Here is a 230,686-nt window from a genome sequence, read left to right as displayed (position 1 = left end):
AGGTTCGCTTCACTTCCTCGAGCGTCCGGAACGTCCCGGACTCCAAGGCGTACGTGCGGCCGGGTTCTCCTGCCCTCAAGAGCAGCCCGTAGGCGTCCGCCGCGTCCCGGACATCCAGGAAATCCCGTTGCTCCCCCAGAGAGGACAACGTAAAAGGACGAACTTCGGCCCCCGTTTCCGCTTCCGCCGCCCACCTGGCGATTTTCCCGCAGATGCCGGCGCTGCCCCCGGGCCCGATCAGGTTGGAAGGCTCCGCGACGACGACGCGAAGCCCGTACCACCGGTGCCAGGCTTGCGAAGCCATGAATTGCAGCGTTTTGCTGAACGCGTACGGATTCGTTGTTTCACCAAGCCGATCGTCCGCGGGACGAACCATCGAACCCGCGATGACCACCCTGCTGTCCGGGCGTTCCGAGCGGACAGCCTCCAGCAGGTGAACGGTAGAAATCAAATTGGCGGCCAAGGTGCCGCAGGGTGCCTTCCAAGAGACGTCCACCGCGTTCTGACCCGCCAAATGCAGAACGGCTTCGGGCCGAAGCCTCCCGATCAGGCTCCGAACGGCCATTCCGTCCGTAAGGTCGCACGGCTCCCCGCCGGCCGCGCGGATCCCTCTCCAAAATTCCGGCGCCGACCTGGGGGAGCCGATGGCGATGACTTCCCAGCCCGACCGCGAGAGATGCCGGCACGCATGTCCACCCGTAAAGCCCCCCGCCCCGGTGACGACGACCCTCCCCGCGCTCATCGCAGACACATCCATTCACGCAGTTCCTCCAGCATGCGGGCGTGATCCGGAGCCGAGTATGCGACGTCCTTGCGAGTCGCATTCAGCGTGCGATCGATCCGCGGCTCATCCTGAGGCACGACGGTCACGCCTGTCTTGCCGAATTTCTTCTGCATGAGCAGCAGAAGATCGTGTTTCGAAACCGGTTCGGGAGACGTCAAGTGAACCAATCCGCCGATCTCCGGCCTCTCCGCGAACCATAACACGGCTTTGGCGAGCTCGAGCGTCGTCACTCCGTTCCAGGGAACCTTCGTATACCCGGCCACTTCGCCATGCTGCGAGAGGAACCACTGCATCAAACCGATGCCGTGCGTTTTGACGTCGGGGCCGATGATCGAAGTGCGGACGGTCAGATGCCGGGAATCGCGGATCTCCCCGAGCGCCTTGGTGCGCGCGTAGACGGAACGGCCGTCCGTCGGATCGTCTTCCCGGTAATTCCCTCTGTCTCCGGAAAATACGCAATCCGTGCTGATATGAATCAACCGGGCGCCGTGGCGGTCTGCCAGGTAAGCAAGCCAGTGCGGCAGCAGACCGTTTACGAGATACGCTTCGGACGGACGCTTCTCCGCCTCCTCGTTCAGCACGCCCACCGCATTGAGGATGACATCCGGTTTCGCTTCCCGTACCGTCCGTTCCACCTCATGAAAGTCCCGAACATCCAGCTCACGGACGGTAATTTCGCGACTCTCCGGCAGCGCGTTGCGCCGGGTACGGGCGGCTGAGGCTTCTTGCCGGACAACGGGCCTTATCGTCACGGTCAAGTTGTGATCCGTCACGCGAAGCCAATGGGAGGCGATCAGATGGCCTGCCATGCCTTGTCCGCCCAGAAGCAGCACGTTCATGAGAGGAAGCCTCCCCGATCCAGCATCTCGCGGATTTGTTCTTTATCCATGAGGGATTGGCTAGATGAGAAGCTGTCGAAGTTGACCGGCGGATAAGAGTCATATTGACGGCGAAGGCCCGGTATGTCGAGCGAGGGCAGAATCACCAAATACTCATCGCCATAGAGGACCGTATTCGAGGCTTCGTACTCCGTGAGCAAGATCTCATGGATTTTCTCGCCCGGCCTCACGCCGGTCTCCACGATTTCCACCCGCCGGCCCATCGATTCCATTAACACCTCGGCCAAGTCGACGATCCTGCAGGTCGGCATCGTCATGACGAAAATTTCCCCGCCGACGCTTTGGGCCGTCGCCTGGAAGAGCAGGCGGACGGCATCCTGCTGCGTCATGAAAAACCGCGTCATATTCCGATCCGTTATGCGAACCGGCTTTCCATCCCGGATTTGATTGAGGAATAAATGGATCACGCTGCCATTCGTGCCGAGCACGTTGCCGCCGCGCACGCATACGAATTTCGTTTCGGAGCGGAGCAAATTGGCGTAAACGACCAACTTCTCGCCGATCGCCTTGGTCATGCCGTAAAAGTTGGAGGGGTTCGCCGCTTTATCCGTGGAAATATTGATGACCCGCTTTACCTTGTTCTCGATGGCCGCTTCGATCACGTTCTGCGTTCCGATGACGTTGGTCTTGAGCGCCTCGTAGGGCTGTTCCTCGCACACCGGCACATGCTTGAGCGCCGCGAGATGAAAAACGATATCGATCCCTTCGCAGGCCTTCATCATCGCCTCCCGGTCGCGGACGTCCCCGATGCAATAAGTCAGCCGCGGATCTTCGAACACGCGGCTCATCGCCACCTGTGCGGATTCGTTTCGCGAGTATACGACCACTTCCGCGGGCATCTGCGGCAGCAGCTGACGTACCAGCTCGTATCCCCACGATCCGGTTCCTCCGGTGACCAGAATACGCCGACCCTCAAACATCCGCTGTCCCTCCAAACATAAATTTTGCCACCTTGCCTGCGACTCCGTCGTCCAGATATCCTTCGGGACATGCCCAGCGGGCAGGCTGCGAGGTCATGACGCGCACGGCGCCGCGAATCCGTTCCGGCGATAGCCCCGAAACGATGTTGCTGCCGCACTCGACCGTTTCCGGACGTTCCGTCGTCCGGCGGACGGTCACGGCGGGTACGCCGAAAATACAGCACTCCTCCTGAACCGTCCCGCTGTCCGTCAAGACGCACAGGGCATTGCGTTCCAGCGAAGCGAAGTCGAAAAAGCCGAACGGTTCATGAAACTCGACCAAGGGATGAAGCTCCCGGAGGACCGCCGCCGGCAGCCGGGATCGGGTACGGGGATGCAGGCTGCATATCATCCGAAGCCCCTGCTCCTCGGCGACGAGACGGAACCCCTTCAAAATGGAAGCCAACGCTTCCGGCCGGTCCACGTTTTCCGCCCGGTGAACGGTAGCCAGCATGTATTTCCGCGGGACCAGGTTCAGCCTTGCGAGCACGGGACTGTCCTGGATCCGGTCATCGTAATGCCGAAGCACTTCGTAGATCGGGTTGCCGCACCGGAAAATCCGATGGGGGGGAAACCCTTCCCGCAGCAGATTTTGTTTGCTGTTCTCGGTGTAAGGAAGGTTAAACGTGGATACCGTGTCGATCACTCTGCGGTTCTTCTCCTCCGGAACCTCCAAATCGAAACATCGGTTGCCCGCCTCCATGTGAACGACGGGTATGCCCATCCGCTCCGCGATGAAAGCGCACAAGGCGCTGTTGGTATCCCCGAGCACGAGAACCTTGTCCGGCTTCTCCCGGGACAGCCAATGCTCCGCAGCCGCGAACATGACCGACAGTTGGCCGCCGACCGACGTCTTCCTTGCTTGCAGATGAAGATCCGGCGCGCGAAGCCCGAGCTCGGCGAAGAAGTTGCCGCTCAGGCCCGGGACGTAGTTCTGGCCCGTGTGCATCAAGACGTGCCGGTCAGCCAGCCGGTCCAGCTTGGGAATCAGCAGGCTGAGGCGGATGATTTCCGGCCGGGTGCCGAGGATGGTCGCGATTCGCAACGCTTCACCTTCTTCTGCCGTATCGTTTTCGGGGAATCCTGCGGGCCGAAGGTTTGGAACGTCTCTTCCGAACGGAACGTTCCGCGGGCCTCCTGCGGACCGGGGCTTGGGAACGTTTCCTGCGGGCCGAGGGCCGCGAACGTTTCCTGCGGCGCTTTTTCCGGGATGACGGGCTCTCGCCGGAACCGCGATCCGGCCACTCCCGGATCGAGCTTCCCCGGTGCCATCTCCGCAGTTCCTTGTCGTCCACCCGCGTGACGTCCTCGAAACGGAAGCCCCGCTGCAGGAATGCCGTTTCGGAAACGAACGGGCGCCGTCGCCGGTTTTCGATCAAGTACACTGTATTGCCGTTCCCTTTCACCAGAGGGGACGGAAACCCGGATGCCGGAAGCCGGGCCCGCAATTGGTCCAGCTGAGCCCGCAGCGTTTCGACTCCAAACGCGGCCTGGGCCGCCGCTGCGTTCCGATTGCCGACGTCAAGGCGAAGGGAGGCGTCATTCAACAGCCATTCCAGCTTGGAAGCCAGTCCCGGCACATCGCCCGTACGAACCAGGTACCCGCCGTTTCCGGTGGCCTCCAGGATTTCCGCCAAGCCGCCCGAGGAGAACGCGACCACCGGTTTGCCGAAAGACATTCCCTCCAGAGCCGTCATTCCGAATCCTTCCGATTGAAGACTGGAGACGACCACGATGTCCATGGCGGAATACACGCGCTGGATGTTCTCCTCGAACCGGATCCAGCCGAACCGGGCGCTCAGCCCCGATTCTTGGACCATGTTCAGGCACATTCGGAAATAATCTTCGTCGATCGGATTGCCCACCACCAGGAAACGGGCCCCGGGCGCGGAGTCCTTCAGAAGCAGCGCGGCTCGAATAAACGGCTCCAATCCCTTCTGGGGATAAATGCTTCCGCTCACGTACCCGATCACGCAGTGAGAGTCCTGCCAGCCGAACTGTTGCCGGATTTGGAATCGATGATAAGGCCATGAGGAAGGATCCATTTCATGCAGTGCCACGTAAGGGGAAAGCAAGAGCGTCTTCCCCGCTCCGGGATGTCCCTGGAAAGGCTGCAGCGTCGCCCGGGAGATGCCGGCGATGACGTCGCTGGCCTCGTTGATGGCGTCCACGGCCAAATAACGGTGAGGAGTGGGATGGATCGTTTCCATCATCGTCCATACGATCGGGATGCCCAGCGATTTCGCCGCTATCGCCGGAAGAGGATGCACGCTGGTGTTAACGAAGACGTAAGACGGTTTTTCTCTGACGAGCAAAGCCAACAGTCGTTGGTAGACGAATTGGCCTTTGAGTTCCTCCAGATGGGCGGCTGCCGAATGGCTTCCCGAATAGAGGGCCGTGCAGAGCGGAATTTCGAACACGACGACTTCCATGCCGAGAGCGCGGGCCTGCGCCGAAATGACGCCTTCCCCCGGGACGACAAGGACGCACTGGTATCGGAGTTTCAGCTCCCTGGCGAACAGGAGCAGCAGCTTCTCCGCCCCGGAAACGAAGCCCGCGCTGCAAAGATGGGAGAACAGGAGCAGCCGGGGTTTGTCGCCGTTCATGACGGCAATGCTTCGCTTGCATGCATAAGCATGTACGTCGCCTCCTTCCTTACTATATGGGCCGAGCCTCCCTCAGGGCGCGGCGTTGGCCGGACGACATTGGCACAAATCCTTCAGCGGATTCCCATCTCGTCGAGCAGGCGCGAAATCCGGCCGGCGAACGAATGCTCGCGGACCGTTCGGCGATAGCCGCGGACGGCAGTCTGCAGCCTTTCCTCGTCATGGGTCAGATAATGTTCGATTTGCCGCACCAGCTCTTCGGCGTTCCGGTACACCGCGATTTCCGATCCGATCGCATAGTGAGAGGGCAGCTCGTCTCGGTAATCCGTCAACTGGAACGCGCCGCACGCGGCGATTTCGAAGGTCCGCGGATTCACCGACACCCCGGGCCAGTTGCGGCTGTTGCGATTGTCCGGACCCGCTCCGTCCGCCCGGTGAAGGTTGATGACGATTTTGGCTCCGTTATAGAAGTGGACGGTCTCCGGAACGTCGATCCATTGATTCCGGATAAAGGGGGAGAGCTTCGAATAATGCTTCAGGCGGTGCCAGTTATAACCGGCGATGAAGACCTTTTTGTCCATCAAATACGGAGCAATCTCGTCGATCAGGCGGATCCGGTTCCGGAACCCCATCCCGATGAAGCAAATGTCGTAACGGTATTGCGGCTTCACGCGGAGCGGCCGATAAAGGTCAAAATGCGCCGCAAGCGGCAAGTAGTGGACATTGCGGCATCCGAGTGAACGGTAATGGGGAAGGCAGGCTTTCTCCAGGGTGAACACGTGATCGTAATGCGGGGCTTGCCGGGAGGTATAATCCGACAAGTACGGATCGTCGGCGTACCATACGGCGGTCGGAATGCCCATTCGGCGAACCGTATCCACGTGATCCGGGTGGTCCGGAGGGAAGATATGAAGCCCGTTCAGGACGAGGACCAAATCGGGCTTAAAGCTTCGGGCGGTCTCCACCATCTCTTCCGGCGCCGTTACGGAGACATGGCTCACGAGTTGCCGCAGAGCCTCCTCCACCCCGCAATCGATCGCTTCGAATTTCTGCGGCACGTACAGCACCCGAGCGTTCCGCTTCTGTATCGGCTCGGTTCCGATCTCCTGCCGAATCCGTTCGCATGCGCCGAGGCGCCAGCCTTCCAGCCATCCGGCGCGGAAGCCGTCCTCCCGCCCATTGCGGAACATGCGGGTATTCCTGCGCATCGTCATCACCCGCAAACAATATATGCGTTCCGAAGGCGGGGGACTTGGACACCGACCCGTCCAAGCCGTGAAATGGACGGCAAAAAACCTTCCCCGAACAATCTCATGCCGGGGAAGGCTTCATGGGTCTGCTGCGCATTATTGGATCCGGTGGACCCGGACGTATTGATCGACGGTGCCTTTCAATCGGATCGTCACGTTGTCGGTTTTGACCGCTCCGTTGGTGAACTTCACGGTGAAGACAAACGTGTAGTACCCTTCCGGCAGTTGATCGAGCGGCGTTCCCGCGTCTTTCGACCGCAGCAGCCCCTGCCATCGCACGAGGGCGGAATCGGCCGCGGCAAGCGCCATACGCAGCTCAGGAGAAGCCGCCGCTTCGACGGATATGGGCTTGGTGGCCGATCCGCCCGTATCCGTTACGCTCGCTTCCAGCCGGAACGCTTCCCCGGCCCAGAACCAATCCGGAGGCCTCGAAGCGTCGGGATGCTTGTCGTTATAGCGAAGCCGGTTCTCCTCCCATGCGTCCGTATGCAGAACCGCCCCCTGGATCCCGAGCTCGCGGACGATGACGTTTTTCGTGACCGTATCCGATGCCCCGAAGACGTCCTTCACGGTTAAGGCAACCCGGAACGTGCCGGGGCGGTTCAAGGTCTGGGAACCGGGAACGGCAAAGTCCTTCGCGCTGCCGGACGAAGCGTACCCGTCCGGTCCGGTTATCGTCCAAGCGTACGTCAGCGCATCTCCGTCCGGGTCGGCGGATTTGTTCGTGAGGGTAACGGGATCCCCTTCGTAAACCGGTTTCGGCGACCAGTCGAAATCGGCGGACGGTGCGCGGTTCAACACGGTGACGCTTTGACTCGTTTCCGCACACTGGCCTGTCGAGTCGCAAACCGCTTGCCTGATCGTCATCGTGCCAAGCGTACGAAACGTATGGGTCCACGTAGATCGGCTTGTGCTTGCAAGCGTTCCATTCACGTAATACTCATGCGCTATATTTGCTGCCGGACCGTCCTCCCTATCGTAAGCCGTGGAAGTAATCGTCAGCTGTTCCCCGCGGTACAAGGTCGTTCTGCTCAGCGTAAAACCGGGAGTCGGCGGCTCGTCAACAACGGGATTCACAATCTCGATCGTTTGCTGGTTCCAATAACTCCATGCCCCGTACTCGTCTTTGACCTGCTCACCGACCTTATAAGTTCCGGCTTCGCGAGGCGCCGTCAGCTTCTGATTGACCGTAACGCCGCTCGGGGTGGTGTAGAAGTATTTCCGCTCCATAATCCCCCTTGTGGTCTTGTAATCGATGCCCGTCGCTTCGGTACTGTAATTGGAGGAGCTGATCCAGCGGTCCGGATCATAGCTCCGCTCGTTCCAAACGACATTGTTGTTTGTCGGGTTAATCGATAACGAGTAATCCGCAACAGGGCGCCGGTGAACCGTGATGATACGCCAATATTCATTTGACCATTTGCGGTATTCGGCAAATACGCTGCTCGGATACGGATAGCTTGCGTTCGGATCGTCCTGCGCTTTCAAGGTGATCCGATAATTGCCGACAGCATCGAAGGTCAGCATCGGACTTGTGAACGTTTTGCCGTTTCGCGCAGAGAGTCCCTGGTTGTTCAAAAATTTCGGCGTATGCTGGATCGTCCATTGATTGTCGCCGGCACGAGGGTCGTTTTCCGGATCTTCGAACAGGATGTCCTTGTACCTGACCTCGGCTTGGGCAGATCCGCCTTCCCAAATCGCATATGACGTCAGCCAATCCAGATTGTCCTTTATTTCCTTACTTTCGACGCCGGAAAAAGCGACAAAAGACTTGTCCGAGAATGGGCCGTATTTGCCTGACGTGAACGTGCTGTCCGTCACATCGAAATAGGGCACTTGGTTCACGAACACCTGGATCCTGGCGTCTTTTACTTCGATACGGAAGGGATAATCCTGACGTGGCTGGAACGGGAACGCTTTGCTGGCCAGGGTCGTCCTGCCCCCGTTCATGTACTTAGACACATACAGCGTATCTCCGTCCGTCTCCACCGCGTACCGGTTTTTCGGATCGGCCATCAGGAAGGAAAATCCCGCTAGACTCGTATCCTCATTCGGCGCGTCCATGCTCATCGTAAACTGATAAGATGAATTTCCCAGCATATCGGGGGATACATATTGACCGAGCCGGAATCCATTGAGAACCGATGGCCCGACCGTACCGACATCCAAGAACGCATATCCGCTTGCCAGTTCATACGCTTGCGAGAATTGTCCCGAGACAAAATCAAAATTATGGATGTCATAGATGGATAAATACACGCCGTCCCCAAAATACTCGCCGAATCGGAAGTAATTGGCCTTTCTATCATAGCCTCCGGAATAATAGTTCACCCATCTGTATTGTTGGACCATTTCATTTTGATGCCAGTTAAATTTATCTAGGCTATTGCTCGCCGTGTTGGACGCCCAACCATCTCCATAGGTTCCGTCATGCTTAATATAAAACCCTGGATTAAAAGAGTCGTTACTCGCTTTCGGAGTCGTTTTTGACCATGGAACCGAATTCCCCGTTTTCAGGTCTATGACATCTCCGTACTCATAACTGCCCCATCCGGAACCCGTTGGAGTGGTCGAACGAGCGATAGCCTGATTCGTTATCGGGTTGATGGCGAGAACCGGATTGATCTCCATGTTGAGATCATACATCCCGGTGGAACGAGTCCCTGTCTCCGTCCCCGTTAGACGCCCCTCAATCCCCTTCGAAAAATCCGGTTTAAACTGAAATAACTTCAGACCGTCCGGCGAATCGGGATTAATCGTATTATCGATAATTACATCCCCGCCGCCATTCGAGTTATAGCAAACAATGTTGACGTATTTGTAGTAGTTGCTTTCCTCATCCTTCCAGAATGCATAGGTTGGATTCGGAGTACAAGTCAAAGCGATCGGATCGCCCTGTACGATCGCACCGTTCCACATCCTGCTTTTTGGAGCGTAAGTCACTGACCTCGAAGGGTAAGGGATTTCTTTTTTCATCACCAATTTACCTTGCCGATCGAACTTATACGCTGTACCGGTCAATTTGGGAAATGCAACCAGGTGATCTCCCTCGACCGTAAAATCCCAGCCGCCGTAGCCCGGCATTTCAATACGCTCCCCTAATTTATAGGAGCTGCTTAAATATCGGCCGGCGTAAGCATCGAACACTTGGATATCCACATACTGCTTATACCCGGGGCCGCCATTGGCGTATCCGATTTCCCAATGATCGCTCCCTCCGGAAGAAGTTTTGTACTCGTACATGTAATCCCTTTTGATGTAAAGCAAATAGATCCGACTACCCGACACTTCCACCGCAAAAGGTTTTTCATCATACACCCTTGTGTATCTAGCGCCGGAATAGTCTCCCTTTTGGATCTTATCGTAGTTATCTTTAAGGTCGCTTTCATAATAGAACGGAAGCATAATATCGGGTGCCGGAGTATCTTTCAAATTGATCACGAAATCATAAGGATTACCGTCCAACCAATCATGCGTCAAGTATGAATCCATCTTCGGATAATAGCCGCTATGATCGACCTTCATAACGGTATCGCTCTTGTAACGACCGATTTTGCTTTTATTCAAAGCAAAAAGATAATCGCCGTTTTTGAAGTAAATGTAAGTTTTGTTAGATCGAAGAAGTACGCTGTTATAGCCGTCAAACACGACTGGAGTCAGCGTATCGTAGTCATTGCTGTTAGGCTCCGTTACGATTTTTCCATTTTTGTACGGGATCAGGAGCGGCTGCGACTTGCCTGGATCTCGGGAAGTCAAAGAACGGTAGGCGGTTAGCCCGTTAGGCCCATAACCATTGTCGCTGAGCGGAGGCATGGCCAACTGAGCGTCATTCGCCCCTGGCCCTAAGTAGATGCTTCCCGGATAGGAATACTGTCTTTCCATTCCCTTACCTAACCCTGCCACGAGCTTATCGCCGTCGACCGACCACATATAAGGTTTATTGGTGATGGCTGTCGTCGAGTTTACGTTGTATAACGGCCAACTTTTTACGATTTCGCTGGCTTTTACTTGATTCTCCAGCACCGGTTGCTCGTTTTTGCCCTCGACGACGAAGGATACGGTTGGAGCCAAATTGACGACATCGACGACAGTTGTTGTCGTACCGGTTTTGCCGTAATCCTCGGTTACGGTTAGTTCAATCTGATATTTGCCGACCTTGGTAGGAGTCATGGTTCCCTTGGCCAAGTCCCCTAACAGCGATCCCCAAGTGTCGTCGGCGAATCCGTTATTGTCTTTGTCGTACCGGAATCGATAACGAGCAGATACGATTTTATCGCCGTCAGGACTATTCGACTTATTCACGATATGGAGCGACTGACTGCGTATACCAAGTTGCTCCATCTCGATGACCGCAATCGGCGGATCGTCCGGTATGACGGTCAAGTTGGCAACTGCGGGGGACAGGGACTTTAAACCTGCGCTGTCGACGACGTCGAGCTTGATCGTTTCGGTTCCCGGTACGGTGTATTTGTCCTTCTTGTTATTCCAAATATACTGGGTGATCTGCCGGCCCATGGGGCTGTAGCTGCGGCTTCCGTCGAAAGGAGCAGGCAGCGGCCGATTTTCTTTCACCTCTGCAGGGCCGTCGATGATCGGTATTGGATTTTCCGGGATGATACGAAGAGAAACGGTTCTGCTAGATTCGGCGCCAAAAGCGTCTCTAGCGATGACTTTTACGTTATGTACCCCCAATTCGTTTGCTGCTAGATTGTAAAAGGCTTCGTCGTGCTCCCACGCCCCGTATTCGGTAGGCAGGTTGCGGATCCATACGCTGTTGCTGGAAGAGAACAGCCAAGTATAGCTGATGGCGTCCCCATCCGGATCTTCCGCGTTAAACACCCGAAGGTTGACCCGAGTGCCGACGGCAACCTCATCGTCCGGCATCGTTCCGGTCCGGTTGTACTCCTTAAAGAAGCCGGCTGAAAAATTCGGGGGCTGATTGTCTCCCGGACTATTGATGGTTAATACTTTTTCGGCCACCCATCCCGATTCGGCGCAATCTGCAACGACTTTAATGGAAATATGATTGTCGCCTACACCCAAAATCGCAGGGTATGAAGAATAACTATACGTCGTGCTTGATGTTTGACTGGTTATCTTCTCGCTTGTCCAAAGGTATCCGTCTTTTTGAAACAAATACTGATGGGATTGATATCTGCAGGCAGACGGGATTACAAAGTCCCTCGGTTTCAAAGTAAAGCTGTCCCGCCAGTTGATCGTGCTGGAGGGCAGGATATCGAAGTCACCCGTTACGTTTAGAACCGGTGATGAACTAGGGGATGGAGATCCGGTTGGGGTCGGATCTGGATCGCCCCATTCGACGTAAAGCTGCTTGTCGTTATAAAGATATGTGTAACCTTCAAACGCGAATGTGAACGCGACGTAATACCAAATTTGTCGAGCTCCGGGGTTGGTGAAATCATGAAAATACAACCGAGTTTTATACCGTGTACAAATATTACTATTGGCACAGTAACCGAGAGATTCAACGCCAAACGTTTGTTGGTAGTATATTCTTATACTGCTTTTACTGATTGTTTTGAACTCACCTGTGTATTTTGTCGAAGAATCACTTGTTCCGGAACCCCCATAAATCGCATTATCGACTGGAGTTTTTAAATCTGGCTGAACGTCAACAGGTTTGATTGAGGATTGAACAACTGATTTATCTTCTATTGAAATGTTTATAAATCTTGGATCATTTTGAATAACATAATTTGTTTTCTTGACCAACGTTAAGGGCAAATGATGATCTGTACAATTTGGGTATGCCTTTAACCCCCATTCGTCGTCAGGAGCAGAGGGGCAACCTTCACTGCTTGTCCACTCTATCTCTACATCCGGACTACTAGATTTCCATACATTGCTTCCACCAGAACGACTCCAGTAATAAATACCCCCATATGGGGTTCCTCCATCCGCTTTTACCTTTATCTGTGTCCCACGTATCGTATCCGTTCCTGAATAGGACGTTTTATTTAACCAATCTCCTGAAGCGACGCGAATTGGCTGTCCATTTTCGTCATACCACATCAGGTTTTTAATTACTTTCCCCGAAACAGTCCCGGTATTGAATGTTACTGTTTTAGTGCTTTGATCAGAGACGGTATAATCTCCTACCATATCGTCATTTGTGTTATTTTCATACGTCGGTACAACTTTAACCCCTGCGGGGGTTGTTCCTTCGGCTGAAGCGCTCCCGAATAAGAAAGAACCCCCGAACGTTAAGACGATCAGGGAGATAATATTTAGGATGGTAAGAATTTTTTTCACATGTCTGCCCTCCGCTCTTACTCTCTTTCTCGTTAATTTGAGACTTGTGCGCTTACGATTTCTGAACTCAAATAATCACTCAATGAGGATCCTGGATAGGCGGACGCATACAAATCAATGTAAGTGAAAAGAGATTTAAAAGAATAACCCGAACCAGGCATGACTGCTGTCGCAACACCATGTCCTTTGTCGTCCACCCCTCTTTTGTTTATCCAATCATATTTTTCGTCAAGAGAACTTAAATTCATCGGAACCTCTAGTTTTCCTTGGCTCGTTAATTCAGTCTGCTTAAAACCCCTAAATTGCAAATCGAGAACTCCGGAGTATGTTTTTGGAGCGTTATTGTAGTCAATATGATATTTTGCAATTAAGACATAAGCATCCGACGGCACTTGAAATCTTCCGTATCTCATCTTATCCAAAGCCGGAAGCAATTTGCGATTCGGGTCTTTCGGATCGCCCAAATTGATTGCAATCAGTTCGTCTAGTTCTCCACGAAATTTATTCCCGTTTTGAAGAACCAACTTATCCAAGCTCCAAGAGTTAATCCCAACATTGGTGCTGCCATCATTGTATGAAGCATTGTAATACTGCGGCATCACGGTGAAAATATTCGTCCGATGCCATGCAAGCTCGGCGTTACCCACCGCATATTTATCTACTGGTATTTTTTTACCAGAATTTATGGAAAGAATGCGCTCAATGATCGCAATCGCCTGGGCACGGGTCGTTGTTCCGTTCAAATCGAGCTTCCCTGCTCCCGTTCCGTGCAAAATTCCTTTCGACGTTGCTTTGAAAACCATCAATTTATCGTTCGTGACCGAATCTTTTTGCTGATAATGATAGTCGGTAGAGCGAATGGCCAAACGAACCATTTCGAGCCTCGACAAGTCGGAATCATATTTCGAATCAAAATCACTTGCCCGATGGATGCCGGCATCGATCAAAGACGAAACATATGGTTGATACCAAAGGGTTCCCGTTTCGCCGTGCGGCAGCTTGAGCGCATCAGCGAGCATTCGGAAAAACTCCGCCCGGCTCACTTTTTGATCCGGCTTAAACGTGCCATCCGGAAATCCGCTGACATAACCTTTCTTAACGGCCTCATCAATCTGCACCTTCGCCCAATAGGAGTCCTTCACGTCTTTGAATCCGGCACCGGACGAGGCGCCGTTCACGCCGCCGTTCGCATAGACCGGCACAGCCAAAATCAACACCAATACCGTCAACACAACAAGCAGACCTTTTTTCATGCGTACACTCTCCCCAGTCATTGTCATCGGAACACCCTTCCGCCCGCTCCTACCGCATATCCGTGACCGTACCGACATCCTCAAGCAGCGGAGGGGCCAGCTTCCCCGTTTCCCCGGCCGCGGCACCGGCTTGTCCCGCCATTAAGGCAAGAAAAGCCAACACGATCAGCACGATTCCGTCCCAGCTTCTCATCATTCACGCCACCTTTCGCGATTGAATCTTTCCGAAAAAAACAAAAAGAAAGCACATCCGTCGTCATGATCGCTCGCGGGTGCTTCCTCGCTTTTCACGTATATGGTTGATGTTTCCATTATAAGAAAGGATGACAATTTTCGTCAACGGTTGATTTGCTTTTCACACTTGCTGCTCGTAAGCAAGCTGATGCCCATCCTCGAAACCCTTCGCGAAGCCGGCATCGAAGCCCGCGGTGTAATGGCTGTCGAACGCGTCCACGTAATCTCGCGCGGTCCCTTGCCGCCTGCGGCTGCTGCGGTGGCGGTGCCGATCTCTTCTACGCCGGCTGCTGTGCCTGCTCCCGTGCTTGCTTCGGTCCTTCGCCGACTTGCCGCGGACTCGTTTTCCCGGCGCTTTCGTTCCCTTGCGAAGCTTGCGTCCGGCACCGGACTTTCTCCCTTTGCGCGCGCGCGCAACGGTTCGCGGATTACGAATCGATTTACTGACCTTCACGCCACACCTCCCGTTCCTCGCTGCCCGGCCGGACAGACTCCCGCCTTCAGCCACGGGGAGACCGGCGTTCCCCGCTTCGGCGGACGCCATCCCGTTCCCGTGACGGTACGGAGAAGCGCCGCCTGCATGCCCTCCAGCACCCGCACGTGCTCCCTAAGCGCCGCGGGAGAGACTCCGGCTGCGGCCGTCACGTCCGCAGCGCTTTCCAGCATGGCCGCGAGCGCCTCCTGGCTGCGAGCGATCGATTCCAGCAGGTGAAGCCGGATCTCCCACTCCCGCTCCAGCCGGTTCATCTGCCCTGCTCCTCCATGTCGAATCCGGCGCCCATCCCATGGCCATCATCCTGGTCCTGTTCGGGATGCAGAATGATCCTCATGTTGCGGCTGAGCGCGTTGCACAGTTTGGTTAAACCGTCGATCACTTCGATTTGCTGCTCGTGGATCTGCAGGCAGACCCCGAGCCGTTCCGAATGCGACTGGAAGACCCCTTCATTCAGATGCTGCACCAACCAGTTGCGCACTTTCTCGGCCTCTGCCGCTTTGGCGCCGAGCATCAGGGAGACGTTCCTCTGGATGCCGGCGATGGCGCCCAGCGTGGTCTTTAAAGCATCTTCCGTCCTCGCAGTCGAGCCCTCTATTCTTCTTCTCATGTTATTCTTCGTCGCCCCCGTCCTGCGTCGCTTTGACGACGTTCGTCAGGCTTTCGGCCACCGCTTCCTCCAATTCGGCCAAGCTGTTCAAATAAGCGACGACGCTTTTGGTCAATTGGGAAGAGCCTTCCAGCAATCCCTCTATTCCCCCCAACTCCGGATGAACGTCGGGAATCGAATGGGCGAGCTCAGCCGATCGGACGGTCACCTGCCGTTTGGCCTCCAGAATCCTAGCCATTTGCTGATGCGATTGGGACAGCTGGACGACGATATCCGTCATGATTTTCTGCAACGCAAACCGCCTCCGATCACCGGGATGCTACCATCATATTCCCGCGCGCGGCGCATGTCACACCGGAGCGGCAGACCGGACCGGCGCCGGCCTGGGTTCATAGACGCTGTTTCAGCTTAGGAAGGGGAATAATGGGAGGGCCGCTCTCGCGGCCCGAAAGCTCATTCTCCGCGACCAATCTCGCCGGCTTGACATGCAATTGCCAAGAATGCATCGCCGTTATGCTGATGACACGGCGCACCGTGTTCCCTTCCACGTGATAAACTTGCCCGTCGGGCAAAATCGCCACGCCGGCCCCCCACCCTGCGGGATCGTCCAATCCTCGCCAACTGCGTTCGGCTTGCGTGGATTTGATGGGCTCGCCGACGGGCCAGCGCCGCAAGTCGACCTGGGAAACCTGCACGACGGGAAAAGAAAGCGAGCCCTCGACGGGATGTCTCTGCCCCTGCTCGATCCAATACACCGCGTCGCCAATCCCTTTCACCGCAACCCTCTGCGGATAGTACAAAGCGCCCGCAGGCAGCTCTCCCCGGTACCCTGGGGCATGTTGAACCGCCCGCTGCACCCACCCGATCGGATCGTTCCATTTGACCGCGTAATAACTCTCGTTCCGGTGATTCAATTCGAAAAGCGAGCTTCCGAGCGCCCTCATGCTCACGCTGCCGAAATGATGGATGAACGTGTCTCCGGCGATCACCAGCCGTTTGCCCGCCAAGCGGACCCGGATATTGTAGTCGTTATCCTCGAAGTTCCCGATTTCGAAACCTTCGTCGAAATAACCGATCTCTTCGAAAAGCTCCCGCCGGAACACGAGGCAAAATCCTCTCAGCCAGTCGGAGTCGCGCCACATGGCGGGCCTGCGGTGATTATGCTTGCGCGCGAACGCATGCATCTCCTCCAGCTTGCGATAATGTACGTGGATTTTCTGTTCACCCGAGATGTAGTTGGTTACCGGTCCTACCATCCCGGTGCCGGGGTCGCTGTTCAGGCAGTAAAGCAAGTTCCGAAGCCATTTCTCCGTGACCACCGTATCGTTGTTCAAGAGCGCGATCGTCCGCCCTTTCGACATCATCAGCCCTACGTTCACGGCGCCCGAGAATCCCTGATTCGTCTCCAGGATGCGGAACCGAACCTGTCCGCGCAATGATTGCAAGTATTCCGCCGTCCCATCGGACGAAGCGTTGTCCACCACCACGATCTCATAGGGGGATTCGGTATGTTCCTCGATGCTGCGCAGGCATTTTTTCAGAAAATGCAGCTGATTGTACGTCGGGATAATGATGCTGGTGCCGTCGAAGAGAGTGCCGTATTGCCGACCGCCGGATAGAAGCCCCTGACGGTATCCTTCCTCGAAGCCGCGCCGGAAGGAATCGTGGCTGTCGTCTTTGCGGTCCATATCTGGTACGGCCGTCATATTCGTCACCTCGCTGTAGGAATTGAAGTGCCGTGCGGAAACCCGGTGTCCGACGAGACTCCGGCCATCCGGTTCGCAAGCGACCCGAAGTCGATCGCTGCTTTGCCCGTCAGGGCCGCCAGACGGGTACAGATCGACACGGCAGCGACGCCTGCCGCCACCAGCGCCAGGTCGAATTCGACCGCCGCCGCCTCCCTCGTCACCCGAGCTGCGTCCTTGAATCCGCGCACCGGCGTAATGACCCCGGCAATGTGGACCCCGCGTGCTCTAAGCACCTCGGATAGCGGAAGGGCGGCGTTGCCGACGAGAAGGATTTTGCGACCTTCCAACAGCTTCATCATGTAACCTTGATCGTCCAAGGAATAATTCATCGTGGAAGTCGTAAGGCGGAGGGAGCCGAGGTCGATGTCGTAAGTCCTTAGAATCTGCAACAAAAGCGGTTGAAAATAGGGCAATCTGGACATCGGAACCCCGATCAGGGACGCGGCGCGGAGCGAGTGCAGCAGCTCGTCGCGGGCTTCCAGGTCCGGGACGGTCACGCCCGCCTTGGACAGGAAAGTCCCGGCCCGCTCGACTTCATGGATCGACAGCACCTTCTCTTGCGCGAGCGTCAGCAGCTCTCCATCCCCGAAACGGACGAACGAATAGGGAAGCCGATGCCGAATCGCTTGATCGATTTGCTCGTAAACCTCCGGCGGAAACAGAATGGGATAGCCCCTCCCGCGGAGCGCCGCCACCCCGGCTGCCATCGCTTCCTCGGGCGTTACGCCGGGAATGAGAACGTCAAGCGGCAAAAATTGCTGAAGCAGGGCCTCGTTTGCGTTCCGAAGCCCCTCATCGTATCCCCTCTGAAAAGCCGATTGTTCCAATTTACGCTCTCTTCTTCTGCGGTGGCGACTGCTTCTTTTCCTTCGTTTCGCCCGTTTTATGCGTAAAGCACTTTCCCGGCCGGACTTCCCGCGGAGTCGGGTATCGGATGTCACGGCAGGAAGCCCTTCAATTTTTTGCCCGCCGTTTCAAGAGACTCGAAGGTCCCCGCATCCGTCCACCAACCCTGGACTTCGGCATAAGCCAAAGTCCCCCTCCGCGCATATTCGTTGTTCACGTCGGTGATTTCCATTTCCCCCCGCTGAGAGGGAATGATTTTATCAATCACGTCGAAAACGCCGCCGTCATAGAAATACAGGCCTGTCACGCAAAAATCCGAAGGCGGCTGTTCCGGTTTCTCCTCGATCCGCGCGATTCTGCCGTCCTCCGGCAGAAGCACGGGAACGCCGTATCGGCGCGGATCCTCCACCTTCTTGAGCAGAACCATCGCCCCTTCCGGCTGGCGCTCGAACCGTTCGCGAAACGGCAGCAGGCTCTCCTCGAACAGATTGTCCCCGAGCAGCACGGCGAACTTCTCCCTGGGCTCGATCACCGGCCTGGCCAGCCCGAGCGCCTGGGCAATGCCCCCTGCTTCCTCTTGAACCCGGTACAGCAGGGAGACCCCCCAGTCGCGCCCGCTGCCGAGCACGTCCGCGAATCCACCGAGCGCCGAACGTCCCGTTACGATGACGATGTCGCGGATCCCCGCCTCCCGGAGTTTGGCCACCCCGTAACAGATCATCGGATAGGCGCCGACAGGGAGCAAATGCTTATTCGTCCAAAACGTGAGGGGTTTGAGTCTCGTTCCCGTACCGCCTGCCAAAATGACAGCCTTCAACGCGTTACCTCCTTGTTCGCTAGCCAGCGGGTCCTCTTCCTTCAAACGAATGCCCGCGGATCTTGCTTCCATTTCTCCATAAACCGACGATAATTCCGTTCCACGAGCTGTTTCTGCGCGTCCGGATCTCTGCGGAAGCTGACGCTTCCTTCGTGATAGATGAGCGCGTCATGGCAGATCAGCAGCCGAAAACCTTGCTCCCTCGCCCGGAAGCAGTAGTCGTCGTCCTCGTAATGGCCGGGATTGAACCGTTCGTCCAGCAGGCCGATCCGCTCCATCAGCTGCCGCCGGAACACCAGACAGAAACCGACGATCCGGTTCGATGCCGCCCATTTCGAAGGGTCGGATCGGTTCACTTGGCCGGCGATCGTCTGAAACTCGGCCAAGTTATCGAACGGGTAATCCACCTTCTGGGCTCCGCTCGCGTAGTTCGTGACCGGACCGACCATGCCGATATCCGGGGCGCTGTACAAAGCCTCGGACAGATTGGCCAGCCAGCGAGGGGTCACCACCGTATCGTTGTTGAGCAGCACGAGGGTTTCCCCTTGCGACAATCGCAGCCCAAGGTTGCAAGCGGTCGGAAACCCTTCGTTCCGCGGCAGCGACACGAACGGGATTTTCTGCTGGAGGCACCATTCCGCCGTTCCGTCAGTGGACGCATTATCGGCCACGATCAATTCATAGGGAACATCCGCCGTATGAAACCGGACGGATTCCACGCATCGCTGGAGCAAGTCCAGACCGTTAAACGTGGGGATGATGATGGAGGCCCGCGCGCTCATGTCCATCCCTCCAGCAACTTCCGGTTGCGAACGGTATCGGGAAACAGCAGCCGGCTGCCCTTGTGCCGGAGCGCCGTCCTCCATGCCTCCGCGTGTTCGCGGACGGCTTTGCCGGTCCGATCCGCTGTGTCGGATGGAATGGCGGGCCGGACGGCTCCTGCGATGCCTACCCGAAGTCCGCTGTACATAGCGATGACCTGGGCCTGGGCCGGATGGGCCAACGGGCCCGGGACGAGCCGATCGAGCGCCCGTCTTGACAGCGCAAAGGGAAGCGAAGACAGGGAATTCGCCCGCAAATCGCGGCGGTTCATCGTCCGGTTCAGGAATTCCGCCAGCCGGAAGACGTTTTGCCTCGTATGGAACAATCCGAGCTTGCCCGTTACATCGTTTAAGGCGATGTCCAGTCCGTTGTCGCAAGCCCACAGAAACCGGGCCAATCGCTCCGCCTTCAGCGGCCTTCCCCCGTCGAGGAACAAGACGGAATCCGCCTGCGTGATTCTTGCGCCCAAAGCCCGTCCGACATCGGAATCCGCCAAGTCGGGCCGATAGGCGATCATCACGTTCGGCTGCGTGCGGGCCGCGGCGATGAGGGCCAGGGACGAATCTCCGGGAAGCAACACGACGATTTCCCGAAGAGGGAGCCTTCTGAGCCGCCGCAAGGCGCCGCGCAGCAAGCTCGCGTTCCGCGGCGCGTATAGCACGGCGGCCGCCGACCCTTGAAGCGGCACCGGAATCAGCTGTCCTCTTACGCCGGATCCGCGCCAGAAACCGGAAACATACCGCTTCCCGTCTCGAAGCGCAGCCGGCCAAGGCCGCCTCCTGCCGCCCGGCTTCCGCGCGATGAGGCTCCAGGAACGATGAGCCGCCTCTGCAGCCGTACGGGCATCCGGGCGACCTCGAAATCGGGTTCGCCAGTTCGCGCCGTCGCGGATGCCTCTGCTGAACCAGCCGAGACCCGTCCCGCCGCGACGGTTACCTTTCCGTTTCCTGCGCTTCATCCCGGCCTCCCACCGTCCCGTCCGGCCCGGCTCCGTCAGAAGGAAGCGGCGGACCCTCCGCCATGCCGAGCCACCAATGGATGGCTTCCAGGTGGTCCCCTATGATCAAAGCCTCGAGGGAGACCTTCCTCTCCCGCTTCGTTCTCATCCGGTTCAGCTTTCCGACGTTAACCGGACGGCTCAGCCGGACGTTCAGACCTCTGCGGACCGAAATAGCGTGCGCCACTGGAGGAACCGCCAGCGGATCGGTTCCGATAACCTCCAGCGCCCGCCTGCTCATCGCATGGGGGATGGCCGTGAGGGATGCCCCCTTCAAATCCGGCCTTCCCATGAGATCGTTTAGCGCATATTTGGCCAACACCACGCCGTGCACGACCGCCCGTTTGACCGGACCGGAGTAGTCGTTCAGCGCGACGTCCGTCCCCCGTTCGACGTCCTCGACGAATGTCTTCAGCACGTCCGCCGGGATGACCATATCGGCGTCGATAAACAGCAGAACGTCGCCTACCGCCTCCTTCGCTCCGATCGCCCGGCCGACGTCATGACCGAGGGGGCGGTCGAACGCGATCACCTTGGCGCCGCTTCTCCGGGCAATCCCGAGCGAGCCGTCCGTGGATCCGTTCGCCACCACGATGACTTCCGTCCGGGGATGGACGCGGAAGGCTTCCTTGATGACGCGGTCCAGCGTCCGCCGCTCGTTCATCACCGGGATGATCACGGATACATGGGGGTTGATCGTTGAATCGCGGCTCTCCCGGGACGGTTCGGAAGCACGCGAGCCGTCCCGGCGCCGGCCCGGTTTCGTCGGCAATCCATCCAGCCTCCTCTCGCGGCTCGGGCAACGGTTTACATGACATTGTATGTCTGACGTGTCCATGTGCAACGGCATATGTACGGCCCCGGCAGGTTCGAGAAGTGTGTTCGGATCGCTGCGCCGCCGAATTACCGCCGAGAAAAACGCCTGACGGCGTCCTGACCGGTATCCGGAAAGGGTGCCGAAATACGTTCCGCCAAGTCATGAATTCCTGGAAAGGTATTCACGATAGGATACCTTTGCTGGGATACCTTTGTTGGGATACCTTTGTTGGGATACCTTTGTTGGGATACCTTTGTTGGGATACCTTTGTTGGGATACCGATGCTGGGGTACCTTTGCTGAATACCTTTGCTGGGATACCGATGCTGGGGTACCTTTGCTGGGGTACCTTCCGGATAGGGCAGTTTCTCGAAACCGTGTGCCAATTCGCCCGCCGGACAACTTTAGAGGGAAAACCTCCCTCTAATTCCAATCATTTTAATTATTTGGGATATTTAGATGGAAAACCTCCCTCTAATATCGGTGAAAAACTTCAATTCAGGGTATATAGCCGGAATTAAAGGGAGGTTTTCCTTCTAATCACACGCTTGAGGCCAATACGCAAAAATAGAGGGCGATTTTCCCTTTAATCGTCTTGACTGTGGGACAGCCGACCCATGAGGCACCCCGATCGGAGACCTGCCGAAATCAGATACACGTACGACGCTCATGCGTGCGACTTCGGACATGCTCCGAACTCCTGGCTCTACTTTCTGAATCACCAATGAAAGGAAAACCGGTCCATGCGCGCGGCATGAACCGGTTTTCGCTTTATTGTCCGATGGCGACCCATTGGATGGTGCCTTGAGGATCAGGCCCGAGCCGCGTCCGCACGATCTGAACGACGGCTTCGTGTTTATGTTTCGTGCGCAGGAAGCAGCTGCACGAAGGATGGTCCGACATGGCGAACAGGACATAGGATTCGTCGGAAAACGGATGGTCGAATACGACGTTGACCTCGATGGATTCGATCGGTCCCTGGAAGACATAAGGGATGCTGCCGTAAGTGAGGGAGACGCCCGACTGCCGCGCGGCAACCGGCAGAATCGCAAGATGCTCCGCTCTCACGCTGCTTTCCGCGAGATGCTCGGAGGTCACACTCCCAGGCGCGAGATGCTCGGCTTTCACGCTTGCATCAGCGATGTGCTCTGCCGTCACGCTGCCGAGCGCGAGGTGCTCCGATGTTACGCTCTCATGGGCGAGGTGCTCCGCCGTGACGCTCCCATGCGCCAGCTTTCCGCTATGAATGGAACCGTTCGCCAGATACTTGCCGGTGATGCTTTCCTCTTTCAGTTCCAACGAGATCGGAGCGCTGGCATAAGAGATCGCCTCGACGGCAGCCTTCTCCGCCCGGGCCAACATTTGCCTGACTCCGTCGGACAGCTTCTCCACGCTTACGCTGCCGTCCGCCAGCTTCGCTTCCGACACCGCGCCGTCGGCGATCTTCTCTGCGCTCACGCTGCCGTCCGCCAGCTTCGCTTCCGTCACCGCGCCGTCGGCGATCTTCTCTGCGCTTACGCTAGCGTCCGCCAGCTTCGCTTCCGACACCGCGCCGTCGGCGATCTTCACTGTGCTTACGCTAGCGTCCGCCAGCTTCGCTTCCGCCACCGCGCCGTCCACGATTTTCGGCCGACTGACGCTGCCATCCGCCAGTTTCGTCTCCGTAACCGCGCCGTCGATTATTTTCGGACCGCTTACGCTGCCATAAGCCAGCTTTCCTTCCGTAATCGAACGATACGCCAATTTGGCTTCGCTGATGCTGCCGTCCGCCAGCTTCGCTTCCGTCACCGCGCCGTCAACCAATCGGTCCTCCGTAACAGGGGATATTGCCTGCTCGAGCATGCTGACCAGCGAAACGTCCAGCTTGCCGGCCGTCACGCTGGCGTCCGCCAGCTTCGCTTCCGTCACCGCGCCATCGACCAGTCGGTCCTCCGCGATCGGAGTCAAGGCCTGCTGCAGTGCGCCTTGCAACGATACATCCAGCTTGCCCGCCGTCACGCTGCCGTCCGCCAGCTTCGCTTCCGTCACCGCGCCATCGACCAGTCGGTCCCCCCCGATCGGAGTCAAAGCCTGCTCCAGTGCGCCAAGCAGCGATACGTCCAGCTTGCCCGCCGTCACGCTGCCGTCCGCCAGCTTCGCTTCCGTCACCGCGCCGTCGACCAGCCGGTCCTCCGCGATCGGAGACAAAGCCTGCTCCAGCGCGCCTTGCAACGATACGTCCAGCTTGCCCGCCGTCACGCTGCCGTCCGCCAGCTTCGCTGCCGTCACCGCGCCGTCGACCAATCGGTCCTCCGTGATCGGGGACAGTGCCTGCTCCAGTTCGCTGAGTAACGAAACGTCCAGCTTGCCGGCTGTCACGCTCCCGTCCGCCAGCTTCGCTTCCGTCACGCTTCCGTCCGCAAGGTGCGGGTTCGCGATGGAACCGTCCGCGACGTGTTCGGCGCCGACCGCGCCGGCCGCCAGTTTGCCTGCCGTGACACTGCCGCCGGCCAAATGTTCTTCCGTCACCGCGCCTGGACTCAACTGTTTCGAGCCGACGGCGCCGCCTGCAATCTTGTCTCCCGTTACGGATTGATCCGCCAGCTGATCCGAACCGACCGCGCCGGCCTGAAGCCGTTCTGCGCCGACCGGCGCCGCCCCTGCGGCAATGGCCTGCAAGAGGTCGGCTCCCAGCTTGGGAGCGGTCACGCTGCCGTCGGCCAGGTGAGCTTCCGCCACCGCGCCGAAGCCAAGCTGCTCCGGACCGATCGCTCCCTGCGCGATTTTGCCGCCGTCGATCGCTTGATCCCTCAGGTGCTCCCCGCCGACAGAATCATAAGCCAGCTTTTCCGCCGAAACCGCCCTGTCGGCCAATCGCTCCGTTCCGACCGGCGATGCCGCGGCTTCAAGAATCTCCCGCAATTCCGCCTCCAGCTTGCCGGCCGTCACGCTTCCATCGGCCAGATGCTCTTCCGCAATCGCGCCTTTGCCGATCTGCTCCGAGCCGACCGCGCCGAAAGCGATTTTCTCGCCCGTGACGGATTGATCCGCGAGGTGGCCGGTTCCGACCGCGCCTGTTCCCAATTTCTCCGCCGTCACGGCGCCGTCACCCAACCGGGCTTCCGGAGGCACGGCCGCGAACGCGATGGTCTCGATCAGCGAGGGATTCAACTTGGCTGCCGTAACGCTTCCGTCCGCCAGGTGATGTTCCGTCACCGCGCCCATCCCGAGCTGCTCCGAGCCGACCGCGCCGAAAGCGATTTTGCCCCCGTCGACCGCATGATCCTGCAAGTGCTGCCGGCCGACCGAATCATAAGCCAGCTTTTCCGCCGAAACCGCCCCGTCGGTCAACCTCTCCGATGAGATCGGCGCTGCCGCGATTTCGATGATCTCCCTTAGCCCAGCTTCCAGCTTGGCAACCGTCACGCTTCCGTAGGCAAGGTGAGCTTCGTTCACAACGCCCGCCCCAAGCTGCTCCGAACCGATCGCTCCCCTCGCGATTTTGCCGCCGTCGACCGCGTGATCCCTCAGGTGCTCCCGGCCGACCGAATCATAAGCCAGCTTTTCCGCCGAGACCGCCCCATCGGTCAATCTCTCCGCTCCGATCGGCGCCGCCGCGATTTCAAGAAGCTCCCTCAATTCCGCCTCCAGCTTGCCGGCCGTCACGCTGCCGTCCCCCAAATGGCCTTCCTGAACCGCGCCCGCCCCAAGCTGCTCCGAACCGACCGCTCCCCTCGCGATTTTGCCGCCGTCGACCGCTTCATCCTGCAAATTCGCGCGGCCGACCGAATCGAACGCCAGCTTATCCCCGGTTACGGATCGTTCGACAAGCCTTCCTTCTCCAATCGGTGCGATGCCGAACGTGATCATGTCCCGCAATTCCGTTTGCAGCTTGCCGAACGTCACGCTGCCGTCCGACAAATGGGCTTCGTTCACTGCGCCAGCCGCCAGTTTGTCGCTGTTGACGGATTGGTTTTGGAGCTGCACGCTGCCCACCGAAGAGATGGCCAGCTTGGCGCCGGTAACCGATCCGTCGGCGAGCCTCTCTTCGCCGATCGGCGCCAAAGCCGTTTGAATCGTGTCCCTAAGGGCGTCATCGAGCTTCCCGAACGTCACGCTGCCGTCCTGCAAATGCTCCTCCCGTACGGCCCCGGAACCGAGCTGTTCCGGCCCGACCGCACCCCGCGCGAGTTTGGAGCCGTCGACCACTTCGTCCTTCAGATGCGCCCTGCCTACCGTAAAGTAAGCCAGCTTACCGGAGGTGACGGCTCCGTCGGCCAACCGCTCCGTTCCGACCGGTGCCGCCGCGGATTCGATGAATCCCCGCAGGCTCGCCTCCAGCTTGGCAGCCGTCACGCTGCCCTCCGCCAAGTGATCTTCCGCCACCGCGCCCGGTTGAAGCTGCTCCGCCCCTACCGCCCCGCGTGCGAGTTTGGCGCTGTCCACCGCTTCCGCTTGCAAGTGCGCGCTGCCGACGGAACCGGATGCCAGCTTCTCCTCCGTCACCGAGCCGTCGGCCAACCGCTCCGTTCCGACCGGCGACGCCGCCGTTTCGATGGTCTCCCGCAGCTTCGCTTCCAGCTTGCCGGCCGTCACGCTGCCTTCGGCGAGGTGGCCTTCCTGCACCGCGCCATTCCCGAGCTGCTCCGGCCCGACCGCTTCCCTCGCGATTTTACTGCCGTCGACGGCTCCATCCTTCAATTGCGCCCTGTCAACCGAAGCGAATGATAGCTTCTCGCCGGTCACGGACCGGTCCGCCAGCCGCTCTTCCCCCACCGGAGCCATGGAGAACTCGATCATCTCGAGCAATCCCGCCTCCAGCTTGCCGATCGTCACGCTTCCTTCCGCCAAATGGGCGTCCTTCACGGAGCCGTATGCGAGCTGGTCGGAACTGATCGCGCCGACCGCGATTTTATCGCCGTCGACGGACTGGTCCAGAAGATGCGCGGTGCCGACCGAGGAAACCGCCAGCTTGGCCCCGGTAACCGAACCGTCGGCAAGCCTCCTCTCGTCCACGGGCGAGACCGCGATTTCGACCGCATCCTGAAGTGCGGCGTCGAGCTTTCCGAGCGTAATGCTGCCGTCCGCCAAATGGGCCTCCATCACCGCGCCGTAGGCGAGCTGCTCCGAGCCGACCGCGCCGCCGGCGATTTTGTCCCGGTCGACCGCCTGGTCCTTCAAGTGCGCGGTGCCGACGGAACCGAACGCGAGCTTCGTTTCGGTTACCGAACCGTCGACAAGCCGCTCGCCCGTTACCGGAGACGCCGCGAGTTCGATCGCCTCACGAAGCGGAGATTCGAGCTTCGCCGCCGAGACCGAGCCGTCGGCCAAATGCGTCTCCTGCACCGATCCGGGAACCAGATGCTCCGCGCCGACCGCTTCTCTCGCGATTTTCCCGCCGTCTACCGCCTGATCCTGCAGATGCTCGCGGCCGACGGAATACTCGGCCAGCTTGGATTCGGTCACGGCCCCGTCCGCCAGCTTGCTCCCCTCCACGGAACCGTCGCGCAGATGCACGGAACCGACGGCTCCGGCTTCCAACCGGTCGGAGCCGATCGGACGGTCGGTCTTCTTGGTCCATTCGTACAAATCCGCCGACAAATGGGACATCGTGACGGTGCCCTTGCGCAGGTGGTATCCGTGCACCGACTCCGGCTTCAAATGTTTGCCGCTTATGCTTTCCAGCGCGTAGTGCGCGCTCCGCACGCCGCCGGGTTCGAGCTTCTCGTGCGTGACCGATCCGTCGGCCAGTTTGGCCGCCGTCACCGAACCGTCCGCCAGCTTGCTCTCGTCAATGATGCCGTCGGCCAGGTGGTCGCTGCCCACGACCCCGTCGCCCAAATGCTCCGAACCGATCGAATGCGGCTTCAAATGATCCGCGCCGACCGCGTTTTCCGCCAAATGTCCGCTCCCGACCGCCCCGGCGGCCAAGTGACGGCTTTCCACGCTGCCCGCGCTCAAATGGGCCGACCGGATCGATCCGTCGCCGATATGGACGCCGAGCACGCTTTTCTCCGCCAGATGGATGTCGTTGACCGACTGCGGGGACAGGTGCCGGCTTTCGACCGCTTCCGCGGCCAGCTGTTCCGCCTTGACGGCCCCTGCCGCCAGCGCGTTCGTCGTGACGGCTTCTTCCGCCAGCGCCTTCTTGCCGACGCTGCCGTCCGCCAAGTGGATTTCCCCGACCGACTGCGGACGCAGATGCTCCGGTCCCACCGCGCCTTCGGCGATAATCCGCGACGTGACGGCACCTCCCGCCAAAGCAGACGTGCGTACCGAACCATCCTCCAGCTTGGCGGCCGTCACGCTGCCGTCCGCCAATTTGGCCGCGGTCACCGCCGAATCGGCCAGCTTGTCGGTCGAAACGCATTCCGGCGACAGCTTGAGCGAAGTGATCACATGGTCCGTCAAATGGTGCGACAGCACCGAGCGAACGCCGAGATGCCGTTCTCCGACGGCTCCGGGCGCAATGGCCTTATCGGTGACCGATTCCGCCTGCAGGGTCGAGGCGTTGACCGCTCCGGGCGCCAGATGCTCCTGGTCGATCGATCCCGGCTTCACGTGCCGTCCGTCCACGGATTTCTGGGCCAGCGCGCCGCCCGTAACGGTTTCGATTCCGAAATGGAGGGGCCTGAGCGCTCCTACGGCAAGCTTCTCCGCCGTCACGCTCTCCGCGGCCAGATGCTCGGTCTTGATCGAATCCGGCGCCATATGCCGGCTTTCGACCGCCTTGTCGGCGATCTTCTCGCCGGTCACGGCATGCTTCGCCACTTGCGGGGTTCCAACCGCCGCCTCGGACAGATGTACGGTTCTGACGGCTCCTTTGGTGAGCTTGGAGGAACCGATCGCGCCCTCCTGCACGTGTACGGCACCGACCGTACCGTCGGCCAAGTGCCGGCCCTCAATGGACCTCGGAGCCAAATGCCGGGCTTCCACGGCGCCGTCGACCAGCTTCTCGGACGAAACGCTCCCCCGCGCCAAGTGCCGGCTCAGTACCGCTTCGTCGGAGATCTTCCCGGATACGACGCTTTGATCGGCGATTTTGGTCGACGTGACGGCGTGATCGACCAGCTTCATCGTCGTGACGGATTGGTCCGCGAGCTTCGAAGCCGTTACCGAATCGTCAGCCAAATGCCGCGGTTCAACGGCTTTTTCGGCGAGATGGCGGCCTTGGACCGATTCGGGGCGCAGATGTTCGGCTGTGATGGATCCGTTTGCGAGCTTGCTTCCCGTAACGGAACGGTCGGCCAGTTGCTGGCTTCCGACGGCTCCCTCGGCCAGCTGCTCCGCCCCGATCGCGCGCGGGGCGATATGCTTTCCCTGCAGAATGCCGATCGAAACGTGGTCCGCCAGAATGACGCCGTCGGCCAAATGCTTCGATTCCACGGCCCCGCGGGCGATGATATCCCCCGTCACCGACGACTCCCTCAGCTTGGACGGCGTAACGGCTCCGTCCGCCAGCTTCGACGTGTCGATGCTTTCATTGGCCAAGTGCTCGCTGCGGATCGAGGCGCTGCGGATTTTGTCCGAGGTTACCGCCTGGTCCTGCAGCAGCTCCGAAGTAATGAGAGAAAGGCTCAGATGCTTTGCGGAAATCGAGCCTTCCGCGATTTTATCCGAGCTGATCGTCCGGTCCGCCAATTTTTCCGAAGTAACGCTGCCGTCCTTGAGCTTCTCGGACGTTATGGAACGGTCCCTGATTTTCTGTCCGGAAATGGCGTTTTTGGTCAGATGCTCGCCCGTGACGGATTCCGGAGCCAGCTTGGTGGAAGTCACGGAGCCGTCCGCCAGCTTGATCGCGGTCACCGCGAAGTCGGACAACGCGTCTGTCCCCACCGAGCCTGCCGCTAGCTGCCTCGAACCGACGGTGAACGGCGCGATTTTGTCTCCCGTGACCGCTCCGTCGGCCAAATCGTCCGTGTAGACGATCGGCGCCGGCTTGGCCGGGAGACGTTTCTCTTCGAGCCTGGCGTGCCGGACTTCCGCGGCCATCGGGATGATGCCCTCCGCATGGCCGGACGCCCCCTTGTCGGCGTCCGGTTGCTCCGGATCCGCCTCGAGATCCGGCTCGGCATCCTCTTCCGCCTCGATCCAGCCCAAATCCTGCGCGGCCGCTTCGTCCGGTGATGATTCGTCCTCTAGGGAGGAATCCGCGGATTTGACGACTTTCGCGATCCGATCGGGTTCCTCCGGCGCGGAGACGTGCTCGCCGGTCTTGCGTGCGGACCTCGGCTCGGCAGCTTCTCTCTGCGCGGAAGCCGCAGGCGGAGACGCTGTTCTCCATACCCCCGATCCCGTTTTGGCGCCGGGTTTCCCTTGCGCCCTCTTCTTCGAATCCGCTCGCCGCCCCGCCTGGCGTTCGGACGATTCCGTCCCTTTCGCCGCATGGGCCGATTCCGCCGAAGCCGCCGACCCGAGCACCGTGACCGGCTTCGTCTCGTTTTTGTGTATATCGTCCAGCCATTGGAGTTCGAGTTTGTTCGGATTATCGACATAATAGAGCGGCTTTCGGCTTTTGGGCGGTCTTTTCGGTTTGTCCTTTCTCATGTCCCTCTCCTTCCCCGTAATCGAGTCTGGAGTATCATATGCATTCACCTATGGGCACGTCACGAGGTTGGGCGTTTCGGTTGCACTTTGTCCGGTCTTATGGCACACTTAGCAAATGTAAATGACGACGGGAACAAAGGAGTGGCCGGCCTCATGAAACGCCGACTGCTGCGCGCGATGACGGAGCTTTCCTCGCGCAAATTCGTTTCGAAAATCACCGGCGCGTTGGCCAAATCGGCCTACAGCCGCCGCTTCATCCGGCGCTTCGCGGAAACGTACGGGATTGCCACCTGGGAAGCGGAGAAGAAGCTGGAGGAATACCGCTCCCTGAACGAGTTCTTCACCCGGCGTCTGAAGCCGGGCAGCCGGACGGTCGATCCCGCCTCCGGCTCGCTGGTCAGTCCGGTGGATGCCAGAATCACCGCCTGCGGCCCGGTCCGGGACGGCCTTCTGCTCCAAATCAAGGGGCAGGACTACACGCTGGACGAGCTTCTGAACGGTTCGCCCCGGATCGCGCACTACCGGAACGGCCATTACTGGGTCTTGTATTTGAGCCCGACCGATTACCATCGCATCCACGCCCCCTGCGACGGGGACATCGTGGAGACGGAACACGTGCCCGGCCGCGTGTACCCGGTAAACGAATTCGGCCTGACCTTCATGCGCCGCGTACTCTCCCGCAACGAACGGCTCGTAACCTATATCCGGCACGGGGACGGCGAGTTGGCCGTCGTGAAGGTCGGCGCCCTCAACGTCAGCAGCATCCGATACGTCGAACCGATGCCGAAGGTGCTGGCCCGCGGCGACGAGCTTGCCTATTTCGAATTCGGCTCCACGGTTGTGCTGCTTACCGAAGACGGGACGCTGGAACCGCGCGCGGACTTGAAAACGGGGGACACCGTAAGGATGGGGGAACGGCTCGGCACGCTGATTTCGAAGTGAGGAACGCCAATGTGGAAGATTAGTGTGTGGGCAGGATGCAAGACGCTGCCATCAAGTTAGATTCCCTTGAGGCGGTACCGTCAAGAAGTCTGTGAAGGCAATTTATCCACCGGGATGATGGAAAATTAATACGTTTTCGTTCAGTTTAAGTGCGCAGCCCAAGCGAAGGCGCGGGAGTCGAACTTGGACTTTACTTTGGTAAACAGACCCTTTTGCATCATCCCCCGCACCTCCGTGCCCGCACGTTAAGCTCGCCTCGCAAGCTTATCTCATCCCCCGCACCTCCGTGCCCGCACGTTAAGCTTGCCTCGCAAGCTTATCTCATCCCCCGCACCACCATGCCCGCACGGTAAGCTCGCCTCGCAAGCTTACCTCATCCCCCGCACCTCCATGCCCGCACGTTAAGCTCGCCTCGTTGAGTCGAGTATTTGAGCCTAATACGACGTGGCGGCGTAACGCTGCCGCACCGCTCCAACCGACCAAACCCGAATATAAACGCAAACGCCCGCTTCCTTCCGGTCCGAAGGATGGCGGGCGTTTCTATTTACCTTACGCGGTCAGCGGATTTCCGACGGACTCTTGCCCGTGTACTGCTTGAACTGGCGGCTGAAAAAGAAGATGTCCCGGTACCCGAGCGCGTCCGCGACCTCCGTCACGTTCATCCCGGCGTGCAGGAGCAGATGCTGGGCGCGCTCGATTCGGGTCCGGATCATGTAGGTCTGCACGGACATGCCGATCAGTTCCTTGAACTTGATCGAGAAATACCGGGGCGACAGCCCGGCTCTCGCCGCCAGGTCGTCCACCCGGTGCGCGGTGCCGGGATGCTGGCGGATGTAGTTGGCCACCTCGTGGATGCTCTCCGTCAGTTGGTTGCTGGCCTTGCGCTCCACCGGCTCCTCCCGGTCGTGCCGGAGCAGGTGGATCATCAGCTGCTTCAGGATGAGCCGGGCTTCCTCCTCCGCGGCATAGGTACGGACGAGGAACAACCGTACGTACCTGGCGAGCAGGAACTCGAAATCGATCCGGTCCCCCAGCCCCAGCACGCGGTACGAATCCGGCACGTCCCTTACAGGCTCCGAGACGTCGAAATGGATATACGTCAGGACGAGGGGCTTCTGGGGATGATGCGTGGCGGTCGGATGGTCCCCCGGACGGAAGAGGAAGCAGCTCCCCGCCCCCACGGGATAAGCGGCGCCGTTCAGGACGACCTCCCCTTCTCCGCTCCACACGTAAAATAAATCGTAGTTCTGCATCGGCTTCTCGCGTTTCTGCCACTTCCAGCCCGGCTCGCACACGATTTTGGCGAACGAAGGCAGCAGCACGAACGACGACGGCGCCGCGTTCAGCATCATCCTTTACTCCTCTCCGCGGAATCCGAGCTCGGCGGCCGCCTGCCCGATCCTTCCGATTCCTTCCCGAATCCGTTCCTCATCCATGTGGGCGAACCCGAAGAGCGCTGACGGCGGACGTACGGAGGTGGCGCCCCGGGTACCGGCCGTCCCGGCTTCGTAATCCGCCCCGTCCTTCCATTCGACGCCTCGGGCCCGGCAAACCCGCTTCAACTGCTCATATTGTAACGGATCCCGCCGCCACAACGCATATAGATGCAGGCCCGCGTCCGAAGGAAGCACCCGGAAACAATGGCCCAGGTGCGTTTCCAGCTCCGAGCGCAGCGTTCCCTCAAGTTTGCCGTAAATCCTCCTCATCCGCCGCATATGCCGGTCATACCCGCCTTGCGCCATCCATTCGGCCAGCGCCCGCTGTTCGGTAACGCCCGTCGGATAGGGTTCGTACAGCGTCTTGGCGGCGATGAACGCTTCCCGCAGCGCGGCCGGTACGACCGCGTAACCGATCCGGACCTCGGTTCTCATCGAACGGGAGAACGTGCCGATATAGACGACCCGCCGCTCTCGGTCCAACGCCTTCAGCGGCTCGATCGGCCTGCCTCCCCAGCGGAAATCGCTGTCGTAGTCGTCCTCCACGATCCAGGCTCCCCGCCGGGAAGCCCAGCCGAGCAGCGCCAACCTTCGCTCGTAGGCGAGCACCGCCCCGGTCGGAAATTGGCGGGCAGGCGTCACGAACAGCACGTCGGCGTCCCAGTCCCGAGGCACGATGCCTCCCTCGTCCGCCTCTTCCGTCACGAGCCGCGCTCCCGTCGCGAGAACCGCCCGGCGGATGCCCGCGTATCCCGGATTTTCAGCCACCGCCGTTCGGCCTTCCTCAAGCAGCAGCTGAGCGAGGAGCGCGATCGCCTGCATCGAGCCTCCGGTGATCACGATATCGTCCGCCTCGCAGCGGATTCCCCGTTCCCGGCGCAGCCTTCCCGCAATGGCTCTCCGAAGCTCCGGACTGCCTGCAGCCGCAGGCGTCTTCTCTTCCGGTCCGCGTACGCCGCTTTTCCAACAGGAAGAAACGACGGAGCGCCATTCCGCCCAGGGGAACCACCTCGCTCCGATGTTTTGCGGAATGAAGCTCACGGCTGCGGGGCCGGAGGACCCGGCTTGTCCATCGTCCGGCGCTTCGGCGGCTGATCGAGGCTGGCCGGACGACCTTGCACCGGCGATCCGTTTGCCCCATTGCGTTAACCGGAGCTCGGCGGCTTCGGCTTGCCCGGCCTCCTTGCCAGGCCGCATCGCCTTGCCGTCTTCCGCCGGTCCCGCGACGAAAGTGCCTTGACCGACGCCGGCACGCACGTACCCCTCCGCGGCGAGCATTTCATACGCGAGGCTGACGCTTCCCCTCGACAAGCCGTAAACGGAAGCCAGCTTCCGCGTCGAAGGCAGGCGCTCGCCCTGCGGCAGCAGCCCGTCGGCGATCGCGTCCCGAAGCGCCTGATACAACGCCATATGCTTGCTCCCGCACTCGGCCAGCTTGGCGGCGTAAGCGATCGGCAAGGTCATGCCGACTCCCCCCTTTCATTGGACCATTATTTTTACTCTAAATTGGATCTTTTCGGCTGTCAACGAAAGACGTACACTGTTCCTCAATATCGATCGTCAATCCTACGAGGAGGAACGAAGCATGCGCAGAAAAGAATTCGAAATGGAGGATCGGGAGGAAATCGAAGCGTTCCTGAAGGAGAAGCACGACGGAGTCCTCACGTTCGCGGGGACGGACGGCTGGCCGAAGGCGGTTCCGCTGAACTTCGTGTTCCATGCGGATGCGATCTATTTCCACGGCAGCAAAATGGGCGAGAAGATGAGCGGACTGGCTGCAGACCCGCGTGCGGAGTTCGTGGTATATGAAGCCCATGCGTTTATCCCTTCTTATTTTTCGGATCCGGTCATGGCTTGTCCGGCCACCGTGTTTTTCCGTTCCGTCCGCATCCGGGGCATCGTCTCCCAAGTGGAGGACCCCGAAGAGAAAGCGGACGCGCTGGGCGCGCTGATGTCGGCCATGCAGCCGGAAGGAGGCCACGCGCCGATCGATCCGCGGGACCCCCGGTACGTTCCGCAGCTCAAGGGCGTGGCTGTGCTTCGGCTCGATCCGGAGTCGGTCACGGGCAAATTCAAGTTCGGCCAGAACATGAACGAAAAAAGACGGGTAGGCGTGCTGGAAGGACTGGCGCAGCGCGGGCTGCCCGGAGATGCGGAAACGGCGGATCGGGTGCGGGAAATGGCAGGGAAACCTCGCGGCCATTGCTGATTGCTAGCTTTGAAAGGTGGACGCGTATCGGGTGGGCCGCAAAAAACGAACGGCTCGGCCGCCTCAATCAGGTCTTGTTCGGATATTTCCGCGTTTTGCCGTCGTTGGCGGTGACGGTGATGTTGCGTTCGTGTATAATATCACCTAACAAGCAAAAACGCCTTCGGCGTCCTTGAACGTCGGAGAAGCTTTGCGGAGATCAGCTGGAAATGGATAAGGGTGCATCTTATTCATTCTAGATGATGATGTCCAAACGGCTGCGCCGTTCTATTCGGACGGTAGACGTTTAATGGAAGTGATTCAGAAAAGCATCGCGGATTGTGTACTTTCTGAATCGCCGACAATTGACCCTGCCGCAAGCGGCAATGAATACGTGGAAGGTGAGAGTTTGACTCCGTCAAACTCCCTATGAAAGGATGAAAACATGAATCCCCTCGCACAGCAGCTCAACGAGACGATTGCCAAGGAGCAGCCTCGCGTCTTCGAAATGTTGTCGAAGCTCGGCCAAGCCGTTTATTTTCCGAAAGTCGGGATCCTGAGCCAGTCCGCGGAAGCGAAACAGAAGGCGAAAGTCTACAACGCCACGATCGGCATCGCGACCGAGAACGGCAAGCCGATGCATCTGCAGGTCATCCAGGAGACGCTGTCCGCTTACGATCCGAAGGACATCTACGAATACGCGCCGCCGGCGGGCAAACCCGAGCTCCGAACCGTATGGCGCGACAAAATGCTGGAGGAAAACCCGTCTCTCGACGGCAAGAGCTTCAGCCTTCCGGTGGCGACGAACGCGCTGACCCACGGCCTCAGCATCGTGGCGGACCTGTTCGCCGATGAGGGCGACGCCGTCATCCTTCCCGATAAGAACTGGGAAAACTACGAGCTGACGTTCGGCATCCGCCGCGGCGCCGTCATGGTCGAATACCCGCTGTACGACGCGGACGGCAAATTCAACGCGGCCGGTTTGCGCGATGCTCTCTTGTCGCAGAAAGAGCGCGGCAAAGCGATCGTGCTGCTCAACTTCCCGAACAATCCGACCGGCTACACGCCCGGCGCGGAAGAAGGCCGGTCGATCATCGCGGCGATCAAGGAAGCGGCCGAAGCCGGCATCAACGTCGTGACGGTCACGGACGACGCCTACTTCGCGCTCTTCTTCGAGGATTCCTTGCATGAGTCCCTGTTCGGCCGGCTGTGCGGCCTTCATGAGCGGGTGCTGCCGATCAAAGTCGACGGCGCGACGAAAGAGGAATACGTCTGGGGCTTCCGCGTCGGATTCATCACGTACGGCGGGCAGTCCGAAGCCTGCTTGTCGGCGCTCGAGCAGAAGACGCTCGGCATCATCCGCGCCACGATCTCGAGCGGCCCGCACCCTTCGCAGACGTTCGTGCTGAAGGCGCTGAAATCGCCGGATTTCGCGGCGCAGAAAGCGCAGAAGTACGCGATCATGAAAGGCCGCGCCAACAAGGTCAAGCAGCTGCTCGACAGCGGGAAGTACGGCGGCGTATGGAGTTACTACCCCTTCAACTCCGGCTACTTCATGTGCCTGAAGCTGGACGTGGACGCCGAAGCGGTGCGCCAGCGGCTGCTGGACGCGTACGGCGTCGGCACGATCGCGCTTGGCGGAACCGACCTGCGGGTCGCCTTCTCCTGCATCGAAGAGCCTCAGCTCGAAGACTTGTTCGACCGGATCCATCAAGCGGTGCTTGACGTGAAAGCCGGGAAATAACGAATATAAGACTCTCCGTTCAGCCTGGTGTTCCCAATCAGGATGGGCGGAGAGTCTTTATTGTCGAACCATTTTCTTTGCTTAGAGAACACGATCAGAAAGAATGCCTTGGCATTTATCAACTAAGCGCCAGAATGCATTTATTGTTAGAAACTGACCCTCAAATTTGATGAATAACGACCAAAATACACTTACCCATTTCTATTTCCTCTGGACTCCGATGTTATTAACCGGAATAAATGTATTTCGGTCCTTATCTCCGCCAAAATAGATCAGTTTAGAAAAAATAGTTGTATTTTGGCTCTTAGCTGCTGCGGCGAACACATCCAGATTCGATCAAGCGGTTCTCGACCGGGAAACCGGAAATAAATCCATTTTTCAGCGAAACGCGGTCATTCATCGAACGCTTAACGGAGCGTTGTCCGCGTTACTCCTCTTCCTCCGACTCATCGATCAAGGCAAGCTGCTCCGCATCTTCGACCCGGTAGCTGATCAGGACATACTGGTATGTGCCTTCCTCGTCTTCGCGGCCATCGATCGGAGGTTCCGGCCACGGTTCCAGAGACTCGCCTTCTTTATCGATTGATTCTATAATCATTTTCATTGATTTCTGCCATGCGCGCGAGGTCATCCGCTCCGACACTCCGCTGACGGACACATGATAGGGAAGACGTTCGAACACTTTTCCGTCTTTTTTTCCTTCCCGGACCTTTTCCAACGATTTTCGCAAAAGCCGGAGCCCTGGGTCCAGCATGCGGTGAACGTGGGCAAGCGCCATTTCGATGTCCTCTGCCTGTTCTTCCACGTTCCCTTTGTAAATCACGTCCCGAAAGTTGACCGCCCGGTAGTAATGCTCCGTCAAATTACCCTGTTGCTTCGTATCCGCGATTTCCAGCAGCTCGGCTTTGAGCATCTTCTTCACGTGGTAATAGAGCCTGAGCGGGTCTTCTCCCAATTTCTCGGCCAAATACTTGACGGTCACGGGTTCATCCTCAGCCAAATGAAGGATCCGGATCCGCCGCGGATCCGAGAGAATCTTCATGATCTCCGGCGTATGCGTCTTCCATTGCATGATGGAGCCTCCCTAGAATCTCCGGTCTAATCTGTGTTCCATATAATCCTAACCGTACTCAAGATCAACCCGATGAACAGCACCAGTAGAATGCTCGCCGACAAGATCAAAGAAGCAACCGGCACGCCGGCGGACAACAGAACGGAAACCAAAGCATAGGAAACGGGCACGAATCCCATGGATGCGACGGAAAGCAGGCTTTGTACGCGTCCCATCAGTTCCGGCTTCACCGATTCTTGCGTGAACGCGGCGATGAGAATGTTATTGCAAGCGACGAAAATCCCGATGATCAACATCAATAGGGCTCCTTGCCAGACTGCTTGGATCAGGCTTAATAAAGCCGAGCCTATGCCGGCAAGACTGATCAACCCGAGCGCCAGAGCGGCTCTTTTTCTTTTGAGATTCAGGATCCCCGTCAACGCCCCGCCGGCCATCATGCCGATCGCGAATGCGCTCTCCAAGTAGCTGAGGGCCATCACGTCGCCGGAGAGGGACGTTTTGACGAGCACCGGCATCCCGGCGGTGACGGGTCCTGCGAAGAAGAGGTTGATGATGATGTACGTCCCCATGAGCGCGAGCATGATCGGAGAGCTTCTAACGTACTCTATTCCTTCCTTCAGCTCTTGGCTAAATTTCGGCTTCCGTTCGGCGGGCCGGACCTTGTCTTCCTTGATCGAACGAAGGATGAAACCCGCGGCGAGCAGGAAAACGCCGGCGATTCCGAACGCCGCTTCGAACGAACCGAACCGGAGGAGGACTCCCGCCAAAGCCGGCCCGATAAAAAAAGAAAGCTGGTTTGTCGTTTCCATGACGGAATTCGCTCGGACGAGCTGCTCTTTCGGCACGATACTCGGCATCAAAGACCGGTTTGCAGGCCAGAAGAAAGCGTCCATCACGCCAAAAACAAGGGCAAAAACGAGAAGGAATCCGAGATTCAGGGAATGGGCGGCCAACAATCCGACCATCCCGCCGATCATGACCGCACGGCTTACGTTCAGGATAAACAAAAGACTCGAACGTTTCAATCGGTCCGCCAATACGCCGCCCGCCGCCATCAGCAGAACCCGGGGGATGGTCGTCGTCATCATGACGATACCAAGCCAGTTTTCTCTATCCAACTCTTGAACCACATACCAGGATTCGGTGAGCAAGTATACGGAAAAAGCCAAGTGGGTCAGGCAGGAGCCCGCCCATAGAGCGAGAAACCGGGCGTTCGTCCAAATCCGCGCTTGCCGTACCGCCGACATTTGCCGTCGTTCCGCTTGCAGTTACTTAAACGGCTCCATTTCAATCCCTCCGAGAATAATCGTTTAATGAATTTTCATCGTTGAAATAAATTACAATGGATGTTTCCATTTTATACCACCCCCTAGCAAAAAGAAAGACCCGTCATCCCGACAGGTCTCCATTCCGTTATTCCATCCCACCAGCCAAACCCCGTTCCCCTGCACCAGCTTGCCGTCCGATTACAGTTATGCGCCGGATGTTCTTCGTTGGTCCCGATTACTCTTCCTCATCCTCGTCCCCCGGTTTCGCGACCCGTCTCGGAATGATCCAGGCGTTCCAAACGAGGCCCGCCGCCAGCAAGGCGGGACCGATCCAGCCCATCGATCCGACGTACGGAACCGCCGCGAAGAGCCACAATAGAACGGCTCCGGCCATTCCCGCCGCCCGGGCGATTCCCGCGGCGGCCCGATTCCGCTTGCCGCGGTCGAGCGGGAGCGTTTCGACCGAACCCGCGAGCTTCAAACGCCCCAGTTCGGTAAGCTGGATGCCTCCGATGAAGATCCCGGCCCCGTATGCGATCCAATCCGCCGCCGGATGATCCGCTGCCGCGATAACAAGCGCCATTACGGTATACCAGCGGACGAAAGCACCGAATGTTTCTCCGCGGATAAAGGTTTTGCCGTATACATAAAGCCATGCCCGCCCGCGATCCAACGGCAGGCGATCGGGCAGCCAGGCCGCCCAGCGCCGTCGGGTCGGCTTCGATTCCTGCGACGGCACATCCACGAACCAGCCGAGAAACCGATACCAGCGCCGGCGCGTCGTTTCTTCTTCCTTGATCAGCCTCTCCCATGGCACCTGCTGCCGCCTCGGCCAGCGCCAAGCCAGTCCGACCAGCGTCAGGAGGCCGATCGCAAGTCCCCAGGCCGGAAGCGGCGAACCGTTCAGCAGCCCCCATACGGACAGCAGCGTAGCGGCGTATCTCGCCGATCGAAGCCATCCCCGCGGAACCGCCCATGCCGCTTGTCTCTCCCGCCAGCCGCCGTAAGCGTTCCACGCCCCCATCGCGGCGAACGTGATTCCGAGCAGCCAGAGCGGCCTCCCGGATGCCGCCTCTTCGGTCATCGGCGCTCTTATGTACAAGGGAACGAAAACCGCGAACACGGCGAGCGTGCGGATCGCGCCGGCGCGCATGGAGGCGGCGAGAGCCGGTCGGACGTAATCGCGGTAAACCGAGTTTTCCATCGGCAGCAGAAACACGGGATCGGCCGGCTGGATATAGGTCCGCATGGGCGACCCTATCGCCGCCAATGCGATCGCAGCCGCGCCCGCGAGCCCCGCGGGCAAGTCCGGCGGAACGTCCCGCAGCAGGTTGGCGTAGCCGATGATTAACGTGAATAGAGCGGCGGAAACAAGCAGGCCGAAACCGCTTTGCGCCACATAGCGGAAATACGGAAAAACCTCGGAACGGAACGCGGCGGCCCGGGTCCTCTTGAGCGAGAGCAGAAACCGCCTCTCTTGCCCGATTCCGTCAGGCACCGGGAGCTCCCCCTTCCACGTCCGCCTTCCGCACGAGCGCCTCGAAGGCGTCGTCGAGCGAATCGCCCTCTCCCGCTCTGCCGGCCTGCCGTTTGACTTCCATCGGAGTCCCTTGAGCGATCAGCCGCCCCCGGTGCAGCACCACCAGCCTGTCCGCGCGGCGTTCGAGCGCGGCCAGAATATGGGAGCTGAGCAGAATCGCGCTGCCGCCCGAACGGGCTTCAACGAGCGCGGCAAGAAGGCCGCGGATCGCCAGCGGATCCAGGCCGAGCAGCGGCTCGTCGATGATCAACAGCGGCGGGGAGACGAGCAACGCGTTCATCAACATCGTTTTCTGCTTCATCCCTTTGGACAGCGTATCCGGCAACGCATCCAGCGCATCCGTCATGCGGAAGGCTTTCGCGAGCTCCGCCGACCTCGCCTCCGCCTCCTTCTCGCCGATCCCGTAAGCCATCGCCGTAAAACGCAAATGCTCGCGTACCGTAAGATGGGGAAACAGAACCGGCTGTTCCGGCACGTAAGCGCAAGACCGCCGGTACCGTTCCCGGTCATCCTCCAGGCGGACGCCGGCGACCCTCACCTCTCCCGCGTGGGACGTCATCAGGCCCAGGATGTGGCGGATGGCCGTGCTTTTGCCCGCTCCGTTCAGCCCGATCAGGCCGACGATCTCGCCCGCCCTGACCTCGAACGAGATGCCGTGCAGCACCGGCCGCTTCAAGCTGTAGCCGCCGGTCAATCCGGTTACCCGCAGAGCAACGTCCGCATGTTCGTTTCGGACCAAGACGTCCCCTCCTTCGCAGCAATCCCTCCCATTATACCTTGGGCGGCGAACACCGCACAAAAAAAGGCACTCCCGCGAGGGGAGTGCCCGGTCCGGCTCATGCGAAGCGGCCGCAGGCGGCTGCTGTTAGCCCGTGATCTGAATTTCCTTGACGACGTTGTTCTCTCCTTTGACGGTGACGGAGAGATTCGCGGCCAAGACGCCGCTGCCTCCCGTAACCTTCACGTTCGAGTCGACGTTGTATACGACGGTGGACGTGGTTCCGTTCACGTCTTTGATGATCGAAATGGTTGCGATTTTGCCCTGCGCGTCAAACGTGAACGCGCCTACTTTGCCCGCGTCCGTGAACGGAACGACAGCTCGCGCCATTTGGGTCACTTCGATGAAGACCGCTTTGCCTTCATAGGTGCGAACCAGGACTTGGTCTCCTGCCAGAATGGAGGAGGCCGTCGTTTTGACTCCGTTGCGGAATACGAATACGTTCGGGTCGAGCGGGATGCTCACCGACGTGTTGTCGGCTTGCTGCACCGTAATCGAGCTCGAGCCGTACACGGCAGCGGTAACCGTTCCGGTTACGGCTTGGTTCTGTTGGTTGTTGCTTTGATCCGGCAGCTGCACGCCGAGACGGTCCAGGATGGACGCCAGCTCCGCGCGGGTGACCGGCTTATTCGGCTTGAACGTTTGGTCGGTGTAGCCGGAGACGAGGCCTTTCTCGATCGCTACGGCGACGTAGCCGACGGATCCCGCGGGAATCTCTTTTGCGTCTTTGAACGGCAGCTCGGCGTTCATTTTCGCATTCGCTTCGGCTTCCAGCTTCATGCTCTTCACGAGCAGAACCGACGCCCACAGGCGGGATGCCGGCTTCTCCGCTTGGATGACCGAATCGTTCTCGTTAAACAGGTCGTTTTTGAGCGCGACCGCGACGTAACCGACCGCCTGCGGATATTTCTTCTTCAGCTGCGCGAAGTCCTTGAATCCGAGCGTCGCGTTCATGTTCTCCGGCTTCTGGGCTTCCGCTTCGAGGCCGAGCAGGCGAACGGCCGCTACGATCGTCTCGATCCGCGTAATGTTGTTGCGGGGCTTGAAGCTTCCGTCGTCATAGCCTTTGAACACGCCTTGGGAAACGAGACGGATGATGTGCGCGTACGCCCATTTCCATTGATTTTCGTCCAAGTCCTTGAAGTTGAAGTTAATCGTTACTTTCCCTTTGGCGGAACCGGAATAACCCTTATGATCGTCGTCATGTTTCGATTTCGCGGAAGCGACCAATCCCGTCGCGCTTCCGGCCAGCATGCTGAGCGCAAGCGTTGCGGCTGCCATTTTCTTCCAAGTAGATACCTTCTTCATCATGTGAACAACCACTCCCTTGTCCGATTTCACGGTAACTGTACCGTACGCTTAAAGGATTCGGGGGCGGTTGCCGATTTGGGTGGGTCATTGTCGATTTTGAGCCCTATGGCCTAAAAAAAGGAGCTTAGGTCCGGCCATTCGCGGGACCGGAATCCCGTTTCTCCTTCAGCCAGCGGGGGGCGCCTTTGTTTTTGCGGTCCCGTTCGCGGTTGTCCTTGACCTTCGGCTTGGCCGCGGCAGGCGGCGGACCGGCCTTCGGCTTGCGGATTTTCGGCGGCTTGGAGGCAGGCTCGGCGGGAAACGGAAGGTTCGCCTCTCCTCCTTCCACGGATCGGGATCCGGACGGTCTGCGTTTGTCCGCCCCGGCTTCTTCCGGTGAAACGACTCGGCCTTCGTACAGCATCTTAGGCTCCATCTCGATGCCGAGCTGCTTGGACAGCTTGTCGATGATAAAACGTTCCTGGGACGATACGAGCGTAACCGATACGCCTTCCTTGCCCATGCGGCCGGTGCGTCCCGCCCGGTGCACGTAGTGGTCGGCGTCGAGCGCGGGTTCGAACTGGATGACGAGCGGCAGTCCCGGCACGTCAAGCCCCCGGGCAGCCACGTCCGTCGCGATCAGCAGCGCGGTGCGGCCGCCGCGGAATCGCCGCAGCGCTTCGCCGCGTTCCTTGCCGGACGTATCCCCGTACAAGGTGTCGACGAGAATGCCCTCGTATTTGAGTTTGGCCGACAGCTCCCCGATTTTCTCGATGTCGTTCAGGAACAGCAGGGCCGGCTTCATCCGAATGTGGCGCACCAATCGGCGGACCAGATCGATCTTGTCCCGGCGGTCGCAGACGAAAAACCAATGGCGGATCGTATCCGGCAAGCCGCTCCCGGCGCTTGTCCCCTGCTCGGCCGCTACAGACTCCCAAGGATCGTTCAGCCACGTCCGTTCGGCTTCCTTCATCGCATCCGAACGCGTTGCCGATACGAAAACCGTTTGCCGGTCCTTCGACGTTTGCTTGATCAACCGTTCCACGTCGTCCCGTCCGCCCAGCGAGAAGACACGGTCCGTTTCGTCCACGACGACGTGCTTCACGGCCGGCAGGTTCAGCTTTTTCAGCGAGGCGACCTCCCGCACGCGGCCCGGCGTACCGACGACGAGCGCGGGCTTCGTTTTCATGCGATCCAGCTGCCGGGACAATGCGGCCCCTCCGATCAACGCCACCGTCTTGTGGCCGAGAGGAGTTCCGTATTTCTCGGCTTCGCGTACGATCTGCATAGCCAGCTCCTGCGTCGGAGCGAGAATGATCGCCTGGGTTTCGCGGCGCGTGCCGTCGAGCTTCTGCAGGATCGGAAGCAGGTAGGCAAGCGTTTTGCCGGTTCCGGTCGGGGAAACGAGCACGCCGTCCTTGCCCTGCAGCAGGGCGGGGATCGCTTCGGTTTGGACCGGCGTCGGCGCGGCGATTCCCGCTGCGGCGAGCGATTCCGCCAGTTGCGGGCTTAAGCCCAGACTTTCGAACGTATCTTGGTTTTGGGGAGTCAACGCGGGTTCACTCTTTTCGTGATCATTTTTTATTCAGCAGCCGGGCTGCAATGGCGTCCGTCCACCGGGGAAACGCCCTGCGGATCCGGACGCCGGCCGCCGCCAGCCATGGCAAATCTTTTTCGGGCAATCGGCGTTCCATCACTTGAACGATGGCCTTCGCCACCTTGTCGGGAGGCATGATGAACCAGCCGATGTTGCGCTGATACGTCCCGTCCGGGTCTGCGCGCTGGAAGAAAGGCGTATCGATCGGACCGGGGTTGACCGACGAGACGAGGATGCCCGTCCCCCGGAGCTCCTGGCGCAGCGATTCCGTGAGGCCGATGACCGCGTGTTTCGTCGCCGTGTAGGCGCTCGATTTGGCGGTCCCGATTTTGCCCGCGAGCGACGCGACATTGACAATGTGTCCTTCGCCGGCCCGAAGCATGTATGGAAGCACCGCTTTCGCGCAGCGTACGGTACCCAAATAATTGACGTCCATCATGTCGCGGAAATGTTCGAGCGTTGCTTCCCCGAACGGGATGAATTCCCCGTAGCCGGCGTTGTTGAGCAGAATGTCCAGCCTGCCGAACCGCTCGTGCACGCGCGCCGCGGTTTCGTCCACCTGCGCGGAATCCGTAACGTCCATCGGATAGACGGCATGGGCGCCGCTTATCGTTTCGGACAACTCCCGAAGCTTGTCCTCCGACCTCGCGGTCAGTACGGGAACGGCTCCCTTGTCCGCCAGCAGCTTGGCCGTCAAAGCCCCGATTCCGCTGGATGCCCCGGTGATGAGCACGACTCTGTCCTTGAGCGAAATGGCCATCCCTGATCCTCCCTGAACAAGTAAAACGGCTACGCCGTCCATTCCGGACGGATAGTCGTTTTATCGAAGTGATTCAGAAAAGTGTGGCGGATTCAATACCTTCTGAATCACCAAGTAAAAACGACTTCGTCGTCCTAAGCGTAAGCTGCCAGACAAAGAATGTCGTTTCTATCGTGATCAATCAGAAATGAAAATGAAATAGGAATAATTTCCGATTGATTGAAAAAAGCCCCCGCGGGGGCGAAAATTCACACTTTAATATTACGCGATCAGCACTTGAATTTCCAATTCCCCGATCCCGTCCATGATCAACGGAACCGTCAGCGCGCGCCGAGGTTGGAAATGGCTCAGATCGACGACGCGGGGCGGCGTGATGTCCACGTGGACGCCTTGGTTGTACAGCATCGTGCTTGCGTTGCCGCTGATCATGTTGCCCAGCTCTGAAATGGCGCTTCTGCCGATATCGTCGATCTCCGTGATGACGAACCCGCCCATCATCGCCGAGATGATGCGGAGGGCGACCGTTTCGCTCAGCCCCAAGACGATGTCGCCGGTCATCTGACCGGTCAATCCGATCTGGATCCAAACCTGATGATCCGTGAACTTGATGTCCTTCAAGGCCAATTGGCCCGTGCTCGGACGAACCTGGACCATTTGTTCGATGACCATGCGGGCGGACTCCAAAAAAGGATTGATGTACTCCGCTTTCACTGTGTTTGCGAGCCCCTTTCATCGACAAAGATCGCCAAGCTGGTCGTATTCGCTTTCCATCATTATACTGAAAAGAAGAGGACAAGTATAGATTCTTTTTCCCAGAATACGGGTCTTGAGTTTCATGCGCCTGCTCTGATAGTCCCGATTTGGGCGGTGACGACGATTCCCGAAAGGTGGACCATCATGCCGAACATTTGGGCGCACATTCAATTCGGACGCGAGTTCCTGGCGGAGAGGACCGATCCGCTCCCGGACGATCCGGCTTGGCGCCGCGCTTTCCAACTGGGCTGCCAAGGCCCCGACTTCCTGTTCTATCACCGGTTTCTCCCCTGGCAACAAGCAACGGCGCTGAACCGGCTCGGCAGTCTCATGCACGGGACGCGGTGCGGGCCGTTCCTGCTCTCCTTATTCGAGCGAATGCTCGGAAGAGGCGAAGCCGATCCCGTGGTCGGCTTTGCGCTCGGTTTTCTGATGCACCATATTCTGGACCGCCACCTGCATCCTTTCGTGTTCAGCCGGTCCGGGTTCCGCAAATGGCACCACCAGCGGTTCGAGACGGCGATGGATGCCGTCGTGATGCATCGCCGGGCCGGCATCCGGACCGGTTACGTTCCTGTCGCCCCGGAAATCGATACCGGCGGGGGGCTGCCGGGCGGATTCGCCGCGGAGTTGCTCGGCATCGTCCGGGAGCATTATCCCGTTCTGGCGGAGCGGATCGCACCAGAACAGTTGGACGAGGCCGTACGCGACATGATCCGGGCCCAGCGGCTGTTCTTCGATCCGAAGGGCTGGAAGGGATGGCTGCTGTTCGGTCAAATCGCTCCGTTCTCGCCTCCCCGGGAGCTGCCCGATTGGGAGGTGCTGAACGACGCGCGCCGCCCATGGGTCGATCCGACCGACCGGACCGTCTTCCATACGGACAGCGCCGAAGATTTGTGGGACGCCGCGCTTGCGGACGCGCGCGTTACCGGCGGCGCCGGGCTCGCCTGGCTCCGTGCCGGAGATGGCCCCGGAGCGGCCGCGCTGCGCGAGGAATTCGCCGCGCGGCTAGGCGATTTCTCTTACGAGACGGGCCGGCCTTGCGGCACCGCCGTCATCACGTACGCGGAATCGGTCGTGCCGGTGTGAGAGGTCGGTCGGAAATGGATTTGTCCGGGGACGCGGCGATTAGTGGCAGTGCGCCATTATTTTCACGGATTTGTCCGGGGACGCGGCGATTAGCGTCCGTGCGACATTATTTTCGCGGATTTGGACGGGGACGCGGCGATTAGTGGCAGTGCGCCATTATTTTCGCGGTTTTGTCCGGGGACACGCCGATTAGTGGCAGTGCGACATTATTTTCGCGGATTTGTCCGGGGACGCGCCGATTAGTGGCAGTGCGACATTATTTTCGCGGATTTGTCCGGGGACGCTCCGATTAGTGGCTGTGCGACATTATTTTCGCGGTTTTGTCCGGGGACGCTCCGATTAGTGGCTGTGCGACATTATTTTCGCGGATTTGTCCGGGGACACGCCGATTAGTGGCTGTGCGCCTTTATTTTCGCGGATTCGCACGGGAACGCTCCGATTAGTTGCTGTGCGACATTATTTTCGCGGTTTTGTCCGGGGACACGCCGATTATTGGCTGTGCGCCGCTAATATAGCGGTTTGGAGGAGGAACGAATTCTTATCTGTCTGAGGATTTACACGAAAAATTCGATATTCCCTCTTGATCGTAGCGGTGAGATCGAGGAGAGTGCGAACAACCATCCCCGATCTCATCCTACGCTTCCGCACTCCTCACAATCCATCTTCACATCTTTACATTGCCCTGCCCTGCGCCGCTCAGCCTTCGAACGCGCGCGAGGCCTCCCGTTCCCCTTTGGCCAGGTTCACGAACGTGAGCACCGCCATCGCGGCGACGAAGAAGAACGCGACTGCCAGGATGGCATACCGGCTGGAGTCGGTAAACACTTTGACCAGCGCGAACACCAGCGGGCCGCCGAACGAGAAAAACCGGCTGGTGAACGTGAGGAATCCATTGAACTCCGCCGTGCGGGCAGGCGGGATCAACCGGCTGTAAATCGCGCGCGCCGTCGCCTGCGATCCCCCCTGAACCAGTCCCACTAACCCCGCCAGCACGTAAAAATGCAACGCGTTTTTCATGAAAAATCCGAGCACGACGATCACCACGTACATGACCATCGAAGCGTACAACATCGTTTTGCTGCCCAGCTTGCCCGTCAGTGCGCCAAACGCCACGGTAGCCGGGAAACCGACGAATTGTGTAATCAGCAGAGCGGTGATCAAATCCTTGTCCTTGATGCCGATCGTCGTCCCATAGCTCGTCGCCATGACGATGACCGTGTTCACCCCGTCGAAGAAAAACCAGTACGCGATCATGAATTTCCACAGCTCCGGGTAATGCCGGATTTGGCGGAACGTTTCCCCGAGCCGTTTGAACCCTTCGCGGACTTGGCTCCCCAGACTCCCATTTGGTGCAACAGCGCCTTCCCGGACGTTGCGGAACAACGGAATGGAGAACAGCAGCCACCAGACCCCGACCATCGCGAACGAGATTTGCGAAGGGGCCGTACCTTCTCCTAGCCCGAACAGGCCGGGCTTCAGAATGAGCAGCAGATTGACGGCCAGCAGCACGCCCCCGCCCAAGTAACCCATCGCAAACCCGCGCGCGCTGACCTTCTCCCGGTTCGCCGGCGACGCCACGTCGTTCAACAGCGCATCGTAAAAGGTGCCACCGCCGCCGAATCCGATCATGCCCAAGATAACAAGCAGCGAAGCGAATAGAACGTCGCCCTTGCCCGGAATCGCCAGACATAAGCTGGCCGCCGCTCCGATAAACGTAAATAGACGCAAGTAAGCCTTCTTGTTGCCCGAATAATCCGCCATCGCGCCGAGCAGCGGAGCCAGCACCGCGATGATGATCGCGGATGCGGTCTGGGTGAACGCCCACCCCGCATCCGTGCCTCCGATGGCCTTCTGGTAATAAATCGGCATCACCGCCGCCATTATCGTCGTCGCGAACGCCGAATTGGCCCAATCGTACATCACCCAAGACCGAACTGCCTTGCGATCGTCCCACATGCGCGATTCGTCCCCTCCGTCATTTACAGGTTAGTAGATCGATTTGTAGATTCCCTAACAATTGATGCTTCTGCGATGCTTCATGTAGGCATGTCGAGCCCGAACTATCGGAACTTACAGCCGTTATTCGGTCCTTTTCGGTTACATTAACGAATCTAACGGAACCAGATGCGCTTATGAGACGGATTTCGAGGGAAAAATGCCTGTTTGAAGACAAATAAGGGCTTCCAGTTCCGTTAGGTATAACGATCCGCTGTTTTCGATTAAAATAACGGCGCTGAGTTCCATAAGGCTGCCCAAGCGAGAGTCATCGAGTAGAATATCATGAGTTGCGATGTTTCAATACATAGCGGTAATTCTAGATCGATTTACTAATCTTAACCGTTTCTCAGATCAACGATTCGCCACAGCCGATCGTATATCCTTGCGGGTCTACGATCGCGAACTCCCTCATCCGAAACTCGTTCGTTCTGAGTTCATATTCATAAACCGCGCAATCGCGACTCTCCCTCCCGAATTGCTTAGTCATCCTCATAAGGCATTCAACCCCGTGATCCGTTTTTCCTTTGGTTTTTTCGTGAAGTCATCATTAAAATTCGCCAAAGAATAAGGCACGCGTGATGGCTGACAAGCAAACGCGATGGAGTTAAGGTATTTTGTGCCTCTACTCCCCCGTTCTCCCGCCCATTTCGGCGGAGTTAAGGCATTTTGTGCCTCTACTCCCCCGTTCTCCCGCTCTTTCGGCGGAGTTAAGGTATTTTGTGCCTCTACTCCTCCGTTCTCCCGCCATTTCGGCGGAGTTAAGGTATTTTGTGCCTCTACTCCCCCGTTCTCCCGCCATTTCGGCGGAGTTAAGTATTTTGTGCCTCTACTCCCCCGTTCTCCCGCCCTTTCGGCGGAGTTAAGGCATATTGTGCCTCTACTCCCCCGTTCTCCCGCCATTACGGCGGAGTTAAGGTATTTTGTGCCTCTACTCCTCCGTTCTCCCGCCCTTTCGGCGGAGTTAAGGTATTTTGTGCCTCTACTCCCCCGTTCTCCCGCCATTACGGCGGAGTTAAGGTATTTTGTGCCTCTACTCCTCCGATCTCCCGCCATTACGGCGGAGTTAAGGCATTTTGTGCCTCTACTCCCCCGTTCTCCCGCCATTTCGGCGGAGTTAAGGCATTTTGTGCCTCTACTCCCCCGTTCTCCCGCTCTTTCGGCGGAGTTAAGGTATTTTGTGCCTCTACTCCCCCGTTCTCCCGCCCTTTCGGCGGAGTTACGGTATTTTGTGCCTCTACTCCTCCGTTCTCCCGCCCTTTCGGCGGAGTTAAGGCATTTTGTTCCTCTACTCCTCCGTTCTCCCGCCATTTGGGCGGGGTTAAGGCATTTTGTGCCTCTACTCCTCCGTTCTCCCGCCCTTTCGGCGGAGTTAAGGTATTTTTGTGTCTCAACTCCCCCGTTCTCCCGCCATTTCGGCGGAGTTAAGGTATTTTGTGCCTCTACTCCTCCGTTCTCCCGCCCTTTCGGGAGAGTTAAGGTATTTTGTGCCTCTACTCCTCCGATCTCCCGCCCTTTCGGCGGAGTTAAGGTGTTTTGTGCCTCTACTCCTCCGTTCTCCCGCCCTTTCGGCGGAGTTAAGGTATTTTTGTGCCTCTACTCCCCCGTTCTCCCGCCATTACGGCGGAGACGCAAAAAACCTCGCCTCCCGGAATGGAGTCCGGAGAGGCAAGGCATAATCAGTTCTTGTTCCGCTTCTCGAGCTCCAGCAGACCTTCCGGCGACCAGCACGGATCCCCGAGCGCGCCCGATTCCGCGTCGGCCAGCACGTCCTTCAGCCAATCGCGCTCCGTCTCGCTGAACCGGAGAATCCCGCGAAGCAGATGGAGCGCCCCTTTAGGCAGATAATCCTGCTTCAGCTCGATGACGGCTTTCATGCGTTCGATCCGGGCTTCGCACGCCTCCAGTTGGCGCAATGCGAACTCCGCCGTCAAGGCCGTATCTCCATGCCGGATGAACGGCAGCGCGGGGAAGAACGGATGAAACGGGTAATGGGATTCCCCGAGCTGTCCGTACAGCAAATCGAGAAAAGCTTCTTTCCCCTTCTCCGTGATGCGGTAAACCGTCTTGTCGGGGCGGTTGTCCCCCGGAACCGGAATGACTTCCGCCGCTTCGATCAAGCCGTCCTCCCGCATCTGATCGACCGCGTAATACAGCGAACCGTCCCGGACCCTGAACGTAACGTGCCAATTCCGATCCTTGATGGTCTGCCGGATTTCGTAAGGATGTCTGTCCCGTTCCATCAGCAGCCCCAATGCAAGCAACTTCACGGACAAGCCGGCTCACCCCCCGTGGAAGGAAGGCTCCGGCTTGCCGGCGGCGTCGTCCCTCGGTCCCGTATTGCCTGGAGTGCCCGGCCGGGCCTGGACGGCGAGGCGGGCCCGCCCCATGAGCAGAGCGAACAGCAGCGCCGCAACCGGCAATATGACCGCCCATTGGAAAATGAACACGATCGAATCGGCGAGCTTCGCCAGCATCAGGTGGACCGCATCGGGGGAGAGCCCGATTCTCGCCTGGACATCCGGATCGAGCAGCGCTTGGCCTCCCTTGATTTGCTCCGCCATTTGCGGATTCAAGTTCGGCAACTGCTGAATGCCCGCTTGGAAATCATGCTTCTGCAGCGTTCCGAACACGGTCACGCCCAGGGCCGAGCCGATTGTCCGGAAAAAGGTGATCAGCGACGAGGCCGAGCCTTTGTTCTGAGGAGGAACGGCATTGAGCGTGGAAATGTTCAGGAGCGAGAAGGAAACGCCGATACCGAGACCGACGACGATCATGTACAGCGTGACCACGAAGCGGCTGGTCGACGTATCGAGTTCGAAGCCGAGCATGGACATTCCTGCCAGCAGCGTGAGACCGGACACGATCATGACGTCCCGGAACCGGAACTTGGCCGCGATCCGGCCGCCGATCTGGCTGCTGAGCACGACCCCGAGCATCATCGGAATGAGCACGGTGCTCGTCTGGGTTGCGCTCAAGCGGAAAACGCCCTGCATGAAAATCGGGATGTACGTCGCGCCCGCCATCATCGTTCCGCCGTACAGCATGCTGATCATCATGCTGCTCGTGAACACGCGGTTCCGGAACAGATCCAGCTTCACGATCGGATCCTTGGCCTTGGTCTCCGCTAGCAGGAAGAGCAGCAACAGGACGCCCGAACCGACGAACAGGGAGATCGTGTTCCAAGAGCTCCAGGCCCAGCCTTCCGTCCCTCCGAGCTCGAGACCGAACATGAGGCAGAGAATCGCCCCCGTCAGCAGAATCGCTCCCGTCCAGTCGATGATTTGTTTCCGCGCGTTCTTGGTTTCATGATAAGCCTGCAAAATGAACAGGAACGCCAGTATGCCGATCGGAACGTTAATGTAGAAGATCCAGCGCCAGCTGATGTTGTCGGTGATCGCCCCGCCCATGATCGGGCCGAACACGCTCGAGATGCCGAACACCGCGCCGAAGAGGCCCATCATTTTCCCGCGTTTCTCCGCCGGGAACAGGTCGAAAATAATGGTGAACACAATCGGCATGAGCGCCCCTCCGCCGATCCCTTGAATCGCGCGATAAACGATAAGCTGGTTCATATTGATCGCCGTTCCGCACAGGATGGAGCCGAGGACGAACAGGACCAGGCCCATGAGGAAAAACCTCTTTCTCCCGTACATATCGGAGAGCTTGCCCAGGATGGGAGTCGAAACGACCATCGCGATCATATAAGCGGAATAGACCCAGATGAAGCTTTCCATCCCTCCAAGCTTCTTGATGATGGTCGCCATCGCCGTCGAGACGATCGTCTGGTCGAGCGCGGCCATGAACAGTCCGAGCAGCAACCCGGCGACCACAAGCTTGACGTTGCTTTTATTGGAATCCAATTCGCACTTCCTCCTCTGACGCATACTCAAATTTGAATACCCGTTTGCTATTTTACTCAAATTTGAGTAAAAAACAACCGACTTTTGCTACCGCATCGTAAAAAGCCTATAATAAACTGAGAAAACCTTTTAATCCGTTTTAATTAACATGATAAATTTATTCAATGCGGGAGGCGGTCATTTGAACATCAGTCAGCTGGAAACGCTGCTTACGATATCCCGGACGCTCAGTTTCCGCAAGGCCGGCGAACTGCTCAACCTGACGCAGCCCGCGGTGTCCGCCCAGATCAAAAGCCTCGAAGACGAATTCAAGGCGGTGCTCGTCGACCGGAACCACCCCGTGACGCTGACCGACCGCGGCAAAGTTTTCCTGGAACACGCCGAACGGATTCTGGGGATCGTCGAGGAACTGAAACAGAAACTGTCGGACTTGAACCAAGTCCCGCAGGGCCACATCGTGCTCGGAACGACGACGTCGATCGCCATCCAGATTTTGCCGAGGGTTCTCTCTTATTTTCAAAATCAGTTCCCGCTCATCAAAACGTCCATCCAGTCGATGCCGTCCTCCCAAGTGCTCGCCAGCGTGGAGAACGGCACCGTCGATATCGGGATCGGCTACTTGTCCGACAAGAGCCCGCAGGTGGAAACGTCGATCCTGTATTACGACACGTTCGAGTTGGTCGTATCCCCGAACCATGCGCTTGCGGCCGCGAAGAACGTGACGATCGGGATGCTGAAAGACATCCCGCTGATCCTATTGTCCCCTGACACGCTTGGACGACGCTTCGTGGACCGGATTTTCCGTGATCATCAAATCCAGCCGAACATCGTCATGGAGCTGAACAGCAGCGAAGAGGTCAAACGGATGGCGGAAATGGGGCTGGGCGCGGCAGTCGTCTCGAAGCTGTCGATTGCAGGCGAGGTGAAACGGGGAACGTTAAAGATGATCCCCGTCCACGAGCTGGAGGTCAGTCACCCGGTAGGGGTCATCACCAAATCCGGACGGTACGTGAACAGTGCCATGCGTCAGTTTTTAAGCGATTTGAAGGGCATGCCGGAGGACCAGTTCATCGGAAGCGAGTGAACGCGCGAGCGGGGAGAGTTTGAGCGGTCCGTCAAACTCCCTATTAGAGGAGGAACCGATTCATGAAATTCGATTTGCACACCCATCATGAGCGTTGCGGACATGCGGAGGGGAACATCGAGGCCTACATTCGTGCGGCGATGGATGCGGGCCTGACGGCGATCGGCATTTCCGACCATTCCCCTTACTTCGCCAAGGCAGAGGACCATCCCCATCCCGGGATCGCGATGGCCAAAAGCGAGTTCTCCCGCTATGTGGAAGAAGTGCTGCGGCTCAAGGAGAAATACGGCGGCCGGATCGAGGTGCTGCTCGGCGTCGAATCGGACTTCTTCCGGGACGAAATCGACGAATACCGGGCAGCTTACGAGCCGTACCCCTTCGACTACATCATCGGCTCCGTCCATCAAACGCGCGGAATCAGCATTTTCAACCGAAACCGGTGGAAGAAGCTAAGCGAGAGCGAGAAGGTCGAGGACAAGAAGGAATATTACCGCTTGATCCGGGAGTCCGCGAACGCCGGGCTTTTTCAAATCCTGGGCCATATCGACGCCATGAAGGGCTACTATCCCGCTTTCTCCGACATTCTAGGTGCGGAAGCCGAGATCGACGCCGTGTTCCAAGCGGTCGTGGACAACGACATCGCGCTGGAAATCAACACGAGCGGCAAAACCAAAGACGTAGGCGGCTGGTATCCGTCCGATGAAATGCTCGAGCGGGCACTCCATTACGGCGCGGACGTGACGTTCGGATCGGACGCCCACGTCCCGCACCGCGTCGGCGACGAGTGGGAGCTCGTCCGCAAACGCCTCAAGGAAATCGGATTCACCCGTTGGGTGTATTACCGGCAGAAGCGCAAAGTGATCGTCCCTTTGTAAACAGTAAGACCCATCTGTCTGGGCAGGACAGATGAGTCTTTTTTTTCTATAAACTTTGAACTGGCGTCAACCGCGCCCAGACCGGTCCCTTTTTAAGGCATAGGGAGAGGATGAAATGTTGAATACCTCCATCCAGCAGAAATACAAACCTCACTTCCAGAAAACGAACTTCGCAAGCCTGTCAATCTCAGTTTGCACTTCCGCAAGCTTGTCGCGCCATGCGCTGCTCTCGATCCCCCCGGCTAATATGGCTTCCAACTCTGACGTTGCCGCCAATAAAGGCTCTGCATACAAATTTGCGGCTACCCCCTTCAGCGAATGAACCATGCGGAAAACCGAGTCCCGATCGATTGGCAACTTTTTCTCTACATCCGACTGAAAGGTCCGATAATGCTGTTTAAACTGCCCCAATGCGTATTGCAAAATATAAGCTTTGCCGTCCATCTGTCTGATCGCCTTTTCCGCATCAAGACCTTCTATGGAGAGGAGACAATGGAGGCGTACCCATTTGCCAAGCACTTCGGACAGCCTTCCGATTTCCACCGGCTTGGTCAGGATATCATTCATTCCGTCCTCCAGACACTTTTCATGATCCTTCTTCATCACATTAGCGGTCAACGCGATAACAGGAATGCGGTTGTATTCTTTCTTCGAGCGGATCTTCCGTACAGTCGCAAAGCCGTCCATCTCCGGCATATGCAGGTCCATCAGGACGGCCTCCCATGGCTGTTGGTTCAGAAGCTCCATTGTCTCTGCACCGCTTCCTGCAATGGTGACGGAATATCCCAGCTGTTGCAACAGCTCGCGAATGACGATTTGATTAATCTCGTTATCCTCTGCAACGAGCAGATGCCCTTTTGTTGCTGCATTGGTAACAGGAACCGGCTCGTTCGTTGGAGGAACATGGAGATGTTTTCTTCCGAAAATGATTTCTAGCGTATCCAATAATCTTGAGGAGGTAGCCGGTTTTGTCAGCATGGCATCCGCTTGATGCCTCTCGCAACGCTTGTAATTCTCCTCTGTTGCCGTCATCAGCTCGAGTACCTTTATCTTTTTCTCCTTAGCAAGTTCCATGAGCTTGGTCCACTCCGCATCGCCCAATCCTTCCAGTTCACTGTCCGCGATAAGCAGTTGAATGTCCCCGCTCATTGCGCTTTGCAATTCGCCAAACATGGCTTCGCAGGATGCGAGCGTATGGGGAGTAAATCCGAGGGAACTTAGCTTGCGTTCCATGACCTCTCTCTGGATGGGATGGTTCCCTGCAAAAATAACCCGATATCCCTCGTAAACAGTGCGCTGAATGAATTCGGTTTGCCGATTGAGCACCTTCAAAGGAAGTTTGAAGGTAAATTTGCTCCCATGGGCGATACGGCTCTCCACCTCGATATCACCGCCCATCGATTGGGCCAACAGCTTGCAAATAGCGAGTCCCAACCCCGATCCTCCATATCTTCTGCTCATGGAAATATCCGCTTGAGTAAAGGGGGTGAAAAGCACTTGCAACTGTTCTTCCGAAATGCCGATCCCGGTATCTGTTATAGAGAATGAAATCCATGCAGCTTGCTTGTCCTCCTGACGGGCAATAAGACCGATGCTCAGCAGGACATAACCATCATTTGTAAACTTCAGGGCATTATTGCATAGATTAAGAATTACCTGTTCAATGCGGAACGGGTCGCCGATAAACGCCGGAGGCACACCCGGATCTTTCTCGATAATAATCTCTACAGATTTCTGTCCTGCCGATAAGCTTAAGATATCGGCAATCCTGTTCATAATATCCGTCAGTTGAAACGGTATTTGCTCCAGCTTCAGCTGTCCGGATTCTATTTTTGAAAAATCGAGAACGTCATTGACCATTCCAAGAAGCGTTTGGGAAGAAGAATGTATTTTCGCCAAATAATCCTTTTGGACATGCGTTAGTTCCGTCTTCTGCAGCAGATAGGCCAAACCGATGATTGCGTTCAAGGGAGTACGGATTTCATGGCTCATTCTGGCCAAAAATTGTCCTTTGGCACGATTCGCTTCATCCGCTTCTAATCGTTTCTTCATATAATACTCGCTGGCGCGTTTGGCCTCCTCCGTTTCAAAGACGGCTTGCAGGATTTTGGCCCGGGCTTCGCGTTCTTTGGAGCGCAGCTTTTCCGATTCGCTATGGAATTTGCGGAGCTCCTTATAGGCTTCTTGGTAACGTCCGGATGCGGCATAGAGCTCGGCTTGCTCCTCCATGATACTTACCCGATAGCCTGTGAAGCCATGCTCCTCGCAAAGCCGAAGCGCTTCGTCAAGTGTTGCTTGCGAACGGCTGTACGCTCCTTGAAGCCGTTGCGCCGCCGCAAAGGTTATGAAGCATTCGGGCAACATATCCAATTCGTCTACTTGATCATCCAACCGGCGATCGATGACAATCTGCAGCGTTCGCTCCGATTCCTCATATCGTCCTTGGAGAATTTGAACCCTCGCAATCGTATCCAGGATGCGGGGATTGAGCGGTAGACCGTACTTTTGCCCAAACTGCCGGATCCGTTCGATGATCTCTGCCGCTTCTTCCGCATTACCCAGCTCATACTCCGCGTATGCCATGTTGTTTAGCGTAATCAAGGCATATTTCAACTGATTCGTTTCGGTTGCGAGGTCCAGTGTCTCTTGAAAACGGCGTTTGGCCTCATCGTATTCCCCGTTTAGAGCAAGAATAGCTCCAAGCAGCAAAAGGTGATTTCCCCTTGTCTGGGGCAGCGCATTGACCGGCAAAAGTTGGCAGGATTGCAGCATATGCTCCAGCGCCCTTGGCATATCTCCGATGCTCCGGAAGAAGCTGCATAGATGCCGGTGGCAACGAGCTTGAATGTAAGCACAGCCATGAGATTCCGCCCAGGCCTTGATTTGCTGGAGAATGCGTCCTCCTTCCGATAACAGTCCTTTCCGGATCATCACTTCGGCATGAATTAACTGGGCGCGCATCTCCAATTCTTCGACACCCAGCATCGAAGCAATCTCTGCTGCTTTCAGGGCAGAAATAATGGCTGCATCAATATTGGGACGATGCAACCCTTCAAGTACATCCAGGGCCATGGCAAACGTCTCAGGGGTGTAGAACTCGACCCGATTATCCTCCCGGGACAGATTCGGTTTCTCGTCCCATAGCTGAAAGCAGTACACACATGTCTCTATATATCCGAAATCAGGATGCCATATCAGCTTGACTTGGCATCTCTTACATTGCATTTGTATAAGCTTCATAGGGAAACCTCCAATACCGGTCGAATCGACATATCGCGGGCGGTTGATTCAACGTTCGAGCCTTCAATCGAAGAATGGACTTCGTTACAAACGTGTATAAGCGTCAAAGTGCCCGTTATATCTAACGGGCACCCCTTCGTCTATGCAGCATTCGCGCTTACCTCACTTCGGAAAACCATTGAATAGCTTCATCAAAACTACCAAGTTCTTCGATAACAAAGGAATCTTCAATAGCAAATCTCGCCCATTTTAAGGAGATTCGTAATCACCGTTTATGCAACGCTCTGATTCACGGTATCACTTGAAGCTGTGCTAAACCGGAAGCCGAGTCAAACATCCACAAGTCGACAAAGGAAGAGTGTCCGATCGTACAACATTTATGCAGCGGCAGCCGTAGTACCCTAATAGATAACTCTCGCCTCCGGATTCTTTAGCTAAGCCTAGCACCCAAGCCAACTTAATCGAGAATTTCGCTAATCTGAATGTTTCGTTCCTTGGTGAGGTCAAGATAAGTTTGATCTACCTTCACCAATGGACTCGTGTCTTCATGAGGATTAATATATATGACCTCCCCATACCGGCCATCGGTTAGCCTCACTGTTCTACCGACCAGGGTACGAAACATGTTCTTAAGGAAAACAGCAACGATATGCGGATCTAATTTCCCAAAGAAACCTTCCCGCATTCGCTTGACCAATTCATAAAAAGGCATTGCCTCATGATAAGGGCGCTTTGATGACATTGCATGAAATACATCCGCAACCGCTACAATTCGACTCAACGGGTCCAATTGATGACCTTTCAAACGCAGCGGGTAACCGCTGCCATCCTCCCGTTCATGATGCTGCAAAGCGACCAAAGCAACGCGAGGGTTAAGGCCTACTGTTTCTTTCAATATTTCATAACCATAAATCGTATGTTGTTTGATCTCTTCGAATTCTTCCTTTGTTAATTTATCGGGCTTCAGGAGAATTTCCTCCGAAATACGAACTTTCCCGACGTCATGCAGGAAAGCCGAAATCGATAACAGGGCAACATCTTTCTCATTCAGATTCATCCATTGGCCTATCAATGTCGATAATACACCGACGCCGATATTATGCTGATGGGTATATTCATCCTTGGCCTTGACGGATTCAAATAAATAAAATAAATCGGTGTGTTCCGCTACCTTTTGAATGACAGGTATCAGTTCACTCTTAATCTCAAGCAGCGGAACCTGCTTTTTTACCTTGATTCGCTCAAATAAATCCTTGGCATATCGTGTAGCTTCCTGCACCAGTGCTGTAGCGGAACTATTCGATTCCGCTTGTTCCGGAAGGTTCGTTATTTCTTCGCCGGAAAGCACTGCGATTTGCGAGAGATCGATTTGATGTTTCAGTATAAGCTCATAATGAGTCTGGTCGAGAACGGTTCCCCCGGAAATTAGCAAAAGTCCTGTTTCATTTCTAATATCGTCCTTGATCTTCTTGCCCAATAACAGTTTTCGCATCAACTCGCCGGCATCCTTTCATGCATCATTCTTAAGAATATAAGATCATTCCTTTAGACCATATTAACTATTTTCTATTTTCAATAACCATACCTGACAATCGTTAGCTTTGTTTTCGAATAGAAACAAAATATTTGTTAGCATCCCTAACCTGAACCTACGGAGAACGCTGTAAATTATCGATTGTTCTGAATTGCGCGTAAATTGTCAGACGCCTGGACCCCGTCAAATGTTACGCGGTTCCGCCCCATACTCTTGGATTGATACAGCAATTTGTCTGCTTCATTGAGCAAAATATCTCCGTATAAGCTGTCGGAATAAACGAGTCCGACGGAAACGGTTACTTTCATATTCTCGTAAGTCCATTGGAGGTTCTCTATTCTGGATCTGATTCTTTCGGCAATCTCTACTGCCGCATCAATCGAATGGGTATCAAAAATGATCATAAATTCTTCTCCGCCATAACGACCGCAGGCATCATTTTTACGTATGGATTCTCGAATGGTGCTTGCAACCTTTTTCAGAACTTCATCACCAACTAAATGGCCATAAGTGTCATTGATATCTTTAAAATGATCCACGTCAACCAACGCAATACATTTCGTTCCATTGGAGATTTTATCAAACATTTCCATGATGCTTCGCCGATTGGGCACATTGGTTAATTGATCGGTTACAGACAAACGATAGAATTTCTTTTTCTTAATATGAAACATAATTGCTGCAATAAAAATGACCAATATCAGGATGATTGCAAGGGTTAAACCCACTTGATATAACTGTATAGACTTGGTTTGAGCACTTTCTAATTGCTCAAACAGGCTCAATTGCTTATTGATTTCACTCATCTCAAAGTTCCTGGATGCTTCCACCTGTTTTGACTTTTCTTCTATCTCTTGTTGAGACAAATAAGTGTTAGCCATCCGATCATATAATGTAGCTGAATGCTTATAATCACCGTCATTGAAGGCAATAGATGCCTCTAATTGATCTAATGTGTATGCGGTTGTAGCTACTTTAAATAATTCAGATGAGTTGATATAATCACTTTTTGCTCTTAGAAATACTTTTTTGGCTTGATCGACTTGCCTGCTATAAATATAACACCTTGCCAAATCAAGATCATTGAGAATTCGAAGCTCATGATCCGAAGCATGGATGCGCATCTCATTGGATAATAAAGCTGATTGGGCAGAAGCATAGTCTCCTTTGGCATTATACATTAGCGCGATCATATGATAGATTGCTATATTTTTATCGATACCAATAAAGTTTTTTTCATGTTTGTCATCAACAATTTTTGCAGCCTTGAGCAGGTATTCTATACTTTTATCAAAGTCATAAACATTTATTGCTTGCAGTGCGATTCCATAATAATATTCTGAGGGTGCACCTTTCACTCCATAATTGGCTTGCAGTTCTAACATTTCCTCCAGCTTTTGGTTGGCTTCTTTATCGTTAAAATTCAAATAATCATAATATTCAAGTACGGCTAGAGCCAAAATACGGTATTGATAATATCTGCTTTCATCAGATAACTTATATAATTCTATGGCCGTGTTTGTGGATTTATCGGCGATTTGATAAAACGTCTCAAGCTCTAATATCTTCGCAAGAACTTCCAGATAATAGTCTTTATGCTTTTCGAAGCTAATTTTCCCTTTTAGCTCAAGCAGAGCCTTATAAGCAGGCTCTCTCTTGTACTCCTGTAATCGTTTTCCAACCTCGTTCAATTGGGTGTCAATCTCCGAATCTGAGATTCCATTTTGTTCAGCGGCACAAACTAAGGGATGCAAAATAGTTACAAATGCCATTAGCAAGACGAGAACTACCCATTTTCTCGTCACTTTTAATCTCATCTGCCAACATCCCTTCTTTGTATCATGCATCAGTCGTTTTCTACCAGAAAATGCGCCTCGTGATCCGATCAATCTCCGATTGCACTTTTGCGAGCTTGCCGCGCCATTCGTCACTTTTGTTCCTTTGGGCGAAGTCCTCTTTCAAGGCAATCACTTCCGTTAATAAGGGCTTTGCATATAAATTTGCGGCCACCCCTTCCAAAGAATGGATCATACGGAAGGCGGAGCCCGGATCGTCTCCGAATTCTTCTTCCATCATGGATTGAAATGATTGATAATTCTGTTTGAACTTGCTCAAAGCGCTTTGTAAAATATAAATTTTTCCGCCCATTTGTCTTATAGCTTTTTCAACATCAATACCCTGCAGGCTTGTTATGCATTTGAACCGGATCCACTTGTCAAGCGTCTCTGACAATTGTTCGATATCCACCGGTTTTGTCAATATATCGTTCATTCCTACAGCCAGACATCTTTCGTGATCCTGTCTCATCACATTGGCCGTCAAAGCAATAATGGGTGTGCGATCATACGCTTTGTTCTGACGAATTTTCCGGGCGGTATCGAAGCCGTCCAGCTCAGGCATATGCAAATCCAACAGAATGGCACCCCATGCTTGATTGTCCAACATCCTTAACGTTTCCGCTCCGTCGCCCGCGACTGTAACGGAGTACCCCTTCTGCTGCAGCAGCTCGCAAATGACGAACTGGTTAATCTCATTGTCTTCGGCAACCAATATAGGGTCTGCGGTTGTTGTTTGAATCGGGGGAAGTGAAGTTCTCATATTACTGGGCACTTCATATTCCGCTCCCGAGGCATCGGAACGTCGCAGTCCGGCAGCCGTTTCGAATGCGCGAAGCAATTGGGAGCGGGTAAACGGTTTCACAAGAACAACATCCGCCCAATGCGCCTCGTGCGGCCTGAATATCTCTTCTCTTCTTAATAAGGTCGTGAGCGCGATTACTTTGGTGTTTCGCCTTTTGATCAGTTCCTCGAACCAGCCCCTCACCCCGAAGCTCAAGCCATCCGTTTCAGCATCGACGATCAGAATATCGGTATCTCCCGCGCTTGCAGCACCATGCCGTTCCATGCTCTTCAGCATTTCTTCATAGGTGGAGAATGTATACGCCTCCAGGCCAATCGATTCGAGCATTCGTTCAAGATGAACTCTCATCAGGTCATTGTTCACGACCACGAGCACCCGGAACGCTTCATAACGCGGCTCTATTTGCGCGGGCGCTCCCAGTTCGGACACCTCCAGAGGAATGCTGAAGAAGAATCGGCTTCCCCGGCCAAGCTGGCTTTCCACGCATAGCGTTCCCCCCATCGATTCAACCAAGTGCTTGCATATGACAAGGCCCAGCCCTGTTCCGCCATATCTTCTGCTTGTGGATATATCCGCTTGGGTAAAGGGGGTGAACAGTCTCATGAGCTGTTCCTCCGAAAGACCGATGCCGGTATCCGACACGGAAAAAGATATCCGGGCCTGCTGCCCTTCCTCTAATCCCATGAGCTCAATCTTAAGCCATACATAACCTTCATCCGTAAATTTGAAGGCGTTGGAGCACAAATTGATCAACACCTGCTCGAGCCGGAACGGATCGCCGATAACCGGCTCCGGCAGATCGGGGGCGATATCGAAAATCATCTCGACAGCCTTGCTGCCGAGCGATACGCTAAAGGCATCCGCCATTCGGGTGCCGATATCCTCCAGCCGGTACGCTATTTTTTCCAGTTCCAGCTTTCCGGCTTCAAATTTCGAGAAGTCCAGCACGGCATTGATCATGCCCAGCAGCGTTTGGGAAGAGGAGTTGATCTTATCCAGATAATCCTTCTGAACCGGCGACAACTCGGTCTTATGCAGCAGCAGGGACAAGCCGATGATGCCGTTAAGCGGGGTCCGGATTTCATGGCTCATTCGGGCAAGAAACTCGCTTTTGGCGCGGCTGTTTTCATCCGCCTCGATCCTTTTTACCAGATCCGTTATGTCCTTGGTTATCGCAAATGCCAGGATCTGACCTTCCGATTCGAAGTAGGTGATCGACTTTTCGACGATATACGTTTCGTTCAGATGGTTGAGGAGTCGCGCCTGGAATTGTAACGGAGTTCTGTCCATGACGGACTGAACAATCCGAGAGCGAACCTCCTCATCTTCGTATTTTGCAAAATGACTTATTTTTTGATTTCTCCACGACTTGTCGGACTGGCCCATTATGCCGATCATACGCAGGTAAGCCGGATTGGCATCGAACAATCTGCCTTCTTCGTCAAAAATCGATATGCCGACAGGGGAATCATTGAACAATATCTCGTAACGCCTGCTCGCGCTGGCCAAAAAATCGTAGTTGACCATCGCGTAACGGACCAGCAACGGAAACAATAAAGTGCCGAACGGAGTTATGAAATCGGCATCGATGAGAGAGCCGGGCGGAATCACGCGTGCGACCACTGTCTGGGACAGCACCACCCAGATCATCTCCAGCACGATTCCCGTGGCGAGGAGCCTGATCCATTTGCGTTCCTGAACGTTCCATTTTTTCGATCTTAGTCTTCGGTGGGCAAGCGTTAACTGCAGCAAAAAGTGGATTGTACTATAAAGCGTTACGATTGCCATCAACAGCTCCAGCTTTGGATCTGCCGCATGCGTCCTCCATACCGCGCCGGGCCGCAGCACAATATGCGTCCACGACGCGCCCGACAGGAAGCAAACAAGCCCCGCAACCGGAGGCAGCGCAAGGGCGTGATACAGGATACGGGAGTAGGATCGCCGGCAAAACACCTGAACGAAATAGACGCCAACGATCATGTTCAAGAAATACGAGGGGTATTCGATATATTGAATCGCATACGCAGCCGAATTTTCCGGCAGTACATAGGTCAAATACTTGCCAAGAAACTGGAAGCTGTGAGTCAAAACATAAAGCGCCGTTAACCGATGAAGCAGCTTTTGCCTGTTCCGCAAATAGATTTCAGCAGCCAAATAGGCCAGGATAAGAAACGGTGCAAACAGTATAAGCAAAGACACGATAAGCTCTTTCATTTCCCCCCCGCCTTTCCTTGCATTTGGCCAATGAACGTCTAATACTTACAAAGCGTATCACTTCTTGTCGAATGATGAAATGGACGATATTGAAATGTTCATATGGATATTGGGTCACATTAGAACGTCCCGCCAATTTCCCTGGATACGGCCGCTTGCATCCAGCTTAGAAATTCCGGCTCAGGCATCGGGCGCCCAATCCAGTAGCCTTGCGCAAAGCTGCACTCGAAACGGTTCAGAAGCTCGAATTGCCGCTTCGTCTCCACCCCTTCAGCCAAGACTTCGATACCCGACAAGCCGGATAATTTCACGATCATTTGAACGACTTCGGCATCATGCGGGCTGGTTTCGATTTCCCGAATCAATGACTTATCCAGCTTGACCGTCCGAAAGGGGAACTGGCTCAGCATGCTCAGCGACGAATAACCGGTACCAAAGTCGTCAAGCGCCAAATTCACGCCGGATTCGACAATCTCGCGGCATATCAGAAGCGACAGTTCCAGGTCTTCAATAGCCGAGCTTTCCGTAATTTCCAGGCAAAGATTGCCGGCCGGAAAGTTCTGCTCCCGCAGGATATCGGCCACTTTGGACGCAAACTGCCGTTCCTTCAACTGCCTCGGGGAAACGTTGACGGATACGACCAGCTCGGGGAAACCCGCGTCCATCATTCTTTTCCCTTCTTCAATACCCTTCCGGAGAACCCAGTCGCCGATCGCGACGATCAACCCGTTCTCTTCGGCTATGGGAATAAACACATCCGGCGAGACCGGGCCTAGCTCGGAGGAGTTCCACCTCAGCAGCGCTTCCACCCCGATGATCCTGCCGGTCCCCAAATCGATTTGCGGCTGGTAGTGAAGCGAAAATTCGTCCCCTTCCAAGGCGGTCCAGAGTCCGTTCACAAGTGCAAGCGCCCGTTCGGAGTCTTCTCTCTGCGCCGGCATAAACATCTGATAACGGTCTCTTCCCGCTTTCTTCGCGGTATACATCGCGATATCCGCGTTCCGGAGCAGTTCTTCCGCGTCGCATCCGTCCCGCGGGGCGATGCTGATGCCGACACTGGCTCCGATCAGATACTGGCGATTCAAGATAAGGTAAGGCTTTCGGATCTGATGAATCAATTCGCTTGCGAGCGCTTCCGCTTCTTGCTCCCAACGTACGCCGGGCAGCAGAACGGCGAATTCGTCTCCGCCCAATCGGGCCACGCAGCCATTCTCCGGCACCGCCATCCGCAGCCGTTCCGCCACCTTCCGCAGCAGCTCGTCTCCGGCGAAATGGCCGAGCGTATCATTCAACCATTTGAATTGGTCCAGATCGATCATTAACACGGTCAAACTGCTATCGGAATTTTCCAGAACTTGCAGTTCCGCTAACAATTGTTCGAAAAATTTTCTTCGGTTGCCAAGGCCCGTTAACTGGTCGTGCAGCGCCTGATCGATGAGCTTCTCTTCGGTTGACTTCTGCACGGTAATATCTTTCAAAATCTCAAAGGACCACACCTCGCCGTCCATTTCGAAAAAGGCGATGCAGACGTCGAGATCTAGCGTCCGGTTTGTCCTGCGCATTGTAATTCGGCGTTGAAGCCGCAGCGGCTTTCGGCTCGTTTTGGCCTCGATGAACAAATCCTTATTCAGCGGTTGTTCCAATGAATAATAAAGATCGGTTATGTACGTTCTCAGCCAACTTTTATCGGCTCTATCTTCAGCGATGCCGCTCATCCGCAAGAAAGCGGGATTGGCATCCATGATTCTTGAATCTTCATCGCATATCACGATCCCGTCCGATGCGTTCTGGAACAGAATCTCGTACCGTCTGCCCCCGGAAGATAGAAAATCGTAGTTGACCATTGCATAACGCAAGGCGCCGACATAAACGAATACCATATAGAAGGCGATCAGATCGTCGGAGAAGTACATGGTTAAACCAAGACGGTCGGACAAGGTTTGAAGGATTGCGATGCCGGCCATCATCGCCGCGATGCCGATGATAAACAGCCTGATCCGCTTTCTTTCCAGAACGGCCCAAGGTTTTGCTTTCAGCTTGCGGTACGCAACTCCAAACCACCACAAATTGAGCAGCGTCGAATAGGAGGACAGGGCGAACACCCATAGATTCAAGAGTTCGCCGCGCTCGTATGTCTTCCAGACAGGTTCCGATCGGACAGCAATCTCGAACCCCGGATATCCGGCCAGAACTGCCGCCAGTCCGGACATCGCCCCGATTGCCCCGATCCAGACCAGGAAAGACGGAATGCGATACCGGATAAATTTCCGCAGAAAGAAAAAGCCCGTCATTAAATTCAGAAACCAGGTGCTGCCGCCGAGATAATGTGCCGCTAAAAGGGCGCTTGCCTGAGGCAGCACGTTGATGAGAAACATACCGAAAAACATAATGGCGTAGGTAGCTACATGAATCGCGGTCCACCTGTGAAGCGCGCTCTTCCGGTCCCGAGAATGGATTTCCGCAGCCATGTAGAAGAGCAGAAGTACAGGCACGAATATGAAAAAGAGCGGCAAAAAAAAGTGGGCCATTCAGCTTGCCTCCAATCTGCTTACAATTTAAACCGGGAAATCAGTTCTTGCAGCTCCTGCATCAGAATGCCTAGGTTGGCCGAAGACTGGCTGATTTCATTCATCGCGGCAAGCTGCTCCCTGGACGCTTCAGCGACTCTATGCGAGTTTTCGAAAGATTCCCGTGCAATATTAGCCAATTCGCCAACCGATGCCATTGCCTGTTCCGTGCTTGCGGTCATCTCCTGGGAGGCCGCCGATACATCCCGGGCACGCTGCTGGATTTCGTTCATCTCGGCTGTGATCGTACCGAAGATCTCACCGCAAGCTTTGACGGACTCGACGCCTTCCGCCACTCCGTTCACGCTTACCGTCATCCGCTCGGCAGCGAGTGTCATATCGCCGCGGATTTCTTGAATCAGCTCCCGAATTTGATCGGAGGATGTTTTGGACAACGCCGCCAACTTGCGGATTTCATCCGCCACAACGGCGAAGCCGCGACCGTGCGCACCTGCCCGTGAAGCTTCGATCGAAGCGTTTAGCGCGAGCAAATTGGTCTGTTTACTAATATTTTGGATCACTTCGATCATGCTTCCGATCTCTTCCGAGCGCCCTCCCAGACGATGAATGACACTTGCTTCTTCATCGGCATTGGCGCTCAGGAGCGCCATGTGACGGATCGCATCCTGAATATTCCGGTTGCCCTCCTCCGTCCTCTCCTTCACTTCATATACCGAATCGGATACATTCCGGGCCCAGTCGGCGATCCGCTCGACGCCTACCGCTATTGTCGTTACGGATTGGGACACTTCTTCAGCTCCTCGTAACTGAGACTCCGAGCCTGACGCCGTCTCTTGTACGGAAAGCGCAATCCTCTCCGCCGAAGCGTTCGTTTCCTCGGCACTGGCGGTAAGTTGCTGCGAGGTTGCCGATACCGACGCGGCGTGTTCCGAGACAGTCTGAACCATTTCACGAAGTCTATCGACAGTCAGGTTGAACTGCTCCGCCATGCTGCCGAACTCGTCTTTGCCGCGAACTGCGAGCTTCTCGGTGAGAACGCCCTGCGCCAGCTTGTCGGACAGACGGTTAACCGCTTGAATCGGGCGGATAACAAATCGGCGCAGGATCGTCATAATGACCGCTACCAGGAGGACAAGCGCCAGCACGGCAACGGCGAGAGACAGACTGGCATTGTGGTTAAAGGTTTCCAGCACCGTGCTTTTCGGAATGACTGACTCGATATACCAGGCGGAATCGGAGCCATCCACCCTGATCGGTACAAATAATCGAAGCACCTGCCCCTTGTCCCCTGTTGTGTAGGATGACCGCAGCCCATGTTTCACGTTATTCCACAAAGCATGAAGTTCCGGCGTCTCATCGTAACCTTTAAACACCTTATCCGGTTTATCGCCATTGGCTATATAGGTCCCTGCCGCAGATATGATGGTTGCGTATCCGCCGAGCGGTTTCAACCGCTCGATCTGCGTCTGCAGATCGCCGAGCGCCATATCTGCGCCTACAATCCCCAGAAACTCCCCGTTTTTGTCAAGGATCGGCATCGTATAGGAGGTCATTAAAGTATCTTTCCCGTTAATGGGGTAGAGGTACGGCTCGATCCAGGATGTTTTTTTCGCCCTTTTCGGGATAAGATAATAATCGCCGATACCTTCCTTGTCATAATCCGCCAATGGCTCGTAATGAATATTGTTATCCATCCTTACGACATAGGGAAGGAACCGTCCAGTCTCATTGTCATAGTCATGCTTCTTGACATTCTCGGCGTCCTTGCCGTCGAATTTATTCGGTTCCCATAAGGTATAAACCGCCAGCAAGTCTTTGCGATCCTTCAACTCTTCGGTCAGAAGCCGAACGATTTCTTCACGAGTCAGTGATTGGTTCATGCTTGCTTGCAACACAACTTCCCGAAGCGTTGAAAGCATGGAAATCGTATCGCTCACTTTTTTCTGAAACGTGTCCGCTACCACGACTGAAGCTTCCCGCGCGTCGGACTCTCCCTGCCTAAGACTCATCTTATAGATTTGCCCCAGGTTTAAACCGATCAAGCTCCCAAAGGAAAGCATAAGCACAGTGCCTACCGTCAGTCCCAGCTTGGCGTACAGCCTTGCGTTTTTCCACCACTTCATCTTCTCGTCCCCCATCTGCCAAGCGCACCGCTTGACGGTCTAATCATCTTCTGCTACCAAGCGGTCGATATCTCCATTTGCACCGCAGATAGGTTAGTATGAGTCATCGATCAAACGATTTTTCTTACTTTGTCATCTGCTTTCAGGCTTGCCAACTCGTCCGTTTCGTTAAATATTGTGCGCAGCAATATAGCATTTAACTGCCGGGAAGAGCGAATGTCTAATTTCCTCATCATGTTATCGATATGGTTTTTGACTGTCTTCTCCGCAATAAAGCAGCATTGGGCAATCTCCCTGTTAGAAAACCCAAAGAACGACAGATAAACGAGGATTTCGCTCTCTCTGTGCGTCAAACAGTGGATATGGGCGAAATTGGTTGCCGCTTCGACGATTTTCCGCAGATACTCCTCCGAAACCAATTTACCTACCGCGCCATTAATTGTAATATGCATTGTTCTACCACCTAATTGATATTTATTTGAAGTTAATGCTTGTCGAGCAACACTTGCGAACGGGGAAGCCTCACGCTGTACAAGGAAACGGTTCAGGCTTCTCGCTTCCTCCCAAACCCATCCACCGCTGACGATGCACCCGTTCCGTCAAAGTGGAAGAACAGAAGCATTGACAAGCAAGACGCATAGCAAAGAGCCGCATGTTTCCGTCGCGGCAAGCTGTTGAAGGTATTTCGCCAGTAGATTTCAAAAGAGGTATTGAACAAGAATAGGACCATTATGATAGATCAAGGGACTTAGAACATTATAGGACAGGATTATGAGAGGATTGTTTTATTCGCTCTTAGTTTTTTATTAGTCTTTTAAACAAACGATTGATATTTTAGACCCATTGCTGGAGTTGACGATTCCTGAAACCGGCCTGATCATTTTTAGCACACGCAGCTCATAGAAAAGACGCCTCTTCGGTGTGGTAGTGATTGCTCGACACTCTCACTGTACCGAACAAAAAACTCATATGAAACAAAGAACATTTTTAAAACGCACATTGTATCTTATTAGATTAAGCGGGAATATGACTGACCGAGGAGATACTCCAAATGAATTACGCAGCAAACATTTGAAAGAGATGCCTTGGGGCTTTGATGAAGCCGCATGCAAGCGGGGATTCCATTTCGCTGTAAACCTTAAGGTATCGCGTCTGGCTTCGGGTCGCGTTTTCCATTAAATCGTGAAAGAGTGAGACTTACGCATGAGCATAATTTGGGAAGCATGGAACGTGAAAAGAAGTCGTTTGAACCGTTTATTTGTGAAAATTTCGGCCATTTCCATTCTTTGTATGATTATACCGTTATTGGTATCTTTAGTTTACGCCGTTTCTTCATCAACTCATTCGCTTGAATCCGAGGCAAGTTTTTCGTTGGTAAGCGCGTCTACTGAAAAGAAAACGCAGATCGACTTGGCCCTAAATGATTTCTTGAGGGTTGCGACGTTGATCGCTCAACAGCCGGCCATTGTCCAATTTTTTCAGGAAGTGAAAATGAAAGGGGAAATCGATGCTGAAAAAAAACAAATGATATCAAGTTATTTGGAAACGGTAATGAAGGGCGCTTCGGGGATGTATGAAAATGTCTTTCTGTCTTATGACGTCAAATTGTTGAATAGTACCGGAATTGGTGACGAGTGGTCACAATTGGCTGATGGTATTGGCGGAAAAAGCGAGGGCATTACTTTCAAGGTCGAAAAGGGCGATCCCTATTGGAATATCATGGTGAAGAAAAAATATATTGGCCAACCCGTTATTTCTCCCGTATCCGGAAGACCAGTTCTCCTCGTGGGGAGCACAGTCGATGATCCTCTTTCCGGCAAGCCGCTCTCAACCTTCTGGACGCCTATTGATTTACTGAATATGACTGACAAACTGATGAATAATACCTCCCAAGTAAATTTGAAGAACATGCTGATTGATTCAACAGGGCTTGTTCTTGCTTCCACAGATCAATCGCAAATTCTTAAGCTAGACTTGAGCAAACAATCGGGAGACCTGCAAGATTATTATGAAGCGTTAAAAAGCAAACGATCCGGGGTTGGCTATTTTACTCTGGGTGGCGTTCGATATATCGCAGCGTTCTCAAAATCCGACAATTCGGATTTGTACAACATAACTTACCTGCCGGTAAGTCAGTATGTATCCAAAGTGAAGAAGCTTCGAAACGGAATCTTCGCGGTCATTGCCGTCAGTGTGGTTCTGTTTGCGGTGATTCTTCTGTTCCTGTCTTATCGAATTGTCCAACCCATTCGTTTTGCCAGCTCCTATCTGCAAAAGGTTGCCACAGGAGACTTCACGAACCGGATACCGGATGGCTACTTGAAATCGTCGGACGAGACGGGCATATTAATGAACTCTGTGGCTGCGATGCAATCTTCCATAAGGAATATGATCGAAACGGTCCGTCAGGAAGAGTCCTTGCTGGGAACCTCCGTCTCGACTGTAAACCGCAATGTATCCGAATTAAAAATACAGATGGAGAACGTATCGGCGACCACCCTGGAAATGTCAGGAATTATGGAAGAGACGGCTGCCTCTGCCAATGTGATGAAAGCTGCTTCGATTGAAATCGGGCGCGTCGTTTCATCGATATCGAGCAAAACATCGGAAGGGGCAAAAGTTTCCGAAGAGATTAAACAACGAGCCGAGGAGATTCGTAAGAATGCCGTTCAGTCCAGCTTGAAGGCTTCCGACATTCAGGCTCGGGTTCGAACCGGCTTGGTTTCCGCAATCGAACAATCCCAAGCGGTAAAGCAAATCAACGGATTGACGCAATCCATTCTGGAAATCGCGAAGCAAACCAGCTTGCTTGCATTGAATGCTTCGATTGAAGCAGCAAGAGCGGGAGAAGCAGGAAGAGGCTTTGCCGTAGTAGCCGATGAAATCAGGAAGCTGGCGGAAAACTCCAAATCCGCTGCAAGTAAAATTCAAACCGTGACCCATCAAGTGGTTATTTCTGTTGAAAATCTGACGCAGCACTCGGAGAAGGTGCTTGATTTTATTGATGGAACGGTCATATCTGACTATCAGTTCATGGTTGACGCCGGTGAACAGTATAACAGGGATGCCGGAATCGTCGAGAATCTCGCCGCGGATATAAGCCAGGCGACTCAGGAATTAAACACTTCCATCCTCAACATGATGAGATCGATCCAAGAAATATCGACGGCGAACGATGAATCTGCGGAAGATGTGCAGGAAATCTCCGGGAAGGCTGCTGACGTTGCACAAATGTCGAACGAGCTAACAGCCATTGCGGCGGCAACGAACGAAAGCGCGAATAAATTAAAGTATATCATATCGAAATTTAAAGTGTGACCGACTTTTCCCGTCCAGCTGCCCTCTCCTCCAAATGAACAAGCGTCCTTATCATCGCCGATCGGTGGACGCCTTTGTTTTGTGTCATTCATGAAATTCGACAATAATAGACATAGACAGTTTATTCCTGACAATATATACTAAGAAAGTTAGGGGTTTTTTCGATTCTTATGATGACATATAGAGAAATGTTTGGTGGTGCCTTATGACCCGGGTTCTAATTATAGAAGATGATCAAGTCATTGGTCAGATGCTTTATCTATATTTTTCGGGAGAAGGATACGCGGTGCATCGGGTGGAGACGGCGAGAGCGGGGGTACAGGCTCTGGTTGATTATAATCCCGACGTTATTTTACTCGATCTGGTCCTTCCGGATTCGGAAGGAACCGAAATCTGCAGCGAATTTCGCGGGTTGACCGATGTTCCGGTCATTGTCGTTTCCATGAATGAAAAAGTGGCCGACCGGATTAACGCGTTAGCCTCGGGAGCGGATGACTTTATCTGCAAACCCTTCAGTATGCAAGAACTGAAAGCGAGAATCGAGACGGTGCTTCGCCGGAAACCCGGCCGCGTCCAAGCGGCCGAAAGTCCGAACCGGCTTATGGCCAAAACCGATAAATTTGTTTTGGATTATGAGCGCAGGCTCCTCTTTGCTGACGGGATGAAGATAGAGATGACTTATTCCGAGTGGGAGATTATGAAGCTTTTCTGCACCTCTCCGGAAAGGGTTTTTGCACGCGAAGAATTAATTAACGCAGTCAGAGGCGTTGATTCTTTTATCAACGATAGGTCGATTGACGTACATATCATGAATTTGCGTAAAAAAATCGAGGAAGATCCGAAGAACCCTCGCCATATCAAGACGGTTTGGAAGATCGGTTATAAGTTTATTATGGAATGACGGCAATCGTCGTCATGTCGTCTCGCATTGGACCGTTACTTCGCTGCGTGAGAGACGGCTTGCAGAAACCGCGCATCCTCTACCGGCTTGATGACAAAATCGTAAGCGCCTGACAGGATCGCTGCTCTAACCATCGTTTCTTGCCCCATGGCTGAAATCATCAAAATTTTCGCACTCGGATCCTCGGCCCTTATTTCCTTCACCGCCGCAATGCCGTCCTTATTCGGCATCGTAATGTCCATCGTCACTAAATCCGGATTCAACCGCTTGTACTTCGCGACCGCTTCGTTGCCGTCAGCCGCTTCTCCGACCACTTCATGACCCGCTCCCTCCAGCAGGCGTCTTAGCATCATTCGCATAAATGCGGCATCGTCCACAATCATCACTCTCATAACTATCCCAGGCTCCTTACCTATTTCTGTTATTTTTCAAACCAAGTCACGTGCGACGCCAGCCGTCCATGCCGGCAAGTTCAATCCGTACGGCTGGCATCTGCACCTTGACAGTCGTAGCGACTCCTTATTTGATTTTGAACGCGGCGACGGTTGAATTCAGTTCCTCCGCCAAATGAGCGAGCGACTGGGCCGCGGCTGCGGTTTCCTCGCTGCTGGCAGCGGACTCTTCGGTTGCTGTGGAGATTGTCTCGATCGAGCGAAGCACATTCGCCGTTTGCGCGGACTGTTGCTCGGTGGCCGCCGCAATCTCCGACACTTTCGCATTCGTATCGCCAACCATGGCGGCAATGCTCTTGAAGGCTTCGCCGGACTGCCGGGATACGGTGACGCCCTCATCGACCGCGCGTACGCTTTGCATCATATTCGTCTGCATGGTTTTGATGATCGTCGTAATCTGCTTCGTTGCCTCGCCGCTCCGTTCTGCCAGCTTCCGCACTTCATCCGCGACCACTGCGAAGCCGCGACCCTGGTCGCCAGCCCGCGCAGCCTCGATCGCGGCGTTGAGCGCGAGCAGATTGGTCTGATCGGCGATATCGTCGATGACTTCGATAATCTCTCCAATCTTGTTGGAGTCCTCCTCAAGCCGAGTCATCTGATCCTTCAGCCGGTCCATGCTGCCGATCGAATCCTCTACCACTTTCGTACCTTCTTGAGCAATCGCGGCTGTGCGGTCCGACAGATGGGACGCCTGCTCCGCGCTTTGTGCCACCGAGCCAACCGCCTCGGACAATTCTCCGACCATCTCGTTCATCGCTTGGGCCGAGAGGGCTTGCTCGTTGCCGTTGCTTGCAATCTCCTGCGTGGTGGCCGAGATCTCTTCCGCCGCCGCAGAGACGCTGTCTGCAGCGGCGAAAATCTTGGCCACCGTATCCTTGAATCCGTCGATCATGCCATTGAAGTAAAGATTAAGCTGGCCGATCTCGTCCTTGGCGTTGAATTCTCCTTGCACAGTCAAGTCTCCTTGTGCGGCCCGGGCCATCAGCTCCTGCAGCTTCTTGACCGGGCGGGTAATCATGTTCGTGATCGCGATGCCGATCAAGGACAGGAGTGCTATAGCAATGACGGCGACGGCGATCATGATCTTGGTGGCTATCGCCGCATTATTCTGGTTCCGGTCGTTGATGTCCTTCGCCGACTGGAGGGAATAGTCCATGAAATCGTTGATGGCGTTGTTCAAATCACTTAACATGGCGTAGCCTTTGTTTACATACAGGGCATATGCTTGGGCATTTAGACTTTCTGTACCCACGGCACCCAATTTTCGGATTTGGGTTTCGACAGGCTGGTACGCTCTTAACTTTTGAACGTATATGTCGAACAGCTCCCGCTGCTTCTCGTCCAGGTTGGCGCCTTGTATAAACTTGATTTCGTTTTCATTAGCGGCTATCAGGCTGCTGACCTTCTCTAGCAAGGTCTGAATTCGCTTCTTATCCGATGAGATGATGATATCCATCTCGGCTGTCGCGACGGCCTGTGTGTTTGTTCTCATTTTGCCGGTTGATATAACGACTTGCATACTGTTCTCGTACATGCTTTTCGCGCTCTTGGCCATCCTGGATATGTTGTAGTAGCCGACCCCGGCAACGATAAATAGCATGATGAGTCCAACGGCAATTAGCGTGAAAGTTTTATACTTTAGCTTCAAGTTCCAAAACCTCTTCATCAGGGCGATCGCCGTCCTTTCATCATGGCAAGTTATGCATTCTTGCGAATTCTGAATCAATTAGGCATACTTCATCTTATCCAACCACTTCTCAGCTTCTTCCAATTTGCTAAAATATCCTTTTAAGATCGGAACCCCATCATTCGATGCAGCCACTTTATGAAAGAATGGCTTTTTCAATATATTTTCCGGCAACACCATTGCCAGGAACCTGACTCCGGATTCCTGGAATCCGGGATATAAATGAATGGCGAACAATTGGCGAACTTCTTCCATATAAACGGTGCGTTGACAGATATGGAATAATACATTCCTGCACCGCTTTATCTTCGTTAATTCCAATACTCTTTCTCCATAAGCTCTAAAATTACATTCGGTTGTCGCATCCGGCCATTGCCATACAACGGCATTCAGCCTTTCGTTCCAGACAATGGCTGAGTCCAGTTCATTCATTTCGTTCCCCACTCCTTGCTTCTTAACTTCAAAGCATATGACAGCAGTTGTTCGTTCACTCGAATCATCTTCCATCTCTTGCAGCGCGATCCAGGGCTTTTTTGAACAACTCTTCATCCAGCGGCTTCATGATGAAGTCATAAGCCCCCCCCAAGATCGCCGCCTTCACCATCGGCTCCTGACCTATGGCCGAAATCATGAGAATCTTCGCTGCCTTGTCGATAGCCCGGATCTCTTGAACGGCCTCGATGCCATTCTTATTCGGCATGGAAATGTCCATTGTCACCAGATCCGGACGCAGTTGCGAGTATTTAGCCACCGCGTCGTTGCCGTCAACCGCTTCGCCCGCGACGAAATGCCCCTCCGACTCGATCATTTTCCGAAGCATCATCCGCATAAATGAGGCATCATCCACGATCAACACTTTCATAGCCGCAACAGCGTCCCCCATTCTAATCAATTAGCCTTCCAGAGCCAGACACAATTCCATGCCATCCAGACCTTCCATTTGAATCGGAATGGCTATCAGGGACTTTTCGCTCCTCGCCACTTCCACGCTATTTCCCATAATAACGGCAGGGGGGGTAATATCTACGGCCATTCCGTGCTGCGAGAGCTGAATGGTTGCGGTCCCGCAGATCATATTGCCAATCTCGGCAATGGCGCTCTGAGCCATCGAATCGAGATCGGCAACGACGACTCCCCCCATCATGTTGGATACAATACAAAGCGCATCTTCCTTCGTATAGCCAAGGTAAACTTGTCCCCGCAATTGACCGCTCACGCCTATGACCGTCAATACTTCAAACCCAGTACAAGGCGTTTGGCGTACAGCAGGTTTGCCTATTGTCAAAGTAAACCGATACATCCCCAAAATATGGCTTGCCGCTTCCAGAAACGCATTGACATGCTGAGCATTCATTCGGTCGCCACTCCTCTGTGTTTAGCATAATACGACATTCAAACCGAGAAAGAAGAGCTTCGCGAAATCCGTTATACGACACTCGCAGACGCCCTCAGGATTCTAGATACTTTAAATGCCGTTGTGTTTTTCCGCTTGCTCACGTCAATCCGCCGGCCATCTTCATGATACCGCCGATTTCCAGAATAAGAGCTACCCGTCCGTCCCCCAGAATGGTCGCTCCCGATATTCCTTCGATATTTCCGACATAAGCTCCAAGCGACTTGATCACAACCTCCTGATAACCGATAAGACCGTCTACCGCGAGGGCCAGCCGCTTCTCCGCACGGCCTATAACGACGATGGGAATCTGTTTGCGTTTGATGCCGGTCCGCGGATACCCTAATGAATCGTGCAGCCAGACGACAGGGATGATCCGCTCGCGCAAGGAGACAACAGGTACCCCCTTCACCGATTGGAGCGCCTTCGGTTCCATCTGGATAATTTCGACGACATTGCTCATCGGCAGGATATAGATCCTTCCTCCGATATCCACCATGAGCCCCGTGATGATGGCGAGCGTCAGCGGAAGCCGGATTCTGAAGCAAGTTCCCCTGCCCTTGAACGTCTCGACTTCAATCATGCCGTTGATCCGTTCGATACCTGCACGAACGATGTCCATGCCGACGCCCCTGCCGGAAATATCGCTAATCTCGGATGCCGTCGACAATCCAGGATGGAATATTAACTGAATGGCTTCGTTCTCTTTTTTTTGCGAAGCTTCTTCTGCGGAGAAGAGATTCTTGTCTATCGCTTTGGCGAGAAGCTTGTCCGCGTCGATTCCGGCTCCATCGTCCTTCACCGTAAGAACGACCTGATTGTCCTCATGAGCGGCGCTGATCCGCAGGATTCCTTGTTCGGGCTTGCCGGCCTGCCTGCGAGCCTCCGGAGTCTCAATCCCGTGGTCCAGCGCATTCCGGATCAGGTGGATAAGCGGGTCTCCCACCTCTTCGATAAGGTTCCGGTCCAGCTCTGTCTCGTTTCCCTCCAGCATCAGCTCCACTTTCTTGCCGAGCCCATTGGCCAAATCTCGGACAACCCGTGGAAATCTGCTGAACAACTGCTCGATCGGAAGCATCCTGACCTTCATGACACTGTCCTGAAGCTCGCCGATAACGCGGGTCAAATGATCGAAGACGGGGCTCATTTCCTTAACGGTTTCGTCTGAACCGTATTTCTGCTGAAGATTGGCTTCAACCTGGCGGATTCGAGTCTGATCGATAACCAGCTCCCCGACCAAATTCATGAGTGTCTCCAGTCGATCTACATTCACCCGAATACTCTGCGCCTTAACCCTTTCCGACGGGGGCAGCCGGAAAGAAGATTCCGGACGACCGCCTATGTCCGTCCGCACAATGACCGGGGGTTGTGATTGCGAATGGAGCTCGTCCAGGCTGCAGGGCACCGCTTCGACCGAATCGACATCGAACCAAGTACGGATTTCTCTCTCCAGTTCTTCCTTCCGGTCTGCTGCAGCAATCAGCCAACGGACGAATTGTCCGTCGGGAGGCGGAATGTCTCTCCAACGCGAAAGAAGTTCCGACCAGATGACGGGCGCCGTGTCCCGAAGCTGCTTCTCGATGACATCCAGTCGAACGCTCTTCATCAGACATTCGGAGGAGAGCCTGATATACAGCCTGTACAGGGACAGCCCCCCTTCGACCTGTCTCCGCGCCATCTCCCATTCGTCCTCCCTTAGCGGGAACGACTCGGAGATCACGGTTTTATCGCCCTCCCCCTTCTCTGCATGAACCAGCATTTCCTGTGCCCGGCGAGCATCCAATAGCATCATGTCGCCGACCAAATCGTCAATGTCGGACAATTCCCTGCTGTCCAACGCGATTTCGGCTTCAAGCACCTTCAAACGGTCCACGCATTGAAATAGCAAAGTTATCATTTCAGTCGTAATGGGATACACTTCGCTTCGGACGTTGTCGAGAATGGTCTCCATTGCGTGGGTGATCTTCGTCATCTTCTCGTAACCCATGGTTGCGGAAGAGCCTTTCAAGGTATGTGCGGCCCTAAACAGGCTTTGTACACCTTCCGCAGTTCCCCCTTCCTGCTCGAGACGAAGAATCTCGCCTTCCATTAGCTGGAGTTGTTCACCAAGATCATCCAGGAAATGGGATTGGTATTGCCTCATATCGGTCATCCGACATCGCTCTCCTACTCCCGAATCAACACTTCATCCAGCTTCAAGATACCTGTCAGTCCGGCTGATGTGATGCCGATTCCAACGAAATAAGCGCCGTTGATTCCCCCGACACGCTCTGGAGGCGGCTGGATATCGCTGAAGGCAGTTACCTTGCGAACCTTGTCCACGATGATGCCGACGGACTCCTCCCTGTGATTGACGACGATAATGCGGGTGGATTTTGTCACGCTGTCCGGGTCGAGCGAGAATAGACTTCTAAGACTGATAACGGGAACGATCTTCCCCCGCAAGTTGATGACACCCTGTACATAGCGGTGGCTGTTGGGGATTTCTGTAATGTCCTGCATCCTTATAATCTCATGGATGTCCGAGATGAGAATGGCATAGTTCTCATCCGCGATACCAAATTCAACATATTGGATTTGATCGACTGCCTGCATTCCCTGGACCCTCCAAGTTCTACAAAAATAGAAGCGGCGGTTCAACATGAAGAATCTGTTCACGTGGACAACCGATTACGCCGATCCATAATTTTTGATCCTTATCCTTAATTCATATACAGCAAAAGCCCTATATGAATCATAGACGAGAGATATGTGTCTGATTCTACTTTTTCCGTTACTTTTCCATTAATAAACCTCACATAACTTTCATTTTTGCAGGAGTTAAAGGCCAGGATCGTAGCCGTGCTGCGGCGAATCGGAACCCGGAATCTTGACTTATCTCCGCCATGAAGTGATTTAACAGCTGCCTCATATTTCTGTTACAAATTCATCCAGAACCCAGAGCGACGCTCCTTGATAAGCGATTCGTTTAGCCGGCAACCCGGTTTCTTCCTGCACGTTTGGCCTGATAGAGGTTATTGTCGGCCAGAGTCAACAGGCGGGAACGGCTTAATCCTTCGGAGAAGGTACTGACTCCTATACTGGCGGTTACCGGCAGTTTACCCGTAATGGGACGCCAATCAGCCGAACGGATCTCATGGCACAGCACTTCGGCAAACTGCAGTGCCTGTTTGGAATCATAATCGGGAAGCACGACAAGGAATTCCTCCCCGCCTAAGCGGACGGCGGCTTTAGGCTCTTTGGCGGCGGCTTCAAGAATTTTGGCAACATGGATCAGCACGGTATCGCCGATCTCGTGGGATAGCGTATCGTTGATTCGCTTGAAATGATCCAGATCCAGCAAGATGAGCGAGAAAGGCTCGCCGGATGCGGTAGAGAGCCGAATCAATTCGTCGACCCGCTCATCCATGTAACGCCGGTTATACAGATTGGTTAATGGGTCGCGCAAAGCCATATTCCGGTAGTACTCAGCAGCGCGTTTGGCCTCCTTCGTCTCAAAGACAGCTTGAAGGACTTTCGCCCTTGCTTCGCGCTCTTTAGAGCGAAGCTTTTCCGACTCGGTATGGAAGCTGCGGAATTCCTCATAAGCTTCACGATACCATCCGGATGCGGCATAGAGCTCGGCTTTCTCCTGCATGATCTCCACCTGTATACCTGTAAGGCCGTACTCCCCGCAAAGCCGAAGTGCTGCATCAAGCGTTGCTTGCGAACGATCGTACGCTCCCTGAAGCCGTTGCGCTTGTGCAGCGGTGATGAAGCAAACGGGCAGGAACGTTACTTCGCTTAGAAGATCATCCAACCGACGGTCAATCACGACCTGAAGCGTCCGCTCCGCCCCCTCATAATCCCCACGAAGAAGTTCAACCCGGGCAATCGTATCCAGAAAATAGGGATCAAGCCGCACGTCGTATTTTTTCGCTAACGACCGAAATCGTTCGACGAACTCGGTTGCTCCTTCAGCATCGCCGAGTGAGTACTGCGTGTATGCCATGTTGTTTAATACTTTGAGAGCAAGCTTGATATCATTGATTCCGGCGGCGATGTCGAGAATCTCTTGATCGCATTTTTTTGCCTTTTCGATTTCCCCGTTGTTAGCAAGCGCAAACGCAAGCTGCATAAGGTGATTTGCTCGGGTCCGAGGCAAGACATCTTCGGGCAAATGATCGATAGAGATCAGTGCATGCTCCAGCGTCCTGGGCATATCCCCAAGCAGCTCGAAGAATGTCGAGAGATGCCGATGACTGCGAGCCAGAATGTAAGGATGATGAGAGAGCGCCCAGCCATTGATTTTCTGGAGAATGCGTCCACCTTCCGCCAATAGTCCTTTCCGGAGCATCACTTCGGCATGGATTAACTGGGCGCGCATTTCCAATTCCTCGACACCCAGCATCGAGGCAATCTCTATTGCTTTCAAGGCAAGGGTAATAGCTGATTCAATCGTGGTACGATGTGTGACTTCAAGGATATCAAGAGCCATGGCAAACGTCTCAGGGGTGTAGCATTCGACCCGATTGTCCTCCCGGGACAAATTCGCTTCCTCACCCCACAGGCGGAAGCAATATACACATGTCTCAATAGATCCGAAATCAGGGTGCCATACCAGCTTGCCATGGCATCCTCTACATTGCATTTGGATAAGCGTCACAGTTAAACCTCCCATCCCGCCGATTCAGCATTCCTTCAACGTAGTGAATTGGGATCCGCAACCTTAACCCATTTCCGACGATCTGCTACCCGGAATGCTGAACGATATTTTCGTAACTCTGTTTGAATTTTGTTATTTTTTTCTTAATCCTCCGGTATGCATTGTCTACCGATTTGAGAGGGATTCCGGCTTGACGCGCCACCTCTTTGTACGAAACTCCATGTAAGAAATGGCGGAAAACTTTTCTTTCCATGGGCGTGAACGATTCCATTATCTTGAGAATGTACCGTTTGCGTTCATCCTCATTCTCACGAAGAATCAACACTTCTTCCGGAGTAGGACATTCGGATGGTATCATCTCAAACAGCTGGCGTGCCTCCACTTCTTTATCAAGTGAACTCGACTCACTTAGCATAAGATGCTTTTTGCGAGTGGCGGCTTTTACCGCATTAATGATTCGGTTCTTGATATGAATTTGGGCAAACGGTTTGAAATCGCCTTTGGAAGACTCATACTTCTGAAGTGCAACATAGAGTCCGATACAACCTTCTTGATATAAATCTGGTTGTAAAACGCCTTGTATATAGAATCCGCTGCAATATTTCCTAATAATGGGGGCAAACAAACGAACAAGATCATTAAATGCTCCTTTATCCCCCAGATAATAGGATGTTAATATCTGCTCATCCTTCATTCGGGCACCTCTGATTATTTAATTCCTTACACTGATCCCTCAAATTTCCAAAGTAATCCTGAACCGATTCCTTGGAGAGCGCCTAGAACCGCTGTAGCAAGTTCTTGATCTCCTCGAATGAAACCGGTTTGCTGTACCAATACCCTTGATTCAGATCGCAACCCCAAGCCCGCAGCATCTCAGCCTGATCCTTGGTTTCTACCCCTTCCGCCACGATGTTCAAGCCGAGATTATGCGCCAAGTCAATGATCGGACCTACGATCTGTTTGCTGTTGGACGATTGGATATCCAAATCCCAAATGAAAACTTTATCGAGTTTCAAAATATCGATTGGCAATTTCTTCAAATAACCCAAGGACGAATAGCCCGTGCCGAAATCGTCCAACGCGAGGCGGACACCAATAGCACGCAACTGCCGAAGCGCCTCGACGCTTTGTTCGAAATTCTCGATGACGATGCCTTCCGTAATCTCAAGCACGAGGTGTTTAGGATCGATTCCGCTCTCATGCAAAGCGTGCTTGACTGCATCAATTAAAGACGGGGAACGGAGTTGCAGCACCGATACGTTGACGGAGACGGACATCGGTTGATACTCGTCCTGCAACAGACGGCATGCCCTGCATGCCTCTCTCAGCACCCACTCCCCTAGCGGTACGATCAGGCCGACTTCTTCTGCAAGCGGAATAAATTGATCCGGAGAGATCGGTCCGAGCTCGGGATGCGACCATCGCAACAGAGCTTCAAATCCATAGAGACGGCTGGTTTGGGCATCTACAATTGCCTGGTATTGGAGGGTCATCGATTGGTTAAGAACGGCGTTACGCAGTTCTTGCGTCAGTTTCTCCTTCTCTAACAACGTGCTGATCATATCGGAAGAGAAATATTGAATTCGATTCTTGCCGAGAGCCTTAGCGTGATACATCGCCATATCCGAATTTTTCAACAACTCTTCTTCGGTAGCGCCGTCATCAGGGAACATAACCACTCCAGCGCTAAAATTGATATAGTAACTGTGTGAAAATAAATTTACCTGCGAGGAGAAAGCCGTGCGAAGCCGCTCAACATAATGTTCTAATTCTTGCTTGGAGCCAATATGCTGCAACAGAATGACGAATTCATCGCCTCCGAAGCGGAACATCATGTCGCCGTCTCGATGAATCCCGATTAATCTTGAACAGATTTGCCTAAGCAGTTCATCGCCGAACTTGTGCCCGCGGGTGTCGTTAATCCATTTAAAATTGTCTAAATCGATGAATATCAAGGCGAAGTTCCCGTTGAGCCGCTTTGCATCCTGCAAAGCCTGCGTTAGCTTTTCATCCAGAAAGCGCCGATTCGGAAGACCCGTCAAAGCATCGTAAAACGCCGATTCGTGAATGAGCTTTATGCTGGCTTGTATTTTGTGAGCCATCTCTCGAATGGCTAATGAGATTTGTCCAAATTCATCATGGCTCGGAACCATTTGGAACTCTGTCAGTTGTCCCTCGGCAATACGATGGAGTTGTTTAATAATAATCGGGATGTATTTCAACATATAATTTAAAAGAAATGTAACCAGTAACAAGAGAATGATTCCGGCACCAAGGTTGGATAGAAGCGATGTTCGCGAAAGCGCTCTGAGCTGGTCCAACACTTCAAACTCCGGCAGCGCCGATGCGACATACCAACCCGTTAATGGAAGACGGGTAACGATGATGTATTGTTTTTGTCCGTTAAGCTCGATGAGCGCAATGCCGTCAAGCAGTTTCTTCAGACCTTCCCGTTCGGGAACCAGATCATTCCATCCTCTCATGACCAGATTACGGTTTGGATGATATAGAATCGTACCATCCTCATCCAGCAAAAAGGTATATCCGTTTTCGCCGACATGATATTGCTTCATAATTAAAGGAACCATTCGATGAACAAGCGTAGAGTTATTTTGTAGCATCACGCCAATTTGCTGTGCGGTAGCCGAATTAATCGTCGCCAGCATATTTTCCGTATTTTTCAACAAAATCGATTTCGTTTTCGAATATTGAAGTAAGCCGGCTACGGATAACACCGCCGTAATCGTAACCAGTAGGAGGAGGACAAGCTTTCTGACGATACTCCGATTGAACCATCTTAGAATTGGAATAAGAAGAACCCCACTTTCAAATTTTCTGACTGAAAATGAACTTGGAGCCGCGATCGCGGGTTCTCTTTTTGTCCATTTTACAGTTTGAATTTCTCTACTAAGGCTCGCAATTCTCCTGCCATGTGGGTAAGGGCAGCCGAAGAGGATGAAATCTCTTCCATGGATGCCAACTGCTCTTCGGCGGCAGCAGATACATTTTGCGTCCTGGCTGCCGTTGATTGCGCAACACCTGAGATTCCTTCGATGGCTTGCACGATTTTCCCGGTTCCCTCCGAGATTTGCTGCGAAGCCGCAGATACTTCCCTAACTTGCGTATTTACGTCGACGACAAAGTGTTCAATCTCAGCAAATAGTTGACCAGCAGCTTGCACCACTTCCCTGCCAACACTCACTTCGTTGGTTGCGGATTGCATGGAAGTTTGGGCATTTTCGACCCTACTACGGATGGTTTGGATCAATCCTGCGATTTGTTCTGCCGATTTGGAGGACTGCTCCGCAAGGTTTTTCACTTCATTGGCTACAACGGCGAATCCACGTCCATGTTCTCCCGCACGCGCCGCTTCGATTGCCGCATTCAGCGAAAGCAGATTGGTTTGATTTGCGATCTCGGTGATAGCTCCCGTGATTTGTCCGATCTCCAGAGAAGTGCTTGCCAGATGGTTAATCACCTGTGCCAGTCCATCGACAGAAACGCTGATGGAATTCATTTGTCCCGTCGCGGTTTGAATAGCTTTTCCGCCCATAGACGATTTTTCCGCTGCCTTTGTCGTGGTTTCTGCAACGGCCCTGGCATTTGCCGCAATTTGCTGAATTTTGGTGGAGACTTCCTGAATCGTTTGAGAGCTTAACTCCACTGTGTGAACCTGTTGAGCGGCTCCATCCGACATCTCTTGAGCTGTACTTGCAATATGTTCGGTAGCTTTGGAGGTTTGTTCTGCGCTTGCCGATAACTGTTCAGATGAAGCCGCTAATTGACTGGACGATTCGCTGACCTCAACCAAAACCGATTTAAGTGAATCCACCATCTGGTTAAAGCTTGCTCCGAGCTCGCCGAATTCGTCTTTAGATTCAATGTTTGCACGACATCTTAAGTCGCCCGCGCTGATTCTTCTGGACGTTTCGTTCAAAACACGCAACGGTGATGTAATGGCTCGAACGATATAGTAAACAATGATGGCTCCAGCAACTACAGCAATTACAATTACAATCACAGTCCTCCAGAATATAGGAGCAGTTTCATTCGTTATTTCTTCGGCATACCATGTTGCCGACAGCTTCCAGCCGGTTAACGGGTTCGTTGTAAACACATCTTTCTTTGGCTTTCCGTCAAACTGATTGATGTAATCCAATGATCCGGAACTGGAAGCAAATCTTTTGTCAACCGCTTCGCCTTTTGCAACTTCGCCAATTTTCGCTGATGGATGAACCAAATATTTCCTCTCCGAGTCATATAAAATTACATATCCTTGATTACCGATTTTAACTTTACTTACGATTTCACTCAGAGACTTCAGGCTTAGAGTGGCAAATACAACGCCATGACCGTCGCTCGTAACTTTCGCTATCGAAACGACCGTATTATTCGTAGCTTTAGATAGGAATGTATCCGTGACAACTACTTTGCCTTTGTTCTCCATCGCTTTTATGTACCACGGTCGTTTTCTCGCATCATAATCGGCAGGCAATTTTGCGAATGGCGAAACTTGAATTCTCCCCGTATCCGCCCCAACAGCAACATTCTCCAACTCGAGATGAAGCTGCTTGTGTCTGTCGAGAATTTCTTTCAATTTCGGATTTTCGTCTCCCTGCTTTGGAGGGACATCCGCAGCAGAGATTTGTCGCGCCAAAGAATCGACATCCTTCATTTGCGCTTCTATCACTTGGGTAATCATTTGGTTCAACAACGCAACGTTTGCCGAAGCAGTTTTCTTCATTTGTTCATCAATTTTGTTCTTGGCGACGTGATAAGATGCCCAGCCAATAGACAGGCTCGGAATGAGTAAAATAACGGCAAAAGCCAGGATCAACCTGTTTTTAACCAGACGAAATTTAGATAATACCGGGCGTATAATCATCTTATGTATGCTGAACTGAAGTCTCATTGAATAATCCTCCTAATTTGTCGATCAGTTCTCACTGATTAGCAGCAACATATTGCACGAATTCGCTTCTTGGCAATGGACGAGAGAACCAATATCCTTGCACTTCATCGGTATTGAGCCCGGCGAGAAATCGAAATTCCTCTTCCGTCTCCACTCCTTCCGCCACAACGTTCATGCCCAGATTGTGCGCCATTCGGATGATGGCCGTTACGATCGTCTGGTTCTCCCTGTTGGACGGAATGTCTCGGATAAACGATTTGTCGATCTTGAGCGTGGAAACGTCAATTTTCTTCAAGTACGCCAGACTGGAATACCCGACACCGAAGTCGTCGACGGACAGCCGGATTCCCATCGCTTTCAATCGCCGTAACGTTTCCCGGGTGGAATCTTCGTTATCCATCAACAGGCCTTCCGTGATTTCGAGTTCGAGACAGCTTGGTTGCATCCCGTACCGGAGCAGTATCTGTTCGATAAACGTAACCAACCCCGGCTCAACCTGTTTAACCGATACGTTGACGGAAATCGCTTGCGGCGCGATCCCCGAATGAAGCCATTCCCGGTATTGTCTGCATGCCTCCTCAAGCACCCATTTGCCGATGGGAACGATAAGTCCGGTTTCTTCAGCGACAGAGATGAACGTATCCGGCATGACGAGACCTGAGGGGCGATTCCACCTGAGCAGCGCCTCAACATTGTATAAGAGCCCGGTCCTGGCATTGATCCTCGGTTGATAGTACAACTCAAATTCGCGGTGTTGCAACGCTCTGTGCAAGTCGTTCTCCATCCTCAGCCGTTCGTTCTTGCGGATCGTCATATTCGAGTGGTAAAGCATGAAACGGTTTCTGCCTTTCGACTTCGCTTCATACATGGCGATATCGGAACACTTGATCAACGTCTCGGCATCCTCCGCGTCGGCCGGGCCGAACGCCATGCCGACACTTGCCGTAATGTACACTTCCTGGCCGTACAGATCCATCGGCATCTCCAGGCTTTCGATCAACCGAACCGCCGCTTCTTCCACCTGCTCCCGGCTTATCGCCTCCGGCATCAGCACGACAAATTCGTCCCCCGAAATGCGGGCAACCATGTCACGCTCGCCCATACTGGCCTGAATGCGCCGGCCAGCCGCCTGAATGAGAAGATCCCCCGCCTGATGGCCCAAGGTGTCGTTGATGATCTTGAACCGGTCCAGATCGATAAACAATACTGCGACAAGGCGTCCGGGCTGCTTGTCTTCCAGGACGGTCCTAATCGTTTGCACCAGCAACCTGCGATTGGGCAAATTCGTCAGCGGGTCGTAATAGGCCAGCGCAATGGTATCCATCATGCTGTTGAACGCTCTGCCCAGGTCGCCGATTTCATTGTCCGCATTGTCCATGGTCCGGACGGACAGATTGCCCGTCTCGCCCTGCTTCATTACATCACGCAAGCGACGAAGCGGCTTGCCGATTCCCCTTTCGACAAGATACCAGACGCCGAATGCCGCAATCAGGATAAACATGACCGCAATCAGAACGGATTGGACCAGCATGCCCTGAACCGGCTTCAGCAGTTCGTCTTTCGGGAAATGAGCGATCAGATTCCATCCCGACATCGGCGATTTATAATAAGCGTAATACTGATTGTTGCCGTCGTCTTTCCTGGCGAAAACAGTCCCTTTTCCGACTTCCGGACCCTTGCCTATCCAAGTTGGCATCCATCCGGCGTAGGGTTCACCAATCATCGATTTGTCAGGTGAATACACGATCGTCCCTTTCTCGCTGACGACAACAAAGCCGCTGTTATCGCCGAGCCGAATATGTTGCGTCGCCGCTTCAAGGCGCTGGGCCGGGATCTCGAGCAGGATGATGCCAAGCAATTCCTGGGATCGAAACGGGTTGCGAACCATCTGTGCCACAGCGAAATGCGGAATGCCGACATTCATGCTGACGAAAGCCTGAGGCCGGGTGTCAAGCACGATCGGATTGCGTTTCGAATCGAGAATTTGGGTAAACCAGTCCAGTTGGCGAATCGTCGCAGGTTCGATTCTTCGAATATGCGGGTTGCGCAATTCCAATTTGACGGAGCTGATCACCCGGGTCTGATCACCGGAAATAATGGTGAACGTGCCGACGCTCCGATTGGCGATATTGTACGATTCGAGGATTTGTTCGATCTGAAGCGTCGCGTATATACGAGATTCCGGATCGCTATCTTGGTTGATCAGAACGAGCTTGTTGAGCAATTCCTGATCGTGAGCCATGCTGTCGGCGATACTGGTATAACCCTCCAGGATGTGATCGATAAACACTCCGGTCTGGCTGATGGAGTTCTCGGCGGAAGAAACGGATTCCTCTTCCAACAAACGAAAGGAGTCCAAATAGGAAACGACTGTAAGGACGGTCACAATGATCGATACGCTGATAACGAGTGATAACGTAAGTCGAAAAGAAGCAAACCGGGTTATGCCACCGGATGACATAGAAACACCTCCTGACGGCCTCCTATTGCTAGTTTTGCAGCAGATGATCCACTTCGCTGGCCGCTTGGTCCAATATCGTGCGAATTGTCCCCCGATCGAACGCGACGTTGCTGCCTACCAGATCCCAGATCGTCCCGAAATAATCAACGATTGTCGTTTCAATCGCTCCCCATTGAGGAATGGACGGGTACGTCCTGCCAAAAGGCAGCGATTCCACAAACGCCTTCATGACGGCATCGTTCGAGAATGGAGGCATTTGGGTCACGCTCTTTCTCGCAGGCATGAACCCTGACAATTGAGCGAAACGGCGTTGAGCCTCTTCGCCGGATAAATATTTAATGATCTCCCAGGATTCTTCCTTGTGGCTGCTGTTTCGGAATATGGCCAAGTTGCTTCCTCCCACGAAAGTTGCTTTTCCCTTCGGGCCGGCAGGCATGGGGGCCACTGAATAACGGCCCGCTAGCGACACTTTGTCCGCATCGGTTTCAGGCGGATTCTCGATTCTTGGCACAAGCCACGGCCCCGTTATAATAACGGCCGTATTTCCCTCGATAAAATCGTTTTCGATAACACTACTGTTTCTCTCCAACGATTCCGGAATAACGAAACCGCTGCGATACAGACTGGTATAGAACATAATGCCGTCCAAGGCGGCTTCGCTGTTGAACGCCGCGGTTTTGTAATCGTCTGACAATACGTCTCCCCCCGCCGCCCAAATCCATGGAAAGAGGTTGTGAGCCACATTCCAATCTTTTCGGCCTGGGATGGCAAGCGCGCTTAACGTTTTCCCGTCGATTTGAACCCCGTTTACCTTCCTGAGCGCTTCAAGGAACGTCTCCCAATTGTCAAATGCCCGGTCCGGGTCTATATTTGCTTTTTTGAACGCGTCCGTCCGGTAATATACCGCTCTCACATCCACAAACCAGGGAACTGCATAAACACTTTCGGTATTTCCCGTCAGGTTCTTAGTCGTCATCCAACTGGAAGCCCAATACGCATCCGCCCCTCCGAGTTCGTGAACCCGATCCGACAAATCCAGAATCCCGCCCATCAATGCGACCGCTGGAGTCCATGTTGTGCCAAGCTGCACGATATCCGGCCCGTCACCCGAGGATATCGCCTTGATGATTTCCGTCCAGGCGATGGACCAGTCAATCACTTTTACATCAAGTCGAATATGGTTGTTTTTCGCCAGAAACGGTTTCATGACGTGCATCAAATCCTCATACGGTTTCGGCGAATTGTCCATAATCCACATCTTTATAGTGACTTCACGATCGGGTTCGGCGGTCTGCCGTTCCGCTTGTCCAGACGTGCCGAACCGCTCACAGCCCGATAATACCGACAATGCGCATAACGTAATCAGGAAGAAAACTGTCAATGCTGATCTTCTATTCATCGATTGGCCTCCATTCCGATTCTCAAGCTCCGCATATGATCGATCTCCTTCTATTAAACTCGCTGGTCGGAACGCAGGCCCGAACCAACCTGCTTTTGATCGAACGCAAAAATCGAAAATAATGGATGTTGAGTTTCGATTTGCGCGATTCCGCCTCATCAAATAACCCCTTCTAAGTTTGTCTATTAGTTCTTTCGATCTCCATGCTTCGAAAAAGTCACCTCTTCAATCTTAGATAATAAAAATGTGTTCGCTTCTAACCATGTTGTTTATTTTTAGTTTGTTTTTTTAAAACTGTACTCACATTTCTAACCCCGGCTTTTCCTGTCACAGATGAACAAAACCCGATCCGTAAAGGGAATCGGGTTAAACCGTCGATAAACCTGAATTTCGAAACTGCTACTCTGTGAAAAATATGAAAAAGTGCTCAAATCTTTGGCAAAATGGTGTTTGTCGGAACAACATCACCCAAAGAGAGGAGCACCTTGTTCGAAGACGGTCAGGCAATACGAAGCGATCGTCACGTGAAGCCGAGATCGACGCCGTGTTCCAAGCCGTCGTGGACAACGGCATCGCGCTGGAAATCAACTCGAGCGGCAAAACCAAAGACATAGGCGGCTGGTATCCGTCCGATGAAATGCGAGCGGGCACTCCATTACGGCGCAGACGTGACGTTCGGATCGGAATAAGCCAACTGTTAAAAAAACGGATTACCGGTACGACTTGCGCTGCAGCGTATAAATTAGAAAGCCGACCGGTACACTGAAATCTATCGCCAACTCCGAGTCGGTGTTCACTCGTTCTATGCCGCCTGCCACCCCATGAACGGTGGTAAAGATTGGAACTCCCACACGTAGAATGCGGATCGTAAATTGGCTGACTCCGCTCCAAGCAGTCGAACCGATGGTGCCGTTCCATTCAACAAAGTTAGCCGGACTTGGCAGGGAGATCCCGAAATCCGCCAAGGTGACGAACGCCGGCGCGACTGAACGCCTATATTCGTTCCGCCATAATTTCCGGAAGGTACTGAAGCTTGATAAGCGATACCGGTTTCGATATTCCAACGCACGTGATCGTCATTTCTCGAAGACAAAAAAAAAGGAACCTGCCGTCGGCGGCAGGTTCTAAGCATATGAAAAAAGGGGGTCTTGGTTCTTATTGTAGCCGGACTCTGCGACAGGCACGTAACAGCAATATTTCATTTGTGTAACAAAGCGGGCGACACCTTTCGGCTTCCTTCGATACGGAATATGATAAGATGGAATACCATCATTCTCCATCATCGAAAGGGGGCGAACCGGTGGTGCGACAAACCGAAGCCGCTTATGATTATCATCATCTGGAGCATGTCAAGGAACAAACGAAATCCGGCAAAACGCTGTGGGTCGTCCTGCTCCTGACCCTCTTCTTCACCGTCGTCGAAATCGTCGGAGGCATCCTATCGAATTCTCTGGCCCTCTTGTCGGATTCCGCGCACATGATCTCGGACGTCGTCGCGCTCGGCCTGAGCATGGCGGCGATTTACCTGGCCCGGCGCAAACCGAACGCCAAGTTTACGTTCGGGTATCTGCGCTTCGAAATCATCGCCTCTTTCCTGAACGGGCTCGCGCTGTGCGTCATTGCGCTCGGGATCTTCATCGAAGGCGTGAAGCGGTTCATTCACCCGGTGGAAGTGGAGTTCGGGCTGATGCTGACGATCGCCTCCATCGGCTTCGTGGTTAACCTCGTGCTGACGGTTATCCTGAGCCGCAGCCACAAGGAAGAAGAAAACCTGAACGTGCAAAGCGCTTTGTGGCATTTTATCGGCGACTTGCTGAGCTCGGCGGGAGTGATCGTCGCGGCCGTCATCATCTATTTCACCGGCTTGCTGTTCTTCGATCCGCTTATCTCCATGATCATCGGCGGCATTATTTTCACGGGCGGCGCGAAAATCCTGAAGGAATCCACGGGCATTCTGATGGAGGCGGTGCCGGACAAATTCGACCTCGAGGAAATCCGCGCCGAGATCCGGAAGGTGGAGGGCGTGGTTGACGTGCACGAGATGCACCTGTGGGCCGTATCCACCGACCATTACTCCCTGACCGCGCATCTGTTCATCCGCGAAGACATCCAGCCGTTCTGCATCATCCTCGCGGCGAACGAAATGCTGAAGGAGAAATACGGCATCACCCACTCCACGCTTCAGATGGAGCATGCCGACATTCATCCGCACGGGGATTACGGCAAAAGGTTTCAGCATCACCGAACGAGGGAACCGATCCGTCAACCTTTGTCATAACGAGAAGAGCAAGCTTGCGCATGAGGAGCTGGACACCTGTTGCTGTGGTATTCGATTGCTTTGGGAAGCGCGTTCGTATTCGGTTTGGCCGGCCTGTTCATGAAGGTCAGCCAAATGCGGGGCGGCGCGCTTTCTTCCATGCTGGTCGGTTTGTATGCCGCCGGAACTTGCGGTTTTTTTCTGCAAGCTCAGCTTGCCGGAACGTGGGATCCGCTGAATCCCCGGGTATGGATCGGCGGTATGGTCATCGGGCTGGGATCGGCTTGGGGGAACCTGCTGTTCATGCGGGCGCTGGACTACGGTCCCGCGAGTCTCACGTCCCCGCTGACGAACGCGAACATCGTGCTTGTCGTCGCGATGGGGGCGCTCGTATTCGGCGAGCCGATCCATCCGGCGGCGCTCGTTGGCGTCGCCTTGCTCATCGGCGCAGTCGCTCTGTTGTCGGTTAAAGGCGGCGAAAGTCTGAACGTTCCGGACCGGAAATGGTTCGGACTCGTCGCCGCCGCCATGCTTCTGTTCGCGTTCCGAAACGGCGGGCTCAAGGTGACGGAAGCGGCTGGACTCGACAATACGTCCGTTCTGTGGTCCGGTTACCTGCTCTCGTGGATTTGGTTTGCGGTAACGGGAGTCCCTGGAAAACGAAAAAGCCGGCATAACTCGCTGCTCTCGCGAGATTCGCGTTCCGTCGGCTTTCGGTGGGGGCTTGCAGCAGGTCTTTGCTCGTACGGCGGTTTACAGCTGTACGCTTGGGCGCTCGCGGAAGGCCCCTCCCACCTGATCGCGCCGATATTCGCCACGAACAGCCTGGTTATCGTCATCGGCTCGATGCTGCTGTTTCGTGAACGCGTCACCGCGCTTCAAGGCTTCGCGTTGCTGCTGCTGGCCGTCGGCTTGGTGCTCGTTCGCAGCTAGAAGGCGGATTAAGAATGGATGCGGGAATTAAAGGTCAGCGTAGAGAACTGCGTACTTGCCCCGTTCCTGGAAATCCGCCCGAATTTGTCCTTTCGCCGGATTGAGGTTGCCTCCGACGGATACCCATTTGTCCGGGTTATTACGAACGGACGCTTTCTCTCGTTTATCATGTCATCGATGCTGTCCTTCATATTCATTGACTTTGGCAACGGCATAGTTGGCGGAGCCATAAACTCCGATAATAAGCATAGCAGCAATCATCAACAGGCAAAACGCAACTTTTTTCATCGGAATACCTCCCTTCCGTTTAAAGTCTTAGTGAAGCATTTCGAATGCTTCATTCCGCTAAGATCTGATCTCCAACGAGCGTTGTGTTCCGCCAAAAATCAGCAGGTAGCCCAAGCCGTTCACGATCAACGTACCGCCGACCGGAATGACGATGCCGAATGCCTCGGCGGCGTCTCCCATCAAGATGACGACGGCAAGACCGACCATCATGAGAGGGATGCCGATCACGTGCAACCAGAAGTGCCATTTGCCGAGCCGGGATTCGGCCGCCTGCGGGAACAGGTGGTACAAGATTCCGCCCAGCGCCATGGACACCCAACCGAGCAGGTTGAGATGCACGTGGACGGGGGTCAGCTCGTAGTTCTCCGCCATCGACATTCCCATTCCCATCAAAACCCCAATCACGAAATAAAACGCCGAAAATTGCATCATTCGAATTGCCATTTTGCTTAAGTGCCTCCTCATTCGAATTCGATAATGGGGCGATACGGATATTTCGCTCATGTTCCGTGACAATACGTTTCGAGCAGCCGCTTCTCGGTTCCGGCCCACTTCGCGATGCGGTACAGGAGGCCGAAAATCCCTTTCTGCAACCAAATCGGCATGCCGGCCAGATAGCTTTCGCCGAGCTGGAAGATGACGGCCAAAGCCAAAACGTTTTTCGGTATGCCGTTTTTGTTGGTTTTACCGTCGCAGGCGAGTCCGTAGGCGATTCTTAACGTCGGTTCGAAATGGCGGGCCGGGACGATTTTGACTCGAAACCGAATGCCCGTCTGTCCCGGATTATAAAATCGGTGAAGCGTCCGAATCGGGGCTGTTGCCCGCTCACCCGGTTTCAAGACGAATGTCTTACCGTCGCAGTCGACATACAATTCCCCTTCCATGGACTCGAATTCTTCGACAAAAGCGGTGTGATAGTGAAGGCTGTTGCCTCCGCCGGCTTTCAACTCCACCTCCACCCATTCATAAGCGCCGCCGGATTCGGCTCGCGTGGTAAGGAACGTCACGCGGTCTCCCACTTGGGGATTTTCAATCGTCCGGTTTACAGCGAGTTCAGCTGCTAAACTCATGCCGTATCTCCTTTTATTCGATTCGGTCACGAATTACGATATCACGCCCTCTTGCCGAACCGTACTATCCTCGGGTTGAAAATGCGGGTATACTTGAGTTGTATTTTTTGGTGAATTCAGGTTATCCGGCGGTGATTAGGATGAAAAACCTCAGCTTCGAGCATGAGGAAAACTATATCGTCGGGCGCGAGCGCGAGCGTGCCCTGTTCGAGAATTTCCTGAATGGCAACCCTTGTAAACCGATTTGGAATATTTACGGCACGGGCGGCGTCGGCAAGAGCACGCTCCTGGAGCTGTACCGCGAACTGGCGGAAAGATCCGGCGCTTGCTTCCTGTCCCTCGACAGCCGCGATTTCGACCATTCCGAGGACGGCTTCTGTAATACGCTCCTGGGACGGTTAGCCGCCGGCGAATCGGATGAGACGGGCGACAGGCGGCCTCCTTGGGAACGATTGTTCGATCGCCTCCGGCAGATTTCCACCGATCGTCAAGTCATTGTCGCCATCGATACGTTCGAAGAGATGGGTGACATGGAGGCGTGGCTTCGGGATCGTTTTCTGAAAGCGCCGATTCACCTTCTCTTGTTCGCGGGCAGGTACCCGCTTAAGGGGGGATGGTTGGCGAATCCGGTACTGCGGAGCCGAATTCAATGGGTTGCGCTGGATGGACTGGGCAAGGAGGAATCGTTGCAACTCATCGAAAGATGCGGGGTAGCGGACCCGGATCAGGCGGATCTTCTCTGGAGGCGCAGCCGCGGGCACCCGCTGACGTTATCGCTTTCCATTGCAGAGCATACGTATGCGGACGATTCCTTCGCCGGTGATCCGATCGACTGGTTTGGTGAAGTTTTCCTGAGGTGGATGAAGGAAGTGCCGGATCCGGAGCTGCGCGGACTGGTGGAGCTTGCCTCGACGATGCGCTGCTTCAATTTGGAGATGTTAACTTACGTCCTGGAAGAACCGGTAAGGCCGGAAGCGTTCGATCGCCTGATCGGATTGTCCTTCTGCCGGAAAACCAATCGCGGCTGGGCGCTCCACGACCTGCTCGCGGACATTGCGCAGCGGCAAATCGCGGACCGAATGCCGGAGCAAATGAAACGGTGGACGGAGCGATGCGCTCATTATTACGCGGACCTCATTTTCGAACATTCGGGAAAACGCAATGTCGCCTGGGAAGTGGAGGAACTGTTTCACTATGTCGGAGGAACGTTGCACCGCACGATCCTCAGCGTGAATTCGTCGATTGAACCGATCACGATGGAGCCCTTAACGAACGAGACGCTGCCCGAAGCCGTGGCCTATCTGGAGAAATGCCAACTTGACACAAAGCCTCGGAACATCCATTTCGTCGATCCCCACACAGGAGAGAAGTTTAGCTTGGTCTATCGGGAAAACGAGTTCGCTTTAGCGATAAAAGATTTAGATGTAGGCGCGCTGCATGCGCTTGACGGCAATATCGTGAAGCTGCTTCGCTCGAGCGACGGGGAGCTGCGGGGTTTGTCCGCGATTGTACCTTTACATTGGGGCACGATGCCTTGCTTGGAGCGCGATCCTTACTCTGGACCCTATTTCCGGAGTTTATCTCCCGCCGAACGGCAGCAATTCGACGTTCCGAGCGATAAGCAAACGGGATGGTTCATCCGATCCATCTTCATGGAAGACGTGGAGAACCCGGCTCATCGGGCGGCCATGATCCGGATTATGTATACCTACATGTGCGCCGGCGGCATCTTCGTTGCGTCACCGCCGCCCACCGTGATGATGCGCGAGTCCCATCTTAGCTTCGGCTTCGAAGAAGTGCCCGGAGTCGTACATAACCATTATGACGGCAAAACGCCGACTCCGACATTTGTGCTCGATACGCGGGAAGAGAAGCTGCGGGAATTTCTATCGCGGCTCTTGCAGCAAGCAGGCATGGACTGGAAACGCGAGGAACGGCTGCGATCGGTGCCGGACCCGCAGCTGCGGAAATCTCTGCTCGAACCCCTGACTTCGCGCGAGCGGGAGGTCGTGGGTCTGGCGCTTAAGGGCTTGCCGAACGCGGACATAGGGGCCGCGCTATATATCAGCGAAGTGACCGTGAAGAAGCACTTCAACTCGATTTACGCGAAGCTAGGAGTCAACAACCGCAGCAATTTGATTCGCAAGCTGATGAGTGATGCGGAATGAAAGACAAGATGATATCGCATAAGCGCGTATCATCCTGCTTATCAGTCATGAATGGACTCCGTTTGGCGAAGCTTTGGCCTGTTGCGCCAGTTTCCCGTAAGTCAGCCGACGCCATACCCATTCCACCGGACCGAACGGGAACCGGGACATCCACCATTTGCTGAACGCGATCTCCGCGGCAACGACAACCAGGCAATAACCAACCGCCGCGAGCAGATTCATCTTTGCATACAAACCGAAGCCTGCAAAAACCGCAATGGATATGACGGACTGCAGAAGATAGTTCGTCAAGGTCATCCTTCCTGCAAACTGGAAGGGTTTCAAGAGCTTCTGAACAAACGGTTTCTGCAAAGCAAGAAGGATTGACGACAGATAATAAAAGCTTAGAAAAATGCCGAAGCCATAAGTCAAATATTGAGCGGCCAGCACTTCGTAAACGCCGAAGCCGACTGCCTTGAGCTGGACCAACGCAAGCAGGACCACGACCAATAAGCTGATTGCCCCGCTTGTATTCCTAATCTTACGAAGCACAGGGAGAAACTCGGCCATCCGTTGAAAAAGTCGGATGCGTCCGCAGTAAAATCCGAGCAGCATCATGCCGAACGTGCTGGGATAGGCAATCTGTTCCTGTTTGAGCGCCGGAAGCGCTTCTTCTTTCAGATGGAAGGCCCACCATTCCCCATAATCCCTGCTCTGATAAGCTTTGGTGGCTTCAGCCGCGTCCCGCTCCGCTGCGACGTAATTCTTGCCGTAGCTTTCTTGCATGTCGGATGCGGGCTGAAGAAACCCAAGCGAAAACATCAGCAAAAAAGCAATCAGAATGGAAACGGCCCATCTGAGCACCGTCCTTTCATTCCTGCGGTAAAACAGCATCAACAAACAACCGAGCAACCCGTACGTACGGAGAACGTCCCCGCCAAAGAAGAAGAGGAAATGGGCGATTCCAATCAGAAACAAAACGCTCATCCGTTTAATAAAGAACCGGTAAACACGCATGCCCTTCTGCTCTGCACGGCTCATCAAGAGGAAGAACCCGACGCCAAACAGGAATGCCAGTATGGGATAAAATTTGCCCGCGAAAAAAAGGGCTACGAGGTGTTTCACCCATAGATCGAGGACTGACTCCCCGGCAGGAACGACACCGATCCGTTCAAAGAAGACGGAGGTCGTACTGAAGTATGGCATATGCACGAATAAAATCCCGAAAACGGCCAATCCCCTTAAAATATCCAGTGCCGAAATCCTCTCGGAAATCGTTGTCGGCTGTAATTTCATTCCATGAAAACTCCTTATCCAACTTTAATGGGGCCCGAGATCAAGAATAATCCATCTAGCTCCCCTCCGATATGACTCCTAGGATGAATTTCCACCTATACCCAGGTATCGTTTTCCGCGGCTGCTCGAGCATGGACTGAGGAGAATACGATAAAAAGGGAGTCCTGCCTAAGCGCACGAGCGCTAGGCGGGACTCCCTTTTTCCGAATCGTTCCGGCGATTACGAAGCCGTACCCGTGATGCTCGTACCGTTCTTCGTTATCGTGTATTGGATGACTTCGCCGCTCCAGAAGTCGAACTTCAGAATGACCTCTCCATCGTTCACTTCGTTGAAGAATGACGGAGTAAGAACGATTTGATTCGCAGCGTAGGAGGGGCCGAAGGCCCTGGCGAACTCTTTGAACGAAGTCCAGTTATGCGGACCGGCGTTCCCTCCTGCAGCGTACACGGCCTCCATCGTGGCCAGGCGGTCGCCGTTAAAGGCGGTCGGTATCGCAAAGCTTGCGATCGTGCCTTCCGCGTTTTGCAGCACCGGCTTGTCACAATAGAGCACATGGAAGCTCCAGTCGGCGCCCTTGTTGAATTGGACCTTCAGCACCGCATTCTCGCGGAATTGTCCCGATGCGGTCAGCTTGGCAAGAAGACTTGCTTTGACGGTCAGGACTTCCCCATTGAGCTCGGTTTTTCATAGTGCGGCACATCCTGCCTTTCGAGCCCATCGATTCTAAACGGCACTTGTGACTGCACTTTGATGTTGTTTTCCTGCACCTCCTCGTCGGGAAAATATTGCAAGCGGTTGCAATTTTTATTTTAGCTGAATCACGTTCCAGAAAATACAACAAAAAATATAGAAGTTTTCCTCCGACCTTCGCCTTCGGTTCCCCCGCTTATCAAGAGGGATTGAACCGTCGCGGTTAGCATCACATCATTTCTAATATATAGTTACTTATTTTTATATCGTATTTTTATTTAATTAAGTTACTGCTTTCGATTTGGTTAACCCTATGTTAAGATGTAAGAAAAGCACCGTCGATGTCAGACGAAGAAGAACCGCCACGCAAAGGGGGGAGACCGTATGGATTTCACCAAAATGTGCCCCAAGTACGAAACGGCCGCCGAGTTGATCTGCAAGAGATGGAACGGCCTTATCATCCGGGTGCTGATGGGGGGGCCCAAACGGTTCAAGGAAATCAAGGAACAAATCCCCGACATGAGCGACAAGATGTTGACCGACCGCATGAAGGAGCTGGAGTCCCTCGGTATCCTGACGCGAACCGTGTATCCGGAGATGCCGGTGCGTATCGAATATGAACTGACCGACAAAGGCCGCGACATGAAGGATGTCATCGAGTCCATTCAAGTATGGGGCGAGAAGTGGATGTAAGGCTTTCGCAAGTCCGGCAAGCGGCGGGATATGGGCTTGCCGAATCGACGCAAAAAAGGAAAAGCCGTTCATCGCTGGAACGGCTTTTTTCCTGTTCGGAAATCCATTTTATGCGTCGATCATCCCCGCCGTACTCCCCGAGTTCCCAGGTATTATGCGTATAGCCGAGGCTCGGGAAGCTTCTCGGCGGAGAAAGCCGCGGCTCCCTCGCGGTCCGCGGGGACCGGGCTGATATCCGCAGGACCTGCAACGGCGGAGATCCAGGAGACGTACATCCGCCCGAACGCCCGGAACAGAAGCGGAAGCAGCAGCACGAACAGAGCCCCGATCCCCGCCGCCAACCACGAGCGCTCGAATCCCGACCAAGCGGGCAGAAGTCGGTCCATTACGATCGGATCCGCGAACAGTTCGAACGAAAACCATCCCATACTGATCTGATAAGCCAGCGGAGACAGCAGGAAGGCGAATGCGGCGATCGGGACCGCGATTCCGGTTACGAAAGCCGCGATGCCGATCGGCAGTTGAAGAAGACCGAATAGAATGCCCCGGTAGGAGCGGCCTTGGCCGAGAACGGCCAGCAGCGCCCGCCAGCCGCGCCAGCCGCGATCCCCGGCACCTTGGCCCCCCTCCCCGTCCGTTTGTCCCGCCTGGCGCCACTGAGCGGCGAGGGCACGTTCGGTTTCCATCATTCTGCCGCATAAGACAAGCGTCTCTGCAAGCAAAGGCAATCCAATCAGGAAGACGGACAACGGCAGGCTCACCGACAATCCCGCCGCCACCGTGATGAATGCCGCGATGCCTTTCGGCAGCGCCAGCATGAGCATTTTCCACGCTTGCCAAGCGCTCTGTTTTTTCTTTTTCATCGGTTCGACCACGCTTTCGATTGACGTTGCCCTCATTGTACCTTTCGCCGACACGCGGTTGAATCGGCTGCGGTACGGGATTCGGCCCGACTTGGGTCGGGGTTTTGGCCAATCGATCCGAAAATCCGGCGACAATGGACGACAAACCTCCCCCTTGTCCGATATAATAATCGTACAGGGATTGGGGGAGAAATGATGAAAAGCAATATTAACCGAGTCAAATGGCTGGCAGCGTTGGCCGCCGCGTTGATCGCGGGCGGGCTGGTGATCCATGCCGCAGGCGACCGGGGGCAAACGAAGCCGACCGACCAGCAGGCGTCGAATACGCAGAAACCGCCGGAAACGCAGAAGCCGACGGAGCAACCGTCAAGTCCCGAGGCGTCCGAGAATCAGCCGGACATGCCCTCCTGGGCGATGGACAACCTTCTGGAACGCACGATCCGCGCGAGCGGAGACGGCCTCGCCGTCGTCACGAATCCTTCGAGCATTTACGTACTGGTCAACAAATCCCGCAACCTGCCCTCCTCCTATATTCCGAACGACCTCGTCGTCCCGAACGTCGCTTTCTCCTTCTCCGGGGACTCCCCGAAGAAGAAGATGCGCAAAGAAGCCGCAACCGCCCTGGAAGAGCTGTTCGAGGGAGCGGGCAAAGCCGGGATCAAGCTGAAGGCGGTGTCCGGCTACCGTTCCTATGCGACGCAGAAAGCGCTCTTCGAGAATTATTCCAAAAAACACGGCGAAGACGCGGCCAACCGGTTCAGCGCCCACCCTGGGCAAAGCGAGCATCAGACGGGGCTGGCCATGGACATTTCCAGCGCCAGCGCCGGTTACGACCTGGTCGAGAGCTTCGGCGAAACGGAGGAAGGCCGCTGGCTCGCCGCCCACGCCGCCGAGTACGGATTCATCATCCGGTATCCGAAGGGCAAGGAGAAGATTACGGGCTATCAGTACGAGCCATGGCACGTCCGGTACATCGGGAAAGAAGCCGCGGCGGATGTCGTGCGAAGCAAGCTGACTTTCGAGGAATTTTTCGGCGCTTTGGAAGCATCCGCGGCGAAATAGCAGCCATGAGGCGAAGGACGGATCCCGCTGGGGGTCCGTCCTTCGTTCTTTTATTTGACCTTGATCCGATAGGGTTGCCGAATGTATTGCGGATAGTTTTCCACGGTAAACGTAAGCGGCTGCTTATAGGGCTTCGGGTCAAGGTAGTACAGCGTGTGCTGCTCCCTCCCTCCCGTTCCTTCTGCGGATCCGCTCGTTACTTCCCGAAGATCGGCCGCTTTGTGCCGGGTACCGTCCGCATCCATGAATTGTTGATCGAACAAGCTGTACAACATCGTGTCCGCCTCGTCCACCCCGCTGAGCGAGAAATCCAGTTTCGTGTATTTCCTTCCGCTCGTCACCCCATGCAGAGCCAGCTTATCGTCCGGACTTTGCAGCACCTTCCTTTTCTCCGTGTCCACCTTCACTTCCAGCTTGTCTTTGTCCAGCGCTCGGAACCAGCTTCCCTCGACGTAAAGCTCTTTCGTTTCCTTGAAATACGGGCTCTCGAAGTGATACACCGGATGATTCTTATCCAAGTTTCCGAGGAAATTCGTCCACTCCCTGCCTTCGTCGTCCACCAGGCGAATGTCCCCGGGACCGAAGATTTGCTTCGGGTTGGCCGAATCATATTCGAGGAATAGGGAGACTTTAAGGGGCGTCACCACGGCTTTGGCGAACATTACCTTCTGTCCTTCCACATCCACCGTTTGGTTCAGCGCATACTCGCTCCGCAGCCCGGCGAATCTGGCCCGATCGATTTTGAACGGGATCGTGTATTCCGTCCCCTCGGCCGTACGGGCTTCGGCACTGGGGATCTCAACCGATCCGGCCCGCTGTTCCGGAGGAGCGGACGGATCGGGCAAGGCGATTCGCCTTAGCTTCACGTTCAGAACCACTTCATCCGGAAACGTAACTCCCTGGACCAAGTTAAAATCCGCCGTCCCTCTTTGAACGCCCTCTTCGCGGATATCTTGGTCGGCTTCCTGCGGGTAATGATAAGATATCGTTACAGGCAGCGATTTTCCGGCAACATCCGTGAGCTCCGCTCGGTTAAAGACGACGCGTTCCTCCCGATCGGGAAGTTCCACGTCATAGAACAGTACCATGCGACTATCGTCGACGATGATGCCTTGCACCGTAAGCTTCACGCCATCATGCTCGTCCGAGACCCCGACAGGCTGCATGAAGTCGTTGTCAAGCGCCAGTTGGATCCCCCTGTCCTGCGTATGGCGGATGAGATCGACGAACTTCTCCATCCCCGGAATGTCCCGAACGAGCGCCGCGAACACCGGGGAAACCCGTATCGACAAGATGCAAGCCAGCAGCAGCACGCAGGCTGCGGCCGTTCCGCCGATTCGCCTGCGGACCCGGCCCCTTCTCCTGGATTTCTCCGCTTGACCCCGACGGATTCCTTCCGCGATTGCCGACTCGATTCGCTCGTCCAAAGTCGGTACGGTTCCTTGCTCATCCGGGTTATGCATATCCGCTTTCCCCCTCCTTCCGGAAAGTCGCCCGAAGTTCGTTCAGCGCTTTGTTCAACCACGTCTTGACCGTTCCCTCCGGCTTCTCCAGCAGTTTGGCGATTTCCGTCAGCGTCATGTCCTCGTAATATTTCAGGATGATGATATGCCTCAGGTTCGGAGGCAAGCTGTCGATCGCGAGCTGCAAGCGCAATTTCTCGTCCAACGCCAAATCGGCGACGAGCGTGTCCGGGATCGAAAACAACGGCAGCATGCCGCGTTTGCGTTTCTGTTCGTCGATGCAGCAATGGATCAGAATGCGCGTCAACCAGGTATGGAAATAGCGCGGCTCTTTGAGCTTGCCCAGCTTCACATAGGCCCTGCATGTCGCTTCCTGAACGGCTTCCAAGGCGTCGGCCTCGTTCTTCAAATAGGCGTAGGCAACCGAGTACAGCTTCATGCCGTGCTCGCTCACCAGCCGGTGAAACGCATCGGGATCCCCGCGTTGCGCCGCGCGGACCCATTGTTCGTCCGACATGCTCCACCCCCTCTTCTGAACATTAGACTGCGGAGAAGGCCAAACGGTTTTGGCGAAAAAAGAAAAACCGCGTTTCGCGGTCCTTGCTGCAAGTTTTCTATAGTACGGGTACACGTACAACCGAAATAAGACGCTGCGGAGATACGAATGGAGGATCGTAACAAACCCTCGCACACTCCTCGCACGCCGAACGGAGGATAAGCAAGACCCGTCAGGCTCTCCCCTGCACGAGCACCCGGTAGCAAATCGCGGACAGCCAGACGCAGCCCGCCATTACGATCCCCATCGGGATGGCCGTTTGCGTTCCGGCGATCCCGACCAGAGGAGCGACCGTTCCGCCGAATACGAACGACAGGACGCCCAGCAATGCCGCCGCGCTGCCCGCCGAACGTCCGTAATGGTGCATCGCGAGCGAGAAACCTGTCGTCGTCACCATGCCGACGCTCGCAACCGCAATGAAAATGGACGGGAGCACGAACACGAGCCCCGCACCCGACAGTACGCTAATCAGCAACGCCGTCCCCCCCAGCACCGCCATGGAGATGCCGGTCACGAACAGGCGTTGCTCGGGGATCCTGCCCGCCGTCCGCCCGGTGAACTGTCCGAAAGCGACGATTCCGATCGCGTTCGCCGCGAAGAACACGCTGAACATTTGGGGTGATGCGCCGTACAGGTTTTGCAGCACGAATGGCGATCCCGAAATATAGGCGAACATGGAGGCCATGACGAAGCCTTGCGACAGCGCGAGCCCGACGAATCTCCGGTCCCGGAGCAAGGTGACGATATCCGCGAGCGTTTTCCCGAAGCCTCCGCCGGACCTGCGATTTTCCGGCAGCGTTTCGCGCAAGCCGAACCACACGGAGACGAGCATCACGGCGCCAATGGCGGCAAGCACGACGAAGATGCCTCTCCACGACATGACCTGAAGCAGTTGTCCGCCGATGATCGGCGCCAGAATGGGGGCCGCTCCGTTCACGAGCATCAGCGTTGCGGAGAAACGGGTAAGCGCGGCTCCGGCATACATGTCGCGCGATATTGCGCGGGAAATAACGATCCCTGCCGCGCCGGATACGCCTTGGATGAAACGGCACACGATCAGCGCTTCGATCGACGGGAGCAAAGCGCACAGAAGCGACGACACGACGTACACCGTCAGGCCGATCAGAAGCGGACCTCTGCGCCCTTTCTGGTCGCTGACCGGTCCCGCCACCATTTGCCCCAGGGCAAGGCCCATCAGACAGGCGGTCAAGCTCAATTGAACCATCGAAGCATTCGTGTGCAATTCGCCTTCGATAACGGGAAACGCAGGCAAATACATGTCGATGGACAGAGGGCCGAAAGCCGTAAGCGAGCCTAATATCAGGATCACGGCCATGTTGGCGGCCTGCGCATTCTGCGCGGAGATGGATCGATCCGTCATTTCGGTCACCTCTTATAGGGTTACTCTAACGGAGACAAAAAAGAAAACCTGTTGACGAATATCAACAGGCCTCTTCGTTCCGTTACATGCTCAGCCACTTTTTGAACAGCTGTTTCGTCGTATCCCGATTGATCGCCGCGATGGATGTCGTGAGCGGGATGCCTTTCGGACAAGAACGCACGCAGTTCTGCGAGTTGCCGCAGCCTTCGATGCCCCCGTCGTCCATCAGCGCTTCCAGGCGCTCATGCGCGTTCATTTCGCCCGTCGGATGAGCATTGAACAAGCGAACCTGCGAAATCGGAGCCGGTCCGATGAACGTGCTGCGGTCGTTGACGTTCGGACAAGCCTCGAGGCAGACCCCGCACGTCATGCACTTGGACAGCTCGTACGCCCATTGCCGCTTGGACTCTGCCATGCGCGGACCCGGACCGAGATCGTACGTGCCGTCGATCGGAATCCAGGCTTTGACCTTCTTGAGCGCCTGGAACATCCGCTCGCGGTTGATGACGAGGTCGCGCACCACCGGGAACGTCGACATCGGCTCCAGCCGGATCGGCTGCTCCAGCTTATCGACGAGCGCCGAGCAGGCTTGGCGCGGTTTGCCGTTGATGACCATCGAGCAGGCCCCGCACACTTCCTCGAGGCAGTTCGATTCCCAGCAAACCGGAGCCGTCTTGCCTCCGTCCGCCTTGACCGGGTTTCGCTGGATCTCCATCAAGGCGCTGATGACGTTCATGTTCGGACGGTAAGGCACCTCGAACTCCTCGGTGTAAGGAGCGGCGTCCGGACGTTCCCGGCGCGTAATGATGAATTTGACCGTGCGTTGTTTCGTTGCCGTTTCCGCCATGGGTTAACCCTCCTTCTTCTTGTCCGTGGAGTAGTCGCGAATCCGCGGCTTGATCAGCGAGACGTCCACTTCCTCGTAGGAAATCTGCGGGCCGTCCGGCGTCCACTTCGCCTTCGTCGTCTTCAGGAACTCGTCGTCGTTGCGGTCCGGGAATTCCGGCTTGTAATGCGCGCCGCGGCTTTCGTTCCGGAGCAGGGCCCCGACCGTCATCGCTTCGGCCAGCTCGAGCATGTTCCACAGCTGGCGGGTGAACGCGACGCCGGCGTTGTTCCAGCGTGCCGTATCGTTGATGTTGATCTTGGCGTAGCGCTGTTTCAGTTCCTTGATTTTGTCGACCGTCTGCTGCAGCTTGTCGTTGTAACGGACGACGGTCATGTTGTTCGTCATCCACTCGCCAAGCTCTTTATGAATCACATACGCGTTCTCGGTTCCGTCCATTTTGAGAATCGATTCGTACTTCGTCGTCTGCTTGGACGCTTCGCGCTCGAACACGCTCTCGGAGACGTCTTCCGCCGATTTCTTCAAGCCTTTGATGTACTCGATCGCCTTCGGACCCGTGACCATGCCGCCGAAAATCGCGGACAGCAGCGAGTTCGCGCCCAAGCGGTTCGCGCCGTGGTATTGATACTCGCACTCGCCGCAGGCGAACAGGCCGGGGATGTTCGTCATCTGGTTGTAGTCGACCCACATGCCGCCCATGGAGTAATGGACCGCCGGGAAAATTTTCATCGGGATTTTTCGCGGGTCGTCGCCCATGAACTTCTCGTAGATCTCGATGATGCCGCCCAGTTTGACGTCGAGCTCTTTCGGATCCTTATGCGACAGGTCCAGGTAAACCATGTTCTCGCCGTTCACGCCGAGTTTCATATCGACGCAAACGTGGAAAATTTCCCGCGTCGCGATATCCCGCGGCACCAAGTTGCCGTAAGCCGGATACTTCTCTTCGAGGAAGTACCACGGTTTGCCGTCCTTGTACGTCCAGATCCGGCCGCCTTCGCCGCGCGCGGATTCGCTCATGAGGCGCAGCTTGTCGTCGCCCGGGATGGCCGTCGGGTGAATCTGGATGAACTCGCCGTTCGCGTAATACACGCCTTGCTGGTACACGGCGCTGGCCGCCGTCCCCGTATTGATGACGGAGTTCGTCGTTTTGCCGAAGATGATGCCCGGACCGCCGGTGGCCAGAATGACCGCGTCCGACTTGAATGTCTTTACTTCCATGGAGCGAAGGTCCTGCGCCGCGATGCCGCGGCAGACGCCATCGTCGTCGAGCACGACGGAAGTGAACTCCCAGTGCTCGAATTTCTGGACGAGGCCGGCCGCTTCCCAGCGGCGGACTTGCTCGTCCAGCGCGTACAGCAGCTGCTGGCCGGTCGTCGCGCCCGCGAACGCGGTGCGGTGGTGCTTCGTGCCGCCGAACCGGCGGAAATCGAGCAAGCCTTCCGGCGTGCGGTTGAACATGACCCCCATTCGGTCCATCAAATGGATGATGCCGGGAGCCGCTTCGCACATGGCCTTGACCGGCGGCTGGTTCGCCAGGAAGTCGCCTCCGTAGACCGTGTCGTCAAAATGCTCCCAAGGGGAGTCGCCTTCGCCCTTCGTGTTGACGGCGCCGTTGATCCCGCCCTGCGCGCACACGGAGTGCGAGCGTTTGACCGGCACGAGAGAGAACAGGTCGACCCGCATGCCCGACTCGGCCGCCTTGACCGTGGCCATCAGGCCGGCGAGGCCGCCTCCTACGATGATAATTTTGTTTTTCGCCATGGTGATGATTTCCCCCTTAACCGAACGTTACCGGGCCGAATGCCGCGCCTGCTGCGGCCGCCGAAGCGAATTCGTCGCTGCGGAAAGCGAAGAGAGACAGCAGGAACAGCACGGACACGATGACGAAGATGCCCATGCAAATATTGGACGATACGCGTTGAGCGCGCGGGCCGACGGTGATCCCCCAGCTGACCAGGAACGCCCAAAGTCCGTTGGAGAAATGGAAAACGGCGGCGATGACCGCGATGACGTACAGCGTGAAGTTCAAGGGCTGCGTCACGATCTGGTGCATGTGGTTGCCGATTTCGTCATACGTCGTATGGCCGAGGGCCACTTGCACACGGGTATTCCAGACGTGCCAAATGACGAAGATGAACGTGATCACGCCCGTGATCCGTTGGAGCGCGAACGCCCAGTTGCGTCCGTAGCTGAACCTTCCCGTGTTCAGGTTCGATTGGTACGCGATGTACAGTCCGTACACGCCGTGGAACAGGATCGGCAGCCAAATGACGAACATCTCCAGGAAGAAAATCAATGGCAGCTTATGCAGTCCGTGAACGCTGTCCAGGAATCCCTCCCGTCCGCCTTCGAATGCGGAATAGTTCGTCAGCGCATGCTCGATGAAGAACAGTCCCAGCGGAATGACCCCCAGAAGCGAATGCAGCTTGCGGGGCAAGTACGAATTTCCACTCATGTCGTCGTTAGATCTCCTTTCGCGTCCGGCCGGTTGACGTTGGGTCGTTCGATGTAACATGTTGTTCCCATTATCGTCACCGAGTTGTCACCGCTTTTAAGGTTACTCTATTTTTGCTTATAATGGAACTGCTTATTTTTTATAAATTGTTATAACTATTTTGCATATAAGAGAGGCTGGTCGGTCCGCATGCTGGAGGATATGCGATTGTTTGCCACCGTTGTAGAGCATACTAGCCTCAACAAAGCCGCCGAGCGGCTCAATCTTTCCCAGCCCGCCCTGTCCCGCCGCATCACGCGGCTGGAAGCCGAGCTTGGCACGCAGCTGTTCCGCCGGATCGGCAAACGGCTCGAGCTGACCCCCGCCGGCCAGCTGACTTACGAGTTCGCGTTGGAGCTTCGCCGGTTTCACGGGGCGTACCTCCAGAAGCTCAACGCGTTCAAATCGGACGAGGCCCCCGTCGTCACGATCGGAGCGAGCCTTACCACTCTGCAGACGACGTTGCCCGATTGGATCACGGCGATGACGGAGAAGCATCCGAGCCTGGAGATCAAGGCGGTAACCGGGAAGTCACACGAAATCGCGACGCTGGTCAAGGAGCGCAAGGTCGATTTCGGCCTCGTCGCATCCGCCGTGGATGACGATCCCGCCATTACCAGTTTACCCTTATTTGACGATCATCTCATGCTCGTCCTTCCGCGAACGCATTTTATATTGGAAAGAACGCAGCTGGAGATGTCGGATTTGGACGGACTGCCGATGATACTCTTCGCTCCGGGAACCTGGTACCGGACGTTGACGGACGAGCTGTTCCGCCGCTACGGCGTTAAGCCGGACGTTCAGATGGAGATCGACTCGTTCGAAGCGATCGTCCGCCTGCTCTCCGCCTGCCGGGCGGGCACGCTGCTCCCGAAATCGTATTTGCGGCGTCAGCTGCTGGAGGACAACGACTTGTACGTCGCCCGCGTCCGCGACCTCGAGCAGACGAAGCGGACGACATCGCTGATCCACGGCGATCCGGCGTGGATCACGCCTTCCATCCGTTATCTGATCGAGGAAACGTCTGCCCATTTTGCCCGCGGGACCCATTTGCCGAAAGAGCTGTCGTGACGCGGGTTTGCGGCCTGTTGGCAACAACTACCGCTAGGACGGGCAGGGAAGGTATGGTATTCTCGTTGCAACAAGGATAAACGGTTAAAGCCCTTCCATTGGATAGGCAGGAAACGTTTATCCGCGGAAACCGCATGGCGCATGATCGTGCTTTCCGTTTCACAAACCATAAGGCCAAAACCCGAAAAGAGAGAGTTTGCTTCGCAAACTCCCTATTTCAGGGTGCGGGGGAAAGATTTCGATGCCGCGCGGATCGTCCGCGCTCGGGGTGAATCGCGCCGCAAGCGCGTAGGGCTGAACTCCCAGCCCGAATCCGACAACTAACCTCGCCGGCCATTACAAGGAGGAACTGCCGCACATGATTTGGAATTGGAAAAAGACGGGCATCCGCTCCGCCGCACTGCTGCTGGGAGGCACGCTTCTGCTTCCCGGAATCGCCGCTCACGCCGCCCACGCCTCCGCGCCGTATACGGCACAAGAAGGCGACACCTTCTGGCTGCTGTCCAAGAGATTCGGCGTCCCTCTCGAGAAGCTCATGAAGGCCAATCCCGACATCGATCCGATGAACATCTATGAAGGGCTCACGCTGAACGTTCCTTCGGGAACCGTGAAATCGGCCATGGCGAAGAAATCGGCTCCATCCTTGCAGGCGGATGCGGTTAAGGATCCGGCCCAAACCGCGAACTCGGTGACGACGGCTTCGGGAGAATCCCTCGCTTTCACCAAGGTGCTTGACATTAAGGCGACCGCGTATTCCGACGCTCCGGAGGAGAACGGCTGGGGCCCCGTCGACTATTTCGGAAACCCGCTCAAGCTCGGCACGATCGCCGTCGACCCGAAAGTCATTCCGTTCGGCACGAAAGTGTACATCACCGGATACGATTTCAACGGACTGCCCCAGGGCGGCATGATCGCCAAGGCGACCGACTCCGGCAGCGCGATCAAAGGAAACCGGATCGATATCTTCGTCCCCGGCTCCCGTTCTTTCGTTTCGACCTTCGGCTTCCAGAACGTGAAGGTGTATATTTTGAAATAAGCGAATATGAATCTTCGCGAACGCGCAAAACTCCCCGAACGAACTCGAACGGGGAGTTTTTTGCGCATGGGCACCACGATATCGGAATTCACCTTGTCTCGGACACGCCAAGAAGCTCGGTCAGCGTAACCGGCTCGTAACCGTGGTCCCTCAGCCAATCGATGATCCGGGGCAACGCCGCGACCGTGCCGGCCAGACTCTGCCCTTCTCCCCCGCCCGCGTGCATCAGGACGACGGAGCCCGGCCGTACGGCCCGCGTGACGTTGCGGAATACTTGTTCTTGCGTCAGTTGCCGCCAGTCCGACGAATCGACGTCCCAATTGACCACGGTATATCCTTCTCCCTTGGCCCACTCCAACTGGTCCGTCAATACTTCCCCGTAGGGAGGGCGGATGAGCCGGGGGCGAATGCCGACAAGCGACCGGATTCGGTCCTCGGTCCGGCGGATTTGCTGCTGCATCTTGGCCAGCGGAATTCGCGAAAAGTCGGGATGGGAATACGAGTGGTTTCCGATCGCATGTCCTTCCCGATGAATGCGTTTGACGAGGTCCGGATGTTTCTTCGCCCGCGTACCGACGACGAAAAACGTGGCGCGCACCCGCTTCCGCTTCAGGATGTCTAGCACCTTCGGCGTGAACCGCGGATCGGGCACGTCGTCGAAGGTGAGCGCCACTTCCCTCTTCTCGCGGCCGGCGGAAAGCACGAAAACCCCTTTATAACGCCGCTGCAATTCCGACCACTGTATCTTTTTCGGGCGCTGATCCGCCGCCTTCAAGGCCGCTTCCGAAGCAAATACGGTTGAATGCATGCAGAGTGCAAGCGTAAAGGCGCACAAGATCGAGATTGCCGCCCGTTTCGTACCATACCGGGTCATCCCGCAACCATCCTCTCCGGCACAAGATCCGGGGCTTTCCCTAGGATTGGCGAATTTTGGGCGGATCATTCCGGAAAACGGAATACGGGGTTCCTGCCTTTCCCATAATGGGAATTAAAGGAGGTGCGCGTTATGTCTCGGATCAAATACTCGATTTGTGCCGGATGCCTTGCCGTTCTGCTGCTGCTTTCCGGCCCTGCGGCGTTGAAGGTGGGAACGTTTCCCGAAGTGGAATGGACCGGCTCCTTGTCCAAGCCATCCAAGCATACGCCCGAATGGATCGTCTATACGTACCTGTATACCCGCAAGAAGCAGCTCGGTATCCGCGATCCCAGAAGGGAGATGATCGTCACCGGGGTTTCCGGAAGCGCGGATCGGGGAACGGAAGTCCGCCTGCAACGCTTCTTGTACGGAACTCCGGTGTGGGGGGACGGCCTTACGTTCGAGCTGGATCCCGGCGGAAGCATCCGGAGCGTCCGCGGAACGATCCATCGGGATTTGGAGCGGCAGCTATTCCGCCGTTCCAAGCATCCGGCCATCTCCGCGGAGAAAGCCGCCCGCATCGCAAGGGAATGGCTGGCGTCCGTCTCGCGGGCGGCCGAAATCACGGAAACGAGAGTTTATTATTTGCCCGATCGGCCCGGGGTCCCACTCGTATACGCGGTCCAGACCGGCCAGGATGGGCTCATCTTCGTCCATGCATTGACCGGACGGGTCATCCGATCAAATATCTGAAATAAACGTACACGCTTGCCATGGCGGCCGACAAAATCATCAGCGGAAAACCGACCTTCAAGAACTGCACGAACTTGATCGGATGGCCTTCCTTGCCGGCCAAACCCGCGGCAATCAGGTTCGCGCTGGCCCCGATGAGCGAGCCGTTGCCGCCCAAGCAGGCCCCGAGCGCGAGGCTCCACCACAGCGGCTCGAGGTTCCCGTAGCCCATATTGCCCATTTCCTGGATCATCGGGATCATCGTGGCGACGAACGGAATGTTGTCCAGGAACGCCGACGCGATAGCGCTGAGCCACAAGATCAGCATGGACGTGGCGACCGGATCCCCGCCCGTCATCTCGATGGCCCGAACCGCGAGCTCGGCAATGACCCCGGTTTCAATCAGTCCCGAGACCAGAACGAACAATCCGACAAAGAAGAAAATGGTCGGCCACTCCACCTTGCTGAGCGCATGTTCCATTGAATGCTCGCCCGTAAGCAGCAGCAACAGGAAAGCTCCCGCCAGCGCCACCGTGGCCGATTCCAGGTGCAGCGCCTGGTGCAGGAAGAACCCCAAAATCGTGAGTCCGAGAACCGACAGGCTTTTGACCAGCAAAGGACGGTCCGTGATCAATTCCTTCTCGTCCAGCTCCATGATGCTGCGGGTAAGCTCCGGCGTCGTCCGGAGCTGTTTGCGGTACATCCAGATGAACAGCGGAATATAAACCAGCATGATGGCGGCGGCGATCGGCGCCAGATTATAGATGAAAGCCGTGAAGGTCAATTCCTTCACCGCGCTGCCGATCATGATGTTCGGCGGATCGCCGATCAACGTCGCGGTACCGCCGACATTGGACGAGATGATCTGGGTAATCAGAAACGGCATCGGCGACACTTTAAGTTGCCGCGTAATGCTGAAGGTAACCGGGACCATGAACAGGATGGTCGTAACATTGTCCAGGAAGGCCGATCCGACCGCGGTGATCAAGCTTAAGGCGATCAGGATCCGGACCGGATTCCCCCCGGCTTTCTTGGCCGCCCGCACCGCGACGTACTTGAATACCCCGGTCTCCGCCGTCACCGTCACGATAATCATCATGCCCGCCAGCAAGCCGAGCGTGTTGAAATCGATATGGTGCAAAGCGGACTCCTGATCCACGATTCCAAGGACGACCATGAGTACGCCGCCGATCATCGCGACGATGGTTCGATGGATCTTTTCCGAAATAATCAAACCGTAAATGACGAGAAAAACGGCAATGGCGATGTAGGCTTGCATTTCCATAAGTACGATTCCTCCTATCAGGGATGTCCTAAAAAGGCAAAAAGGAGCCCTTGGTGACAGGCTCCTCCATGACAGCGATTCGTATTCGGTTCACTTTGCTTTTAATCCGTCCACTCCAGGCTCCGAAGAAGCTTCCTCTTCATTAGTTCCGCGAGAAAGTCCGCATAATGCTCTCTTTGTAAGATGACCTTGAATTCGTGATTCGGATACAGGTAGAACAGCACATCGGTGTAGTCGTTGTCATCCTCGAAATGATGCTGTACTTTCCTCATTTCCGCGAGACCCGGCGAACCGTCCGGGATCCGGATGAGGAATTCGGCGTCATTCTCGTTCTCGCTTTCCCGGATATCCAGGATGCGCGGGTCGAATTCATACTTTAACATTCGTCCATTCGCTCCCATCTACATCAAGTACCTGAGATACACATAAATGCTGGACATCGCGACCGACAGCAGCATGAGCGGAAATCCGAGCTTCATGAACTCGACGAACCGGATGGGGTGGCCTTCCTTGCCCGCCAGTCCGGCCACGATCAGGTTCGCGCTGGCGCCGATGAGCGTCCCGTTGCCTCCGAGGCAAGCGCCCAGGGCCAGGCTCCACCACAGGGGCTCCAGATTTTGCACGCCCATCTGGCCCATCTCCTGGATCAAGGGGATCATCGTGGCGACGAACGGAATGTTGTCCACGAAGGCGGAGGCGATCGCGCTTAGCCATAGGATCAGCATCGAAGAGGCGACGGGCTCGCCGCCCGTCCATTCCATGGCTCCGGAAGCCAGCTTCGCGATAACGCCCGTTTCCACCAACCCCGACACGGCCACGAACAATCCGACGAAGAAGAAGATCGTCGTCCACTCCACCCGCGTCAACGCATGCTCCATTTTGTGTTCCCCCGTCAGCAGCAGAAGCAGGAACGCGCCGGCCAGCGCCACGGTCGCCGATTCCAAATGAAAGGCCTGATGGAGGAAGAACCCCGCCAACGTCAGTCCGATTACCGTCAAGCATTTGATCAGCAGCCGGCGATCCTCGATCAATTCGGATGAATCCATGGCCAGCACGCTCGCTTTGGCTTCCGGCGTCGTTTCCAGCTGCTTGCGGAAAAGCAGGACGAACAACGGAACGTACGCTGCCATGATCAGGATCGCAATCGGAGCCAGATTCTGGAGGAACGCCATAAACGTCAATTCCTTTACCTCGCTCCCGATCATAATGTTAGGCGGGTCCCCGATCAAGGTCGCGGTGCCACCCACGTTGGAGGCGATGATTTGCGTGACAAGAAAGGGAAAGGGCCGCACCCGCAGCTGGCGCGTGATGCTGAAGGTGACCGGAACCATTAGGAGGACGGTCGTTACGTTGTCCAGGAAAGCGGAGCACACGGCCGTAATCAGCGCCAGGACGATCATGATCCGGATCGGCTCGCCCTTCGCCTTTTTTGCCGCTTCGACGGCCATATATTTGAACAGCCCCGTCTCCGCGGTCACATTGACGATCACCATCATCCCGATAAGCAGCCCCAGCGTATTGAAATCAATATGGTGGAGGGCGGTTTCCTGGTCGATGATCCCCAAGACGACCATCAGCACCGCACCGGCCATCGCCACGATCGTACGGTGTATTTTCTCCGAAATGATAAGCGCGTACATCGCAAGAAAAATAATAATTGCCCAGATCGCTTGCTGTTCCATGATCTCCTCCTTGACTTCCGTTTCCTGCGCTTGCGCAACCCGAAAAAAAACAAAAAGAGCCCGCTGTTGGCAGGCTCCACCGGAAATGCAATATATGATTGATTCCACTTATCCGATTATAAATTCAGGTAACGCCGTTGTAAAGATAACTCGGCAAAATTACTTCTCGATCGACTCCTGGAACTCCTCGATCTGCTCATTCGTTCCGATCACGACCATGACGTCGTTCTCCGTCAGGATATCGTCAGCTACCGGAGCGATGATCATGCCTTTGGGCTTATTGATCGCCACGACGCTGCAGCCGAAGCGTCCGCGCGGGTTAATCGACGCAAGGCTTTTGCCGGAGAGGCATTTCGGAACGCCGAGCTCCGCGATCGTGTATTTCTTCGACAGCTCGATGTAGTCCAGAAGGTTGGGCGACACGAGCTGGTGCGCGACGCGCACGCCCATGTCCCGCTCCGGGTACACGACGCGGTCGACCCCGATTTTCTCGAGCACCCTTCCGTGCAGCTCATTTACCGCTTTGCCGACCACTTTTTTGACCCCAAGGTCCTTCAGGAGGATCGCCGCCAGGATGCTGGCCTGGATATCGTCTCCGATCGCGACGACGCCGCAGTCGAAATTCCGCACGCCGACCGAGCGGAGCACCTCTTCATCCGTTCCGTCCGCCACGACGGCATGCGTAAGCACGCGGCTCATTTCGTCCACTTTCTCTTCGTCCTGGTCGATGCCGAGCACTTCGTAGCCGAGCTCGACCAGCTCGCGGCCCAAGCTGGAGCCGAACCGCCCCAGGCCGATGATGACGAATTGGTTCAATTTCATGTTCGATGTTCTTCTCCTTTAGAATCAACCGATAATGATCTTGCCTTCGGCATTGCGGTACAGCACGCGGCCCGGTTTGGGAGCAATGGCGTAGGAAAGCGTAAGCGGGCCGAGCCGTCCGATGAACATCATCAGGATGATGATGATTTTGCCGACGAGCGTCAGGTGGGGGGTAAGTCCCATCGTCAAACCGACCGTTCCGAACGCCGAAGTCACTTCGAAGAGAATCATCAGGAAGTGGTGGTCCTCCGTCGTCGACAGAATCATGGTCGCGGTCATCACGAGCGCGAGGGCGAACAGGGTCACGGTCAACGCTTTGTAGACGCGCTCTTTGGCCAGCCGGTAGTTGAACATGACCACGTCTTCTTTGCCGCGGATCATCGTATTCACCGCGCCGATCAGCGCCGCGAACGTCGTCGTCTTGATCCCTCCGCCCGTAGAGCCCGGCGAAGCTCCGATGAACATCAGCACGATGAGGATGAACTGCGTCGCCTGCCTCAGGGAGGCGATATCCAGCGTATTGACGCCCGCCGTGCGAGGGGAAACGGACTGGAACATCGCGGACAGCAGCTTCTCCCCGAACCCAAGCGGCCCCATCGTGCGGCCGTTCGTGTATTCGAACGTGAAAATCACGATCGTGCCGATGAGGATGAGCATGCCCGACATGCTGAGGACGACTTTGGAATGCAGAGACAGCCTGCGTTTGCTGCGGAAATCCACGAGATCGGCGAGCACCACGAACCCGATCCCGCCGAGCACGATCAAGAGCATGGCCGTGACGTTCATCCACGGGTCCCCGACGTACATCGTAAAGCTTCTAAAGGCGCCCATGATATCGAAACCCGCATTGTTGAAGAAGGAAACCGCATGGAAAACTCCGTAATAGATTGCTCGTCCTGGAGCCATATCGAACATGAACCGCAGGGAAAACGAAATCGCGCCCGCGAGCTCAATGAATAAAGTGTACACCAGAACCTTGCGCACCAAGCGAACGATTCCTTCGATGCTCGACTGGTTCAGCGCCTCCTGCAGCACGAGGCGTTCCTTAAGCGAGATCCGCCTTTTCAGGAATACGGCGAATAAGGTCGCCATGGTCATGAACCCGAGACCGCCGACCTGGATCAGCACGAGGATCACGATTTGGCCGAAAGTCGAGTAATACGTTCCGGTATCGACGACGACCAGACCGGTGACGCATGTGGCCGACGTCGCGGTGAACAGAGCGTCGATCCAGCGGGTCGACTGTCCGGCGGCCGACGAGATCGGAAGCGTCAGCAGCTGCGCTCCGGCCAGAATGATGAGGGCAAAGCCGAGCACGAGCAGCTTGGGCGGCGAAGCGACAAGCAGCCGGTATAATTTGCTGAACAAGGAAGTCACCTCTAAGTCGGAATCCGCATGCGCCGACGGGATAAACAGGCATTAAAAAAAGCATTGGAACCCCAATGCTCGGAGCGCGCATGCGAGTCCTGTTCTGGGCAGCCTGCTAGGTTAGCTGTCGGGTTCGGGCTTGAACAGGCGGCCCTATCGTCCCGCGTCAGGCGCGGATTGAATTCACCCCGGATAAGCGCGCGAAACCGGTTCGCCGGCGCTGGTTGGTTCCCCCGTTTTCTACAAAGAAATTCGGCTGTAGGTTATGATATTGATAGCGTAATAAGCGTACTTTCGCATTATAGTCCTTCCGTCTGAGCGCGACAACAGCAAATTTGGGCCGATCCGGACAAACGCCGCGATTATGGGCGGTCTGCCGGCGGTGAATCCGGCCCGCGCATGCATTATCGGCCCTTTATCTTCCGTTTGCGCCGAATTTCGGAGCAACGGATTGGAATTCGGGGTCTGCTCTATGCTACGCTTGCTGTATGCGTTTACTTCGTGATCTTTCGCTAAAGGAGCGTTGAATTTGGGGCGAAACAGGTTAATCCCCATGAGCCCGCTGTGGGTCTGGGCGGCTGGGATCGGGTTCGTCGTTTTTCTCGTCATTCAAGTATTCCCGATCTTTTGGGGGTCCGATGCGGGAGAGGGGCGGGCGATCAGCCGGGAAGAAGCCGAACGGGCGGCGCGCAGCGTCGCGGAAACCCGGTTCGGCATCTCCGGGGATCAGATCGGAAGCGGTATCGAAATTACGCATATGTCCAACAGCGGGGCGGTCGGTTATTTTTCGAAAACGGAATTATTGGAGCGGTATAAGCAAACATGGTCCCAGCACCATCCGACGGACGTGTACCGGGCGGATCTGCTGCTCGGCGGCGATAGCGGCACGCTGACGCTCTACCTGCAAATGGAAACCGGAAAGCTGGTCGGATGGCAGGACGACAGGCGGATCGCGAGGCCGGACACCGGCGGGAAGCAAGCGAACGCGGGCGGGGAAAATTCGAAGCAGGAGGCGGAGCGGGCGCTCTCCTATGCGGCAGTCTGGGGCGAACGAGCGGAAGACTGGGAATGGGACGGGAAGCCGTCCGGCACAGACGGGACGATGACGTTTCTCTTCCGCCACGGCGACTTGGAAGAGGCTCGCCTTGCGCTTAAAGTACGCGTCCCCGCGGGTTACAACCCCCTATCGTCGGCTCCTCCGCCGTGGAAAAACGGTCTCGTTTCTTATGAAATCCGGGTTCCCGAGAGCTTCGCGGCTTATTTGACAGATCAGAAGAGATTAGCGGGAATGCTAAACGCGTTCGGATTCGTCATTCCGCAGTTAACGCTGTTGATCCTGGCCATCGTCTATTCGGTCTCGCACCGGGAATATACGTCATTCCGCCGGGGAATCGGGTTGTCGTTCGTGTTTCTGGTCCTGTACTCGGCTTTCTATTTGAACATGATCCCCGGCTTCCGCGCGGGCTTGTTGGATGAAGGACTGTCGGGCGACAGCGATTCGGTGACGTCCATTCTCGCGGTGAACTTCGTCATTCTGGCGGGAATGGCGATGTTCACCTATTTCGCCGCCGTTGGCGGAGACGGACTTTGGAGATCGATGGGCAAGCCCTTGTGGCCGAGCTGGCGGGAAGCGGGATTCGGAGAGGCTGTGCTGGGCGGCATGAAAACCGGCTATCCGCTGGCGCTTCTGCTCCTCGGCGTTCAGTCCGTCATCCTGGTCGGGCTCGAGCAAGGGATCGGCATGTTTCAATCTTCGGACGCAAGCCAGTCCGCCTACAACATGACGCTGCCGTGGCTTCTGCTGCTACTCGCTTGGTGTGCGGGCATCTCGGAGGAGCTGCAGAGCCGGCTCTTCGGCATCGGGCTGTTCCGCAGTTGGCTGGTCGGCGGCGCGGCGCGTCTCCTCGGCCGCAAACCGTCACGCCGCGCCGAATCCGCGCTCACGGTACTGGCCATGATTCCCCCCGGCCTGTTCTGGGCGTTCGGCCATGTCGGCTACGCCGTTTATCCGGCCTATTCGCGGCTGATCGAGCTGGTCATCATGGCGCTGCTGTTCGGATGGTTCCTGCTTCGGTTCGGCTTGATCGCCGTTCTGTTCGCCCACATCGTGCTCGATTCGGTGCTCATGAGCGTGCAGATCTTGTCCGACGGCTTACCTGGCCATTGGGCCGCCGGTTTGCTCGGTCTTGTCCTTCCCGCCACGGTCGCCTATGCGTTGCGGTGGGCCCACGGACTTTGGGGCGGCGGCAGGCGCATGGTCCATCCGCCGAAATAGTGTCCCACAGACACTATTTCGCTCACAGTAACGTCGATACGCCGGATTAGTGTCACACAGACACGATTTGGCTCACATTGCCGCCGATTCGCCGGATTAGTGTCACACAGACACGATTTGGCTCACATTGCCGCCGATTCGTCGAAATAGTGTCCCACAGACACTATTTCGCTCACAGTAACGTCGATACGCCGGATTAGTGTCACACAGACACGATTTGGCTCACATTGCCGCCGATTCGTCGAAATAGTGTCCCACAGACACTATTTCGCTCACAGTAACGTCGATTCGCCGGATTAGTGTCACACAGACACTATTTCGGCTGAGCTGAAGTATCGTTGATTCGTCGGATTCGTGTATTATTGCCACTATCCCTTTCGCTCAGTTTACGTTGCTTAAGTCAACTAACCCCCTTCGCTCAAGGAATGTAGGTGGTAGAGCGGCGAAACAAGTATGGTACGGACAGGCACATTTTAGCGAGAATTCGATCACTTGACTCGGAATTGGTTCGGACATCTCCATTTTAGCGAGAATTCGATCACTTGACTCGGAATTGGTTCGGACATCTTCATGTAAGCGGGAATTCGATCACTTGACTCGGATTTGGTTCGGACAGCTCCATGTAAGCGGGAATCCGATCACTTGACTCGGATTTGGTTCGGACAGCTCCATGTAAGCGGGAATCCGATCACTTGACTTGGATTCGGTACTGACAGTCACATGTTAGCGGGAATTCGATCACTTGACTCGGAATTGGTTCGGACAGCTCCATGTAAGCGGGAATTCGATCACTTGACTCATTTCGATCACTTGACTCGGATTTGGTTCGGACAGCTCCATGTAAGCGGGTGTTCGAGCGTTGGCCCCGGATCTTGTGCGAACAGCATCAGGCATGCGGGAATTCGAGCATTAACTTGGACTAGGTGCGGACAGCGCCATATGAGCGAACGTTCCCCGTGCAAGGCCAAGTTTTGGTGCGGACAGCACCCTTAATCGAGAGGCTACCGCAACCTGAGCGAAAGGGATAGTGGTACAAATCCGCGGCCACATAAATAGCCTTCCGCCCCCTCATAGGGAGCCGAAGGCTGCTTTCCGTTTCTGCTGCAACGCATAGAGCCAGATGAGGGCAAGGCCGCCCGGTTCCGCATGCAGCTTACGCAGGCGACGAACCGGCGTCTCCCGCTTCCGCCGCTGCCGCATACCCCGCCTCCGATTCGGCCAGTCCCGCCTCATCCGCCGCCTCCGCGGCTTCCGGCTTCTCGTCGTTCAGCGCATCCAAGATGCGCCGAGCCAGCGCTTCGCCGATGGAGAGCGCGCGGAAATCCTCGACCGCGGCTTCCTTGATTGCCTTAAGCGAGCCGAAATGCTTCAGAAGCTGCTTGCGCCGTTTCTCCCCGATGCCGGGGATGGAGTCCAGCCGCGAGGCGATCATGGACTTGCCGCGCTTCTCGCGGTGGAACGTGATCGCGAAGCGGTGCACCTCGTCCTGGATCCGCTGAAGCAAATAGAATTCCTGGCTGTCGCGCGGAAGCGGCACGACCTCAGGCGGATCGCCGACAAGCAGCTGGGCGGTCCGGTGCTTGGCATCCTTGGCCAGGCCGCATACGGGAATGTCAAGGCCGAGCTCGTTCGTCAGGACGTCCATCGCCGCCGCGATGTGGCCTCTGCCGCCGTCCACGACGATCAGATCGGGAAGCGCCAGCCCTTCCTTCAGTACCCGCTCGTAGCGCCGCCGCACCACTTCCCGCATCGTTTCGTAATCGTCCGGCCCCTGCACCGTCCGCACGTTGTATTTGCGGTACTCCTTCTTGTCCGGCTTGCCGTCGGTGAAGACGACCATGGCCGATACCGGGTTCGTCCCCTGGATATTCGAGTTGTCGAATGCTTCGATCCGGCCGGCGGACGGAATGCCGAGCCACTCGGCCAACCCTTCCGCCGCTTTCACGCTGCGCTCCTGGTCCCGTTCGATGAGCCGGAATTTCTCCTCGAGCGCCACGCGCGCATTGTCGCACGCCATCGTCACGAGCGACTTCTTCGTCCCCCGCTTCGGTACCGCGGCTTTGATGTTCAGCCACTTGCGCAGAGACTCGCACACTTCTTCTTCGTCGGACGAATTCTCTCGCTCGGGGAGCAGCATCTCCCGCGGCAGCGCCGGATTGTCGCTGTAATACTGCGTCACGAAGCTGAGAAAATCGTCATAGGCGTCGCCGTAATAAGGAAAGACGGACACGTGCCGCTGCACCATTTTCCCCTGTCTCATATACAGGATTTGCACGCACATCCATCCCTTATCCACGGCGTAGCCGAAGACGTCGCGGTCCTGATGGTCATGAAGGTTGATCGTCTGCTTCTCCATGAGCGCCTCGATGGCCGCGATCTGGTCACGGTACTCCTTCGCGCGCTCGAATTGCAGCTCCTCCGCCGCCTCCGCCATTTTGCGCTGCAGTTCTTTTTTGATCTCGGTGTGCCCGCCGTTCAGGAAACGCGTCATTTCCCCGATCATCCGGTCATACTCGGAAGCTTGCACCGGGTACTCGCAGGGCGCCACGCACTGGCCCAAATGGTAATACAGGCATACCTTGTCCGGCAGCGTGCGGCATTTGCGCAGCGGGTACAGCCGGTCCAGCAGCTTCTTCGTCTCCTGCGCCGCGAAGGCGTTCGGGTACGGGCCGAAATACTTGGCCCTGTCCTTCACGATCCGCCGCGTCACCTCGAGACGGGGATGCTCTTCGTGCGTGATTTTCAAGTAAGGGAACGATTTGTCGTCCTTCAGCAGCACGTTGTACCGCGGATAATGCTGCTTGATCAAGTTGCACTCCAAAATAAGCGACTCGGTATTGCTCGCGGTGACGATATATTCGAAATCCCGGATTTCCGAGACGAGCTTCTGCGTTTTGCCGTCATGGCTTCCGTTGAAATAGGAGCGAACGCGGTTTTTGAGCACTTTGGCCTTGCCGACGTAGATGATCTTGCCTTCGCCGTTCTTCATCAAATAACAGCCCGGTTGATCGGGAAGCAGCGCTAGCTTGCGGCGGATGTTCTCCATCGCCTTCTCCCTGTCCGGGAACAGTGTCGTTTCCGTATCCATAGCGGGAAGGTTCCTCCCTCTCCGAATCATAGCAGGCGGGAGCAGAACCTCGCGCGGCCGCCTCCCGATCTCCATTGTAGCACACGACGGAAGCCGTGGCTCCCGGAAACCGCCGCTTTGTCGCAAACTTGTCACGATCGCAATCCTTTACAACAAAAAGCGATGTTGGGTATACTAGGGGTAATGAAGTTTGACCAGGAGGCTTCCCATGGATAACGTTCGTGACCCCCGCCTGCACGTGAACGAAGAACCCCGCGACGACTTTCAAGATACCGCGATGGGATTCACCGTCATGTTCGGCTTTATGGTCGTCGTGTTCGCCGCGGCGGTCATCGTGAAAGCCATCATTTCGTAAACGGTCTTGATCCACGACGAAAACGCACCCCGATGCCGATTCCGGCGCCGGCGGTGCGTTTTTTCATTCGCAAAATCCCTGCTTCCTACTTGGCCGCTTGCGGGGGCGAGGCGTTGCGGCTTTCGGCGGAAGGCTCGTAGCGAAACCGCTCCGTCCTCTCGATCTGGACGATCCGTCCGTCGTGGACGACGATTTGCACCGTACCGTACGACAGTCCCGCAACGGCATCCTTGATCCTCTCCAGCCACTCCTCGTTCCATTCCACGCGTTTCGCCATCGAGATCCCCTCCTTCATCATTTGCGTGACCGCATGTTTCAGGTTCAGCCGCCGTGTCCGCTCATGCGCCTCTCCAGAATCGACTTCGCAATCAGCGTCACGACTGCCAGCAGCATGAGCAAGGAGGCGACCGCGAACGCCGAAGTGAACTGGTACTCGTTGTACAAGATCTCGATATGGAGCGGAAGCGTGTTCGTCTCGCCCCGGATGTGGCCGGAGACGACGGATACGGCGCCGAATTCCCCCATTGCCCTCGCGTTGCACAGGATCATCCCGTACAGAAGGCCCCATTTGATGTTCGGCAGCGTCACGCGGCGGAATACGCGCCAGCCGCGGGCGCCCAGGCTGACCGCCGCTTCCTCGTCCAACACGCCTTGCGCCTCCATGAGCGGAATCAGCTCGCGCGCCACGAACGGAAACGTCACGAACATGGTGGCCAGCACGATGCCGGGGGTCGCGAAGATGATGTGGATATCGTGCTCCTGAAGCCACGGTCCGAGAAGGCCTTGCGCCCCGAACAGCAGGACGTAGATCAGGCCGCTGATGACGGGCGACACCGCGAAGGGCAGGTCGATCAGCGTGATCAGCAGGTTTTTGCCGCGAAACTTGAATTTCGTGATCGCCCAGGCCGCGGCGAGCCCGAACAGCGAATTGAGCGGCACCGCGAGGAGGGCCGTCGTCAGCGTGAGACGAAGCGCCGCGAGGGCGTCGGGGTCCTTCAGCGCGTAGACGTACGAGCTCCAGCCCTTACTGAACGCTTGGCTCAGTACGGTGACCATCGGCAGCACGACGATCAGCGCGACGAACAGCAGCGCGATCCCGATCAGCAGGTACTTCACGGGACGGGATTCCGTCAAATGTTCCGGAACCGCGGCCTGCGCTTTGCCGGCACCCGGATTCGTTACGATTCCGGCCATGTTTCCGCCCCCCTTTACGCCGAGTGCAGGCGGCGGCCCGCCCACCGCTGCAGCAGGTTGATGAGCAGAAGCAGCACAAAGGAGAGGAGAAGCAGCACGACGGCAATGGCCGCCGCCTGGCCGTATTCGTACTGTTCCAGCTTCGTGATGATGAGCAGAGGCGCGATCTCGGTCTTCATCGGCATGTTGCCGGAAATGAACACGACGGACCCGTATTCGCCGATCCCCCGGGCGAAGGCGAGGGCGAACCCCGTGAGCAGCGCGGGGATCAGCTGCGGCAGGATGACCCTGCGGAAGGAACGCCATCGGTATGCGCCGAGCAGCACGGCCGCTTCCTCGGTGTCGGACTCCAGGTCCTGCAGAACCGGCTGCACGGTCCGGACGACGAACGGCAGGCCGATGAAAATGAGCGCGATCGTGATGCCGAGCGGCGAATAAGCGATCTTCAAGCCGAACGGCTGCGCCAGCTGCCCGATCCATCCGTTCGGCGCATAGATCGTCGTCAGCGCGATTCCCGCCACGGCCGTGGGCAACGCGAAAGGCAAATCCACCAGGCCGTCGACGATCCGTTTGCCGGGGAACCGGTACCGGACGAGCACCCAGGCGAGCAGCAGCCCGAACGCCAGGTTGACGACGGCGGCGAAGAACGAGGTCATGAGGCTGACTTTGTAAGAAGCCAGCACCCGGGGCGCCGTGACGGTATCCCACCATTGGGAAGGCGGGAGACCGGCGGATTTGATCGCGAGCGCCGCGAGCGGAATGAGGACGACGAGGCTCAAATAGAGCGTCGTAAATCCCATCGTAAGACGGAATCCCGGCAACAGCCGGCTTGGATTGCGAGTTTGTTGTGCCATATCCCGGGTGATCTCCTCATGCCGGGCCTGCGGTCAGGACCCCGGCGCATAGATTTGGTCGAACACGCCTCCATCCGCGAAATGCTTCTTCTGGGCTTCCTGCCAGCCGCCGAAATCCTTGTCGATGGTAAGCAGATGGAGTTGCGGGAATTGATCCTTGTACTTATCGGCAACGGACTGCAGGCGCGGGCGGTAGAAGTTTTTGGCCGCGATTTCCTGCCCTTGTTCGCTGTAGAGGTATTTCAGGTAAGCCTCGGCGACCTCGCGGGTCCCCTTCTTGTCAACCACCTTGTCGTTAACGGCGACCGGAGGCTCCGCCAGGATGCTGAGGGACGGGGTGACGATTTCGTATTCGTCGCCGAATTCCTTGAGGGCTAGATGCGCTTCGTTCTCCCAGGCGAGCAGCACGTCGCCGATTTTCCGCTGCACGAACGTATTCGTCGCATCGCGGGCTCCGGAATCGAGAACGGGCACGTTTTTGAACAGCTTCGTCATGAAGGCCTTGATTTTCGTCTCGTCATTGTTGTACTTGCCGGCCGCATAACCCCATGCCGCCAAGTAGTTCCAGCGCGCTCCGCCCGACGTCTTCGGATTCGGCGTGATTACCTGGACTCCGTCCTTGATCAGGTCGTCCCAGTCCTTGATGCCTTTCGGATTGCCTTTGCGCACGAGGAAAACGATGGTCGAGGTATACGGCGTGCTGTTATCGTCGAACGATTTCTGCCAATCGGCTTTGATGAGACCTTTCTGGGCGATGGCGTCGATGTCGTAGGCCAGCGCCAGCGTGACGACGTCGGCTTCCAGGCCGTCGATGACCGCCCGGCTCTGCTTGCCCGAACCGCCGTGGGACTGCTTGATCGTCACGGTCTGGCCGGTTTGCTGCTTCCAATATTCCGCGAAGCTTTTGTTGTACTCCTCGTACAGTTCGCGAGTCGGGTCGTAGGATACGTTCAGAAGCTCGACCGGTTCCGGCGCTTTCGCCGTACTGCTTCCGTTTTCGGACGAGCTCGCCGAAGGGCTCGCCGCCTGGCTGGCGCTTTGGCTGCTTCCAGCCGCCTGGCCGTTGTTCGAACCGCCGCAAGCGGACAGCAGCAGCGACAGCAGCAGCGCGGAGATGAGCGGAATGAGGACCCTTTTCTTCTGTTTCATGATGAAACACCCCTGATGGTTGGATTGGGGAGGAATTCCTGTCTCTCGCTCCGGCTGTCCGGTCACTTAAACTGACAATTCCCACCTATTTAGTTGGTATTGAAGTCATGATAAACGAGGGCCTAGCGATTTGTCAATCAATCCGATAAGAAAAATGTATAAATCTATTTTTTTCTGTGGGGGTCCATAGAAGTTCGCCGTAAAGGTTATCGAAAATGGTACAATGGAGGCGTTGAAAATGCGTTCGAGATCGTTCGAGGTGACAGATGAGCTGCGACAAGCTGGAGGAAATCCAGGAGGAGATCCGCCTCCGGTTCGGGCTTCGCGTCGATGAGGCGCGGCCGATCCGCCGGGGATATCTGAACGAAAAGTGGATCCTGCGCACGAACCGGGGAGAATGGTTTGCGAAGAGCTTCCACCCGGATCGTTACGGGAAGTTTCCCGACACCGTCTGGGACGAAATCGCCCAGGCGCTCCGAATGCAGATGGCGTACTTCCGTTCGGGCGGCCCGTGCCCCGAGCTGCTCGGAAACGAGGAACAGGGATACTTGCACCGAACACCGTCCGGAAGGAAGTACGTCGTCATGACTTGCTGCCCGGGCGATAACGTTCGCCCTGGCCGGGTGACGGAGAAGCAAATGCACTCGCTCGGCATCGCGGCCGGGGAAATGCACCGCGTGTGGAACGACGGAGGTCTGCCGGGCGGCCTCCCTCTGGCGATTGCGCCGAAGGAACCCGTCTGGAAGCTGGATCCGGACGAGTGGAAGCAAAATTGGGAACAAAGACGGACAGAGGTTGCGAGCGCCTCGGCGGCACCCGATATCCTGGAAGCGCTCGAGGTGCAGAAAGAGATCATCGACCGGCTGGACCTCGAATCCTGGCCGCCGGACGAGCCGGGTTGGTCGCATCTCGATTTGTGGACGGAGAATATCCTGTTCGAACCGGACCGGCTGACCGCCATCGTGGATTTCGACAGGGTCCGGTACGCGTATCCGGCTCTCGATCTCGGCAGAGCCGTCCTGTCTTGCGCGTTAGCGGGAGGAGAATTTCGGAGAGACGCCGCCGCCGCGTTCGCCGAAGGGTATCGCCAAATCCGGCCGCTTCCCGGCGGCGGACTTCTACATGCGGTGCGGCGCTGCTGGCTCATCGAATCGTTCTGGTGGATTCGGTCGCCCGCGGCTTCCTGGAGCACGGCTCCGCGGCGTTTTCAGCAGGAAATGATCTGGACGGCGGCTCAGTGGGACCGGCTGGAGACAAGCCTCGGGAACCTCGATTCGTCACCCGGCGACCCGAGGCTCAGCCCCCCCGATGGTTCCGTCCGCGAACGTGCACAGTGCTGACGAACGGCCGGATCCGGTCCATCAGCCGGCGGCCTTTGTGCAGCTCTTCGCCTTCTTTGTGCGTGAAACTGAAATGCCGCTCGAGAGCGTCCAAATCGTGATTGGACGTATAGAACGTCGGCTTCCGGTTCATCCGGTGGTTCAAAATCGCGCCGAGCACGTGGTCCCTCACCCAGGGGCTTAAGTTCTCCGCGCCGATGTCGTCGAATACGAGCAAATCCGTTTCCTTCATCAGCGTGATCGTTTCCTTCAGCTTCTGCGGCTCCATCATAAGCGCTTTGGCGTCTTCCACGAACTCGGGCATGTAAACGATCACGCCGTTGTAGCCTTCCTTCGCGAGTTTCTGAAGCAGGTAACCGGCCAAATACGTTTTGCCTGTACCGAAATCCCCCATCAAATACAAGCCGTTCTTCTGAAGGCCATCCCGCTTCGTCAGAGCGACGTAAGCCGCGATATCATGCACCGCCACGGAACGGTCATCATCCAGATTGAACATCTCATCTTCATCGTACGACTGCCCGAAAAGCGAATCGTCCGCGAAGAGGCAGGTGATGCGTCGCCGCAGCTGAACTTGCTGCTCGTATTGAACCCACAAGGCACAAGGGATCTTCTGGTCGACAATTTGCCAGCGGCCTCCAACTTCCGTGCAGACCAGCCCCGTGGAGTGCCCTTGCATGTCGTTCGGACAACGTTCCAGCCCTGGGCAGTTTTTGCAGTTGTGGTATTCCTTGGACATCTGGTACAGCCGGTTCAAATTGGCCCGAAGCACCGATTCGTCCATTGCCGGGTAACGTTCCCTCAGCTTCACGACCAGCGGATCGGCCAGCACTTCGGACGCAAGCCTCACGGGATCGATGGCGGATTCCGGAAGCGTCCAACCTCGTAAAGCGTCTCTGAGCGATTCCATCTCCGATTCCTTTCCGCCAACGAAGGCTCTTTTTTATTGCTCGTATTTCAACTTTCGGACAAGTTCCCTCATCTTCTCGCGTTCTTCCGGGGAGACCGGCTTGGCGGGCCCCTTATCCTCGACGACGGGCATCGCAGGTTTGCGCCGTTGCGGCTGCTTGCCGCGGGATGGCGCTTGGGCGCTCCCTCCATCCTCCGATTTGCGGCGCCGCTCGAGCGTCTCGTTCAGCTTTTGCTGTTCCCGTATGTAGGCGACCGCGCGATCGAAGGTGTCGATCCCTTTCGCCAGCATGTTGGAAGCGATCGAATCGATGAAGGCGTGGGTCAGACGCTGGGCGTGCTTCATGCCGAAAACGTAGTGGATCAGCACGTTGATCACCGGTTCGGGAAGCTTGTAATTCAAGTCGATCCGCTCGAAAATGCGCATGAACGAGTCCGGAACCGCTCCGGGAAAATGCCGTCCCAGCACGCGGGTGTATGGCTCCCGTCTCAGCAAGGACATATATTGGTCCGGCGCGACTTCCCCGGCGAGCCGTTCGGGAACTTCCAGAGGCGCGATGATCCCCGCGTCCGCAGGCGGTTCTCCGGCTTCCGCAGCGAGCCGCGTTTCGCCCCGCGCCAAGAAACGTTCCCTCTCTTCCTCCCGCTTGCGATCCTGGCGGTAAACCGAATGGGCGCGGCGATTCAATTCTTCCCACCGCAGCGCGCCGTCGGCTTCGAATATTCCGTCTTCGTCTAGAAGACGGCAAATCTCCGGCACGTCCAAATCGTACTTATACGCCAAATAGTTGATTTGGGCCATCGACTCCGGCGCGCGGCCCAGGCTCTCCACCAAGCGGCGGTTCGCCGATCCCCGCGGAAACCGCAGGAGCATGTCGGCGTGCCGGATGCGTTCCGACAGCGCCGGACCCGGCGACCGTTCGAAGGCAGCCGCATTCTCTGTCCAACTCGGTTCCAAATCGGGGTCGACTTGTCCCATCCCCACATGGAACAATTCGTAGAATGGCACTGTCACTTCCTCGCGGTTCACGAAACGGGAAAGCTCCGGAGGGAGTTCGCGGACTCCTCCCTGGCGGAGTTCCAAAACGGCGGGTTTGCCAATTTTATCCCTAAGCAACAAAGTAAGATGAAGATTGGCGAAAAACTCTTCCGTCCCGAGAGGACGGATCAGCGAATATTCGTAAACCGATTCTTCCGTTAACGGATTGTAATGGCGATAGGATTGCATAAGCCCTACCGCTTCCAGACGGGAAGCGGCCTCGGCCAAGGATTTTCGTCCCGGAGCGTTCATCTCGACACCAAGCCCGAGGAACAAACGGCGCTGAGGTTCCAATGCGCTATATCCGATTTCTTCTTCCGTCTTTTTCTGATAGAGAAGATGGTAGAGTGCAGACGAAAGAGCCCCCACGATCGGCTGGTACAAGGAAACGAACAGTTTCCGGTCCAGCGCGCTAAGGGCGAAATCACGATAAACGAAAAAACGATGATTCTCCGTGAATTCCAGAACGTTAGACACGTGCATCGCGAAAAGGACAACTCTTTTCCTTAGATGAGTTCTATTATTGTACCATAATTCGCAACTTGGTGGAGACAGAACGAATGGAACAAAAAACACGGACCTTAGGAAAGACCGTGCATGGAATACGATTTACTTTGGCTGGGCAGGTACTTCTTCCTGATGATGGAGAACTCCGGCTTTGCGCGTCATTCTGCCCCATTCTCCGCGCTTGCGGCGTCCAAGCTCAAACAGGCTGTGCATTCGGGAAATGCTCATGAGCGGGCGGTACCAGAACGACTCCGTTAACGCGTATACGAATAAACGGAAAAAGTCCGACAGCTTTTTGTACTTCCTCTGGCTCCACTCTTCCAACAGCAGCGCGCCCATGGACAAGAATGAACCGTATATGATCATAACCAGAGAAAATAGAACCGCATAAGGAATGTTGATCAAGTTGAACCAGAGACCGAAAATGACGACAAAATAGCCGAGCAACTCGATGGCGGGTCCCAAAAATTCGATAAAAAAGAAATAGGGGAATGCCAGCATGCCAATGGCGCCATACTTCGGATTCAACATCATTTTCTTATGCCGATATAAACTCTGGAACAAACCTTTATGCCAGCGTTTCCGCTGGTTGTACAGGACGGAAAGGCTTTCCGGAGCCTCAGTCCAGCATACCGGGTCGGGCAAGAACGCAATTCTGGCTTTGCTTTTGTTTTCCCTGATCAATCTATGCAGACGAACGACCAATTCCATATCTTCGCCGACCGTTTCGGTATCGTAACCTCCGGCTTTGATCACCCAGTCTTTGCGAAAGACGCTGAATGCTCCGGAAACAATGAGCAATATGTTGTAACGGCTTAAACTCATTCTCCCCATGAGAAATGCACGGATATATTCAATGACCTGCATGACAACCAACGGATGTCGGACGAGACTGACCTTTCCGCTGTTCAGGTAGCCGCGATCGATCCGATTGCCATTGGCAATGCCGACGCTTCCTCCGGACGCGATGATTTCTTCGCCCGGCTTCGCTTCGATGATCGGTTTCATCACTTTCATGATGGCGTTCGTATCCAGAATCGTATCTCCGTCAATGGATACGAAGTAAGGATATTTCGACATTAATATCCCCGCGTTTAATGCATCCGCTTTGCCGCCGTTCTCTTTGTCGAGCAGGAAAAGATTCGAATGAAGACGAGATCCGTAGACTTTCCGTACCGGTTTCGTTCCTTTTTTCAAACCCGTCCAGACGATTTTTTCCTGCATTTCGAACATGTCGAATTCTTTGATGATCGTTTCGAGCGAGTTATCCTTGGATCCGTCGTTTACGACGATGACTTCATATTGGGAATAATTGATCCCAAGCAGGGAACGTATGCTGTATACCGCTCCAATTTCTTCGTTGTAGACGGGAACGATGATGGAGAGAGGCGGGGCGAATTTCGTCGTCAACATTTCATCGTATTGCATCTCGGGGATACCGATTTGCTTGCGTAAATTAAAAGCAGAGGTAAGAAACAACACCAAATATACGAAAACCACGGCTATGATGTAAAAAAATACGATACGGTTAAACCAGAAAAAGAATTCATACCCGAACTCCAACCAACCGTTCATTTAAGATATTCCCCTCTTCAACATTTCCTTGGCAATATCTTGGGCAAACCGATCCTCATGGGATGCCTCGATCTTGCGCAATATTTGCACCCCGTCCTTATACAGAAGAATGGATGCTGCCGCCTCCGATCGAATCATGAAGGAACGGTCGGAAATCAATTCCTGCAGCTTCTCTAAAAAAGGACCGGATTTGATGCTTCCCATCAATTTCGTAAGCATCAACTTCTCCTGCCACGACTTGGCATCCCAATGATCCAATGATTCTTCGATGCGCTGCAACCCCTGTTTCGATGCGTATCCGAAACTCGCCAACGCCTTAATCGCTCTGATCCGCAACTCTTCCCGTTCGGAATTGACCAGCAGCTCCAACATCTGCAGGAATGCGAGAGAACGTTCATTCCGAATCCTAAGAATGTCCAGCAAGTTGTCTTGAAGAGAGGGAGGACATTGGTCGAATCCGGCGATAAATCGTTCCATCAGGTTCATGTTAAGTGGGTACAGGAGTTGTCGGCATACATAATCGGGAAGATTTTGGGTGGGATCCATCATGATTTCAATAATCCGTTCGGACTGAAGTCCGGCCATTACACGAAGGACGGCATATTTTTCAACATCTCCGATCTTCTTGCTCAGCAGGTTCTCCAGATCGGGAAGAAGCTCCCGCAAATTAAAGCGTTCAATGTACAGCAATGAACTGATTCTCTGGTTATATCGCCGGCTCGATAGCCGTTTGCGGTAATGATCTACCAGATGCTGTTGAAAAAACAGTTGGATCCGTTGATGCTCTTCCTCGTTGACGACTTGGATTCTTTTCACGAAGTATTCTTGCATGGCCTCATATTCCACGGCGCTGCCCAAAACCATGCGTCTTTCCATATGTCCGGTACGCAGATACCGTTCCAGAACGGAATCGCTCTTGTGGTAATCTTCCAACAACTTCTTTTTGCGCATCTCGTAGCGGTTGCTAATCGTTTTTTTGATGAACAAATAGATGAAGATGAGCGTTAGAACACTTAGCAACGTCAATCCTGCCCAAAGCACGATGATCAGGCTATTGTTCATCTTCTCTTCCCCTTAATCAACCTCATGATTCGCGATTCGAGCTCGATTAAACTGAAGGGCTTAGTCATGTAATCGTCTGCTCCGGACTCGATCGCTTGCGATATGCTGGCTTCCGTGTTGACGACCGTCAACATCATGACCAAATAACGTGATCGGTCGTAGTGAAGCCTCAACTTTCGAAGAACTTCCATGCCGTTCATTCTCGGCATATTCCGATCCAACAAAACGAGAAATTGTCCTGGCTGTTTGTGCCAAGCGTTTCCAAAGAAATCTTCTCCGTCAACAAAACACTTCACGTTTAAATCCAACTGTTGACCTCCCAAGTCTTGCAGCCGGGATTCCAACAAATTACGGATTAATTCATCGTCGTCAATGACGGCAACATTCAACTTCCTTCTCCAACCTTGCTCCTGATCTTGTGCCAAAGAAAATACATGAGTGGCGTTCGAGCCTTCGGCTTTGGCTTTCTCAAGGGCCTTGACTGCCATATCCAAACAATTGCCCGGTTTCCAGTCGCTGTCTACCACTTCCAATAGACCTGCCGAAAAAGAACGGCTGTAGGTCCCGTTCACCGCGTCAGCGAGTTCCGCGGAAAACTCCTGCTGAAGCCTTTGGATTAAGGGTACGGCGTTGGCCGTGTAGGTTCTCGGCAGAATCAGGATAAATTTCTCGTCTTCCGCATGAATCAGAACATCCGTATTGCGGATGCGTCCGTTTATGAATCGTCCCAAGTCGCGGATTGCCCGAATGCCTTCCTTATACCCGTACGTCTCGTTTAATTCCCGGAAACGGTCAAGCTCGAACACGACCACCGTGAAAGGATCGCGCGTTCTGCGCAAATCGCCAAGCTGCCGTTCGGCTTCAATGAAAAAATACTTCCGTTTGTAAACGCCGAAGAGGGTATCGATCAACGTTGCTTCCTGAAACCGCGTTCTGATTTCCAACTGCCTTTGAACCCGAACCGCAACCTCTTCGGGAATCAGAGGCATCCCCAGTACATCATTCGCGCCGAAGTTGAAGCCGCGAATTCGGTACTCGCTTGAATTGGAATCATCGATGAAAATGATGGGAACCGACTCGGAATGGGCATAGTCCCGAATATCGATCCAATCTTCGGTTTCATGCCATAGGCTACCCAGTACCACGCAATCCGGTTTCGTTTCGAAGTACACCTTCCCTACTTGCTCGGCTTCTATAGCCGTATGGGTTTCCCAACCGTTATTGCTGAACACGGTCGACAAAACTCCTGCGATATCGTGGCTGCAGCCGGCAACCAGGATAACGTAAGAAGTAGAAGAATCTGATTTATTCGACAAATTTGCCATAGACATGATGAAATCCTCCAATTTGCCTATAAAACATCAACAAGGTAAATAAAGTAGTATGATAGAACTATTTTCATCATAACATCGAAAACTGAACAAAATCTGTACAACTGAAAAGATGGCGGACTACCAAATGCTTCCGGCTCCGCGGAGCGTAAAATATTGCCATGCCGTGGCGGCGACAGCCGGCCAAACATGGAACTCGAAAGGTTCCTGAGCCGCTCCGCGGTTCGCGTAGACCAGTCCGCCTTCGGGATCTGAGGATTGAATCGCGAACATCGAGCGTATGAGCGGCCAGGTATCCAATTGCTGGCGCTGCATGAGATTGATTACGCCCCAAGTGCCTTCCGTCCAAATGATATCCGGCGCACCCGGGTAATGCTCGTTATCAAGGTAAGGCTTATATCCGGAAAGAGGTAGATTCGTCATGAAGGTCATGTTATAGCTGTTTCTGCTGTTGCTATGAGTCATAGCGGATGAATCGACCTTGAATTTTGACAAGTAATTCATTGCACCTTGCAACAAGTCCGTTCTTCCTATGGCCAATAAGAAAATTCCACCCCAGGAATTCGTGTCCAATGCTCCCGCAGGGTCATCGACCCCTTGGAAAAACCTGTTTTCTTTCGCTGACCAATGGAAATTCAACAAGGCTTCTTTCACGGATTCGGCCGCACGTTCAAACCGGGTTTCTCTCGTAAGGAGAGACAACTCCCTAAAGAAAAAGAAACAGTCGATGTTATGCTCTGTCGAATACCACTTGACGTCCGGCCCTCCCCTGATGCTGCCGGTTTTCTTGTTTTGCTGGGTGAGGAGATAGTCGGCAATGCGAATGGCGAATTTCCGATACTTCTTGTCTTTCGTGACAAGCTCGTATTTTAGTGCCGAATAACCCACCCATGCGAGCGAACCGCTCCTTATCAACGGACTAATTTCACCCTTATAAATGTCGTAAGACATGTCCAATGAGCCGTCCGAACGTTGCAGTTGAGAAAGGGAGTCCAAAATCGAAGAAGCCCGTTTGCGATCCCCAGACAGCGAAAAAGCGATAACCGCCAAAGCATCGTCATAAATCCAACTGCGGGTTTCCAACCCTTGTTGGGAAAAAGGATCGTCCTCGGGAATCCTGTACGAACGGATAAGACGGTAAGCGGGACGCTCCGTACTCCCCATGATTTTCCCGTCTTGAATCCGCACCACTTTGGCAACCTTAACCCCTTCTCGAACGGGTGAAAATATGCCGGAAAAATCGATGCCCAGTACCTCCGTAAGCTTGCGCGTAGAAAATTGGCCGTCGCGCCCAAGAGGAACTTTCGCTTGCAGATACGGGATGTCCGTCACGGAAAAGATTTGGACTTCGTAATCTTCCGGTTTTTCACCGGAACCCAAATGAACCCGTCCGGAAACGTTCCCCGTATATTCATAACCGTAGTCGGAATCGAATTCGATCTCGATGTCTTGGTCTGCAAGATCCAATTGTCGTTGCAGCCATGCAAGAGCCCGGCTTTGAGCGGAAGCCGGATTGAAGTTCGAAGTTTCCTCCATCTGTTTTGCGCGGGTAATCTGATGACCGGAATGGGCCAATATAAAGCAACACAAAACGATTAACGTCCTCCAAGCGGTTCGCTTCATGAGTTGAACACAGCCTTTATGGTTTGGACTGGATCTGCAAACTCCCGAACAAATCCTTCATGATGCCGTAAGACTGCTTCAACCTTTCATGATACTTCGGAAGATCCCAGCCGTTCCATGAATAGGTATACATTCCGCTCGCGTCCAGCGTCCCGTTTTTCGTTTGCGGGTAAGTAAATTGGATATCGGCCCCACCGGGTGAATCCAATGTTGAAGAATCCGGCTTGTACGAAACCAATGAGATTTTGAACCCTTTGATTTTTTCACTGGCAGAGATGCCGTCTTTCCACAAGTCTCCGATTGCTTGAAGGGTACTTGGGTCTCTCATATTCATCAATTGCCAAGGAATGCGGAGTTCTATGATCGACTCTTTCTCATTCACGGCTACATCCGTCAACGAATCGAATCCGGCGCTGTTCGGATTCCCGTTGCCGAACCGCAGTCGGCCGGTTTCGAACGTTTCAAGCGGAAGCTTCAAATTGCCGCCTTTCACATTGGGAATCGTAAGCGGTTTGTTCAATACCAGATCCATCTTGTGGAAAATGCCATTTGACTTTTTGCTCGGGTAGTCAAGTTTAGGCATCATGTTCAATGTTTGGCCATAAACGAAATAATTCGTGTCGTAATAACTATCGACCCATATGCGGGATGACTCTTTGCCCTTCAGATCGATCGCGAAATCGATTCCCGCATCCGTCGTGATCCCGGATCCGCCTGGAATCTGATGTTGCCCTTGATTCGGGACCGTATCCAGCAACAGCATGATATTCTCCTTGGCCCAATCGAACGGGGACCCTTTTTGCGCAAGATCCAAGCGGAAATAAACGTAACGCTCATCGCTGGTAACGAACACTCGTTTCACGCCGGTTTGAGGATCCGCTCCTTCCAGCAGGCTTCCATCCTTTTCCGTCATTACCGGCAAGGATCCGATTTTCTCCCAATCATCGGTTTCTCCATCGACGTACATCGCATGTTCTTCGGTTCCAGGATCGAAGCTGAGCAAGCCAAATTGCTGTTCTCCCGTCTGCGCATTGGACCAGAATGGACGACGCTCGCTGTCATCGTAGTCCATCGTGTTCCAAGTTCGTTTAAACCATTCGTCCTGCCAGCTGAAGACGATACCTCCCGCCATTTTTTCATGATAGATGTCTTCATACAAACCGGCATCGATCATGCCCTGTTCGGTTTCGTTGTGATTGCCTTGATTCCATCCATATACGTTACGATGCGCGATTCCCCTCGAAGAAGGCACCCCGAATTCGGCAACAACGACGGGCATGCGATGAGCTTGCCTTAAATCATGAAGGTAGCCGGCATAGCTGTTGTTCTTGCCGCGAAAATCGACGTACTCTTTATACTTCTCCTCGTAATTCAAAAATTCGGGATAGTAGGGATATACGTGATAGGCAGCAAAATAACCTCCGATGAAAGCGGGTTTTTCCAGGATTTTATTCGGATCCACCGTGGCCATGTCCTCTTCCCGATTCGGTTCGGAAGGATGGCGCAACAAATCGGTCGTGACCCAGTTCGTGAAGCTGATCGGCCTTTGCCACTTATACCGTTCCGTCTCGTATGCAACGGTATCTTCCATGATGCCGGCAAGCCAAATCTCGAAAGGCGACCCGTTTTTCGTTTGGAAATAAGTACCGCTGAAATCCGCCATTCCATTGTGTTTATGATCCGTTGAATCGACCATTGCCGGGTCCCATTCGACGCCCAGCATCCATCCCAGTACGTATTTGGATATATCCGACTTATAGATACCGGATGCATGTCCCGGCCGGGAAGAGAGATCGGCATTCCCGTGAATGACATCTACTGTTCTGCGAATTTCGTCGGCGAACTCTTTCGTGTTCTCTTGATTGAATGCATCTTGCGAAGCCACCATCTCGTCCTCGTCGACCCATACCCCATGAATCAGATAGAGAGGTTGTTTCGCCTTTGCGTTGTATTCCGCGAAAGCCTCATAGAAAGCGGGCGGGTGAAGCGTGTAGATCCGAATCACGTTCGCGTTCATCGCACCGATTTCTTGAAACCATCGCAAATACTCTTCTTTCGTGATCGCCATTTCCCCGGGAAAATGCCCAGGCTTGGACACCCCCATGTTGACTCCTTTGATCAACAAATCTCTCCAAGCTCCGTCGCGGAAAGTTTGCAGATATTGTTTTCCCGTTTTGGCCGGTATCGTCAGGTCATCCAAAGTTACAGGCGTCGTATTGTTCACCGGTTTATTGGTTAAATAGTAATAAAGACCTCCAGAAGCAACGATCAAGATCAATGTAAGAAAGACCAATGATTTCATTCTAAGGGAACGCATTCCATGAATCCTCCTAAATTTCGGCTGCCGATAATAAACTTTCGATCGTACAAATTAATGAAAGCATATCATGTTCCGATAAACAATTTCTGAAACTTGCCTTTATGAAAAAAAACGAAGGAATCGCAGCTCCTTCGTTTGTATCGTTTACTCATATTTTGGTTGTTCGGAATCATCCGTTTGGACAAGCGGGGCAACTTCAAAAGAGGGCAGCCCTTGCTTTACTTCCGTCGGTCCCTCGCCTTCCAGCGCTTTGATCCATTCCCGGATGATCGGCGCCACCTCATGGGCCGCATGGGTGGGCAGCGTGTGTTTGACTCCGGGGACGTAAGCGATCGAGGCCAACGGAAGTCCTTTTTGCAAAATTTTCATATAGGTCTTGAATTCCCGGTCTTTCTCCCCGCATAACAGCAAGACGGGCTGTCTGATTTCCGCAAGGTATCCCACGGCGGAATATTGGCGTGCGCCTTCCAAATATTCGGCCCATTTCGCCACGTCACCCGCCGTCGTTTCCTTTCGCAATCGGCGGAACGTTTCGATTCGGTCGGAATTGCTCCACAGAATCGGCAATGAGAGCAGCTCCTTCAACCGCCATCGCCCGGCAATCCTCCCCAGCCTCAGCTTCGCTCTCGTCTTCCATCCGGTAACTTGAGCCGCCCCTCCCATCAGGATCGCCCCGCGGAACCGTTCCGGATGCGCATGCAGGGCTTCCAGCGCAGCCATCGTCGCCACGGAATAAGCGCATAGGTACGCAGAGGGGATATCGAGCGCATCCATCAATCGGCAAGTATCTTGGGCGATCAGCGGAATGGTGAGGCGCTCGCCGGACGTACCGCTCTGTCCGTGACCCCGCATATCGAAGAGAAGAGACTTGTGATCTTGGGATAAATCATTGGACAAATAAGTAAAGATTCGGCTTCCTATGCAGGGTGGATGGAGAAACACGATGGGTAAGCCTTTTCCTTGCACGTGATAGTGCATCTCGATACCATTCGCTCGGATTCGGGGCATGCCGGGTTCACCTCAGTGAAGATGATATCCCTTAGCCTGCCCGATTTTCCCGGCTTTCCATCCGGAACACCCAATAACGACTTCCCGCATAATTCACTGCGGTTGAAATGAGGATCGAAGCCCCCTTCGCGAGCGCCGGCGTCCAACCCGCTTGCTCCAGGCCAAGCAGCAAGCCGGTGGCCAAACCGAAAGAAGCTCCGTTTACGACAGCAAACCGCATGATTTCGCTCCAACTGCTCCGTCCTCCGGAAGCGAATGTCCATTTACGGTTCAGCAAATAACTGCTGGCGACTCCGCAACCATAGGAGATGACCTGAGCCCAAACGGAAGGGAAAGCCAAACCATACACCAACGTGACAAAAACGGCGAAATCCACGCCCGTATTCATCAATCCGACGAGCCCGAACTTCGCCATTCTGATTTGTTCCTTGCTTAGCATGCTTCGCCCCCGTTCCGCGGCGTCAGAACATCTTGTAGCCGCCCTTGCGCAGTTTGCGGATGGCCCAGCCGCTGACGACCGCACCCGCGATGCTGGAGACGATGGACGGCATCCATACCGCGAGGAAAGATCCGAGCGTCGTGTCCGGTTTCCAGTAATGCCAAACGCCGAGCGGAATGAACACGATCACCCACAGCCAGACGGGCAGCCAGGTCGTTTTGATCAACATGTTCAATATGAAGCCGATGCCGAACAGCAGCACGAAGAACAGCAAGGCACCGACGATTTCCTGCAAAATTTCGAGCACGAACGAACGTCCTCCCTAGTGGAACTTTACTCAACAACAGTTTACAAGATCGGTTTTAGGCGCGTCAAACGAACAGGCTGTGAACAAACCCGCACAATCGGCCCCGTCCGTTTGCCCCCGTTCGTAAGCGTAAGCTACAATGGGGGAAAGCGATAACTGATCAGAGGAGAGATGTGCGAATGAGCGAAGCCGCTCAAACCCTAGAGGGCTGGTACGCCCTTCACGATTTTCGCGAAATCGACTGGACGGCTTGGAATCAAGCGAACGCGGCCGAGAAGAATGAGGCATTGGCCGATTTGATGACTTTCGTGGCCAAGTGCGAGGATGTCGAAGAACGCAAGGAAGGGAGCCTTGCCCTCTATTCGATCGTCGGCCAGAAAGCCGACCTCGTGTTTATGCATTTGCGCGAATCCTTGGAGGAGCTGAACGCTTTCGAGACGGCCTTCAACAAATCCGCCTTCGCCCGCTTTACCCGCAAAGCTTATTCCTATGTAAGCGTCGTCGAATTGAGCAACTATATGGGCCAGCCGGGAGTCGATCCGATGCAGGTGCCGGAAATCGCCGCCCGCTTGAAGCCCATCCTGCCCAAAACGAACCACATTTGCTTCTATCCGATGAACAAAAGGCGGTTGCTGCAGGACAACTGGTACATGCTTCCGATGGAAGAGCGCAAGGCGATGATGCGCAGCCACGGCATGATCGGCCGCGGCTACGCCGGCAAGGTCAAGCAAATCATCACGGGTTCCGTCGGCTTCGACGATTGGGAGTGGGGCGTCACGCTGTTCGCCGACGACGCGCTTCAGTTCAAGAAGCTCGTGTACGAAATGCGCTTCGACGAGGTCAGCGCGCGGTTCGGCGAATTCGGATCGTTCTATGTCGGCAACCGCTTGACGCGCGATTCTTTGGCGGATCTGTTTCGGTTCTAAGCAAGCGTTCGGGGCTGTTCCGGGGTACGATCGATTCCCCTGGAGTCAGCCCCGATTTCTCTCTCTGGAGCTGCCTTCGCCTTACCCCGCCGCTATAGCAGATCACCCCGGAATACCTCATGCCGATTGAAATCGGCCTGCAGTAGGAAATCCGGCGCTTGAACGGGAAATGGCGGCACGGGGATGAACTCCCTGCGCCGCCATTCCGTCAGTGTACAGCTCTCGAATTATTCCTCATCTGCCGCTTCGCGCATCTGGCGTTCCCACTCCGCGCGTCGTTGCTCTTCCAGGTATTCCTGCGTCATCCGGTCGCGTTCGCGGCCTTTCTCCTTCAGCCGTCCGATGGCGGGAACGATAAGCAAGTCCACCTCGGCCTGCACGATGGCCGACAAATCGTACCGATTCTGGGATTCCAGATAAGAGCCCACTTCCATCAGCGCGTTGTACCGGTCCAATTCCTCTCGGGTCAACAGGCCCCGCACCTGCACGCTGCAGTGTCTCATTACAGGAATTTGCCTTTGCGCAGCATCAGCGGTATGCCGCCGATGATGAACAGGTAGCGGAGGTCGATCGCTTTCTTCAGCCAAGCGGCTACGCGGCCTTTGTACTTCTTGCCGAACGCGATGCCGATCGCTTCGCCTTTGCCGAGCGAGGCGACGGTGCCCTTGCTCAGGTACGTGAAAGGCTTAAGCGGCTGGTTGCGGATCGACGCGACCAGGTTGTGGGCGCAGTTGACGCCGGCCTGCATCGCGATTTGCGCCGTAGGCGGATACGGACGGCCTTCCGGGTTAAACACGAGCGCGTTGTCGCCCAGGATGAACACGTTCTCGTGGCCCGGAGCGCGCATGAATTCGTCGACTTTGACGCGTCCGCGCATCGTTTCGAACCCGGCTTCCTCGATCAGGCGGTTGCCGCGGATGCCGCCCGTCCAGATGACGGTTTGCGCCTTGATTTCTTCGCCCTCTCCAACGATGACGCCGTCCGGCGTGCATTCCTTGATCGCCGTTCCGATCTTGAAGGTGACGCCTTTCTTCTGAAGCACTTGCATCGCGTATTCGACGAGCTCCGGATCGAAGCCCGGCAGCGCAGTCGGAGCCGCTTCGATATTGTAGATTTTGACGAGGGCGGGATCCACGTCGAACTGCTTGCACAGCTCGGGGATACGGTCGGAAAGTTCGCCGACGAATTCGATGCCGGTGAAGCCCGCGCCGCCGACGACGAACGTCAGGTAATCCGTGCGGTGCGGTTCGCGCTTGAAGCGGGCGAATTGGTATTCGATGTGCTCGCGGATCAGACGGACGGAGTTGATGCTCCGGATGTTCAGGGCGTTCTCAACCATGCCCGGAATGCCGAACGTTTCCGGCTCTCCGCCGAGTCCGATGACCAGGTAATCATAGGACAGCGTGCCGTCTTCCAGGATGACCTTGCGGTCTTGCGGCCGGATCTGCACGACGGTAGATTTGACGAAATCGATCTTGAATTCGTCGATCAGCTTCGAAATGTTGACCCGCGCGTTCTCCGGGTTGTCCGTTCCGGCGGCAGGCATGTGCAGGTGCGTCGTGATGTAGTGGTAGTCGTGCTTATTGACGAGCGTGACGTCCGCTTCATTATAATTCAATTCCTTCTGGAGACGAAGGGAGGTTAGAATCCCGCCGTAACCGGCCCCCAGAATGACAATTTTCGGTATGCTGCTCATCGCAATCCCATCCAATCGTTGTGTTTTGTCTGTCTTTTGTTTGTGAAAAATTACACAATGTCCGTCGTTGGCCTTCTTTCAGCCCATACAAGGAGAATCATAGCGAGTTTTCCGCCAAGTTTCAAGGTTCATTTTCACAATATTGTTTGGACGACTCCACAAAAAATCTTCCTTTGTTCGTTTCGCAAGCTTATAATGAGGAAAAATAAATAGACAGAGTTTTTGCAAATTTACGGAGGTGCACTCGGCTTTGACAAACACTCAACCATCCGCCGTTGACGTGGCGATTATCGGCGGAGGTCCCGCGGGCATGTTTGCGGCTTTCTACGGCGGCATGCGGCAAATGTCGGTCGCCTTGATCGAAAGCATGCCCCAGCTCGGCGGTCAGCTGGCAGCGCTTTATCCCGAAAAATACATTTACGATGTCGCCGGCTTCCCCAAGGTGACGGCCCAGGAGCTGGTCGACAATCTGAAAAAGCAAATGGAGCTGTTCCAAGCGGATATCCGTCTGGGCGAGAAAGTGCTGCAGGTCGTCAAGAAGGAAGAGCGTTTGTTTGAAATTGTCACCGATGCGGGCACGATCCATGCACGCGCCGTCATTATTACCGCAGGCGTAGGCGCTTTCGAGCCGAGACGGTTGGAGCTGCCGGAGGCGTCCCGCTACGAGAAATCGAACCTTCATTACTTCGTCGGGGATCTCGAGAAATTCCGAGGCCGGAGGGTGCTCATCAGCGGGGGCGGCGATTCCGCCGTCGACTGGGCGCTGATGCTCGAGCCGATCGCCGAATCCGTTACGCTCGTGCATCGGCGGGACAAATTCCGGGCCCATGAGCACAGCGTAGAGCTTCTGCATCGTTCGAAGGTGAACCTCGCAACGCCGAAAGAGATCACGGCGCTTCACGGGGAAAGCTCGATCGAACGCGTGACGCTGACCGACGTCAAGTCCGGCCAGGCAACGGAGCACGAAGTCGACGCGGTAATCGTCAATTTCGGCTTCGTCAGCTCCTTGGGCCCGATCGCGGAATGGGGACTGGAGATCGACGGAGGTTCCATCGTCGTGGATTCCCGTATGGAGTCGAGCATCCCGGGCATTTTCGCCGCGGGCGACATCACGACCTATCCCGGCAAGCTCAAGCTGATCGCGGTCGGGTTCGGAGAAGCGCCGACGGCGATCAACAACGCCAAAGTCTATATCGACCCGGACGCCAAGCTTTCGCCTGGCCACAGCAGCAACATGAAGCTGTAACCCGTTCCTCCGAAAGTGGCGTGAACCCGGCAGCAGGGGCCCCGAGAAGTAATCGGAATAGGCCTCGCAGGAAGGCTTCACTTTTTGGGGATAGAGTCAGGGGGAGCCCCCGAATATCTTGATTTGCAAACAAATTGGGCATCCTACTTCGCAAACCCGGTGTTAACCGTCGGTTTCGCGAAGGAGGGTGCCCTTTTTGTTGTGTCCGGTGTGCAATGGATTAATCCCCCTGGCTGCGTCTTGTCCTCGTTGCGGTGCCGTTGCCGAAGATGAAGGTCGTCGGGACGACTGGAGCGGTCCCTATGCCCCCTATGACCCCTCTCCGCTCGGCTCGTCCGCCGGCGCTTCGGCCTGCCAGCACTTGGCCCGCTGCACCGATTGCCGCGGCGACTTCCTCGTCGATGTCGGCGCGTGGCATGTCTAGACAGCCTGACCTTCCGGAAGCGTCAGCCGTCGGCGCCCGATCTCCGACCGGAGCATCCGGACGAATTCCCGGTCAAGCCGAAGTCGAACGGCGCTCCGGTAAGCGTCTAGCAACATTTCGTCTGAAAGCAGCGGCAGCATGTTCCTCACCCTTTCCGAATGATGGTATTTGGAGAAGTTCGTGAGGGCATCATAGCACGCCGCGGAGAAAGCGGACAAGCTTGCGGATGTCCACAGCGATTTGTGGATTTTCTGTTGATAATTTGTTGAAGAATGCTGTCGTCCCAAGCGTCGAACGGTGGGAATTGTGGATGAAGTTATGCACAATTTATGGATAACTCCAATTCATAAAAAACTTTCATCCCGCGCTTTCGGCTGATTAAAGGTTTTAATAGAAAATTATGTCAAATGCCGGAGATTACTGCGGTCGAGTATTGACTTCCAGAATCCAGATTTGTCCGTTGCGGTCGATGCCGTAATCGTACCCGAGCCGGCTCACGCCCGGAAAACGCCGTTCCAGCAAGCTTGTAGCCGTTCTCGTCAATTCCCGCATCTCCTGTTTCTTCGCTTCGACAACGTCTGGCGAGAGCGATTGCCGCAATCCTTCCGCAGCGGACAACAGGCTTCCCCCGCGGCACAGGTTCGTGACGAAGTACCCGCGCCGTGCCACCCTGCCTACCATGGAACGGAACTTCCACTGTCCGCCCGATTTGACGTACTTCACCCGGTAATCGATCGGTCTGCCGCGAATCTGGGCCAAATCGATCCCTTGTTGAATCAGGTAAGCCTTTCCCTTCCGGACGCGGTTCACGGCGTCAAGAAGGTCGCTGAAGTGGGAGAAGATCTGTCTCTGGGACCGATATGCATACGAATACGCTCCGTTTTCCCGCGCGATCTTGATCACCCCGTTGCCGCCCGCGCCGCGGACCGGTTTTACCACTACCGTGCCGTAACGGTCAAGCATCCTGCGCAGCCGCGAAGAACCGAACAGCTTGGAAGGCGGAATATGTCCGGCGATGTCCGGGTGTTCGAGCAAAGCCTTCGTTTTCAGCCATTTGCTGGCGAGCTGGCGCCCCGGTTGGTCATCCACGTCCATCATAGCCCCTTTCCCAAGATATTCCCTTATACCGTTATTCATACGCGATTCGAGGGACAAGTTCTTGTATGCTTGTCACCCTCGATTCGCCTGAACTCGGCGGCCGTCCGAACGCAAAGAACCTCCCGAATGGTTCGGGAGGTTCCGCGATTCCGTATTTCGTCCGGCTCAGCAGGCGTCCGGGTTCGGTTTGCCCGCGTCCGTCGCCGTACGGAACGACGAACCGCAGCCGCACGTGGCGACGGCGTTCGGGTTGTGGATGGTGAAGCCGCCGCCCATGGCGGATTCCTTCCAGTCGATCTCAACGCCGTACAAATACTTCGCGCTCTCTTCGTCCACGACGACCTTCAGACCATGGATATCCAGCACTTTATCGTCATCATGCTTCTCGTCGTCGAAGCCCATGCCGTAAGAGAAACCGCTGCATCCGCCTTCCTTGACGCCGATGCGCAGAAACAAATCCGGAGATTCCTCGGCCGCCAGCATTTCCTGGATTTTCGCGCTGGCGGATTCGCTGATATTCACCATGAGATCATGCCTCCCTCGCCGCTTGTTCCCTTACAGTATACCCCACGCGCCATGGCGCCTCAAGACTCATTTGCCGCCGGCGAGGGCGGCATCTCTATCTGACAAGAAACCGGCGCGTGTTACGCGCCGGCTTCTTCATCCTTCCACTCTTTCGTCGACGGAACTTGTCCCGCTAATGCCTTCAATTCGATCCGGCAGCGGAATTGCCCCTTCTCGCTCTGCAGGAAATCCGACAGTCTCCGGAACACCTGGGCAAGCTCGGGGCCGCTCGAATCGGTATCGAGCGTATAGCGGAACTGGTCGGCGGACGGACCGCGCACCCTGCCGCGCTCCAAGTCGCGCGTTTCGCTCTCTTGCAGGCGGCGCCATTCTTTGGACGGCTCGAATTTGTCCGATTTGCGGACGATATGCTCGTAGATCCGCTGTTTCTTGAGCCACATGTAGTACTGGATCGGGTTGGATAATCCCCAGGCTTGGCTTAAATCCTTGATCGTGTAGGCTTCCCTGTATTGGCGCAGCGTTTGGATTTTCTCCGTTTCTTCCATTTGCTCTAATTCGCTCAGCGGCAAAATCTCGATTTTCAGGATCATGCACCTTCCTTTTAGATAATCTTTAACTTTACCCTTCAACACTAACATAACCATTAAATGTTTATATTTCAAGTTGATTCCCATTTTTTCGCTGAAATATACTTTCCATCCGAATTCACTATTTGCAGTTGCCGGGGGATAAGCATAGGATTATAATGTTTACAGTTGAGGGACGGAAAACGATTAGCCGGCTATGACAAGTTATTTTTTTCACAATCATGGCACAACACCGACCAGGAGGCGGAAACACTTATGCTTGTCACGACGAAAGCGGCAGAGCGAATGGCGGAAATCGCCGATAAGGTGAGAAACGGCGAAAGACTGTCGTTCGAAGACGGCGTATTTCTATACCGTTCCGACGATTTGCTGACGATCGGCCAATTGGCGAACGAGGTCAATCTCAGCAAGAACGGAAGAAAAGTATATTTCATCGAGAATATGAGCCTTTATTTCACGAACGTCTGCGAAGCGCACTGCGCCTTCTGCAATTTCCGCAAGGACCAGGGAGACGAGGGAGCTTACACGCTGACGCCGGACGAAATGATCGCTTACGTGGAACAGCACATCCATCCCGGCGTCCGCGAATTCCATATCGTTGGCGGACATAACCCCCATGTTCCGTTCGAGTATTACGTCGAATCGATTCGCGCGCTCAAGCGCCGCTATCCGGACGTGACGATGAAAGCCTACACCGCGGCGGAAATCGACTTCTTTTCCCGCATTTCGGGGCTCTCCTACCGGGGAGTGCTGGAACGGCTCATCGAGGCCGGCCTCGAGACGCTCACCGGAGGCGGAGCGGAAATCCTGTCCGACCAGTACCGGAAAAAGATGCGCGTCGAGAAAGCGAACATCGAGCAGTACCTCGACGTCCACCGTACGGCCCACCAACTGGGCTTGCGAACGCATACGACGATGCTGTACGGGTCCGTCGAGTCGGTGGAAGAACGGGTTCAACATATGCTTCACATCCGCCAGCTGCAGGACGAGACGAACGGATTTCTCGTCTTCATCCCCCTCAGCATGCAGCCGATCAGCCCGAACGCCGGCATCCGGCGCCGGAACTCGGCATTCGAAGATCTTAAAGCGATTGCCATCAGCAGGTTGATGTTGGATAATATTCCGCATATCAAGGCTTACTTCATCAATATCGGAACCCAACTCACCCAAGTGGCTCTCACGATGGGCGCTTCCGACGCCCATGGCACGATCGTGCGCGAGCGGATCAGTCATTCGGCCGGAGCCTTGACGCCTGCAGGAATCACCCGCGAGGACCTGATCTGGCTGATCAAGGGCGCCGGAAGAATTCCGGTGGAACGGGATACGTTCTACAACGAAATTCGGGTATACGAGTGATGAACCGGCCCCGTCGGGTAGACGGGGTCTCTTCTGTGCCATACTATACGAACGACGACGGAAAAGGGGTAGCGAAAGTGAACAATGTAGTGGTTTTAGGCGGAGGTTACGGCGGCCTCACGGTTGTCCATGAATTGCTGGAATCGGATCTTCCGAAAGACGCCAAAATAACGCTGGTCGATCGGATGCCTTATCAAGGGCTGAAGACCGAGTATTACGCGCTGGCGGCCGGTACGGTTACCGACGTGGACATTCGGGTGGCCTTCCCGGTGCATCCGCAACTGGAGGTCGTATACGGGGAGATCGCGGGAATCGACTTCGAGGCTCGGACGGTTGCCGTGTCCGGGCACGATCCCCTCATTTACGACATCCTCGTCATTGCATTGGGATGTACGGACAACTACCACGGGATTGCGGGAGCGCCGGAGCATTCCTGCAGCATCCAGTCCTTGTCTTCCACCCGGCGTACGTATCAGCAGTTGAACGATATCCGGCCCGGTGGCCAGGTCACGATCGTCGGCGGCGGTCTAAGCGGCGTCGAGGTGGCGTCGGAGCTTCGCGAAAGCCGCCCGGACCTGAATATCCGGATCCTCGACCGGAGCGGCAGCATTCTGAACGGCTTCCCGGCCAGACTGCAGAAATACGTGTCTTCCTGGTTCCATGAGCATGACGTCGAATTGCGTTCTCATATTTCCATTACTTCGCTCGAACGAGGCGTCATCCACAACGGCGCGGAGGCCATTCCGACCGACGTGACCGTATGGACGGCGGGCATTCGTCCGGTCGATCTGGTCGCGAACATGCAGCTTCCGAAGGACAAGCAAGGCCGGCTGACCGTGAACGAATGGCACGAGCTTCCGGATTTGCCGAACGTCTACGTCGTCGGGGACTGCGCGTCCTCTTCGTTCTCGCCCAGCGGCCAATTGGCGGAAGCCATGGGCAAGCAAGTGGCACACGTCATCAAGGCGCGATGGGACGGCAAAACGATCCAACTGCCGCGGATCAAGCTCAAAGGCGTGCTCGGTTCCCTCGGCAAAAAAGCCGGTTTCGGGCTCATGGGCTCCACGCCGATCATCGGACGTGTCCCCCGCGTGCTCAAAAGCGGCGTGTTGTGGATGAGCAAACATCATATCGGATAGGATACGAAGACGCGAGGGGATTGCCACCTGCGGTTAGAGATCGTCCAATAGCTTATCCAGCGCGGATTTCTCGGCGTCTTGCTCTTCGATGGCTTTGAATATGAGGTCGTACAGCTCCTCGGCGGTCTCCGCCACGACGGTCTCGCCGTTGACGAGCGCATACGGAGACAAGTAGCACTCCCCGCAGTTGCCCAAGCAGCCGTACTCGACGACCTCGATGCGGGGATCCTGCTCGAGCCGTTCCATTACTTTGTCGGTACCGTGATGCATGTTGCTGACGCAAAATTCCACGATGTGCATGCGGCAAATCCTTTCCGGAAGCGAGCCCATCGCTGCGAACTTCCGTTTGAAATCGTTCCGAATTGTACTATAATAGAATTTGAAAGGAGTGGATGGACATGAGTGACAGCGTACAAAGCACGACCCAGTACGACGAAGTGCTCGAGGTGCTCGATAAATTGCGCCCCTTCCTCCAGCGGGACGGCGGCGACGTAGAATTGGTGGACGTGGAAGACGGCATCGTCAAGCTTCGCCTGATGGGCGCTTGCGGCAGCTGCCCGAGCTCTACGATCACGCTCAAAGCAGGGATCGAGCGCGCACTGCTCGAAGAAGTCGAAGGCATTCAAGAAGTCGTTCAAGTGTTCTGATTGATTTTCTACGGAACCGAAGTGCTCCAGAGGTCCTGCCTAACCGGCAGGACCTTTATTTTTACCGGGGGCTCCCCCTTCTTTCAGATTCGAGCGGATCGGGTCGAGTCCCCCGGATACGTCGATCGTATTTCCGGTAATGAAATCCGACTCCGGCTGACACAGGAACGTGATCACGCGGGCGACGTCCTGTCCCGTACCCGGCCGCCCTCTGGGCGATTCTTCGTCCAGGACGCCCTCCACCTCGGCAATTCCCTTCTCCTTGTTATCCCCCCGGATATCGCCCGGACAAATCATATTCACGGTAATCCCGTTCGCCGCTTCTTCGACGGCCAGCGTTTTGGTGAAGGAAACGAGCCCGACCTTCGCGGCCGCGTATACCGCCCGGTGGGGCCAAGACCTCGCTTCCGCCGCATGCCCGAAGCCGAAATGGATGATCCTCCCCCACCCCTTGCTTCTCATGCCGGGCAAGACGCGATGATCGAGCAGCATCGTGCCGACCAGGTTGCCGTTCATCAAATAATGGATGTCTTCCGTCCGGTAATCGGCGAACAAACGGCGCTCCCGGATGAAAGGCCCCGCGTTGTTGACGAGAATGTCGACCGTTCCGAGACTCCGTTCGACCTCTTCCACCAGACGGTCCGCTTCTTCCGGCCGGGCGATATCGGCGCCGATCGCGACCGCCCTTCTTCCCATGGCGGCAATCTCCGCCGCCGCTTCCTCGGCTTCGGCGCGGCTCGTGACGTAATTCAAGGCGACGTCGCACCCGGAGGCGGCAAGCTCCAGGGCCGTCCGTCGGCCCAGTCCCTTGGCGCTGCCCGTTATAAGCGCCGTTTTGCCTGTCAGCAAAGTGTTTTCGCCTCCTTCACTTTCCTCTAAGGCATCCGGCGCAGCCATTCGCAGGCAAAGCGGAAGGTATGCCTGAGCGTGCCGAGAACCATGTCCCAGCCCTCCTCGGAATCGGACAGGTGGGCGGCGAGGTTCTCGAGCTTTCCCGTCTCGCCCGGGCCCCCGTGCATCCGCCGGCCGGCTTTCAGGTCATCCTGCAGCTCCGCGTTCATGAAATGAATCTCCATGTTCCGCCTCGTCCGGAGACGGTCCATCGCTTCCCGCTTGCTCTCCTTGAGCGAGGTGAGCAAACCCTCGAGCTCCCCGTAGCGCCGGGTGTCGCGCAGCCGGCGAAGTACGGTGAAATAGGAAAACCGCGGCTTCACAAGCTCCGTTTTCAGCCCCAGCAGATCGTTAAGCAGCGTCCCCAGCTTGTCTAGCAAAGAGAACATGCGGATATAGGCGTTTTTGTCGAAATAGACGTGCCGGTTGTAATCTTGTTTCTCCGCATCGGACAGCTCGGACCAGCGATCGTGCCGGATCCGTCCGGCGAACAGGCGGGCGGCGAAGAGGCTTTCCTCCAATTCCTCTAACGAACGGAGAAGGCCGGCCGTCCATATCGCGAGCGTCAGGAAACGCGACGCTTGTCCGGGTTTGCCGGACGCACGTTCTTCTGTAAGCCGAATGAAGGTTTCCATGGCTTCCGCCGTCTCCCGGAGAAGTCCGTCCCATTGTGCCGGCGGCTCGCCGAGCAACGTTCGCAACAAATCGATTTCCTCCCGCAGACAGGCGTCCGAACTCGTCCCGTTCCCATTGTACCGTATGGAAGGCGGAAGGCTCAACCGATTCGCCTTGACCGCCCGGTCCCAACGCGCAAAAAGCCCCGAATGCTCGGGGCCTGGGATCCTGCGTCAAGACGGAAAAAATTCGGACCAACGCCGGTCCACCAGCTTCACGATGTCTTCGCGAGGGAACAATTCATCGGGATACCCGGGCTTCATCCTCGCATCGATTACGATCGGCAGCTTGTACGCCACGTGATGCCGCCCGGGATCGCTGACGGCGTAAATATCCGCGGCGGGATTGAAGCGGGTGAAGGTAGTCCAGAGAAAAGCGGTCTGTCCGTCCGCGATATCCGCGTCATCGGCCAAGATGACGAGCGGCCAAGGTGTGCCGGCCCGGTGCAGGAACTCCGCCAAGCGCGAGGCGAGTCCGGGATCTTCGGTATAAGCCGCCCCTTGCACGACCAAGCAGCCGCGGCAATAAGGCTTCAACCGGTCGACGCCGGGAATCGGCCCTCCCTCGTATTCGCGGGGCAATGGGCGAACCGGCTCTCCGACGCCCATCAGCACGGCTTTGCTGCCATGGTTCAGCCGGGGTCCCGTGTAGTCCAGCGTGTCATGCGACGTGTTGGCGAATACGAAAAGGTCTTGCGCCGGATCGAAGCGCTCCAGCACCGTTTCGAGCAGCAGCGGAAAATCGGCCAGGTCAAGCGAGCGATCGGTCAGCATAAGGAATTTGGTCAACGTGAGCTGGCCTTCCCCAAGAATGCGGAACGCCGTGCCAAGCGCTTCGCGGGAATAGCTCTCCCGGACCACGGCAGCGGCGAGCGAGTGGAACCCGGTCTCGGCATATGTCCACAGGCTCTTGACTCCCGACATCACGATCGGGAAAGCCGGCGAGAGCAGCCGCTGCAGGAATTCGCCGAGATAATAATCCTCTTGCCGGGGTTTCCCGACGACCGTTGCCGGATAAATCGCGTCTTTGCGATGCCACACGTGGTCGACGTGAAACACCGGGAAGTCGTGTTGAAGCGAGTAATAGCCGTAATGGTCGCCGAAAGGTCCTTCCGGCCTCCGCTCGAACGGGGGGACCTTCCCCACGATCGCGAACTCGGCTTCGGCGGGAATCCGGTGACCGCCGAGCGGGTTGTCCGCCATCGGCAGCTTCCCTCCCAGAATGAGCGAAGCGAGCAGCAATTCCGGCACGTTCTCCGGCACCGGCGCGATGGCCGACGCGATCAACGCGGGCGGTCCTCCGAGGAAGACGGAGACCGGCAGCGGCCGGTTCCGCTTCTCGGCTTCGTGATAATGGAACCCGCCGCCCTTATGGATCTGCCAGTGCATGCCCGTCGTCTGGGCATCGAAAATTTGCATCCGGTACATGCCCAGGTTATGTTGCTTGGGATGTTCGGGATGCTCGGTATACACGAGAGGCAGCGTGACGAACGGCCCGCCGTCCTCCTGCCAGCTCGTGATGACGGGCAAGCCTTCGAGCGGCTTCTCCCTTCTCGCCGTCTGCAGGACGGGCGCCTGATCCTGGGGCACCTTGCGCATACCAACCTTCACGAGGTCCAGCAGCATGTCCTTCTCCCGCCACAAGGCGGGAAGCGTCGGAGGGAGAAGCGTATCCAAAGCGCCAACGAGCCGCTTGGTCAGCGCTTCGGGCCGCGGGCCGAACGCCATGTCGACGCGGCGGCTCGTCCCGAACAGGTTCGTGACGACGGGAAACGGGCTTCCCTTCACGTTCGTGAATAGCAGAGCCGGGCCTTCCCGTTCGATGACGCGGCGGTGGATTTCCGCGATTTCCAGAACGGGATCGACCGGCGCATCGATGACCGCCAGCTGGCGATCCGCGCGAAGAGCCTCCAAGTAGGGCCGCAGCGAGGAATAAATCATGTCGGGATTCCGCCTCCGATTTCCAATACGACATTCACGGCTTCCATGGAACGGTTAAGCCGGATTACGTGCCTGACCGGTTGCCGGACAAATGCCGGGACCGCAGGGCGAGCAGGCAGATGACGCTGAACAACGCCGCAATGATCACCGTGTGGAGCAGAGCGGTGAAGACGTACACGTCATGGTCGTCGATCGTGATCGCCAGGAGCCCGCCGCTCAGCACTTGGAGACAGACGAGCAGCAGCGCCTGCCTTGCGATTCTGCCCAGCTCGGTTCCGGCTCCCGCTTTCTTCCGGATGAACCGGACGAGCGCAACGACCAGGAGCAGCATCAGCACGGCGGCAAGCCGATGCGCGAAGGCGACGCCGACCGATCCCGAGAGCTCGGGGATGACGTCCCCGTTGCAGAGCGGCCACCCCACGCAGGCTCCGCCCGATCCGGTGTGCCGAATGTAAGCGCCCAGGTAGATGACGGCGTAGCAATAGATCAAGGCAACGAGCGCGAAATGGTATACGGAACGCGGAACGGCTCCGGCAGCTTTGCCGTCCGCCGCTACGCTGACCGGCTGTCCCTGGCTTGAGGCCAGGCGCGAGGCATACGTATACAGCAGCCACGTGCTGGTGAAAGCGAACAGCGAGATGCCGAAATGCAAGGCCAGCACGGCGTCCGATTGGGGCCATTTGACCGCCATCGCGCCGAGAGCCGCTTGCAGGACCGTGAAGAATAACGCTGCCGAAGCGTACCAGACCGGCTCCTTGCGTTTCGCCGGTTTCCACAGCACAGTGGCGAGGAAGGCGGCCCCGACCAGCAGGCCGACTCCACCGCTAATGAGGCGGTGGGAATATTCCACCAGCGATTCGAGCGTGTACGCCGGAATGAACTTGCCGTTGCAGAGCGGCCAATCGGTGCCGCAGCCGGCTTGGGATTCGGTATTGGTGACAAGCACGCCGGCGATGAGCACGAGAAACATGCCGACGCAGGTGAGTAACGTTAGGATCCGATATTTGTGCAGGGTCATGCCCATCCCCGATTTCTTGTGAAAGTTGGCGCATGTTTGGCCATTTCCCATTATACAGAAGGCCGCCCGGCAATACCATGTTCAAACTGTGACGATTCCGATCGGACCGTACGCAACCAAGTAAAACGGCTACGGCGTCCTTTTCGGACGGATAGACGTTTATTCGGAGGTGATTCAGAAAAGGATAGCGGATTATAGTACTTTCTGAATCAAGCAAAAACCTGCCGGTCGCATCCCGGCAGGCTCGGATTCCGTTCATGGGAACGGCTGCCGGAAGAATCCGGCAGCCGCCAGGCGGTTACTTCTTGAGCAGTTCGGCAGGTACTTCGGGACGGTGTCCGGCTGCAAAACAAGCAGTGGTGACAAAAATGACTGCCGCCAGCCCCAAACCCGTGGCCAATAAACGCACCAACTTCGTTTTCATCTTCGCCTCACCTCCTTTTGATTGGGATTAGGGTAAGCGAAACGAGAAATAAAGCGGTCGCCATGATGCCCGACTGGATGAAAAGACTGGATGCAACAAGCAGCAGAGCGCCATATTTCATCTGCTGCAGCGTACGCTCGGAAATGCGCGTTTTTCCTCTCAAGTCAGCGGGAGCGAAACGCCACACCAGTAAAGCACTGATCGCGGTAAAAACGTAAAGCACCGGCTTGCCGGCAGGAATATACGGGATCAAGGTAACGGCTGCAGTAGACAGGACGATGCACAAGGAAGGAGGGTTGATATGGTAGCCACCGGCGAGCAGCCTCAGAGCGGCCATGGATGCCAAAGAGAGCAGGGTAGCCGAAAAGTTGCCGCCCAGCCATCCGATGATAAGGCTCAGAACGATGACGCATCCATTGGTCAATAGCCCGATCAGAGCGAATTTCATCACTTCTTGGCTGACATTCCGGCGGTCGTTGTGGCGGTAGAGATAACCGCTGATTCGTTCGGAAACGGCCTCGATCAAGCTCCCATCTCCTTTTTGTAGGCAAAGTTCAGGATAATCAAAATCGTAAGCAAGCACCCTGCCCCGACTGCTGTCGTCACATAGCCTCTCTTGACCACATTATGGACGACGCCCGTAATGATCAGGCTTCCCGCAACGGATATGCAGAACAGAATCAGATTGAGGCCGGTCAATTTCACCTTAACCCGCACGTCATCGGGAACGAAAATGAATCCGAGTCTCTTCTGGTTTAACCATATAGCAATGGCGAGGGTGATGACGGAACAAAGCAGCTGCATCAATTTGAGATGGAGCAATGGAGTTAAGATGTCTTCGATGGGGATCCAGATCTGCAGTCCTATCAGAACCACGCATTGAATGACGACATAACCCAAATAGCCGCTGACGGACATTAGGAACGAATAGAACGGATGCACCCGAAACAACAGCCAAATAAAAACGATGAGCCATAACAGGATCAAAATCGGCGTGTAGCTGTCTAAATGGAACACCATCCGCATCAGATACGAAGTTTGAGCCATGACGGCGGAGGCGAGAATCGCAAAAGGCAAGTGTCTTCTCATCGGAAAGCGAAAAACGGCCATAATCAACAAGTACACGACTAAAGCTTCAAAGGTATTGATCGAAAAATCCAATAAAAAATCTTGCATTCTATTCCCCCACGGCTGTCTCTTCTATCTGTATTCGTTTCCATTTTACCTCGAAAAGGAGGAAGATGAAAGATTTTTAACCAAAATGCCTGTGCCGATTAGAAGAAAATAGAAAAACCTTTCTTCCGGCCGGAAGAAAGGTTGATCGGTTGGCCGCGCCGGAGTTCACGCTTGCGCCGGCATCGCTTCCGAGACCGCGATCGCACGGTCCAGGAACTGTTCGATTTCTTCCCGGGTTTTGCGGAGCTTGCTGACGAAGCGGATCAGCTCCCGGCCGTTCCGGAAAGCGATGAAGCTGGGAATGCCCAGGATGTTCAGTTCGGAGCAGAGATCGGGCATGTCGTCCCGGTCGATCTCGACGAACGCGATTTTATCCGCATAAGCCTTCTCCACATCGGGCATAAAAGGTTCGATGTAATGGCAGTCCTTGCACCAAGTCGTCTTGAATACGGCCACCGTCAAGCCTTCGCTTGCGGCCCGTTCGCGAAAAGCGGACTCGTCCGTGATGCGCTGCATGCTGTCTCCTCCTTAAAGGGCCCCGCGTAAAGGCCGAATATCGTACGGATATTATACGCCTGAGGGTAACATGCATCAAGTGTTCGCCGCCCTCAAGCTCCGTGCCGTGAAAATCGCAGAAAAGGAGCTTTGCCGTGTGACATCGATTTGGGAGATCGCCGGCGCGCTGGCGCGCGGCTTCGTTCGGAAAACAACGGCCTGGCGGCGTTCTTCCGTCCTGACGGCCGAACGGGCGGCGCTGGCCGTCCCGGACAAAGCCGTTCGGGAAATCGCGCTGCTGCTGGAGAATAAGCTTGAACGATCCGGGGCAGCCGGCGGCCGTCATGCCGCTGGACCCCCGAAGAAGGAACAGGCCGAACTGGCGTCTCGGATCCGCAAAGAAACCCAGGCGTGGAACCTTAATAACGTGACGCGCACGCAGGCTTATTGGAATATGTACCGGGAGTATCCCGAGCTTCACTGGGCGCTGCTGGCGCATCTCGTGTCCCGCAACGGCGGCTGGTCCATGACCGACCTGAAAGGGGAATGGCTGCCTCGGCTGCTGAGGCCGGAATCGGCCGAGGTCCAATTCGCCCTGCTGGAGGCCTGCAACGCGCTCATCTTCCGCGATGCCTACCCCCAGCTGAAGCTCTACGCGGAAAGCCGCATATACGGAATGCCCTTGTTCGCGCTGCTGCCTTCGTTCGGCGTTTCCTCCTTCATGGCGCCGTTCTGGGAACGGTTTTGGAGCACGCGGGAGTCTGCCCTGCTCACGGTCGCTTTGATCATCAACGAACAGCACGTCATCCAAGGACCGGTCGTGGAACGTGCCTTCTTCCGGGAACGCGTCTTCGAGTCGCTTTCTTTCCGCGCGATCCCGTATCTGCAAACGAACCAGATCGTGTTTCCCCTCCTGAGCGCAAGCCGCAATGCCGGCCGACCGATCCCCCTGGCCGGCAGGGTACTCGAGAACTTCCCGGATTTGCGGGAGCGCGTCGAGTTCGGCAAAAGCCTGTACGCGATGCTGTTCGGCTACCCCAGGGTGCTCACCGAGGCGACGGCCTTCGCGGCGAAGGTGCCGCATACGGGTTCCCGCAGCGACTACTGGCCGGAGCGGTTCTCCGCCGCCAAGAGAAAAACCGGCGGGACGTCCCCCGACCGGGACTTCTCCGCCGGCATTCGATGGTACAGTCCGCCGCTCGAAGCGGCATGGCCCGACCGGCCGTTGCCGGAATCGGCGCCGCCGGACTGGTTCCGGGACCGGTCGGCACTCGCCTATCTGACCCCGCTTAAGGCGCCGCGCATCATCGATATGACCGCGGAGCATCTGCTGGGCCAGCACAAATGGCAGGCCGCCGTCCGTTTGAAGCAAGACGTCTTCTAAACGCCGCGCGCCCGGCTCCCCCGGATGCGGAATAGAGGCGCGAGCAGCTTGCGCAGGGGTCTCGGGTAAGATTCCGCCTCTTCCCGGGTTATCACGTTCAGCATCACGAGCAGAGTCGGGTAGAGGCCCGCCGCCGCGAAGCCCATCGCCGCGAAGGCGAGCAAATAGCCAACCTTGTCCGGCACTCCGCTCAGAAGGTTCAGCACGCCCCACTCCAGCCCCCACAGAACGCCGGCCACCATCGCGATCGTCGCCAGGAATCCGGCCCAACGGCGCGGCTCGATCACCTGCATGGCGGTGCGCTTCTTCAGGCTGAGAATGTTGAAGCCGAGCGCCCAGATGAAGCAGAAGGACGTGGCGAGAATGAGGCCGTACACGCCAAGCCACGGAGCGAGCGCGAAGCTGAGCGCGATCTTGATGAGCATGCCCGTTATGACGTGCATCGTCGCTTTGCGGGGTTGTCCGATCCCGATCAGCATCGAGTTCGTGATCATCATGCCGATCTGGAAAATCGTCCCGAACGTCAGCATGGCGACGATCGGACTTCCCTCGCTCGTACTGAACAGCAAAGCATTGACGCTGTAAGCGCCGACGGACATGACCAGCACGATCGGCATGCCGCTGAAAACGGCGATCCGGATCGCCAGCGACGCCTGTTTCCCGACCTTGACCTTGTCGCCCGTCGCATAAGCCGAAGAAATGACCGGGATGATCGATTGGCCCAAAGCCACCGCCAGGATCACCGGGATGCCGGCAATCGACTGCGCGCGCTGGATCAGCACGCTCCCCCACATATAGATCGTGTCTGGGGCGAAGTGCCCGCTGAGCAGCGGCTTGATGAGGATCGAATCCAGCGTGTACGTGAGCTGTACGGTGACGGAAGTAAAGATAATCGGAACGGAAAGCCGGAACAGCTCGCGGTAAATACCCGACAGCTTCAATCTGCCGGCCGGCTTCGACCGCCGGTTTCCCCCGGACGCCTTGTCGCCCGCGGACAGCTTGCGCGCGTAATAGAGCATGACCAGGAATGCGCCGATGCTGCCGAACACGCTGCCGAACGAGGCGCCGGCGGCGATGCTCTCGTCGCCCCAGCCCCACGCGGCGAACGTGAACGCGATTCCGATCGCCGCTGTCACCCGGAGAATTTGTTCGACGATTTGGGAAATGCCGCCGGCGGACATATACTGGCGTCCCTGGAAATATCCGCGCATCATCGCGATCACGGGAAACAGCAGCAGCGACGGCGCGATGGCGCGAATGGAGGCCGCCGCTCCCGGCTCGTTCATGATCGAGTCCGCGATGAGCGGGGCGAGCCCAAGCATGAACAGCGTGATCACGAGGCCGGCAGCGGCGCCGAACAGCAGCGCGGCGCGGTAGATTTGACGCGCCTCGTCTTCCCGTCCGAGCGCGTATCGCTCGGACACCATCTTGCTCAATGCGCTGGGCAGACCGGCCGTGGCCACCACGAGAAGAAACAGATAAACGTTGTTGGCCACGCCGTAGTAGATATCGCCCTGGTCGTTCAGCACGTGCTCGAGCGGCACCCGCTGGAACAGGCCGAGGGCCCTCGCCGTTAGCGCGGCCGCGGCGAGGATGAGCGTGCCTTTAAGGAGCGTGTCTTTTTTCACCGGATGTCAAGCCTCGATTCAGCGGATCGCTTCAAGAGGCTGATGGTTCCCCCGTACCGGCTTCTGCGTGCCGGACGGCGCCGCCCATTTCACGCCGTTGGAGATAACGCGGCGCACCAGCGGGTTGTAATACGTCGGATACGTCTCATGGCCCGGACGGAAGTAGAAGATTTTGCCTTGTCCGCGGCGCCAAGTGCAGCCGCTGCGGAACACTTCTCCGCCTTCGAACCAGCTGATGAAAATGAGCTCGTCCGGCGCCGGAATGTCGAAGTGCTCCCCGTACATTTCCTCCGGCTTGATTTCGAAATGCTCCGGAATGCCGGCGGCGATGGGATGGGACGGATCAACCGTCCAAATGCGCTCCTTCTCGTTCGCCTCGCGCCACTTCAGATCGCAGCTCGTACCCATCAGCTTTTTGAAAATTTTGGAGAAATGGCCCGAATGAAGCACGACGAGACCCATGCCGTTCAGGACCCGCTCGAACACGCGGTCCACGATCGCGTCGTCCACCTCATGGTGTGCCATGTGGCCCCACCAAACCAGCACGTCGGTGTTGTCCAGCACTTCCTGCGTCAGCCCATGCTCGGGCTCCGGCTGCGTTGCCGTTCGGACTTGAAACTCCGGATCCCCTTCGAGCCCTTCCGCGATCGCGCGGTGCAATCCTTCCGGATATACGCGGCGGACTTCTTCGTGAATTTGCTCATGCTTGAACTCGTTCCATACCGTAACGCGAACCATATGTACTCCTCCTAGGTTTGTAGGCTATATTAGCCAAATGATAAACAGCGCGATCATCACCAGCTGCAGGACGATTTTCACGACGGTGCTGCTCAGCAGTCCGATCAGCGCTCCCCAACCCACTTTCAGCGACCGGACGAAGAACTCGCGGTCCAGCGCGACGCCGCGGGCGACTCCGTCGATCATTTCCCCGATGACGGCTCCGGCCAGCGGCCCGATGATCAGACCGAATCCCGGAATGACGAACGGTCCGATCAGGATGCCGATCGTACTGCCGACGACGGAAGCTTTGGAGCCCCCGTATTTCTTGACTCCCCAGGCGTTCACGAGATAATCCGCCACGAACAGCAGCACGACGATCAACGTCTGGAACGTCCAGAACCAGAACCCGAACTTGGCGAACGTGAAGAATAACCCGTACACGAAAAATGCCGCGTAAATCGCAAGGGCTCCCGGAAGCACCGGGAAAACCGCGCCGGCCATCCCGAGCGCGAACAAAGCCGTTACCAGCAGCCATCCGATCATATCCATACCGGGATCACGCCTTTAGCACGTATTCCTGAATCATGCGGGCGACGCCGTCCTCCTGATGGCTTGACGTCACGAAATCGGCTGCCTCTTTCACTTCTTCCTGGGCATTGCCCATGGCGACCCCCAGTCCGCACGCCCGGATCGCCGCGATATCGTTCAGGCTGTCGCCGACCGCCGCGGCTTCCGACATCCCGCAGCCGATCATCCGGCACACCTCTTCGATCGCGGACGCTTTGGAGACGCCGGCAGGGTTCACCTCGATGTTGAAGGGGGAGGAATTGCTGATCTCCAGTCCTTCCCACGTCTTGATTTCGCTTAAAATCTCATTCAATACCGCAAGCTCTTCCGTGTAATAGCCGAACTTCAGCCATTGCCGGGAGGGCGTATCGTCTACCCAGCGTTCCTTGTTGTAGACGCTCTCGGTCGAGTACGCCCAAAACCACGTATCCCCGTGTCGTTCCGCCAGGCGGTGCAGCCGCATGACCATATCGGCGTCCAGCAACGTACGGCGGTGCAGCTCGCGGGGCTTGCGCCAAATTTCCCCGCCGTTCACCGTGATCATGGGACCGTCCAGCCCAAGCTGCTCCGCGAACGGCAAAGCGCTGGGAAACCCCCTGCCGGTGGACAAGATCACGGTAACTCCCGCCTCGCGGGCGCGCCGAATCCATTCCTCATTCGCGGGGCTGATTTCGCTGCGGTCGTTCAGAAGCGTCCCGTCGAGATCCAGCGCGAGCAAGCGATACTTCGGCATGTCGTCGTTTCCTCTCTTTCTTGGCCTGGCCGTATTGCCGAATCATCGTCATTCTACCACATTTGCGACAAATCCGCTCCCTGGGGGAGCGGATTTCGTCGTTAAGGGTTTTGTCCCGTCGCGACCGGCGTGCCGCCCGTCGGAACGGACGCCTTGTACGGCGTGCCCGTCAGCCCGACGGCCGCATCGTACGCGTCGAAAATCTTGCGCGCGATCGGCGCCGCCGCCCAGCCGCCGTAGCCGCCCTGCGGCACGACGACCGCGACGGCCAGGGTCGGGTTTTCCGCCGGCGCGTAGGCGATGAACACGCCGTTCTCGACGCGGCCGCCGGCGATGTCCTGTTCGGAGGTACCCGTTTTGCGGTAGAAATTGTAGCGGAACCCTTCGAAGCCCTGGACACTGACCTTCGCCATGCCTTTCTCGATCGTCCGCCAGTAGGAATCCGGGAATTCGACCGTGTTCAGCACTTCCGTCTGGTAAGGCTGGACCACGTTGCCGGCGGCATCTTTGATTTCGTTCACGAACTGTGGCTTCAGCCGCTTCCCGTGATTGGCGAGCATGACCGCGTATTGGGCCAGCTGCAACGCCGTGTAGCGGCCTTGCTGGCCGAAGGAGGCGTAGATCAGGGCCGACTGCGGGCTGCCCCGTTTGGCTTCGTCGAAATAGTTCGGAACGCCCTTGGACTCTCCGGGCAACCCGCTGCCCGTCGTCACGCCCAGTCCGAATTTCTTCATGTAGGTGTCCCAAATGTCCACGCCGTCGTTTCCGTCTCGCAAATAAAGCGCGTTGCCGACCATCGCGGACATGTAGGCGTTGGAAGACTTCTCGATCGCGGTGGACGGGTTAAGAAGACCGTTCGCCGCGTTGTGGGAGTTGCGGACCTTGACCTCGTGTCCCTTCGACCCGAATGCGAAATATCCCGGATCCCGGAACGTTGATTGCGGCGTGATCAGCTTCTCCGCGAGTCCCAAGAGTATCGTCAGCGGCTTCTGCGTAGAACCCAAAAAAACCAGGGAAGAAGGATGCTTCATTCGCTCCTTGTCGTCCGCGTACGGCGCTTGCACCTCGCGGATCGCCCCGTTGCCGATATAAAATTTGTTTGCCTCGTACTCTTTGGAGCTGATGCCGCCCTGCCACAGGTTCGGATCGTAGTCGGGCATGCTGGCCATCGCCACGACCTTGCCCGTTTTCACTTCCATGGCGACGGCATAGCCGGTCGTCGCTTGATAGCCGTCGTGGAACATCGAGGTGGCAGGCGCTTCCTTCATGAATTTCAGATGGTCCATGATCGCTTGCTGCGTCGCCAGCTGGACGTCCTTGTTGATCGTCAGGTACAAATTGTCCCCTTTGACCGGCTTGGTCAGCTGCATCGGCCCGATGATCCGGCTCTCGTTGTTGACCGGGTACGATTTGAGTCCGTTGCGGCCCCGCAGTTCCTCCTGGTACATCAATTCCAGGCCGTCGAACCCGACCTCCTCGGTGTCGAGATATTCCAGCGTCGGATCGGTTTCCTCGGCCGCGATGTCCTTGTATTTGTCCAGCGAACCCGCTCCGCTGAACTTCTTCATGTAACCGACGAGCTGCACCGCGACTTTGTCGGGACTGTATTGACGGATGCTCTCTTCGACGACGTCGATGCCCTTGAACTGCTCCCGATGTTCCGAGAAGTACGCGATCTCCTCCTTCGTCAACCCTGACTTGATCCGTCTGGGCTGGAACGGCAGGTGTACCGCGCCTTCGAAATCCATATAATCGAACACTTCCTCCGCGGTCAGCGGCTTTTCCTTCGGGTCTCCGTATCGGTTGAACACTTGAACGAGCCTGGCCGCCAAATCCTGGCCCTCTTCTCTCTTCGTTCCCGGCTCGAGCGTGAAATAGAGAGACTGGGTGGACGTGGAATAGGCGATCGGCCTACCTTCGGAGTCGTAAATGTTGCCGCGGATCGGGGGAATCGGCACGTTGCGAGTCCCCATCCTGTGCTCTTCTTCCTTCAGCGTAGGCCCGTCCACGAACTGCAAAATCGCCAAGCGGACGATGAGGATCGAAAAGACGAAAAAGGTCGCGAAAAAAAACACGTTCAAACGGAAGCTGAAATGGCGGCGGTTGCGCAACTCCCTTTTCTGCGCTTCTTCCGTCGAGGAATTGCTCACTTCGGGTAACCTCCCAGCCTTCATTGCTTATAAGAAAAGATTCCGGAATATTAGACGGCGCAAAACGGCGAAAAGTTCGATCAAGCTTGGCGGATATGCGTATCGGCAAATCGCGGCGGGTTGAACCAATCGCCCGTTCTCGCCCAGGTCGGGTCCAGCGGCACCCATTTGCCCTTTTCCGACAGATACACTTCGTTCCAGGCGTGCGCCCCGTACCCGCCGCGTCCGTCGTAGCCGGCGCCGGTTACGACCCTGGCGTCGAGCCCGACGGCCCTTGCCATCGCGGCATACAGGCGGGCATAGTCGATGCATACGCCTTTGCGCGTCTTGAACGTCGTCTCCGGGTTCTGCTCCCGCCATTCGCCCCGCTCTTCATATGCTTTGACCTTATCGTAATCATACGCGATCCGGGTGCCGATCCATTCGTATAACGCGCGCGCTTTGGCTTCGTCGCCGGATTTGCCCTTGGTGATCGATTGGGCGGCTCTCACGATGTCGCCGGGCAGCTCGGCGTCGATGACGTCGTAACGGCGCTGCCAGAGCTGGTCCAGCTCGCCCGTCATCTGCCGGGCGAATACCGGCAGCCTTCGTTCGAGCAGCGGGCCGGCCGCCGGACGGATGACTTGGGCCGCCACCTCGCGGTACAACGCCGACTGCTGGATGTCCCCGGTATAGGGGCCATGCGGGAACAGGGCGCAATAGCCGAACAGCACCGCCGTCAGCAGCAGCGCCCGGACCGAACCGATGGCCGCGCCGATTGCGCCGCCGGCGGTCCGGCCGAGCACGCCGCCGGAGGGCATGATCGCGAACGGCGCGGAACCGAACGCGGCGAACCATCCGGCGAGCACGCCCGTCACCAGCCGGATCATCGTGTAAACGAGCAGAAAAAGCGCGGCGAACCGGAAGAGCGGCAAATCCCGAAGTCCCGAAACGACCGCGTAGCTCAGCTGTTTGAAGGTATTGGCGTCCGGCGAAGGCCGGGCCATGCCGTGAACGCTCAGCCAAGCCTGCACGTCGCCGGAGAAGGAGGAGGCGGCATACGCCGACACCGCGACGGCGCCGACCGTAACGACGGAATGGATCAGGAAATGGAACAGCTGCCTGGCGGACCCGGACGCCCCCCTGCGTACGCCTTGCAGCAGCGACAGGGCGACGATGGCCAGCAGGACAACCGTCACCGGGTTCGTATCGATAAAGCTCCACGCAGACCGGCCGGACATCTCATCACCTTCCCGCACGATTGAGTTCCAATTTAAATGATAAAAAAGGGCCCGCGGGGGGACGGGCCGACCGTTTACTTCTGGTTCGATGCTCTCGCTTTCTCGATCAGGGTTCGAATCGGGCCTTCCACTTTCCACGTGCCCGCCGGGACGCCGTGAAAGGAAATTTTCACTTCTCCGCTGTTCGGAACGCCCGTCAATTCCAGATTCGGCGTTTGAATCGTATAGCTCCCGTCCCCGTTATCGGAATACTTCGCTTTGGAAGCCTCATCCAGGGCGGCTTTGAGGATCGCGTCCTTCGTTTCGGTCTCCACCTTGGTTCCGATCGCGGCCAAATCGTCGATGCTGTAACCGCCATAGGCCACGACGCCGAAGATGATCGCGGCGGCGAGCACCCATTTGAGCACCGTTTTGACCACTTTCATAACCACAATGACGACGACGACCGCCGCCGCCACAACGATCCAATGATCCTGCAGAAACTGCATCCACGCTTCCGGAGTCCACGACTCGGGGTTGAACATGAAAACCGACTCTCCTCTAAATTTAATCCCCCGAAAGTGACGCCAAGCTCTGCAGCTTATTCCGATTACTATCGGGGGAGCCCCCGGCGATTGCCTGCATCCTTCTCATTATACCTTACGGACTTGTCCCCCGTAAACGAGGGCATATCCCGAGCCGTCGCTACGTACAAGTAGGATAGGCCGCCGATAGCGGACAAGGGGAGGTCGATGAATTGAAAACCGCCGTCTGGCTTTACTTATTCCTGTTCGTCGCTTTTTTCGATCTTCACGCCCAATATCCGATGCTGACGCCCTTCGCCGTGTCGCTGGGAGCGGCGCCTTCCTTCATCGGACTCGTGATGGGGATGTATTCGCTCACCCACCTTCCCGGCAATCTGCTGGCCGGGTACGGGGTCGACCGCTTCGGCAGCCGTCTGTTCATATCCGCGAGCTTGACGGGCGCAGGATTGCTTCTGCTGCTGCAAGCCCGCGTCACCGACCCGTGGCACTTGCTTTATATCCGTTCGGTGAGCGGCTTCGTGCTCGCTTTCTTGTCTCCGGCCTGCATGTCGCTGCTCGCCCGGCTGGCCCGCGACCATGTTCACCAAGGCAAGCTGATGGCGGGCAACGGGCTCGTCCACACCGTCGCGTCGGTCGTCTCCCCCGCGGCGGGCGCTTGGCTCGCGGCCACGATCGGCTTCAACGCCTCGTTCACCGTGCTGGGCTGGATCCTGCTGTTTACCGGCATCACCTCGATCATGTTCATCCGGGAACCCGCCAAGCTTCCGATGAACAGCGGCGGCGTACCCGGAGAGCTTGCGCGCGATTCGGACGCTAAGGGCCGCGAGCCCTCCGTTTCCCCTGCTCTCGAAGCGGAGAGCAGGGGAAAGTTTCCGTGGATCGTGTTCATCCTTCCCGTCGCGTTATCCTGCGCCCAAGGGATTCTGTCGTTCGAGCTTCCGATGCGCGCCCATTCGAGCTCGGAAGTGATGACGACGGGATTGCTGTTCTCCGTCGTAAGTCTCGGAGCCCTCGCCACGCTCGCACTGCTGTTCTTGAACCGTTATTTGCCGTACCCCCGCACCCTCGCGGGAATGGCCCTGCTGGCCTGCTCCTATTACGCGCTTGCCGCGGGCTGGCCGCTTCCCCTCATTGCCGTGTTGTTCGTGATCGGGATGGCCAAGGGGATCCTCTTCCCGGCGATGACCTCGTTTCTGCTTCAGTTGAGCGGGGCATCCCGGTACGGCAGGACGTTCTCCTTCCTGTCGATCTCCCTCTCCATCGGCTCCTTCATCGGTCCGGTGGCCGCCGGGGCGATTCGGGACCGGATCTCCCCTTTTTTCTTGTCCTTCCTGGCGCTCATGATCGCGATGGTGCTTCTCTACCCGCGCCGTCCGTTCCATGAGGGCTGGCAAGGCCGCACCGCCGCACCGCCGGCTTGACGGAACTGGGTATCCGCACACGTCAAAGCCCGCCCGGCGGCATATCATGCATCATGGCCCACGCCCGTGCCGGCTTCTGCCGGGGGCGCATTCCGGGCTACGGAACGGGGGATAAGGGAATGACGACGCCAGCCGGATTTTTCAATTCTCCATTTGCCGCTTTGATGATTCTGATTCTGTTCGTTTTGCTCGTGATCGTGCTGAAGTTTTGCTGATTCGAACTACCCCGGCCTCATTCGTGGTACAATATCTTCAACAAAAAATGCCGCCTAACGCCGCGAAACGGGGGTTCTCGCCATGGATGTCGCCATTATCGTGGAGGGCAAAAACGACAAAAGCCGCCTTGCCCGCGTCCTGTCACCCTTGATTCCCGTGTTTTGCACCTTCGGGACGCCGAATTCGGGCCGCATCGAGACGCTCCGCAAAGCAGTGGGCCATCGGCAGGTTTTCCTGTTTCTGGACAACGATTCTTCCGGCAGCCGGATCCGCGGAATGCTGAGGGACGTCTTTCCCGACGCGGAACATCTCTATACCCGCAAAGGCTACAAGGGCGTCGAAGGAACGCCGGAGGAGTATCTCATTCAACAGTTGGAGAAAGCCGGCTTTGGCGAGTACATCCTCTACCCGGATCCGGTCCCTTATCGGCCATATCCTCTGTGAAGGAAAGCCGCCGCCCGAACGGAAGGTTCGGTGCGGCGGCTTTTATCGATCATTCGCATTTTACATCGCATCTTTGATCTTTTTCACGAAGTCGCTGAGCGGAAGGTTTTTGTCTCCGTTCGCGAAATAATCGTTCGCGGAGATCCAATCGCGGATTCTCCCTTTTTTGTCGAGAAGCACGATCAGGTTCATATGCCCGAAATTGCCCTCATCGTCCTTGGTGACGAGAATCTGGTATTTCCGGGCCAGATCGGCCGTCTCCTTCTCGTCGCCCCGCAGGAACTTCCACCCGCTGAGGTCTGCGTCAAACTTGCCCGCGAATTCCTTCAGTCGCTCAGGCGTATCCCGGGTCGGGTCGATGGACACCGAGAGGAATTGAACCTTATCCCCGAACAGGCCTTCCTTCTTCAGCTCGTCCTGCGCCTGCGACATCAGGAAGGTGGTCGGCGGACATACGTCCGGACAATAGGAGAAGAAGAAATACAACAGGCGGACGGAGCCGTTGGTATTGGCCAAAGTGACGGTATTGCCATCCGTATCGGTATAAGAGAAGTCCGCGCCTTTCTCATACTTCGATCCGCCATACTGGTTCCAAAGGATATATCCCCCCAGAACGAGACAGACCGCCAGCAAGGTCAAAGGAAAAGCGTACCGCCTCCGGTTCGCCGATATCCGCTGTTCTTGTTTCGCTTCCGGTTGTTCCTCCGTTTGCTGTTGTTCCACTTTCCGTCACACCCCTTGCGTATCCAGAATCATGACCAGGAACATCACCATCAAATAGTTGATGGAGAGGAAGAAATCCGTCTTCGCCCATTTCTCGTCGTCCTTGGCGCGAAGGCCGGAGACGGCGTGGAGGAACCAAACCGCGCCCGCAGCCAGGGACAGAATCAGAAAAACTCTGCCGGCGTAACCGTACTGGTACATCAGAATCGATGCCGGCAAGAGCAGAGCGATATAAGGAAGCATCTGCCATTTGGTGCGCGTCACGCCTTTGACGACGGGAAGCAGCGGAAATCCGGCCTCGCGGTATTCCTCGCGCCTGCGGATCGCCAGCGACCAGAAATGGGCGGGCTGCCATAGGAACAGAAGCGCGAACAGGATCCAGGCGCCTTCGTCCACCGTCTGCGTCACCGCGCAGTAACCGATGACCGGGGGCATCGCGCCGGAGACGCCGCCGATGGATGTGCTCCAAGTCGAATTGCGTTTCAGCCACATCGTATAAATGACGACATAGACGAACATGCCCAATAATCCGAGCCATCCGGTAATCGGATGGACCAGGAAGAACAGCACGGCAAGTCCCGCCGCGCCCAGAATGACGGCGTAAGCGAGCACGAAGGAAGGGCGAAGCCGGCCTTGCGGAAGCGCCCGATCCCGGGTTCTCGCCATTTTGGTGTCGAAATCCCGGTCCAGATAGTTGTTGAACACGCAGGCGGAAGCCATCGTCAAAGCCGAGCCGATCAATACCCAGATCAGCAGCGGAATGTCGATATGCCATTTGGAAGCGACCCAGAAACCTCCGAAAGCCGCGATCAGGTTGAGCCGGATGATGCGCGGTTTGGTTAGGGCCACGAGATCTTTAAACACGGGTTTCCTCCTTAAATTAGCCCCCCAATAGCAGGTGCGTGGGGATTGAGTCTGGGGGAGCCCCCGAAAAATAAGGGAGGACGTTATGTTTTCCATGATAACCTTCCGCAAAGCGATTGACAATGTTCGCGCAGACGTGTTCATCAAATCGCCACCGCCTGTGACCATCTTGGGAACGTGCCTCGCCGGGCAAAATCCAGTCACCAAAAACGGGCGCCCGAAATACACTGTAATGCGGCAACTGCCTATTGCGAAAAAAAGGAAGGGATGCACGCCACATGGCCGTGATTAAAGCGAACAGCAATCAGATCGCCATGCTGGGCCGGCTGATGCGCGCGGAGGCGGAAGGCGAGGGCGAACCCGGAATGCTGATGGTCGGCAACGTCGGAGTGAACCGGATTCGCGGCAACTGTCTCGATTTCAGGAACATCCGGTCCATTCCGCAGATGGTGTTTCAGTCACCCGGCGGATTCGAGGCGGTGCACAAACCGTACTTCTACCAGCGGGCCCGGGAGAAATATACCCGGCTTGCCCGAAGGGCCGTGAACGGGGAAAGAACGCATCCCGCGTCGAACGCGCTTTGGTTTTTCAGGCCGGCCGGCGGATGTCCGGGGACCTGGTACGATCAGAGAAACACCGGAAGGTTCAAGGCCCACTGTTTTTTCGCGCCGTCCGCATCCGAATGTCCCAGGGTTTACTAAGCGAAGGAGGAATCCATTCCGATGTACAGCAAAACGTCTTGGCCGTCTTATACCGCCGCAGCCGCGGGCACGAACGCCGGTTATCCCGGCGGGATGCAGGGCGTCGGCGGAGTGACGGGATCGATGCCCGGTGCGAATCCCGGTTTTCCCGGCGGGATGCAGGGTGTCGGCGGAATAACGGGATCGATGCCCGGTACGAATCCCGGTTTTCCCGGCGGGATGCAGGGTGTCGGCGGAGTGACGGGATCAATGCCCGGTACGAATCCCGGTTTTCCCGCCATGACGCCGGGTGTCGGCGGGATGACGGGATCGATGACCGGGATGGGTGTCGGTTATCCCGGCATGTTATCGGGACAGGGAGGCGCCACCCTCCTGCCGGGCGGCGGGGCGGGTACGATGCCAGCAGGGACCTTCGGGGTTCCCGGCATGATGTCCGGGGCCGTCCCTCCGGCGGTTCCGAGCGGTCTCCCGATGTCGCCGACGGGAACGGTCATGCCCGTGACGGGCCAAGAAGAATCCTACGTGGAAAACATTCTGCGCATGAACCTCGGCAAAGTGGCGACCATCTACATGACGTTCGAGAACAACTGCGAATGGAACGCCAAAATCTTCAAAGGCTTGCTCGAAGCCGCCGGCCGGGACCACATCATCATCAGCGACCCGACATCGGGCAAACGTTATCTGCTCCTCACCGTCAATCTCGACTACATCACGTTTGACCAGCCGCTCGTCTATACGCTCCCGTTCGGCACGGCCCCGGGCGTCGGCGCATCGAGCCTTACCCGCCAGGAATAACGGGCCGGAACATCCAGACCCGCAGACCTTCGCTCCCGCCTTTGACCCACGCGTCCATCCTGCTCCACTCCGAACGCCCCTCCAGGCGTTCTTTTTGCTTGCGAAGGGCTTCATGCTCGTCCGCGGCCGGCCATATTTCCACGAAAACGCCGGGCTGCCCGGCGTTTTCCATCAATTCGCCCCCGAGCCAAAGCTCGGGGCGGGCTGCCGCCCAGGCAAGGAACGCCTCCCGATGAGGCTCCTCAATGACATACTCGCAAAACAACACCACGTCGAAACCTCCTCTTGTTGATAATAAAACCATCCAACGTCCATACTAATGCGGAGTCCGCGAAGAGAACGCACCTACGGAGGGAGAAGATGGGATGGATACCGGCACTCATTTCGTTTTCGGACTGGGCCTTGGAGGCTTGGCCATGATCGATCCCGTGATCTCTTCGCACCCTCACGGCGCGGTCGCGGTACTGATCGGAACCGTGATCGGCTCCAACGCTCCGGATCTGGACATGCTTCTGAGAATGAAAAGCAATGCCGATTATATCAAACATCACCGTGGACTGTCCCACTCCGTGCCCGCCGTGCTGCTGTGGAGCAGTCTCATTACCCTCGTCTTGTCGCTGTCGTTCCGGGCCATCCCATGGTGGCACCTGGGGTTCTGGATTCTGTTATCCGTCGTCCTCCACGTTTTCACCGACCTGTTCAATTCGTACGGAACCCAGGCCTACCGCCCCTTCAGCCGGGAGTGGGTCAAATGGAACATCATCCACATTTTCGACCCGTTCATCTTCTTCGCGCATCTGCTTGCAATTCTTATGTGGGGGGCCGGCCTCGCCGAGCCGAGGGTCATTTTCCCCGTGCTGTACGTCCTGCTCGCCGTTTATTACGTCTGGCGCACCTTCGTTCACCGCAAGCTGACCCGCATCCTGTCCTCCGCGGATCCGGAAGGACGTCCCGGAGACGTCTACACGCTGCTTCCGACCCTGTCCCATCACCGTTGGAATGTCGTTCGCCGCTCGGAAGACGGGCTCTATGCCGTCGGAGATTGGAACAACGGTCGGCTGACGTGGGCGGATACGCTGACTTGCGATAACCACCCTGCCGTTGAAGCTTCCAAATCCCATCCCGACGTACAGGCGTTCCTCGGCATCACTCCATTTCCATGCGCGTCGGTCAGGCAGCAATCGTGGGGATACGAGGTGCGTTGGGTGGACATCCGTTACCGGTATCGCCGGCAATATCCGTTCGTCGCGGTCGTGCTGATGGATTTTTCGTACGTGCCGCTGCAATCTTACGTGGGCTGGCTAAGCGAGGAACGGCTGGAGAAAAGGCTTCGCATGACTACCTATTAACAGGAAAACGGACCCTCATTCCGCGACCCGCAAGGGTCTTTTTCTTGACGTCCGTTCCGGGTATGCATCACAATGAGATGTATGTTTTTACCGGGGTCCCCAAAAAGCAATCGGAATCCGCTGCGAAGCTTCACGTCACTTTTTGGGGTTTCTTCATTCCGGGGGGTCCCCAAAAAGCAATCGGAATCCGCTGCGAAGCTTCACGTCACTTTTTGGGGAAAACCTTAAAAGCCCGAGGTTTGCCTCGGGCTTTCGCTTCGCCGACTCGGAAGCGTCTTAGCGGTTGATGCCGGCTTGGCCGGAAAGCTGTTGCTCAGCCATTGCCACCAGGTTCTTGGTGATATAACCTCCAAGCGCTCCGGTTTCGCGGCTCGTTACGTTGCCGTAGTAGCCGTCTGCCGGGATTTGGACGCCAAGCTGCTGGGCGGCTTCGATTTTCATGTTGTTCAGACCGGCTTTGGCTTGGGGTACCAGCACCCGGTTCCGGCTGTTGCTGGTCTGACCTTGCTGTTGTTGGAATGCAGGCATTTTGAATCTCCTTTCGTCTTGATGTTATGGGGTGCAAGCTTGCCTCTTTAGTATGCTGGGCCCCGAAAAAAATATGCTTGGTGGAGGATTCGAAAATGAGCAAAACCGCTTCGTTATTATTTGCCGTCACGTCCGTGCTTTGGATGTGCTTGGCCGCCGTCAGTATCGGTTACAACGCCTGGCTCGCGGCCGCTTTCGGCATCCTGGCTTGCGCCAACATCGCGGCGGGCTTCGTGTGGAAAGCGCGCCGCAATCGGCGTTAACGGATCGGCGGAACGAAGCCCATGGCCGCCTTGACTTCGCGGAGCGTCCGTTCCGCCGTAGCGGCTGCCCGCTCCGCCCCATCCCTGAGAATCCGGTGGATTTCCCCGGAGGCGCGGATGTCGGCGTATTTGCGCTGGATCGGCTCCAGGACGGAGACGACCGCCTCCGCGACATCCTTCTTGAAAGTGCCGTAGCCTTGACCTTCGTAGTCCGCTTCGATCTGCTCCAGCGATTTGCCCGAGCACAGCGACAGAATGCTCATCAGATTGCTGATTTCCTGCTTTTCCGCAGGGTTGTACTTGATTTCCCGGCCCAAGTCCGTCTTGGCCCGGGATATTTTTTTGCGGATCTCGTCCGGAGCATCGAGCATCGCGATATAGCTTCCCGGGTTCGGGTTGCTTTTGCTCATTTTTTTGGTCGCGTCGTCGAGGGACATGATGCGCGCGCCCACTTTCGGAATGAACGGCTCCGGCACGACAAGCGTCTCGCCGTAGCGGTGGTTGAACCGGCCGGCCAAATCGCGGGTAAGCTCCAAATGCTGCTTCTGATCGTCGCCCACGGGCACCAGATCCGTTTGATACAGCAGGATGTCCGCCGCCATCAGGGACGGATAGACGAAGAGGCCGGCGCCCACCGCTTCCTTGCCCGCGGATTTGTCCTTGAATTGGGTCATCCGCTCGAGCTCTCCCATATATGACAACGTCGTCATGATCCAGCCGAGCTCGGCGTGCGCCGGAACATGGGACTGCAGGAAAACCGCCGCTTTCGCGGGATCGAGTCCGACCGCGACGAACAGAGCGGCCACCGCTTCGCTTTGCTCGCGCAGCGCGGCCGGTTCCTGGGGAACGGTGATCGCGTGAAGGTCCACGATCATGTAATAGCAATCGTGCTCATGCTGCAGGGCCACATAATTGATCATGGCGCCGATGTAATTCCCGAGGGTCAATTTGCCGCTCGGCTGAATGCCTGACAGTACGCGTTTTTTGGACATTTGAATCTACCGCCTTCCGGTCAAAATAAAAAAAGCCTCCCGTCCGAAAGGGACGTGGAAGCCGTGGTGCCACCCTTATTCGTTGCGCGTACTTCCTTCCGGGAAGCTGCCGCAACCTTGACGTTCCGGTAACGGGGAACAGTCGGAGAGCTTCGCGGCCCAGTTGCGCCGTTTCGCTCCCGGCTCCCGGATCCATTCGGCGCGGGCGGCGTACCGGTTCGCAGCTGACACCGGCTCTCTGCAACGCCTGACCCCCCGCTTACTTGTTCCGTTCATGGCCGATCAACGCTTTCGGTTAATGGCTTGGTTTAGTGAATTATTATACGCCATTACTCGATTTGCTTCAAGTACGCGACGACCGAGTCGATCTCGGCATCCGATAATTCGCCGCCATGCTTTCCTTCCGGGTTGCGGGTCGTCAGCACGTCCTTCAGCGCCTTTGCGCTTCCGTCGTGCAAGTAAGGCGCCGTCGCCCAGATGCCCCGGAGCGTCGGCACGTCCCATTGCCGCGGCGTCCTGGGATTCGCGAAGCCTCCCCTTGCGTCGCCCTTGGAAGGCAAATCCTTGGAGGTGCCGGTTCCCACGTCGTATAAATGGGTGATGTCCGAAACCGTGAGGGTCGAGCCGGCTCCGGTCGCACGGCCGCTGTCCGTGAGCTCGCTTCCGGCATGGCAGGAGATGCACTTCCCTTTCGTTTCGAACAGCTTCTTGCCGGCTTGCGCCTCAGGGGTGAGCTGCCCGTCCGGGGTCCGATATGGACTGCGGGGAACGGGGAGGCTGTCCGGATTTTTCAAATATGCCGCGAGGGCGTCGAACAGCTTCCGCGTTTCCGGGAGCATTGGTTTGGCCGGATCCACGTCCTCCATGCCGCCCATTTCCCCTTGCACGGTATGGATGTAGTCCGCCATGTCGTCGCGGCTTCCGTCCCACATAAACAGGCCCGTATCCATCGCCCGCACGTTGCTGGGGACATTCCGAGGCCCTTTGGGCGTGAGCAGCGTCAAACCGTCCGTTTCGCCGCCGGCGTGGCAGGACACGCAGCTCATCCAGAACGAGCCCGTTACGGGGAACTCGTCGCTGTTGGCGCTCAGGAACACCGTTTTCCCGAGCCGCTCTTGCGGCGTCAGCGGGTCCTTGGCGACCAGCTTCAGCGTCTGTTTCACCGCCCTGGCGTCCCCCTCCGGCCATCCCGTATCCACGGTCGCCAGATCGTGGGTATTCCCGTTGTGAACGATCAATTCGGCTCCCCCGTCCGCGAGCGTCATCCCGATCGGCCAGTTGCCCGGAACGTGCCGGACGATCTGAATCGCGTTGCCGCCCCGCCCGAGATCGAATACGACGATATCCTCGCTGCCCGACATGAGCACGTAAGCCTTCTTGCCGTCCGGAGCGAACGCGATGTCCGACGGGTTCGAGACGATCATCGTTTTGCCGAAAGCATCCGCTACGTTGATTTCCTCGAAAAGCTGCTTCCGCTGCTCCGGCAGCTCCCGGTCCGCCTTCAAGTCCAACACCGAGACGGCGGGAAATACGGCCTCCTCGAACTGGATCGGCGTATCCGTGTTCGTCAGCAAATGGCTGACCCAGGCGAAGCGGCCGTCAGGCGAGATTCGGATCTGCTCCAAGGTGTTCGGCGTGCCCTGGCTTTTCTTGCGGTCCGGCCGATCCGGCGAAGCGGCGAGAGCAATGTCCCCGGCCACCTTGCCGGATGCGGTATCGACCACGATCACGTGCGCCGACAAATACAGCCCGACGTACAGCTTCGAACCGTCCGCGGCAAGCGCGAGCGCGCGGGGACGCTCCCCGACGGCGACGTTCCGGGTCACCTGCCGGGTGGCCGTGTCGACGAAGGACACCGTACCCGAACGATCGTTGCTGACGTACAGCGTGCCGCCGTCGGGTGAAACGACGACGCCGTACGGCTCGATCCCGACGTCTGCGACATCCTTCAGCTCCATTTTCCGCGTATCGATGATATTGACCCGGTCCGTGTCCCGGCAAGTGACATATAGCGTTCTGCCGTCCGGGGAAAGAACGGCTTGCTGAGGCATTCGGCCGACCGGGATTTCGGAAACGACTTTGCCTTTGGCCAGGTCGGTTTTCGTTACGGTGCCCGCGTCTCCGTTTACCGTGTACAACGTTGTGCCGTCCTCGGCGAGAGCTAGATTGTCGCTGGAGAGCGGCTGCGGCTCCCGAACGGGATCCGATGAAGAGCAGGCCGATAGAAGCCAGAATACGGCCGCTATGGCCGTCGCTCCGAGATCATGGCGTTTCCGCTTCATCCCCCTGACACCTCGACGGCTCGGAGAATCGGGGCGACCCCGTACGAGCCTCCGGCTTTCTGGATTTGCGGCACCGTATCGCCGTCCGTGTTGCCCGAGTCGTCGCCTTCCTTGTAGGCGTCGCCGGTATCCCAGAATTCGCTCGCCTGCATCCCGCCGTCCAGGTCCGGCCCGTTCACGATCGTCCGGTAGAAGCTCACGTACCGTGCCTTCAGGGCATCCCTCTCCAAGGAAGAATAAGTCTCGGCGTCGTTGTTGTCGTTCCGAAGGTTGGACAAACCGAGCCTTAGCATTGCGGATACCCCGCCTGCGGTGAAAGCGTCGTATTTGCCGCTTCCGTCCAAATCGGTGCGATAGGCGTTCCATTTGCCGTTCCAGAGCAGCCGGTCCGCGGCATCGAACACCTTGCGCGCGGCAAGGCGGTATTTCTCGTCCTGAGTCGCCAAGTATGCGCTCGTCAAGCCGCGGATCGCGCCAGCCTGCGAGAGCAGAGTCGGAGATGAGTCGTCCGCTTTGCCGTCCGAATTCCAGCCGTTCGCCGCCAAACCGTCTTCACGGATGACGTGCGACAGCAGAAAATCGGCCTGGCGTTTGATCATGTCCAGCGCCTGCTTGCCTTCTTCCGTGTGCAGACCGACCGCCCCTTCGCCGTTCGCGTAGCCGACGGGCAGGCCGTCTACCGCGCGTTCGAACATGCGGAGCGCCTCCATGGCGTATCCGGCGTCGAACGTGGAGCCGTGCGCGCCTTGCTGCTTGCCGTCATGCTCCGCGGCGAGCCAGCCGCCCGATGCGTTCCAATGCATAACCGCGAGGTTGCGGAATACTTGGATCAGCACGTCGCGTCCGACGGTGTACGGATCGCCGGACGGCGTATCGTTCGCGGGATCGGCGTCAACGTTGGCATTCGGCGCGGATGGAAACGGCGAGCCGTCGAACGCGTAGCCGAAAGCCGGATTGCGGTTCAGATTGGCCGTGCGCTGGTCCACCATCCCGTAATATTCGGCCGCAGGCCACAGGACGAGCCACTGGTCGCGCAGCAGGCTGCGGGCATCCGTTACCTGCAGCGATCCGGCGCCGGGAAACGCTTGGTTGCCGTCTTCCGAGACGGAAATCGCATGCGGCAAGTAGACGAGGCCTTGCGCGGGATCGTAAGCGGCTCCTTGGCCGGAAGTGAGCTGGCCGGTCGCTGCATCCAGGAACAAGCCTTGGCGGATGAACGACAGCTTGTTCCACATTTCCTCCGTCAGGATCATGCCCTGCATGCCATCGACGGAGCTGACCCCGAGGGCGACGTTATCGTCTTTGGCAGGGATCGCGGATGCGGCGTCAAGCTCCTCGTCGCTGTCCTTCGCATGGACGTTGCCGAGGAAGTCTCCCGCCCACAGCGCCTGCTTCAGAAGCGTCGCTCCGTAAGCCGACGGGACGAGCGTTTTGTCCATTTTGGCGCGGTCCCATCGCAGGCTCGAGAAATCGACCTGGAATTTCGGCACATAGGCTCCGTTTTCCCCGTCCGCGAACTTCCCGGTGTCCACCTTCTGAGCGTAATGCGGATCGCCTTGAGCGTACTCGATCAGCGTCGGGTACATGCCTTGATGCACTTCGTCGAACGGATATCCGACCGAATCGGCCAACTCCCGCAGGCGGGAGACCAACGCTTCGTTCTCCGCAACTCCCCGTTGCTTCGCGATCGCCTTCACTTCCGGACCGGATACCAAATGAAGGCCGAGCCCCGACTTCTCGACGACCTCATACATGCCTTCTTCCGAATATTCATAGGACTCGATGCCGGCCGCGTAATCGAATTTGCCCGGCTGATCGGGCTTGTTCGGATCGAGCAGATCCAGATCGAGTCCGAGGCTTTCGGCCAACGGCTCGCCGGACAGCTCGAATTCCGCGTATGCGAACATGTTGCCAGCCGTATCGAAACGGTCTTTCTCCGTGACTTCTACCTTCACGCCTCCGCCGCTGCATCCGACCGCAGCGGCCAGCAGCCCCGCAGCGAACGGCAGCGCCGTCCTTCTCCCCAAGCGCGCTTTCATCCGTCCGACTCTCCCCTTGTTCAACCTTCTGCTTGCTACGCAACGAATTATAGCAGTAATGATAATCATTATCAATTAAATTCGGAAGAAAACCGGCCCCCCGAACGGAGACCGGCTTCGGTTTGCGTTATGTAAGATTACTCGCTGGAAACGTCCCGGCGGTTGCGCTGCATCGAAGCGCGCCGGAACAACAGGTTCGCCATGTTGTAATTGGACTCGAACTGAACGCTCACGGACAACTGACCGTGCCGGAGAACGAAATCGTATGCGATCTCCCCATGCGTCCACCCCCGTTTGTGCCTAAGGGCCTCCGTGGCCATTCGCCGAAGCAGGCGTACCTGTTCGCCGGTCATGCACGCCGGATCATTGTCCCTCGTCCCGCAATCGACCGGCAAATGCCGAATCCCGAACTTCCCGATTTCATCGTTGCGAATTTGAATGACGATCGTTCCCGCGGACATGCCGGTCAATTCGCTCTCGAGCTGTTCCAATGCCAGATCCACTTGCCGTGCTAAGGACACATGCTCCAAACTTAATTCTCCTCCTTTTGGCATATCCTGTTCATAGGTTGGTACTTAGGACTCAGTATAATCAAAATTTTACAAACATTCAATCATTCTTCCAAAAATTTTGTCATATTTTGCTTGCTATGACAAAATAAAAACAGCTCGGCCCCAGGCTGCGGATTTCACAACCGGGGCCGAGCGAATGTCCTACGTGGAAAGGTTACCGGGTCTGAAGCTTGCGGATCAACTCTTCGAAAGGGACGACATCGGATACGGCACGGGCGACCGCGCCGCGCCAGAAGTCCGGCTCATCCAGCTTCACGCCGAGATGACGGGATGCCAGGTCTTCAACCGTCATCACGCCGGTATCCTGAAGGAGCGCGTCGTACCGGTCGCGGAAGATTTCCCCTTCTTTCTCGGCGACCTCCTGAAGCCCCGTGCTGAACAGGTATCCGAACGTATAGGGGAAATTATAGAAAGGCACGTCCGTGGCGTAAAAATGCAGCTTCGAAGCCCAGAAATGCGGATGCCAGCTCCCGAGCGCGTCTCCGAACGCTTCCCTCTGCGCCTCGGTCATCAATTCGTTCAGCTCGGCCGCCTCCAGCATCCCCTTGGCCCTGCGGCCGTAGAACCTCGTTTCGAAAAGGAACCGGGCCCGGATGTCCATGCAGAACGATACCGCGCTTTGCAGACGGCCGTCGAGCAGGACGAGTTTCTCGCGGTCGGTCGCCGCGCGCGCCAACAGTTCGTCGCTCACCAGGCCTTCGGCGAACGTGGAGGCCGTCTCCGCGACGTTCATCGCGTAATCCTGGTTAAACGGCGGCAGACCGAAGACGAGCTCCCCATGGTAAGCGTGCCCGAGCTCGTGCGCCAGCGTCGAAACGTTGCCCGGCGTTCCCGAATACGTCATGAAAATCCGGGTCTCGCGCTCGAGCGGGTAGTCCGTGCAGAAGCCGCCCGGACGCTTGCCCGGACGGTCTTCCGCCTCGATCCACCGCTCGCGGAACGCGCGGCGGGCGAGATCGGCCAATCTGGGAGAGAAGCGGGCGAACGCCTCCTCGATTAAGAGCGCGGCTTCCCCGTAAGTGATTTTCGATTGGTCGGAAGGCAGCGGGGCGGATACATCCTGCCAATCCAGCTTCTCCTTGCCGATCAGACCGGCTTTCAGCGACATGTATTTCTTGAGCGGTTCGATCGAATCGTTCACCGCGGTCCACATGGCGTCCAGCGTCGCCCGGCTCATCCGGTTGATCCGCAGCGGCTCCTTCAGGACGTCGTTCCAACCGCGCAGCCCATACAGCTTCAAACGGAATCCGGCCAATCGGTTCAGCGCGTCCGCGCACAGATCGGCTTGCTTCGCCCAAGCCTTCTCCCACTCGGCCATCATCCGGTCGCGGACGGCCGGATCGGCATCTTCCCTCTTGTTGAACGCCTGTCCGGCGGACAACATGACCGTTTTCCCGTCTTCTTCCCACGGAATGCCGATTTGGCTGACGATCGTTCCATAATGCTCGCTCCAACCGTGATAGCCGTCCACCGCCAGCTCGCTCGCCAAACCTTCCAGGACGGGCGGGAGTTTGTCTTTCGTCCCCTCTCTCCGCTCGTTCAGCACGAAGGAGAGCGGCTTCAGGTCCGGCTCTCCGATCCGGGACTGCCACACCGGCTCCGGCATCGCCGCGAGCAGGGCATCATAGAGATCAAGAGCCTGCCGGTAACGGGCGGATAACGTCTGCACCCTTTCCGTCCACGCCACGGCCTTGCGGTCGGCGACCTGCTGGGAGGTCAGGCACGTCACGTAACTGTCGGCCTCCCGCAGCCTCGGCTGGATTTGCTGCAGCTTGGACGTCCAATCCGCCAGCTTCCCTCCGTCCGGATCGCGGTTCCCGTTTTCTTTCAGGTCCCTCAGCAAATCCGCCGTCAACCGCTCGGTCTCTTCGACGAACGCGGTGAAAACCGGCGACGCCGAACCGCCGGGGAAAAACGTATCCAAATCCCAAACCATCGAATAATCGCGTTTCATGTATTCACCTGTTCCTCCAATTGCGCGCCGCGCGGGAGTGTTGTATGTTGTAGGTACATGTTGAGGGGGTTGCCATGATACCGTTCCGTAACAGCTTGCCTTACGACATCGTCATGAAAGACGTCTATGTACCGGAATGCCCGTTCTGCGGACGTTCCCAAGTGCTTCTGCCTCTGAAGGCCGAAGACGTGCGGGAATTGCGCGGAAGCGCGCGCAAACGCGCGGTCATCTTCCCATGCTGCCATACGCGGCTTCAATTGGTGGACGCGGACAACGACTACTTGCTCGCGGACCGCCCCCTTCGAAGCGGAGGATAAACGGGATCTTCTTCAAGCGCCGTTCTGGCTCATCTCTTCCGGCAGCTCCAATCCGCCGCTGGACATGTCTTCGCGGAGCTTCTGCCACATTTCCCGGGACGCCCGGATCATGCCCGCGTCCATGATTTTCTTGTCGTTGATGACCCGTCCGAACCAGCGGACCGCTTCGTGGTAGCGGTTCAACCTCCGGTTCAACTCCCCGATCAGGTACATAAGCCTCGCGTTGCTGACGGAATTGCGCTCGGTCTCGAACACTTTAATATACGCATCCAAAGCGAAGGTCAAGAACCGGTTTTCCTGCTCATGGTTCCCTTGATACCGGTACAGCCATGCGATGTGGTGCAGAATTCCGGCGATGACGCGGATGCTTTCGTCCACCGTCTGGGCCGTCAGCAAGGAGAGCTTGTAGCATTCCAACGCTTCCCTCTCCGTCCGTTCCCCGCCGTAATCCTTCGCCGCCCAATGGTTGCCGATCTTCTCGTAATAGGCCGCTTTTTGGTTGGCGTTCAGCCGTTCGGCGAAGCTTTCCGTCGACGCGAATCCGCAGAAGGGGCAAACCCTCACCACGTAAAAATCCGGATTGACCGATTTGAAATAAGAACAGAAATCGCTGTCGCTCCGGATCGCCCTCTTGAGGCTGGGGCGTACGCGGGACGTTTTGAAGCTCGTCTCGCAGCAGGCGCAGGTCACGCTGATTTGATAAAGCGGATCCACCCGTGATCCCTCCTTGAAGTCGGTCAATCATCCGAATTGATAAAATGATGGGCCGGACCGGACAGTCTTTCGAGGACGACGGGCCGGAGCGGTTCGGGAATATCGGTTTCGGCAAGCGCCCTGGCCATGCACGAGAGCCAGGCTTCCGCTCTGGCCGGCGTGACCGGGAATGGCAAATGCCTGGCACGCATCATCGGATGCCCGTACCGGTCGGAATACAGCGTAGGACCGCCGAAGAACTGCGTCAGGAACATATACTGCTTCTCCATGACCGGCTCGATGTCTTCCGGGAACAGGGGGGACAGGAGCGGATCGGCTTTCACCTTCGGGTAAAATTTCTCGACGAGATCCCGCACGGCCGGCGCGCCGCCGACGGCTTCGAACAAGCTGACGTATTCGGACAAGGAAAAGTTCCTCCTGAAGTTTGTGCAATCGAGATCGTGAGCCCATTATACCACATTTGGGACATTCGCCCGAACAAAGCAGAAAAGCCCCTGCTAGGGGGCTAAAGGATGATAAACCGCCTGGTCCGAAATGCTCAAACGTCTTCCTCAGGGCTGACGATCGCTTCTCGAATGACATAGACGAAAGCGCATACAAGAAATCCTGCCACGATTGCCGCCATTCTTCATCACCCCGTGCGTCGCCGGAAATCCGGCATTGGTTATGGTTCCATTGTACCACATCGGTTTCGCCTTGCGCCATCTATTTGTAACCGGTTCCAATGACATTTTTTCTCTTTTCCTGCCAGTTTGGAAAAATTCGCGGATCGAGCTCATATACTGGGACAAGTAGGCGTGGAACGGAGGGATCCCTTGAATATCGGAACGGTCCGCGGCAAGCGTGGGCACGGGGGCTCTGCGGCGGCATACGCGATCGGAATCGGGGGATGCGCCCTGCTCATCGGCGGCATGGCGCTGGCCATGCCGGAAGTCGCGCTGCAGGCCTCCCTGCGGGGAGTCAAAGTATGGTGGGAGGTGCTGTTTCCCGCCTTGTTTCCGTTTTTCGTCCTGTCGGAGCTGCTGCTCGGATTCGGCATCGTGCATCTGGCCGGAACGCTGCTGGACCCGCTCATGAAGCCGCTGTTCCGGCTCCCGGGCGCGGGCGGATTCGTTGTGGCGATGGGATTCGCTTCCGGTTATCCGGTAGGCGCCCGGCTCACGTCGCGGTTGATCGACCAGAAATTGGTCAATCGCGCGCAAGGGGAGCGGCTGGTCGAGATGACGACGACTTCGGATCCCATCTTCCTGATCGGCGCGGTATGCGTCGGATTTTTCGGACGGCCGGAAGCGGTCCCCGTGCTGGCCGTCGCGCATTACGGAGGCGCCATGCTGCTAGGGGTCTTGGGCCGGTGGCGCCGCGACCCGGATGGCGGGGACTCCTTGGCGGCGCCGGAGCACGCTTATCCCCGTCCCTCAGGAAATCGTCTCCGCGCCGCCTTCGCGGCCATGCACCGGGCGAGACTGGCGGACGGCAGGCCGTTCGGCATTCTGCTTCAGCAGTCCTTGCAGTCTTCCCTCTCCCTGATGATGATCGTCGGGGGACTTGTCGTGTTTTTCTCGGCGGCACTCGATCTGCTGGTGCACAGCGGCGTTCTCCGCATGTTTCGCGAAGGGGCAGCCATGGCGCTGCAAACCGTCGGCATGCCGGGCAGCCTGTCCTCCTCTTTCATTCACGGGACGTTCGAGGTGACGCTCGGGGCCCGCGAAGCCGCCCGGTCGGCAGACGGGAGCGCCCTCCTGCCGCTGGTCGATCGGCTCGCCGCGGCCGCATTCGTCCTCTCCTGGGCCGGTCTATCCGTGCATGCCCAGGTAGCGGGGTTGATGAGCCGAACCGGGTGGCGTTACGGCCCGTTCGCCAGGACCCGCTTGCTGCACGGCATCATTGCCGTCGCGGCCGTTTATCTGATCTGGCCGCTGTTCGACTTCACGGAAACGGCATCCGTTCCCGCTTGGGGAAACGTTTCGCCCTTCCCTGCCGCAGGCTGGGTTCCATGGTTATGGCCGCCGGCGGCCGCAATCGCCGTTCTGGCCGTGCTCATCGCCGCGGGGCTCGCGGCAAAGGCGATTCAGTGGCTGCGCTTGCGGATTGCGGCCAAGTGATCTTGCGGGGCGGGATTGTCTTCCCGTCCCGAATTGTTTATGATCGTAGAAAGAAACGAGGAATACCCTCTTGCATAAAGGAGCGTCACCGTTGAAATACGCGCTGCTCGACCGGGGAGACCCGTTGTCACGGGAGCTATCGGAACAGTTTCATTCCCTCGCGGCGGAACGGGGGATCGTCCATGACGAAACGTCGCCCGATCTCGTGCTGTCCATCGGAGGCGACGGGACGATGCTGCAGGCGTTTCACCGGTTCCGCGAACGGCTGAAGAACGTCTCGTTCGTCGGGGTGCACACCGGCCATCTCGGCTTCTACGCGGACTGGCAGAAAAACGAGTTGCCCGAGCTGGTCGAACTGATCGCGACGAATGAACCCCGTAAAGTGCAATACCCGCTGTTGCAAATCGAAATCATTACCGACACGTCCATAACGTCCTATCTGGCGCTCAACGAATTCACGCTTAAAAGCGTCGACGGCACGCTGGTCGCCGGCATCAACATCAACGACGAGCCGTTCGAGATGTTCCGCGGAGACGGCATCGTCATTTCCACTCCTTCAGGCAGCACCGGCTACAACAAAAGCTTGGGAGGCGCCGTGATCCATCCGTTTCTCGAAGGCCTTCAGATCGCGGAAATCGCGTCGATCAACAACCGCGTTTACCGAACGCTCGGTTCCTCGATCATTCTGCCCAAGCACCACCACTGCGATATCGTTCCGGATCCCGAGGAGCAGCTGTTCATGTGGATCGACCATATTACTCTGCAAATGACGGGCGTGCGCTCCATCGTTTGCCGGGTTGCGGACGATAAAGTCACGTTTGCCCGTTATCGTCCCTATACGTTCTGGAACCGGGTGCGTGAAGCCTTCATCGGCTCCGGATCGGATAAGTAATCGCCAGCTTATGCGCGAAATCGTGTCCGTTTGGCGCGATTTCGCGGCTTCGCAACAGGGGCTTGGGCTGCGCTTCCGAGCGCCTATTTGTATGTGAGGGCTTAAACTCACGGCAATCACATAAGCCTGCACCATACGCTTAAACTCCGCCAACCCCGGCGCTGCTGTCATTTTAAGCTTGCACCGCACGTTTAAACTCCGCCAACCGCTTCACTGCGTCATTTTACGCTTGCACCACACGCTTAAACTCCGCCAACCCCGGCGCTGCCGTCATTTTAAGCTTGCCCCACACGCTTTAACCCGGCCAACCGCCTTGCTGCCGTCATTTTAAGCTTGCTCCACACGCTTAAACCCGGCCAACCGCCTCGCTATCGTCATTTTAAGCTTGCCCCACACGCTTAAACCCGGCCAACCGCCTCGCTGCCGTCATTTTAAGCTTGCCCCACACGCTTTAACCCGGCCAACCGCCTCGCTGCCGTCATTTTAAGCTTGCCCCACACGCTTTAACCCGGCCAACCGCCTCGCTGCCGTCATTTATAAACTTGCCCCACACGCTTTAACCCGGCCAACCGCCCTGCTGCCGTCATTTTAAGCTTGCCCCACACGCTTTAACCCGGCCAACCGCCTCGCTATCGTCATTTTAAGCTTGCCCCACACGCTTAAACCCGGCCAACCGCCTCGCTGCCGTCATTTTAAGCTTGCCCACACGCTTAAACCCGGCCAACCGCCTCGCTGCCGTCATTTTAAGCTTGCCCCACACGCTTAAACCCGGCCAACCGCCTCGTTGCCGTCATTTTAAGCTTGCCCCACACGCTTTAACCCGCCTCGTCTACAGCTCACCAACCTACTTTGACCCGAGGTCAGAGATTTCGGCGTTCTAACCGGGTTTTTCCGGGTTGCAGCGGTCCTGGGATGGGTTTGCGGCGTTCTAACCGGGTTTTTCCGAGTTACAGCAGGCCTTGGGTGGGGTTGCGGCGTTCTAACCGGGTTTTTCCCGGTTACAGCGGGCCTGGGACGGGGTTGCGGCGTTCTAACCGGGTTTTTCCCGGTTACAGCGGGCCTGGGGTGGGGTTGCGGCGTTCTAACCGGGTTTTTCCGGGTTGCAGCGGTCCTGGGGCGGGTTTGCGGCGTTCTAAGCGGGTTACAGCGGGCCTGAGTTGGGTTTGCGGCGTTCTAACCGGGTTTTTCCGGGTTACTGCGGTCCTGGGATGGGTTTGCGGCGTTCTAAACCGGGTTTTTCCGGGTTACAGCGGGCCTGGGGCGGGTTTGCGGCGTTCTAACCGGGTTTTTCCGGGTTGCAGCGGGCCTGGGGTGGGGTTGCGGCGTTCTAACCGGGTGTTTCCGGGTTACAGCAGGACTTGGTTGGGTTTGCGCCGCAGTAACCGGGGTTTTCCCGGTTACTGCGGCGCAAGCCATTTTTTCGCGTAAAAAGCCTCCAACGCCATTAGACATGGGGTTGGAGGCTTTTCTTTACGCTGCTAATCGCCGCTGCCGGGATGTGCCGGCGTGCCGCTGCCAGGCGCCGCGCCTTCCGGCCGGTTCGGCTTCCCGCCGAATCGGTTTCGCCGGCGGTTCTTGCCCGGCCAGCGGCTGCCGTTCTTGGCCGCGTCCGCCTTCTGCCCGCCAAACTCGGCAGCGCGCGGCTCGGCCGGACGCGGAGCTTCGTTCGGCTGGCGCCACGAGCCGCCCGGCTTGGCGCCGCCGCCCTGTCGTTCTGCGCCTTGCGGCCGCGGACCGCCGCGGCCAGTCTGCTTGCCGCCGGACCGGCCATCTGCTTGTCCCGCGTTCGGGCCGCCTGGACGCCTGTCCGATGCGCCGCCGGAAGAAGGCCGTCCCGGCGGTCTCCCCGCGTAGCCGCCGCCGTCCGACACCGGCCGGCCCGATGGGGACGGGCGGCCTTCCGCCAGTTTCGCATTCGCCTGTTGCTGGCGCCGCTCCGCTTCCGCTGCCGCTCGGGCCATCGCGGCGGCGCCGGGCACGCGGACCGGCCCGCCGGGGCGTTCCTTAAGCGGCCAACGCATCAGGATGCCGTTGTGGTTCGCCGAAGACGCCGCCGTCTCGGCGGTCTGGGCATCCGGTTCGCCCGCGGTCCCCGCCGCCTTCGGCGCGGGTTCGGCCGGCCCAATCAAGTCCCGCGTCCCGGGCGGAACCGCGGAGGCATCCGTCTTGTTCAGCACGAAATAGGCACAGCCGAAATTGCAGTATTCGTTCAAGTAATCGACCAGGCTCGAAATCGCGGATTCCTTCGTCGCCCGCGGGTGCCCGTCCTTATAGAACCCCCGCAGCCGAAGCTGGTTGTAGCCCCAGTCGCCCACGATGTAGTCGTAACGCTCCAGCACCTCGCTGTATCTTTCCTTGAACGCCTCGGCATTCCAGCCGTTTTTATGCTCATAGGCCAATGAGTAAGCATTGCCGCCCGCCAAAAAAATCACGCTGTTTTCCTCCCGGTTCACGCTTTCCGTGCTTCGGCCGCGGAAGCGGATTTCACCTGCTCGTGCGCATGATAGGAGCTCCGGACGAACGGCCCCGATTCCACGTGGGAAAATCCGCGCGCCATCCCGTCCGCTTTCAGTTCGGCGAATTCGTCGGGATGGACGTAGCGGACCACTTCCAGGTGGTCTGGGGTCGGCTGCAAGTATTGCCCGAGGGTCAGAATGGTGACGCCGACCTCGCGCAGATCGTCCATCGTTTGGCGCACCTCGTCCAGCGTCTCGCCGACGCCGAGCATCAAGCTCGATTTCGTCGGGATGCCCGGATTCATTTCCTTGGCCCTGCGCAGCAGCTCCAGAGAACGTCGGTACTTTGCTTTGGCGCGTACGCGGTCCGACAGCCGCTCCACCGTCTCGACGTTATGATTCAAAATGTCCGGACCCGCGTCCATCACGATTTGAAGCGAATCCCGGTCCCCCATGAAATCCGGAATGAGCACTTCAACGCTGCAAAGCGGCAGCTTCTTGCGGATCTCGCGGATAGTGGCGGCGAAGATCGATGCCCCTCCGTCCTTCAAATCGTCGCGCGCCACGGAAGTGACGACGCAGTGCCGAAGACCCATCTGTTCGGCGGCTTCCGCGACCCTCTCCGGCTCCTTCAGGTCGAGTTCCGTCGGAAGACCCGTCTTGACGGCGCAGAACCGGCAAGCCCGGGTGCAAATATCGCCTAATATCATAAACGTGGCAGTTCGGTTGGCCCAGCACTCGTAGATGTTGGGGCAGCGCGCTTCTTCGCATACGGTATGCAGCGTCCGGGTCCGCATCATGTCCTTGAGTTCCCGGTACGGCTCACCCGTCGTCAGCTTGATTTTCAGCCAGTCTGGCTTGCGCGGTTTGGCGCTGGTCGACATCGGCTATCCCCTCTTTCTGTCCCTTATTATAATGCAGCGCGGACCGACTAACAACAAAACCACGCGAAAGCCGAAATCCGCCGCGCCGATGTCTGCCTCTACATGAACTTTCACGATTTTGCAAATCCTACTCCTTACGATTCGACGCGCGGGTACCGGGACTTATCGAACCCATGAAGGAGGGGGTTGATGGCATGGAAACTCAGAAGCTGAAAAGAAAGCGAAACGGCCGATGGCTGCCCTTCGCGTTGTCGTTCTTCCTCATGCTCGGGCTGGCCCCCGGGCCAACCTCCCGCGCCCATGCGGAGGAGAAACCGAACGTACCGCCCGACGACGCGCAGCGAGTTAAACAGCTGTATGTCAAAGTCGCGCGGAAAGCGGGATTGCCCTGGCAGGCGGTCGCGGCGATCGACCGCTACGAGCGGACCTTGAGCCGCGCCCATCCGAAGACGCGCCCGCTGCGGCCGGACGCCCTCGTCGGCGTCTATATCCCCGCTGCCCTCTGGTGCGGCGAGCTTAACCCGGATTCCGGAGATACCCGTCCTTTGTCGATCCGGTTCTTCGGCGGAATCGGCCGTGACGGATCCGGGGACGGAATCGCCGACCGGAATTCGGACGCCGACCTGCTCTACACCGTCGCGAGCAAGGTCAGAGAGTACGGCAGCAGCCAGGACGACTTCGCCATCGGTTTATGGGAGTACTACCACAATACTCGAGCCGTCCAGCGGGTGCAGCAATTCACCAAAATCATCGAAGCGTTCGGACGCCACGACCTGACGCGCCACGCCTTCCCGGTTCCTCTCGGTTCCGCCTATTCCTACCGCAGCACATGGGGCGACAGCCGCGGCTGGGGCGGTTACCGAATCCATGAAGGCACCGACATTTTCGCGGGCTACGGCGTACCGGTGCGAAGCACCAGTTTCGGCGTCGTCGAGTTGAAGGGATGGAACCGTTACGGAGGCTGGCGGATCGGCATCCGCGACCTGGACAATCTGTATCATTATTACGCGCACCTGCAAGGCTTCGATAAGAAGCTGAAAACGGGAGACGTCGTGCAGCCGGGCCAAATTATCGGATGGGTGGGCAGTTCGGGGTACGGACGTCCGGGAACGCAAGGCAAATTTCCGCCTCATCTGCATTATGGAATTTATCGGGACCGCGGCTTGATCGAATGGGCTTTCGACCCCTATCCCCTGCTCCGCAAATGGGAGAAGGAAGAAAGAAAAGCGCTCCGGGTTACCCGCTGAGCGCTTCTTCTTCAAGGCTTCCCCGTTTCCGCCGGGGCCGGGGGCGCGGGCAACGTGATCGAAGGGGCGCTTCCCGCGCCGTTGCCGACGGGATTGCCCTTGCTGTCATAGTAGTACATGGGCACGCTTCCGACCACGAGGGCGTAGGAGAGCGGGATTTCCGTCTCCAATGTGTCGGGTGCCTGATCGAAGGGGATGACGACGGCGATTTCGGTCCGGATGCGAATGAACACTTCCACCAGCAGCATGTTGATGCCGGTTTCCGTTTGCCGGGTATCGACCTCCGCCTGGACCGCGCTGGCCGGATGGAAGGACACCGAAACCCGGGGCCCGAAGGAAGACAGCAAAGGACTGTTCAGCGCGTGACCGATCGGGATGCGCTCGGGAACGTCCTCTTTATCCTTGAGCACCCGCTCCACGATTTGCACCGTCCGGGACGTGAGCTTCATCTGCTCCTTGAAATCGATGAGAAACCCCGTCACCTTGCCGGCATCGTCGAGCTTCCATTGAATCATCTTGTCCGCGTCCGCCGTCTCCGCGATCTCTTGGGTGATCGCCGTGTTGATCGCTTCGGTCGCCATTTGCTTGACCCGGACCTGGGCCAGGAAGAGCAAGGGGCCTTTCAATTCTTTATCGAAAAATACGAAAGACTGGATCACGGCAAACAGGAGCAGGAGAATGGCGATAAGCCACACCTGCCTCCGCTTGAGCCTGCGCCTCGGGCGCCTTGGCGTCCATCCTTTGAACGCCGAGCCGCCGCCGGCTTGCGCGGATCTCGGCATCCAGCGCGGCCGTCCCCACCTGCGCGGGATCGGCTTTGGCGCCTGCCAGCTTCCCGCCGAGGGAAACGCCCTTCCCCATCTGCGCCGCATGGCGGACCCTCCCGTCCGGTTGAACGCGGCGAGTTCGTCCTTCATCGCCGCCTGTCTCATGCTTATGCGGGAGCGAACGCGATCATTCGGAAGATGGGGGATTCGCGGTTTATTTGCCCTCCGCCACGAGTTCAACGCGGAAATCGGTCTCCGGCACGGCGAGCAGGAATTCCCGCATCGCGTCGGCCGTGTTGTGAAGCGGATCCAACCAGGTGTCGAGAGCTTCCCCCTCGAGAACGAGCGGAACGGCCCCTCCCTCCGGGGAGGACGCGGATAGGCTGATGATCGTGCACATCGGGTATTCGTTTTTCTCCGAATCCAGCCAGACATCGTAGATGCCCGCGGCTCCGAACACTTTTTTCCCGGGGCGTTCGCGGCGGTAAACCTTGCGGGTCTTGCCCTCGATTCGCTCGAACAGCAAGCCGCTGCAAGGCACGACGCAGCGCTTCTTGGCCAGCATCGACAACAAATAAGGCTTGTCGCCGAGGGTGTCGCGATCCGCGTGGATCGAGCTCTTGCCCCAATACGGCATCAAGCCCCAGCGCTGCCCGCTCAGGCAGCGTACTCCCCCGACAGGCCGGATCACGGGGATCTGGCCCGTCGGTTGGAAATATTCATTCTCGTAATACGGAAACTCGATCCGGTCGACCCGGAATTCCGCCGTCAAATCCGCAAGCTCCGCTGCGAGCGAGTAGCGTTCGTTCATCGTTTCAGCCACCGTTCCTCCGAAAATGGAAATCAACGGTAGCTTGCGCCAGCAAACAGCTCGTTATACGGAGTCATTTCCCCCTGATCCCGCTTACCATCGAGGTCCATCATATTCAGCCGAGAGGAACGTCAATCAGCGCACGTGCCGGGAAAGCATCAGCTTCGGTATAATCCGTATCCCTGCAAGGAAACAAACGGCTGCTCGTCCACCCGCAGACCGGAAGATTGTCCGTGCAGCGCGACGTCCACGAGCCACCGCGTCATGTCGGCCACGTTCATCTCCTTCATTTCCTCCAGGCTGAAAAAACCGGCCTCGTCGACTTCCACGCCGTCCGGCACGGGCTCTCCCGCCACATATTCCATCGAAAAGGCGATATAGACGTTGTGGACGCTGCGGGGTTGATCCCGGATCGCCACGATGTTGCGAGCGACGGCGTCAATTCCGCATTCCTCCCGCACTTCCCGGCGGATCGTCTCCCGGATCGGCTCCGTCTGCTCGATATAACCGCCGGGATTCGTCCAATACCCTTTGCCGGGATTTTGCGCCCTGCGCACGAGCAGCACCTTGTCGTCGCGAACGACGAGCGCCCCGACCCCGATGCTGTAATTGCCCCAATGGACGAAATCGCATGCCGGGCATGCCAGCCTCACGGTTAAGTCGATTTCGCGGGCAGTGAGTCCGCTGCCGCACCATAAGCAGAATTTGGCTTCCAATGCCTTCACCTCGACCTCGATTCTACCACTTCCGGCGCGGGCCTTACAGCGAAAATAAAGACGACTGAAGGAAGAGGGAGAGATGTGCGAAACAGATGCAAAGGCAGACGAATTCGTGAGAGGACGACGGTATTGTGCGAAAAGTTGCGTAAGTCGGCCGAAATGGAGAGCGATCGACGGAGATGTGCGAAAAAGTCGCATAGACAGACGAAAGCCCCCTGCAGCTCGCAAGGGTCTTTCGTTACCGCGCCAACCGCTTTTCTGCGCCAAATCGAGAGCGACGCCGTACGGTTGAAGCCGGAGGACGGCCCGGGTCAAAAATTCGAGCAAGTTCTCGCGCAGGCCGGATGCCGGAATGACGGCTTCTTGATCTTCATGCTCCTTGCCCGCCCTTCGCGAGATGGGCCGAGACGGTTGCCGGAATCGGTTGATTGTGCATCAGGTAGGGCAGCACGGAACGGATCGTCTGAGACGAAATCGCGAAGCCGATACGTTGCGCTTGGGAGCTGACAGCCGTGTTCATGCCGATGGCCTCGCCCCGCCCGTTCAGCAGCGGACCGCCGGAATTGCCGGGATTGATGGCCGTATCGGTTTGCAGCAAGCCCTTATAGTCGATGGTGCCTCGGTCGTCGCTGATGCTGATCTCCCGATTTTTCGAGCTGATGATGCCCGCGGTGACGGAGAAATCGAAGTCGTACGGATTGCCGATCGCCACGACCTGGTCTCCGATTCCGACGGCATTCGAATCGCCCAGCTTCAGCGTGGAGAACGGTGCATTTCCCTCGATTTTGAGGACGGCGAGATCAAGCTCCCGGCTGCTGCCGACCAAACGGGCGGTAAAAGGCTGATCGTAGCCTTGGACGATCACCTGGATGCGGTCCGCGCCGCTGACGACATGCTCGTTCGTGAGGATGTAACCGGAAGGATCGATAAAGAAACCGGAGCCGATCCCCGTGCTCCTCGCTCCTCCGCCATCCGTGCCGCTGCCGCCGAACCGCGGGGAAAACCGCCTGCCCGTCACGGCTTCCGTTTCGATCTTGACGACCGCCGGTCCCGCCTGCTTGGCGATCTCGGCCACGCTGCCCGCGGCCGCCGCCGTGCCTACCGAAGCCGTTACCGGCGTCCCGGCAGATCCGCCCGACGCGGAGCCGGTTGTTGCCTTCGCGCTTCCTCCGAACCCCTCGAGCCGGTCCGAGGCATAGGTCAAACCGCCGATTGCCAGTGCTCCCGCCATGAAAGCGGCGAACAGGCTCTTCATCGGATGATGGGGGCGTTTGGATTCATAATCGGTCACGGCTGCTTCCACCTTTCCGTTGGATGTCTATGTGCCTAGTGTAATCGCCGATGCTGAAGCGAACCTGAGCCGAACCTGATGAGAAGCTTAATTCTCGTCCCGGCGAACGCGGATATTCCACGCCGTGGGAGTCCTTGACGATATAGAGCGGCCGTCCCTTCGTTTCCTCGTAGATCCTTCCGACGTATTCGCCCAGAATACCCAGCATGATGAGAACGAAGCCGTTGAAAATCAGCATCACGCCGATCAGGGAGGGCCACCCTTGACCCGTCCGGCTCGTGAAAATGGCCATATAAAGCACGTACAGCAGGTAGAGGAAACCCGTCGCGGAAAGAAGCATGCCCGCGTAGCCGGCCAGCTTCAGCGGTTTGTACGAGAAGGAAGTGATCCCGTCGACGCTCAGCTTGATCATCCGCTTGAGCGGATATTTCGTTTCGCCGGCCAGCCGCTCGTCCCGCTCGTACTCGACCGACGTCTGACGGAAGCCGACCCAGCTGACCAAGCCCCGTACGAACCGGTTTTTCTCGGGGAGCCGTTTCATCTGATCGCACACCTTCCGGTCGATCAGGCGGAAGTCCCCCGTGTCCACCGGAATCGAGATGTCGGTCGAAGCGCGCAGCACCCGGTAGAACAGGCTGGCCGACCACTTTTTGAACCGGGTTTCCCCGTTCCGCTTGATCCGTTTGGCGTAGACGACTTCGTATCCGGATTTCCAGCGGTCGATCATCTCCGGGATCAGTTCGGGCGGATCCTGGAGATCGGCGTCGATGATGACGACCGCGTCGCCGGCCGCATAGTCCATGCCGGCCGTGATGGCGATCTGATGGCCGAAATTGCGCGAGAACTCGATCAGCTTGACGCTTTCGTCCGCGAACGCGATCCCCCGGATGATTTCCGCGGACCGGTCGCGGCTGCCGTCGTTTACGAAAATCATTTCATAAGGCTCGCCCGTCGCCTTCATCACCTTGCTCAGCCGGCTGTAGGTGACGGGGATGACCTCTTCCTCGTTGTACATGGGAATGATGACGGAGTAGCGCACCCGCTTTGTCATGACGAGGTCCCTCCCGTTCCGAGCGTGACTTCATACAAGGTCATGTTGCCGCCGCGGAATCTTCCCATGCCGCCTCGGCCTCCGGAATCGCCGTTTGCCGATTGCCACTCTGTTGACGGTACGACGGTGCCGTGCTCCTGGATCCACCGGGTCAGCTTGCTGTTGCCGCCGCCGGGTCCGCCTTCATTGCCGGAAAGCAGGAAATATTTCACTTTCCCTTGCGCCACCAGCGCCTCCAATTCGTCCGTCGAGTACGCCGGATCTCTGCCCTGGAAACCGCCCATGACGATCACTTTCTCTCCCTCGTCAATAAGATAAGGAGCCGCAGCCGTATATTGGTTCGTCGCGAACAGGTACTCTTCTCCCGAGTTGTGCTGCAGCAAATAGGCCAACGTCTTCTGATCCGGTCCGCTGCCGCTTTCCGCTCCGGGCATGCCCATCCCGCCGCGTCCGCCGGACGTTGTCGGTCCCGCCTGGGGGAGCATGCTGTTCTGCCCGTATACGATCGGCGTAGCCGACCAATAGAGCGGTCCGACGAAGAGGACCAGCAGGCCGGCAACGGCCGTGATGCGCAGGGGAACGCCCCGTTTCTTCCATACCGCCAGCAGCGCGGCAGCCATTCCCCCGCCCGCGGCGATGCCGGTCGACCAGCCGCGGCCGATGACGGAATCGTACGGATGGATGACGTAATATTGGAACGCCGCCGTGGCGAGAATGGCCGCGGGAAGCAGCCAGGACTGCCACCCTTCCCCGCCGCGGTACGATGTCCACAGGCGGGACCAGCCTGCTCCGACGAGGGCCGCGACCGGCGGCGCGAGCATGATGAGGTAGTATGAATGGAAAAATCCGGCGACGCTGAAGAAAGCCATTCCGGGAAGGAGCCATGCCAGCCAGAAAAGCGTTTCCTTGTGCCGGTCCGTGAGATTCCTTCTGCGGATTCCGGCAAGCAGCCCGACCGCCCCGAACGCGGCAAACGGAATCAGCCAGCTCGCTTGACCCGACAGCTCCGATTGGAACAGCCGCAACGGTCCCTTGGTTCCCGTGCCGTACATGCCGCCGCTGCCGCCAGGTCCGCCAAAGCCGCTCCGGCCGTCGCGGTCCCAGCGTCCCGTTCCGATCGTCCTGTCCGCGCGCGTACCGTCCATGGCTTGAGGCTGCCCGGCACCGCCGGCTCCATTCGCGGCAAGGGGCCGGAATTCGTTCCCCGCGCCGAATTTCGTCCTGCCGCCGTCGTCGCGGCGTTCCGCCATCCCTCCGCTTCCGCCCGGCCCCCGATTGCCCGTCAACCTGGAAATCCCGTTATACCCGAGCGCCAGCTCCAGGACGGAATTCGTGTCGCTGCTCCCGATATAAGGCCGCTTGTCGGCCGGAACGGCATCGACGGCAACGGCCCAGGACAAGGAAATGACAACCATGACGGCAATCGCCCCCGCCAATACGCCGGCTTTCTTCCTCCACCCGAACCTCGCCGACAGCCAGAAAAACAGAACGAACGCCGGCAGCACCATATACGCTTGCATCATTTTCATATTGAATGCGAGCCCGATCAGCGCGAACGCGCCGAAAACAGGCCCGATCCGGTTGCTCCGAATTCCTTTAAAAAGAAACCAAGTGCCCAGCAGCAACGTAGATACGAGCATGCTGTCGATGTTGTTGGTCCGGCTGACGGCCACGGCGACCGGGGCGGCGGCCATGGCAAGCGCGCCGATCCGCGCGGCCGCAACGCCGAAAGACGGCTTCACGAGCCGGTAAACGAGCAGCACGGAGCCGACGCCCGCCAGCGCTTGCGGCAGGATCACGCTCCAGCCGTGAAGGCCGAACAAATAAGCGAATACGGTTTGCACCCAGAACGTGACCGGCGGTTTATCCACGGTAACCGATCCCGCCGAATCCAGCGACGCGAAGAAAAAATTGTGGAAACTTTGCAGCATGCTGGCCACCGCCGTCGTGTAGTACGTGTTGGCATAAGTCTCTTGCCAGATGTTATAGCCGTTCAGGAAAACGGACAGCAGCATCGTCAGAATAAGCGGGATATCCGCCCGGCTTCTTGGTTTCGACATGGTTTCCATCGGTCATCCACTCCTCCAGGATCTCTGGCCCCTATGATGCCGGGCTTACCTGAAAGGAACATGAGCGGATACTGAAGATTTGCTGAGAATCCCGAATTAACGGTACGTTCATCCTGTCCTAATCTATTTTTCAGGTTTCGGGCGTATCCTTATTCTAGCAATCTCCCATTCAAGCAACCTGACGAGCGTATCCATAGGAAAGAAACGAGGTGTTGATGATGAACGCAAAACGAATGATCATGGCGGGCACCGTAGCGGCTACCATTACGATTGGAGGCGGCTTGTGGACGGATGGGACAAGCGCCGCCTCTCCGGCGGCGACATCCTTCTCCGTGCAAGCCCCCTCCGCCAACTCGGCCGCAACGGCCGAGACGAAACGCAAAAAAGACGGCTTCCTCGAGCGGCTCGGGAAATCGTCCGATGACGAATTGTATGAAGCTCTGTATGCCGGCCAGTCGCTCGCCGACATCGCCTCGGAAGCGGGCAAAGACGTTCAGGCCGTCATCGACCTGCAGGTGGCGGAGCTCACGGAGCAGTTAGATGCCCGTTTGGCGAGCGGCATGCTGTCGGCCCAAGCGTACGAAGCGCAAAAGGCGGAGTTGCCGGAAATCGTGGCCAGAAGCGTGTACGGCCAGGTTTGACAAGGTTCATCGGCTTCCGCTGGTCGGGATATTCGGATTGGCAAACCCGAAAGCTTCGATGCCAACGAAGGGTACATTCTGATCAGCCTGACCTTCAGTGATGCCATCATCCTCACGCTGCTCAACAAACTGTCCGCGACCTTGTATGTGCTCGTCTGCGGCTGCGGCATCACCAACGTCAAGTGGTTGGACGCCTCCCTCGGCGTTCCTCCCTTCGACGGGTACGACATCGACGATGGGCAGGGCTGAAACGGTATTACGCGCGTACCAAGCGGCCCCCGCCCGGAACGGCAGAGCCCCGTTTGAGTGCGGCTCATAACCGGTTACGATAGGTATAGCCTAACGATCTGCTTATCCGAAGTACGTCAAGCTATCCAAAATCTCCGACACGCGGAGCTCCGCGCACGCCATCGAAGTATCCGCAACGCCGTAATACATCCTCACCGTGTCTCCCTCCACCAGCGCGCCGCAGGAAAACACGACCTCGCCGAAAAATCCGTTCCTCTCGTATTCGGCTTCCGGCTCCAGCAGCGGACGGTCCGATCTCGCGATCACCCTTGACGGGTCGTCCGGATCGAGCAGCAGCGCTCCCATGCTATACCGGTGCTCTTTCGTCGCGCCATGGTAGAGCTCCAGCCAGCCCTTCTCCGTCCGGAACGGAACGGCGCCCCCTCCGATCCTGCCGCTGTCCCACATCCCCTCGCGCAAGCCCGCCAAATGCTTGTGATTCCCCCAATACAGCAGATTGTCGGATTCCGCAATCCAGATTTCCGGCCGCCCGACGCTGCGGACGGTCGGACGATGCAGCGCATAATATTTGCCGTTCACCTTCTCCGGGAAGATCAGGACGTCCTTGTTGTCCGGACCGAAAATCATGCCGTGGCGTTTCACGGTTCGGAAGTCTTCCGTCGACGCCAGCGAGACGCCGATGCCGACGGGGGATACGGCGGAGAAATAGAGATAATGCGTATCGCCGATCCGGGTCACGCGGGGATCCTCGATGCCGAACGTCTCCAGCGGCCCGGAAGGATACACGAACGGTTCGTCGTCGACCGTGAAGCGGCGCCCGTCCCGGCTCCGCGCGATCCGGATGTAGGAAATCGACGTCAAGTACGCGAACCCGGTGTCGGCCGTGACGTCCCGCACGACCCGAGGGTCGGAGAAATCGTAGCGCGGGTCATCCCGGCGCAGCTCCACCAGGCGCGGGGCGGGGGCGTTCGGATCGCATACCGGGGCCAGAACGATGCCGGGATCCGGGCTGACAGGCCGTTCCGCCACGCGAAGCAGCATAAGCACTTCCCCGTCATGGCCGGCGATCCCGGCATTAAACGCGCCGATGACTTCGAAGCCGTCAAGGTAAGGCTTCACGCCGGACGGGGTGACGAGCGGATTCTCTTCATAGCGGTATACGTTCATGGTTCAGGGCTCCTTCGCGTCCAACTCGGTCGATCGATACCAGCCTCTCCTCCGCGTTAGGGTTGTAAACCACCGCATGGAGACACGGGCTCGTTTCCGCGATCACTCCTATTGCCGGTTCGGCTGCGTCCTTCCCATTCTAAGCGCCGGTCAACGTCGATCCGGTTTCGAGGAACGTCTTCATGCCCGACAGCACGATCGGCAAACCGTTTTCCAGGATCTTGGCCGTGCCGGCAGCCTGTTCGAATTCGTCGTGCACCACGGTAACAAGGGTTACGCCTTGAAACTCGGCATGCGGCGCGATCTCCCACGTCATGCGCGAAGGGCTGTCGCCGGCCGTATCGGGAAAACCGAGAAAACGCCAACTCATCACCAGCTTGCCCGGAGGATCCTTCTCCAGAATGACTCCTTCCGCTTTCTTCTCCTTCGCGTCCCACAGCTCGAACGGGGAACCGATTTCCCAGTCGGACCGGATCGCGCAGTCGAACCAGAACTTCGACGTTTGATTGCCGTCCGTGAGCGCTTGCCATACCCGCTCCGGCGTCGTTTTGATCGCGATCCGGCTCACATTCCGCGGTTTGTTTTCCATCTTCGTTTCACGCTCCAATTCGTTTTGAAGGGCTGTCAGTCCGACTGCCCAAGGCTCGGCGTATTTGCTCACCCAGCGGTCGTAGATTTGGCGGATGGGCACCGCGTTCAGGTAATGCAGCTTTTCCCGGCCCGCTTTCCTCGTCGTGATGAGCCCGGCTTCCTCCAGAATGTTCAAATGCTTCATGACGCCGAACCTCGACATGTCGAGCGGCGCGCAAAGCTCGTTCAGCGACCGTCCGTCCGACGCGTGAAGCAGATCAAGCAGCATGCGGCGGCTGGGATCGGCGAGCGCTTTGAAGATCTGGTTGTTCATTCTGAACACCTCCTTTATCGGTCACAGAATACATTGCGAACGAACCTCTTGACACGTTACTGTTTAGTAACATATTATGAGAATAACAAAAGTGACTATACAGTCACATGTTAGCACAAACGGATCCGTTTGTCAGCCGGCGGCTTCCGGATCCGTGGCCCGCACACCCTCATTCCAATTAAGAAAGGTGAGTTTAAACATGAAAATCACTTTGATCGCGGGCAGCAACCGCGCGAACGCATCGAGCACGTCCCTTCTTCGGTACATGGAGAGTCTCCTGAAAGCGCGCGAAATCCCCGTCACCTTCATCGATTTGTCGGAGCTGCCGCTGCCGTTGTTTTCGCCCGACAACTGGGATTTTCACCCGAACTCCAGACAGCTCCAGCAAGCCGTCGCGGACGGGGACGGCTTGATCCTCGCGACCCCGGAGTACCACGGCTCCATTTCGGGTGCGCTCAAGAACGCTCTGGACTATATGAACGCGGATCACGTCGCGGGCAAAGCCGTGCTTTCCGTCAGCTCCGCAGGCGGTCCGCTGGGCGTAAGCTCGCTTACGCACCTGCAGACGATCGTACGCAATCTTCACGGCGTGAACTGCCCGGATTGGATTTCCATCGGGTACGGGTCGAACGCGTTCGGGCCGGACGGCGCTCCGTCGGATGAGGGAATGCGGAACAGGGTTCAAGGCGCGCTCGGGAGCTTCCTGGAGTTGACCCGGATTCTGTCCGAGAACGTCGGGGCTGCGAGCTGACCTACGGAAAGTCCTTTTTTTTACGATCAACACGTTACCGTTAGGTAACATTTTAACTTGCCCGTCCAGAGGCGGATTCAAGATCATCCGGTTTAACGACGCGGATGCAGCAAAAAACCGATCCCCGAGGATCGGTTTTTTCGCTGTTATGGCATGACGATGACGACATTCCCCTTCTTATGCCCCTGATCCACGTATCGGTGGGCTTCCGGTATGCGTTCCAGCGGATACCGGCGGTCGATGACCGGTTTATACTTGCCGGCTTCGATCAACTCCTTGAGGAAAACCAAATCTTCGGCGCGTTCCTTCGCGATCCCTTGCCCTTCGACCGTCAAGTACGCGCCGCCAGGAGCCAGCGCTTGGCGGACGAGCGGTTTCGGGCATTTCCCTACCGCGTCGAAGACGATATCGTACCGTTCTCCGCCGGCCGCGAAATCCTCTTTCGTGTAATCGACGACCTTGTCGGCGCCGAGCGAGCGGACCAACTCCAGGTTGGACGGTCCGCATACCCCGGTGACTACTGCGCCGTAATGCTTGGCCAGCTGCACCGCGGCGGTGCCTACCGCGCCGGATGCTCCGTAGATCAGCGCATTGTGTCCGCTTCGGATCTTTCCTTTCCTTAGGAAATGCAAGGCCGTCATCCCCCCGAACGGAACCGCGGCGGCTTCTTCGAAGGATACGTTCGCCGGTTTGGACGCGACGGCTCCGTCTTCCGGCAGGCATACGTATTCGGCATAAGCGCCGAGCCGCATCCCGCATGAGGCGTAAACCGGGTCTCCGACCTTGAACCGCTCCACCTTCCGGCCGACGGCCTCCACCTCTCCGGCGAGCTCTGCGCCCAGAATCGGCTGCCTCGGTTTCGTGATTCCCAGGAATAACCTCATGGGGATCCAATACAGCAGCGGACTGTTGAAGCTTCGGACCCTGCAGTCGCCCGAAGTCACGCTCGTTGCATGTACCTTGATCCGGAGTTCATGCTCCTTCGGAGCCGGTTTTTCCACCTCCGCCAGACGAAGAACATCCGGCGATCCGTATTTGGTGCAGACGATCGCTTTCATGGAGGCCTCCCTAACCGCGAGTTTGACAATAGTATAGCTGCCCCGCGGTACGGCCTTATAGATACTTAAGTATGGTTTTGCAGCAATCCGAGCTCTCGGGCGCGCGCTACGGCTTCGGTGCGCCGTTTCACCTGCAGCTTGTCGAAGATGATCCGGTTATGCCCCTTCACCGTGCTGAGCGCCAGGTAAAGCCGTTCGCCGATCTCGGCGTTCGAGAGACCCAGGGCGATAAGACGCAGCACTTCCAGCTCCCTTGAGCTCAATGGCTCGACAAGGACCGGCCGCTTTCGCGCGACCGGCTTTCCAGCGGCGGGGGAAGCATCCGCCTGGCTTAGATGCAGCCGAACCCTTGCCAGCTCGGACTCGATCTCGGGTGCCAGATTTTCGATACCCTGCCGGCGGGCGGCATTTTCGGCTTGCGACAGCATCGCGGCCGCATCCTCCGCGTCGCCGCGGGCCAACTTCACCCCGGCCAGAAACACCTTGCCCGCGACGGACCTGTCCGTATGTTCCAGGTGCCGGGCGAGCCGGACGCATTGTAATCCGTGCCGTTCGGCATCCTCCAAGTCGTTGCGCGCAAATCCGATCCGGGCCAGGCCCAAATACGCTTCGCATGCCGCCGGTAAGGGCGGATCACCCGCCAGCTCGAGCGCGAGCCGGTAAGACGCTTCCGCCGCATCCAGCCGGTTTTCCGCCAGCCGGATATGACCGATGCCGAGCGCGGCCATCATCGCGATAACGGCATGGCCGATCGTCTGGCTGATCGACAAGGCTTTGGCATAAGCCTCGCCGGCAGCCGCATGATCCCCTTGCAGCTGGTAAGCATAGCCCGCTGCCCAGACCGTGGAGGCACGAACGGGCAGGTTGTCCGGGTGCAAGGATTCCAAGGCGCGCCGCGTCTCGTCCAGGATGGCGTCCGCCCGGTGCCGGCTGACGGCGAGCGCCGCCCGGATCGCGGCAATATGACCGATCAGATCCCGCAGCCGATCGTCCGGCTCTTTCCCTTGCAGGCAGGCTTCCGCCGCTTGCAGCCTCGGTTCGACGTCGGGGATTCGGCCCGCCATCAGCAAAGCGGATGCGTACATGACCCACAGCGAAGGCCTCGCATTCCGTTCTTCCCGGGTTAAATCCTCCAGCCAATTCAGCACGGGGACGAACGTTCGGCGAAAGATCAGAGGCATCCCCTGGCCCTCCGCCAATCGGGCGGCTCGATCGACATCGCGGGCGGCTGCCGCATGGCGGAACGCTTCCCATTCGAGCCCCTGGTCTTCATGCCAGCAACTGGCCCGGACGTGGATTTCGGCGGCCCCTCTCCGGTTCCTCTCCATCCGCCGGCGCAGCATATCGGCGAATAGATGGTGATAGCGGTACCAACGCCTATCGGGATCCAAGGGAACGACGAACAGGTTCGCCCGCTCGAGATACTCCAGCATTTCCCGGCCGGAAGCCGCTGGCCCGGCGAGGGCGTCCTCTCCGTCCCCCTCTCCCGGGAGAAGCACGGCATCGCACAACGGACCGCACATCCGATCCAGGATCGAAGTGCGCAGCATGAATCGCTGCACGTTCTCGGACTGCCTCTCCAGCACCTCTTCCAACAAATAGTCCATCACGTAACGGTGGCTGCCCGAGAAGGCGGCGATCCGGCCGTCGGGATCGTTGCTGCCTTGCATGGAAACCGCCGCCAATTGCAGGCCGGCTGCCCAGCCTTCGGTACGGTTCTCCAATTCCGCGGCGAGGTCTTGCGAGAGATGCGACAAGCCCATCGTCCGGCGAAGGAACGTTGCCGTTTCGCCCGAGGTAAACCGCAAGTCCTCGGCGCGCAGTTCCGTCAGTTGATCCCGAACGCGCATCCGGGCAAGCGGAAAGGGAGGGTCGGTGCGGGTCGCGATCGCCAGGTGCATCTGCGGAGGCAAACGGTCCAACATGCGGACGAGAACTTCCCGAATCGGACGGACGCCGGAGACGAGGTGGAAATCGTCGAGAACGAGAACGAACGGATTCGGAAAAGCGGCGATGCCGTTCAGCAAGGCCGCCGCCGCCCATTCCGCCTCCGGAGGTTGGGGAGAACGGAACGCTCCGAGCACGCCTTCTCCGATCTTCACCCCGACGGTCTGCAAGGCGGAAACCAGGTACGTCAGGAAGCGCGCCGGATCTTGATCCCCCTCGTCCAACGACAGCCAGGCGGCGGGCCGGCCGCAGCCGGTTGCCCATTCGCTGGCCAGCGTCGTCTTCCCGAACCCCGCGGCGGCGGAAATCAGCGTCAGCCGGCGGTGGATTCCCTCGTTCAACCGTTCAACCAGCCGGGGGCGAAGAACGCCGTTCGTCCGAAGCGGCGGGATATTCAGTTTGACGGACACCATCGGCACCGACATGTTTGGCCCCCCGTTCCCGTCACGCTGTGCTCCGAAATCATCTATCGAATCGTGCAACGATAATTGAAATACGGTTTGCTATTTGTCATTTTATAATATTATTGTTACCCTTGCGCATATCCTTGACGGTAAAGTTTCCGAGAGGAGCGATTGGCGATGGCAAGAAACGACCGTTTCGTCGTGTACACCATTCGGTTTTCGACCATAAAGAAAATCATGATCTTCGACCTCGTCGCGGGTACCGGATTGTATTACGTGCTGAAGCTCCTGTCCGCGGGTTGGATCATTTCCACGGCGGGAAGCGCGATCGGATCCATGGGGTTGAAGCGGCTGGCGGAACGTCTTCCGGCGAAGGCGGGCAAGTTTTTCCGATGATGGCTTCGCCCGCGATCTGTAGAGGGAGGGGGACGAAAATGAGCTATACTAGATTGTAAGACTTGTGCAGGAGGCGGCTTGCGGTGAGATTGGCGGAAGATTACTTGCAGCTCCGGACCGCGTTTCCGGACCGGACCGACGGTCAACCGTTTCGGGTCACGATCGGCGAATTGGCCAAGGCCTTGTATTGTACGCCTCGGAACGCAAGGCTGGTCATGCGCAAAATGGAGGAACTGAAATGGGTGCGATTCGTCTCCGGACGCGGCAGAGGACACGCATCGGAAATGACGTTCTTCATGGATGCCGAAAGGCTTGCGCTCGACGAGGCAAAGGAGTACGTGAAGCAAGGGGACGTGCAAGGCGCGCTTTCCTGGTTGAATCAGCACGCGGGCCGGCCGGAAGACAGAGCGGGGTTCATGGAATGGCTGACCCGCTATTTCGGCTACCAGGCGGAACCGTCGGAAGAGGATCGCGTGACCGAGACGCTGCGCCTGCCGATCTACCGTCCGATCGTTACGCTGGATCCGGCGAATGCGGTTTACTCGCATGACATCCATTTGATCAAGCAAATCCATGCGACGCTGGTCAATGCCGATGCCGGCGGCCGCTTAACGAAGGGCGTTGCCCACCACTGGGAAACGAACGAAGATGCCGTTAGCTGGACGTTTTATTTGCGGAAAGGAGTACTCTTCCACGACGGCAGGGAGCTGACGGCGGAAGACGCGGCATACAGCCTCCTTCGGGTGAAACGGGAGACGAATCATCACGATTGGCTGTGCCGGGACATTGCCGATATCCTCGTGGAGTCTCGTTATCGTTTACGGATCGAGCTTCATTCTCCCAACCGTCTCTTTGCTTGGTACATGTCCCATCCGGCGGTTTCGATTCTTCCCCGGATCGGCGGAGACCCGGCGGATGCCGGCCGTTTGCCGATCGGAGCGGGGCCTTACCGGGTCGCCAAGTTGACGCCGGGAATATGCGTGCTGGAGGCTTTTCCGTCTTGCTTCGACGGCCGCGGGCTCATGGATCGGGTCGAAATCATCATCGTTCCCGAATCCGAGAAGGAATTCGGGCTGGAAATCAACGCGGGATTGCTTGTGGTGCGGACGGGGGAATCCCCGAACCCGACCTTGCGGCAATGGACGGAACACCGGTTGTTAACCGGGTGCAGCATGCTCACGATGAATTTGCGGAAAGAAGGCGTCCTTCAGAACCTCAACTTCCGCCAAGCGTTGTTCCACGCCATCGACCGACGGAGGCTCGTCAGCGAGCTCGGGTACCCGCATGCGGCCCCGGCAATGGGTTTTCATATGGAAAACGATCCCCGGGAGAATGATCCCGCTTACCGGCCGGAGCTTGCGGTTTCGGAACTGCTAAGATCCGGCTACCTCGGCGAACCGCTCGTCCTGTATACGTATAAAAGGCATGCCGAGACCGCGTACTGGCTGCAAAACCGGTACGGGCAGCTCGGCATCCGGCTCGACGTGCGCATCGTCCCTTGGGCGGACATGTTGAACCGGGAACGAATTCAAGAGGCGGATCTCATCCTGTTCGAAGCCTCGCTCAGCGAAGGAACGTTGCGTCAGCTCGAATACCTGCTGGCACGCATCAGCTTTATCCGCGGGACGCTGAACGATGAACTGCAGAAGGCCGTGGATCTGCATATCGGACGGATGCTACTGGAGCCGGATCCGGCGGATCGGCATCGCCAGTTGCAGCTTCTGGAAGCTTGCTTGATGGAACAGTATTCTGCCGTTTATTTATCTTATAAAGAAGTAAGCGTGCTTTCGCACCCGACCCTGCAGGGAGTGAAATTCAATCCGCTCGGATGGGTGGATTTCAAGGATATCTGGTTTCGAAAGCCCCTCGTTGACGTCTAAACTCTTTGGGATGTGCGGAAAAGGGGAAAACGGACACGAAGATGTTTTGGCTTTTTGGACGGCCGGGTCCGAGTTACAATAGGCTCACGCAGATAACAAGCAAGAAAGGCGTGTAGTCAATGGAAATCAAATTAGACGATTTGTCCGGCCCGGAAATCGCCGCATTCATCGCGGAGCATCTCCGGAATATGCATCTTCACTCCCCGACGGAGAGCGTTCATGCGCTCGATCTCGATGAATTGAAACAACCGGATATCACGTTCTGGAGCGCGTGGGATCAGGGGGAATTGGTCGGATGCGGGGCCCTGAAGGAATTGGACGCTCTCCATGGAGAAGTCAAATCCATGCGGACCTCGCCGGCCCGCTTAAGAAAAGGGATCGCCAGAACCATCCTCGGACGCATCCTGGAAGAAGCCGCGCGGCGCGGCTATCGGCGCCTCAGCCTGGAGACGGGCTCTATGGAAGTCTTTGAACCCGCTAGAAGATTATACGAAAGTTTGGGCTTTGCCTATTGCGGGCCATTCTCGGACTACATAGACGATCCAAACAGCGTTTATATGACGAAGGAACTGTGAAACCGCCATGCAAACGAATGGGTGCGCGGAGAGGACAAGCCTTGGCCATAGAGAACCCCCTTCCCGCGATTGCTCTACGACCCGTGTACAAGAAAGAGACGAACCTCTAAGGTCCGTCTCTTTCTTTCATTGCATCTAGTCGTCAGGTCCGGCGCATGTAAGCCCGCACGGTGAGCGGAGCGAAAACCGCCACGATGACGGCAGCCCCGATGAGAGAAATGGCCAGGTCCGGGCCCACCGTTCCGGTATTTGCCAGTTCGCGCACGGCCGTGACCAGATGCGAGATCGGATTGATGTTCACGAACCACTGGAGCCAACCCGGCATCGTGTCGACCGGCACGAAAGCGTTGGAGAGGAAGGTGAGCGGAAACAGCACGATCATGGAAATCCCCTGCACGCTTGAAGCCGTACGCGCAATGACGCCGAAGAAGGCGAAAATCCAGCTGACGGCCCACGAACACGCGATAACCAGAACTCCCGCGATGGCGACGTACCCCAGGCCGCCGTCGGGATGGTAGCCCATGATATAGCCCATGACAAACGTAAGGAGGGTCGCGATCGCGTACCGGACCGTATCCGCCAGCAAGGCACCGGCCAAAGGCGCGATGCGGGCGATCGGCAACGACTTGAAGCGGTCGAATACGCCCTTCTCCATGTCTTCGCGCAGCTGGACGCCGGTGACAATCGAGGTGGAGATGACGGTCTGCACGAGGATGCCCGGTATGATCACCGGCAAATAGTCGCTGACGCTTCCGGAAATGGCGCCGCCGAAAATATAAGTAAACATTAGGGTGAAAAGGATCGGCTGGAGCGTCACGTCGAACAGCTGCTCGGGGGTACGGCGGATCTTGAGCAGTCCCCGGTAGGCCATCGTGAGCGAGTTGCGCACCGACTGGCCGAAGCTCGTGTAGTTTTTCAGCGGGCGGCCGGCGCCCCTCTTCGCTGCCGTCGTGCTCATACGCTCGCTACCTCCGCAACGTTCGATTTTTCGGATTCCGGGGATTCGTTCTCTTTGACGCCGTGGCCGGTGATGGCCAGGAACACTTCGTCAAGCGTCGGCTTCTGCACGCTGATCTCGGCCAGGTGGATACCCGCGCCGCGCAAGGCGATCAGCAGGTCGGTGACGCGGCCTGTTTCCGCCATCGGCGCCGTAATCTTGCCCGCTTCGGCCGATGCGCTGGAGCGCACTTGAAGCACCTGTTCCACGATCCGGCGGGCTTCCCGGATGTCTCCCTGATCTTCGATTCGCAAATGCAATAAAGAGTTGCCGACGGATGCCTTCAATTCGTCTACCGTCCCCTCCGCCACGACCCGGCCGCGATCGATCACCGCGATCCGGTCGGCCAGCTGATCCGCCTCGTCAAGATACTGCGTGGTGAGGAGAACGGTCGACCCCGTCTTCACCAGCCGTCGGATCGTATTCCACATCTGCGCGCGCGTGCGCGGATCCAGTCCGGTCGTCGGTTCGTCCAGGAAAATAAGCGGCGGCTGCGCGATGAGACTGGCCGCCAAATCCAGCCGCCGGCGCATGCCACCGGAGAACTGTTTCAACGGGCGTTTCGCGGCTTCCGTCAAGCCGAACTCCTCCAGCAGCTCCGCCGCCTTGCGCCGCGCCTCGGCGCGACCCAGCCCAAGCAGCCGGGAGAAGATGACCAAGTTCTCGGTCGCGCTCAAGGACTCGTCGACGGACGCGTATTGCCCCGTCACCCCGATCAACTGTCGAACGATCTGCGGCTCCTTCTCCACGTCATACCCGAAGATGCGCGCCGAACCTCCATCCATCCGCAGCAAAGTGGCCAACATTCGGATGGTCGTGGTTTTGCCCGCTCCATTCGGTCCCAGTACGCCGTAGATCGAACCGGCCCGGACGTTCAAGTCCACTCCGTCCACCGCGCGGTTGTCTCCGAACGTTTTGACGAGTCCCCGGGCCTCGACGGCCCACCCGCCATCTTTTTCGGCCTCGGCATTTCCGTATCGTGCTGCCATTGCATCTCCTCCTCATTCCTCGTTCATGGGGATCATATAGCTCCATTATGAACGGAGTTTGAACGGCCGGGTACGACCCTCGGAATGGTTTGCCGATCGGTCTGGAGGAGGAGTCCCTCCATCCGGATATTTTCCCAAAGGAAAAACCACTCCGAATCGAAGCGGTTTTCTCAATAAGAGTTATCGGATATTGAACTGCGACGTTTTCGAGTCATAGAGGGTTAATTCCTCTCTGCCGATTCAAGTAATTGATGCAACAAAAAAGTATGAAAACGTATACATATTTATTATAATACGCCAAGTAATCTAATAATTGACACCCGCAGGGCTGTTGCGTATTCTAGAATTGTTCCTCCTTTATTTCGACAATATGCCTCGCATTCTATGTCGAATATAATCGAATTGTTGCATTCCTTATCTTGGTCACATGACTTTTAGCCTAGATATCAATCATATCTGAGTTGAGCTTGTCCAACAATAGGAATGGCATAATTTTACATGAAAATTACACCTGCATATCCGTCTCTTTATTTTTCAATCCCTAAGCAAGATTCAGATGAAGATTTCGAAATACTAGGGGCGACGGCGGCAATGGCTTACGTTTCAATGGCGAGAAATGCTGTAGCAAGGTGGATCATGCAGGACAGCATATCCAGGAAGTTGTCCGCAGCGATGTTGATTACGTTTGCGGTCGCTTTCATCCTTACAGGTTATTTTGTTTATCAAAACACCGAGAAGCTATACATACGGATCATTGAACAGCAGTTGCGCACGCAAAGCGACGAAACCGCACTTCGAATCCATTCTCTTCTAACCCAGAAGGAAACGATAGTCGACCAGATGAGCATCAATCTGGATATTCTCGGCTTCATCCATTCCGCCTCCTCCCGGCAAGATGCCTTGCGCAGCCCCTATTATCATCGAGCAATGGCTACGCTTAACTCGATTGCGAGCATGGATTCCACGATTGGGCAAGTATGGGTTGGCAGCGAGGAAGGCAACTTCTACATTGGCAGCGGCGATTATCTTTCCAACCCCGACTACAACATCAAGCTGCGTCCATGGCATGCAGGGGCGGTGAACGCAAACCCGATTTTCTTCACCGAGCCTTATATCGATAACACGACGCATAAATTGATTGTCAGCATGATCAAACCTATCAAGAAGGGGGACGATATCAAAGGATTCGTCGCCCTTGATTTGTTTTTGACTTCACTTCCGAAGATTATGCAATATGAATTGAGTTCCGGATATACGTTCCTGTTGTCTAGGAACGGAACGGTACTGTACCATCCGAACTCCAATCTGGTCATGAGCCGTTATGATCCGGAACAGAATGGGAAGCAAGAACTCCTTGCGGACCGAATGACGAAGGGAGAGAAGGGGCTCGTTCTGACATCGATCGGAGGCCGGAAAGAATATATTGGCTTCTCTCCCGTATCAGCCACCGGTTGGTCGGTCGGGGTCGTGATTTCCTACAAGGAAGCGATGAGCCAGCTGGATGCTTATATGCGAACCATTATGATTTTCTATGCCTTGATCGTACTTATCCTTGTGGGCATTATCTATTACTTGATGAAATATTTGCTTAAAGACATTCCGATACTCATCAGGAACATCCGATCTTTCTCCGAGGGCGATTTGGACGTTCACATCAAGGTTAAATCTACGGACGAAATCGGACAAATCGCCGCCGCTTTCCAACAGATGATGTTGGAGATCAGAACGAATGTGCAGAAAATCCAGAGAGACGCCTATTACGACGTGCTTACTCAATTGCCGAACCGCAAGCTTCTTGTAGAGAAGTTCAATGCGGCGATTGCGCGCGACAACGGCAAACTTTCCAAGGTCGCGCTTGTACTGCTCGATCTGGACAATTTCAAGCTGATCAACGATACCCAAGGACACTCTTTCGGCGACGAGCTCATCAAGGAAGTCGGCAACCAATTCATGTCGATTTGCAATGATCGTATGACCGCATTTCGATTCGGGGGAGACGAATTTATCGTACTTATCGAGAATTTTGCGGACATAAATCAACTGATGACGGATCTTGTTGCGATACAGGGGATTTTCAGCCGTCCGTTACTCATCCTCGGCAACCCCGTTAATGTCACGGCGAGTCTTGGCGTCACCGTCTTTCCGAATGACGGTCAACATCTTGAACAGCTTCTGAACAATGCGGACACGGCTATGTACAAGGCCAAAGATCGAGGCTCCAACAAGTTGATGATGTTTTCTATGCAAATGAAAGAAGAGATATTGAAGCGGGCCAAAATAGAAGCACTGCTGAGAGAAGCGATCAACAAGAATCAATTGTCTCTGCACTATCAACCGCAATTTGAGACCGTGAGCGGCCATATTCGAGGCTTTGAAGCTCTGCTGCGATGGTCTGCGCCCGAACTGGGGAACATATCGCCGGCCGATTTTATTCCGATTGCCGAGGATACCGGTCTCATACACCCCATCGGCGATTGGGTGATGAGAACGGCTTTCTTGCAAAACAAATATATCCACGAGCGCGATCATTTGTATTCCGTTATTTCCGTTAATATTTCAGCGGTGCAGCTGAAGCAGCCTGATTTCGCCGATCGGGTTATCCGCATTCTGGAAGAAACGAAGCTTGCGCCTCAGTATGTCGAGTTGGAAATCACCGAGAGCTACCTCATCGAATCCTTCGAATCTTCGGTGGAGATTCTTCATAAGCTGCGGAAGTTCGGTGTCAATCTCGCTTTGGATGACTTCGGCAAGGGATATTCATCGCTTAGTTACTTAAGGCTGCTTCCGATTGATCATTTGAAAATAGACAAGTCCTTCGTACAGGATATGATGACGGACGCGGTAGCGAAAGATATGACGGAGTCGATTATCGGGCTGGCCAAGAGAGTGGGGCTTGGAATCATCGCCGAAGGGATCGAGCTGGAGGAGCAGCTCGCTTATTTGAATGAGTTCGGGTGTGACTACATTCAAGGCTATTTGACGGGAAAGCCGATGCCGGCCGGCCAGATCTCCGCTTTTATCAAGGAGAAACGAGTCTGACCGGAGTTCTATAACCCATTTTGCAATGTTCCAGGTCTTCCCCCAAACCAATCAAGTACGAGTTATGGGAAATACAATGCCGCATCCCCGGACTCCGGAGCTGCGGCATTTGGATTGCGGCGCTTCATTATTGCGGCGATACGTTTCCCTTTATTCCGCTTCCCCGACCAAAGTAAAACGTTCGTTGATATGCTGCGGATTCTCGATCTCACCCACGACGGCAATCGCATAATCGGCATAGCTCACATAGCCGGGGTGCTCCGATTACTGCGATTTTCCTTTTCTTTAAGCTTTTCCGAAGGGAGCGCAACCGTCCTCGGTACATGCCGTTTTCTCCGATTCGCTTCCGGCTTCGTTCAACACGGTCAACGGACGCGATTCTTTCCATGCCGTCTCCAACGCATGAAGAAACATTTCGGCGGGCTGCGCCCCGGATACGGCATATTTGCGGTCGATCACGAAGTACGGCACCCCTCTCACGCCAAGCCGTTTCGCTTCCTCCTCATCCGCGCGAACTTCGGCGGAATAGTCAGTGCCGGCGAGCATTTTCAGCACTTCATCGCGATCCAATCCGACCTTCACCGCCAATTCGGCCAGCGTTTCGTGATCGCCCAAATGCCGGGAGTCGGTAAAGTACGCCTGAAACAGCTCCCGTGCCGTACGATCCATTTTGCCTTGCTTAGCGGCATATTGCGCCAACCTGTGTGCATCGAACGTGTTCGTCAAAATCAAGGTGTCGAATTGGAACTCGAGTCCGACTTCCTTCGCTTGAAGGCCGACTTTCTCGTTCATCGCAATGGCTTGCTGCCGACTCATGCCGTATTTGGCGGAAAGCATGTCATGCACGTCGTGATTCACGTCTTTCGGTGCGTGCGGATCGAGCTCGAAGCTTCGGTAAACGATCTCGACATCGTCTTTGTGCGCGAATCGGTCAAGCGCCGCTTCAAGCCGCTGTTTTCCGATGTAACAGAAGGGGCATGCATAATCGGACCAAACTTCAATTTTCATTCCGCGACCTCCTCTTAACTCTTTTCGACGAAGGGCGTTGTAACGAATATCGTTACAGCATATTCAAAAAAAAGCTCACCTTTGCCGGTTTATTCGCGCGGTAAGCTCGAAAAGTAATTCATTCATCGTAATGTCAGCCAGAACCGCTTCCATTGCATTTTGGGCTCGTCGTAAGATCAGTTCCAGAACGGCTTGAATGTTCGCTCCGACTGGACAGTCGGGATTCGGCTGTTCATGAATATGAAAGAGTTCTCCATCCTCCACGACTTCCACCGCCCGGTAAACATCAAGCAGCGTTACTTCTGCTACTCCTTTAAGCAAGTAAGCACCGCCTGTGCCGGCTCGAACGCCCGCCAATCCCGCTTTCTTCAGCTGCCCGAGTATTCTCCGAATGACGACTGGATTCGTGCCGACGCTGTCGCCAATCCATTCCGACGTGCAGTGCGCACCATTGGCTTTATCGAGCAGCGATAGAATGTGAACGGCTATGGAAAATCTGCTGCTGATTTTCATTAAAACACCCTCCGTTGTAACTATTATAGTTACACTAAAGCGCGAATGTCAAGAGTCGAACACTCATTCAGCAGAAGCCGGTTTTCCTCCAAGACTCGCTATACACAACCCGCTAAATCTATCCGATATACTTAACACTGCAGATGGAAAGGGAACTGATGGGTATGTTGAAAAAAGTAGGAATGGCGGACTCAATAAGCAAGAATACCCATATAAAAATGATATTACTGGTCGTGCTGATCTGCACCGTATTGGTAGGATTCCGAATGCTCTGGATCTACTTTCAAATCGTCCCCGAGCATCCTCTTGCCAAGCATGGCGTTCTGGATCTTCGAGGATTAAGCGTCAACGGCAGCCGTCCGATTACCTTGGAAGGCGAGTGGGAATTTTATCCGGAACGGTGGTTGACACCCGCCGATTTTGATAATCTCACAGCGCCAGCGGACAGAACCTACCTCCAAGTTCCGGGAAAATGGGATGACGCCTTCTCGTCCGCTGCCAAAGGAGGCGCCGCATTCGGGTACGGAACGTACCGATTGGTCGTTCAGACCTCCGCAGACCAAGACACCATGTATGGCATTCGAGTAATGAAAGCGATCGGCGCCTCCGAAATGTACGTAAACGGCCATTTATTGGCGGAAAACGGGCGGCCGGCAACAGAGAAAGAACGGCACCAGGCACGGAACTCTCCTTACTCCGTCTACTTCTTGGAAGATGGAAAGCGGATAGAGATCATTATGCATGTATCCAATTACGAATACGCTCGCGGCGGGGGAATCGTCGGCTCTTTGAAGTTCGGTACGGCCGACGCGATCGAGCGAGAATCGCTTTTTTATATCACCACGAACTTGATCGCCATTATCGTTTTATTTCTGTACGGGTTCTGCTCTTTCATTCTATACCTGTTCCGAAACAAGGACAGAATGCTGCTTTATTTCTCCCTGCTCTTATTCTGCGCAGCCGGCTCCATCCTGACGAACTATGAGAAGTTATTGCTGATATGGGTGCCTCTCGACTTTGAGTGGTCGATGAAACTGCGGCATCTTGCCTATTGCGGCATTGCCTTGTTCGTTACTCTTTTTTTGAAGCATCTTTTTCCCCAATATGGAAAATCGAAACTCATCCCTTGGTTCTGTACGCTGTGCGGCATAGCGGCCTTGGTGAGCGTGCTGTCTCCAGCTTCTTACGTAGTATTGATAGAACCGCTGTCGTTGCTTTTGAACGCTGCAGGGGCGTGTTTCGTTCCCGCATTTTATATCCGCGAAGCCTGGAAAAGAAACGATGGCTTCTTTTACATGCTTCTTGGAGGAATCGGGACTTTGTCCCATGCCGTATGGAGTTTTCTGGATAATGAGGGCTTGTTCGAAGCAGCCTATTACCCGTTTGATATTATCCTATCTTTTTTCAGTTTGGCCTTGTACTGGTCGGTGAAATTTTTCCGGGCAACCGAGAATACGAAAAGGCTCGCCGAGACGCTTCAACAAGCGGACCGCAAAAAGGACGAGTTCCTTGCCGTAATCTCTCATGAACTGCGCAACCCTCTTCACGGTATGATCAACATTGCCCAGAGCATCATTGATACTGCGAGATCGGCATTGGACAAGCATAATGCCAAAAATCTGGAGCTGCTGATCAGGGTAGGGCGTCGCATGTCATTTATGCTGAATGATCTTCTGGACTTAAATCGTCTGAGGGAAAATAGAATCCAGATCCATGTTAAACGCGTTCAGCTTCAATCCGTTGCTGCCGGCGTGATGGACATGCTTCGATTCATGATAGAGGACAAACCCATTCTTCTCATCCAGGAGATCCCGGATACATTCCCGAACGTCATTGCCGATGAAAATCGGCTCGTTCAAATATTGTTCAATCTGGTCCATAATGCAGTCAAGTATACAAATGAAGGCTCTGTCACCATTACGGCCGAGGCCTATGACGGCAAAGCCAACATTCACATCAAAGATACGGGGATCGGGATGACCGAAGAGCTTCAGTCGAGGATATTCAAGTCCTATGAGCAGGGAGACTCTTCAATGACCTCGGTGGGAGGCGGGCTTGGTCTCGGATTAAGCATTAGCAAGCGTCTGGCTGAATTGCTGGATGGAAGCCTGCAAGTCAAATCAACTCCCGGCGAAGGCTCGGTATTTACCCTGACGCTTCCTCTCTTCGGCCCGTCCGATGAACAGATCACGACCCTAAGAGATGACTCCTCCTTCGCGTTTCCCGAAACTGCTGCAGCGGCGTCCAGCGCAGACGAGGCTTCTCTCGAAATGATACCTGCTTCAGCAGGAAATCGCCCGAGAATTCTGGCCGTAGACGATGATCCGATTAACCTTAAAATTTTAGATAACCTTCTCTCCGCCGATCAATATGATGTCGTATTGGCAACAAGCGGCAAAGACGCCTTGTCCAAGCTGGATAAGCAAGAGTGGGATCTGGTTATTGCAGATGTCATGATGCCGCAAATGTCAGGCTACGAATTGGCTAACCGGATACGCGAGCGTTTCTCCCTTGTCGAGCTTCCGATTTTGCTTTTGACCGCGCGCAGCCGGCCTGAAGATCTGTATGCCGGGTTCAGAGCCGGCGCTAACGATTATGTAACGAAGCCGATGGACGCTCTGGAATTGAAATCCAGGGTTCGTGCGTTGACCCATACCAGGCAAGCGATGGCGGAACGGCTTCGGATGGAAGCCGCATGGCTTCAGGCGCAGATCAAGCCTCATTTTTTCTTCAACACCTTAAATTCCATTGCGGCGCTCAGTGAAATCGATACGGGGGAAATGCGCAGGCTTCTTGTTGTCTTTAGCGAATATCTCCGGACAAGTTTTGATTATAAAAATTCGGAACACATTGTTCCGCTGCGTCATGAGCTTGACCTCGTCCGCTCTTATCTGTACATCGAAAAAGTACGTTACGCAGACAAGCTGGAGGTGATCTGGGAGGTGGACGAAACCAGACCGTTGCTGATACCGCCCCTTTCCATTCAGCCCCTTGTAGAAAACGCGGTTTATCATGGGATTATGAAACGTTCCCGCGGCGGTGTCATTACGATTAACATTACGCATGATGCAGACTTCTCTGAAATTACGATCGCGGATAACGGGGTGGGAATAAGTGAGGAAGCCGTGAACCAAATATTGAATCCCGTTTCTGCCAAAAGAAAAGGAGTTGGCGTGCACAATACAGACCGGCGTTTGAAGCGTTTATACGGCACAGGACTGCTTATCCGCAGCACTCCGGCAAAAGGCACTACCGTCAGCTTTAGAATACCGAATTGAAGTCGCTTTAATGAAAATATAGGAATTAAGCGAGCACTATGAGGTCTGCATTACAACAGCCGCGATGGAGTTAAGTATGCAAATGTTACGAAGGATTCGATTTCGAAGTATCGCGATTTTGTCTCATCCCTCAGGAGTTCCGCAATCCGTAAGAAACTAAAATTCAATCCTGGTGTTAGAATCACAATAGAGTTCGCGTTGTGACAAAAAAAGGAGGAAATGATCGTGAAGCCGTTAAACCAACTCATCACCCCGCACTTGTGGTTCGACAAGGAGGCGAAAGAAGCCGCGAAGTTCTATTGCTCTGTGTTCCCGGATTCCAAAATCACAAGCATGACAACATTGCAAAATACGCCATCCGGCGATTGCGATCTCGTTTCGTTCAACGTCTGGGGACAACCGTTTATGGCCATCTCTGCGGGGCCGCTCTTTCCGTTCAATCCTTCCATCTCGTTTATCGTGAATTTCGATCCCTCACGCGAGAAGTACGCGCGAGACATGATCGACGAATCGTGGAACAAGTTGTCCGAAGACGGCACCGCACTTATGCCGCTTGACAAGTACCCGTTCAGCGAACGGTATGGCTGGATCCAGGATAAGTACGGCGTCTCCTGGCAGCTTATTCTGACGAATCCGGATGGAGAGCCGCGGCCGACAATCGTCCCATCCATGATGTTCGTGGGCGATAATTGCGGCAACGCGGAAGAGGCACGCGAGTTCTACCTTTCGGTCTTCCGGAATGCCAAACCAGGCACCCTCTTCCGGTATGGCCCCGGCCAAGAGCCTGACCAAGAGGGAACGGTGATGTTCACCGACTTTATGCTGGAAAACACCTGGTTTGCGGCCATGGACAGCGCGAGGGAACACCGGTTCAACTTCAACGAGGCGATTTCTCTCCTGGTCAATTGCGAGACGCAGGAGGACATCGATCACTACTGGGAACGGCTTTCCGCCGTACCCGAAGCCGAGCAGTGCGGCTGGCTTAAAGACAAATACGGCGTTTCGTGGCAAATCTCCCCCGCCGCACTGGACGAGATGATGATGAAGGGCACGCCGGAACAACGCGATCGTGTCACGCAGGCGTTCTTGAAGATGAAAAAGTTCAACATTGCGGAATTGCAAGCAGCATTTCAAGAGGAATGACCTGATAAGCGTACGTCAGGCAGAGCTGGGCTTGCAGGATGGTGGGTGCCTCATCTCATATGCCATACATCCTGCTACAGCCAGTTTGGCGTTAGGCATCCAATCCTTAACCGCTCAACCTTTGTTGAATCGGCCCGAACAATCGCACGAGAAGGGCATCCTGCGTAGGCATCAGGTCTTTCGTGTAAAGGACGAAAACGTTATATAGAAATGAAAACGCGACGACACCGAATACCACCCATTTCGTCCGCGTTTTTTTCGTATTGGTTTTCAAATAGATCCATTCGCCCCAAGCAATCGCAAGGTAAGCAATCACCAGCAATACCATCCGATATTCATCCCTTTCGCCAAAAGTCGCTTTATTCCGCCCCGGTTTCGTGTACGCGCAAGCTCCGTTTACGCAGCCATAAACCGACTACGTATAGGAGTAATAAGAGTTCGACCGTTAAGGTGAAGACCGGGAGAACCTTTTTCAGAAATTCCTGTCGTTCGGTTATATTGACGGCAATATGTTCGGACATTCCGATCATCACCGCCCCAATGGAAAAAGCTAGCGGCTTGCTGTGTTTCAACCCCATCATCTGTCCGATGCCGGAAACGGCAATATATAAAAAAAAGCTGACTCTAACGAATAAGCTCGAAATCCATATCCCGATAAAAATCGGATCCATATTTTCCAGAAAATCGCCTACCCGAATCATACGGAACATTTCCAACGTCGGGTAGGACAAGAGAGCCGTAGAATGCACGCCAAAAACCATGATGCAGGTCAAATAAGTCAAGATGATCATGAACACCCCGCATCCGCTTCCGATGGCCAAGGAACGAAACGTCTTTTCTTTGTTACGGAGATGCGGATAGATAAAAAGAACCTTGGACATATCCAGAATTCCTATGGCGGCGATCATCCCCCCCCATATCGGCCGAAGTTCCCAATGACGGATAAATGCCCCCGCAATCGGCCAAATGATCTCCTTCTGGATCAGGAAGGGGTTCAGAAATACGACACCGACCACGATAATCAATAGGCCTGAGGCGGCACGAAAAATGTTTTCAATTCCCGAGCGGACGGCCAAAATGACGCTTAGACCAAATAAAGAAGCAATGGCCCAATTGGGAGTGAGCGGCAAATAAACGAGCGCCAAAAAATCGCTAAGCTCCCGTATCAAATTCGCGCCAATGTACATGGTTTGATAAAAATAGAGGGTCAGGATGAGCACGTGCAGCCATCTCCCGACCAATTGCCCCCCGAAGCGGGTTATAAATTCGTCGGGACGGCGGGAAGCCACTTTCAAGATTGGGAAAACGAGCACCAATCCTGCCGCCCATCCCGCGATCAGGCTTATCCAGCCTTCATAACCCGTTCCTTCGCTTAATCCGTTAATAATAAACCCGGTGGCCGGGCCGTAAAAGTTAAGAATTAAAAGCATGATCAATTGGGACTGGGAGATGCGTTCCATCGTTTTCCCTCCGGGAGAATTCATTCGCTACCCTTCCCTTCCGGCGGCTTGCCGGGCTTCCAATAAGGGTTGCGTTCTCCTCCAAGACGTCGGATACGAACGTCGGTCTTCACCCTAAAGTCGACATCTTTCATGTAATGCCGATGCCAATCCGTTTTCCACCGTTTCCATAGGGCAGGCTTGTACCATTCCAAATAGTTGCCTAACTGGTACACGTCAGCCCCATTTCGCTGAGATTTTTCCAATGCTTTCATCACTCGATCCTCTAATTGGTCATTCAGCTTGGCTTCCAGCTTTTTGATTTGTACTGGATTTAGCAAATCAATATCGGATTCGGTAGATAAGACATCGTCAACCGCTTCAAGCAAAATGCGGAAACGAACGCGATCTCCACGGGTCTCCGCTTTGATTTTGGTTTCCGCCTTCACGATCAAAAAATCCACCGTTTTTCCGTCCGTAGGAGAGACAACCGAAATGAGCGCATTTTCCATGCGCCCCATGACCCATAACGCGCCGCGCATCTCTTGAAGTTCGTAATAATCGATCAGCTTTTCGTCCTTGATCATGCCTGCCCCGTTGTTGAACACTCGTAAGGCCGTTTTGCCCTTTTCGCTGGTCATCACTTCCGGCGCGACTCTTAACCGGCCGACAAGTCCATCTCGCAAGCCGGGTCCGCCAAGCAGCAGGTCCCTCACCTTCGTATCGACAATGGACCTCCGAGCAGCCAATTCGCGCAACAGTTCCGAAGGAAATCGCTCGGGTATGGGAATGACTCCTTCCATTGACGTTGCTTCCCCCGAGACGAGAAAGACGTAGGATTTGATTTGAAACGATGGCTGCCGGAGGACGAATTCCAGAATCGGCCGCAACCCCCTTCGGGCCATCTTATCGCCAACGAGAATAATTCGGGTATGGCCCCAATTGATCTGGCGGGAGAGCTCGGATTGAATCTTTCGGTAAGCCGCGGCAATCGATTCACCTGTTTTCGTCACCGTTGCGTAAGGGTTTCCTTCTCCTTCCGCAACTCCCCTTTGAAGCCTTGTCATCCGGCTGGGCATGGGGAACCCCAAAGTCAACTTGATCTCATCTTCTTGTTCCCCCGCATCGACAAACATGGCGGTCACGAAAAGCCGGTCGTTGATTTCCACTCGCGACCAGCACCCGGTCAGGAGCAGCGGAAGCATAACCAGAGAAACCATGATTCCGCACGGATTCCGAATGTCCCATACCACGGATAATCGCATGGCTAGTCACCATCCCAATCTTTGGGCACATGAGGGAGGTGCACCGGCGCCTCTCTTGTTCCGCCTCGGGTGCCAAAGAGTACTGGCCTGTTGCTCATCTTCCACCAAGGGGCCCTAACCATCACGTCCTTCCAATCCCGAACGCGGATCGGCGCTATCGGCGTCATATAAGGCGTTCCGAAGGAACGAAGACTCAACAGATGCATATAAACGATCAACAACGATATCACAATTCCAAACATGCCGAACGTTCCGGCAAGCAGCATAATCGGAAAACGAAGCAGCCGGAGAGTCAAACCAAGCGAGTAATTCGGGATGACGAAGGAAGCGATCCCGGTCAGAGAGACAATGATGACCATCGGGGCCGAAACGATTCCGGCCTCTACCGCAGCCTGTCCGATGATTAAAGCCCCGATGATCGAGATCGTTTGCCCGATGGTCTTAGGAATCCGCAGCCCGCCTTCGCGTAAAGCCTCAAACGTGATTTCCATCAGCATCGCTTCGATGAATGCGGGAAACGGAGTGCCTTCCCTTGCAGCCGCAACTGTAAGGAGAAGATTAGGGGGGAGCATCTCCGGATGAAAGGTTGTAACCGCGACATAAACAGACGGCAGCAACAGCGAGATCAGAAGAAAAAAGTAGCGAATCCAGCGGATCCAGGTTGCGGCAATATATCGCTGGTAGTAATCCTCTGCCGATTGCAGAAACATGTTCAAGGTAACCGGCGCAAGCACAGGTATCGGCGATCCGTCTGCGAAAATGGCGATTCGGCCTTCCAAAAGCGACGCCGTAACCGTATCCGGCCGTTCGGTGGCTTGCAGTTGGGGAAACGGAGAGTAGGGATTGTCTTCAATGTACTCTTCCAGGTAACTTGTTCCGAGCACGCCGTCCATTTTGATTCGCCCAAGACGAAGTTTTACTTCATCGACAAGCTCTTGTTTACAAATGCCGTCGATATAGACAAGCATTACGTCTGTTTGCGTATAAGTTCCGAAATTCAGCCTTTCCGTTTTCAATGCCGGATGCCTAATCCGGCGCCGGATCATCGTAATGTTCGTTTCCAAATCTTCAACAAAAGATTCTCGAGGGCCCCGGATGACCGGTTCGTTGGTCGGTTCGGTGATGGCCCGCTTTTCTGTCTTTTTGACTAGAAAAATTTGAATGTATTTCAGCCCGTCTATCAACATAAGCATCTGCCCATTAAGCAGTTGCTGCAAAGCTTGGGTCAGGCTGAGCGTCTGCATGAAGCTCGAGATCGGCATTCCGGACAAACCGCCAATCCGTTCCGCCAACTCTGCCTCCGGCCGGTCTTCGACCCGTTGCAGGAAGTCGTTCTCAATCATGATCTCGAATAACTGGCGATCCACCATTCCCTGCAAAAAAAGAACGGCTCCGGCAACACCCGATTCAGTTGTAATTTCCCGGATTACGACGTCTGCGCAGCGGTCAAGTTGATTACGAAGCCATGCCAGTCGTTCCCCAAGCGATTCGCCCGGTGGTTCCGGCGATGTTGGAAGAGAGTCAAGGAAAGTCTGAAAATTGTCCCTCTGTTTACGCCTGAATAAGGAAAACCTGCGCATATCATGCACCTCTTAGCCGCAAAACCACAACAACCCAGTCCTTCTTTCCGCTTTAATATGTGCAGCATCTGGGAGGACTATCCAAATCGTTTGCGATCAACAAAAAAACGCAACCGGATTCGGTCGCGTTTCGTGTGTACTTCTCTATCCTTATCTCGTAACATCCTTCCCGCCGGAGAGAAGGCGCTCCAGCTCGGCGGCCTTCGGCAAACCTTCCCAGTCTCCCCGGTATTGGACGGCAAGCGCGCCCATCGCATTCGCCGTGCGTAGCGCCCGTTCGAATCGGTGTTCGTCTTCCGGCTCCAGGTACACGGAAAGAAGGCCCGCCGCGAACGCATCTCCAGCCCCTACCGTGTCCACGATGCGCGGTACCCGGTCCGGGGGCACCCGCAGCGTCCGGTCTTCCTCGAAGCCAATCGCTCCCCGTTCGCCCAGCTTCAGCACGACCGTTTTCGGTCCCATTTCGCGGAACAGTTGCCCGTACTCCTCCTCCGTCCGTTCGCCGAGAAGGAATTCGGCCTCCTCCAGCCCCGGCAGGAACAAGTCGCACAACGGAACGAGCGACAGCAGCGTCCGGCGAGCTTCTTCTTCGGACCATAGCTTGCGTCTCAGGTTCGGGTCGAAGGATACGGTGAGCCCTATGCTTCGCGCCTGCCGCATCGCTTCCCGTACGGCATCGGCCGTATGCGGTCCGAGCGCCGGGGTGATGCCGGTGACGTGCAGGTGCCGCGCGCCTTCGAACCATTCCGGTTTCACGTGTTCGGGCGCCAGGCGGCTTGCCGCGGACCCCTTGCGATAGTAGTACACGTTAGGATCGCCGTATCCTTTGAACTCCTTGAAATAAATCGCGGTCGGAAACGACGGGTCCCGCTCCGCCAGCGACACGTCGACGCCTTCGCCGGCCAGCGTGGACAGAATGATGTCGCCGAAAGGATCGGCGCCGACGCGTCCGATCCAGCGCGCCTTGCGGCCGAGCCGCGTCAAGCCGATCGCGACGTTCGACTCCGCGCCCGCGATCGTGCGGGTGAACAGCGGCGCGTACGCGAGAGGCCCCTCGCTCATCGGCTGCATGGAGACCATGCTTTCTCCAATCGTGACGACGTCGACCGAAGCGCCGGACCTGGCCGTCATACGCGCCGGACTCCCCGGACTTCGTCCGCGTACGATTGCGCCAAGTCGCGAAGCTCGTCGAATTTCCCTTCCGCGACAAGCTTCTTGTCGACGAGGTTGCCGCCCAGTCCGACGGCGATCGCCCCCGCGTCCAGCACGGTCCGGATATTCTGCAGGTTCACGCCGCCCGTCGCGATCATCGGAATGTGGTCCAGCGGCGCCCGGATCTCCTTGAGATAGTTCACGCCAAGGCTGCCCATCGGGAACACTTTGACGGCGGAAGCCCCTTCTTTGTACGCCCGGACGATTTCCGTCGGGGTCATCGTGCCCGGCCATACGTCGATTCCTCTCTCGACGCCGAAGCGGACGACTTTCTTATCGAAGTTGGGGGAGATGATATACTCGGCTCCCGCAGCGGCCGCCTCCTTAGCCTGTTCCAGGTCGAGAACGGTGCCGGCTCCGATCCGCATGCGGCCTTCATACCGCTCCCGGAAACGGGAAATCATGCCGAGCGCTCCGTCCGTATTCAGCGTGACTTCCAGGAAAACGATGCCCCCGTCGGCCATCGCTTGCGCCGTGGCGTCGGCTTTGTCCTCGGGAATGCCGCGGATGATGGCGACGATTTTCTGTTCGGCAAGCGCCTGCAGCAATTCGGTAGGTTTGCGTGCTCCCGTCATCGCGCCATCCACCCCCCGTCCACGCACAGTACATGGCCGTTCAAGTAATCGGATGCCGGGGAGGCGAGGAACACGACCGGCCCTTTCAAGTCTTCGGGGTTGCCCCATCGGCCGGCCGGAATCCGGTCGAGAATCGATTGGTACCGCTTCTCGTCGGCGATGATCGGCGCCGTATTGCGGGTGGTGATGTAGCCGGGCGCGATCGCGTTGACTTGGACGCCCTTGCCGGCCCATTCGTTCGCCAGCGCTTTCGTGATGCCGGCGACCGCATGCTTGCTGGCCGTGTAGCCGGGAACGTTGATGCCGCCTTGGAACGAGAGCATCGAAGCGATATTGATGATTTTGCCGCTGCCCCGCTCGATCATGTGGCGACCGGCCAGTTGGCAGAGGAAGAAGACGGAATTGAGATTGAGGTCGATCACGTCGTTCCAATCTTGCCGCGAATGCTCCGCCGCGGGAGCACGGCGGATCGTGCCCGCGTTGTTCACGAGGATGTCGACTTCGCCGAACTTGCTTAAGGCTTCCGCGAATAAGCCCTCCAGGTTGTCCGCATTGCTCAGGTCTGCGGAAATCTGCTCGATCCTTCCGCCGAACGCGCGGACAGTCGCTACGGTTTCGTCGCTGTTCGATGCCGAGACGGCCACAATGGACGCGCCGGCTTCGGCCAGCCCGATCGCCATCGCTTGGCCCAGGCCGCCGGAAGTTCCGGTGACCAGCGCCGTTTTGCCGGATAAGTCAAACAACATGGCTCTCATTCCTTTTCCCGATTGATGAGGAGGCGGACGCCCGCTCCCCGGTATAACGCTTCCGTCTCCGGCGAGATGCCGGAATCGGTCAGGATCGCCTCCACCTCCGTCAATTTCGCGAAGGTGAACAGCGCTCCCTGGCCGAACTTGTGGTGGTCGGCCACGACGTACGAACTCTGTGCCGTGTCGATCCAGGCCCGCTTGATGTCGTGAAATTCGCCCGTATAGATCGTATACCCGTATTCCGGATGGACCCCTGTCGCGGTCAGGAAGGCTTTGCGGATGTTGAGCCTGCGGATGTACTGGGCAGCTTCCGTTCCCGTCAGCATATTGCGGACGCGGTAGCCGCCCGGCACGACGAGACGGACCTGGTCCTTGCGAGCCAACTCGCTGATGATGATCACGTCGTTGGTTACGACGGTCAGCGGCTGATTGGGCAGGTGCCTCGCGATTTCCTGAGTCGTCGTTCCGCCGTCCAGCGCAACGATGTCGTTCGGCTCGATCAAGCTGACAGCGAGCCTGGCCACTTCGGCTTTCTCCGCGGCGTGGCGCGAAACAGGGTTCTTGGTGGACAGAATGCCGAGCTGGTCAGCCTGCGCCAGAACGGCGCCTCCATGCACGCGCTGCAGCAGCCCTTTCTCCTCCAGCTTGGCGAGGTCTTCGCGGATCGTCTTGCCGGTCACCTCGAGCCGTTCGCTCAGCTCCGCCACCGTCACTTGATTCGCGGCCAGCAGCATTTCCATGATCAGTTCGTATCGGCGCAGGGGATTCATCGAACCATCCGTTTCCGCTTGGATTCCCTTATTTTAAATCTTTCATCGCGACGGCGTCCATATCTTCGAACGTCTGGTTCTCCCCTGCCATTCCCCATACGAACGTATAGCTGCTCGTGCCGACGCCGCTGTGGATCGACCAGCTCGGCGAAATGACAGCCTGCTCGTTGCGGACGACGACGTGGCGCGTTTCCTGCGGTTCGCCCATCAGGTGGAAAACGACGCCGTTCTCCGGCATGTCGAAGTAGAAATAAACTTCGGAGCGGCGGTTATGCGTGTGGCAAGGCATCGTGTTCCACATGCTTCCCGGCTTCAGCAGGGTCATGCCCATCACAAGCTGGCAGCTCTGGATGCCGCCGGTGTGGATGTATTTGTAAATGGTGCGTTCGTTCGAGTTCTCCAGGCCGCCCAGATGAACGGGAGTCGCTTCGCTGATCGCGGCCTTGACCGTCGGATAGGTTTGGTGCGCGGGCGTGGAGTTCAAGTAGTACTTGGCCGGCGCGGCGGAGTCGTCGCTGGCGAACACGACTTCCTTGGCGCCGCGGCCGACGTAGAGGCAGTCTTTGTTCGCCATGGCGAACGTTTGTCCGTCGACGGTCACCGTTCCTTGCCCGCCGATGTTGATGATGCCGATTTCGCGGCGCTCGAGGAACGTCGCCGCGCCGATCGTCGCGGTGTCGGCTTCCAGCTTGACCGGACCGGATGTCGGCACGGCGCCGCCAACGATGAAACGGTCGACGTGGGAATAGAAGAGCGTGAGCTCGTTCGGGACGAAAAGCTGCTCGATCAGGAATTCCTCGCGGAGCCGGGTCGTGTCGAACGCTTTCACTTCATTCGGGTGAGAGGCGTAACGGATTTCCATGGGCAAAACCTCCATCTTGTTCGTTTTAGTTTACATAAGTTCATTTAGGTTTATTCTATGTGCTTTTAGGTCATTTTACAACCGAAAAATATCGGTAATCGCCGATATCGCTTCATCCAATTGCTGTTGTTCCTGTTCGAACGGCATGCTTGGTCAAGCCCCCGTGACAAGGGAAGTTCTCGACTAAATGAGAAGGAAAATGCTGGTTTATGTCGAATTGCTTTCGAATTGCTCAGTGTAAAGGAGTACTTGCCATGGGAAGAAAAGCTTATCGATTTGCGTGGAATATAGGTCTGGCATTTGTCATTATCCTAACACCGTTCTTGCAGATCGGCATGAACAAATCCCAAGCAGCGGGAAGTTCCGGCGTTCGAACGGAAGTAGAGTTCCACTACGAGGCCAGTTCCGACGGTCAAAGTTGGTTCCCGCAAATAACGGTGTATAAGGGGGATTTCTCGACAGGAATTACAACGACCGAGAAATATACGTATACCGAAAAAGCTATATCGAAAAAAGGCGACTTTAACAACTGCAGCGAGCAGCCCTATCTAATCAAGCGTTCGAACGGCTATGTCGCTTATTGGAACACTTGCCATCCAATAAAGTGGGGAAAGAGCTCCTCCGTCACTTCGTTGCTCCTTTCGTTCGACCTAACGACCCAAAAGTGGGAGGTTGTGGCGGAGACGCCTGGCTTGAACATTACGTTTTTCCCCGTTTTTGGCGCTTATACAACGATGCCGCCTTATGAATCGTCCAATACGAATCGGAAATCGCTCAACGCGAAAACCTACGACTTGACGACGAAAAAGCTATTGCTGACATCAGTCAGCGTGCCTAATGAAGAGGGCGATTCGCTTCGCTATATCGTGTATCGGGAACAGACGGGTATCGATCATTACAGTAAGAAGCCTTTTAAATACGAGGCGCATGTTGAATTCAAGTTAGACAAGCAAGGGCGTAAAACCGAGATCAGCGAGGTACAGGGAGTAGTATCGCAGAGTGAGAAAAAGATCAGGATCGGGAAATTAACATACACGGGCTATAAGGACACGAAGAAAAAAGAAGACTTTTACGGGTACTACAAGGACAACAAGTTTACGCCTCTCGACGATCCGGGCTATTCAAGTGCTGGTTCATTTTCGCCGAACAACAAATATCTGATCATCACCATGTTTCCAAACGATCGGAACAAGTGGGCGCATACGGTTGAATATAAGACGAAAATCGTAGAAGCCAAGACAGGAAAAATTTTATACGTTCTGCCGATGTACGCCAACATAAACTATTACCATTTTTATGATTGGAACTATGGAGATGAGCTCGTTCGCGTTAACTTCTGGACGGATAACATGAAGCTCAGAAACGGTTATCTGAACCTGAAAACGGGAATCTACACGCAAGCATTGGACAACGCCCAGGAAAATGACCGGACGCATCATTTCTATAAATACGACGGTAAGTATGAAGAACTGCTGTCGCCGCTTACGCCGCCGCATCTAACGGTCGACGGGAAGACGGTCGTGTACCATGGGCAGGGAGCTTTCGTCGCGGAAAATGGGAAATGGTTCGTCGGGGTACAAGACTTCGCGGATAGTATCGGCGGAACGGTTTCGCTAGGCACGAATGATTTGACGCTAAAGGCAGGCGGGCGGAGCGTCACGATAGCGCTGGCCAATACCGTGGCGGCTTTCGGCAAAAGATATGCTTCCATTAACGATCTTGGCAAAGGGCTCGGCTACGTAACCGCGCTGTACAATGGAAGGGAGCAGGGACCAAGAAACATAGCTCTCTATTCCGCTCGATTCACTGAGGAGCAGTTTCTGTCCCAAAATCCGGAAGCGAAAATGTTGGATTCGCATAATGGCTACTATAAGCTGAATGCGGGAGCCCCAGAATTCGTTAGCGAAGATTCTCAGTCCCATTCCTACCGGCTCGGCGGCTATACCGATATCATTACGTTCAAAGATGGAAAGCTTCAATGCATCGAATCCGAGATTAGCCTGGATGCGATGGATAGAAGGATCGAGCGCTTCGAACCTATGAAAAACGTGTTGAAGGCGTACGGTACCGGCAAGAAATATACGTTAAACGTCCGTTGGGGTTTTGATGCGAACATATACGCGTTTCCTTCTCAAGGCTATACGAGGTTGCTTGTTTTCCAAAACAGCAGCTTCGATAGCGACATCGTTATTATAGAGGAAGCCTCCCCGTCAACCACATAAAGCCGAACGCGTTCCACAGCACTAGCAACGGCACGCCGATCGTAAAGCCGAGATGCTTTGTTTTATGGCGATAAGCGTACATGCCGATCCATGAGCCTAGCGCGCCTCAGCGAACGCAATGAACAGAATCGTATTCTCGGGGGTGCGCCGCGCGTGGCGACGGGCAAGCGTCTTATCTCGACGCATGGAGGTGAAACCCAGGATTTTCAGTACGGTAAAATAAGCAGCGTGCGGATGAGCTTTACCGACTCGACGGAGGTAGAGGAAACGTGGCACAGCATCATGCAGCAGGCGGAGCTGCTCGCGGCATTTACATAGGCAGGACGTCTCTCCTCGAGGAAGACGGGGAGACGTTCTGGGTATACGATTGTCGGGCACCGATCTCGAGCTTGTTCTACGATCACGAGCAGGGGCCGGCTTCTTTCGCGATTCCGGACGGCGTCATGGAAGGCGAGCTGAAGCTGAAGCCGAAGCCTTGAAAATCAGATTCAAACCGCACGCGTCGGAAGATGATCGGGAATCGGCGGGCTCGGTCCGGATCGAAGACATCGTCGCGTCCCTCGGGATCAGCGCCGGGTACGGCTTCGAGGTTTTCCGCCAAGTGTACGGGATCTCCCTTTTCAGCCGGCAGTTCAAGCGATAGACCGGGATGGGCCGCTGCAGTATCGGCAATCCGGACAACAAGGGAATCAGGGCCGCGGTTCAACGCGGCCCTTCACCGCCAATTTGCCGATGAATACTCGAATCGAAACAATCATCAACATTCGCAAAAAAAACGGCTGAGACCAAGGATTCGGTCTTCGCCGGTATAGAGCGGAGCTGTTCGACCGCTTGGGTGAAGCATATCGCCGTTCCGCCCGCTACGCCCAATAGGTTCCCCACTTTTTCATTTCGATGATGATGTCATGAAGCGTATGACCCTTCTTCGTCAAATCGTATTCCACGGTCGGCGGTATCGTCGCATGAGCCTCGCGAACCACGATGCCGTTCTCCTCCAGGTGGCGCAAGGTTTGAGCAAGCGACTTCGGGCTGATGCCGTGAATGCAGCTCTTCAGTTCTCCGAAACGCCTTTTCCCGCAAAAGAGCTCCCTCAGCACCAGGAAAGACCATTTTCCTCCGATGACGTTCAGGCATTTTTCGATGGAGCACTCGTAATTGGTAAGCGACTTCATCTGTTGCAATTCGTCCATAACCGTACCTCCGCAATCGATCATTAGTCAAACTATACACTAATCCGCATCGGGCAACCAGCGGTCCGATCCGATCGTAACCTCTAGGTAACCAAGTGAAGGAAAAGTGCGTACTTCCCTCATCGCCGGCTTTCCCTTATCATTCGATTTAGTACGAAGCGGAAAAGGAGACGAAATAAGAGATGAAGTACAGACGCGTTGGAAACAGCGGAATCAAGGTAAGCGAGATCGGGCTGGGCAGTTGGTTGACTTATGGCACGGCGTACGAGCAGGAAGCAGCCGACGCCTGTATCCGGAAAGCCGTAGAATCCGGCATCAATTTCTTCGACACGTCCAACGCATACAACAGTGGAGAGGGCGAGAAGGCGCTCGGGGCGGCGCTGAAGCCATACGAACGTTCCAGCTACGTGCTTTCCACCAAGGTGTTTTTCCGGATGGGACCGGGGCCTAATGACGGCGGGCTTTCAAGAAAGCACATCATGGAGCAATGCGATGCCAGCCTGAAGCGGCTGGGCGTCGACTATATCGATCTTTATTTTTGCCACCGGTTCGATCGGGAAACCCCGCTCGAAGAGACGCTTCGGGCGCTGGACGACCTGACGGCGCAAGGCAAAATCCTGTATGCCGCCGTCAGCGAATGGAGCGCCGCCCAGATTGCCGACGCGGTCGGCATCTCCAAACGGCTGAACCTGCGTCCGCTCGTGTCCAACCAGCCGATTTACAATATGTTCGAGCGCTATATCGAGCAAGAGGTAATCCCGGTCAGCGAGAGCGCGGGAATCGGACAAATCGTTTTTTCGCCTCTCGCACAGGGCATCTTGACGGGGAAATACAAGCGGGGAGCCGAGCTTCCGGCGGATAGCCGCGCGGCGAACGCGTCGGTAAACGGAGTTGTCAACAGCTACTTGCGGGATGACGTACTCGAATGCGTGGAACATCTGGACCGTTTGGCGAAGGAAGCCGGCATCTCGCTTGCCCAGCTGTCCCTGGCATGGGTGCTGCGCCAGCCCGGCGTGAGCTCGGCCTTGATCGGCGCGACCCGTCCGTCCCAGATCGAAGAGAACGTCAAAGCCGTCGAAGTTCAATTAAGTGCCGACATCTTGAATGAGATCGAACGGATTTTGAAGCAGGTGGAAGGCTTCGCCCCGCTTCGTTGACGGCTGCCCCCATGCGGCAAAGAGTTGTTCGATAGAATCGGGCAACTCTTGCCCAACGTGGCCGAGGCGGAAAGTTGTTTCGGTGATCTTGTGAACGACCGAAGCCCTCCAAGTCGTACGTGTTCCAAACAACTAAGAACCAAAATACAGTTATTTTTCGAAAATCCCCCTCAAAAACCGTGACCAAAGTCCAAAATACAGTTAACCCCCTTCGATTTATAAGAAAATCTAGAATATCTTGCAAACTGACTGTATTTTGGTTTTCAATCACCCTAAAATGATCCGATTTTAGAAAAATAGTTGTATTTTGGTTCTTAGTGTATTCCCAGCTTGGCGGCAGGCGGTTGGCGACTGGTTATCGGTCTAGTCTCGCGGTTGGCGGTCTAGTTGGCGGTCTCGCGGTTGGCGATTGGTTGGCGGTCTCGTTGGCGGTTGGCAGGCACCGACCTTCAAGTCGGGCAGCGTGCCCTGACGCTTCAATTTCTACTAGTACGTCCCGCTGCCCGTTCCGACTTCATCGAGAACCGACACGTCCATGCCCCGAATCAAACGCTTTTCCTTCCCCGATCTCCATCCCCGATCTCCTCCCCGTTCCCTTGCCATCCGCCGGTAAGGTGCACGACTTCTACTCTGCGTCGTCCTCCATCCCCGCGCCCGTTGCCGGAATCCGGATTTCGACCGACGTTCCGACGCCGACTTGGCTCTCGAAACGCAAGCCATATTGCTCCCCGTAATACAGCTTCAGACGGTGATTGATGTTTTTGACCCCGTAGCCGCCGTCCGTCTTCTCCGGACTGTCTCCCCGGTTAAACGCCTCAACGAGTTCTTCCGGAATCCCGACGCCGTTGTCCTGGATCACGAGGATCATATCTTCGCTGTCCGGGTAAGAATAAATGAAAATTACCCCCTTGCGTTCGCTCTTCTCCCGAATGCCATGGAGAATGGCGTTCTCCACGATCGGCTGAAGCGTGATCTTCGGAATGCGGCAATCGCCGACGCTTTCGTCCACGTCGATATGAAGCGAAACCGCGTCCGAGAACCGTTTGTTCTGGATTTCGACATACAGCTTCACGTGCGTCAATTCGTCGGCGACGGAAATGATTTCCTCTCCCTTGTTGAGGCTGAGCTTGTAGAACCGGCTGAGCGAGGCGACCAGGGACGAGATTTCCGGAACGCTCCGCTGAATGGCCATCCAATTGATCAAATCGAGCGTATTGTAGAGGAAATGCGGGTTGATCTGGGACTGCAGCGCCTTGAGCTCGGAGCTTTTGGCTTCTTGACCCAGTTTGTATTGTTCGTCGATGAACACCTTCATCCGGCCCACCATATAGTTGAAGTTCTCGACCAGCTCGCCGATTTCGTCCTTGGTGGCGGGCAGCTTGACCGTATCGAGCTCTCCGGACTGAACTTTCCGCATTTTGCGGATGACGATGCCGATCCGGGCCGTCATGGAGCTCGAAATCCAATAGCCGAACAGGTTGGCCGCCAAGGCCAGAAGAACCATGGACAGGATGATCTGGTTCCGGAACCGGTTGCTTAACGAATAGACTTCCTTGAGCGGAACGATGGAAACGAGGGTCCAGTCGGTTCCCCGGATGTTTTTCGCGCCCGCCAGCACGCTTTCTCCGCGAATCGTAAGCTGCCGCCACGGATCCGCTTGTCCGGCGATCTCCGCCGCGGTGCCGGGCGGCAGACGCCAGTCGGCGGCCCGGCTGTCGTTCGAGGCCGCAACGACGAGCCCATCGGCATTTTGCAAATAGGCAGCGCCTCCGCGGGACGTGTTGGCTCTCTTGACGATGTCCTGAAGAACGTCGAGACGAATATCGACATCGAGCACCCCGATCTTATCGTCGAGCCGGCTGAAATTTTTGATGAACCGGATCGAATGCACGGTCTTTTGCTCCGGATCCCGCAAGGACGGAATGGCTTGCCCGTCCGAGATCCACATCATTTTCCCCGTATGTCCGAGCAGCTTGCCGTTCAGGGCCGACGAGGCGAATTCGCTCAGCGGAAAGAAGTTCATCCGTTCGTTGGCATAGATTAGATAATCGGGAATGAACAACCGGATCCGGTAGATGTCGTCGTTCTTCTGGAAAGACGACAGATTGAGGGACAGGTTCTGGAAATCCCGGAGCTGCGCGGGCAGCCCGTACTC

Annotated in this window: 195 protein-coding genes, 2 pseudogenes and 2 riboswitches (2 of these 199 only partly in view); of the genes and pseudogenes, 50 read left to right on the top strand and 147 right to left on the bottom strand. The window is 56.2% G+C overall.

What is annotated here, in order from left to right:
• The 20 genes from GE107_RS15260 to GE107_RS15165 all read right to left on the bottom strand — a co-directional run.
• On the bottom strand, nucleotides 1-757 hold the 5' portion of the coding sequence (locus GE107_RS15260) for an NAD-dependent epimerase/dehydratase family protein (RefSeq protein ID WP_219640829.1). Its footprint begins 197 nt before the window's first position; only the first 757 of its 954 coding nucleotides appear in the window; its start codon is at nucleotides 755-757; its stop codon lies beyond the left edge, outside the window.
• A complete protein-coding gene (locus GE107_RS15255; RefSeq protein WP_219640828.1) occupies nucleotides 739-1,623 on the bottom strand; it encodes a dTDP-4-dehydrorhamnose reductase family protein in 885 nt (294 codons plus the stop codon). Before GE107_RS15255 ends, GE107_RS15260 begins: the two co-directional genes overlap by 19 nt.
• The gene (locus GE107_RS15250; protein ID WP_219640827.1) at nucleotides 1,620-2,603 is read right to left on the bottom strand and encodes an SDR family NAD(P)-dependent oxidoreductase; all 984 of its coding nucleotides are present in this window, start codon (nucleotides 2,601-2,603) and stop codon (nucleotides 1,620-1,622) included. The genes GE107_RS15255 and GE107_RS15250 overlap by 4 nt, the downstream gene beginning before the upstream one ends.
• Nucleotides 2,596-3,687: a non-hydrolyzing UDP-N-acetylglucosamine 2-epimerase gene (gene wecB / locus GE107_RS15245; RefSeq protein ID WP_219640826.1), complete on the bottom strand. Its 1,092-nt coding sequence runs from the start codon at nucleotides 3,685-3,687 to the stop codon at nucleotides 2,596-2,598. Before wecB ends, GE107_RS15250 begins: the two co-directional genes overlap by 8 nt.
• Nucleotides 3,688-3,691: 4 nt before the next feature.
• Nucleotides 3,692-5,248, bottom strand: coding sequence for a glycosyltransferase family 4 protein (locus tag GE107_RS15240; protein ID WP_219640825.1), 1,557 nt, complete (start codon nucleotides 5,246-5,248; stop codon nucleotides 3,692-3,694).
• 113 nt (nucleotides 5,249-5,361) lie between these two features.
• On the bottom strand, nucleotides 5,362-6,456 hold the full coding sequence (locus GE107_RS15235) for a CgeB family protein (RefSeq protein WP_255570500.1): 1,095 nt from the start codon (nucleotides 6,454-6,456) through the stop codon (nucleotides 5,362-5,364).
• 138 nt (nucleotides 6,457-6,594) lie between these two features.
• Nucleotides 6,595-12,771 (bottom strand): PKD domain-containing protein, encoded by a 6,177-nt coding sequence (locus GE107_RS15230; RefSeq protein WP_219640824.1) that lies wholly within the window; start codon nucleotides 12,769-12,771, stop codon nucleotides 6,595-6,597.
• Between the two features lie 32 nt (nucleotides 12,772-12,803).
• Entirely contained in the window at nucleotides 12,804-14,024 is a 1,221-nt protein-coding gene (locus GE107_RS15225; RefSeq protein ID WP_219640823.1) for an S-layer homology domain-containing protein, read from the bottom strand.
• A gap of 49 nt (nucleotides 14,025-14,073) precedes the next feature.
• Nucleotides 14,074-14,220, bottom strand: coding sequence for a hypothetical protein (locus GE107_RS15220; protein ID WP_219640822.1), 147 nt, complete (start codon nucleotides 14,218-14,220; stop codon nucleotides 14,074-14,076).
• 159 nt (nucleotides 14,221-14,379) lie between these two features.
• The gene (locus GE107_RS15215) at nucleotides 14,380-14,712 is read right to left on the bottom strand and encodes a hypothetical protein (RefSeq protein WP_219640821.1); all 333 of its coding nucleotides are present in this window, start codon (nucleotides 14,710-14,712) and stop codon (nucleotides 14,380-14,382) included.
• On the bottom strand, nucleotides 14,709-15,005 hold the full coding sequence (locus GE107_RS15210) for a hypothetical protein (protein WP_219640820.1): 297 nt from the start codon (nucleotides 15,003-15,005) through the stop codon (nucleotides 14,709-14,711). Before GE107_RS15210 ends, GE107_RS15215 begins: the two co-directional genes overlap by 4 nt.
• Nucleotides 15,002-15,361 carry an alpha-helical endospore appendage domain-containing protein gene (locus GE107_RS15205; protein WP_219640819.1) on the bottom strand — a complete coding sequence of 120 codons (360 nt, stop codon included), beginning with the start codon at nucleotides 15,359-15,361 and terminating at the stop codon, nucleotides 15,002-15,004. The genes GE107_RS15210 and GE107_RS15205 overlap by 4 nt, the downstream gene beginning before the upstream one ends.
• Before the next feature lies 1 nt (nucleotide 15,362).
• Nucleotides 15,363-15,653, bottom strand: coding sequence for a nucleoside-diphosphate sugar epimerase (locus GE107_RS15200; protein WP_219640818.1), 291 nt, complete (start codon nucleotides 15,651-15,653; stop codon nucleotides 15,363-15,365).
• 97 nt (nucleotides 15,654-15,750) lie between these two features.
• The gene (locus GE107_RS15195; RefSeq protein WP_219640817.1) at nucleotides 15,751-17,067 is read right to left on the bottom strand and encodes a glycosyltransferase family 2 protein; all 1,317 of its coding nucleotides are present in this window, start codon (nucleotides 17,065-17,067) and stop codon (nucleotides 15,751-15,753) included.
• A gap of 5 nt (nucleotides 17,068-17,072) precedes the next feature.
• Nucleotides 17,073-17,936: a GT-D fold domain-containing protein gene (locus tag GE107_RS15190; protein WP_219640816.1), complete on the bottom strand. Its 864-nt coding sequence runs from the start codon at nucleotides 17,934-17,936 to the stop codon at nucleotides 17,073-17,075.
• Nucleotides 17,937-18,046: 110 nt separating this feature from the next.
• A complete protein-coding gene (locus GE107_RS15185) occupies nucleotides 18,047-18,772 on the bottom strand; it encodes a sugar phosphate nucleotidyltransferase (RefSeq protein ID WP_219640815.1) in 726 nt (241 codons plus the stop codon).
• Nucleotides 18,773-18,813: 41 nt separating this feature from the next.
• On the bottom strand, nucleotides 18,814-19,554 hold the full coding sequence (locus GE107_RS15180; RefSeq protein ID WP_219640814.1) for a glycosyltransferase family 2 protein: 741 nt from the start codon (nucleotides 19,552-19,554) through the stop codon (nucleotides 18,814-18,816).
• Nucleotides 19,551-20,552 carry a hypothetical protein gene (locus GE107_RS15175; protein ID WP_219640813.1) on the bottom strand — a complete coding sequence of 334 codons (1,002 nt, stop codon included), beginning with the start codon at nucleotides 20,550-20,552 and terminating at the stop codon, nucleotides 19,551-19,553. The genes GE107_RS15180 and GE107_RS15175 overlap by 4 nt, the downstream gene beginning before the upstream one ends.
• On the bottom strand, nucleotides 20,527-21,363 hold the full coding sequence (locus GE107_RS15170; protein WP_255570499.1) for a glycosyltransferase family 2 protein: 837 nt from the start codon (nucleotides 21,361-21,363) through the stop codon (nucleotides 20,527-20,529). The genes GE107_RS15175 and GE107_RS15170 overlap by 26 nt, the downstream gene beginning before the upstream one ends.
• A gap of 815 nt (nucleotides 21,364-22,178) precedes the next feature.
• Complete coding sequence (locus GE107_RS15165; RefSeq protein WP_219640812.1) at nucleotides 22,179-29,933, bottom strand: WIAG-tail domain; 7,755 nt, start codon at nucleotides 29,931-29,933, stop codon at nucleotides 22,179-22,181.
• Nucleotides 29,934-30,086: 153 nt separating this feature from the next.
• Here GE107_RS15165 and asd point away from each other — a divergent pair, with 153 nt between their 5' ends.
• Entirely contained in the window at nucleotides 30,087-30,875 is a 789-nt protein-coding gene (gene asd, locus GE107_RS15160) for an archaetidylserine decarboxylase (protein ID WP_219640811.1), read from the top strand.
• A 557-nt stretch (nucleotides 30,876-31,432) separates the two neighbouring features.
• On the opposite strand, the gene GE107_RS15155 is transcribed toward asd, so the two are convergent.
• Nucleotides 31,433-32,224, bottom strand: a complete 792-nt coding sequence (locus tag GE107_RS15155; RefSeq protein WP_219640884.1) for a helix-turn-helix domain-containing protein — start codon at nucleotides 32,222-32,224, stop codon at nucleotides 31,433-31,435.
• 6 nt (nucleotides 32,225-32,230) lie between these two features.
• On the bottom strand, nucleotides 32,231-33,775 hold the full coding sequence (gene pdxR / locus GE107_RS15150) for a MocR-like pyridoxine biosynthesis transcription factor PdxR (RefSeq protein WP_219640810.1): 1,545 nt from the start codon (nucleotides 33,773-33,775) through the stop codon (nucleotides 32,231-32,233).
• A 121-nt stretch (nucleotides 33,776-33,896) separates the two neighbouring features.
• Here pdxR and GE107_RS15145 point away from each other — a divergent pair, with 121 nt between their 5' ends.
• Both GE107_RS15145 and GE107_RS15140 read left to right on the top strand, forming a co-directional pair.
• Nucleotides 33,897-34,520 carry a pyridoxamine 5'-phosphate oxidase family protein gene (locus tag GE107_RS15145; protein WP_219640809.1) on the top strand — a complete coding sequence of 208 codons (624 nt, stop codon included), beginning with the start codon at nucleotides 33,897-33,899 and terminating at the stop codon, nucleotides 34,518-34,520.
• Between the two features lie 424 nt (nucleotides 34,521-34,944).
• Nucleotides 34,945-36,243: an aminotransferase class I/II-fold pyridoxal phosphate-dependent enzyme gene (locus GE107_RS15140; protein ID WP_219640808.1), complete on the top strand. Its 1,299-nt coding sequence runs from the start codon at nucleotides 34,945-34,947 to the stop codon at nucleotides 36,241-36,243.
• A 427-nt stretch (nucleotides 36,244-36,670) separates the two neighbouring features.
• Here the strand turns inward: GE107_RS15140 and GE107_RS15135 are convergent, their stop codons facing one another.
• The 8 genes from GE107_RS15135 to GE107_RS15100 all read right to left on the bottom strand — a co-directional run bounded on the left by GE107_RS15135 (nucleotide 36,671) and on the right by GE107_RS15100 (nucleotide 45,259).
• Entirely contained in the window at nucleotides 36,671-37,315 is a 645-nt protein-coding gene (locus tag GE107_RS15135) for a winged helix-turn-helix domain-containing protein (RefSeq protein WP_219640807.1), read from the bottom strand.
• Nucleotides 37,316-37,341: 26 nt separating this feature from the next.
• Nucleotides 37,342-38,562 carry an MFS transporter gene (locus GE107_RS15130; protein WP_219640806.1) on the bottom strand — a complete coding sequence of 407 codons (1,221 nt, stop codon included), beginning with the start codon at nucleotides 38,560-38,562 and terminating at the stop codon, nucleotides 37,342-37,344.
• Nucleotides 38,563-38,818: 256 nt separating this feature from the next.
• Complete coding sequence (locus GE107_RS15125) at nucleotides 38,819-40,081, bottom strand: ABC transporter permease (RefSeq protein ID WP_219640805.1); 1,263 nt, start codon at nucleotides 40,079-40,081, stop codon at nucleotides 38,819-38,821.
• The gene (locus GE107_RS15120; RefSeq protein ID WP_255570498.1) at nucleotides 40,074-40,862 is read right to left on the bottom strand and encodes an ABC transporter ATP-binding protein; all 789 of its coding nucleotides are present in this window, start codon (nucleotides 40,860-40,862) and stop codon (nucleotides 40,074-40,076) included. The genes GE107_RS15125 and GE107_RS15120 overlap by 8 nt, the downstream gene beginning before the upstream one ends.
• A gap of 126 nt (nucleotides 40,863-40,988) precedes the next feature.
• Nucleotides 40,989-42,212: an S-layer homology domain-containing protein gene (locus tag GE107_RS15115; RefSeq protein WP_255570497.1), complete on the bottom strand. Its 1,224-nt coding sequence runs from the start codon at nucleotides 42,210-42,212 to the stop codon at nucleotides 40,989-40,991.
• A 124-nt stretch (nucleotides 42,213-42,336) separates the two neighbouring features.
• Nucleotides 42,337-43,743: a DEAD/DEAH box helicase gene (locus tag GE107_RS15110; RefSeq protein WP_219640804.1), complete on the bottom strand. Its 1,407-nt coding sequence runs from the start codon at nucleotides 43,741-43,743 to the stop codon at nucleotides 42,337-42,339.
• A 22-nt stretch (nucleotides 43,744-43,765) separates the two neighbouring features.
• A complete protein-coding gene (locus GE107_RS15105; RefSeq protein WP_255570496.1) occupies nucleotides 43,766-44,548 on the bottom strand; it encodes an SDR family NAD(P)-dependent oxidoreductase in 783 nt (260 codons plus the stop codon).
• A gap of 261 nt (nucleotides 44,549-44,809) precedes the next feature.
• Nucleotides 44,810-45,259 (bottom strand): chemotaxis protein CheX, encoded by a 450-nt coding sequence (locus tag GE107_RS15100; protein ID WP_219640803.1) that lies wholly within the window; start codon nucleotides 45,257-45,259, stop codon nucleotides 44,810-44,812.
• A gap of 186 nt (nucleotides 45,260-45,445) precedes the next feature.
• Between GE107_RS15100 and GE107_RS15095 the strand changes: the two genes are divergently transcribed.
• Nucleotides 45,446-46,390 (top strand): zinc dependent phospholipase C family protein, encoded by a 945-nt coding sequence (locus GE107_RS15095; protein WP_219640802.1) that lies wholly within the window; start codon nucleotides 45,446-45,448, stop codon nucleotides 46,388-46,390.
• Between the two features lie 696 nt (nucleotides 46,391-47,086).
• On the opposite strand, the gene GE107_RS15090 is transcribed toward GE107_RS15095, so the two are convergent.
• The 3 genes from GE107_RS15090 to GE107_RS15080 form a co-directional block, all read right to left on the bottom strand.
• Nucleotides 47,087-48,346 carry an MFS transporter gene (locus GE107_RS15090; protein ID WP_219640801.1) on the bottom strand — a complete coding sequence of 420 codons (1,260 nt, stop codon included), beginning with the start codon at nucleotides 48,344-48,346 and terminating at the stop codon, nucleotides 47,087-47,089.
• 1,718 nt (nucleotides 48,347-50,064) lie between these two features.
• The gene (locus GE107_RS15085; RefSeq protein WP_370636434.1) at nucleotides 50,065-50,655 is read right to left on the bottom strand and encodes a PadR family transcriptional regulator; all 591 of its coding nucleotides are present in this window, start codon (nucleotides 50,653-50,655) and stop codon (nucleotides 50,065-50,067) included.
• A 12-nt stretch (nucleotides 50,656-50,667) separates the two neighbouring features.
• On the bottom strand, nucleotides 50,668-52,248 hold the full coding sequence (locus tag GE107_RS15080) for an MDR family MFS transporter (protein WP_219640799.1): 1,581 nt from the start codon (nucleotides 52,246-52,248) through the stop codon (nucleotides 50,668-50,670).
• A 181-nt stretch (nucleotides 52,249-52,429) separates the two neighbouring features.
• On the opposite strand from GE107_RS15080, the gene GE107_RS15075 reads away from it, so the two are divergent.
• Nucleotides 52,430-53,332, top strand: a complete 903-nt coding sequence (locus tag GE107_RS15075; protein ID WP_219640798.1) for a LysR family transcriptional regulator — start codon at nucleotides 52,430-52,432, stop codon at nucleotides 53,330-53,332.
• Between the two features lie 62 nt (nucleotides 53,333-53,394).
• Nucleotides 53,395-54,207, top strand: coding sequence for a histidinol-phosphatase (locus GE107_RS15070; protein WP_219640797.1), 813 nt, complete (start codon nucleotides 53,395-53,397; stop codon nucleotides 54,205-54,207).
• 150 nt (nucleotides 54,208-54,357) lie between these two features.
• Here the strand turns inward: GE107_RS15070 and GE107_RS15065 are convergent, their stop codons facing one another.
• The 7 genes from GE107_RS15065 to GE107_RS15035 form a co-directional block, all read right to left on the bottom strand.
• On the bottom strand, nucleotides 54,358-57,447 hold the full coding sequence (locus GE107_RS15065; protein WP_219640796.1) for a response regulator: 3,090 nt from the start codon (nucleotides 57,445-57,447) through the stop codon (nucleotides 54,358-54,360).
• A 457-nt stretch (nucleotides 57,448-57,904) separates the two neighbouring features.
• Entirely contained in the window at nucleotides 57,905-58,939 is a 1,035-nt protein-coding gene (locus GE107_RS15060; protein WP_219640880.1) for an HD-GYP domain-containing protein, read from the bottom strand.
• 176 nt (nucleotides 58,940-59,115) lie between these two features.
• On the bottom strand, nucleotides 59,116-60,798 hold the full coding sequence (locus GE107_RS15055) for a tetratricopeptide repeat-containing diguanylate cyclase (RefSeq protein ID WP_219640795.1): 1,683 nt from the start codon (nucleotides 60,796-60,798) through the stop codon (nucleotides 59,116-59,118).
• A 40-nt stretch (nucleotides 60,799-60,838) separates the two neighbouring features.
• Nucleotides 60,839-63,835, bottom strand: a complete 2,997-nt coding sequence (locus GE107_RS15050) for a response regulator (RefSeq protein WP_219640794.1) — start codon at nucleotides 63,833-63,835, stop codon at nucleotides 60,839-60,841.
• Nucleotides 63,836-63,954: 119 nt separating this feature from the next.
• On the bottom strand, nucleotides 63,955-66,363 hold the full coding sequence (locus GE107_RS15045; RefSeq protein ID WP_219640793.1) for a putative bifunctional diguanylate cyclase/phosphodiesterase: 2,409 nt from the start codon (nucleotides 66,361-66,363) through the stop codon (nucleotides 63,955-63,957).
• A 20-nt stretch (nucleotides 66,364-66,383) separates the two neighbouring features.
• Nucleotides 66,384-68,486 (bottom strand): methyl-accepting chemotaxis protein, encoded by a 2,103-nt coding sequence (locus GE107_RS15040; RefSeq protein ID WP_219640792.1) that lies wholly within the window; start codon nucleotides 68,484-68,486, stop codon nucleotides 66,384-66,386.
• 110 nt (nucleotides 68,487-68,596) lie between these two features.
• Nucleotides 68,597-68,938: a response regulator transcription factor gene (locus GE107_RS15035; protein ID WP_219640791.1), complete on the bottom strand. Its 342-nt coding sequence runs from the start codon at nucleotides 68,936-68,938 to the stop codon at nucleotides 68,597-68,599.
• A 778-nt stretch (nucleotides 68,939-69,716) separates the two neighbouring features.
• Here GE107_RS15035 and GE107_RS27175 point away from each other — a divergent pair.
• Nucleotides 69,717-71,804, top strand: a complete 2,088-nt coding sequence (locus GE107_RS27175) for a methyl-accepting chemotaxis protein (protein WP_219640790.1) — start codon at nucleotides 69,717-69,719, stop codon at nucleotides 71,802-71,804.
• A 205-nt stretch (nucleotides 71,805-72,009) separates the two neighbouring features.
• Entirely contained in the window at nucleotides 72,010-72,705 is a 696-nt protein-coding gene (locus GE107_RS15025) for a response regulator transcription factor (RefSeq protein ID WP_219640789.1), read from the top strand.
• Between the two features lie 35 nt (nucleotides 72,706-72,740).
• Here the strand turns inward: GE107_RS15025 and GE107_RS15020 are convergent, their stop codons facing one another.
• The 13 genes from GE107_RS15020 to GE107_RS14960 all read right to left on the bottom strand — a co-directional run bounded on the left by GE107_RS15020 (nucleotide 72,741) and on the right by GE107_RS14960 (nucleotide 89,813).
• On the bottom strand, nucleotides 72,741-73,097 hold the full coding sequence (locus tag GE107_RS15020) for a response regulator (protein ID WP_255570494.1): 357 nt from the start codon (nucleotides 73,095-73,097) through the stop codon (nucleotides 72,741-72,743).
• 127 nt (nucleotides 73,098-73,224) lie between these two features.
• Nucleotides 73,225-74,805 (bottom strand): methyl-accepting chemotaxis protein, encoded by a 1,581-nt coding sequence (locus GE107_RS15015; RefSeq protein WP_219640788.1) that lies wholly within the window; start codon nucleotides 74,803-74,805, stop codon nucleotides 73,225-73,227.
• A gap of 78 nt (nucleotides 74,806-74,883) precedes the next feature.
• On the bottom strand, nucleotides 74,884-75,276 hold the full coding sequence (locus GE107_RS15010) for a hypothetical protein (protein WP_219640787.1): 393 nt from the start codon (nucleotides 75,274-75,276) through the stop codon (nucleotides 74,884-74,886).
• A 64-nt stretch (nucleotides 75,277-75,340) separates the two neighbouring features.
• Nucleotides 75,341-75,706, bottom strand: coding sequence for a response regulator (locus GE107_RS15005; RefSeq protein WP_219640786.1), 366 nt, complete (start codon nucleotides 75,704-75,706; stop codon nucleotides 75,341-75,343).
• A gap of 30 nt (nucleotides 75,707-75,736) precedes the next feature.
• A complete protein-coding gene (locus GE107_RS15000; RefSeq protein WP_219640785.1) occupies nucleotides 75,737-76,198 on the bottom strand; it encodes a chemotaxis protein CheX in 462 nt (153 codons plus the stop codon).
• A 139-nt stretch (nucleotides 76,199-76,337) separates the two neighbouring features.
• Nucleotides 76,338-78,389, bottom strand: coding sequence for a chemotaxis protein CheA (locus GE107_RS14995; protein ID WP_219640784.1), 2,052 nt, complete (start codon nucleotides 78,387-78,389; stop codon nucleotides 76,338-76,340).
• A gap of 14 nt (nucleotides 78,390-78,403) precedes the next feature.
• Entirely contained in the window at nucleotides 78,404-78,832 is a 429-nt protein-coding gene (locus tag GE107_RS14990; RefSeq protein WP_219640783.1) for a chemotaxis protein CheW, read from the bottom strand.
• A 373-nt stretch (nucleotides 78,833-79,205) separates the two neighbouring features.
• The gene (locus tag GE107_RS27170; protein ID WP_219640782.1) at nucleotides 79,206-80,882 is read right to left on the bottom strand and encodes a tetratricopeptide repeat-containing diguanylate cyclase; all 1,677 of its coding nucleotides are present in this window, start codon (nucleotides 80,880-80,882) and stop codon (nucleotides 79,206-79,208) included.
• Between the two features lie 85 nt (nucleotides 80,883-80,967).
• A complete protein-coding gene (locus tag GE107_RS14980) occupies nucleotides 80,968-81,576 on the bottom strand; it encodes a sigma-70 family RNA polymerase sigma factor (RefSeq protein WP_219640781.1) in 609 nt (202 codons plus the stop codon).
• Between the two features lie 82 nt (nucleotides 81,577-81,658).
• A complete protein-coding gene (locus tag GE107_RS14975; protein WP_219640780.1) occupies nucleotides 81,659-83,566 on the bottom strand; it encodes a bifunctional diguanylate cyclase/phosphodiesterase in 1,908 nt (635 codons plus the stop codon).
• A gap of 203 nt (nucleotides 83,567-83,769) precedes the next feature.
• Nucleotides 83,770-85,794 (bottom strand): methyl-accepting chemotaxis protein, encoded by a 2,025-nt coding sequence (locus tag GE107_RS14970; RefSeq protein WP_219640779.1) that lies wholly within the window; start codon nucleotides 85,792-85,794, stop codon nucleotides 83,770-83,772.
• Nucleotides 85,795-85,825: 31 nt separating this feature from the next.
• Nucleotides 85,826-88,255 (bottom strand): bifunctional diguanylate cyclase/phosphodiesterase, encoded by a 2,430-nt coding sequence (locus GE107_RS14965; RefSeq protein WP_219640778.1) that lies wholly within the window; start codon nucleotides 88,253-88,255, stop codon nucleotides 85,826-85,828.
• Nucleotides 88,256-88,283: 28 nt separating this feature from the next.
• Entirely contained in the window at nucleotides 88,284-89,813 is a 1,530-nt protein-coding gene (locus GE107_RS14960; protein WP_219640777.1) for a sugar ABC transporter substrate-binding protein, read from the bottom strand.
• A gap of 406 nt (nucleotides 89,814-90,219) precedes the next feature.
• On the opposite strand from GE107_RS14960, the pseudogene GE107_RS26605 reads away from it, so the two are divergent.
• The 3 genes and pseudogenes from GE107_RS26605 to GE107_RS14950 all read left to right on the top strand — a co-directional run.
• Nucleotides 90,220-90,340 (top strand): annotated as a pseudogene (locus GE107_RS26605) (histidinol-phosphatase); the annotation flags it as partial.
• Nucleotides 90,341-90,954: 614 nt separating this feature from the next.
• Nucleotides 90,955-91,932 carry a cation diffusion facilitator family transporter gene (locus GE107_RS14955; RefSeq protein WP_370636431.1) on the top strand — a complete coding sequence of 326 codons (978 nt, stop codon included), beginning with the start codon at nucleotides 90,955-90,957 and terminating at the stop codon, nucleotides 91,930-91,932.
• A 39-nt stretch (nucleotides 91,933-91,971) separates the two neighbouring features.
• A complete protein-coding gene (locus tag GE107_RS14950; protein ID WP_255570493.1) occupies nucleotides 91,972-92,844 on the top strand; it encodes a DMT family transporter in 873 nt (290 codons plus the stop codon).
• A gap of 345 nt (nucleotides 92,845-93,189) precedes the next feature.
• Here GE107_RS14950 and GE107_RS14945 read toward each other — a convergent pair whose 3' ends face one another.
• The gene (locus tag GE107_RS14945) at nucleotides 93,190-93,576 is read right to left on the bottom strand and encodes a cytochrome-c oxidase (RefSeq protein ID WP_219640775.1); all 387 of its coding nucleotides are present in this window, start codon (nucleotides 93,574-93,576) and stop codon (nucleotides 93,190-93,192) included.
• A 56-nt stretch (nucleotides 93,577-93,632) separates the two neighbouring features.
• A complete protein-coding gene (locus tag GE107_RS14940) occupies nucleotides 93,633-94,202 on the bottom strand; it encodes a cupin domain-containing protein (RefSeq protein WP_219640774.1) in 570 nt (189 codons plus the stop codon).
• A gap of 140 nt (nucleotides 94,203-94,342) precedes the next feature.
• Between GE107_RS14940 and GE107_RS14935 the strand changes: the two genes are divergently transcribed.
• Nucleotides 94,343-96,370: a LuxR C-terminal-related transcriptional regulator gene (locus GE107_RS14935; protein WP_219640773.1), complete on the top strand. Its 2,028-nt coding sequence runs from the start codon at nucleotides 94,343-94,345 to the stop codon at nucleotides 96,368-96,370.
• A gap of 45 nt (nucleotides 96,371-96,415) precedes the next feature.
• Here the strand turns inward: GE107_RS14935 and GE107_RS14930 are convergent, their stop codons facing one another.
• On the bottom strand, nucleotides 96,416-97,645 hold the full coding sequence (locus GE107_RS14930) for a DUF418 domain-containing protein (protein ID WP_219640772.1): 1,230 nt from the start codon (nucleotides 97,643-97,645) through the stop codon (nucleotides 96,416-96,418).
• 220 nt (nucleotides 97,646-97,865) lie between these two features.
• Nucleotides 97,866-98,243 carry a hypothetical protein gene (locus GE107_RS14925; protein ID WP_370636430.1) on the bottom strand — a complete coding sequence of 126 codons (378 nt, stop codon included), beginning with the start codon at nucleotides 98,241-98,243 and terminating at the stop codon, nucleotides 97,866-97,868.
• 477 nt (nucleotides 98,244-98,720) lie between these two features.
• Here GE107_RS14925 and GE107_RS14920 point away from each other — a divergent pair, with 477 nt between their 5' ends.
• On the top strand, nucleotides 98,721-99,029 hold the full coding sequence (locus GE107_RS14920; RefSeq protein ID WP_219640771.1) for a winged helix-turn-helix transcriptional regulator: 309 nt from the start codon (nucleotides 98,721-98,723) through the stop codon (nucleotides 99,027-99,029).
• A 152-nt stretch (nucleotides 99,030-99,181) separates the two neighbouring features.
• Here GE107_RS14920 and GE107_RS14915 read toward each other — a convergent pair whose 3' ends face one another.
• Nucleotides 99,182-99,892, bottom strand: a complete 711-nt coding sequence (locus GE107_RS14915; RefSeq protein WP_219640770.1) for a sensor domain-containing protein — start codon at nucleotides 99,890-99,892, stop codon at nucleotides 99,182-99,184.
• A 195-nt stretch (nucleotides 99,893-100,087) separates the two neighbouring features.
• Here GE107_RS14915 and GE107_RS14910 point away from each other — a divergent pair, with 195 nt between their 5' ends.
• Complete coding sequence (locus GE107_RS14910; RefSeq protein ID WP_219640769.1) at nucleotides 100,088-100,954, top strand: M15 family metallopeptidase; 867 nt, start codon at nucleotides 100,088-100,090, stop codon at nucleotides 100,952-100,954.
• A 50-nt stretch (nucleotides 100,955-101,004) separates the two neighbouring features.
• On the opposite strand, the gene GE107_RS14905 is transcribed toward GE107_RS14910, so the two are convergent.
• The 6 genes from GE107_RS14905 to GE107_RS14880 all read right to left on the bottom strand — a co-directional run bounded on the left by GE107_RS14905 (nucleotide 101,005) and on the right by GE107_RS14880 (nucleotide 107,656).
• Nucleotides 101,005-102,417 (bottom strand): DUF4179 domain-containing protein, encoded by a 1,413-nt coding sequence (locus tag GE107_RS14905; protein WP_219640768.1) that lies wholly within the window; start codon nucleotides 102,415-102,417, stop codon nucleotides 101,005-101,007.
• Nucleotides 102,410-102,934, bottom strand: coding sequence for a sigma-70 family RNA polymerase sigma factor (locus tag GE107_RS14900; RefSeq protein WP_219640767.1), 525 nt, complete (start codon nucleotides 102,932-102,934; stop codon nucleotides 102,410-102,412). The genes GE107_RS14905 and GE107_RS14900 overlap by 8 nt, the downstream gene beginning before the upstream one ends.
• A 211-nt stretch (nucleotides 102,935-103,145) precedes the next feature.
• Nucleotides 103,146-104,354, bottom strand: a complete 1,209-nt coding sequence (locus GE107_RS14895) for a multidrug effflux MFS transporter (RefSeq protein ID WP_219640766.1) — start codon at nucleotides 104,352-104,354, stop codon at nucleotides 103,146-103,148.
• A gap of 82 nt (nucleotides 104,355-104,436) precedes the next feature.
• Nucleotides 104,437-105,201, bottom strand: a complete 765-nt coding sequence (sdhB, locus tag GE107_RS14890; protein ID WP_219640765.1) for a succinate dehydrogenase iron-sulfur subunit — start codon at nucleotides 105,199-105,201, stop codon at nucleotides 104,437-104,439.
• A 3-nt stretch (nucleotides 105,202-105,204) separates the two neighbouring features.
• On the bottom strand, nucleotides 105,205-106,962 hold the full coding sequence (gene sdhA, locus GE107_RS14885; protein WP_219640764.1) for a succinate dehydrogenase flavoprotein subunit: 1,758 nt from the start codon (nucleotides 106,960-106,962) through the stop codon (nucleotides 105,205-105,207).
• A gap of 16 nt (nucleotides 106,963-106,978) precedes the next feature.
• Entirely contained in the window at nucleotides 106,979-107,656 is a 678-nt protein-coding gene (locus tag GE107_RS14880; RefSeq protein WP_219640763.1) for a succinate dehydrogenase cytochrome b558 subunit, read from the bottom strand.
• 189 nt (nucleotides 107,657-107,845) lie between these two features.
• On the opposite strand from GE107_RS14880, the gene GE107_RS14875 reads away from it, so the two are divergent.
• Both GE107_RS14875 and GE107_RS14870 read left to right on the top strand, forming a co-directional pair.
• Nucleotides 107,846-108,766, top strand: coding sequence for a LysR family transcriptional regulator (locus GE107_RS14875; RefSeq protein ID WP_219640762.1), 921 nt, complete (start codon nucleotides 107,846-107,848; stop codon nucleotides 108,764-108,766).
• A gap of 192 nt (nucleotides 108,767-108,958) precedes the next feature.
• A riboswitch (cyclic di-AMP (ydaO/yuaA leader) is annotated at nucleotides 108,959-109,117 on the top strand.
• Between the two features lie 7 nt (nucleotides 109,118-109,124).
• A complete protein-coding gene (locus tag GE107_RS14870) occupies nucleotides 109,125-109,802 on the top strand; it encodes a 3D domain-containing protein (protein ID WP_219640761.1) in 678 nt (225 codons plus the stop codon).
• An 88-nt stretch (nucleotides 109,803-109,890) separates the two neighbouring features.
• Here the strand turns inward: GE107_RS14870 and GE107_RS14865 are convergent, their stop codons facing one another.
• Complete coding sequence (locus tag GE107_RS14865) at nucleotides 109,891-110,676, bottom strand: polysaccharide deacetylase family protein (RefSeq protein ID WP_219640760.1); 786 nt, start codon at nucleotides 110,674-110,676, stop codon at nucleotides 109,891-109,893.
• Nucleotides 110,677-110,808: 132 nt separating this feature from the next.
• Here GE107_RS14865 and GE107_RS14860 point away from each other — a divergent pair, with 132 nt between their 5' ends.
• Nucleotides 110,809-111,411 (top strand): hypothetical protein, encoded by a 603-nt coding sequence (locus GE107_RS14860; protein ID WP_219640759.1) that lies wholly within the window; start codon nucleotides 110,809-110,811, stop codon nucleotides 111,409-111,411.
• Here GE107_RS14860 and GE107_RS14855 read toward each other — a convergent pair.
• From GE107_RS14855 to GE107_RS14835, 5 genes are all read right to left on the bottom strand, one after another.
• Entirely contained in the window at nucleotides 111,392-112,675 is a 1,284-nt protein-coding gene (locus tag GE107_RS14855; protein ID WP_219640758.1) for an ArsB/NhaD family transporter, read from the bottom strand. The genes GE107_RS14860 and GE107_RS14855 overlap by 20 nt on opposite strands.
• 101 nt (nucleotides 112,676-112,776) lie before the next feature.
• Complete coding sequence (locus tag GE107_RS14850) at nucleotides 112,777-113,058, bottom strand: hypothetical protein (protein ID WP_219640757.1); 282 nt, start codon at nucleotides 113,056-113,058, stop codon at nucleotides 112,777-112,779.
• Nucleotides 113,059-113,076: 18 nt separating this feature from the next.
• Nucleotides 113,077-114,357, bottom strand: coding sequence for an ArsB/NhaD family transporter (locus tag GE107_RS14845; RefSeq protein ID WP_219640756.1), 1,281 nt, complete (start codon nucleotides 114,355-114,357; stop codon nucleotides 113,077-113,079).
• 159 nt (nucleotides 114,358-114,516) lie between these two features.
• Nucleotides 114,517-115,179, bottom strand: coding sequence for a potassium channel family protein (locus GE107_RS14840; RefSeq protein ID WP_219640755.1), 663 nt, complete (start codon nucleotides 115,177-115,179; stop codon nucleotides 114,517-114,519).
• Nucleotides 115,180-115,203: 24 nt separating this feature from the next.
• Nucleotides 115,204-116,547, bottom strand: coding sequence for a TrkH family potassium uptake protein (locus tag GE107_RS14835; protein WP_219640754.1), 1,344 nt, complete (start codon nucleotides 116,545-116,547; stop codon nucleotides 115,204-115,206).
• Nucleotides 116,548-116,641: 94 nt separating this feature from the next.
• Nucleotides 116,642-116,815, bottom strand: a riboswitch (cyclic di-AMP (ydaO/yuaA leader).
• A 285-nt stretch (nucleotides 116,816-117,100) separates the two neighbouring features.
• On the opposite strand from GE107_RS14835, the gene GE107_RS14830 reads away from it, so the two are divergent.
• Nucleotides 117,101-118,822, top strand: coding sequence for a CPBP family intramembrane glutamic endopeptidase (locus tag GE107_RS14830; protein WP_219640753.1), 1,722 nt, complete (start codon nucleotides 117,101-117,103; stop codon nucleotides 118,820-118,822).
• Between the two features lie 1,153 nt (nucleotides 118,823-119,975).
• On the opposite strand, the gene uvrC is transcribed toward GE107_RS14830, so the two are convergent.
• Entirely contained in the window at nucleotides 119,976-121,910 is a 1,935-nt protein-coding gene (gene uvrC, locus GE107_RS14825; RefSeq protein ID WP_255570492.1) for an excinuclease ABC subunit UvrC, read from the bottom strand.
• A gap of 208 nt (nucleotides 121,911-122,118) precedes the next feature.
• Between uvrC and GE107_RS14820 the strand changes: the two genes are divergently transcribed.
• The gene (locus GE107_RS14820; protein WP_219640752.1) at nucleotides 122,119-122,265 is read left to right on the top strand and encodes a YqzM family protein; all 147 of its coding nucleotides are present in this window, start codon (nucleotides 122,119-122,121) and stop codon (nucleotides 122,263-122,265) included.
• Nucleotides 122,266-122,350: 85 nt separating this feature from the next.
• On the opposite strand, the gene GE107_RS14815 is transcribed toward GE107_RS14820, so the two are convergent.
• From GE107_RS14815 to GE107_RS14800, 4 genes are read right to left on the bottom strand one after another with little or no spacing between them, the layout of a single operon-like run.
• A complete protein-coding gene (locus GE107_RS14815; protein WP_219640751.1) occupies nucleotides 122,351-122,542 on the bottom strand; it encodes a YezD family protein in 192 nt (63 codons plus the stop codon).
• A 44-nt stretch (nucleotides 122,543-122,586) separates the two neighbouring features.
• Nucleotides 122,587-123,459, bottom strand: coding sequence for a sulfate ABC transporter permease subunit CysW (gene cysW, locus GE107_RS14810; protein WP_219640750.1), 873 nt, complete (start codon nucleotides 123,457-123,459; stop codon nucleotides 122,587-122,589).
• A gap of 14 nt (nucleotides 123,460-123,473) precedes the next feature.
• A complete protein-coding gene (cysT, locus tag GE107_RS14805) occupies nucleotides 123,474-124,313 on the bottom strand; it encodes a sulfate ABC transporter permease subunit CysT (protein ID WP_219640749.1) in 840 nt (279 codons plus the stop codon).
• Between the two features lie 33 nt (nucleotides 124,314-124,346).
• A complete protein-coding gene (locus tag GE107_RS14800; protein WP_219640748.1) occupies nucleotides 124,347-125,462 on the bottom strand; it encodes a sulfate ABC transporter substrate-binding protein in 1,116 nt (371 codons plus the stop codon).
• Nucleotides 125,463-125,728: 266 nt separating this feature from the next.
• Between GE107_RS14800 and GE107_RS14795 the strand changes: the two genes are divergently transcribed.
• Nucleotides 125,729-126,802 carry a phosphotransferase gene (locus tag GE107_RS14795; protein ID WP_219640747.1) on the top strand — a complete coding sequence of 358 codons (1,074 nt, stop codon included), beginning with the start codon at nucleotides 125,729-125,731 and terminating at the stop codon, nucleotides 126,800-126,802.
• Here the strand turns inward: GE107_RS14795 and GE107_RS14790 are convergent.
• From GE107_RS14790 to GE107_RS14745, 10 genes are all read right to left on the bottom strand, one after another.
• Complete coding sequence (locus tag GE107_RS14790) at nucleotides 126,759-127,709, bottom strand: ATP-binding protein (RefSeq protein ID WP_219640746.1); 951 nt, start codon at nucleotides 127,707-127,709, stop codon at nucleotides 126,759-126,761. The two genes, GE107_RS14795 and GE107_RS14790, sit on opposite strands and share 44 nt — an antisense overlap.
• A 33-nt stretch (nucleotides 127,710-127,742) precedes the next feature.
• Nucleotides 127,743-129,230, bottom strand: a complete 1,488-nt coding sequence (locus GE107_RS14785; RefSeq protein ID WP_219640745.1) for a DnaD domain protein — start codon at nucleotides 129,228-129,230, stop codon at nucleotides 127,743-127,745.
• 126 nt (nucleotides 129,231-129,356) lie between these two features.
• Nucleotides 129,357-130,829, bottom strand: a complete 1,473-nt coding sequence (locus tag GE107_RS14780) for a glycosyltransferase family 2 protein (RefSeq protein ID WP_219640744.1) — start codon at nucleotides 130,827-130,829, stop codon at nucleotides 129,357-129,359.
• Nucleotides 130,830-131,891 (bottom strand): HEAT repeat domain-containing protein, encoded by a 1,062-nt coding sequence (locus tag GE107_RS14775; RefSeq protein WP_219640743.1) that lies wholly within the window; start codon nucleotides 131,889-131,891, stop codon nucleotides 130,830-130,832.
• Nucleotides 131,888-133,222 carry a diguanylate cyclase gene (locus GE107_RS14770; protein WP_219640742.1) on the bottom strand — a complete coding sequence of 445 codons (1,335 nt, stop codon included), beginning with the start codon at nucleotides 133,220-133,222 and terminating at the stop codon, nucleotides 131,888-131,890. Before GE107_RS14770 ends, GE107_RS14775 begins: the two co-directional genes overlap by 4 nt.
• Nucleotides 133,223-133,342: 120 nt before the next feature.
• Nucleotides 133,343-134,386, bottom strand: a complete 1,044-nt coding sequence (locus GE107_RS14765; protein WP_219640741.1) for a prenyltransferase/squalene oxidase repeat-containing protein — start codon at nucleotides 134,384-134,386, stop codon at nucleotides 133,343-133,345.
• A 475-nt stretch (nucleotides 134,387-134,861) separates the two neighbouring features.
• Nucleotides 134,862-137,162, bottom strand: coding sequence for a glycoside hydrolase family 113 protein (locus GE107_RS14760; protein WP_255570491.1), 2,301 nt, complete (start codon nucleotides 137,160-137,162; stop codon nucleotides 134,862-134,864).
• A gap of 147 nt (nucleotides 137,163-137,309) precedes the next feature.
• Nucleotides 137,310-138,173 carry an alpha/beta fold hydrolase gene (locus GE107_RS14755; protein WP_219640740.1) on the bottom strand — a complete coding sequence of 288 codons (864 nt, stop codon included), beginning with the start codon at nucleotides 138,171-138,173 and terminating at the stop codon, nucleotides 137,310-137,312.
• Nucleotides 138,174-138,204: 31 nt separating this feature from the next.
• Nucleotides 138,205-138,612 (bottom strand): GtrA family protein, encoded by a 408-nt coding sequence (locus GE107_RS14750; RefSeq protein ID WP_219640739.1) that lies wholly within the window; start codon nucleotides 138,610-138,612, stop codon nucleotides 138,205-138,207.
• Between the two features lie 22 nt (nucleotides 138,613-138,634).
• A complete protein-coding gene (locus GE107_RS14745; protein ID WP_219640874.1) occupies nucleotides 138,635-138,910 on the bottom strand; it encodes a YuiB family protein in 276 nt (91 codons plus the stop codon).
• 188 nt (nucleotides 138,911-139,098) lie between these two features.
• Here GE107_RS14745 and hemQ point away from each other — a divergent pair, with 188 nt between their 5' ends.
• Nucleotides 139,099-139,845, top strand: coding sequence for a hydrogen peroxide-dependent heme synthase (hemQ, locus tag GE107_RS14740; protein WP_219640738.1), 747 nt, complete (start codon nucleotides 139,099-139,101; stop codon nucleotides 139,843-139,845).
• 227 nt (nucleotides 139,846-140,072) lie between these two features.
• Here hemQ and GE107_RS14735 read toward each other — a convergent pair whose 3' ends face one another.
• Both GE107_RS14735 and GE107_RS14730 read right to left on the bottom strand, forming a co-directional pair.
• Nucleotides 140,073-140,348 carry a hypothetical protein gene (locus GE107_RS14735; RefSeq protein WP_219640737.1) on the bottom strand — a complete coding sequence of 92 codons (276 nt, stop codon included), beginning with the start codon at nucleotides 140,346-140,348 and terminating at the stop codon, nucleotides 140,073-140,075.
• Entirely contained in the window at nucleotides 140,348-141,541 is a 1,194-nt protein-coding gene (locus GE107_RS14730; protein ID WP_219640736.1) for an NAD(P)/FAD-dependent oxidoreductase, read from the bottom strand. Before GE107_RS14730 ends, GE107_RS14735 begins: the two co-directional genes overlap by 1 nt.
• 250 nt (nucleotides 141,542-141,791) lie before the next feature.
• Between GE107_RS14730 and GE107_RS14725 the strand changes: the two genes are divergently transcribed.
• Complete coding sequence (locus tag GE107_RS14725; RefSeq protein ID WP_255570490.1) at nucleotides 141,792-142,787, top strand: NAD(P)/FAD-dependent oxidoreductase; 996 nt, start codon at nucleotides 141,792-141,794, stop codon at nucleotides 142,785-142,787.
• Nucleotides 142,788-143,007: 220 nt separating this feature from the next.
• Here GE107_RS14725 and GE107_RS14720 read toward each other — a convergent pair whose 3' ends face one another.
• The 5 genes from GE107_RS14720 to GE107_RS14700 form a co-directional block, all read right to left on the bottom strand.
• The gene (locus GE107_RS14720; RefSeq protein ID WP_219640734.1) at nucleotides 143,008-143,205 is read right to left on the bottom strand and encodes a hypothetical protein; all 198 of its coding nucleotides are present in this window, start codon (nucleotides 143,203-143,205) and stop codon (nucleotides 143,008-143,010) included.
• A gap of 2 nt (nucleotides 143,206-143,207) precedes the next feature.
• Complete coding sequence (gene sda, locus GE107_RS14715) at nucleotides 143,208-143,351, bottom strand: sporulation histidine kinase inhibitor Sda (RefSeq protein WP_370636429.1); 144 nt, start codon at nucleotides 143,349-143,351, stop codon at nucleotides 143,208-143,210.
• Nucleotides 143,352-143,628: 277 nt separating this feature from the next.
• On the bottom strand, nucleotides 143,629-144,306 hold the full coding sequence (locus tag GE107_RS14710) for a YheC/YheD family protein (protein WP_219640872.1): 678 nt from the start codon (nucleotides 144,304-144,306) through the stop codon (nucleotides 143,629-143,631).
• Nucleotides 144,307-144,474: 168 nt separating this feature from the next.
• Complete coding sequence (gene erpA, locus GE107_RS14705; protein ID WP_219640733.1) at nucleotides 144,475-144,834, bottom strand: iron-sulfur cluster insertion protein ErpA; 360 nt, start codon at nucleotides 144,832-144,834, stop codon at nucleotides 144,475-144,477.
• A gap of 119 nt (nucleotides 144,835-144,953) precedes the next feature.
• Complete coding sequence (locus GE107_RS14700) at nucleotides 144,954-145,424, bottom strand: hypothetical protein (protein ID WP_219640732.1); 471 nt, start codon at nucleotides 145,422-145,424, stop codon at nucleotides 144,954-144,956.
• Nucleotides 145,425-145,676: 252 nt separating this feature from the next.
• Between GE107_RS14700 and mqnE the strand changes: the two genes are divergently transcribed.
• Together mqnE and GE107_RS14690 are read left to right on the top strand one after the other, a co-directional pair.
• Nucleotides 145,677-146,777, top strand: coding sequence for an aminofutalosine synthase MqnE (mqnE, locus tag GE107_RS14695; protein ID WP_219640731.1), 1,101 nt, complete (start codon nucleotides 145,677-145,679; stop codon nucleotides 146,775-146,777).
• Between the two features lie 77 nt (nucleotides 146,778-146,854).
• Entirely contained in the window at nucleotides 146,855-147,916 is a 1,062-nt protein-coding gene (locus GE107_RS14690; RefSeq protein WP_219640871.1) for an NAD(P)/FAD-dependent oxidoreductase, read from the top strand.
• Nucleotides 147,917-147,949: 33 nt separating this feature from the next.
• On the opposite strand, the gene GE107_RS14685 is transcribed toward GE107_RS14690, so the two are convergent.
• The gene (locus GE107_RS14685; protein WP_219640730.1) at nucleotides 147,950-148,216 is read right to left on the bottom strand and encodes a YuzB family protein; all 267 of its coding nucleotides are present in this window, start codon (nucleotides 148,214-148,216) and stop codon (nucleotides 147,950-147,952) included.
• Between the two features lie 98 nt (nucleotides 148,217-148,314).
• On the opposite strand from GE107_RS14685, the gene GE107_RS14680 reads away from it, so the two are divergent.
• Nucleotides 148,315-148,563, top strand: coding sequence for a NifU family protein (locus GE107_RS14680; RefSeq protein ID WP_219640729.1), 249 nt, complete (start codon nucleotides 148,315-148,317; stop codon nucleotides 148,561-148,563).
• Nucleotides 148,564-148,602: 39 nt separating this feature from the next.
• Here GE107_RS14680 and GE107_RS14675 read toward each other — a convergent pair whose 3' ends face one another.
• The 8 genes from GE107_RS14675 to GE107_RS14640 form a co-directional block, all read right to left on the bottom strand.
• Complete coding sequence (locus GE107_RS14675) at nucleotides 148,603-149,409, bottom strand: SDR family oxidoreductase (RefSeq protein ID WP_255570511.1); 807 nt, start codon at nucleotides 149,407-149,409, stop codon at nucleotides 148,603-148,605.
• A 29-nt stretch (nucleotides 149,410-149,438) separates the two neighbouring features.
• Nucleotides 149,439-150,158, bottom strand: coding sequence for a Cthe_2314 family HEPN domain-containing protein (locus tag GE107_RS14670; protein WP_219640727.1), 720 nt, complete (start codon nucleotides 150,156-150,158; stop codon nucleotides 149,439-149,441).
• Between the two features lie 144 nt (nucleotides 150,159-150,302).
• Entirely contained in the window at nucleotides 150,303-152,069 is a 1,767-nt protein-coding gene (locus GE107_RS14665) for a UbiD family decarboxylase (RefSeq protein ID WP_219640726.1), read from the bottom strand.
• Between the two features lie 64 nt (nucleotides 152,070-152,133).
• Complete coding sequence (locus GE107_RS14660; protein WP_219640725.1) at nucleotides 152,134-153,087, bottom strand: COX15/CtaA family protein; 954 nt, start codon at nucleotides 153,085-153,087, stop codon at nucleotides 152,134-152,136.
• A gap of 298 nt (nucleotides 153,088-153,385) precedes the next feature.
• The gene (locus tag GE107_RS14655; RefSeq protein WP_219640724.1) at nucleotides 153,386-153,511 is read right to left on the bottom strand and encodes a cyclic lactone autoinducer peptide; all 126 of its coding nucleotides are present in this window, start codon (nucleotides 153,509-153,511) and stop codon (nucleotides 153,386-153,388) included.
• A 7-nt stretch (nucleotides 153,512-153,518) separates the two neighbouring features.
• Entirely contained in the window at nucleotides 153,519-154,037 is a 519-nt protein-coding gene (locus tag GE107_RS14650) for an accessory gene regulator ArgB-like protein (protein ID WP_219640723.1), read from the bottom strand.
• Nucleotides 154,034-154,588 (bottom strand): hypothetical protein, encoded by a 555-nt coding sequence (locus GE107_RS14645; protein WP_219640722.1) that lies wholly within the window; start codon nucleotides 154,586-154,588, stop codon nucleotides 154,034-154,036. The genes GE107_RS14650 and GE107_RS14645 overlap by 4 nt, the downstream gene beginning before the upstream one ends.
• A gap of 264 nt (nucleotides 154,589-154,852) precedes the next feature.
• Nucleotides 154,853-155,203 carry a thioredoxin family protein gene (locus GE107_RS14640; protein ID WP_219640721.1) on the bottom strand — a complete coding sequence of 117 codons (351 nt, stop codon included), beginning with the start codon at nucleotides 155,201-155,203 and terminating at the stop codon, nucleotides 154,853-154,855.
• A 136-nt stretch (nucleotides 155,204-155,339) separates the two neighbouring features.
• On the opposite strand from GE107_RS14640, the gene GE107_RS14635 reads away from it, so the two are divergent.
• Complete coding sequence (locus GE107_RS14635; RefSeq protein WP_219640720.1) at nucleotides 155,340-156,566, top strand: DUF2515 family protein; 1,227 nt, start codon at nucleotides 155,340-155,342, stop codon at nucleotides 156,564-156,566.
• Here GE107_RS14635 and GE107_RS14630 read toward each other — a convergent pair.
• The 7 genes from GE107_RS14630 to GE107_RS14600 form a co-directional block, all read right to left on the bottom strand.
• A complete protein-coding gene (locus tag GE107_RS14630; protein ID WP_219640719.1) occupies nucleotides 156,563-158,194 on the bottom strand; it encodes a putative polysaccharide biosynthesis protein in 1,632 nt (543 codons plus the stop codon). The genes GE107_RS14635 and GE107_RS14630 overlap by 4 nt on opposite strands.
• A gap of 18 nt (nucleotides 158,195-158,212) precedes the next feature.
• The gene (locus GE107_RS14625) at nucleotides 158,213-158,932 is read right to left on the bottom strand and encodes a ThuA domain-containing protein (RefSeq protein WP_219640718.1); all 720 of its coding nucleotides are present in this window, start codon (nucleotides 158,930-158,932) and stop codon (nucleotides 158,213-158,215) included.
• 24 nt (nucleotides 158,933-158,956) lie between these two features.
• Nucleotides 158,957-159,463, bottom strand: a complete 507-nt coding sequence (locus tag GE107_RS14620; protein WP_219640717.1) for a DUF456 domain-containing protein — start codon at nucleotides 159,461-159,463, stop codon at nucleotides 158,957-158,959.
• A 7-nt stretch (nucleotides 159,464-159,470) separates the two neighbouring features.
• Nucleotides 159,471-160,214, bottom strand: coding sequence for an HAD family hydrolase (locus GE107_RS14615; protein WP_219640716.1), 744 nt, complete (start codon nucleotides 160,212-160,214; stop codon nucleotides 159,471-159,473).
• Between the two features lie 101 nt (nucleotides 160,215-160,315).
• The gene (locus tag GE107_RS14610; protein WP_370636428.1) at nucleotides 160,316-162,364 is read right to left on the bottom strand and encodes a peptidoglycan D,D-transpeptidase FtsI family protein; all 2,049 of its coding nucleotides are present in this window, start codon (nucleotides 162,362-162,364) and stop codon (nucleotides 160,316-160,318) included.
• 80 nt (nucleotides 162,365-162,444) lie between these two features.
• Nucleotides 162,445-163,584, bottom strand: coding sequence for a transglutaminase domain-containing protein (locus GE107_RS14605; protein WP_219640714.1), 1,140 nt, complete (start codon nucleotides 163,582-163,584; stop codon nucleotides 162,445-162,447).
• A 74-nt stretch (nucleotides 163,585-163,658) separates the two neighbouring features.
• Nucleotides 163,659-164,108: a hypothetical protein gene (locus GE107_RS14600; protein WP_219640713.1), complete on the bottom strand. Its 450-nt coding sequence runs from the start codon at nucleotides 164,106-164,108 to the stop codon at nucleotides 163,659-163,661.
• Nucleotides 164,109-164,320: 212 nt separating this feature from the next.
• Here GE107_RS14600 and GE107_RS14595 point away from each other — a divergent pair, with 212 nt between their 5' ends.
• The 3 genes from GE107_RS14595 to GE107_RS14585 all read left to right on the top strand — a co-directional run bounded on the left by GE107_RS14595 (nucleotide 164,321) and on the right by GE107_RS14585 (nucleotide 166,189).
• Nucleotides 164,321-165,529 (top strand): MFS transporter, encoded by a 1,209-nt coding sequence (locus GE107_RS14595; RefSeq protein ID WP_219640712.1) that lies wholly within the window; start codon nucleotides 164,321-164,323, stop codon nucleotides 165,527-165,529.
• A gap of 53 nt (nucleotides 165,530-165,582) precedes the next feature.
• Entirely contained in the window at nucleotides 165,583-165,744 is a 162-nt protein-coding gene (locus GE107_RS14590) for a hypothetical protein (protein WP_219640711.1), read from the top strand.
• Between the two features lie 82 nt (nucleotides 165,745-165,826).
• Nucleotides 165,827-166,189: a DNA primase gene (locus tag GE107_RS14585; RefSeq protein WP_219640710.1), complete on the top strand. Its 363-nt coding sequence runs from the start codon at nucleotides 165,827-165,829 to the stop codon at nucleotides 166,187-166,189.
• 60 nt (nucleotides 166,190-166,249) lie between these two features.
• Here the strand turns inward: GE107_RS14585 and GE107_RS14580 are convergent, their stop codons facing one another.
• Both GE107_RS14580 and cyoE read right to left on the bottom strand, forming a co-directional pair.
• Nucleotides 166,250-166,912: an SCO family protein gene (locus GE107_RS14580; RefSeq protein ID WP_219640709.1), complete on the bottom strand. Its 663-nt coding sequence runs from the start codon at nucleotides 166,910-166,912 to the stop codon at nucleotides 166,250-166,252.
• Between the two features lie 6 nt (nucleotides 166,913-166,918).
• On the bottom strand, nucleotides 166,919-167,776 hold the full coding sequence (gene cyoE, locus GE107_RS14575) for a heme o synthase (protein WP_219640708.1): 858 nt from the start codon (nucleotides 167,774-167,776) through the stop codon (nucleotides 166,919-166,921).
• A 278-nt stretch (nucleotides 167,777-168,054) separates the two neighbouring features.
• Between cyoE and GE107_RS14570 the strand changes: the two genes are divergently transcribed.
• Both GE107_RS14570 and gerQ read left to right on the top strand, forming a co-directional pair.
• Entirely contained in the window at nucleotides 168,055-168,477 is a 423-nt protein-coding gene (locus GE107_RS14570; protein WP_219640707.1) for a cell wall hydrolase, read from the top strand.
• Nucleotides 168,478-168,633: 156 nt separating this feature from the next.
• Nucleotides 168,634-169,272 (top strand): spore coat protein GerQ, encoded by a 639-nt coding sequence (gene gerQ / locus GE107_RS27165; protein WP_370636433.1) that lies wholly within the window; start codon nucleotides 168,634-168,636, stop codon nucleotides 169,270-169,272.
• Here gerQ and GE107_RS14560 read toward each other — a convergent pair.
• Entirely contained in the window at nucleotides 169,256-169,543 is a 288-nt protein-coding gene (locus GE107_RS14560; RefSeq protein WP_219640706.1) for a hypothetical protein, read from the bottom strand. The two genes, gerQ and GE107_RS14560, sit on opposite strands and share 17 nt — an antisense overlap.
• Before the next feature lie 94 nt (nucleotides 169,544-169,637).
• Between GE107_RS14560 and GE107_RS14555 the strand changes: the two genes are divergently transcribed.
• Nucleotides 169,638-170,621 (top strand): metal-dependent hydrolase, encoded by a 984-nt coding sequence (locus GE107_RS14555; RefSeq protein ID WP_219640705.1) that lies wholly within the window; start codon nucleotides 169,638-169,640, stop codon nucleotides 170,619-170,621.
• A 276-nt stretch (nucleotides 170,622-170,897) separates the two neighbouring features.
• Here the strand turns inward: GE107_RS14555 and GE107_RS14550 are convergent, their stop codons facing one another.
• Nucleotides 170,898-171,149, bottom strand: coding sequence for an alpha/beta-type small acid-soluble spore protein (locus tag GE107_RS14550; protein ID WP_219640704.1), 252 nt, complete (start codon nucleotides 171,147-171,149; stop codon nucleotides 170,898-170,900).
• A gap of 95 nt (nucleotides 171,150-171,244) precedes the next feature.
• Here GE107_RS14550 and GE107_RS14545 point away from each other — a divergent pair, with 95 nt between their 5' ends.
• The gene (locus GE107_RS14545) at nucleotides 171,245-171,412 is read left to right on the top strand and encodes a hypothetical protein (RefSeq protein WP_219640703.1); all 168 of its coding nucleotides are present in this window, start codon (nucleotides 171,245-171,247) and stop codon (nucleotides 171,410-171,412) included.
• Here GE107_RS14545 and trpS read toward each other — a convergent pair.
• From trpS to GE107_RS14520, 5 genes are all read right to left on the bottom strand, one after another.
• Entirely contained in the window at nucleotides 171,409-172,404 is a 996-nt protein-coding gene (trpS, locus tag GE107_RS14540) for a tryptophan--tRNA ligase (RefSeq protein ID WP_219640702.1), read from the bottom strand. The two genes, GE107_RS14545 and trpS, sit on opposite strands and share 4 nt — an antisense overlap.
• 329 nt (nucleotides 172,405-172,733) lie before the next feature.
• Nucleotides 172,734-174,686: a c-type cytochrome gene (locus GE107_RS14535; protein WP_219640701.1), complete on the bottom strand. Its 1,953-nt coding sequence runs from the start codon at nucleotides 174,684-174,686 to the stop codon at nucleotides 172,734-172,736.
• Nucleotides 174,683-176,725, bottom strand: coding sequence for an AGE family epimerase/isomerase (locus GE107_RS14530; RefSeq protein WP_219640700.1), 2,043 nt, complete (start codon nucleotides 176,723-176,725; stop codon nucleotides 174,683-174,685). Before GE107_RS14530 ends, GE107_RS14535 begins: the two co-directional genes overlap by 4 nt.
• Before the next feature lie 137 nt (nucleotides 176,726-176,862).
• Nucleotides 176,863-177,246, bottom strand: coding sequence for an O-methyltransferase (locus tag GE107_RS14525; RefSeq protein ID WP_370636432.1), 384 nt, complete (start codon nucleotides 177,244-177,246; stop codon nucleotides 176,863-176,865).
• 205 nt (nucleotides 177,247-177,451) lie between these two features.
• Nucleotides 177,452-179,251, bottom strand: coding sequence for a M3 family oligoendopeptidase (locus GE107_RS14520; RefSeq protein ID WP_219640698.1), 1,800 nt, complete (start codon nucleotides 179,249-179,251; stop codon nucleotides 177,452-177,454).
• Nucleotides 179,252-179,325: 74 nt separating this feature from the next.
• Here GE107_RS14520 and GE107_RS14515 point away from each other — a divergent pair, with 74 nt between their 5' ends.
• Nucleotides 179,326-179,568, top strand: a complete 243-nt coding sequence (locus GE107_RS14515; RefSeq protein ID WP_219640697.1) for a hypothetical protein — start codon at nucleotides 179,326-179,328, stop codon at nucleotides 179,566-179,568.
• 12 nt (nucleotides 179,569-179,580) lie between these two features.
• On the opposite strand, the gene GE107_RS14510 is transcribed toward GE107_RS14515, so the two are convergent.
• Together GE107_RS14510 and GE107_RS14505 are read right to left on the bottom strand one after the other, a co-directional pair.
• Nucleotides 179,581-180,282, bottom strand: coding sequence for a DUF2225 domain-containing protein (locus tag GE107_RS14510; protein WP_219640696.1), 702 nt, complete (start codon nucleotides 180,280-180,282; stop codon nucleotides 179,581-179,583).
• A gap of 23 nt (nucleotides 180,283-180,305) precedes the next feature.
• The gene (locus tag GE107_RS14505; protein WP_219640695.1) at nucleotides 180,306-180,686 is read right to left on the bottom strand and encodes a globin domain-containing protein; all 381 of its coding nucleotides are present in this window, start codon (nucleotides 180,684-180,686) and stop codon (nucleotides 180,306-180,308) included.
• Nucleotides 180,687-181,097: 411 nt separating this feature from the next.
• Here GE107_RS14505 and GE107_RS14500 point away from each other — a divergent pair, with 411 nt between their 5' ends.
• Both GE107_RS14500 and GE107_RS14495 read left to right on the top strand, forming a co-directional pair.
• Nucleotides 181,098-182,384, top strand: coding sequence for a nucleoside recognition domain-containing protein (locus GE107_RS14500; protein WP_219640694.1), 1,287 nt, complete (start codon nucleotides 181,098-181,100; stop codon nucleotides 182,382-182,384).
• Nucleotides 182,385-182,475: 91 nt separating this feature from the next.
• Nucleotides 182,476-183,276 carry an NAD kinase gene (locus GE107_RS14495; RefSeq protein WP_219640693.1) on the top strand — a complete coding sequence of 267 codons (801 nt, stop codon included), beginning with the start codon at nucleotides 182,476-182,478 and terminating at the stop codon, nucleotides 183,274-183,276.
• Between the two features lie 1,478 nt (nucleotides 183,277-184,754).
• Here the strand turns inward: GE107_RS14495 and GE107_RS14490 are convergent.
• Complete coding sequence (locus GE107_RS14490; protein ID WP_370636427.1) at nucleotides 184,755-185,708, bottom strand: YutD-like domain-containing protein; 954 nt, start codon at nucleotides 185,706-185,708, stop codon at nucleotides 184,755-184,757.
• A 17-nt stretch (nucleotides 185,709-185,725) separates the two neighbouring features.
• The gene (lipA, locus tag GE107_RS14485) at nucleotides 185,726-186,616 is read right to left on the bottom strand and encodes a lipoyl synthase (protein WP_219640692.1); all 891 of its coding nucleotides are present in this window, start codon (nucleotides 186,614-186,616) and stop codon (nucleotides 185,726-185,728) included.
• 194 nt (nucleotides 186,617-186,810) lie between these two features.
• Here lipA and GE107_RS14480 point away from each other — a divergent pair, with 194 nt between their 5' ends.
• Entirely contained in the window at nucleotides 186,811-187,863 is a 1,053-nt protein-coding gene (locus tag GE107_RS14480; protein WP_219640691.1) for a M23 family metallopeptidase, read from the top strand.
• Nucleotides 187,864-187,874: 11 nt separating this feature from the next.
• Here GE107_RS14480 and yunB read toward each other — a convergent pair whose 3' ends face one another.
• The 6 genes from yunB to GE107_RS14450 form a co-directional block, all read right to left on the bottom strand.
• Nucleotides 187,875-188,780: a sporulation protein YunB gene (gene yunB, locus GE107_RS14475; RefSeq protein WP_219640690.1), complete on the bottom strand. Its 906-nt coding sequence runs from the start codon at nucleotides 188,778-188,780 to the stop codon at nucleotides 187,875-187,877.
• A 64-nt stretch (nucleotides 188,781-188,844) separates the two neighbouring features.
• Complete coding sequence (locus GE107_RS14470; protein WP_219640689.1) at nucleotides 188,845-189,441, bottom strand: SOS response-associated peptidase family protein; 597 nt, start codon at nucleotides 189,439-189,441, stop codon at nucleotides 188,845-188,847.
• A gap of 158 nt (nucleotides 189,442-189,599) precedes the next feature.
• Nucleotides 189,600-190,166, bottom strand: a complete 567-nt coding sequence (locus tag GE107_RS14465) for an NUDIX domain-containing protein (protein ID WP_370636426.1) — start codon at nucleotides 190,164-190,166, stop codon at nucleotides 189,600-189,602.
• Between the two features lie 364 nt (nucleotides 190,167-190,530).
• The gene (locus GE107_RS14460) at nucleotides 190,531-191,451 is read right to left on the bottom strand and encodes a S1C family serine protease (RefSeq protein ID WP_370636425.1); all 921 of its coding nucleotides are present in this window, start codon (nucleotides 191,449-191,451) and stop codon (nucleotides 190,531-190,533) included.
• Nucleotides 191,438-192,502: a glycosyltransferase family 2 protein gene (locus tag GE107_RS14455; RefSeq protein ID WP_219640688.1), complete on the bottom strand. Its 1,065-nt coding sequence runs from the start codon at nucleotides 192,500-192,502 to the stop codon at nucleotides 191,438-191,440. The genes GE107_RS14460 and GE107_RS14455 overlap by 14 nt, the downstream gene beginning before the upstream one ends.
• Nucleotides 192,499-194,571, bottom strand: a complete 2,073-nt coding sequence (locus GE107_RS14450) for a glycosyltransferase family 39 protein (protein WP_219640687.1) — start codon at nucleotides 194,569-194,571, stop codon at nucleotides 192,499-192,501. Before GE107_RS14450 ends, GE107_RS14455 begins: the two co-directional genes overlap by 4 nt.
• Nucleotides 194,572-194,789: 218 nt before the next feature.
• Between GE107_RS14450 and GE107_RS14445 the strand changes: the two genes are divergently transcribed.
• Complete coding sequence (locus GE107_RS14445) at nucleotides 194,790-195,212, top strand: hypothetical protein (RefSeq protein ID WP_219640686.1); 423 nt, start codon at nucleotides 194,790-194,792, stop codon at nucleotides 195,210-195,212.
• 351 nt (nucleotides 195,213-195,563) lie between these two features.
• On the opposite strand, the gene GE107_RS14440 is transcribed toward GE107_RS14445, so the two are convergent.
• Nucleotides 195,564-196,628, bottom strand: a complete 1,065-nt coding sequence (locus GE107_RS14440; RefSeq protein WP_219640685.1) for a BtaManbiosPhlase — start codon at nucleotides 196,626-196,628, stop codon at nucleotides 195,564-195,566.
• Nucleotides 196,629-196,767: 139 nt separating this feature from the next.
• A complete protein-coding gene (locus tag GE107_RS14435; RefSeq protein WP_219640684.1) occupies nucleotides 196,768-197,532 on the bottom strand; it encodes an ArsR/SmtB family transcription factor in 765 nt (254 codons plus the stop codon).
• Between the two features lie 199 nt (nucleotides 197,533-197,731).
• Here GE107_RS14435 and GE107_RS14430 point away from each other — a divergent pair, with 199 nt between their 5' ends.
• On the top strand, nucleotides 197,732-198,283 hold the full coding sequence (locus GE107_RS14430; protein ID WP_219640683.1) for an NADPH-dependent FMN reductase: 552 nt from the start codon (nucleotides 197,732-197,734) through the stop codon (nucleotides 198,281-198,283).
• Nucleotides 198,284-198,429: 146 nt separating this feature from the next.
• On the opposite strand, the gene GE107_RS14425 is transcribed toward GE107_RS14430, so the two are convergent.
• Both GE107_RS14425 and GE107_RS14420 read right to left on the bottom strand, forming a co-directional pair.
• Complete coding sequence (locus GE107_RS14425; protein ID WP_219640682.1) at nucleotides 198,430-199,341, bottom strand: NAD(P)-dependent alcohol dehydrogenase; 912 nt, start codon at nucleotides 199,339-199,341, stop codon at nucleotides 198,430-198,432.
• A gap of 65 nt (nucleotides 199,342-199,406) precedes the next feature.
• Nucleotides 199,407-201,713, bottom strand: coding sequence for a winged helix-turn-helix domain-containing protein (locus GE107_RS14420; RefSeq protein WP_219640681.1), 2,307 nt, complete (start codon nucleotides 201,711-201,713; stop codon nucleotides 199,407-199,409).
• A gap of 156 nt (nucleotides 201,714-201,869) precedes the next feature.
• Here GE107_RS14420 and GE107_RS14415 point away from each other — a divergent pair, with 156 nt between their 5' ends.
• From GE107_RS14415 to GE107_RS14405, 3 genes are all read left to right on the top strand, one after another.
• Nucleotides 201,870-202,088 carry a hypothetical protein gene (locus GE107_RS14415; RefSeq protein WP_219640680.1) on the top strand — a complete coding sequence of 73 codons (219 nt, stop codon included), beginning with the start codon at nucleotides 201,870-201,872 and terminating at the stop codon, nucleotides 202,086-202,088.
• A gap of 83 nt (nucleotides 202,089-202,171) precedes the next feature.
• Nucleotides 202,172-203,968 (top strand): ABC transporter substrate-binding protein, encoded by a 1,797-nt coding sequence (locus GE107_RS14410; RefSeq protein WP_219640679.1) that lies wholly within the window; start codon nucleotides 202,172-202,174, stop codon nucleotides 203,966-203,968.
• Between the two features lie 119 nt (nucleotides 203,969-204,087).
• A complete protein-coding gene (locus GE107_RS14405; protein WP_219640678.1) occupies nucleotides 204,088-204,543 on the top strand; it encodes a GNAT family N-acetyltransferase in 456 nt (151 codons plus the stop codon).
• A 142-nt stretch (nucleotides 204,544-204,685) separates the two neighbouring features.
• On the opposite strand, the gene GE107_RS14400 is transcribed toward GE107_RS14405, so the two are convergent.
• Together GE107_RS14400 and GE107_RS14395 are read right to left on the bottom strand one after the other, a co-directional pair.
• On the bottom strand, nucleotides 204,686-205,501 hold the full coding sequence (locus tag GE107_RS14400; protein ID WP_219640677.1) for an ABC transporter permease: 816 nt from the start codon (nucleotides 205,499-205,501) through the stop codon (nucleotides 204,686-204,688).
• Entirely contained in the window at nucleotides 205,498-206,529 is a 1,032-nt protein-coding gene (locus GE107_RS14395) for an ATP-binding cassette domain-containing protein (RefSeq protein ID WP_219640676.1), read from the bottom strand. Before GE107_RS14395 ends, GE107_RS14400 begins: the two co-directional genes overlap by 4 nt.
• A gap of 672 nt (nucleotides 206,530-207,201) precedes the next feature.
• On the opposite strand from GE107_RS14395, the gene GE107_RS14390 reads away from it, so the two are divergent.
• Nucleotides 207,202-209,568, top strand: coding sequence for a bifunctional diguanylate cyclase/phosphodiesterase (locus tag GE107_RS14390; RefSeq protein WP_219640675.1), 2,367 nt, complete (start codon nucleotides 207,202-207,204; stop codon nucleotides 209,566-209,568).
• Nucleotides 209,569-209,718: 150 nt separating this feature from the next.
• Here the strand turns inward: GE107_RS14390 and GE107_RS14385 are convergent.
• The 3 genes and pseudogenes from GE107_RS14385 to GE107_RS14375 form a co-directional block, all read right to left on the bottom strand.
• Nucleotides 209,719-209,817: pseudogene (locus GE107_RS14385) on the bottom strand (NAD(P)-dependent oxidoreductase); the annotation flags it as partial.
• Nucleotides 209,818-209,853: 36 nt separating this feature from the next.
• Nucleotides 209,854-210,576: a DsbA family oxidoreductase gene (locus GE107_RS14380; RefSeq protein ID WP_219640674.1), complete on the bottom strand. Its 723-nt coding sequence runs from the start codon at nucleotides 210,574-210,576 to the stop codon at nucleotides 209,854-209,856.
• A gap of 75 nt (nucleotides 210,577-210,651) precedes the next feature.
• Entirely contained in the window at nucleotides 210,652-211,089 is a 438-nt protein-coding gene (locus tag GE107_RS14375; RefSeq protein WP_219640673.1) for an Rrf2 family transcriptional regulator, read from the bottom strand.
• 158 nt (nucleotides 211,090-211,247) lie between these two features.
• Here GE107_RS14375 and GE107_RS14370 point away from each other — a divergent pair, with 158 nt between their 5' ends.
• Both GE107_RS14370 and GE107_RS14365 read left to right on the top strand, forming a co-directional pair.
• Nucleotides 211,248-214,367 carry a hybrid sensor histidine kinase/response regulator gene (locus tag GE107_RS14370; RefSeq protein WP_219640672.1) on the top strand — a complete coding sequence of 1,040 codons (3,120 nt, stop codon included), beginning with the start codon at nucleotides 211,248-211,250 and terminating at the stop codon, nucleotides 214,365-214,367.
• Between the two features lie 225 nt (nucleotides 214,368-214,592).
• Complete coding sequence (locus GE107_RS14365) at nucleotides 214,593-215,510, top strand: VOC family protein (protein ID WP_370636424.1); 918 nt, start codon at nucleotides 214,593-214,595, stop codon at nucleotides 215,508-215,510.
• 106 nt (nucleotides 215,511-215,616) lie between these two features.
• Here the strand turns inward: GE107_RS14365 and GE107_RS14360 are convergent, their stop codons facing one another.
• From GE107_RS14360 to kduI, 9 genes are all read right to left on the bottom strand, one after another.
• A complete protein-coding gene (locus GE107_RS14360; protein ID WP_219640670.1) occupies nucleotides 215,617-215,838 on the bottom strand; it encodes a hypothetical protein in 222 nt (73 codons plus the stop codon).
• Nucleotides 215,839-215,869: 31 nt separating this feature from the next.
• The gene (locus GE107_RS14355; protein ID WP_219640669.1) at nucleotides 215,870-216,970 is read right to left on the bottom strand and encodes a GerAB/ArcD/ProY family transporter; all 1,101 of its coding nucleotides are present in this window, start codon (nucleotides 216,968-216,970) and stop codon (nucleotides 215,870-215,872) included.
• Between the two features lie 20 nt (nucleotides 216,971-216,990).
• Nucleotides 216,991-218,214 (bottom strand): Ger(x)C family spore germination protein, encoded by a 1,224-nt coding sequence (locus tag GE107_RS14350; protein WP_219640668.1) that lies wholly within the window; start codon nucleotides 218,212-218,214, stop codon nucleotides 216,991-216,993.
• A 2-nt stretch (nucleotides 218,215-218,216) separates the two neighbouring features.
• Nucleotides 218,217-219,794, bottom strand: coding sequence for a spore germination protein (locus GE107_RS14345; protein WP_219640667.1), 1,578 nt, complete (start codon nucleotides 219,792-219,794; stop codon nucleotides 218,217-218,219).
• A gap of 150 nt (nucleotides 219,795-219,944) precedes the next feature.
• Complete coding sequence (locus GE107_RS14340) at nucleotides 219,945-220,925, bottom strand: sugar kinase (RefSeq protein WP_219640666.1); 981 nt, start codon at nucleotides 220,923-220,925, stop codon at nucleotides 219,945-219,947.
• Nucleotides 220,922-221,581 (bottom strand): bifunctional 4-hydroxy-2-oxoglutarate aldolase/2-dehydro-3-deoxy-phosphogluconate aldolase, encoded by a 660-nt coding sequence (locus tag GE107_RS14335; protein WP_219640665.1) that lies wholly within the window; start codon nucleotides 221,579-221,581, stop codon nucleotides 220,922-220,924. Before GE107_RS14335 ends, GE107_RS14340 begins: the two co-directional genes overlap by 4 nt.
• Nucleotides 221,578-222,327, bottom strand: coding sequence for a 2-dehydro-3-deoxy-D-gluconate 5-dehydrogenase KduD (gene kduD / locus GE107_RS14330; protein WP_219640664.1), 750 nt, complete (start codon nucleotides 222,325-222,327; stop codon nucleotides 221,578-221,580). The genes GE107_RS14335 and kduD overlap by 4 nt, the downstream gene beginning before the upstream one ends.
• 5 nt (nucleotides 222,328-222,332) lie before the next feature.
• Nucleotides 222,333-223,100 (bottom strand): DeoR/GlpR family DNA-binding transcription regulator, encoded by a 768-nt coding sequence (locus GE107_RS14325; protein ID WP_219640663.1) that lies wholly within the window; start codon nucleotides 223,098-223,100, stop codon nucleotides 222,333-222,335.
• A 28-nt stretch (nucleotides 223,101-223,128) separates the two neighbouring features.
• Nucleotides 223,129-223,962 (bottom strand): 5-dehydro-4-deoxy-D-glucuronate isomerase, encoded by an 834-nt coding sequence (gene kduI / locus GE107_RS14320; RefSeq protein WP_219640662.1) that lies wholly within the window; start codon nucleotides 223,960-223,962, stop codon nucleotides 223,129-223,131.
• A gap of 254 nt (nucleotides 223,963-224,216) precedes the next feature.
• Here kduI and GE107_RS14315 point away from each other — a divergent pair, with 254 nt between their 5' ends.
• The 4 genes from GE107_RS14315 to GE107_RS14300 all read left to right on the top strand — a co-directional run bounded on the left by GE107_RS14315 (nucleotide 224,217) and on the right by GE107_RS14300 (nucleotide 226,827).
• Nucleotides 224,217-226,184 carry a hypothetical protein gene (locus tag GE107_RS14315; protein WP_219640661.1) on the top strand — a complete coding sequence of 656 codons (1,968 nt, stop codon included), beginning with the start codon at nucleotides 224,217-224,219 and terminating at the stop codon, nucleotides 226,182-226,184.
• Nucleotides 226,185-226,337: 153 nt separating this feature from the next.
• Nucleotides 226,338-226,502: a hypothetical protein gene (locus GE107_RS14310; RefSeq protein WP_219640660.1), complete on the top strand. Its 165-nt coding sequence runs from the start codon at nucleotides 226,338-226,340 to the stop codon at nucleotides 226,500-226,502.
• Nucleotides 226,454-226,663, top strand: a complete 210-nt coding sequence (locus GE107_RS14305) for a hypothetical protein (protein ID WP_219640659.1) — start codon at nucleotides 226,454-226,456, stop codon at nucleotides 226,661-226,663. Before GE107_RS14310 ends, GE107_RS14305 begins: the two co-directional genes overlap by 49 nt.
• Complete coding sequence (locus GE107_RS14300) at nucleotides 226,660-226,827, top strand: hypothetical protein (RefSeq protein ID WP_219640658.1); 168 nt, start codon at nucleotides 226,660-226,662, stop codon at nucleotides 226,825-226,827. Before GE107_RS14305 ends, GE107_RS14300 begins: the two co-directional genes overlap by 4 nt.
• 217 nt (nucleotides 226,828-227,044) lie before the next feature.
• On the opposite strand, the gene GE107_RS14295 is transcribed toward GE107_RS14300, so the two are convergent.
• A complete protein-coding gene (locus tag GE107_RS14295) occupies nucleotides 227,045-227,374 on the bottom strand; it encodes a winged helix-turn-helix transcriptional regulator (protein WP_219640657.1) in 330 nt (109 codons plus the stop codon).
• 182 nt (nucleotides 227,375-227,556) lie between these two features.
• On the opposite strand from GE107_RS14295, the gene GE107_RS14290 reads away from it, so the two are divergent.
• Nucleotides 227,557-228,531 carry an aldo/keto reductase family protein gene (locus GE107_RS14290; protein ID WP_219640656.1) on the top strand — a complete coding sequence of 325 codons (975 nt, stop codon included), beginning with the start codon at nucleotides 227,557-227,559 and terminating at the stop codon, nucleotides 228,529-228,531.
• A gap of 625 nt (nucleotides 228,532-229,156) precedes the next feature.
• Here the strand turns inward: GE107_RS14290 and GE107_RS14285 are convergent.
• Nucleotides 229,157-230,686 carry the 3' portion of a cache domain-containing sensor histidine kinase gene (locus tag GE107_RS14285; protein ID WP_219640655.1) on the bottom strand. The gene runs 273 nt beyond the window's last position, so 1,530 of the gene's 1,803 nt are visible here — the last part of the coding sequence; its start codon lies beyond the right edge, outside the window — the gene reads right to left on this strand; its stop codon occupies nucleotides 229,157-229,159.

Origin of the sequence: Cohnella sp. CFH 77786, assembly GCF_019400745.1 — a bacterium.
In the GTDB taxonomy this organism is placed as follows: domain Bacteria; phylum Bacillota; class Bacilli; order Paenibacillales; family Paenibacillaceae; genus Cohnella.
This window is presented reverse-complemented; position numbering and strand designations above follow the sequence as displayed.

Coding starts and splice junctions, on each gene's coding strand:
- GE107_RS15065 (WP_219640796.1), bottom strand. CDS start 57,447: ATGAAGCTTATACAAATGCAATGTAAGAGATGCCAAGTCAAGCTGATA.
- GE107_RS14640 (WP_219640721.1), bottom strand. CDS start 155,203: ATGCAGCGCATCACGGACGAGTCCGCTTTTCGCGAACGGGCCGCAAGC.
- GE107_RS14345 (WP_219640667.1), bottom strand. CDS start 219,794: ATGCGCAGGTTTTCCTTATTCAGGCGTAAACAGAGGGACAATTTTCAG.
- sda (WP_370636429.1), bottom strand. CDS start 143,351: ATGCTGCCGCTGCTTTCAGACGAAATGTTGCTAGACGCTTACCGGAGC.
- GE107_RS15165 (WP_219640812.1), bottom strand. CDS start 29,933: ATGAGAAAGGACAAACCGAAAAGACCGCCCAAAAGCCGAAAGCCGCTC.
- GE107_RS14390 (WP_219640675.1), top strand. CDS start 207,202: ATGTTGATTACGTTTGCGGTCGCTTTCATCCTTACAGGTTATTTTGTT.
- GE107_RS15010 (WP_219640787.1), bottom strand. CDS start 75,276: ATGAATGAACTGGACTCAGCCATTGTCTGGAACGAAAGGCTGAATGCC.
- GE107_RS14615 (WP_219640716.1), bottom strand. CDS start 160,214: ATGCCGAAGTATCGCTTGCTCGCGCTGGATCTCGACGGGACGCTTCTG.
- GE107_RS14765 (WP_219640741.1), bottom strand. CDS start 134,386: ATGGGGAGTACGGAGCGTCCCGCTTACCGTCTTATCCGTTCGTACAGG.
- GE107_RS14680 (WP_219640729.1), top strand. CDS start 148,315: ATGAGTGACAGCGTACAAAGCACGACCCAGTACGACGAAGTGCTCGAG.
- GE107_RS14930 (WP_219640772.1), bottom strand. CDS start 97,645: ATGAAATTACAGCCGACAACGATTTCCGAGAGGATTTCGGCACTGGAT.
- GE107_RS14795 (WP_219640747.1), top strand. CDS start 125,729: ATGAGCTGCGACAAGCTGGAGGAAATCCAGGAGGAGATCCGCCTCCGG.
- GE107_RS14750 (WP_219640739.1), bottom strand. CDS start 138,612: ATGCTAAGCAAGGAACAAATCAGAATGGCGAAGTTCGGGCTCGTCGGA.
- GE107_RS14660 (WP_219640725.1), bottom strand. CDS start 153,087: ATGACCCTGCACAAATATCGGATCCTAACGTTACTCACCTGCGTCGGC.
- GE107_RS14870 (WP_219640761.1), top strand. CDS start 109,125: ATGATTTGGAATTGGAAAAAGACGGGCATCCGCTCCGCCGCACTGCTG.
- GE107_RS14445 (WP_219640686.1), top strand. CDS start 194,790: ATGAACGCAAAACGAATGATCATGGCGGGCACCGTAGCGGCTACCATT.
- GE107_RS14535 (WP_219640701.1), bottom strand. CDS start 174,686: ATGAAGCGGAAACGCCATGATCTCGGAGCGACGGCCATAGCGGCCGTA.
- gerQ (WP_370636433.1), top strand. CDS start 168,634: ATGCAGGGTGTCGGCGGAATAACGGGATCGATGCCCGGTACGAATCCC.
- GE107_RS14405 (WP_219640678.1), top strand. CDS start 204,088: ATGGAAATCAAATTAGACGATTTGTCCGGCCCGGAAATCGCCGCATTC.
- asd (WP_219640811.1), top strand. CDS start 30,087: ATGAAACGCCGACTGCTGCGCGCGATGACGGAGCTTTCCTCGCGCAAA.
- GE107_RS14295 (WP_219640657.1), bottom strand. CDS start 227,374: ATGGACGAATTGCAACAGATGAAGTCGCTTACCAATTACGAGTGCTCC.
- GE107_RS14815 (WP_219640751.1), bottom strand. CDS start 122,542: ATGGCGAAACGCGTGGAATGGAACGAGGAGTGGCTGGAGAGGATCAAG.
- GE107_RS14840 (WP_219640755.1), bottom strand. CDS start 115,179: ATGAAATTGAACCAATTCGTCATCATCGGCCTGGGGCGGTTCGGCTCC.
- GE107_RS15145 (WP_219640809.1), top strand. CDS start 33,897: ATGCGCAGAAAAGAATTCGAAATGGAGGATCGGGAGGAAATCGAAGCG.
- GE107_RS15250 (WP_219640827.1), bottom strand. CDS start 2,603: ATGTTTGAGGGTCGGCGTATTCTGGTCACCGGAGGAACCGGATCGTGG.
- GE107_RS14720 (WP_219640734.1), bottom strand. CDS start 143,205: ATGCCACGCGCCGACATCGACGAGGAAGTCGCCGCGGCAATCGGTGCA.
- GE107_RS15180 (WP_219640814.1), bottom strand. CDS start 19,554: ATGAGCGCGCGGGCCTCCATCATCATCCCCACGTTTAACGGTCTGGAC.
- GE107_RS14770 (WP_219640742.1), bottom strand. CDS start 133,222: ATGTCTATGGCAAATTTGTCGAATAAATCAGATTCTTCTACTTCTTAC.
- GE107_RS14845 (WP_219640756.1), bottom strand. CDS start 114,357: ATGGAACAGCAAGCGATCTGGGCAATTATTATTTTTCTTGCGATGTAC.
- kduI (WP_219640662.1), bottom strand. CDS start 223,962: ATGGAAATCCGTTACGCCTCTCACCCGAATGAAGTGAAAGCGTTCGAC.
- GE107_RS14420 (WP_219640681.1), bottom strand. CDS start 201,713: ATGTCGGTGCCGATGGTGTCCGTCAAACTGAATATCCCGCCGCTTCGG.
- GE107_RS14480 (WP_219640691.1), top strand. CDS start 186,811: ATGGAAACTCAGAAGCTGAAAAGAAAGCGAAACGGCCGATGGCTGCCC.
- GE107_RS14620 (WP_219640717.1), bottom strand. CDS start 159,463: ATGGATATGATCGGATGGCTGCTGGTAACGGCTTTGTTCGCGCTCGGG.
- GE107_RS15095 (WP_219640802.1), top strand. CDS start 45,446: ATGCCGAACATTTGGGCGCACATTCAATTCGGACGCGAGTTCCTGGCG.
- GE107_RS14960 (WP_219640777.1), bottom strand. CDS start 89,813: ATGAGGCGGAATCGCGCAAATCGAAACTCAACATCCATTATTTTCGAT.
- GE107_RS15025 (WP_219640789.1), top strand. CDS start 72,010: ATGACCCGGGTTCTAATTATAGAAGATGATCAAGTCATTGGTCAGATG.
- GE107_RS14820 (WP_219640752.1), top strand. CDS start 122,119: ATGGATAACGTTCGTGACCCCCGCCTGCACGTGAACGAAGAACCCCGC.
- GE107_RS15005 (WP_219640786.1), bottom strand. CDS start 75,706: ATGAAAGTGTTGATCGTGGATGATGCCTCATTTATGCGGATGATGCTT.
- GE107_RS14935 (WP_219640773.1), top strand. CDS start 94,343: ATGAAAAACCTCAGCTTCGAGCATGAGGAAAACTATATCGTCGGGCGC.
- GE107_RS14920 (WP_219640771.1), top strand. CDS start 98,721: ATGGATTTCACCAAAATGTGCCCCAAGTACGAAACGGCCGCCGAGTTG.
- GE107_RS15035 (WP_219640791.1), bottom strand. CDS start 68,938: ATGCATATTACAATTAATGGCGCGGTAGGTAAATTGGTTTCGGAGGAG.
- GE107_RS14900 (WP_219640767.1), bottom strand. CDS start 102,934: ATGTCGGACGAACAATGGGTCCGCGCGGCGCAACGCGGGGATCCCGAT.
- GE107_RS15240 (WP_219640825.1), bottom strand. CDS start 5,248: ATGAACGGCGACAAACCCCGGCTGCTCCTGTTCTCCCATCTTTGCAGC.
- GE107_RS14685 (WP_219640730.1), bottom strand. CDS start 148,216: ATGCACATCGTGGAATTTTGCGTCAGCAACATGCATCACGGTACCGAC.
- GE107_RS14340 (WP_219640666.1), bottom strand. CDS start 220,925: ATGACGGCCAGGTCCGGCGCTTCGGTCGACGTCGTCACGATTGGAGAA.
- GE107_RS15040 (WP_219640792.1), bottom strand. CDS start 68,486: ATGAAGTGGTGGAAAAACGCAAGGCTGTACGCCAAGCTGGGACTGACG.
- GE107_RS14865 (WP_219640760.1), bottom strand. CDS start 110,676: ATGACCCGGTATGGTACGAAACGGGCGGCAATCTCGATCTTGTGCGCC.
- GE107_RS14315 (WP_219640661.1), top strand. CDS start 224,217: ATGGGAAGAAAAGCTTATCGATTTGCGTGGAATATAGGTCTGGCATTT.
- cysW (WP_219640750.1), bottom strand. CDS start 123,459: ATGGCCGGAATCGTAACGAATCCGGGTGCCGGCAAAGCGCAGGCCGCG.
- GE107_RS14945 (WP_219640775.1), bottom strand. CDS start 93,576: ATGGCAATTCGAATGATGCAATTTTCGGCGTTTTATTTCGTGATTGGG.
- GE107_RS15155 (WP_219640884.1), bottom strand. CDS start 32,224: ATGCTGAACGCGGCGCCGTCGTCGTTCGTGCTGCTGCCTTCGTTCGCC.
- sdhA (WP_219640764.1), bottom strand. CDS start 106,962: ATGGCGAAAAACAAAATTATCATCGTAGGAGGCGGCCTCGCCGGCCTG.
- GE107_RS14370 (WP_219640672.1), top strand. CDS start 211,248: ATGGGTATGTTGAAAAAAGTAGGAATGGCGGACTCAATAAGCAAGAAT.
- GE107_RS14730 (WP_219640736.1), bottom strand. CDS start 141,541: ATGAGCAGCATACCGAAAATTGTCATTCTGGGGGCCGGTTACGGCGGG.
- GE107_RS14600 (WP_219640713.1), bottom strand. CDS start 164,108: ATGTTCAACCCCGAGTCGTGGACTCCGGAAGCGTGGATGCAGTTTCTG.
- GE107_RS15135 (WP_219640807.1), bottom strand. CDS start 37,315: ATGCAATGGAAGACGCATACGCCGGAGATCATGAAGATTCTCTCGGAT.
- GE107_RS14585 (WP_219640710.1), top strand. CDS start 165,827: ATGGATGTCGCCATTATCGTGGAGGGCAAAAACGACAAAAGCCGCCTT.
- GE107_RS15140 (WP_219640808.1), top strand. CDS start 34,945: ATGAATCCCCTCGCACAGCAGCTCAACGAGACGATTGCCAAGGAGCAG.
- GE107_RS14710 (WP_219640872.1), bottom strand. CDS start 144,306: ATGGACGTGGATGACCAACCGGGGCGCCAGCTCGCCAGCAAATGGCTG.
- GE107_RS14875 (WP_219640762.1), top strand. CDS start 107,846: ATGCTGGAGGATATGCGATTGTTTGCCACCGTTGTAGAGCATACTAGC.
- GE107_RS14940 (WP_219640774.1), bottom strand. CDS start 94,202: ATGAGTTTAGCAGCTGAACTCGCTGTAAACCGGACGATTGAAAATCCC.
- GE107_RS14990 (WP_219640783.1), bottom strand. CDS start 78,832: ATGCAGGCAGTCGATCAAATCCAATATGTTGAATTTGGTATCGCGGAT.
- GE107_RS14915 (WP_219640770.1), bottom strand. CDS start 99,892: ATGAAAAAGAAAAAACAGAGCGCTTGGCAAGCGTGGAAAATGCTCATG.
- GE107_RS15105 (WP_255570496.1), bottom strand. CDS start 44,548: ATGGCCATTTCGCTCAAGGACAGAGTCGTGCTCATCACCGGGGCATCC.
- GE107_RS14530 (WP_219640700.1), bottom strand. CDS start 176,725: ATGAAAGCGCGCTTGGGGAGAAGGACGGCGCTGCCGTTCGCTGCGGGG.
- GE107_RS14555 (WP_219640705.1), top strand. CDS start 169,638: ATGGATACCGGCACTCATTTCGTTTTCGGACTGGGCCTTGGAGGCTTG.
- kduD (WP_219640664.1), bottom strand. CDS start 222,327: ATGTTGTTTGACTTATCCGGCAAAACGGCGCTGGTCACCGGAACTTCC.
- GE107_RS14655 (WP_219640724.1), bottom strand. CDS start 153,511: ATGAAAACGAAGTTGGTGCGTTTATTGGCCACGGGTTTGGGGCTGGCG.
- GE107_RS14425 (WP_219640682.1), bottom strand. CDS start 199,341: ATGAAAGCGATCGTCTGCACCAAATACGGATCGCCGGATGTTCTTCGT.
- GE107_RS14590 (WP_219640711.1), top strand. CDS start 165,583: ATGGCCCACGCCCGTGCCGGCTTCTGCCGGGGGCGCATTCCGGGCTAC.
- cysT (WP_219640749.1), bottom strand. CDS start 124,313: ATGGCACAACAAACTCGCAATCCAAGCCGGCTGTTGCCGGGATTCCGT.
- GE107_RS14800 (WP_219640748.1), bottom strand. CDS start 125,462: ATGAAACAGAAGAAAAGGGTCCTCATTCCGCTCATCTCCGCGCTGCTG.
- GE107_RS14355 (WP_219640669.1), bottom strand. CDS start 216,970: ATGGAACGCATCTCCCAGTCCCAATTGATCATGCTTTTAATTCTTAAC.
- GE107_RS14980 (WP_219640781.1), bottom strand. CDS start 81,576: ATGAAGGATGAGCAGATATTAACATCCTATTATCTGGGGGATAAAGGA.
- GE107_RS14780 (WP_219640744.1), bottom strand. CDS start 130,829: ATGAACGGTTGGTTGGAGTTCGGGTATGAATTCTTTTTCTGGTTTAAC.
- GE107_RS14905 (WP_219640768.1), bottom strand. CDS start 102,417: ATGCATAACCCGGATGAGCAAGGAACCGTACCGACTTTGGACGAGCGA.
- GE107_RS14850 (WP_219640757.1), bottom strand. CDS start 113,058: ATGTTAAAGTATGAATTCGACCCGCGCATCCTGGATATCCGGGAAAGC.
- GE107_RS14360 (WP_219640670.1), bottom strand. CDS start 215,838: ATGGTATTGCTGGTGATTGCTTACCTTGCGATTGCTTGGGGCGAATGG.
- GE107_RS14855 (WP_219640758.1), bottom strand. CDS start 112,675: ATGGAAATGCAAGCCTACATCGCCATTGCCGTTTTTCTCGTCATTTAC.
- pdxR (WP_219640810.1), bottom strand. CDS start 33,775: ATGACCTTGCCGATCGCTTACGCCGCCAAGCTGGCCGAGTGCGGGAGC.
- GE107_RS14995 (WP_219640784.1), bottom strand. CDS start 78,389: ATGACCGATATGAGGCAATACCAATCCCATTTCCTGGATGATCTTGGT.
- GE107_RS14290 (WP_219640656.1), top strand. CDS start 227,557: ATGAAGTACAGACGCGTTGGAAACAGCGGAATCAAGGTAAGCGAGATC.
- GE107_RS15020 (WP_255570494.1), bottom strand. CDS start 73,097: ATGAGAGTGATGATTGTGGACGATGCCGCATTTATGCGAATGATGCTA.
- GE107_RS14395 (WP_219640676.1), bottom strand. CDS start 206,529: ATGGCAGCACGATACGGAAATGCCGAGGCCGAAAAAGATGGCGGGTGG.
- GE107_RS15050 (WP_219640794.1), bottom strand. CDS start 63,835: ATGAAAGAGCTTATCGTGTCTTTGCTTATACTGTTTGCACCGTTTCTT.
- GE107_RS14625 (WP_219640718.1), bottom strand. CDS start 158,932: ATGGTTCGCGTTACGGTATGGAACGAGTTCAAGCATGAGCAAATTCAC.
- GE107_RS15205 (WP_219640819.1), bottom strand. CDS start 15,361: ATGAGAAGAAGAATAGAGGGCTCGACTGCGAGGACGGAAGATGCTTTA.
- mqnE (WP_219640731.1), top strand. CDS start 145,677: ATGCTTGTCACGACGAAAGCGGCAGAGCGAATGGCGGAAATCGCCGAT.
- GE107_RS15045 (WP_219640793.1), bottom strand. CDS start 66,363: ATGGCCCACTTTTTTTTGCCGCTCTTTTTCATATTCGTGCCTGTACTT.
- GE107_RS14965 (WP_219640778.1), bottom strand. CDS start 88,255: ATGTCATCCGGTGGCATAACCCGGTTTGCTTCTTTTCGACTTACGTTA.
- GE107_RS14605 (WP_219640714.1), bottom strand. CDS start 163,584: ATGTCCGGCCGGTCTGCGTGGAGCTTTATCGATACGAACCCGGTGACG.
- sdhB (WP_219640765.1), bottom strand. CDS start 105,201: ATGGCGGAAACGGCAACGAAACAACGCACGGTCAAATTCATCATTACG.
- GE107_RS14895 (WP_219640766.1), bottom strand. CDS start 104,354: ATGACGGATCGATCCATCTCCGCGCAGAATGCGCAGGCCGCCAACATG.
- GE107_RS15130 (WP_219640806.1), bottom strand. CDS start 38,562: ATGTCGGCGGTACGGCAAGCGCGGATTTGGACGAACGCCCGGTTTCTC.
- GE107_RS14700 (WP_219640732.1), bottom strand. CDS start 145,424: ATGATCCTGAAAATCGAGATTTTGCCGCTGAGCGAATTAGAGCAAATG.
- GE107_RS15090 (WP_219640801.1), bottom strand. CDS start 48,346: ATGTGGGACGATCGCAAGGCAGTTCGGTCTTGGGTGATGTACGATTGG.
- GE107_RS14470 (WP_219640689.1), bottom strand. CDS start 189,441: ATGAACGAACGCTACTCGCTCGCAGCGGAGCTTGCGGATTTGACGGCG.
- GE107_RS15000 (WP_219640785.1), bottom strand. CDS start 76,198: ATGAATGCTCAGCATGTCAATGCGTTTCTGGAAGCGGCAAGCCATATT.
- GE107_RS14515 (WP_219640697.1), top strand. CDS start 179,326: ATGATACCGTTCCGTAACAGCTTGCCTTACGACATCGTCATGAAAGAC.
- lipA (WP_219640692.1), bottom strand. CDS start 186,616: ATGTCGACCAGCGCCAAACCGCGCAAGCCAGACTGGCTGAAAATCAAG.
- GE107_RS15070 (WP_219640797.1), top strand. CDS start 53,395: ATGAAATTCGATTTGCACACCCATCATGAGCGTTGCGGACATGCGGAG.
- erpA (WP_219640733.1), bottom strand. CDS start 144,834: ATGGTGAATATCAGCGAATCCGCCAGCGCGAAAATCCAGGAAATGCTG.
- GE107_RS14335 (WP_219640665.1), bottom strand. CDS start 221,581: ATGACGGGAGCACGCAAACCTACCGAATTGCTGCAGGCGCTTGCCGAA.
- GE107_RS14400 (WP_219640677.1), bottom strand. CDS start 205,501: ATGAGCACGACGGCAGCGAAGAGGGGCGCCGGCCGCCCGCTGAAAAAC.
- GE107_RS15220 (WP_219640822.1), bottom strand. CDS start 14,220: ATGATGAGAAGCTGGGACGGAATCGTGCTGATCGTGTTGGCTTTTCTT.
- GE107_RS14785 (WP_219640745.1), bottom strand. CDS start 129,230: ATGCACGTGTCTAACGTTCTGGAATTCACGGAGAATCATCGTTTTTTC.
- GE107_RS15255 (WP_219640828.1), bottom strand. CDS start 1,623: ATGAACGTGCTGCTTCTGGGCGGACAAGGCATGGCAGGCCATCTGATC.
- GE107_RS14380 (WP_219640674.1), bottom strand. CDS start 210,576: ATGAAAATTGAAGTTTGGTCCGATTATGCATGCCCCTTCTGTTACATC.
- GE107_RS15175 (WP_219640813.1), bottom strand. CDS start 20,552: ATGAAGCGCAGGAAACGGAAAGGTAACCGTCGCGGCGGGACGGGTCTC.
- GE107_RS15115 (WP_255570497.1), bottom strand. CDS start 42,212: ATGATGAAGAAGGTATCTACTTGGAAGAAAATGGCAGCCGCAACGCTT.
- GE107_RS14970 (WP_219640779.1), bottom strand. CDS start 85,794: ATGAGACTTCAGTTCAGCATACATAAGATGATTATACGCCCGGTATTA.
- GE107_RS14450 (WP_219640687.1), bottom strand. CDS start 194,571: ATGGAAACCATGTCGAAACCAAGAAGCCGGGCGGATATCCCGCTTATT.
- GE107_RS15195 (WP_219640817.1), bottom strand. CDS start 17,067: ATGACGGCCGTACCAGATATGGACCGCAAAGACGACAGCCACGATTCC.
- GE107_RS15210 (WP_219640820.1), bottom strand. CDS start 15,005: ATGAACCGGCTGGAGCGGGAGTGGGAGATCCGGCTTCACCTGCTGGAA.
- GE107_RS14440 (WP_219640685.1), bottom strand. CDS start 196,628: ATGAACGTATACCGCTATGAAGAGAATCCGCTCGTCACCCCGTCCGGC.
- GE107_RS14325 (WP_219640663.1), bottom strand. CDS start 223,100: ATGAATCCCCTGCGCCGATACGAACTGATCATGGAAATGCTGCTGGCC.
- GE107_RS14830 (WP_219640753.1), top strand. CDS start 117,101: ATGAGCCCGCTGTGGGTCTGGGCGGCTGGGATCGGGTTCGTCGTTTTT.
- GE107_RS14790 (WP_219640746.1), bottom strand. CDS start 127,709: ATGGAATCGCTCAGAGACGCTTTACGAGGTTGGACGCTTCCGGAATCC.
- GE107_RS14755 (WP_219640740.1), bottom strand. CDS start 138,173: ATGCCCCGAATCCGAGCGAATGGTATCGAGATGCACTATCACGTGCAA.
- GE107_RS14860 (WP_219640759.1), top strand. CDS start 110,809: ATGTCTCGGATCAAATACTCGATTTGTGCCGGATGCCTTGCCGTTCTG.
- GE107_RS14775 (WP_219640743.1), bottom strand. CDS start 131,891: ATGAACAATAGCCTGATCATCGTGCTTTGGGCAGGATTGACGTTGCTA.
- GE107_RS14545 (WP_219640703.1), top strand. CDS start 171,245: ATGAGCAAAACCGCTTCGTTATTATTTGCCGTCACGTCCGTGCTTTGG.
- uvrC (WP_255570492.1), bottom strand. CDS start 121,910: ATGGATACGGAAACGACACTGTTCCCGGACAGGGAGAAGGCGATGGAG.
- GE107_RS14570 (WP_219640707.1), top strand. CDS start 168,055: ATGGCCGTGATTAAAGCGAACAGCAATCAGATCGCCATGCTGGGCCGG.
- GE107_RS14760 (WP_255570491.1), bottom strand. CDS start 137,162: ATGCGTTCCCTTAGAATGAAATCATTGGTCTTTCTTACATTGATCTTG.
- GE107_RS15235 (WP_255570500.1), bottom strand. CDS start 6,456: ATGCGCAGGAATACCCGCATGTTCCGCAATGGGCGGGAGGACGGCTTC.
- GE107_RS14550 (WP_219640704.1), bottom strand. CDS start 171,149: ATGCCTGCATTCCAACAACAGCAAGGTCAGACCAGCAACAGCCGGAAC.
- GE107_RS14735 (WP_219640737.1), bottom strand. CDS start 140,348: ATGAGACACTGCAGCGTGCAGGTGCGGGGCCTGTTGACCCGAGAGGAA.
- GE107_RS14375 (WP_219640673.1), bottom strand. CDS start 211,089: ATGAAAATCAGCAGCAGATTTTCCATAGCCGTTCACATTCTATCGCTG.
- GE107_RS14910 (WP_219640769.1), top strand. CDS start 100,088: ATGAAAAGCAATATTAACCGAGTCAAATGGCTGGCAGCGTTGGCCGCC.
- GE107_RS14415 (WP_219640680.1), top strand. CDS start 201,870: ATGGCAAGAAACGACCGTTTCGTCGTGTACACCATTCGGTTTTCGACC.
- GE107_RS14665 (WP_219640726.1), bottom strand. CDS start 152,069: ATGATTTATTCCTCGCTGCGGCCCTACTTGGAGGCTCTTCGCGCGGAT.
- GE107_RS14520 (WP_219640698.1), bottom strand. CDS start 179,251: ATGAAACGCGATTATTCGATGGTTTGGGATTTGGATACGTTTTTCCCC.
- GE107_RS14430 (WP_219640683.1), top strand. CDS start 197,732: ATGAAAATCACTTTGATCGCGGGCAGCAACCGCGCGAACGCATCGAGC.
- GE107_RS14880 (WP_219640763.1), bottom strand. CDS start 107,656: ATGAGTGGAAATTCGTACTTGCCCCGCAAGCTGCATTCGCTTCTGGGG.
- GE107_RS14435 (WP_219640684.1), bottom strand. CDS start 197,532: ATGAACAACCAGATCTTCAAAGCGCTCGCCGATCCCAGCCGCCGCATG.
- trpS (WP_219640702.1), bottom strand. CDS start 172,404: ATGTCCAAAAAACGCGTACTGTCAGGCATTCAGCCGAGCGGCAAATTG.
- hemQ (WP_219640738.1), top strand. CDS start 139,099: ATGAGCGAAGCCGCTCAAACCCTAGAGGGCTGGTACGCCCTTCACGAT.
- GE107_RS15060 (WP_219640880.1), bottom strand. CDS start 58,939: ATGCGAAAACTGTTATTGGGCAAGAAGATCAAGGACGATATTAGAAAT.
- yunB (WP_219640690.1), bottom strand. CDS start 188,780: ATGAAGGACGAACTCGCCGCGTTCAACCGGACGGGAGGGTCCGCCATG.
- GE107_RS15225 (WP_219640823.1), bottom strand. CDS start 14,024: ATGAAAAAAGGTCTGCTTGTTGTGTTGACGGTATTGGTGTTGATTTTG.
- GE107_RS14455 (WP_219640688.1), bottom strand. CDS start 192,502: ATGACAAAGCGGGTGCGCTACTCCGTCATCATTCCCATGTACAACGAG.
- GE107_RS14350 (WP_219640668.1), bottom strand. CDS start 218,214: ATGCGATTATCCGTGGTATGGGACATTCGGAATCCGTGCGGAATCATG.
- GE107_RS15055 (WP_219640795.1), bottom strand. CDS start 60,798: ATGAGATTAAAAGTGACGAGAAAATGGGTAGTTCTCGTCTTGCTAATG.